Here is a 214,812-nt window from a genome sequence, read left to right as displayed (position 1 = left end):
TGGCAAAATATAAGGATTGTCGGTATCAGGATGGCTTTGAGTATTAAGCACCAAAGTCAAAGTCGCGTTGAATGATATAGTCGCTTAATGGGGCAACGTCCGGTGGAGCTCGAAGTGGCGGCATAAGAGTTTCTTTTTTTGCACCTAGCAAAATCTGCTTGTCAATGTACGCCAATATCTTATGGGTAACAGCCGGATCCGTAATGCAGGCAATGATTTTTACGTTGCGCTTTTCACACACTTCGCACTGGGTGATATCGATATTGAACACCCTTTTTAACCTTTGAACCCATGACATTGCACGCGCATGGTATGGCTTATCTGAATCTTTCAGATGTTCTGCTAAGCGCGGGCTGTTCTTTCCACGTTGTGAAGCCGTTACCTCGGCACGCACCTTAGCATTGGGAGCAAATACGCCATAAAATCGGGTAAGATTAAGTCTGGGTGGTGGCACTAATGCAGCAAGTTTGCCGATGAAATCAAGTGGGGAAAAGAAAACATGGGTAGTACCGTTTCTGTAAGGTGTCTTGAGTTCATACTTCACCTTACCGGAATCAGTTAGGCTCAATCGTTGTTCACTGATAGCAGGTCGTGCGATGTACCGACATAGCCTTTCCAGTTTCTCAGATTCGTGGCTGTCAGCAAACACCCCTGCGTGCAAGCTAAAACCGCCTATTTGAGCTAAATGGCCATAGTTATCTTCGTCTTTTGCAGGTAAGGTTTGCAAAGTAAATACTCTTTTACCTGTCTCTTTGCCTACCGCGATCCGGTAGTTGACCGATGCTGCTTGAAGTTGCAGTAAGTTGTCTTCATCATCAATGGGTAAGTCCAAATAGGCGTTATCCATGTCACGTTGGATCAGTCCTGTTTTTTCCAGATACTGTGCAATTCGATGACTGATGGTGTTGACTACCCGCTCCATATCGCTATGGCTAGGGGCTTTGACGCGCTTGAATTGAGCTTGACCTTGCGTCTGTGTAATGACACCTTCGAGGAAGAGCATATGAAAGTGTATATTCAAGTTCAGCGCGCTTCCAAAACGCTGGATGTATGTTACTGCCCCCGTCTTGGCTTGCTTTTTCAAGTAGCCTGACCGATGGATGATGTCAGTGGAAATCGCGCGATGGATGATTTGCATGATTTTGCTTAAATGTTTGGGGTACCTGGCTAGCAATAATCCAAGCTGGATGGGTAAACTTAAGACCCACTGCCTAATTGGGTGACCATCTAAAACGTCATCAACCAACAATTTGGCACTTTCAGCCATGCTGTCTTGCACCGCAGCTTGGACAAAAACCTCTGCGTTTGCAACTGAATGCCACATGCTTCTCATGTTTGCAGTCGTCACATACTACGCGCAAAAATCCATGTTCTAGACGGCCACACTTAAGAAATTCTTCAAACTCTTGTTCTACATGCCGAGGCAGCGATTTCCCCTGACGTGAAAGCTACTCGAGAAATTTTGGGTAATGGTGTTTGACCAATTGATACAGTAACGTTTGTTCTGGACGATGTCGTTTATAGGTATGAATGTGAGTTGCTAGCAATGGCGTCCTTGCTATGAATTGGCATCACAGTGTGTCGATGATTTTCACGTAAATCTACTGTTCAATAGGGTTGAAAATGCGTAGCTCCAAGGTCCGGTTTACGTACGAAGCAGTCCTTTACCAAGTATCTCGGTGATGTCCGCTTTTGACCATGAGGCGACGATTTCAATAAGACACTATATTATTCGAACTACGTGACGTTTCTGCGATGGTTGTCATTTGAGTACGAGAGTTTTTTACTTTCCCACAACATTTTCCGGTGAGTAACCGTCATTCAACGGTTACTGCAGTGCCACTGATACTCACCATCAGCATACTGTTTTTATCGCCCAGTACTTCGTAATCCAGATCGATCCCCACTACCGCATTAGCGCCCATGCCCAACGCTTCCTGCTCCAGCTCGCGAAAGGCAATCTGGCGGGCTTTAGTCAGTTCATCTTCGTACGAGCCTGAACGACCACCTACGATATCCCGAATAGAGGCAAATAAGTCCTTAAACAGGTTTGCGCCCATAATGGCCTCACCAATCACAATACCGTGATAGTGCTTAATCGTTTTGCCCTCAATAGACGGCGTGGTGGTCATTATCATAGTTAGTCCTTAAACAATGCGTGTTGTAATGTTGCTATAAGCTTTTTGGCGGCCGTGTGGTCGTATGGTTGTGCCGGTAACTTGCCCCACACCGGTGCGGGCCAGGCCGGATCATCATGAAACCGGACCACGTGATGAACATGCAGTTGCGCCACCACATTGCCCAGCGCAGCGATATTCATTTTATGGCCGTTAAATATTTCCATCATGGTGACCGCCACCAGGCGACTTTCGTGATAAAACTGCTGATAATCGGCGTCATTAAGCTCGGCCAGTTCCACCAGTTGGGGACGACGCGGCACCAGGATCAGCCAGGGATACTGACTGTCGTTCATCAACAGTACACGGCACAGCGGCAAATCGCCAACTTCCAGGGTATCAGCGCATAACACCGGATCTAATTCAAACATCCAATTTCTCCACCGTAGTCGGAATAACGGTTAATAGTGCCCGTTGGCCGAGGGCAACCCGGGCATTCGGGAAAACAATGGCTTCACCATCAAACTCAGCATGATATTCCGCGCCCGGCTCAGAGGCGAGTAACTGGCCTTGCCTGAAATCGGTAAAGTTAGGCGTATCATCAGCAAAATGCAGCACAAAGTCTTCATGCTGTCGATTAATGACCTGATTAACCCGATATATCAACAAGCTGTCTAAATTAACCCGGGGCGCAAAATCGACCTCGCTGAGTAATGCCACCAGCGCAGTTCTGGCCTGTTCAAAGCGTGACATGTCGTTCTGACCGAACGGCTGCACTTTACCCAGCTCAACGGTAAATCCCCGCGCCTTACAGCTGGCCGAAGAAAAATAGCTAAAGGTAGTGGTAGGCGCTGACGAGAGTAAAAACGTATTTACCCCACAGGCCGCTAAAAAACCAAATTGCTTAGCGCTGTGCTCGCGACCATCCTCCAGATACGGCATAACCACAAACTTTTCGTTTTTTGAATCGCGAATGGCAGTATGCAGGTCGTAATGGAGTTTTTCGTCCTGTTCCCTGGCGTCAGCAAAGAACGCCGTCACGACATTTTCCAGCTGCCGGGCACGCTCACATTCCGCGTTAGAGCCCTGCTTGTGCGCACCGCTGAACAGCCGGTTCATATTTTCTTCTACAAATCGCCGGGCAATGTTCATTGCCGGCAAATTACCAAAGATAAACAGGACCCGGTGTTTTAGGGCCAGTTCGCCCGTTAAAATCGTATCAAGAATATCTGAACACATTTCTATCGGTGCGGTTTCGTTACCATGAATACCACAGGATAAAACAATGTGCTTGGTGCCCGGTTGAGCAGGCCCGGCCATTATGATGCCGGGTGCAATCAGTTCTATGGCAGTGCCATTAGCTAATACCCACTGTTTTGGGCTGGTCAGGCGTTCGGGCTGAAAACGAGAAAGATGCAAAAACTGGCCGTTCGCCAGATCGAGAGGGTCCATAACTTAGCTGTTATTAATCCGATAGTTACCTTACAACAAGTGTAACGCGATAGCGCCAGGGATAACAGCCAGTCAACATATTCTCCCGGCGGCACTGTCAACCTGACGTTTCACTGCTAACCGGCAATATCGCCCTGTTGTCTTGATGGCGAATTCCCCACGATGATGTCGCTGTGGGCAAGACGGATAAATTCATGTTGTGGGATTGCCTTTGAGAACAAGAAACCCTGCGCTGTAACAATACCGATTTCGCGTAAAACGTGCAGCTGCCCGATGGTTTCCACCCCTTCGGCGATGACTTCACAGGCTTTAGCCTTGCCAATAACTTTGGCCGCCTCAATAATCGCCTGATTAACCGGGTTATTACTTAATTGCATCACGAAGGTTTTGTCTATCTTAAGGGCATCCAGAGCAAGATCCCTTATAAAAGCTAAATTAGAGTAGCCCTTACCAAAGTCATCAACGGCAATCTTAACACCCAGGGCGCGCAACTTTGCCATCTGCTCATGCACCATTAACGAATTGGATACAGCGGTGTCTTCGGTTAGTTCAAGCTCCAGACGGGACAATGACACATTATGTTTACGGCTAAAGGCTTGTAGATTTTCGACCAGTCGGGTGTCGTAAAGCTGTGTCGGGGAGATATTCACAGAGACAGAAATATCCACGCCCTTAAGGGCAAAATCCACCAGACTTCTGAGCGCAGAATCCAGTGTCCAGTAACCCAACTCATTCATCATATTGTACGATTCCGCCGCCTCAATCAGCGGTCCGGGAAACAGCAGCCCGTCCAGCGGATGATTCCAGCGCAGCAAACATTCAGCGCCAACGATTTCCAGCGTTTGCAGGTTAACCTTGGGCTGAAAATACAATTCCAACTCGTCACGGGCCAGTGCCCGTTGCAAATCCGCCTTGAGCGCCAGACTGCGTCCGGTATCGGCTTTGCCCTGCACGCTCATCACGTAGAAGTTTTCGTATTTATTTTGCTTTGCTTGTTTTAACGCCGCTTCTGCCCGGGAAACAAACACCGTTAAATCAAAGTCCCCCTGAAACTGGGTTACCGCACCCACGTTAAAATCGGCGATAAACGCATGACCATCGTGGTACATGGGTGATTTAAAATGTTCGACAATAAATTCAAACTGCTGTTGCAAAGCCCGGGGCGAATGCACACCGGGGAATACCAGACCAAACACATCACCGCTTATACGGCCAAACTCCATTTGCTGATTAAACAAACCCTGCAGTCGGTTGGCAATTTTAAGTAAGAACTGATCGCCTACCTCAATGCCAAAACTGGTAGTAACGTCAGAGAAACGCACTACATCAATCAGCATCAGAGACAGTTGTTTATATTTTTTTCCACAATGAGCAATTTTATCGATAAAAGCATAGCGATTAGGGATCGTTGCTAACGAAAAATGTGGATTAGGCATGCAGTATCAGGGCCTTAAAAACAGGTTGGGCACAGTCGCTTATAGTTATATGAACATTGAAATTTGCCGCCTGCAAGTTGCATTAGGTATCTGGCAAAGTACTTCAGTATTCTTTATTGCTGGCAATGGTAAAACATAAAAAAGCCCCGTACAACGGGGCTAGACTTTTGTTTTTTAAACTTATTGGCAATTAGCCCTTTCTTACCGGGCACGAATCCAGTTTCCAAATACGCTCAACATAATCGCGGATAGAACGGTCTGAGGTAAATTTACCCATTTTTGCCGTGTTGATAATCGCCATCTTCGCCCAGCGCTCTTTATCCCGGTAGGCTTTATCAACCTCTTCCTGCGCCTTGGAATAAGCTTCATAGTCAGCCAGAACCAGATACTGATCGCCATGGTCCAACAGGCTCTGTTTAATAGAAGACAGTGCACCCGGTTTGCCCGGCGTAAAATAATCCGTTTCCAGCCAATCCAGCACTGCTTTAATTTCCGGATTTTTGTAGTAGTAGTCATAAGGTTTGTAGCCGGACGCTTTCAGCTCATTAACTTCATCTACCGTTAAACCAAAAATGAAAATGTTATCGTCACCGACTTCTTCGGCAATTTCGATATTTGCGCCGTCCAGCGTACCAATAGTTACTGCGCCGTTAAGCGCCAGTTTCATGTTGCCAGTACCAGAAGCTTCTTTACCTGCGGTACTGATTTGCTCAGACACATCGGCGGCCGGGATCATTTTTTCGGCCAGTGACACACGATAGTTAGGTAAGAAGGCCACTTTTAGCTTTTGATTTACCCGCGCATCGTTGTTGATCTTGTCGGCTACTTTATTGATGGCAAGAATAATATCTTTTGCCAGCTTATAGCCGGGGGCCGCTTTGGCACCAAAAATAAACACACGCGGATGCATGTCATAATCCGGGTTCTCCAGTAAACGACGATACAGCGCCATGATATGCAGCAGCGCCAGATGCTGACGCTTATACTCGTGTAACCGCTTAATTTGAACATCAAAAATCGCGTTAACGTCGACATCGATATCTAAAGAGGCTTTGATCTCTTCCGCCAGCAACTGTTTGTTTTGCTGTTTAACCTGCATAAACTGCTTTTGGAAGGTCTTATTTGTGGCGAATTTTTCCAGTCCGGCCAGCTTGTTAAGATCCAGCGGCCAGTCGTCACCAATTTTTTTATCGATGAGTTTTGACAACGATGGATTACAGGCTTTTAACCAGCGACGCGGGGTAATCCCGTTAGTTACGTTAGTCAGCTTACCCGGCCACAAGGCGTCAAATTCCGGAAACAGATTTTGCTTCACCAGTCGCGAATGCAGCTCCGCCACACCATTCACCGCAAAGGAACCAATCACCGACAGATGACCCATACGAACCATTTTCTCGTTGCCTTCTTCAATAATCGACAAGCGAGCCTTAACTGCGTTGTCGCCCGGCCACTTCTTATCGACTTCTTTCATAAAGCGATGGTTGATTTCGTAGATGATTTCCAGGTGACGCGGCAGAATTTTTTCCAGCATACGCGCCGGCCATCTTTCCAACGCTTCTGGTAATAAAGTGTGGTTGGTGTAAGCAAACACGTTAGTACAAATGTTCCACGCTTTATCCCAGTCAAGTTCGGCACGGTCAACCAGGATCCGCATTAATTCCGGGATAGCAATCGCCGGATGCGTGTCGTTTAACTGAATTACCACCTGATCGATAAAGCGGCTCCAGTCATCACCATGGGCACGCTTGTAACGACGGATGATGTCCTTTAATGAACAGGCGCAAAAGAAATACTGCTGAATTAAGCGCAGTTCTTTACCTGCTTCAGTTTCGTCATTGGGATATAACACTTTGGAAATGGTTTCTGCCTGCACGTTTTCGGCCTGCGCATCCAGATAACCACCAGAATTAAATACGTCCCAGTTAAAATACCCTGACGCTTTACTTTGCCATAACCTCAACACGTTAACGGTTTTACCGCCGTAACCCACCACCGGAATATCCCACGGGATCCCTTTCACAATATGGCCCGGATGCCATTCTTTTTGAATGCGGCCATTCTCACCGTATTTGGTTTCGACATATCCAAATAACGAGACTTCCTGGATGGATTCAGGACGACAGATTTCCCATGGGTTGCCGTAATCACGCCAGCTGTCCGGACGTTCAATTTGCGCGCCGCCCTGAATTTCCTGACGGAACAAACCGTGCTCGTAGTGGATCCCGTAGCCAATTGCCGGTAATTCCATGGTTGCCAGTGAATCAATAAAGCATGCAGCCAGACGGCCAAGGCCACCGTTACCCAGCGCCATATCCGGCTCTTCTTCGAGCACATCGCTTAAATTAACGCCCAATTCATTCAAGGCATCATTAGCCACATCAAACAACCCAAAGTTTTGCAGATTGTTGGATAGCAAACGGCCCATTAAAAATTCGGCCGAGAAATAATGCACCGCGCGGGTGTCATTTAAATAATGCGTTTTCTGAGTTTTACGGATCCCTTCCAGTACATGCTCTTGCATTGCTGAACAGGTCGCCTTCCACCATGCATGGTTATTTGCTTTGTTTTCATCTGTACCTAACGTACAGTGCAGGTGCTTAATGACAGCCGCTTTAAATTCGCTTTTATTGATAGTCACATCGCGTTCAACTGAAGTTTTCTTGGCGCTCATGTGTGGTTCTCACTATAGAAGTCTGGTTAACAGTAAAATGTAATTTAATTACAAATCTATAGTACGAATATATCAGCATTGAATCGACATGTTTGTAAAATCTTTGTTAAAAACAGAAAAACCCGGCATGCTTTTTAAGCAACATGCCGGATTTTTACAAATTTATAACAATAATTAATGGAGCAGGCAGGCTATTTGATTATTTTAGCAACAAGCTGCTCGGCTTCCTTAATTAATTCCTGTAAGTGAGTTTCACCATTAAAGCTTTCAGCATAAATTTTGTAGATTTGCTCTGTTCCTGAAGGACGTGCTGCAAACCAACCGTTTTCGGTAGACACCTTCACGCCACCAATGGCAGCATTGTTGCCCGGCGCATGGGTTTGCACATTGGTAATAGGCTCTCCTGCCAACGATTCACTGGTTACCACACTGGCATCCATGGCAGATAGTTTGGCTTTTTCTTCCAGACTTGCCGCTACATCAACCCGCTGATAACAAGGCGAACCAAATTTGGCCGTTAACTCATCGTAGTGCTGGCCCGGATCTTTACCTGTCACCGCCAGAATCTCAGCCGCCAGCAAACACATAATAAAGCCGTCTTTATCGGTTGCCCAGGTTTGCCCATCGCGCTGCAGGTATATACCGCCGGCGCTTTCTTCACCAGCAAAGCCTAAGGTGCCATCAGATAAACCATCAACAAACCACTTAAAACCCACCGGCATTTCCGCCAGTTCGCGGCCCATATCCGCGACAACGCGGTCAATCATGGAGCTTGATACCAGCGTTTTACCTACCTTAAGGCTGGCAGACCATTCCGGACGATGCTGATACAGGTAATTAATAGCGACGGCCAGATAATGGTTGGGGTTCATTAAGCCACTGCTTGGGCACACGATGCCGTGGCGGTCGAAATCCGGGTCATTACCCCAGGCCAAATCAAACTTATCTTTAAGTTCAATTAACCCCGCCATAGCATAGGCTGATGAACAATCCATGCGTAACTTACCGTCTTTATCACGACGCATAAAACCAAACTGCGGATCCACCTTTGGATTCACCACAGTAATGTCCAAATCGTAATGCTCGGCCAGGTATTTCCAGTACCCTACTCCGGCGCCACCAAGCGGATCTGTACCCAGTTTAAGACCGGCCTTAGCGATGGCTTGCATGTCTACCACCTGCGCCAGATCTTCGATATACGGCACCATAAAATCCTGTTCGGTAACAAAATCAGAAGCCATGGCGGCTTTCAGATCGATACGCTTAACATCTTTATTACCGTTGGCAATCAGGCTGTTGGCCCGTTCCTGAATAATTTTGGTTACATCGCTGTCGGCTGGTCCACCGTGGGGAGGATTGTACTTAAAGCCACCGTCTGACGGAGGATTGTGCGACGGCGTTATTACAATACCATCGGCAAAGGCCTCTGTGCGCCCACGGTTGTAGCGAATAATAGTACGGGAAATAACCGGGGTTGGGGTATATCCCATAGAGTCATTGTCTGCTCGCTGTATCACCACCGAAACATTATTAGCACTTAAGACTTCAATAGCGGTGATCATGGCGGGCTCAGATAACGCATGGGTGTCCTTACCAATAAAAACCGGCCCGGTAATTTGCTGGTGTTCACGGTATTCGGCCAGAGCCTGACAAATCGCCGCAATATGCATATCGTTAAACGTGGTTTGCGCCGCCGTACCACGGTGTCCGGACGTACCGAAACTTACCGCCTGGGCAGGATCCGTTGCATCAGGTTGATAACTAAAATACTGGCTAACCAGTTGGGCTACGTTAATCAATTGCTCAGGAGCAGCTGCTTTTCCAGCTTCCGGGTGTAACGCCATGAATATTTCCTTATGTCAGTCTTGAAAGTACATCATTTATTACGAATCAAAGGTTTCGCTAACGGTTTCCACTACCTTATCGTCATATCCTAAGATCTGCAAAACCTGGCTCAGCATCGCCAGCTTTTTCGCCGTATTATTATTAGTCACTACCCAATAACCACTCTCAGGAATAGCTTTAGGGTTGGTGCTGCTGCCGGATTTCAGCAGTTCTTCCTTACTGCTGGCAAAGTATTTGCGGTTTTTGCCAACGATAGACTCTACTTTGGCAAAATCGGCTGGATGCTGAAGATAAACCTGCTGCAAAATAAACAGGAATTGATCCACCCGCTTATCAAACATACTCAGGGCATCCTTATTAACCCGTGACAGTAACGCTTCGCCAGATTCTGCGGTTACTACAGGCCCAGCCTTAGCCACAGGCACGGCTTTAGGCGCAGGTTTAGCTACAGCTTTAACCGGTGTTTTTACTTCTTCCTGCACACCAGCATCTGCCACAGTTTCCGCCGGTGCGACAGGCGCTGCCGCCGGGCTTTGCTGGGAGTTAGTCACTACCGTAGTCACTACACCGGGTTCGTCAATTAACAGACGACGTAAAATCTCACTTGCGCTCTCACCAATATGTTTTGTCTGGCTGGCAATATACGCATACAGCTCATCATCGATTTCTATTGTTTTCATTTTTACTGCTTCCTTTTTTGCCCGCCATTATAGTCAACCCAGCCAAGGATCGCAGCACTTAATACAGACTAGTTGGCTTCGTTGCCTGTTCAGCGAGCAGTCTTCTCCTATACTTAAGTATCGGCAAGCTCACCTAAGTCGCTGTTTACATTTGATAGAGTATTTCTGGCAAAGGAATACACTCATTAATTAGCGGCGCAATATACCGGACAATCTATGCATACAGATCTCACACAGGCATTACACTACCTTGAGGGTCAGATTCTTGGTAAGCCTCATCAAATAAAGCTCGCGATGACCTGTTTACTGGCCAATGGTCACCTGCTGATAGAAGACCTGCCCGGGATGGGCAAAACCACTTTATCCCATGCGTTGGCTACGGTGTTCGGCTTAGAATTCGCACGAATTCAGTTCACATCGGATTTACTGCCCGCCGATATGCTCGGCGTTAACATCTACAATACCCAACAGGGGGAGTTTGAGTTTCATAAGGGGCCGATATTCAGTCAGGTGGTGTTGGCCGATGAAATAAACCGGGCCAGTCCAAAAACACAAAGCGCCTTGCTTGAGGCGATGGAAGAACATCAGGTCAGCATTGATGGCCAGACTCGTGCCCTGCCTCAACCCTTTTTTGTCATAGCTACCCAAAACCCCAGTTACCAGGCCGGAACCTACCCATTACCAGAGTCACAATTAGACCGGTTTTTAATGCGGATCAGTCTGGGCTATCCTGACAACGAAGCTGAAAAGCGCATGCTACGGGAGTCCGCTGGCATGAGCAGCCATCACCAACCGCGTCAGGCACCGCCCCTCAGCAGCGAGCAACTCCAGACCTTACAGAGTCAGGTTTGCAAAGTGCATGTCAGCGACCCTATTGTTGATTACCTGCTGCGTCTGGTTAACCAAAGCCGGGATAACAGCGAATTTCCCTATCCTTTATCTCCCCGAGCCAGTAAAGCACTGCTGCGCGCAGCTCAGGCCTGGGCTTTATTGCACCAAAGGGATTACGTATTACCCGAGGATTTGCAGGCTATATTTACCGCCGTTGCCGAACATCGCTTACGAGGCAGTCAAACCGATTACCGCGATGATGGCCTGTTGAGTCAGCGTATATTGTCTCTTACCGATCCGTTGGCGGCCTGATGGTTTCACGCCTTAAACGCTCGTTACACACTATTCATGACCGATGGCTGCAGCGCCGTATACCGCCCAGCCACCGCTATCAGCTAAACCTGAAGAATGTGTTTATTTTTCCCAGCCGGTTTGGCTTTGGTTACCTGCTCACCTGCGTCGGCCTGTTTATTCTGGGGACCAATTACCAGAATAATCTGATGTTGTTACTGTTTCAGTTTTTACTGGCGATCTTTTTACTGCATTTGTTTGTTACATACCGCAATTTCACGTCAGTCTCGCTGGCGGTAAAAGATATCCTGCCAGTCTACCAGCAGGACCATGCTTTACTGAGCATTCAGTTACATGTCAATAATGAGTCCCAACCTTTCAATGGCGGTTTACATATGCAATTGCGCGGCAGTAAGCTGGCCGTTTTAAATCGCAGGGCCGATCAGGATAAAGAGGTAAAACTACTGCTGCCAGCGCGCCAGCGCGGTACCTTTAAACTGCCGCGAGTGACCCTCTCATCAACTTATCCGCTGGGCTTTTTCCGCTGTTGGACTCATCTGGATTTTAATAAAACACTGACAATTTACCCCAAACCCATCCCCTCCGCTCTGAAGCTGGACGCCAGTGATGCTAACCAGGGCGATGCCGCGGGCAACGTGCCCGGTATCGATGAATTTGACACTTTGCGCAGCTTTAAACCCGGCGACCCGATGAATCGTGTGGCCTGGAAGCAGGCAGCCAAGGGCGGCGAACTCAGCACCAAAACCTTTAACCAAACCCAACAGGAAGGCGGCTGGCTGAGTCTTGAGACCTATGCCGGCGAACCGCTGGAAAAAGCGCTGGGACTGCTTAGCTATCAGATCAACCGATTATCCTCCCGGCAACACGTATTTGGCCTGTTATTAGGAAATAAACGCATCGAACCGGCTACCGGCGAAGCGCACAAACACCGCTGCCTGAAATATCTGGCCGATTACCGGCAAACCATTAATGACTATGCAGCCGATTGATAAACCTATCCGCAACCAGACCGCCAGCCTGCTTATTGCGCTGGTTTTTTGCGTGCTTAGCCTGAGTCTGTTTGACCCCTTATTGTTTTGGGTACTGTTAATCGCACTGTGTGCTACCGGCATTCGCATTGTGATGTTTGTAGGCTGGTATCAGCCCATGCCATCGCCGCGCACAATTAACCTGCTGGGCTTGCTTTGCTGCGTTGTGCTGGGCTGGTTCAGTTTGCAAATAGGTTTGTTGCTGACAATGGTGAATTTATTGATCCTCGCAGGGGCACTAAAACTCATTATGCTCAACCGGCCACGGGATTTATTTCATCTGTTCTGTACCTGCCTGTTTATCCTCGGGATGGGCTTTACCTTTCATCAGTCGGTAATTATGACACTGTTTTACGGCCTGCTTACGCTGGCCTTACTGGTGGCGATTGGCCGTTATTTTGTCCCTTCCCGGCCTCTGACATGGCATTTTAAACGCCTTACCGTAATGAGCTTACAAGCGCTGCCGATTACCCTGTTGCTGTTTGTTGTTCTGCCCAAGTTACCCCCTTTATGGAAAATGCCGGTCTCCAAAAACGCCGAAACCGGTTTATCGGACAGGGTAACCCCAGGCGATATTGCTAATTTAACCCAATCGTCAGAACTGGCTTTTCGGGCTACCTTCGACGGCGCTTTGCCACCCCCACCCGAACGTTACTGGCGGGCTATCGCACTGGAATATTTCGACGGTAAACAGTGGTCAGTAAGCCCGCTGCGCAAGCAGGCTCGCCAACAGTACCGGCTGTTAAAAAACGAGTTTAAACCCCGGGTCAGCGGTTACTGGTGGCAATATGAAGTCATTGCCGAGCCAACCAACAAGAACTGGCTGTTTGGTATTGATGTGGCCATACCGGCAGACCACACCAGTGCCCAATCCATTTGGCAGAGTACTGATTACACCTTGCTGAGTGAAACGCCGATCACCACCCGACGCGCTTATCGGTTGCGCTCCTATCCCCAGACCTCAATGGATCAAACCCTGCTCAGTCTGGATAACCGGCTTAATCTGCAACTGCCGGTTAATCAAAGTATTAACCCGCAAACCCAGGCCTGGGCCTTACAGCTCGCGGCTGATTATCCGACTCAGATTGAACGGGTACAGGCAGTAATGGACTACTTTGCCGACGAGGGTTTTCGTTACACGCTGACGCCAGCTCCCATGCCAGATAATCCCGTGGATGAATTTTTATTTAACTACAAAGAAGGCTTTTGCTCTCACTACGCCAGTGCCATGAGTTATGTTATGCGTTTGCTGGGGATCCCTGCACGCATGGTCACCGGCTACCACGGTGGTGAAACGCTGCAGCCGGATGTGCTTAGTGTTTATCAGTATGATGCCCACGCCTGGGTAGAAGTGTGGCTGGATGAGCGTGGCTGGACCAGGCTCGATCCCAGTGCAGTAGTCGCTCCGGCCCGTATTCAGTTGGGTTTGCAACAGGCGGTAGAAGAGGAAGCATTTTTAGCCAACAACCAGATTGCCAGATTGCAGCAGTTACCTTTATTTGCCGAGCTACGCACGCTTTACAGTTTGCTTGATTATCAGTGGTCCCGCTGGATCCTCGGCTACGACGCCGAGCGGCAGCAAAATCTGCTGGCACTGCTATTAGGCAAAGTCACCACTCAGCGGTTAATGTTTTTAATGCTGGGGATTTGCTTGCTAATTAGCTTGTTACTTGCGCTTTATTTTATTCCGCACTGGCAGCGTAAACGTTTGCCCGCTAATTTGCGCTGGTTTGTCCAGGCCACCAGCAAAGCAGAACAACTCACCGGCCTTAGTCGAAACAATGAAGGGCCCCAGGCTTTTGCCGAGCGCGTAGCCGATAAGCTGACACCACAGTCGGCCAGTCAGTTTAGAGCTATCAGTCAGGCTTTTATTGAGCTGAATTATGTACCCAAGGCCTCTCAAAGCGAACAAAACAGTGCTTTTATCCGCCAGTGTAAAAGCTTTATGAAAACAGCCAGAGCTGCCTGACAGCGGTTATAAGTCAATCGATATTGCGTAGTTTTGCAAAGCAACAATGCTGGCTCCAGGATATTGTTTTAGTAACCGCTTAGCCAGGTCCTGCTCTTTGGGGCCTGTAAATTCCGCGTTTACATCAAACAACGTTTGCTGCTGCGACCAATTGATCATATCTACCGCAGAAATCCCGGTTGTCTTTGCCAACAGAGCTTTAAAATCATCAATCTTGCCAAAATCGAGATTCCCGACAGTCACTTTTATGGTTCTGGGAGCCTTTGATAAGTACTCGGGGATCTGTCTTATCATTTTATCAGCCACTCTTTTGGCTGCACTTTTGATGGCTTTTTGACGGGCTATCAGTGCAGAGCCTTGCTGAAGGCTCATAAATCTGTCCTGCGCAGACTGAACATCGATAATTTTAGCATTGCCAGGGATAATACTTTTTACATTCAAATTTACGTTGCCAATCTGTGCGGTAACATCAGTGCCACCTGACATACTGCTCATCTCAACCTGAAGTTGCCCGGTCAGGACAATATCAACATTAGCCTGACGACCAAGTGAAGCAGCGGCAGCACCATTTCCCCCACGAGCTTTTTCCAGCAATTCAATGGTTGGTTCGTCTGTTGCCGGGAGGTCATCTCCTGTCATTACGCCGTATCCAACTTTTGCGAAGGCTTCGGCCAGGTAGCTTTCTGAAGTACTAACTGATGAGCCTTCGCCTTGCGGGTCCATTACCAGAAATAATACTTTCGGTTTGCCTATCAAATTAATAAAAGCGCTTAAGCCCTCGTCGTCACTATCGCCTAACCCCGTAACAACCAGTGCCTTTATTTTTATCGCAAATATTTCTGCATCGTTGTTATCTATGCCTTCGCTGACAACCTCATAGCGTTTAATAAAGCCGTGAGATTGAGTTTTCATTACATCTGTAACCATCATGAAGTTACTGCTTTCTGAATAACTGCCAATTTCAATAATGCCGCCTTCACTGATAGCCTGACGATAAGCATCCACCAGCGCCTGTCGTCTTGCCACAGGCTTGCCGGCACTCATATCTGCATAGCCGGTTACTTCAACCCAGTTTTCCTGAGCCAGGCACAAGAGGCTGGTTGTACAGAAATACAAAAGAAAAATCAGTTTCAGCAGGGTTATTTTTTTCATTGCAATTGCCCTACGAGACTCTCAAGCGCATTATCCACCGCCTCGTTTAATACTTCCTGCGCTAACGCTGAATTTGCCCCGGCTCCAGCACCAAATCCCAGGCTTTGTTTTACTTCGTGAGACTTTTCCGATTGCCCTCTGGCTGCAGCAACAACCTCATTGGTAAAAGCATCTTTAATAAACAGGTCTAACTGAATATTGGCTATTTGCGTTTTCTTTTTAGAAAAAGCTCCGCCATCGTAATCGACCCGTTCACTAAAGTGACTTACCGTACCGGTTAAAAAATAATCATTTAACAATATTTCCTGAATCGCTCCGCGCGCTTCATCGTTGTCGGTGACATCTGACCATTCCATATTTCTTCGAAACAGCACTTCACTCAAACGCGCCCAATCGATGATCTTAAATTGTTGTTGCCGATACAGACTATGCGTAATGACATCCCTTACCGCTTCAGGTTTATAAACTAATCTTGCAGAAGGGTTTCCCAATTCTACCGAGGCAACCGCTATCACTTTTTTATGCTTGCTTTCGGCGTTGTCATTCTCAGCAACACTGCAAAAAGAACACATCACACTGTATGTACAAAGCAAAAAAATTACTACTTTAGTTAGCCTTAACTGCATTTTTCTTCCCCTGAAACTAAGCTCTGCTTCGTTTGCAATATTAGTTACTCTGTTCGGTCGGTTGTGACTCATTGTCAGTATCCACACTGATGGTCTGAGCCTCTATTTCAGTGGCCTGAGATAGTAAATCGTCACCAAAAATCATTTGCACTGGTCCGTCTATCATTGCCGCCATTAATCTGTCAGCCAGTGCTCCTGCGGCTTGCTGCTTATCACCGCCTTCATTAATCAGTAAAACATCTAATATTGCGTTAATCGGATCTACGGCGAAACGACGTTTAGAAATACGTTGCTCCAGCGAATACCATAGGTTTTCGCCAGAAGCTGAATCGAGCTTAAGAGAAGATTTATAAACATATCCATTGTACAAAACTGCATTTTGGGTTCTTGCTTCCTCAACAATACCAAACATGAAACCATCCGCTTTTACAACCTTGGATAGTTGTTCAAATGTCAGTAAGCGTAACTGTCCTGCGTGAGTCAAACCCAGTTGATATAAAGCATTATCAACCCAGTCCTGCCCCAGTACCGTGTAGCCTTTAGCAACAAGCAATTCAATTACACGCTGGCGAAAGTAATAGGCTACATCAGGGTCAAGAGAGACGTTTTCCATAGGCAGCACTGCGATGGTGAACTGAGATTGCCCGGCGATGCGATGCTGAAAGGTATCTGACAAATAAACAGAGGGATTGATGGTTTCATCTGTCATATCATCCTGGGCGAGTGTCTGAAAGGCCAACCCAACCATGAACATAAGCATAAGGCGAATACACTTCACTAGTTCTTCCTTGTTTAAAAGGTCATCGTTTACGATACACGGATACTGAATCAGGTCAATATTTTCGATAGTTTTGCCTAAGCGGGATTAACCAAGCAAAGTAAATTGATTGCCCAACCAAGTAACAATCGAATTAGCAGAACAGAGCCTTTGTCTTTTCGATATTTTTACTGTAGTGTAGATTTTGTTCGACTGACGGATTTTACATGGATGTACGCAGTAGGCTAAAGACGTTGTTTTCATACGAAGAACAGCGCAACGCCGTATTTCATATGTAGTCTAAATACCCTTTACCAGTACTAACCGCGCTTACAACATCAGCTAGGCGTGAATAACCAATCACGGTTAATTGAAATAAGATTTTAGGAGTTTTTCGTCATGGCTGTTCGGTTTGTAATGATTAAAAGATGTTGTGCTCTGTTATTCGTTGGCTTTTCTTTTTTAAGCCAGGCGCAGGTATTATTGGAAGGTAACGAGTCTGCTATCCAGCATAACCCGGTTGCCACCGCTAAAGTAGGGCAAAGGATCGAGGTCAATGCTATTGTTAACGACACTGCGGGTGCCGATGTTGTAAGGGCATACTTTAAGCATGAGTCCGGGGCTAATTACCTTTTCGTTAATTTAAGCAGTGCTGATGGTACAAATTTTTCAGGAACTATCCCCTCTCCATCAATTGCTTCTTCCAATATGGAATATTTGTTACTGGTTAAAAATACTGACAATAAAGTCTATAAGTCCCAGGTATACCCGGTAAAAATTACGGCTGAAGTGGTGACCAGAAACTCTGCCCTTCCTGCCTTGCTTGTTTTTACCGAGCTTGAGGTAGCACCAGCCGTCATAGCAGGTTTTGACGACAATCTGATAATTGATATAACCGAATCCTCTGCAAAGTTTGGCGCCGTAGCCGGAGTGTATAACGCCACAGCGGTTACGACTGGTACCGTAGCGTCAACTGGTACCGTAGCGTCAACCGGCGCGGCCGCGTCCTCAGGGCTGACTGCCGCAGGTTCTGTAGCGACTGCAACGGGAGCCGCTGTTGGCGGATTGTCAGTAACAACGATAGCGGTTAGTGCAGCAGCAATCGCCGCAGTAGGCGTTGCGGTGGCTAATGATGACGAGGAAGAAACACCTACCACCACCAGTGTTTCGGCCTCGCTCTAAATTATTAATCCATTAAATTTGTTGGTGGCCACTTTGCGCCATCAACATTCACCGGGAACGCGGGTAAGATGGCTCGTCACTGGATTAAGGTTATCTCTATAAGCTACTGTTTGCTTTTGAACGGCTGTAGCCAGACCAGCAAAGATGCTATTGATACCATTGTTGCATCAGTGGCAGGAAAAAGCCCCCCTATTAGTCTTAAAGAGATCGAAGCTACTCCTTATGCGGCTTTAATTGCGCATCTTAATGATAATGCTGAGGCACTCATGATACTCACCTGGATTGAGCCCTCGACACCTGCAAAAACTTATAAGTGGTTATCTGCCGACAAGGAAATGTTAGCCACCAAAGCAGGTCGTATCGTTAAAACCATAAATCTGAAAGCGGGCAATCTGTCAGCCATCATTTCAGAACAAGACGACCCCCTTTCGCTGAACATTTTGCTTCCTGATGTTAAAAGAACATGGTCATACAAGCTAAGCTGGTCTCCCGGATATCACAGGCAATATTCAGCAACATCACGTTTTTCTATCCTGGGTAAAGAGACCATTACACATTTTGAACGAGCACTGGAACTGGTACATATCAGTGAAAATGTTTCATTAAGCGAAATAGATTTCCAGTATACCAACCATTTTTGGCTTATTCCCTCCTCTGGGGAGGTAGTAAAAAGTCAGCAGCACCCTTATCCCGGAGCAGATACTATTAATTTGCTGCTGCCACATTTTTTTATGGGGAGCACGAACGGATGACTCCCTCAAAACGGTCGTTCCTAACGATGTCCTGTGTGTTAGCCGTATTTATGGGGTATTTAGCTAACACGGCCATGGCGACAGAAGTGAGTTGTCAATTAAAGCAAGACAATAGGGTAAGTCAGCTCGTGCACTTTGCAGAAGTACCAAGACTCAGCGACGTAACTCTCGCATGCCTTAATACATTGTCAGTATCTGAACAGGACATCGACTGGGACCGTTCAACGTTAAGAAAAATAACTATCTCAGCTCCGATTTTCTCAAATGTCCTGGCAAGCGATATCAATCTTAGCGATGTATTTGCGCAATCAGCGTTTAATGAATTTAATCAGTATGTTAAATCCCCGCCAACGTCCTCCCGGGTATTTATTAATCTTGACCCTGATTTTTCAAGAATAAATCACCCGCAGGCAAACCCATTGCTGCAAGGAGAATGGCAACTCTTACTGGTTCACCTTAAGACACCAAACAGCGTGTCCATCACCGGGCACGTAGCGAATCATGGACAATTTAACTGGCAAAGCGGTTTTACCGCCGTAGATTACCTAACGGCCTCACAGAACATGGAAGGCATAAGCTTTTTTGACTCTGCGGTATTTGTTATTCAACCCGACGGCATTATTCAGGAACACCCCATTCGCCAGTTAGCCGATACGCCATTTAAGGATATCGCGCCTGGTGCTGTTATTTATGTGCCATTCCCGGAAACACTGAATTTAATGAATAACCAGTCCGGTAAAAACGTTGATAACCAGGCTGCTTTGATTCTTCTGAGAGAAATGATGTAATGCTTGGTGGTCGTATTTCCCTTTTCTGTCTTAATCTTGGTTTAGTCGCTTTTTCTGTTTTACCCGCTAAATCCGTAAAGGCTCAGGAACCCATCTTTAATTCATCAATACCCCGCCACTCTCAGTCAGATTTTGGTGGTGTTGGATTAATGCAGATGCCCACCGCCCGGGTAAAACCAACCGGGGAATTCAGCTTTACCCTTTCCGATAACGATCTGTACCGACATTATTCTCTTTCATTACAAGTCTTTCCCTGGTTAGAGAGCAACATTAGATTTACTCAGGTCCATGATATTTTATACAGCTACGACAGCAATTTTAGTGGCGATAACGAATACACAGACAAGTCGATTGATGTAAAAGCAATCCTCTTAAAAGAAGGCAACTGGGCGCCACAAATAGGTGTTGGCTTGCGCGATCTGGGTGGCACAGGGCTGTTTGACAGTGAGTACTTTGTTGCAAGCAAACAATTAGGCCCTATCGATTTAACCATTGGTGTAGGATGGGGATATATCGCTAACAGAAACAACATACACCAAAACCAGACCAGCGGGGCTTGTTCCAGAAGTAATAGCTATTCCGGTAACGGCGGTAGTGTTGATGTTTCCCGCATGTTTTCAGGCTGTCTTTCCTTTTTTGGTGGAATTGAATACCAGACACCGATTTCAGGGCTTGCCGTAAAATTTGAATATGACGGGAATGATTATCAGAATGATTTTCCGACACAACGCAACCAAATTGCTATACCGGTGTCGTCCCCCTGGAATATCGGCGCAGTGTATTCACTGTCAGACTGGGGACATTTGCATTTAAGTTACGAGCGAGGGAACACCCTGGCATTAGGCTTAACAATAAGCACTAACTTTGCTTCATTGAAACCACATTGGACACCTTCTCCACCTCCCGCTTATCACAAAGCCGAATCTAAAAACACGTTGTCTGAAGAGGAATGGCAAAAGGTGCTATCCACTGTTAAGCAACAAGCTGGCTATGCTGAAGCCCGAATTTATCAGCAAAACAAAACCATCACGCTTGTAGGTAAGCAAAGTAAATATCGCGATGATGATGCGGCCGCATCACATGCTGCGGTCTTACTGGCCAACACCGGAATGGAAGCAGAGCAATACCGTATTGTTACTGCAAATCACGGGCTAAATTTATCTGAAAAAAGCGTAAACAGACAGCAGTTGGAGCAGGTCTTAACCGCCGCTTACCCAAATGCTTCGTTTAAGGATGCGGTGGTTACCCGCAACCCTGAATCAGATTATGGCTCTCCTACCAGCGAACAATCCTCACGATTCAGCTATGGTTTTGCGCCAGTTTTAATCCAGTCTTTTGGCGGTTCTGAAGACTTTTATTTATTTGCGGCAGGCCTGCGGGGCGGGCTTGAATACAAGCTTAAAAGAAATTGGCTTGTCACTGGTAGCCTCTACGCCAACATCTTCGATAATTACGATAAATTCAATTATACCGTACCACCGGATGGAACCTCGTTAACACGGGTTCGCACTTTAACCAGGCAGTATTTTAAGGAAGACATCCGGCTAAGTAACCTACAACTTACCTACTTTACGCGTCTCAACACTAATCTGTTCGTTCAGTACTATGGTGGCTATCTGGAATCTATGTTTGCCGGTGTGGGCAGTGAATGGTTGTACCGCCCGCTCAATACTAGCTGGGCCTTCGGTGTGGACATTAACTACGTAAAACAACGGGAGCCAACCTCGCTTCTTGGTTTATATGCACAAGAGAATCATATAGATGAGGAGCTTGAAAGACCGTACAGGGTGCAAACCGGCACTGCGACAGGTCATGCCACTTTCTATTGGCAACCGCAAAAGAATACGATACTGGATAACACTTTACTCAAAATAAGTGTTGGCCGTTACCTGGCAGAAGATGTTGGTTTTACCTTCGATTTTTCAAAGCAGTTTGATTCCGGTGTAATAGCCGGCACCTATGTGACTAAAACCAACCTGACGTCTGACGAATACGGAGAAGGTAGCTTTACCAAGGGTTTTTATATTTCTATTCCCTTTGATTTAATCAACATAAATCCGACAACCCGCCGTGGCAACATCAGCTGGCAACCACTAACCCGTGACGGTGGCCAGCGCGTGGGGAAACGGTTTAGTTTATTTAAAGAAACAGACGCCCGGTCGCCCTGGTATTCCAAAGCGCAGTATTAATACTTACGGGCATCTGGCAACGCCTCCCTCTACGACTTAAACAAACGCCGGGTACCCTGCCAGTAAAGCAGGCCGTAGGCGCAGCAGATTAATGAGCTGACCAGCCAAAATGTAGGGGAATTCTGCGGCATCATGGAATCTTGTGCCAAAAACGGAACAAAGAATCCTGCCAGACCACGAGCACAAAAAATCACAGAGATCAAAACAAGACAGGTTTTGCACAAGGGTAATCTTCTGATAATACCAGCCCCCGAAAATGCATATAATCCCCAAATGCTAAGGAGCAACGCTATGCCCGCAGTAATCATGGTGGGATAGATATCACCGTCTGCGGCCATTTGCGCCATACGTTCGCCCGCACCAAAAAAGCGATACCAGTCTGGCCCACCCACTATGCAAAGCAAATGAGCAACAGCAGCCGCCATGCTTAGCCAACCGGCTATGAGCAAGGGTGTATTTTTCATCATGAATTAAATCACTTTTATTCGAAGCGCCTTGCTGAGTAATTAACTTAGCAATAGTGAGTTATCAGACTATCACATTACATAAGCCTGTGAGCAGCCAGCTTCCCTGGCAAAAAGCGTGTCGTGACTAATCAGTATAAAGCCGCCCTGATGTTGATTCAGCGCCTGAGCCAACAAAATTTTACTGTCCAAATCCAGGTGATTATCCGGCTCGTCAAGTAACAAAAATGGCTGACCCGATTGTGTGGCCGACTGATGGCTGACAATTAACATCGCCAGCTTCATTTTTTCACCGCCGCTTAATTCGCCAGCCATGGTGTAAACACGGTCGCGACGAAATCCTATTCCTGCCAGTATTGTTCTGGCATCAGCTTCGGTGAGTCCATCACAGCTACTAAGCAGGTTATCCAACAAACTCTGTACAGGGACCACGATACTAAAATGCTGGTCAAGGTAATACAATGGGCTGCTTACGGTTAACTCACCTTGCTTAAGGGGAATTTGGCCCTGGATTGACTTCAACAGGGTTGATTTTCCTGAGCCGTTGCTTCCTTGCAAATGTATTTTTTCGTTTGCCGCCACTTGCAGATTAATCCTTTGCTCACTGCCAAATGCCAGCCTGCCCTGCACAACTGAAATAACCTGTTTTCGGCTAGTCTGTGCGCTTGCAAGGTAGATTGCCTGTTGCCTTTGCGGTACTTTTGCCGCTCTTAACTTGTCAGTTTTTTGCTGTAACTGCCTTTGCCTGGCCTGGGCATTTTTACTGCGGTTGGAGGCGCCTGCTGTCGCCCTGTCTTTTTGGCTGTCCAGCAAGCATTTAGCCTGACTGCCACGCTGTTTTTGACCCTGCACCGCACGTTGCTGAGCTTTTTCGTGATCCCGCTGAATTTGTCGCTGAAGCTGCTGTTGCTGCTTATTGAGCGCATTTAACTGACGCTCCAGTGCCTGCTCGTCGAAGAACTTCTGTTCGGCATAGTGGGAATAATTGCCCCCATAAACCCGTATACCTGATGAGCTTAACGCCCAGATTTCCTGCATATCTTCGAGTAATTGTCGGTCGTGACTGATAAGTAGCACAGCAGCATCAGTGTGCCGGATTTGCCTGGCTAACCAGTCTCTGGACTGAGCATCCAGATGATTAGACGGTTCATCTAAGATAAGCAGTTGATGATCGGCATTAAACAGCTGCCACAGCCGCAGTTTGGCCAGTTCCCCACCGCTCAGGCTGGCGCACTTCGTTTGGCAGTCCTGCGGCAATCCAAGCGCTGCCAGCCGGGCGCTGACAGATTCCACAATGTCCCAGCGGTCACCAACGGTTTCAAACAGCTGGGGGTGACAATCACCGTCGACGATTTGCGCAATGGCGTCGATTACCGGAGTAATGCCCAGCAGGTCGGCAATCGTTGCTCCTTCGTGAAGCCATTGACCGGGTTGCTGCGTGTACATAGCGGTTCTGAACTCACACGCCACATGCCCAGCCTTCGGTTTACGTGCACCACTTAGCATTGCCGCCAGAATAGATTTACCGCAGCCGTTTTTACCCACCAAGCCAACCCGGGGTGATGTCATCGTCACCGAAACCGACTGAAAAAGAATGTCTCCGGTGGGAAGTGTATATGCAAGATTTTGCGCTTTAAGTATCGGCATCATGTGCCTCCTGTATACCAGGGACAACGGCCGTAGCAGCACATAAAAAGTAGGCATCGCGCGTACATTGCGCGATGTAAGTTCAACCGTGAGCCACGCCGACTAACCCTGTAGATCCAAAAAAAGTGTTCTATGGATAACAGGCTTAGTTGTTCATGATGGCGGCAGCTCCGGCTGAGAAGATGCGCAGAATTTAGTCAAAACAAGGCTTGATTGCAAGGCGATCTAACACTTTGTTACATATTTGCGCCCCGCCCGCTCAGATAGCGAATCCGCTGAGGATGAAAAAGCTTAGCACAAGTCTAAACCTCGGCGCATCTAACGCGGTGCCGGGTTACCCTGCCAGCGATACAGCCACCTGATGCAGTGCCAGTTCCGCTGATAGTAAGTCTACTTCGGCTTCGATGGCTTTTAACTTTGCTTTTAGTACACCGGACTCGCGGGCATTAAGCTTAAACATGTCACTGTCGCCCGCATCAAAGCGTTTGCGCTCCAGTGTGGATAAGGTTACTGCCAGCTCGGCATTTTTACGTTGCAGCTCCAGCACTTCATTAGCTTGCTGCCAGTAGGCGTAAGTTTGCTCAAATTGCTGGCTTAATCTGTCTTTGGCGAGTTGCAGTTCGTATTCGAGTACTTTGAGCTTAGAGCTCTGCGTGGCCTGCTCAGCCTTAGCCTTACGGTTACCCAAAGTGTAGGAGAAAGTTAACCCCACTTTACCTTCGGTTTCGGCCAGCGAGGCTGGCCCACTGCCAATATCCCTGGCAACCAGCGCTTTTAAATCCAGTTTAGGAAGTAACTGGTTTTCAGCTAGTCGATACTTGTTTTTTGCAACGGCTTGTTCAGTTCGGATCACAGCCAGCGCAGGATGGTCGACTATTGCATTGCGTAAATTGGCTACCTGTACCGGTGTTATCGCGTAGGGCCAGCGGATATCCTCAGGCAGGGTTGCCTGACTGTGGATGACCCGTGATTGCCCCTGGTTATCGCGCCAGTAAAACGCCAGCGCCTGAGCGGCGGCTCGCTGAGTTTGCTGAAGCTGCGAAAGGGCCAGTTGCTGTTCCAGAATGCTGGCCTCAAATTCGGTCAGAGTGACTTGCGCCAAATCGCCCTTGGACAACCTTTCTTTAAGGCCATCACGACGACTGCTTAAGGTTTCCAGCAAAGACTCTACTGCCGCAATTTTAAGGCTGACTTCGTACCATTTTAAATACTGGCTTAAACCTTTATATAAAAAGTCGTTCACCCCCAGCTGTAACTCTGCCTGATACTGCTGAACAGACAAGCGGGCATTAGCCACCCCTACCCGACGTTTATCCGTACTGCGGTCTTTTAGTAACGATAATGCCACGCCTATGCTGGCCTCGCCGCCTGACAACGTATTGTACTGTTCTTCATAAACCGGAAAATCACCGGTTGCCACACGGTATTCACTGATCAGTCTGGCATTCATTTCACCAAGGGGCTGAACAAAGCGCTGCGCCGCGGCTGAACCATCGTAATAGCCACTCAGGCGGCCGCTGATGTCCTGCTCTATACGCGGGTCAAATTCACTTTGCGCACTTTGTAAGCCAAACTGCATCTGGTTATTTTTCTCGTTGAGTACACCAACATAGGGATGATACTGCTGCATATTTGCAATCAGCCCGGGCACCGTGGGCAAGGCATCTTCAGCCAAAGCCAGCGGCGCCGCACCCAGCAGCCAGACGAACAGGATTTTTCGTAGTTCCATCACTATTCCCCTACCAGCTTTTAGCTGAGGTATTGGCTGGCGTATCCGGCTTTTGTGGCGGGAAGTTGTTCAGCTGACGCCATAACTCGTAGCCAAGGCGAACTTCTTCTAACAAAATCCAGGCTTTTACCCGGCTGCCAAGACGGGCAATATTTTCTTCCGGCCAGGGCATCTGACTGGGATCGGGTTCTATCCACACCTGAAAGGCACCAGTGAGATCGGCAACGGGCTCAACATAGGTAACGACTCCGCCAAAAGTGCCCACCGCTGTGCCAGGCCAGCCGCTAAACTGAAACACCGGCCAGCCTTCAAACTGCAGGCGCGCCCTGGCCCCGGGCTTAACCAGTGGCGCATCCAGGCCGCTAATCACAATTTTAACCGTACGCTCAGCATTTTTAGGAATAAACTGCCCCAGTACATCACCGGCCTTAACAAAGGTTGATACACCGCCATTAAACAAACGCAAAATTGTGCCGTCTACCGGTGCGACTTTAGTCATGGTGGCCTGGCGAGACAACACCATGGACACCTGATTAATATCAGCCAATGACGAGGCGGCCTTGGCTTTTAGCTCCTGCACCTTAATTAGCGCCGCCTCCACCTCTTTACGAGACACCAATCCCTGCTGCTGCAATGCCCGTTGCCTTTCCAGATTGCTCTCTGCATTAGCCACCGCGGTTTCATTTGCCTGATGCGCCAGACGCGTGGCGGAAAGTTGTGATTGCAGTTTTTCCAGTCGCTGCGCATCCACATCAATCAGCGTTACAATGGGATCGCCAGCGCGAACCGCCATGCCCTCGCGCACATGCCAGGTTTGAATCTGACCATCAACCAGTGCCGAAATGGGCTGCATTCTGTCTACCGGATCAAGGGAGTCCACTACACCAGTGCCGTGGGCAGTTTGGATCCAGGGCGTAAAATACAGGCCGGCGGCAACAGCCAGCACTAAAAAAGCAATCATCCAGCACACCACCTTGTGCACACTGGGAATGATTTGCGCGGGTAATGACGTAATATTCTGAATAAAACGATTCTCAGCCTTGCTCATTACTCTGCTCCCTCTGCGCGTTGATTTTCTTCCTCTACATACAATACGTCCTGCAAATTCAGGGTTGCATTAAAGACACCGGGCACCGGCATATTGGTAAAGTAGAGCACCGTACACGGCAATTTCGCGATGCGATGCAGCAGGCGTGTTTTGGTGGCCATGGGGATAGCATCAAAATGCTGATTAATTACCAGCACCTGGGGTTTGGATAAAATAACGGCCGCCAGCTTAAGCAGTAAAAACTCCAGCGGTTGCAAAGGCGCCCCCAACGGCGAAATGCGAGTAGCAATGCCTTGTTCAAGATTATCTACCACTTCGTCCAGACCAACCTCTTCCAGCGCACCGCGCACTTCGGCAATGGTCACCTCCGGTGCAGCCAGACGCAGGTACTCTTCAATACTGCATTCAATAATCAAAGCGCGATCCAGCGTACTTACTGCCTGACGCAGCTCATACATGTCATAATCAAACAGACTGTACTCACCTAACAATATGTCGCCTTTGGCCGGATGCTCAAAACGCTTGAGATAACTCACCAGCTGCTTTTGCACCCAGCTTTTACGGGTAGTAATGAAATATTTTTTACCTGCGTCAAGAGTGCCATCAAGGTAACAGCTGTCATCAAAGTGGGACATCGCCAAACGCTTGAAAACCAGCTTGGAAGAAGAAGGAATCCGCGCTCCGTTGTCGTGGGTTTCTTCCTGCGGAATAACCAGCGCCGAGCCAATTTTTTCGGCAGCCCCATATAATTCGTAATAGAGTTTAAGATACTGACTAAAACGTGAAATCCCGAAAAACACCGCCGACATAATAAGCTCAGCAGCGACCAACTGACCGATGGAAAGCTGGCCCTGCACTACCAGAAAGCCGCCTAACCCCAATAACGTTGCACTGGCAAAGGCATACAACAGTAAAAACGACACAGCTTGCGAAAAGGTAAAGGTAAAGTGATTTTTATGCTTACTGATATAGCGCTGAATGTACTGTTCAGTATTCCGTCCGGCGTAATCGAGATGATCCGCAGACTTAAAAAACTCATGAGCAGAAGCAATATCGTTCAACCATTTGGCGGTATCATACTTACTTTGCGACAGTTCAATTGACGTACGTTTAGCCCCCGGCCCCCAGATTTTCCATACCAGGTACATTACCAGCAGAATGATCATGTTGAGGACAAACAAAAAAGGATGGTAAAAGGACACCAGAGTAAAACCCACAATGATTTGCAGCACCAGTGCAAAGCCATCGACCATTAACGACGGGATATTTTTTTGCAGCGTCATAATATCGAAGTAACGATGGGTAATTGAGGTGTTTTTGCGGCCCTCAAAAAAACTGTGCGGCGCCATAATGGTTTTAAGGCCAAACTGTGACACCAGGCGGGTAAACACCCGACGCTCATAATATTCCATCACCCGCATCCGCAGCGCACTAAAAATGCCGGAGATAAACAAGGTCGCAAACAGAATACCAGCCAGAATAGTCACCGCGCGCACTGAGCCAATGTTGGCGATACTGTTGATTAACGTTTGTACCGCAATGGGGATAGCCAGGGTAAGTAAACTAATTGCCACTCCATACACCGCCGCCACGCCAAAAAAGCTGCCTTCCGGCTTAAGCAATGAAATCAGGTATTTCCTGGTTTGTCGCAGATCGATCTGTTTTTCCATTAAGTTATTTACCTATCCAATAGAAAAGACACCAAACATTTACTGATGACAATAGTAACCCCTCAACAATAAAGATTAAAACTGTTATATTCTAATACAAACATCGGTTTTTCCTGATTATGAATCAAATAAACTATCATCATCTTTATTATTTTTACCTTATTGCCCGTGAAGGCAGTATCGCCAGTGCCGCCAGGTTATTGCATGTAACGCCACAAACTGCCAGTGGTCAGCTAAGCACGTTTGAGAAGCAACTGGGCTATCCGCTGTTCGACCGGGTAAATAAACGCCTGCACCTCAACAGCAAGGGTAAGCTGGTATTTCAGCACGCCAGCGATATTTTTCAAAAAGGTAATCAGCTGGCTAAGCTGCTGCATGCTAATAATGAGGCTGTAGAACAAACCTTTGTCATTGGTATTACCGATGCTATCCCTAAAGTACTTGCTTACGATTTTGTACATCACACCATGAGCCAGTCGGATAGTGTACGTTTTATCTTTCGCGAAGGACCATTTGATTCATTAATCAGTGACTTAGCCATCAATCAAATCGATATGATCATTGCCGACCGCGGAGTTGCGCCAGGCACCCGGATTAACGCTCACAGCTATTTTTTAGGTGAATCCCATTTAAGTTTCTTTGCCAGCGCCACCAATCGCGACCACCATCGTGATTTCCCGGACTCGCTCAATGGTGCCAGTTTGTTGCTTCCGGGGGAAAAATCAGGGATCACGCTGGGGCTAACCAGCTGGCTGGAAGCCAATCAGCTGTTTCCTAAAATTGTAGCGGAGTTTGATGATAGTGCGTTGTTAAAGGTATTTGGCAGCGAGGGGATGGGCGTATTTTGTGCTCCCTCGGCTATCGCCCGGCATGTTGCAGATTTTTATAACGTGGTCTGTATTGGCGAAATCGATGAGATTTCTGAACGCTTTTATGCCATCACCGGCAAAGGACTCTCTCCCCACACCCTGACCGAAAGCATTGTAGCAGAAGCCAGAGGTCTGTTAGGAAAGGTGTCGCATGGCTAAAACGTAGTTAAATGTCTGCGTTTTAACCTGCCAGACTACTTAACCTAACGGGGTTGTGCTGCTAAATTTTCAGGCACATGATTAAACCGCCCGGGTAAATGGCCGAACTCAGCCACCGACACAGGCTTGCTGAAAAAGTACCCCTGATAAAACTCACAGCCCATGCTTAACAGCAATGCCAGTTGGCTATCATCTTCTACGCCTTCGGCAACAACCTGAACACCGATACTTTTTGCCAGATTGATAATGCCTTTACACAACTGATATTCGATGGAATTTGCGGTCATTTCGGCGACAAACAAGCGATCGATTTTAAGAATATTTACCACGTACCGTTTTAAATAAGACAGCGATGAATAGCCTGTTCCAAAATCATCGATAGCAATTTTAACGCCCAGCGCACTGTAAGAGGCCAGGATACGCTCGGTGACGTCAGTATGCTCCAGTAACGAATGTTCGGTGATCTCGATTATCAGATTATAGCCACTAAGACCATTTTCATGGAGTAAATGCTTGAGCAGCAACATACAGTCATCATGGTCGTAAAATTCGAAGGGAGATTTGTTAATGCTTAATTGAAAGTCATTCCCGAAAACATCAATCCAGTGAGGTAGTTTTTTCAGGCTTTCAGCCAATACCCAATTACCTATTTGCTGAATCAAACCATGTTTTTCTGCCAGCGGGATAAAAACCTCCGGCGAAACCGAACCAAACTGGGGATGATGCCACCGCACCAGCGCTTCCCCTTTAACCAACCGATAATCCTCGCTGCTGTAAATGGGCTGAACAGCGAGTGACAGCTGGTTACGTTCTATAGCAAGGCTCAACTCTTCAACCATGGCATAATTTTCGTGGGACTCGGCATTAAGTAACTCAGAAAATATTCTGAACCGGTTCTTACCTTTATGCTTGGCTTCATACATGGCCTTATCCGCTTTTTGCTGCAGCGTTATCAGCTCTTCACCGTCATTAGGATAAAAACTAATACCGATACTGGCAGTCAACGCAACGGAAATCCCATCTACTTTACGAATTTCAGTGATGTTATTGACGATATTTTTAGCGACGCTTTCAGCAATCGCCACAGAATGGCAGGAGTTTAAACAAACCGTAAATTCGTCGCCGCCAAAGCGCGACAGTTCGTCACTGTGACGAATGGTTGAGCCCAACACGTTAGCGACTTCAATCAGCACTTTATCGCCAAAAGCATGGCCATAGGTATCGTTGTATATTTTAAAATTATCCAAATCGATAAACATGAGGGCAAAGCGTGATGTGTTTTTATCGGCTGAGCTAAGAAAATTACTCACCGTTCGCTCAAAGCTGGAGCGATTGCGTAGGCCTGTCAGCACGTCAAAATTGGCCTGTTTCCAGATAATTTCCTCATTTTCTATTTCAGAGGTAATATCCCGTATAATTTTAGAAATACCGGTAGTTACACCGTTATCATCAACAATTGGCGACAATGAAACCGAGACATAAATTTGCTCACCATTCTTACATTTTCTGACGGTTCTGAAGTGATTAACCGCGCCACCACTGCGTACACGATGAATGAGATGTTCTTCTTCTGCTCTGCGCTCAGATGGCAACAGAATGTGCATCTTCTGACCTAAAATTTGTGCCCGGCTATAGCCAAACATGTCTTCAGCAGCCTCATTCCAACTTTCGATATGGCCATCCAGCGTAATAGAAACAATAGCGTCCTGCGACGAGTACACTAAAGCCTTGTATAACGCTTGTGTACGTTCATTTTCGACTTTTTCGGTAATATCCCGGGCTATTTTGGCGGCACCAACCACGTGGCCAAACTCATCATGTACTGGTGAAATTGACACCGAAACATGAATAAGTCTGCCGCTTTTATGGCGTCGAACCGTATGGTAGTGGTCAATACGCTCACCAATGGCAATTTTTTGCAGAATTTGTCTTTCTTCGTCGTGTTTATCCGCGGGAAACAAAATCAACAGCTTATTCCCCAACATCTCCTGAGCGCTATACCCAAAGATATTCTCTGCGGCCTTATTCCAACTGGTAACCGTTCCGTCCAGTGTTTTACTCACAATGGCATCATCTGATGAATTGATGATAGCTTCGAACTGTTTAAGCAAATGGGCAGGTTTGTGCAGCGTTTCCTGGGCTCTTATCACAAAACATTTTGATATCAGTTTCCCCTCTGTGTCTTTTACAGAAAACACGGTGAGAGGGACTTTTATAACGTTACCATCTTTGTTGAAAACCGTTTGGACGCTATGACCGTCTGACAAGTATTCCACACAGCCTGGTGAATGCTGTTTCGCCGGTTGAAATAGCGACTGGACATTTTTCCCGAGCATATCCTTTTCGTTGTAGCCAAAAAAACTTGCTGCCGCCGGATTCCAGGTAATGATCCGACCGTCAAGATCTGTGCTAATGACAGGATCGTAGGTACTGTCTACCAGATTACGAAACTGATTTTGTTGGGATAGCGAAGTTACATTACTTCCGTCCATGACGCCTCCTTGCACAGCATAAAGCTAAAACACCACTGTTTTCGCTAATTTAATCCAATAAATTTGCCTGAGATACAACTTGATTCCTGGCAGGAAAAAACAGAATTATTTGTATGATAAATCATTAAGCCTTTAATTTACTATATAATTTCACGTAATCCATCCAGACTCAGATGTAAAACCCATTTTGTCAGCTAAGCTTCATCAGGGTTTAAACTCGTCTACCAAGCGGACAAACTGACTCACACCACGGCTGACATCATTTAATCCGGCTGACACTTCTTTCATATTCTCTTCACCCTCAGTCGCCGTTGCCGACACGCCGGCTAAAGCGCTGACAATGCTGCCAATAAGACGGTGGTTTTCCTGCACTACTCTGGCGATATTATCGGTTGCCTGAGACGTACTGGATGCCAGACTTCGTACCTCACCTGCCACCACCGAGAAACCGCGTCCGGCATCGCCTGCTCTGGCGGCTTCAATGGCAGCATTCAGCGCCAACAGGTTGGTTTGATCGGCAATATTCTGAATAGTGGCAACAATATCGGTGATACTTTTAAACTGAGTGGTCAGGCTATTGCCCTGTTGCATTATTGTGTCTATATCCGCTGCAATGGTACGGGACGTATCCATTGCTTCATTAAGCACGGAAATAGCAGTAGACGTAATGTCATTGGTCTGCGCTGATGTAGCCGCTGCTGCTTCAACAGCCTCAAATGTGCTGGCCACGCGCTGAGTGATATCACTGGCAAATTTTACTACGCGAACAACATTACCATCCCGGTCTTTAATCGGATTATAAGTTGCTTCCAGCCACAGCTCGCGCCCCGATTTGGTTTTGCGTTTAAAGCGCCCAGTGAGATGCTGACCATTTTTCAGTGTTTGCCAGAAATCCGGGTGTTTAAGGTAGTACCCTTCCTCGCAAAACATTCGATGATGTTGCCCCTTTATTTCATCAGCGTCATATTCCATCGCCTGCAGAAAGTTATCATTGGCATCGATAACATAACCTTCAGGCGTAAACTCAATCACTGCCTGGGAAACATTTAGCGCACGGAGCACGTCGTCATTAACCTGCTTAGCCAACTCTCTCTGAGTGACATCTGACGCCACCTTAACCACACCAAACACTTCGCCGGCATCGTTTAAAGCCGGAAAATAACTGGCCTCAAGATAAATAGCCTGCCCGGTTTTAGTTAACCGTTTAAATAATCCTTTTACCGCTTTACCGCCAGCCAGGTCCTGCCAGAACATCTTATATTCACTGGACCGAACAAACTCGCTGTCGCAAAAGAGTTTGTGATGCTGACCACTGACTTCAGGTAATGAATAACCCATTAAATCTAAAAAATGCGAATTGGCATTAAGCACAACGCCATCCGGCGTAAAGCGAATCATCGCAACATTGGCTTCAAAAGCCTTAATTTCAGATTTTTCGATGGGGGTTTGCGCATGAGGCATACTTGCCTCTGCATTTTTTCGTTTGAATGGAAATATCATGGTGGCATTAGCGGCATAGCCAATCTGGCTAGGCAGACTCCTCACATTACTACTGGCTAAAAGAATTAGTCACCGTAAGGCTAATTAATAATAGTTATTATTTTTATTACACTACTGTTGGTTGAAACGACAATCAATAGTTATTTAGCAGGAAAAGCATAATTCCTGTTATTTAAACACCATGGCTCACTTTTTTGAGATTGGTGACAAGAACCGCTAATGAATGGAAATGGTGAATCGATTGGGAGGGATGATGTTGCTGCGCCTATTTAATAGGCAAAGAAACAAAAAATCACCTTCAGAAAAGGTAAAGGGCTAACCTGCGGGTTAACCCTCCTGCATTGGCCATCTTTATGCTTCTCGCATAAGCAGCTGTGCGCGTACTTGCGCAATAAATGACAACCGCTTGCGTGAACGTCACGCCATAATCAGAGCAAAGATGAAATCAAGCTCGGGCAATATTAGTGTAATCCTTTGCTCACTGACGATAACGGTGTCGTACTTGCCAATTTGTCTTTCCTGGATAGTTCCTGAGATTCTGTCGCCATTGCAGCGACGGCATCCATAATATCCAAAAATGCAGCTAACTGTTTTTGGTTAAGCGTGGCAGAAAGATTTTCGATATTGCGGATCAGTGTTTTTGTATTCATATTGGCTTCTGCTGTCAAAAAATTGTGGTTTAAATAGAGATACCTGAGTTATTCAAGAGCCATACCAGTGTTTTACACGTCGAGAATAAATTACCGCGATGACAACTGGAGCACATCAATTAGGCAAAGCCACACAGTAAAAAAACATAATCATATCCAACCGCGAGATTTAACATATACTATAAGCCAGTGAGCTGGCACATCCCGCCACCTTAAACTCGCCTTAAACAGCAACGGATATGACATTCCTTACGTTGATTGGCCCACAATAACGACCTGACAGGTCTTACACACAATAAATTTTTATATGAATCACAATGATGTTTTACGCAGGGTGCGCTTTGCACTTCGAATAGATGATATTGCAGCCATAAATATCTTTCAGTTAGCTGGCTATAAAATGGATATTGAATATCTGAAAGCCAATATGAAAAAAGAAGAAGAACCCGGTTACCTGCCTTGTCGTGATAGCGTGATGGCCATGTTTCTGGATGGCCTGATTATTAAAATGCGCGGAGCTCAGACTGATGCGCCACCACCGCAACTGGCCAAGGGCGAGTACCTCAGCAATAACGAAATTTTACGCAAACTACGAATTGCCCTGTCGTTTCGTGACGATGATATGCTGGAAGTGATGAAGCTTGGCAATTTCAACATGAGTAAGGGCGAAATGTCGGCGTTTTTCCGTAAGCCTGACCATCGTAATTTCAAACCCTGCGGCGATCAGGTATTACGCTATTTCTTACTTGGCTTAGCCCGCAAATTGCGGCCTGATGTGGCCAACCCGACCACTGACAATGACAGGCCGGTAAACTCACCCGCGGTGAAAAAGTCATTAAAGAAAAAAACCAAACCCAAGCGTTCAGCCTCGTCTCAGCACAAAACAGAAAATCCAGCCAAACCAGCAGGAAGAATCAAAGTCTGGCACAAACCAGACGGTAACGAAGACAAAAAGCGCTCGCCCACTAAACGCCGGTAAGACGAGTTAAAATTTACGTTCAATCCAGAGTAACGAACAAACCAGCAACAGGCCCCACCAAAATGGCCACAGCGAAAGTTCTGACCAGACACTCTGGTTGGCCGTTGCTGGGTTAGCTCGTAAAAAACGCTGCCCGGCAGTTTGTTTTAATTGCTGTTGCCAGGCCTTCCAGTCGTTGGGGTTATAAACGTAAAACGACTGGGAGACGGTTTCAGCTGCGTTAGACAAGTGAGTATGTTGCCAGCCAGAGTAAGCCGGATAAACGGTGCTACAGGCAAGATTCTGGTTTACCTCGTCAACCTGAGGCAACAACGCTATCGGGGTATTCTCCGGCCCCTGATAACCAAAGGCATAGCTATCAATATCGCGCTGTAAATCAGTATTGGCAGCAAAACATTGTGCAAGTGGTTGTCTTACCTGAGTCAGATGCCCATCCTCTATCGGAAGCACATAAAGTGCTCCGGACTGGCGGGCCAGTTTTTCAATCAGGTAGTGCCAGTATCGGCTAAACAGCGGCGCCAGCCCGGCGGTACGCCATTGATGAGTTTTATTGGTAAGACTAATCGCCACCTTTCCCAAACCATAATAAGTACCAGGCGCAACCACACGACCGTCCGCTCCGCGCACCAAACTAAAGCCATTGCGGGTTGATATCTCAGCCGGCAGGACATTCAGCGGCACCCCTGCCCGATCAAATTGCCAGCTCAGTAAGCTTTGGTCACTATTACCGGTTTCATTACGACGAATCTGAAATGCGTCCAGCAAGGCTGGCATGGTGTTCTCTGTGAACAGTGTTGAATCACCAATAACGAGTACACCCAGACCGCCCTTAACCGCACTCTCCAGATTTCCTTTCTGTCTGTCAGTCAGGTTTATCAGACTGCGACTGTCCATGATCACCAAATCATACTGGTTTAGTGCACTAAGCGAATCCAGTGAATCCACTTTTGCAGCATTGTTGTTACTGCGCTCGCCCTGAGGGTAATTAGCGTGTTCTGAAATATAACGGTTTTTACTGATTTGGGTTTCAACCGTTAGTTGCGCGCCTTGTTCAACCGCCCAGTTTTTTAAATGTCGTGTTTCAAATGAAGGAGCTGATTGACGAATCAAAAGTTTTGCCAGCGTTGGGCGGCTCACTTCAAAGGCCACGGTTTCATCAGCAACAGGCTGCTCACTTAAGGCGTTAAAAAGCTGTAATTGGTATAACCACAGGCCTTCGGTTTTTACGTTAACCACCAAATCAAAGGCCTCGCCGTCTCGCACGGTTTGCTGTGCCACAACCTGCCCCGCCGGATCTTTAAGTTGCACCTGATACAAGGTTTGCTGCAGATTGCCTTCGCTCTGGCCAGGGGCAACCTGTAACACACCACTGGCATGCTGCCACTGAGCGCGGCTTAGTCGCCGATGCCAGCGCATAGACACGGGGCCGGTGACTGTATTCACGTTGTCCAGGGAAACCGTGATTGCTGAAGATTTGCCCGCTTTACGATGGCTAAGTCGTTGCCATTGTTGCGCCGTCAGGCCATCGCCTACTACCCGAAGATGCTGCAATTGCGGCTCGGCCCAAATAATATCTTCGGGTTCACGCACTATATTCGGGCGCTGGATGTCGTATTGCTGAAGCCAAGTCGTTTGTGAGAGCCTTAACCAGGCATCTTGAGTAAACCACAAGGATGCATCCGGCTTAATGTCAGCAAACAACGCTTCACTAAGCGGTGCGGCACTGGCAGTAACCAAAACGGTTTGACGTGGTTCGTCGTCACGCAGTTGCACCGGGCTCAGTATGGCAACCAGCAATAACCAGGCAAGCAGGTTCAGCCCGGTCACAAGCACTAAACGGCCTTTGCGCAGTTTAAGCCGGTTAAACACCAAACCTATTGAAACCACCCCACACACGATGAGTAGGATGGCAAGAGGCAGTAACCATGATGAAGGTAGCCTTCCGAGTAGCTCGATATGAACAGACTCACCCACATAGCTGATCATGGTTGCTCCTTATCTGTAATGAGCAAATGTTCGCTATAGGCTTTGACCATCGGATTGACGGGACGGTAGCCGGAATTTGACTGGCCTGGGATTGCTAACGGTGCCAGTTGCTGCCACAACTCGTTATACAACCGGCTCATGCATTCACCGCAATCACTCACCCACAGGCTGCCCGCCAACTGCATTTTCTCCAGCGTAGCGACGTGACTGACCATGGCGGGACGGGTCTGGGCCTGCTCAATAAAGGCCGGTTTTAAAAATTCAATACTGGCTGATAAGTCTGAATCCAGCGCCAGCTCTGCGTGCTTTTCGGTTGCTATGGTTTGCCTGGCCTGGTTTAACGCATTTAACAGGTGTGTCAGGTGGCTGGTATAGGGATCATCAGGATCTGCATCCCGATAACGCTGATAGCTCAGAATATCATTCAGATCGCCCTGATAACGACGCTTTTCAGTTACCGGCGGCGGTTCAAACCCAAGGCGTTTTATGTATATTCGCTCAGCTTTTCGCGCCCGGTTAAGATAGATTAAAGCGTTTTCTTCATGAGGCAAAGCGAGCTCCGGCTCAGCCAATAACAACTGAAGTTCAGCATCCCACATAAATGCTATCGCCCGTTTCATCAGCGCCTTAGGACTTAATGTGCCTATTACGCCAATATCGGTATCACCATGGGAGTGACCAAACTGCTCAATGATCTGCTGATAACCCGTCTTGTCGGTATCTTGTGATTCGGGCTCAGACGAATGCTCATGATGGGTTAGTGCGCTGTTGCCCGCTGCCACTTGCGGGCTGTCATCATGCTCATCTTCATCACTGTGATCGCCATCCTTAACGTCAATATGCGGTGTGCCAACGCCGTCTTCCATTTGATGGGCACCACTGCCATCGTCAAACTCGTCGCCCAGATATTGCCCGTACTTGAGCTTTAAATCACTTTGAGACTGGCCAAGCGAGCGTGAGGTTGCGGCAAAGTCAGCGTCAGATAATATGCCCCGATCGGCAATCAGTTGTTTGGTTTCGATAATGATTTGTCGCTGGCTCTTAAAATATTCCGGCATAAAATCAATTAAAATACCGTCACCCATGGCCAGCGCTTCTTCATCGTCGAGCCAGCGCAGTATCTTGGTTTCCGAGCGGCTCAGCTGTGGCTCTGGCGTGCGATTATCCCAGGCTCTCACAGTAAAGTAGATTTCATCGCCTGGCTCCATATCCAGCTGACTAAAATCCCACTGCTTTTCAACGCGCCACATGCCAGGCTCACGCTCAATGGTGTCGAACTGAAATATCTCATCGCGAAACTTTACCGACTCGCCCGACCCTTTTGCCACCGAAGCAAGTATATCAACCTTGCCAATACCAAAATCATCATTAATTTGCGCGCTCAATACGGGCGCTGGCTGCGCCGTTTTTGCAAATGTAGTAATAGTTAATGTGGGCTCGGTAATACGAATTTTCGGCGCATCATCCGCCGTAACAGCGATACTGTGTATGCTACCAATGATCCCCTGCTTATCACTGATATGATAAACACCAGAACGTGTAACCTGCAGGGTTAATACAAAGTCGTTGCCTTGTCGCTCAAACGCCATGTCCGGCTGTCCGGCTAATTGTAAAAAGTAAGACTGCTCAGGGTTGCTAAACGTTAGCTGCCACGTAACGGTGCTGCCCGCAACGGCACTGATGTCCAGACCTGTTTGCTGCATATCAGCTTGCCCGGTATAAGCTGGCGATGAAATGCTTACCAGAATACCTTTAATAACCGCCGGCCCAGGCGACATCTGAGACAATGTCTCTGAGTTATCGGGGAAGGATGTTTGCTCAGGAGTTAACCCGCTCTTAAGGTTGAAATAGCCCGGAGCCAGAATCAGCCCTGCAATCAACACAATAACACACAGATTTGCCAATCCAGCTAGCTGCCACGGATAGACAGGCAGTAACTGCACCTGAGGATCTTTCAGCAAAGACTGTAACGCTTGTTCTGCGCGCTCACGCTGTAAGGTTTTTAACAAAGAGTCTGACTGCACCGGCTGAAATAACAGCTGGGCACTGTGCTGCAAAACAGCAAACTGCTGGTTAAGGTGCAGCAGTACACTTTCCGTATGAAGCTGCTTTAATGCACCACGCGGCAATTCGATAGCAAGCCACAACACAACGGTTAGCGCAGTGAGCAGTAGAGCAAGCCACCACATCTCGCTAACCATAAAAGTGAGCCCGCCTACAGCCAGTGCCACAGCACTGATACGCAGCGAAAGCCGGCGAATATATGCCCGCCTCGCCCTTTTAATTCGCGCTTGCAGTAGATTAAGCACTGACGGCTGCGATGGGCTCACTGGCGCGTCTCCTTACCAGCAGGCGAAAAATACTCACTGACCAGTCGCTCAGCGCAAAATAACAGTAACAGTAACGTCGCCAGCCACGGCACAACAGAACGCGCGGGATCATCGCGTTGATAACCAGAATGCATCGCAGGCACTGCCAGGACGGTATCGTTATCAGGCAATTTAGCGCGATACTGAATTTGCTGGGCAGAGAGGACCGGCGAAACCCGTTGCTCCTGTTGTCCGGAGAGGAGCAAAAGCTGATTGGCGAGCCACAACGGAAAATCAGGCGCATTAACACGCGTTGGTGGCACCGCTACAATGGAATGTTGACTGGAGACCGTCATCTCTCTGATATCAATCCACAGCGCAAACTGGCTGAAGTCGGCTTGCTGCTCAAGCGGCTCTTTTTGCCATGACAGCGTTTTGATACCGTACTGCTTAATTAGCGATAACGCCTTTTGCAAGCGTAAATTAATATCAGGCTCATCAGACTCGATAACGCCGATACTGATGGGCTTAATTAAACTAACCTCAGTGTCGGCAAAAGGTACATCAAGCTGCTGCCATTCAACTCTTTCTGACGTGGACGTTAGTATCGTTCTGGGCCCGTTGAACTGCTCAATCTTCCCGGTGTGATAAACGGCAATCCGGCCCGCAGTATGATTAAGCGTATCGTCTACTGTGCTCCAAAGATTTATCAGGTTATCTGCATCTTCCCTCGCCTGCCAGTTCTGGATCTGCTCGGCACTTAGCGGCGTGGAAGGATGACCGGCTAACAGGGCTTGCGCCCCGTTACTTAATCTGTCGAGCAGTGCATCCCGCTGTGCCTTATCGGCATAATCTAGCCACTGCGATGTGATTAACAGTGTTGTTTGCTGAGGATTTGTGGAAGACGTCTCTGGCCGCAGTGGCTGACTGAGCAGCAACGTAAGCGTCACCAGCATTAAAATCCGCAATAACAGCAGTAACCATTGTGTGATGGTAAGTTGGGTTACCGGTTTTTGCTTGCCTGACGGGATCAAATCCAGGTGACCAAAGAGCACCGGTTTGGCTTTGCTTTTACTCAACAGATGAATAACGATGGGAATGCTGATAGCCAGCAAGCCTAATAGCGCTATGGGACTAGCAAAATAGGTGGTTAACCAACTCATCATCGCCAGCTACTCAACATCATGGTCTACCCGCCTTGCCACGGGCAAGCAGAAAATCATAAAGCACGTTATCCAAAGGCTGTTCGATGGTGGTTCGTAACAACTGGATCCGTTGACCTTGCAGCTGGTTAGCCAGGGTATGGTTAAAAGTTTCCCGGGCGTGTAAATAGGCGGATTTTACCTGGCTGGCATTCACCAGTTTATGCTCCCCGGTTTCGCGATCTTCAAAACGAACCTGACCGGTATAGCTAAATTCAACTTCATCCTGGGTTTCCAGCTGCACAGCAATTACATCGGTTCTGGGGCTTACCAACTGCTGCATAAATTCGGTGAGTTCCTGATGCCGTTGGTAAAAATCGCTGACCACGATGACAATTCCCTGTTGGCGCACACTGGCGATTTGATTAATCATCACGTCAATGTTGGGAAAAGCATCGCCACTGGTGATACGAGCTAGCTGTAACAGAAGCTTTTGCCAATGCTGTTGGGTATTCAGTGCCGGTAAAAAGTCTACCTGCTTACCAGAGATGCCCATCAGCCCTACGCCATCGCCCTGCTGATGCGCAAGGTAGGCAATACTGGCCAGTAAGTAACGGCCGTAATCTAACTTTGTGATGCTGTCAGCACCTGTGTTTGCCTGAGATTTTTTGGGCTTGCGACTTTGCATCAGCATTGACGCACTGGCATCCAGAACCAGATACACATTGATGTCACTTTCACGCTCTGCCTCGCGCACAAAGTAACGATCGGAACGCGCAAAAAGCTTCCAGTCTACCCGCGATAACGGATCGCCCGGCTCATACACCCGGTACTGACTGAATTCGACGCCGGTTCCGCGCTGTGCACTATTGTGTAAGCCGTGCAAAAAACCTTGCGCGATGGTCTTAGCCACCAGCGGCAGGTCTTTAATACGTGAAAATGTCAGCGGATCGATTAACGAATGCATTGCGCTGTCAGCTTAAGGGGCTAGCAGGTGTTTTCACATCTTTTAATAAAGCGCCAATCACCTGATCGGCCGTGACATTTTGAGCTTCGGCCTGAAAATTCAGTAAAATCCGGTGTCTGAGTACCGGGTAAGCAACGGCCTGAATATCATCTAATGTAACGGCAAAACGCCCGTCAATCAGGGCATTCGCTTTGGCGCACAATACCAGGGCTTGCCCGGCCCGGGGGCCTGCGCCCCATTGCACAAACTGATTAACCGTGTCACTGACACTGGGCGTATCAGTATTGGTGCGCGTATTGCGGGCAAGCTGACTGACATAACTGAGCAGCGGTTCCGAAATCTCAACATCACGCACCAATTTTTGCAGCACGATGATGTCATCTCCACTGAGGATTTTTTGCAGTTCTGTATGCTGTGAGCCCGTGGTGCGACGTAAAATTTCTACCTCGTCGTCAGCACTGGGGTAACCCACTGACACATACATTAAAAAGCGGTCTAACTGCGCCTCGGGTAACGGATAGGTGCCGGCCTGTTCCACCGGGTTTTGTGTTGCCAGCACAAAAAACGGCTTGGGCAATTCGTAACGTTGAGCACTGTAGCTGATGGCTTTTTCCTGCATGGCTTCCAACAGCGCTGCCTGGGTCTTGGGAGGCGTACGGTTAATTTCATCGGCCAACAGAATTTGCGTAAAAACCGGTCCCTGCTGGAATTTGAAGAAGCGTTTACCAGAGTCATGATCGGTTTCGAGGATCTCGGTACCGATAATATCACTGGGCATTAAATCGGGCGTAAACTGCACGCGCTGAAAATCCAGTTCCAGCGTTTTAGCCAGCGAACTGACCATCAGGGTTTTGGCCAGTCCAGGCACGCCCTCCAGCAGGCAATGCCCGCCGGCAAGAATACTCACTAATAATTGTTTTATTACTGTTTGCTGGCCGACAATGACCTTGCCGATTTCATCACTCACTTGCTCAAGTCGAGCCAATAACTCTTGTAGTTGTTGCTGGGTCAGTGTTTCCAAAACTGTTGTTCCTAATCAGGTGGCGCATCTACGCCGTCATGGCATACACCACAATATTCACCGCAAACCGGGTATTATCGACTTTTAACCAGCGTTTGTTTCTGAAGTCATAATCCCATTCGCAGCCTAAGTCTTTATTACTGTAAAGCACGCCAATTCTGCCATTAACCTGGATAGCTTTGAGGTAATCATGCACTAAATCATCCCCCCAGCCATTGAGTTCAACGGACGTTCTTGGCGGGCCATCGAATTCAAAGAACGCACTGTAGAGTGGATGATCATTGGGGATTTTCTGTAGCGCCTGCGAGCCAAAAATGTCTGTCATTTGCGCTTCGAAGGTGCGCGCAAACATACCATCGATGTCATGATTGCAGTCATCGACAAAAACAAAACCGCCGTTTTCAACGTAGCGTTTGAAGTTTTCTCGTTCCTGCTGATTAAACTGGGCCAACCGATGACCGGCCATATAACAAAACGGCGCAGTCAGCATTGTCGGATCAGACAGCGGTACAATCCGCTCTTTTAAATCAACCCGTAAGCTGGTGTATTCAATTAACGAATTGAGCACATTGGCCGGCATTCTCTCATCGACTTCCCAATCCCCTGACTCATAACTTAAACGGGTAAAATAAAAATCGTAATCAGCACCTTCCAGTGCCCTTGCAACTTTTGGCATTGCCAAAGTACAAAACAGGGCACCGCTGGATTTTAGAATCGCTCTTCTGCTGTATGACATAGTTGGACAAACGAATTAATACATCAGGCGCTTCAGCACGCCTGACGTGACCGAAGAAAAAGGCTATACCGCATCAGATAAACTGCTGAAGGTAAAGTCACGAATCTTCATTGGCGGGATCATGTTGCCATTAATTCTTACCGGTTTACCTAATGCTTCAATGTTATTCAGCATCACAATGGGGCTCTCATTAAACCGGAAGTTTTTGATTGGATATTTGATTTTGCCATTTTCAATATAAAAAGTGCCGTCCCGGGTTAAGCCGGTGTAGAGCAGCGTTTGTGGATCCAGCGAGCGTATGTACCAAAGCCGGGTGACGAGAACACCACGACGGGTATTTTGGATCATATCCTCAAGGGACTCGTCGCCACCTGCCATAATAATATTGCTACCGTAGGGTATATAAGGCATGCCGGTTTTCTTCGCCCAGTACGGTGAATTAGGCATGTTGGTAATAACACCCTCTTTAATCCAGTCCGTACGTTTGAGAGGGTATCCATCCTGGCCAAATGGTGCTGTGGGTACCTCCGGATGCTGAGGATCGCTGTAGATATGCACGCGCTCATCAAACATCTTTTGCCCGAGTTTGTTAGTTGGGCCTTCTTCACCCTCGTCAAGCTTGTTGCTCAAAAAGCTACGCCCCTCGTCAGCAGATCGCTGATCAAAGTTACGCCCCATATTTTGCAATAACTGCACACTGGCGGCAGGCTCAAGAATGACCGTATATTTGCCCGGCTCCATCTCTTTAGCACCTACCGACCCTCCGGCCTTCTGAATGGCAATTTGCGATACTTTAGCAGTATCCAGTTTTTTAACGTCGGTCACATCCTGACTTGCCCAGCCTGATCCTTTGCCATCCTCGGTACGGATAGTTACCGAGAAATCCACATTGGTTGCCGTGTTATAAGCAAACAGGCCTTTATTGTTCATAATGGCGGCAAAGGTGACCTCTTCTTCAAGAAACCCTGAGGAAACCATTTTGTTCTTCTTCGACGGCATGATGCTCGCCCCGGCCGCATCAGCACGGTCCTCGGGTGTTACACTGGCGGTCGACAGTGCAAAACTTGGTGTATCAAGGTATTCCTGTTTGCCAAATACTGGCATATATTCTTTGTTTTCAGGCGCTAATTTAGCCAGCTGCTCAGAACGTCGAACCACCTTTTCTAACGATGCATCATCAAATTCATTGATGCTGGCTACACCAATGCGTTTGCCAAAGGTAGACTGAACAATGAGTACAACATCGCTCTCTTCACCTGCTGTGGAAACCGTGTTTCTGGCGTAGCGGATATTACCGGCACTGCGGCCATTGAGATTGCATTCGCATTCGTCTGCTTTAGAGAACGAAAGCACTTTGGTCAGCAATTTTTTTGCTGTTTCTTCAGTAATCATGGTCATGATCTTGTTATTCCTTTTTCGTTCCTGGCTATCACACGTTACGCGCAGTGTTGATCACGTTAACATTATTAAATCTTGTGGTAGCACAACCATGAGAAACCGCGCTTACCTGTGCAGGCTGACCTTTACCATCAAAGAATGATCCACCGAGTCGATAATCTGATTTACCCGCAGTTTTTACGCAGTTATTCCAGAACTCCTGGGTGTTAGACTGATAAGCGACGTCTTCGATTTGGTCGACAATCTTGCCATCTTTAATTTCGTAAAACAGCTGACCACCAAACTGGAAGTTATAGCGTTGTTGGTCGATGGAAAATGAGCCCCTGCCAGCGATATAAATCCCGTCATCCACTTCTTTAATAATATCTTCCGCAGAAATATCCTTTTCATTGGGTTTAAGCGAGACATTGGGCATACGCTGAAACTGAACATCGGCCCAACTTTGTGAGTAGCAACAGCCATGAGACTCTTTTTGGTCAATCATATGCACTTGATCGCGAATCGCCTGGTAGTTCACTAATATGCCGTCTTTCACCAAATCCCATTGCTTGGTTTTCACGCCTTCATCATCGTAAGCCACATTACCCAGTGAATATTCCTGGGTCTTATCGGCGAACAGATTAACGACATCCGAACCATACTGGAATTTGCCACTGCGCCACTTATCGAGTGTCGCAAAACTGGTACCGGCATAGTTCGCTTCATAACCCAACACCCGATCAAGCTCTAGCGGGTGGCCCACTGATTCGTGAATGGTAAGCATTAAATGCGCAGGGTCCAGCACCAGGTCGTACTTGCCAGGCTCAACCGAGCGCGCTTTAAGTTTGGCTTGTAATTGTTTACCCGCAGCGGCGGCATCTTCAACTAAATCATAAGAGTTTTTATAGCCTACATTAGCGCCACTGATTTTGATTTTATCTTCTTCTTTGCCATCCAGATATTCAAAGCCCATGCCTACTGGGTTACCCAGACCATTGCGCTGTTTAAAACCATTTTTGCCCACCCCGGTGGCAAAAAACGGCGCCCACAGACGATGCACATCCTGATCAATGTAAGAGCCATCTGTAGACGCGAAATATTTTTGTTCATTAACCAAAAACAGTATGGAGGTGATGTAGTTTGCCCCGTTGCTCATTGCCGCATCATTAGCAGTTAGCAGCATATCGACCTTTTCCTGAATCGGCACTTCCATGGCGTTTTTTTTGATTGGCGTTTGCCAGCTTACTTCACCGACGCCTTTTACCGGTGCCAGTACGACAGGGCTGGTTTGAAATTTCGAATTCGCCATTGCCACCGCAACCGCTTGTTCAGCCGTTTTAGCAACACTATCGGGTGTCATATTGGAAGTAGAAGCAAATCCCCAGGTGCCATTTGCAATAACGCGAATGCCAATGCCGGCTGATTCTCTGTTAACGATATTATCGACATTCGCTTCACGAGTGGTGATGAACTGGTTAAGATAACGGCCGATTCGGGCGTCTGCATAGGTTGCACCTTTGGCTTTCGCTGCATTCAAAGCGATATCAGCCAGCTTTTTCTTGTAAGCCACATCCATTGGCTTATCCAACAATTGTTCGGCTGATACGGCGATGCCTGATACCGGAAGTATCATGGAGGCCATACCAACGCCTCCCAATCGAATAAAATCTCGTCTTTGCATTTGGGTTTCCTTCCTGTCGTCATTATTTTTATGCTGATTATTACTAACCTTTATCAAAATGACCCACAGGTCAATAGCTGAGCGAATAAACAAGCTGCTTAGGAGTAAGTAAAGTTGCCAGAAAATGTAAACTAACGTTGAGAGACGCAGCTCGTCGAACGTAGTCCAGCCGGCGTTTGCGTATCAAATTGCGAATCTCACCGCATGAGAACCGGTAACCTACTGTTTATTATTTAGAAAAAAGATAATAGTAAAGATGCTTAGAGTTACGTTGTGAGCAAGCACTGTTTACGTATGCCCAAATTGTTACAATTAGTAAATAATGAGCATAAAAAAACAGGCAAAAGCCGGTTTTTAGAACGTCAGACTCGCAAAGCAACAACGATGTAAACGCTCTTGAAAAAGTACCAGTCATTGACACTAGTATCGAATCGCTGGGTATCATCACATTTGAACACTGGCTAGGCCCCGATACAATGTGACTGGACAGTTGTGAAATTTTGGCATTGTTAAGGAGTTTTGTGGGTGCTGACTCAACAGTGTACATTCGCCTTCACCAAGGTACCCGCAGTCATTTTGATAATGTACAGAGTTGGAAACTGCGCAAATAACAATCGTTCATTATAACGGCAAGATGCTCACCGTTTATAGCGGTATTGCCGGGCCACGATTCGCCACAAACTTCACTCGAGTGCTTTGTTTTTTATGAAAAGCGAGTAACGGGATCTATGCGACTCGAGCTATTTAAATTGTGCAAATAAACCCCAATGTAAGCACTGTGAAAATTAAAGGGCCATACCAATCAGAAGCATATTTGTTAAAGAAAGAGCATATTAAAACCAGAAAAAACGATTGAAGAATAAAAGAAGTTGAGGTTGGCTTTATCTCTTCACTTTTAAGGGACTTTCCAGTTGACTCCGGAAGATTTAATATAAGATAAAGCTTAGATTCCTCTGATTCTCTTACAGAGTCTACGCTGAAATGGAGGTTAGCTTTTGTGTAATTTTCAGCACCGGCTTCTTTTAGTTTAATTTTAAACTTTCCGTACTTTGTATTGCCATTTACACCCCATTTAACGAAATAAAAAATGGCTTGTTTTGGCATGCATTTCATGTAGAGAGATTTTAGAGCAGAACTCCAAGATTTTTTGTTGTATATGTACCGGCTTTCGTCACTATAACTAACGCCCCTAAAAACCAATAAATATCGAATAATCAGATAGATGAATACGAACCAATAAATAGCAATCAAGTTTTCAGGATTATCTAAAACTATCCCGAAAAGAGGAAGTTTCAAGTCGCTTTCAATATCACCACCTCCAACAATAAAAATAACTGTGGTAAGACAGAAGACGATTAAGTTTCTGCGTTCTGGTATTGCATCATTCAGTTGCATATTTCATCCCTGATAAAGTTACACGAAAAGCAGTATCAGCGTACACGATGTCTAACCGGTTCGCTATGTAGTAACGCATTCATATGTATAGCCTCAGAAGACTTTAGGTATTCACACAATTCCTTCCGGAAGGCAACGCTGGGATAGCCTTTGAATCAATGCAAATAGACTTCGTTGTAGAGAGGAAACAAGATAATACTGATCGCTTCGTAAGAGCCCCTCTTTTTAAAGGGATTGGTTTCTGTCAGTACCCTGTCGTAAATGTTTTTAACTATCTGCCGTTTCCAAAACTTTACGAATCCTAACCGTGAATTTAGGTACAGGTTTCCAACCTCTTTCCCTAAGTAAACACTAAGCCTAGGCTAATAGTGTAATCACCGACTTCGATAGTATTTTAAACAGCGTTAGATCATTCTTTATGCGAGGTTAAATTATGAACGAGCTTCACCATTGCTAGGTTGTTCCTGAGAGCAGTAATGTCTGTTGATGGCTCTTAAACTCCACGGCAGCAGCGGTTTAACCTAAAATAGTGGAAGATTAAGAGTGGTACATTGAGTTCGCTGCTTACACTAAAGAACTCTATCGGAAGCTCAATTTTGAACCAAATTGACTGGCGACAATTGCAAAACGTCAAGTGCAGCGACAACCATTTTGTTCTGGATAAAAAAAACCGGCAAAAGCCGGTTTCTTTATATCTGGCGGAGAGAGAGGGATTCGAACCCTCGATACGCTATTAACGTATACACACTTTCCAGGCGTGCGCCTTCAGCCACTCAGCCATCTCTCCAAATTGTTTCTTCGAAGCGCTTTATCATTAACACATCCGTGATGATCGTCACCCAGTCTCGACTTCCTGTCTCGCCGTTGCGCTTCTAAAAGCGTGACGTTAAGTCACCCTTTTTCGTCTTCGACGACCGAATGCTCACCCACTCAGCCATCTCTCCAAATTGTGTATTACCGCAATGCAGTAATTAAGTGCGCGTATAGTAGGTAAAGCCGCGCTACGAATCAAGAACTAGCCTTAAATAAATAGGCCGAATGCTGATTAATTAAGCACTAAGCGCTCTTTTTCGCTTTTAACTGTGCCGAAAAGTCTAGCATGCGGTTTAATGGGATCAGTGCTTGCTCTCTTAACGCGTCGTCAACAAAGATTTCGTGGGCACTGGTATCAACAGTAGTCAGTGACTGATAAATCGCTTCCAGACCATTCATAGCCATCCAGGGGCAGTGTGCGCAGCTTTTACAGGTTGCGCCATTACCGGCTGTGGGCGCTTCTACAAACTGCTTTTCTGGCATGAGTTGCTGCATTTTGTAAAAGATGCCTTTATCGGTTGCTACAATAAAAGTTTGATTAGGCATATCCTGTGCTGCCTGAATCAGCTGACTGGTAGAACCTACCGCATCAGCCATCTCAACCACACTGGCAGGCGACTCTGGGTGAACCAGTACTGCGGCTTCAGGATACAGCGCTTTCATGTCCTGAAGCGCCTGAGACGAGAATTCATCGTGTACGATACACTCGCCCTGCCACATCAGCATTTCTGCGCCGGTTTTCTTAGCAATATAAGAACCCAGGTGGCGATCCGGACCCCAAATAATGGGTTTACCCAGGCTATCGAGATGCTCGACGATTTCCAGCGCAATACTGGAGGTAACCACCCAGTCAGCGCGTGCTTTAACGGCAGCAGACGTATTAGCATAAACCACAACAGTGTGATCAGGATGTGCATCACAAAACGCCGAGAACTCTTCGATAGGACAACCTAAGTCTAATGAACAGGTTGCTTCCATAGTTGGCATAAACACGCGTTTTTCCGGGCTGAGGATTTTGGCCGTTTCGCCCATGAATTTTACGCCTGCAACCAGCAGCGTCTGCTCAGCAGCATCACGACCAAAGCGTGCCATTTCCAGCGAATCCGCTACACAGCCACCGGTTTCTTCTGCCAACGCCTGAATTTCAGGGTCAGTGTAATAATGCGCAACCATGGTAGCGTTCTTTTCTTTTAACAACACTTTGATTTTATCTTTAAGTTCAGCCTTACGAACGTCAGATAAAACGGCTGGTTTTGCCGGAAAAGGATAATCAATCTGGTCAATACGATAAGCTATTGTCATGGTTGTAGATACCTAACCTGGTTGTGGCTGAACGGGCGGCGATTATACACGAGTGTCATAAAAATTTCATACACTGAAGAGACTGTTTATAAAATAATCAGGATGAATAATGCCGAAAATATGCGTTGTAGATAATGTGGGGCTGATGCTGGTTTGTTTCAAGCACTTAGGAGTGCTTCGCTGGTTCGCATCCGGCGCGTGCATGTGTAGCTTATTCTGACAGTGATAGGCTTTCAGAATTTTAGGAAGATGGTGTGTCGTGCTGGATGATTCGCCTTTACAAGGCTCACCCTTCGGGCCGTGCTAAAGCACGTTCACTAAACAGAGTTTAGTGTCGAACAGCTTCGCTGGTTCGCATCCGGCGCGAGCATGTGTAGCTTATTCTAACAGTGGTAGGCTTTAGAGTTTTAGGAAGATGGTGGGTCGTGCTGGATTCGAACCAGCGACCAATTGATTAAAAGTCAACTGCTCTACCAACTGAGCTAACGACCCATCTAAACTTGGTGTAACTTTGGATTCGCTTAAAGCGCTTTGAAATGGTGGGTCGTGCTGGATTCGAACCAGCGACCAATTGATTAAAAGTCAACTGCTCTACCAACTGAGCTAACGACCCATTTCAAATTGGTGATAAATCGAGGAGTGGTGGGTCGTGCTGGATTCGAACCAGCGACCAATTGATTAAAAGTCAACTGCTCTACCAACTGAGCTAACGACCCTTCGATTTATCGCGTCACCTTGTCTTGGCAACGGGCGCATATATTACTCATTTCCGGCGGCGGTGCAACCTTAAAAACCCATTTATTTGCAGTTTTGTGTCAAAAACCGTTTAACCGCTTAAAAACAAATCAATTCGTGCAGTATTCAACCCGCACTTTACTTATGCCAATAAAAAAGGAGCCATAGGCTCCCTTTTTCACTTTAACGCTTTGGTCAAAATTATAGTCTGGCTTCAGCGAGCTTTCGCGCAGATGAATTAGGATAATTATTAATCACTTCTTCAAATAAAGCTTTAGCCCGTGCCTGATTGCCCACCTTCTCGGCGATTACGCCAAGCTTAAGCAATGCATCAGGGCGTTTGGCCGAATCAACAAACTTGTTTACTACTACTTCAAACTGAGCCGCGGCGTCCTGCCACTGTTGTTTATTAAACAATAGCTGGCCAAGCCAATAATGCGCGTTAGGCGCATAGCTGCTGTCAGGGAAGCGTTCAATGAAAGCCTGGAATTCAGGAATAGCTTTATCGTATTCACGGGATTTCAGAATTAAATTAACGGCTTTTTCGTAAGCATCCGACTCCGACAAACCTGATGGTTGTGTTACCGCAGGCGTAACCGGCGTTGCCGCTGGCGTGTTATCTACAGTAGTTGTTGCCGGGCCATTGCTGGCTGCACCACTAAATCCTGACTGCTTTAAGGACTCAACACGCTTATCGATTTCAAGATACAACTCACGCTGTCTGTCGAGCACTTTTTGCAGTTGATTGGTATGTACCTCAACCGCGCCACGTAACTCGTCCAGCTCGTTTTGCATGGTATCGATTTGCTGTTGCAAGCGATGTTGCATTTCTGCGCGGTTGTTAACCTTGCGCTCTAACACGGTTAAGCGTGTTTCGATATCGCTGTCACCAACATTATAAACCGGCGCACCAGTCGACTGTGCCAGGGCACCAAACGGCAGACACAACAAAGCCATTGCAACAGGAGCAATGGCTTTTAAATAGGATTTATTGGGATTGTTCATCTTATTGGTAAACAATGATACCACGACGGTTCTGAGCGAATGCATACTCAGAAGAACCCATTACTTCAGGCTTTTCTTCGCCGTAAGAAACCACAGAAATCTGGCTTGAGCTAACACCTGCATTCAACAGATAAGTTTGTACTGATTTAGCACGACGCTCGCCCAGTGCGATGTTGTACTCAGGTGTACCACGGCTGTCAGTGTGGCCTTCTACCACTACTTTAGTGCCTGGATTCTTGATCAGGAACTCAGCGTGCTTGTCCAGTACCGGGAAGAACTCTGATTTGATGTTTGAACGGTCAAAATCAAAGTAAACGGTTTGTTCGTTTTGCAGAGCAGTCAGCTCTTGTTTAACCATTTCTTCAGCCATTTGCTGGCGTTTAACTGCTTCGGCCTGTACGCGCTGTTCTTCTGCTTCCTGAGCGGCCTGCTCTTCAGCTGCTTGTTGTTGCGCGATGCGGTTACGTTCTGCAGCCAGTTCCTCTTCGCTAGGACCTGATGAACATGCCATCATAGTCACCACTGGCAGGGCGATGATGAAGCTCTTCATTACTTTATTCATTTGCATCCTCTTAATCCTTATACTTATATAATTGTGATTTTATCAAATCTGTTAAAATAAATAAGGTGACCAGCTTGGCGATTTGACCTGCCCGTCAGCCACCGGTAATCTCGCTTTAAAGCGCCCGTCCAGTGACACTAACGACAATACCTGCGTATCGCCGTATAGTGTACTATAAATTATCATGCTTCCATTCGGAGCGATACTGGGAGATTCATCTAAATATGTTCTCGTCAGTACCTGAATTGCACCGCTATCCACATCTTGTCTGGCAATGTGGTAGTCGCCGCGGGTCCGGTTCACCAAAACAACCTCCTGGCCGTCAGGTGTAAAAGTGGCTCCCAGATTCTGTTCACCCTCAAAGGTAAGACGTCGCACCGTGCCAGTATCTAAATTTACGCGATAAATCTGTGGTTTACCACCCCGTTCAGAGCTAAATATCAGACTCTTACCGTCTGGAGACCAGGACGGCTCTGTATCGATGGCCCGATTGCGCGTAATTCGGCGTAAATTTTTGCTGGCCAGGTCCATCACGTAGATTTCCGGATTACCGTCTTTCGACAACACCATGGCCATTTGCTTACCATCGGGCGAAAATACCGGATTACCGTTAATCCCCGGGAAATTAGTAATTCGCTCACGTTCCATAGTGTAAATGTTTTGCACAAATATCTGTGGACGCTTGTTTTCAAAACTCACGTACGCCAGCTTTTCACCGTCGGGTGACCACGATGGCGACATCAGTGGCTCAGGCGACGAAAGTAACCGGGTTTCGTTAAAGCCATCGTAGTCTGCAATTACCAGCTGGAATGGCAGTTTTTCTTTTTTGCGGTCACGCACAATGACATAAGCAATGCGTGTTAAAAACGCGCCACGGGTACCGGTGAGTTTTTCGTAAACCACATCGCTGATGCGGTGCGAATACTGACGAAAATCATCACCACCAATCACCACCTGACGTTCGTCAATAATGTGATCGCGACTGTTTACCAGACCGCCTTCCTTGTTCAGGATTTTAGACTGTCCGCCGGTGATCTGACCACGCAGTACGTCAATAATTTCAAACTTAACCAGATAACGATCTACCGCCTGGGGCTTTACGCTGCCCACCACAATAGTATCGATACCCATTGCCGCCCAGGCTCCGTAATTTACTTCGCTGTCGGTAGAGGGATATTCTGGCATAGCCGAACGCGCCACCGGGTTAAATTTGCCGCTGCGACGTAAATCGTTCATCACTACATCGGTTAAGTCGCCAGGCAATACGCCGTCGCCTTCCCACTTAAAGGGCACCACGGCGATCGGGCGGGCACTGTCCACCCCTTCGGTAATCACAATTTCAAGCGCCGCCTGTAACTGGCCAACCACGCTAAAATAGATCAGGGTAATCCACAGACCTAGTTTTCTCATAGGCTTTACAACTCCACCTTTAAATCAATGTCTTTGAGTTCTTCGTAAACCGCTGGGTCGTCCGACATTGGCAATGTCTCTGCCCGTCTTACAGCACTCTCTGCTGCCCGGCACAACGCGGGGTCACCGTCTACGATATTCACTTGAGAAACAAAACCGGTAGTAGCCAGTTTTAATTTCAGTCGACAACTTTTACCTTTAAAGTCAGCATTCAGGTAACGCATGATCGTTTGTTGAATCATTATCTGATAGCGTTCTACTTCTGACAACACTTGCTGACGTCGCTGTTGTTGCATGGCAGCCTGCTCTTTTGCCAACTGCTCTTGCATAATTCTTTCCATTTCGGCGCGCTCTTTCGCTTCTTTGGCTTTTTGCGCTGCTTCGGCTTTTTCGGCCGCTTCCCGCTCTTTTCTTTCACGGGCTTTTTGTTCAGCTAAACGGCGCAGTTCAGACTGGCGTTTTGCCTCTGCGGCCGCTTTGGCTTTTTCTTCCCTGGCCTTACGTGCAGCTGCTTCACGCCGTTTGCGGTCTTCAGCTGCTTTTTTCTTACGTTGTTCTTCTGCCCTCGCCTGAGCTTCGGCCTGTGCCTTTGCCCTGGCTTTCGCTTGCTGCTGATCGTAAATTGCCTGCGCATCTATAAAGGTGGCTTTAATCACCGGCGCGGGCGTGCTGTTAGCCAGCGGCATCACTGGCGCCGATGAAAAACTGACGCTGATTAGCAACACTATCACAAGGAGAAGGTGTAACCCCAGTGATTTTATTAATGCTGATTTATCCGCTTGTGTCACGTTCGGTGCCTGTGGTTACTTTTCAACCGGGTCGGTCATCAGACCCACCGAAGGTACACCGGCTTTCTGCAGTAACACCATTAGCTGAATAACTTCATTGTAGGCAACCTGACCATCCCCCTTAACCACCACCGGCGTATCAGGGCTTTGCTTTAACTGTGCCTGCACCAGTGCGGTCATTTCTTCTTCGTCAACGGCCTGTTCCTGGTTATCGCCTAAGTTAAGGTAGTAATTCCCTTTGATATCGACCGACGCAATAATCGGCGGCTTGTCTTCCTGTTCAATGGGCTGGGCGCTCGCCTTTGGCAAGTCAACTTTTACCCCTTGCGAAATAAGCGGCGCGGTTACCATAAAAATGATCAACAGCACCAGCATCACATCGATGTAAGGCACAACGTTGATTTCTGATACCGGGCGACGGCGTTTACGCACATACATAGCGTTATCTCCTGTTAAACGAGGATGTTATGCGCTTTGCTGCGACGCATGGGCCTGACGCTGCAGGATAGCTGAAAACTCTTCCATAAAGTTTACGTAGCTGTTTTCCAGCTTTTCCACCTGGTGACTAAAGCGGTTGTAGGCAATTACCGCAGGAATGGCGGCAAACAAACCAATAGCGGTGGCGATAAGTGCTTCAGCAATACCCGGCGCGACCATGGATAAGGTGGCTTGCTGCACTTCACCCAGGGCAATAAACGCGTTCATGATACCCCAAACAGTACCAAACAAACCAATGTAGGGACTAATCGACCCTGCCGTTGCTAAAAAGGATAACCGACTTTCCAGACTATCCACTTCCCGGGACAACGCCACGCGCATTGCACGGTAAGTGCCATCAACAACAATATTAGGGTTGGTATTACTTTTACGCAGGCGCACAAATTCTTTAAAGCCGGCGCAAAAGATATGCCCCATACCGCTAACCTGTTCTTCGGCGGAAAGATTTTGATAAAGGCGGTTAAGATCGGCGCCAGACCAAAAATCGTCCTCGAAATTTTTCATTTCATTGCGCGCACCACTTAAGGCTTTCTGGCGCTGAAAAATAAACGCCCAGGAGGCAATGGAAACGCTGATGAGTAACATCATCACCAGTTGAACAACAAAGCTTGCTTGTAGAAACAGGCCAATAAAAGTTAAATCAGATGACACGCGAAAATTCCCCTAACATTGCCTCAGGTATCCGACGTGGCCGCATGTTGGCCAAATCGACACAGGCGATTTTTGCTTGCACAGTAACCAGTAAATTCTCATCCTGTGCATTTATAATATCTTGTTTAAATGTCATGCTAGCGCCCTTCAATTCTACAATGTGGGAGTGAATACTCAACATTTGATTGAAGCGAGCAGGCGCATTATTGTGCATTTCAACGTGTTTGACGACGAAGGCGATGTTTTGTTCCAAAAAAACATCCTGCTCAAAGCCCAGTTCTCTTAACCATTCGGTTCGGGCCCGCTCGGCAAATTTCAGATAATTGGCGTAATAAACAATGCCACCCGCGTCGGTATCTTCGTAATAGACCCGTATATTGAGTTTATGCACCGGCACAGCTCTCCTTCTTAATTATCGCGATATGGTAGGTAAAAGGCTGAGGAGTGTCCAGAGCAGGACTAATTCAAGACCAAATAAATGTATCGCTAGACAAACTAAGCCCGGGATTGGCCAACTGACATAAAAGCTTAATATTACAGGCCTATGACAGCAAAAATAGCAGATTAACAACTCATTTACAGATTAGTTTTTCTAATTCAAAATCAAAATTATTCTCAATTGTCGACGGTCTGAATTTGTCTATAATGCACACCATCAAGTCGACAGATGAATGAGTTCTCGATTTATTGCCTGTTAGACATGAGTTCCCTGGATTTTTTCCTTCAACACTTGTTGTTCTCAGCCCGCTTCATTGAAGCGGGTTTTTTTTTGCCTGTTTTTCAGCAAGTCACAACACAATCCAGTGCCAAAGGCCAGTACCAGCAAGGGCTGGCAGCAATACGTCAGCCGGGATTGGCTTGCGTTATTCTTTTTTGTGGGAAGAAATCCCAAAAGGCAGGTAAAGCGGGCAAAAGTTAATAATACCGGTCAGCAGCAAAACAACGCCAATAACGCCCCACCAGGACTGGTAGTAAACACCGGCAGAAATAATCAGTAGTCCCAGCACTACTCTGGCGACTTTATCGATACCACCTACATTTGCAATCATGAGTTATCCTTTATTGAAGGGACATTGCCTTATAATAATAACTACTCTGAAAGCTCAAATATTGATTAGAATCAGTTCTGCTAAAGGTATCTCGGTTTGTTAGCGCAAAGCCGGTTGCTTAGCGCTAACCATCAATCTGAAAACCCAGGTGCAGGTAGGCGCGTTGGGTGGCAATACGTCCACGCGGGGTGCGTTGCAAAAAGCCTTGTTGGATAAGGAAAGGCTCAATAACGTCTTCGATGGTTTCTTTTTCTTCGCCGATAGCCGCAGCAAGGTTATCCAGGCCTACCGGACCGCCATCAAACTTTTCGATAATGGCGTTAAGCAGTTTACGGTCCATGTAGTCAAAGCCTTCTTTATCTACATCCAGCATATCCAGGGCGGCAGCCGCCACATCCCCGTTTACGGTGCCATCTGACTTTATTTCAGCATAGTCGCGAACCCGGCGAAGTAAACGGTTAGCTATACGCGGAGTGCCTCGGGAACGTTTAGCCACTTCAAATGCGCCGCTGCCGTCCATTTCGAGATTCAGGTAGTGTGCACTGCGCGCCACGATATCGGTGAGATCTTTCACTGAGTAATATTCCAGGCGTTGCACAATACCAAAGCGGTCGCGCAGAGGTGACGTTAACGAACCGGCGCGGGTGGTTGCGCCCACCAGAGTGAAGGGCGGTAAATCCAGCTTTATAGAGCGTGCTGCCGGCCCCTCGCCTATCATGATATCCAGCTGATAGTCTTCCATCGCCGGATACAGGATTTCCTCGACAACCGGGCTTAACCGATGGATTTCATCAATAAACAACACATCATTGCGTTCCAGGTTGGTTAGCAGTGCAGCTAAATCACCGGCTTTTTCCAATACTGGCCCCGATGTGGTTTTAATATTCACGCCCATTTCGTTGGCCACAATATTGGCCAGTGTGGTTTTACCCAGTCCCGGGGGGCCGAATATTAATAAATGATCGAGGGCATCCTCGCGGCGACGAGCGGCCTCGATGAATATTTCCATCTGATCGCACACATGCTGTTGGCCGGTATAGTCCTGCAACAATTTAGGACGAATAGCGCGGTCAATAACGGCATCATCATCACTTTCAGTGGCGGAAATTAAGCGATCAGCTTCAATCATTTATTTGTCTCTCTGTCACTGCTAAGCATAATCTGCTTAGCCTCTGTAGCGTTATTATAACGCTGCTTTCAGGGCCTGACGGATCAGCGCTTCGCTGTCCATACCGTCTTGATACACTGCATTAACCATCTTACTGGCCTGTGGCGGCTTATAGCCTAATGCCACCAGTGCACTCATGGCCTCTTCCTTTACGTCACTTAAGGCGACTATGGCATTTTCACCGCCGTTATCCGGCCCCGCACCAGCCAGCAACTCACTGCCCGTGGATTCCAGGTTCCTGGTAAATTTGGCCAGACGATCACGCAGTTCGACCACTAAACGTTCTGCGGTCTTTTTGCCAATGCCCGGCAAATTGGTCAGCGATGCGACATCTTCGTGTTGCACAACCTGCAAAAATTGTTTGGCTGACATGCCGGATAAAATCGCCAGACCCAGTTTTGGGCCAACACCATTGGCTTTGATAAGCTCGCGGAATAACCCCCGCTCCAACTTATCGGCAAAACCAAACAGTAGCTGGGCATCCTCACGCACTACAAAGTGGGTGTACAGAGTGCAGGTTTCACCTACTGCGGGTAACTGATAAAAACTGGTCATGGGCAGTTGGAGTTCATAACCTACTCCACCGACATCCACCAACACATCCGGCGGTGCCTTTTCCAGTAACTGGCCGTGAATACGTCCGATCATTTTATTGTTTTACTCCGTTATGTGCTTATAGTGCACTGGCCTATCGCAAACGACCTCTTACGGTTTTGCGCGCTTGCCCGGCCAATTTAATCAGGTTTTGTTCACTGTGGGCGTGACACAAAGCCACGGCTAGCGCATCAGCGGCATCGGCCTGCGGCGTGCCGGACAACCCCAGCAGGTGCTTCACCATATGCTGCACCTGGGTTTTATCAGCACCACCAGTGCCCACCACGGCCTGTTTAATTTGCCTGGCCGAATATTCCGATACGCTCAAACTGGCCTGGGTGGCGGCAATCATCGCTGCGCCACGGGCATGACCAAGCTTTAGGGCCGAATCCGGATTGCGGGCTAAAAACACTTGCTCAATAGCCAGACATTCCGGTTTAAACTGCGCAATTAATTCGCCGACACCCACAAAAATTTTGTCCAGGCGCGGTGCCAGCGGCTTGTCGGTTAAACGAATACAGCCACTGGCTATGTAACTTAATTTACCCTGATGACGGCGGATAATACCATAGCCGGTTACCCGGGAACCTGGATCTATACCCAGTATTACCATTATTTTGTCTCAGGTACAAATGCCAGAATGGCAGCTTGATTAGAAGGTGACCAGACACGCTCTGCAGCAACGGATTTTTCGACCCATTGATAGGCAGAATGCTCGGTTAAAATGATGGGCGACTGACTGCTGATTTGACTGACAAACACGTACTCGGTATTCACAAAGGAGTCCGGTGGATAGCGATAGCGCCATTCCGGGCGGATCTCGTACTGATTAATGTGCTGGCAGTCAATAATAGCGCCAGATTCCGGCGCCATAATCACGCCGGTTTCTTCGGCAACTTCACGGTATGCCGTAGCAATGGGCAACTCGCCTGCTTCAATGGTGCCCGTGACAGATTGCCAGAACTGGGCATCATCGTTTCGCTGCATAATCAGCACCTGATTGTGCTCATTGTAAAGCACAACCAGGACTGATTCAGGACGCTTATAAGCCATTACTCAGCGTCTTTTTTCACTGTTGCAATGGCCAGCTCAGCCAGTTGTTGTGGATTCGCCGGGCTTGGCGCATCCGTCAGCGGACAAGCTGCTGTAGTGGTTTTCGGGAAGGCCATCACGTCACGGATAGACGTTGCACCGGTCATCAGCATCACCAGACGGTCAAGACCAAAGGCTAAGCCCGCATGCGGTGGTGCACCATAACGCAGGGCCTCCAGCAGGAAGCCAAACTTAAGCTCGGCTTCTTCTTTGTCGATACCCAGGATACTGAAAACGGTTGATTGCATGGTCTGGTCGTGAATACGTACCGAACCACCACCTAATTCTACCCCGTTCAACACCATATCATAGGCATCAGACAACGCGGTCGCCGGTGTTTCAGCCAGCTGCTCAGGGGTTAAATTACGCGGCGCAGTGAAGGGATGATGCAGTGCATGTAGCTGACCATCGGCTTCTTCAAACATTGGGAAGTCAACCACCCACAGCGGACGCCATTCACCTTCCAGCAGTTCAAAGTCTTCACCCAGTTTAAGACGCAGTGCGCCCATGGCTTCGGTAACAACGGTGGCGTTATCGGCACCAAACAGCAGGATATCACCGTCTTCGGCACCAGTGCGACTAAGAATTTCGTCAACGATTTCAGCCGTCAGGAACTTAAGGATCGGCGATTGCAAACCGTCAAGGCCGTTGGCCTTTTCGTTTACTTTTACCCACGCCAGACCTTTGGCACCGTAGATGCCTACAAACTTGGTGTACTCGTCGATTTGTTTACGTGAAAGTGACGCACCGCCTGGTACGCGGATTACAGCAACACGCCCTTTCGGATCGTTGGCCGGGCCACTGAATACTTTAAAATCTACACCAGCCAGCAAATCAGCAACGTCGGTCAGTTCCAGCGGATTACGCAGGTCGGGCTTATCGCTGCCGTAACGCTGCATGGCTTCGGCGTAAGTCATACGCGGGAAGTCACCCAGGTCAACATCCAGCATTTGCTTGAATAAATCGCGGATAAGACCTTCGGTGATGGCCATTACGCCATCGGCACCTAAAAAGGTGGTTTCGATATCGATTTGGGTAAATTCTGGCTGGCGGTCAGCACGTAAATCTTCGTCACGGAAGCATTTTACGATCTGGTAGTAACGGTCCATGCCAGACATCATCAGCAGCTGTTTAAATAACTGTGGCGATTGCGGCAGTGCGAAAAACTCACCTTTGTGTGTACGGCTGGGTACCAGATAATCGCGGGCACCTTCCGGTGTCGCTTTGGTCAGGATTGGGGTTTCGATATCCAGAAAACCCTCGCCTTCCAGATAACGACGAACCGCTGCAGTCACCTTTGCACGGAACTGCAACTTGTTGCTCATTACCGGGCGACGCAGATCCAGATAACGGTAGCGCAGACGCTGTTCTTCGGAGTTTTCCTGATTCCAGTCCAGCGGTAATACCGCAGACTTATTAAAAATTTCCAGCCCGGTACCTAAAATTTCAACTTCACCGGTGGCCATTTGCTTATTCACCTGGCCTTCCGGACGAGCACGCACCGTGCCGGTTAATTTGATGCAAAATTCAGCACGCAGGGTATTTGCCAGCGCCTGTACTTCGGGTAAATCAGGGTCAAATACTACCTGCACCAGACCTTCACGGTCGCGCAGATCAATAAAAATCAGGCCGCCTAAGTCGCGACGTTTGTTTACCCAGCCACACAGTGTGACTTCTTGTCCAATATAAGATGCGTTAATTTTCCCACAGTAATCTGTGCGCATGGTCTTCGACCCCTAGTTACTTTGTTAGCTTCTTTTTCATTGAGCGTTGTTGCGCTGGTTGGCTCGCAGTGTCTGCGTGACATACCGGATTATCGCTTTACCTGTTTTACTGGCATTGGGATAATGCATCGCAATCGCGTCTTTATGATTTAATTTAAGGCCGCATAGTATAAACAAATGCTACCCAAAGCCCAATGACAAATATCCACTCTGCGACCACATTAGCGCCGGTTTTTATCGGCTTGCCCCTATGGCAGCACAATAGCTGGCCAAAACGCTGGTTCGGACATGCAGCAAAGCGTCAGTTAGCGGATTATTCTCTGCAACTAAACAGTGTGGAGGGCAATACTACCTTTTATCATTTGCCTGGCGAATCAGTGGTAGATAACTGGGCGGCGATAACACCGGCGGATTTTCGCTTTACCTTCAAATTTCATGGCGATATCAGCCACAAGGCAAGCTTGCGGCACTGCGATGCCATGGTTACACAACAGCTGAACCTGCTGGCCCGGCTTGAACATAAGCTGGGGCAACTCATGCTGCAGTTACCCGCCAGTTTTGGTCCGGCACAACTGCCTCTGCTGGAAGGGTTTATACAAAAACTGCCAGCAGATTTCAGCTACGGGGTAGAAGTAAGGCATCCGGACTTTTTCGCTAAAGGCGAGGCAGAAAAATTGCTTAACCGATTGCTGATGGCACATGGTGTCAATCGTGTGATTATGGACACCAGAGCATTATTTACCGGCGACGTGGATAATACGGTGACCGCAGAAGTACGCACCAAAAAGCCGCGGGTGCCGGTAAATGTTATTGCGACGGCGAATCAGCCAGTTATGCGATTTGTAGGTAATAATAATGATGAGGATAATGCCCGCTGTTTGCAGCCCTGGGTGGCAAAATGCCACCAATGGCGGGAACAGGGAAAAACCAGCTATTTATTTTTTCATCGTCCGGACAATCAGGATGCGCCCTGGCTGGCTCAGCAGTTTATTGAGTTATACAACTTAAGGTTTCCACAAAGTGCGTTGCCGGAACTGACGTTCGCGCCCGCCCCGGCAACTCAAAATAGTTTGTTCTAACGGAAGTCGCCCGCATCCAGATTGTGCTTTTTCATTAGCTTATGCATGTCGGTACGATTGCGTCCGGCCAGCTCTGCTGCCCGGGTAACGTTTCCGTCGGTCATTTTAAGCAGCTTGAACAGGTACTTTTGCTCGAAGGCATCCCGGGCCTCGGTTAATGTTGGCCAGCTTTGTCGGGTTGCCGATAAGGCCTGCTCCACTAAATGTAAGGGAACAACCGGTGTCTGGGTTAATGCAACGCACTGCTCTACCACATTCACCAACTGGCGAACGTTGCCCGGCCAGTCGCTTTTAACCAGCAGTTGCATGGCATCTTCAGAAAACTGAGTTACCTTAACGCCATGGCGTTCGGCACTTTGTTTTAACAAACTGCGCGCCAGTAGCGGAATGTCTTCGCTGCGTTGTTTTAAGGCCGGCAGTTTTAAATTAACTACGTTTAAACGGTAGAACAAATCCTCACGGAAACTACCCTCTTCCATTTCCTTATGCAGATCCTTGTGGGTAGCTGAAATCACCCGTACATCAATATCTACGGATTTACTGCTGCCCACCGGGCGGATCTGGCGTTCTTGTAACGCGCGCAGTAACTTAACCTGCAACGTCATTGGCATATCGCCAATTTCATCTAAAAACAGGGTACCGCCATGGGCTTCACGAAATAACCCCTGATTAGCGGTAACAGCACCGGTAAAAGCGCCTTTTACGTGACCAAACAGTTCAGATTCGAGCAGATTCTCGGGTAAGGCGCCGCAGTTAATTGCCACAAACGGATAACCCGCCCGATCGCTGGCGCGATGGATAGCGTTAGCCAGCAACTCTTTACCAGTGCCGCTGGCACCGGTTACCAACACACTAACTTCCCGTTTGGCGATGCGATAAGCCTGATCCAGCACGTGCAGCATCTCGGGTGAACGGGTAATAATTTCCTTGCACCACTCCCCCGGCTCGGCCGCTTTTGAATGTTGCAGGGCTTTACCCAGCAGCTCCCGCAGTTTGTCGTGATCTACCGGCTTGGTTAAAAAGCCAAACACACCACGCTGAGTCGCCTCAACGGCATCCGAAATCGTGCCATGGGCGGTCATCAGTATCACCGGAATATCTGAGCGGATAGCCATAATTTCTTCAAACAAGCTTAACCCATCTAACCCCGGCATACGTAAATCGCTCAGTACCAAGTCAAAGGTACCGGTGTTGATTTTCTTCAGCGCTGCCTGGCCGTCTTCCACTGCGGTGACCTGAAAACCTTCGCTTTGCAGGCGAATAGTCATTAAGCGTAATAAACTCTGGTCGTCGTCAACCAAAAGAATATGGGATGGCTGCTTTGCATTGTCACTCACTGCTGCGTCTCCTCTTCCTGACTCATCAGGTTTGATTCGATTTTGAGTAATGCCTCAAGCTGGGCTTTTAACTCGCTAATTTGTTGTTCCTGGGCTTCAATGGTTTTGTCCTGGCCATTATTCACTTTGCTTAACAAAGTTATGGCGGATTCAAACTCCAGCATATGTTCACTGGGCTTTTGAATGATGGCGCTCAGGCGCTGCTGATTTGCTTCGGTTAACGCCGGTAGTAATTGCTCAAACCAATGTTGCGCCCGCAGTCTGGCTTTGTAAGGCGTATTCACCGGCTGGGATAAAATCACCTTTTGCAACAGCGCGTCTGGGGTATCGTTTAATTGCTCGATTAACGACTCACGCTTAGGCCAGCCCATCTGTTCTACCTGAGCCCAGTAATCCAGCCAAAAACTTAACTCACAGCGCGCCGGATCCAGGTTATCTGAAGCAGTAAAAATACAATCAGCCACACTGACCTGAGGTTGAGGCTGAGTCACGGTTAATTCTGTTTTGTCTTCCTTGGCTGGCGTTAACGTACAGCCAGTCAGTAATAAAGCTGCGCTTATTGCAGCATATTGTCTCATTGTTATTGTTCTTCCTGCTGTGGGATTGCCACCCGAAAACAAACTTCGGCGTAATCCACGTCTGTCACACTCACCTCACCGTGCATGATCCGCGCACAATCAGCCACAATAGACAGTCCAAGACCGGTTCCTATCACGTTGTCATTACGCGCCCCTTCACCACGCACAAAGGGTTCAAATAAGTTACTTATTTTTTCTTCCGGTATTTTTTTACCGTGATTAGCCACCTCGATAAAAGCGGTTTGGTTCTCCAGTGAGACCCGAATATAAATTGTTTGGTTCAACGACCCGTGTGCTACCGCGTTAGACAATAAGTTATCCAGAATACGACGCAGCAACTCGGCGTCTGCACTAATGGTTTTTGCCTCTATACTGACCGACAGGTTATGGTTTTGCAGTGCCAGTTGATAATCTTCGATGCACTGATTTACCATCTCTTCCACGTTCACTGATGTGAACGTTGCCTGCGCCTGTTGCAGCAAAATATTGTAATCGAGCAACTTTTCAATCAACGTATTCAGACGCGTTGTGCTGCTGGTCAGTAAACTCATTACCTCTTGTTGCGGCTCAGTCAGCTTGCCTACCGTTCCGTCGCTAAGCAGCGCGCAACCTTCTTTAATGCTGGCCAGCGGTGTTTTTAATTCATGCGCGGCATGTCGTAACAACGCTGTTCGGATATTTTCCAGCTGGGCCAGGCGCTCACCCAGCCAGTGCAAATCTTTTTCAACGCCCACCAGTTCTTTCGGCGCCCGGGTCGACAGCGGTGGTAACCGGCCTTGCTGACGAGCCAGCATCCGAATAATCAGTTTTAACTTACGAACCGGATTGATCACCAGTTGACTGCCAAGCAGGATCAGGCCAAAGGAGACAGATACTAACAGGGCACTTAACCAGGTTTGCCGGGCCTGCATGGCAGCGACATCCTGCTGTTGCTGAATTAACCGGCTTTCGATAGCCTCGTCCACGCTGTCGTGAACATCTGTCAGCGACTGGCGCAAACTGGCCAGAACCGGTATCAACTGGGCTTCAGAAGCAAATGCTGTATTGGCTTGTAGTCCTGCAAAGACGGCTTTAACCGACTCACACCCCTGCACGGTGACTTTGGCAAAGCACAAAGCAGTATATCGTTCACCAAACCTGTCCAGTGCGTTACTGACCAGGTTTTCCGCCGCGTCATTCTTTACAATCTGAAACTGACGCAGCGAACGCTCCAGCACCACACTGGCACTTTCCAGCTGTTGCACATTAGAGACAAGCCCGGCGATCTGTTGTGTTTCGTCAATCGTCATGCGGGTGAGACGGGTGAGGTCCGTATGGCTTTGCCAAAGCAATGCAACCAGCGGCATTAATGCCACCAAAAAGCTACCCAGAATAAGTTGACGTAATGAACCCAGACGCAAAAGCGAACCACTCTCAATTAAATGTGACGCAAGCATCGCATAGCGCTGAGTATTCGACAATGTGTTAACGCCTATTTACCTAATTCCACAGACTAACTGACTCGCCCTGCCTGGTTAGACCGAAATTTCCAGCACTTCGCGGCCATAGTCAGAACTAATCAACTCGGCTTCGCTAATCTTACCGTCTTCGTTAATGTCTATTTCGCCGAACTCTCTGAGTAAATCCGTATTCTTTACTGCTTCACGCAGCGTAATGTAACCATCTTCATCGGAATCCATTTTGGCCATAAATTCCTGACTGGTTGGAATGGCTGCTGCAGAAAAGGTTGTTAATGCTGCTACTGCAATAATTAAAGTACGCATAATCGTCTCCGCTGACGGCAGGCCTGAAAGCGGCATGCCTGGTTTACTGTAATAGAGCAGGACTCGTACCAATTCCATAAAAACCATACATTTCAGCAATATAGCCAAAAACAGATTATTCGAGCATCTCTTTTCACTCTGAAAATGTTGCAATTAGGTAACAGTTTTACAAACCCGGGCACGCCTTTTAATTTGCTAAATTTGATCTGGCTGTTTGGATTTAAAAAAAAATCAACCCAAACTTGAGAAAAGACCCGGTGTGGATTAACTTTAAGCTATGTTAAGTTTGGTAAATGAAGATGTTGAAAAAACATTTATCTCCTTTTTTACTGGCAGCAAGCGCTGCCTGCTGTAGTGCGCCGTCTGTAACCTGGGCTAATTCAGACTCAGATTTTCAAATTTCCGGTTTTGGCCGCTTAGTAGCGGGCTACCTCGACACCGGTGACGCTGCTTATCTCGATTATTCCGATAAAGTTACCTTTGACAGCCAAAGCCTGGCGGCACTGCAGGTTGATTGGCAGGTTATCGACAAAGTGAGTGTCACTGCGCAGTTACTGGCCCACAGTAATGACGCAAAGGACTCTGGTATCGAATGGCTTTACCTCACCTACCACATCAACGATGACTGGCAGTTGCGGGTTGGCAAACAACGTACGCCTTTTTTCAACTATTCAGATGTGCGCAACGTAGGGTTTGCCTATCACTGGATTAATCTGCCCCAGCAGTTGTATAACGGCGTGTTATTTCCTACTTACGAAGGAATCAACTTAAATTACCGCTTTGGTAACGATGAAATTCAGGGGTCTGTTGAAACCTATTGGGGCAGCTATAACGACAGTTATGAAATCGCCGAAACCCAAATCAAACCGGATGTATCCAATCTCCACGGTATAATTGGGCGGTTACAGCGCCAAAACCTGCGCTTCTCGCTGGCATTCCACCGGGGCGATATTGATGTCGCGCTGGACGAACTCACAGCGTTCAGTAATATCCTGCGCTCTGCCGGGTACGGTGTATCTGCAGATTCACTGTCCCCTGTGGGCAAAGTCGAAGTCCTTACCACCAGCCTTGGCTATCATAGTTTTGATTATTTTGCCGAAGCTGAAATTATGAAATTGGCAGGTGAACCCACTGCCTTTCCTGACATGATTGGAGGCTATATTTCGGCCGGTATTTACAGCCCGCCTATGACCTATCACGTCACACTGGCAAGTTCTTCCGTAACTTACGATAAGCCGGTAAACGAAATACCGCTGGGCCTTAGCCCAGAACTGGACCAGCTTTATTACGGTTATGACTCTGTTTACCAACGCTTTAAGAGAGACTCACTAAATAGCCTGGCCGTAGGCGTACGCTATGACTTTAGCGCTAACTTTGCCCTCAAAGCGGATGTATCCCTGTTAAGAGGACAAGGAAAACAACGCGCTTTCTTTGAAGTAAAGAATGAGCAGTTTGATAATACTGCTACTCTTTATCAGCTGGCAGTGGAGTGGGTATTCTGATGAAACGCTTACTTCTGCTTACCTTGCTACTGATACAGCCTTTGATGACTGAAGCGAAATCCGATGATCACATTATGGTGATCATTAATAAGTCATCGGATATCGAACAACTAAGTAAATCCCAGGTGAAAAACATATTTATGGGAACAGTTTCCGTAGACAATATTGTCCCGCTGGGATTGCCCCCGGGTGAAGTAGCCCGCTCAATCTTTAATGTTCGGGTAATTGGCCTGACAGAATCAAGAATTCGTTCCTACTGGGCACAAATGCGGTTTAGTGGCCGCCTGAAAGAACCAGATAACGCGTCAGGCATTGATGACTTAATTATCAATATTCGTTCGGCCAGCAATACCATTGGGTATGTTCCTGAAAATACGCCCCTGCCCGATGACATCAAGGTTGTCTTCCGCTCTTCTGAACAATAATCATAACGGGTCGGGTAGTGCCTGCCCCGTTGTATTAGTTGCATCACCTTATCTTTAATACAGCGCTCACAGCAGCCGCTGCACAGCAATACCTAATTGTTTTAATCTATTCATAGTAAGAGGGTTGTCTGGTACCTGGCTTTATCACCAAGTACTGCCGGGAGCTTTATTAACTAGCTTGTCGATGACAGTGTGGCTGCGCTTTAATATCGGCGAGCTGACGGGGTTTACTGAATAAATAGCCTTGTACTGTATCGCAGCCCAAAGAGTTGAGATATTCCCACTGCGAATGGGTTTCCACCCCTTCAGCACAAATCTTCAGCGACAAACGCTTAGCCAGATCAATAATAGAAATGGTTACAACCCTGCAGCGCTCGGAAGTGTCGAGCTCCATAACAAACTGACGATCGATTTTCAGGGTATCAATGGTAATTTGGGTCAGATAACTGAGTGACGAATACCCAGTGCCAAAATCATCAAGTGCGATAGTGCAACCCAGGTTATGCAGGCGCTTAAATAAGTTTTCGCTGCTGCTGAAATTATCCAGATAGGCTGACTCTGTCACTTCAAACTCGACATTTTCAGGATTAACTCCGTAAGACTTAAATGCATTGTAGATCCAGTCAAATAAGTCGCTGTGACGCAGGTCGTGGACTGACAAGTTAATAGCTACCCGTATCTTAGGAGAATAAATGTCGATTAGTTCTGCCAGCTCTTTACTTGCCTGGTTTAAGACCCATTGGGTAATTGCGGTAATTTTACCCGCTTGTTCGGCAACCAGAATAAACTCCGAGGGCATGACCGCCCCTAACTCCGGATGGAACCAACGGATCAGGGCCTCCAGCGAATCTATCTCGCCCTGTTGATTAATTTTAGGCTGATAATAGAGGCAAAACTGGTTGTTTTCGATAGCCGCTTCAATGCTGTTGGCTATCATAATCTTACGTTTATGAGATTCCGACATCTCAGGGTTAAAGATAGTATAAACCCCGCGCCCTTTGGCTTTAGAACGGTACATTGCTAAATCTGCATTACTGACCAGCTGACTAAGGTCATAACCCGCTTCTTTGGCTTTAGCGACACCAATACTCACACCAACTTTAAGGGACAAACCTTTCAACTTGAAGGGTTCGATAAATGCCGACAGAACACGCTCAGATACCGTCGCCATGTTAAGTTCGGTAACATCACGATCAGGTATAATTAAAAACTCATCGCCCCCCAGACGAGCCAGAATATCGCCGTCCCGCAGAATAGCTTTGACCCTCTCTGCCACTTCAATGAGGATCATATCCCCGGTTTCATGACCGAGGGAGTCATTGATCCCTTTAAAACCATCCAGGTCAAAATACATCAGGATTAAATCACCATCAGAGCGCCGGGCGCGAGCCAGTTCAATACGAATGGTGTCCATAACAAACTGGCGGTTGGGCAAACCGGTCAGGCTGTCGAAATTCGCCAGCCGGGTCATGGTTACCTGCTGCTCCATCAGTGTTTGAGTTTGCTGCTGGTTAATCGACAGTTCTTCTTCGATGGTCGCCATCAAGCGGTTAATGTGTTCACCAAGTCGCTTGATTTCTGAGGTTCCTTTAACGTCGTGTCGCGCAGAGTAATCCTTGGTATCAATTACCATTTGGGTAAAACGAGACAGAACTTCAAGTGGCTTAAATGAACGACGCAGCACAGCCAGCGAAACAAAAATAGTGAACGCTAGTAACAGTATCACCCAGGGAGTGGTTCGAAAGATTAACGACCGTCGGCTTTCCGCCAGACTGGAGTTAAGGTCATTCACTATCAGTAAATAACCCACCGGAAAAGCCTGTTCACCAATTCGTTCGAGATTGAACAGTTTACCGTTGTCGATATTTATACCCATGTCATAAACAGTGGGGTCTGCATAGGAATCTAAAGGCTGGTCATCTTTGAGGCGGGCACCGCGCCCAAAATAATTTTCTACCGGGTTAAATTCGTTATCGTAAATGGTGGCGTTAATCACATTATTGTACGGCTCAAGACGAAGTAACACGATACTCAGAGCAAAGTTGTCCCGCTCTTCCCTTTCCATATAGGGCACCAGGTCATTGGCCATATTACGAGTAAGCGCGAACAGGTTGTTTTTCTGCGCTTCCAGAAACAGTTCTTCATGTTCAGCAACGGCGAGCCAGAGCACCCAGGCTGATGATGTCATAACAACAAGGCTCAGGATCACCGCCATCGTTGTTCGAATACTACTGAACATTCTTATCTCACCAATTGGTCATTGTCACGCGGAACCCGCGTCCAGTTTAGTTTTTATAAAACTACTGTGAGGAATATACAATAAATCTGCGATCTTCCGAATGATATATTCCTCGTCAGGACTTAGCGTAGAATCAGCAAACGCTATTTCCCATAACCCTTTCATCACCTGTTCTTTGCCTTGGGCACTCATTCCTTTGTTTAAGGCTTTGGTAAACTGTACAAGATCTACCGCCTCTTCTGAACGTTTTTCCCCCACCCTGACGATATTTTCGACGTCTTCTTCAGTCAGATCAAAATTTTGCCGGATTAATTCTCTAAGTTTAGCTAATTCTCGCTCATCAGAAAGACTATCTGCTCTTACCACTTCGCTTAATAATGCTGCCGTAGCAATTTCAAGCTGATGTGGTGCGGGCTCGTCCTTGGGAGACGCACTAAAAAATTGCAGAATTGATTTCAACATACATACCTCACTTCACCATTGTCACTTATTCGCAGATAGTATGACAATGCCACCTTTGGATAACTCAATGGTTAATCCTGTGTTTTATATCATTCAACCTTATTTGAGGCAGACGCATCTGTTAAGGCGGGCTGTAAAGACATCCTCACGGTAATGCATTTACCGTGGTCATCGATGTGTAAGGACTGACAAAGCTCTTTTATGAGCACAAAACCCCGGCCGTGTGGGACATTATCGTCCTCCGTCAGGCTGTCGGGTGCAAAACCCGGTCCGCTATCCTCCAGGCTAATCTCAAGCACGTTCTCGGGCATAATACGTCGCAGGGTCAGCCAGATATCGCCTTGTTCCAGCGACTCAAGTTTTTGCTGACGTAGCTGGTAGTACTTTATAAAGCCGTCCGGTTCATCTTTTAACGACGAGGAAAGGCCCAGAATACCATGCTCGATAGAATTATTTACAAGCTCAGTAATCACCGTAAAAAATTCCGATCGAATAGCCGCAAGCCCCTGAATGCTATGAACGATGGAGACAATCTGTTCGATCAACTGGCTATCTTTAATATGTGTGACGGTAAGGTGAAATGACAAATCAAAAGGCACTGGCGTAATAGTGTGTACCGGCACGTTAAAGTTAAACGGCTGGCTTTGAAATAACACGATGGTAATGTCGTCTTCGGCAGCCGCACCAGCCCGGTATAATTCCGCTTTATCCACCAGTAACTGCGCATTAACCGAGGCGCGTTGGGTGAACCACTTCTCCACCCCCTCCTCGCCCAACATGCCATATTCTGCATGCTGACTTTCCATCAGACCATCGGTATAAAAGAGTACGGTATCACCACTTTCGATTTCAAAGTTTTGGGTATCATTTTCAAATTCGTAGTCTTCGAGAATACCCAGTGGCATGTGCTGCGAATCAATCAGTAAACGAATTTGCTGATCCGGGGTTTTAACCGCAACCCGGGGTAAGCCGCCTCCCCACAGGGTAAAGTTTTTACCGTTGGGATAAATCTCGACGATATTCGCCACACAAAAAATATCTGCTGGCAGTAAACTAACCAAAAGTCGGTTAAGGCGAGTCGCCATTTCACCCACGGCTAATCCCCTGTGTGACATCACCGAAAATAACTGCGCCACAGGAATTGCGCCAATAGCCGACGCGAGTCCGTGACCGGTAAAATCACCTATAAAAAGATATACCCCGCCAGCCGGACTTTTCTCACACAAAAATAAGTCACCGTTAAACTGCGCTTCAGGCTGGGTATAAAAGTCAAAATACGCCGCCGCTTCAGCATTCTGACCGATGGCATTATCAAAGATGTGTTCTACTATCCGGTGATTACGTTCAACCTCTAACTGGAAGTACGTTAGCGAACGATTTTTATCGATGATTTCCAGACTTAAATTGCGGGTCCGTTCATGGGCTTTTAATTTGGCGTGCAGAATTATTTTTTCGAAAGGTTTGGAAATAAAGTCATCACCACCGCTTTCCAGACATCTCACCAGACTTTGTTCATCATCCAGACTGGTGATAAATAAAATGGGCAGGTGGCAATCAGGCGACGTTGCTTTAATTTGCGGCGCAGCGTCAATACCGGACATGCCCGGCATTATAACGTCAAGCAGCACGATATCCGGATGATGAGTGCTGGCCTGTTCGATAGCCTGCAAGCCATTGTCTGCCTCGATAAAATCGTTATAGCCCACTTCTTTCAGCATCTCCCGCAACATTATGCGGTTAATTTCTTCATCATCGACAATAAGGATTTTGACCATTCGAATGCACTTACCCGCTTACTGAATATCAAACTTTTTGTTAAAGCGGGAGATCTGCAAAATACGGGCTATCTGTGGCCGGGCATTGATAATCCGGTAGGTTAGCTGTCTGTCAGCCAGGCTTTTTTGCATATTCAGCAGCATACCCAGGGCAGAACTGTCCATATATTCGGTTGCCGCCAAATCAATATCTATCTGTTTTATTCCCTCATCCAATTCCTCATAAGAATTACGAAAATCGATCACCAGAGAAAAATCAAACCGTTCTCCAACATGAATGATGAAAACTGACTCGTTAACGACTTCGCTTTTTATGCTCATTTGTGCTCCCACTCACTAGTTGCGTTTGCTACTATTACTCTAGCAATGCATAAATTTATCCACGATAGAATATTGAAACTACATCACTATCTCTGAGTGTAGTTCAGAATTAGAGAGTTACAGCAAAGTATGCAAGATTCCAGACTGGTTTACAGCACCGATGGCGGACGAATTGATCAAACTGAACAGGCAGCCGATGTCCGTTCGGTAAATAAAGACGGCATAGCGCGGATCCAACGGGAAACCAAGGGACGTAAAGGAAAAGGGGTATCCATTATCACGGGGCTCGATTCCAGCGCTGATGAACTAAAAGCGTTGTGCACGGTATTAAAGAAAAAATGCGGCTGCGGTGGCGCTGTTAAAGCCGGCACTATCGAATTACAATCAGATGCCCGGGATAAAATCCAGCAGGTGCTGGCGCAGCAGGGTATTAAGTCAAAGCTGGCCGGAGGCTAACGCCCGGCAAATCAAAAATAATAATCAGAATAAACAACTACGAGAACCTGAATGGAAAAGTTATCAATCTCTGACCTGAATATTGTATTAGTGGAGCCCTCTGATACGCAGCGAAAGATTATTGCCGGCATGTTAACTCAAGAACATGTTAAACAGATAGACGCAGTATCCAATATCAGCGAAGCGAAAAATCTGGTTGAGTTACACGGCGCCGACCTGATTGTAAGTGCCATGTATTTTGAAGATGGTACTGCCATTGATTTGCTAAAATTTACTAAAGAAAGCTCAACCTTTAAGCATATTCCTTTTATGCTGGTTTCCAGTGAATCCCGTACCAGCAAGCTGGAAGAATTTAAACAGGCCGGCGTGGCAGCGATTCTGCCCAAGCCGTTCGAAACCATTCACTTGCACAGAGCCCTTAAAGCCAGTGTGGATTCGTTAAATGCCGATGAGCTGGAACTTGATTTATTCGATGTGCACGAGGTACGCGTATTATTGGTTGATGACAGTAAACTGGCGAGAAATCATATTCGCCGGGTACTGGAAGGCATGGGATTGCAAAAGATTAAAGAAGCAGAAAACGGTGCTATGGCACTGACGCTGATTAAGGACGAGCCTTTTGATTTAGTCGTAACAGACTACAACATGCCGGAAATGGACGGACGGGAGCTTTCGGAGTTTATCCGCTTTAACCCTGAAACCTCGCATATTCCAATCATTATGGTAACGTCGGAAGCGGCCAACAGCATGCATATGGCCAATATCCAGCAAACCGGCGTTAATGCCCTGTGCGATAAACCCTTCGAGCCTGCTGAAGTAAGAGCCATGCTGGTGGCACTTTTGAGTGACTAATCACTGTCAAGCCAGGCCCCGACAAATTTACTTGTTGGGCCGTAAAAATGGGTTGACAGTATCACACTGACGAAATAAAGTACCGGGATGAAAATATCTATCATCGCTCGCTTCTTCGTGTTTATCACCTTCATCTGAGGGAGGAAGCATTGCGCGTGCGAATAAACCTCCCAACGGGAGGTTTTTTTTTGCCTGAAGTAATAAGAGAGAACTTATGTCTGCCCCTGAACTAGATCAAATCAGAGAGCGCATCACTGCGCTGGATAGCGAGTTATTAGCCTTGCTATCAGAACGTCGCGGCCTGACCAATCAGGTTGCCGAAACTAAAATTAAGCATCATATCCCGGTGCGCGATCAGGCCCGTGAAGAACAACTGCTTATCCGCCTTATCAAAGAGGGTCAGGAAAAAGGCCTTGATGCCCATTACATCACGCAGGTTTTTCATGTCATCATCGAAGACTCAGTACTGAATCAACAAGCAATGCTGGCTGAACGCGCTAACCCGGGCAGCGCCCTGCCCTTAAACCGCGTCGCGTTTTTAGGCGATCGTGGTTCTTACAGCTACCTGGCGACGCAAAAGTACTTCTCGCGCCGCCCTGGTGATTTATTAGAACTGGGCTGTCAGAGTTTCCGCGAGGTAGTAAGCAAAGTTGAAAACAACGAAGCTGACTACGCCGTATTACCGGTAGAAAATACGACTTCAGGCAGTATTAACGAAGTGTACGACCAACTGCAAAACACCGAACTGAGCATTATTGGCGAGCTGACTCACGCCATTAAGCACTCCTTGTTAGTTGCTAAAGACACTAACCTGTCGAACATCAAAACCCTGTACGCACATCCTCAGGTGTTTACTCAATGCAGCCACTTCCTCGCGGAGCTGGGCAATGTGGAAGTTAAAACCATGGATGCCACGTCTTCGGCCATGTTAAAGGTTAGCGAACTGAACCGTGATGATGTGGCGGCAATTGGCAGCGAGGCGGGCGGTAACCTGTATGGTTTGTTTGCCATAAAGTCCAACCTGGCCAACCAGAAAGAAAACCACAGCCGTTTTATTGTTGTAGCTAAACAGCCTGTAGTGGTGCCATTACAGGTACCGGCAAAAACAACCTTTGTTATGTCAACGGTGCAGAAACCAGGCGCTCTGGTAGAAGCTTTGCTGATATTAAAAGAAAACAACATCAATATGACCAAACTGGAGTCGCGCCCAATCCCAGGAAACCCGTGGGAAGAAATGTTCTACATTGACGTTGAAGGCAACACTCAGGATGGGCCGGTTCAAAATGCGATTAACCAACTCAAACGCATTACCCGCTACCTGAAAGTCCTGGGATGTTATCCCAGTGAGGAAATAAACCCCACCAAGGTCGCTGCCTCCAAAGCACTGACTGCGGGTAACTAACCCTTAACCGCCCTGCAGCTTTTGCCGCGGGGCGGTTTTGTTTTTATACCTTAAATCGTGACACCATAGACTGAGTGTGCGTGGCAATATTCGCCAGTTCCAGTGCAGCACTGCTAATTTGCGAAGCCCCCGAGCGAACCTCGGCAGCTAACGCATTCACGTTGTGTACACTGCCTAAAACCACCTGCGATGTTTGCTCCTGCTCCTCGGTAGCCTGGGAGACCAGATTAGCCATGGCCTGCACTTGCTCAATAGTCGCACTTAACTCTTTCATGGCTTTGGTCACCAGCTCTACCAGATGTATACCACCACTAGCAGCAGCTTCGGCTTTTTCCATGGCCTGCACCGACTGTTCCGAAGAAATATTCATTTTGTCGACCAAGCGGCCAATTTCTACCGTGCTCTGCTGAGACCGATTGGCCAGCGCACGTACTTCATCGGCAACTACTGAAAATCCGCGACCGGCTTCGCCTGCACGGGCAGCCTCGATGGCCGCATTAAGAGCCAGCAGATTGGTTTGATCAGCAATGCTGGTGATCACGTTAAGTAAGTCGGTAATTTGCCCAACTTCATTCTTTAAGGACGTTATCACGTGGGAAGAATCTTTAATTAACTTCACCAGCAACTGGATATTATCCGCAACGTAATCAGCCCTTTCCTGGTTTTCTGTCAGGCTGGCATTTGCTTCCACCCCGTGAGAACGACTCAGCGCCGTGGATCTTGCCACCTCAGCAACCGAGGCAGACAATTTAGAGATAGCCTGGTCGACCGTTTCAGTTTGTTTTACCTGTTCAATGGCATTTTGCTCAGACTGCTGGGTAACAGCGCTGAGCTCCTCTGCTGCGGAAGCAAGCGAGTCAGCATCGCCTTTAACCTGCGTAATGATGTTGCGAATTTGACCGATAAACTGGTTAAATGGCTCGATAATGCGGTTAATTTCCGGGATATTGGATTTTTCCAGCACAATGGTTAAGTTGCCTTCACCCGAAACCAGAGAGGAGCAGGCGTCACCCACTTTATTTAGCGGCCTGACTAATCGACCCGCCAGCCAGATGGCCAGAATGACTGCCACACCGGCAATAACGATGACCGCGACAAGAGTACCGCTCAGCAACTTATATTTTAACGATTCGGCCGCGGCTAACGCTTCATCCACATCTATTTCTGCCAGCACCGCATAGGGATAGTCGCCAATTTTAAGCATGGAATAAGAGGAAAACACCTCAACCCCACGATAGTCAGTAACCTGCTCAAAGCCTCTTTGGCCGTTAAGGGCTTTTTTAACTACCGTTGTCGCTACAGGCTGAATACCCACACTGGTACCAGACTGCTTAATTTGTTGGGCAACAGCGGGCAAATTGACTTTTACGGCCTTAAAGTAACCGTCAGGGTCCTCCAGAAAAAAGCGACTTTCGGTGACCAGCGTATTTTGAGAAGACACAATGTAAGTTTCGCCCGATGCGCCCAGACCAGATTCTTGCCAGGCTTTTCCGTGCGTCATAATGTCACTGATAACATCAAGTGGGATCTGATAAATCAGTACGGCAATGGTTTTGCCCGCATTGTTTACTATCGGTGAAGATACAAATCCGGCCATGGCATTGTAAGAAGGTAAATAGCTGTCCAGGCTGCTGTGCAGAACGTCCTGGGCGGAATCTGCCTGCAAAGCTTTATCGAAAGCCGCGGCAATACCTGTGTTCTGGTAAGGGCCGGTTTTTAAATTAGTAGCGAAATCCAGTTCTTTATAGACCGAGTAAACAATATTACCGGTGTTGGCATCGGCAATAAAAATATCGTAATAGCCATATTCTTTCAGAAAGGTGCGAAAATACCTGTGATATTGTTCATGCAGTATCGCGTAATCCGTGTCATTGCCGAGTTTGCTCAGGCTGTCTTTTTCGCCAATCGGAAAAGCCGAACCGGCGATAAAATCATACTGCAATGCTTTTGCCGTAGCGGGTAATGGCGTAACCAGGCTTGTGGCATCAGGCAAGGCCTGATTGTTACGTTGCTTATATAGGCCGGCAAAATCCTGAGTGTAATACTGATTAAGACTGGCAAGTTGAGTGGCACTTAAACTACCTCGCTGGTCGCTGTAAGCGGCATAAGCACGATTAAATGCAGCCGCGGCTTCAATAACCTGAGTCTCAGAGGACATAATGCGGATTTGGCTTTCGACGGTATGAATATAGCGCGCAATGGCATCACTGGTCTGGCGGTTTTCGATACTGAGCTTTTCTTCGGCAACGTTTGTCAACGCTTGCATGGATTCGCTCACACTAAGTTGCAGCGCCACGGTCGCCATAATTAAGATAGCTACCGTTACCAATGGGATAATAGTAAGAAGTAAACGCAGTTTAAGAGTCATGCAGAAAGTCCGTTAAAAATAACACCGTTTAGTCGTTTTTAACCAGTCTTCTGCTAGTTTACTTTTTGCTGTTCAGGCACCTGTCCTCAGCATTTGATCGTCATCAGCCTTAAGTAATAATCGTTTACTATCGACCAGACAGGTTTGTGCATAATCGCCAAACCATGCGCCAATTTCGTTAAACTGGCGGATAAATTCGGCTTTATCGCCCTTGTCCAAAATAGCCAGGGCTTCACCAAAACGTTGGTGGAAACGTTTTAATAATAAGAAATTTTCCGGATTATTAAAGATAATATCGGCATAAAGTGTAGGGGATTGAGCAAAAAGTCGTCCGACCATGGCCAGTTCCAGTCGATAGATCGGCGAACTTAACTGCGTTAACAGCGCGAGATTTGGATTTTCTCCAGCCAGATGAGCACCATAAACAAAGGTATTAAAGTGGCGCATAACCTGAATAAACGCCATGGCTTTGTCATGCTCTTCGGCGGTGACTTCAAACAATGTGGCTCCCCAGGTTTGCATTTGTGCGAGCAACCACTCGTACGCCTGTGGCTGACGGCCATGACATATCACCACCACCTGTTTGATCATACCGGGAGCATCGGGCCCAAACATTGGATGTAAACCCACAACTGGTCCCGGATGCACTTTCATCATCGCCTCAAGCGGCTTATCCTTGATACTGGTGATGTCGGCCAGAATACAATCTGACGGCAAGGTACTGAGTTTTTCGATAACGTCGACAGTCAAATTGATAGGCACAGAAACCAACACCAGGCTGGCCTCTTTAAACGCCTCATCGGCCCGGTGCCAATCGTCTTTTTCGAGCACATCAACCTTGTAGCCACTGCGCTCAAACAAACCCACAAAAACCTTACCCAGGGCACCGGCACCACCAATAATGACTACGCGTTTGATACCCGGGTTAATGCAGCGGTAACGGTTATTCTGAATATGATATGACTCACGCATGATTCTGCGCAGTAAATCTTCGACCAGCGATTCAGACACGCCGCACTCAGCAGCCTGATTTTTACGCTTTTCCAGCAGTTCAGCCTCGCGCTCCGGCACATAGATCGGCATGCCGGTTTTCGCTTTTACGTCACCTACTTTACTGGTTAGCGCCGCGCGTTTCGCCAGTAATTCGATGAGCTGACTATCCAGCTCATCGATTCCCCGGCGTAATTCATCCAGCTGGCGGGCAGACTGTTGCTGGTCGTTTTGAGACATATATCAGGCTAATTCCGTACGCTTGTTTTGGCGTAATGGTAACACAGTTATCAGCTTGTCACGCATTTGTGCCAGCAGACTTTCTGTGGTCTCCCAATCTATACAACCATCGGTAATTGACACGCCGTATTCCAGGTCACTAAACGCCACGCCATCGGATTTTTGATTGCCTGCTTTTAAGTGACTTTCCAGCATAATACCGATAATCGACTGATTGCCTTCCAGAATTTGGTTTACCACGTTTTTCGCCACCAGCGGCTGACGACGATAATCCTTATTGGAATTAGCATGTGAACAATCGACCACCAGGCCAGCAGTTAAACCGGCAGAGTCCATCCATTCTTCACATTCAGACACACACACTGAATCATAGTTAGGTTGCTTGCCGCCACGTAAAATAATATGGCCGTCGGGATTACCCGCGGTTTCAATAATACTAACCTGCCCCTGCTTGTTAATACCCATAAAACGGTGTGAAGACGCCGCAGACTTAAGCGCATTGATAGCGATATCCAGACTACCGTCAGTACCATTTTTAAAGCCTACCGGCATGGATAAGCCGCTGGCCATTTCACGGTGAGTTTGTGACTCAGAGGTACGCGCACCAATGGCGCTCCAACTGAATAATTCAGCCAGATACTGCGGGCTGATTGGGTCCAGCGCTTCGGTAGCCACCGGCAGTTCCAGTTCGGCCAGCCAGATCAGCAGTTCGCGGGCTTTACGTAAGCCGGTCTCGATGTCAAAGGTATCGTTGATGTGCGGATCGTTGATTAACCCTTTCCAGCCGGTGGTGGTTCTGGGCTTTTCAAAGTACACACGCATAACAATGTACAAGGTGTCTTTATAACACTCATGTAGCTCTTTTAAGCGTAAAGCGTAGTCTTTTGCTGCTTCGATATCGTGGATTGAACATGGGCCACAAACCACCAGCATACGGTGATCACGACGATGGATAATATCTGAAATGATTTGGCGGGACTGTCTGATGACATCCAGTGCCCGATCAGATGCGGGCAGTTCCGCGGCCAACGCGTCAGGTGTTACCAGTACCTTTTCAGCGTTAACATGAATATTGTTGATGGTGTCCTTAATCATGGGTCAGGGTCGCTCTTAATTGATGAATAGTCTCATTGTACGGCTCAATTCGTATTGCTCAGCATGAGATAAGTAAAGCAGAGCCAGACAAAAAATAAAGATGTACATTTTGGTTTACAGTGAAATATTACTACATTCCACAAAGGCGTTGACTTTTTACCAAGATTCTATAAGCGAAGCAAGGAAAAGATCGCGATTTATACTTATTTGTAACTAACTGTTACCAGGACGCACCACTTGTATTTATTGACTTGTTTGATAATACAGACACCACTAAAGTAGCAATTCTGCATGCCTTAGTGCGAACCGACAGAAAGATAATAACGTGCAAAAACCAATGATTAGCCTTAAGAATATTCGTAAAAGTTTTACCAACGGCGAAGAAACCGTGGTAGCACTAAACGACGTTTCACTGACTGTTAACGAAAACGAGTTCGTCGCCTTTATGGGTAGCTCCGGCTCCGGCAAGTCAACCATGATGAATATGCTGGGGTGTCTGGATACACCCGACAGCGGCGAGTACTGGTTAAATGGCGAAGCGGTAAGTTCGCTTTCAGACGAGGCGCTGTCGAAAATTCGCAACGAGCATATTGGTTTTATTTTCCAGACCTTTCACCTGCTGCCCAAACTTGATGCCATAGGCAATGTAAAGCTGCCCCTGCGCTACAGCGATGTAGCTGATGCCGACGCCACCGCTCGGGCAAAAACCCTGCTGGACAAGGTGGGGCTTGGGCATCGCATGCATCACCGCCCCTTTGAAATGTCTGGCGGACAGCGTCAGCGCGTTGCTATTGCCAGAGCGCTTATTAACAACCCCAGCATGATTCTGGCCGACGAACCCACCGGTAACCTGGACAGTAAAACCTCTGATGACATTATGGCGTTACTGACTGAACTTCATCAGCAGGGACAAACCATAGTAATGGTGACCCACGAAGAAAACATTGCCGATTACGCCCAAAAAGTGATCACCATGAAAGACGGTCAGATCATCAACGAGAAACTTAACCCATGAAGCTCAATTATTTTGTCTGCATACTGACTGGCAGCCTGGCTTTGCTATCACAGGTTGCCGCAGCCGCCACCAGAAGCCCGCTGTTGGTAACCGGCAAAGTCTCTTCTGCTGACATCCAGGTGGTCAGTGCGCCGCGTACAGACCGTTGGAACATTCAGATTCAGTGGATGGTGGACGAAGGCACTATTGTCAATCCTGGCGACACTATTGCCGTGTTCGATTCTGGCAGTGTGGATGCCCAGCTGGAACAAAACGAAGATTCGCTCAGCACGCAAAAACTGGAACGCCAGAGCAAGCAAATGGAACTCGATCAGGCCGTAACCGACGCCCAGAGTGCTTTAACCATTGCGAACCTGGAAGTAGAAAAGGCCCGCATCGAAGCCGACATTATCAGTGATGATGTAAGTGAGTATGACAAAGGCCAGTACAAGCTGACCCTGGAACGCGCGCTGGTTGAGCAATTTAAAGCCCGCCAGGCGTTACAACAAAAACAGATAGAGCGGGAAAATACCCTGCAAAAGCAACAAATTGAAATTACCAAACTTGAGGAAAACATCGAGTATCAGCGTTATCAGCTGACCCGGTTAAACGTTAAATCCGCTTTAACCGGCGTGGTTAGTCATATGTATCACCCATGGACCAACGAAAAAATTACCGCGGGCACCTCTTTGCAGGCCGCCATGAAAGTGATGGAAGTTCAGGATATTAACGGGTTTAAAATTGACGCATGGGTTCACGAAATTGACGCCGACAAAGTCGCCGTGGGTCAGCAGGCAATGGTCTCGCTGGACGCTTATCCGGGCACTCAGTATCAGGCCACCGTGACCAACGAAGTGTCACAGCCAGAGAAAAAAGCAGGCTGGGGAGACAGCGCTTATTATCAGATTGAACTGGCCTTTGCCGAGCTTCCGGCACAAAAACTGTTACCGGGCATGAGCGTACGTGTGGTTATCCCAGCGGCAAAGGAAAACAGCCATGACAATTAAAGCAACCTTTATGGCCGTGACTACGGCCTTGCTGATAACAGCCTGTAGTGATGAGACCACTTCGCAGCGCAGTGCAGCAGCTCCGTTGTCTACAGTACTGACCGCCTCTGGCGAAATTGTGTCGCTGGACAGCGCGAGCATTTCACCGCCATCGATTCGTGGCATGTGGCAAATGAAAGTGCAATTTTTAGTGCCTGAAAACACCCACGTTAAGACCGGAGACAGGCTGTTAAAGTTTGACGGTCAGCAGTTACAAACCAAGCTGATTGAACAGCGCAGTGAGCTGGAGGCAGAAAAGAAAAACTACGAAAAGACGTTGCTCGAAAATGAAGCCCGGCGGGAAGAACTCAAGCTGGCACTGGCTGAGGCACAGATGAACTACGAAAAAGAGCAGCGCCTGGCTGAAATTGTGGACATTTCAACCAAGCGTGTAGAAAAAGAAAAACAGCAAAAGGCCTTTGAAATTGCCAAAGCCCGCTTAGCCCAGGCCACTCAGCAGGCGCAGCAGTTTACCACTACCCGGGAACTCAACGAACAGCTGGCGCAGAGTAAAATCAAGCGTTTGCAGTCTAAGCTGAGTCAAACCGAAAAAGACATAACCCGGTTAACCATTACATCACCCAAAGCCGGCTTGATCATGTATAAAGCCGATCCGGATGGCGAAAAGGTCGCCGTAGGCGATACCGTTTTTATGGGGCGAACCGTATTAACCATCCCATCACTGGATAAACTGGCCGTGAAAGCCCAGTTTGATGAAGCCGACACCGCTAAGCTGAGCATTGGCTCTAAAGTAAAAGTCACTCTGGATGCTTATCCGGAAGTCCCCTACGCCGGCACGGTGGTGTCGCTGGGGGAAGCATATAAAGAAAAATCCTCATCAAATCTGAGTATCGTCTTTGATGTTGAGATAGAGCTGGAAAAGATTGATCCGAGCCGAATGCGCCCCGGCATGAAAGCCAATATTGAAGTGCAGGAGGATAACTTATCATGAAATTAGCCTGGTTAACCTGCCTGCTTGCGCCTCTTATGCTTAGCGCCTGTGGCGAAACACAACAAACCATTCCTACCTATCAGGTAAAGCGCCAGTCGTTTGAGTTAATTGTGCCGGTAAAAGGTGAACTTGAAGCGGCCAGTGCGACTGCAATTGGTGCATCCAGTCGCCGCCCTATGACTATTGCCTGGCTGGAAAAAGAATACACCAACGTGAAAAAAGGCCAGCTCATTGCACGGTTTGACGCCGAACAGCTGAATCTGGATATGCGCAAAGAACTGCTAGCAATGATGTTGCTGGAAGAAGACATGAAGCTTAACCGCAGCACGCTGGCCCAGGAATCTCAGGATGTTGAGGTAGATAAAGCCCTGGTGGTTAAAGAGTTCGCCTTTGCCGACGAATTCACCATTGACGATCTGAGAGTCTATTCGCGTATCGAAATTATCGAGAACATGCAGAATAAGGAATATCTCGGTGCTAAGGATAATTATCTGGACTGGAAAAAAGAAAGCGTTGTAGAACAAAACAGCAGCGCCATTGATGTGCTGGATATCCGTAAAAAAGGCAGCGAACAAAAGTACGACCAAATCAAATCTGCCATCGAAACCCTTGAAGTATATGCACCTTATGACGGTCTTTTGGTGTACGAAGCCAACTGGCGGGGTGAAAAGCCGGCCATTGGCGAAACGGTTTTTCCGGGCCGTCCTATCGCTAAATTACCGGACTTATCCCAAATGCAGGCCAAAGGCTTTGTGCTGGATAAGCAGGCAATAGGGCTCGAGCCGGGTCAGGCGGTTACTATCACGCTGGAAGCGTACCCGGATAAGCACTTTAGCGGCACACTTAAACAGGTCTCCGGCTTTTCCAGAACCATTACCCGTGCGGACCCCACCAAATATTTTGAAGTGGTTATCGACATTGATGATCAGGACTCTGCGCTGCTGTCACCAGGCAGAAAGCTAAACGCGCAGATAGAGGTAGCCAAAGGCGACACCCGGCTTATGGTGCCTACGCAGGCAATTTATAACGAACAGGGTGTTAACTATGTGTTCCGCCAACAAGGCGCTGGCTTTAGCCGCCAGCAAATCGATATCGGCGAAAAAAACCTGCACTTTGTTGAAGTGATCAATGGCCTGAGCGAAGGGGATCAGATTGCCCTGTCTTACCGGGAGTTAATTTAATGTTGAGTCAGCTGACCTTAGCCAAAGCACGCCTGCTGGTATCCGATGCCTTACAGGAACTACTCGCACAAAAGTTGCGTACCTTCCTCACATTACTGGGCATGATTTTTGGCGTCGGCGCCGTTATTGCCATGCTTAATATTGGTAAAGGCGCCGAACAGGAAGCCCTTAAAATGATAGGTTCCATGGGCTTACAAAACCTGATAGTGGAAGCGAAAAGCTATTCATCGGAAGAGCTTAAGGACATTCGCGAAGAATCGCTGGGATTAAACTTTGCCGATGTAGAAGCGGCCATGGCCACCCTGCCCTTTTTAACCAGTTTCAGCGGCGAGAAACAAATCAAATTATTTGCCCTGTACAGTGACTTTGCCAAAACCGAGGCCAGCGCCGTAGGTGTTACCAGCAGTTATTTTGACTTAGCCAGTATGACAGCAGCAACCGGGCGCTTATTAAACGCAGATGATGAACGTCATGTTGCTCAGGTTGCGGTGCTTGGCGCTGATGTTGCCACCAGCTTGTTCCCCAACCAGCAGCCGGTTGGCCAGTTTCTTAAAATTAATCATGTCTGGTTTGAAGTAATCGGCGTTATTGCCGCCCCCGCCTTTAATAAAGAGGCTTTTCAGGGGGTAAAAATTAATGGCGATCGCAACCGGGTGTTTATCCCACTGTCGACCAGCCAGAAAAAGTTAAATACCGAACCCCTGGCGAACGAGCTGGACGTAGTAAAGTTTGAGGTACAGGAAGACTACTCAACCATTCTGGCAGCCAAAGCGATAACCCAGCTGCTAAGCCAACGCCACGGTGGGGTGGAAGACTACAGCCTGATTATTCCGGTCGAACTGCTGGCTCAGCAGGAAAACACCCAGCGCATTTTTAATATCGTGATGGCCTGCGTAGCCGGTATCTCGTTGCTGGTAGGCGGGATCGGTATTATGAATATCATGCTGGCCAACGTGCTGGAGCGCACCAAGGAAATTGGCCTGCTCCGCGCGGTAGGCGCAACTCAGCAGGATATAAAATTACAGTTTATTGCCGAAAGTTTTGTGATTTCCATTGTCGGGGGATTGCTGGGTATTGTGTTTGGACTGGTACTTTCAGAAATTATCGGCTTTTACTCTGAATGGGCGGTCAGTTGGTCTTTAACCGCAATTGTTTTATCGGTTTCCATTTGCCTTTTGGTGGGCGTTGGCTTTGGCGTATTCCCGGCAATCAAGGCGTCAAAACTCAATCCCATAGACGCCCTGCACTCTGAATAAAACCGCTTCAGCCTATTTCAGGTAGTCAGACTTTTTGGGGGGGAGCCCGGATAACACCTTACGGCGTTTCCGGGATAAAACCGGACTTTGTCCGGTTTTAGTAACCCCCACCGTCCGCTTTGGTAAAATTCGCCTGAATACGCTGATTTAAAAAATCCTCGGCGGTAATGGGCGGGTATTTGTTTGCGGGTCCTTCGATAAGCTTATCTTTATTTGCCTGACAAAAGAACGCGATTGACTGGCGGCTGCCGGTATATTCACCTGTTTTGGGCATGCGTACCCGGTGCAGGTTGGATTGCAATGCATCATCACTCCAGCGCTGTAACATGTCACCAATATTACAGGTGATCACATCGCCCCGGGGCGGCACGTTGGTCCAGCGCCCTTCCTGCGCCTCTTTGCCGGGGCAAACTTGCAGCCCGCCATGGCCTTCGTGCTGAAACAGCAGCGTTAAGCAATCAAAGTCGGTATGGGCGCCTGCCCGCCACAGCTTGCCCTGCTCTTCAACCGGCGTGGTCGGGTAGTAATGTAACAGCCTGAGTGTACTTTGATAGGCACCACTGGCCGGATCATGGGCCTGGGTAAAAAAGTCAGTATCAAAGCCCAGTTTATCGGCAAAACAACTGAGTACCTGCATACCTACCTGCCAGCACTGTTGCTCAAAATCCAGCATCTCTGTGGCAAACCCGGGTAGTTCCTCCTCGGTAGGCCACAGCCCTTGCATGAATGGGCGGGTGATCTGATAAGATTCTTTCTGATCTGGTGTGCCGGTACTTGGCCGAACCTGACTCAACGACTCCCAGCCTACATTAGCCCCTTTTGGGCGTGGATATTGCGCTTTAGTCTCTTCGCTTAATGCAAAAAACTGCTCAGCCGTGGTAAACGCATTATTGATGGCCTGTTGCGAAATGCCGTGATTGGCAATCTGAAAAAAACCCACCTCGGTAGCCGCGTGCCAGAGGGCTTCGGTAATTTGCGCTTTGCGCTGGGTAAAGTCGCTAAAATCGATAACCGGGATTTCCCGTTCATCGGCGTCTTCGCCCACCCCGCCATAGGTGGACTCACGGTTTAATTCATCAAGTTGATAAGGTGTTGTCACGTTCTTCTCCATTAACATTCGGGTACCAGGTACCGGGTTAAGGAGCAATGACCCAGCGTAACGCCTGCCAGCTTCTACTCCGCTATTTCACTTACTGTTTATTCATTGTTGTTCAGACTCCAGGGAAACCACAGTTGCTGAACCCACTGCACAGACTTAAACAGTAGTAAGCTCACACAGGCCAAAAATATCAAACCAGCAAAGGCCTGCGGAATTTTAAAAAATGAGGTGGAAAACTGAATAAAATAACCCAGTCCTTCTTCTGCGGCGACAAACTCCGCCACCACAGCACCAATCACAGCTAAGGTAATCGCCACGCGCAAACCACTGAATATATGCCCCATGGCATAGGGAATGCGAATTTGCCAGGTTTCGCGGTAGCGCGGTGCCTGCAAGGAACGACTCAGCTCAATTAACTCATCGGGTGTGGCCGACATACCGGTGATAGTGGATACCACCATCGGAAAAAACGTTATCAGGCAGGTGATCAGAATACGCGAAGGATCCTCTGTACCCACTAATACAATAATCAGCGGGGCCACTGCCACCACTGGTGTCGCCTGAATGACCACCAACATAGGGTATAACAACTTTTTTATGGTGGCAGAGCGCAGCATCACAATAGCCAGCGGCAAACTGATAGCCAGCGAAATAAAGAATCCTGACAATGCCACCCGCAATGTCGCCCACAAATGCGCCATCCAGCGGTTAAACTCCACGTCAAGAAACGCCTGCCAAATCGCCGATGGCATGGGCAAAATAAATTCCGGGACAGCCCAGACCCGGCAGCTTATTTCCCAGACAGCCACCAGGGCTAGCCAAAAAAGTAAAATCCATAAGCGTGATAACAACGTTTTCATTTTAATCCGCACTCACCTGGGCATAGATATGGGTACGCACTCTTGCCGTTAACGCTGCAAAGTCCGGGTGCTGCAAGGTCTGCTGACTCCTTGGCCGGGGCAAATCTATAACGATATCTTCCACCACACTGCTGGGTCTGGCACTCATCACCACAACCCGGTCGGCCAGTAATACCGCTTCACTGATGGAATGGGTAATAAACACCACGGTTTTAGGCTGTTGCTGCCATAAATCCAGTAAATCAAAACCTATGCGTTCCCGGGTTAAAGCATCCAGGGCACTGAAGGGTTCGTCCATTAATAAAATGTCCGGATTCAGCAACATGGCTCTGACAATTCCCACCCGCTGTTGCATACCGCCCGAGAGCTGATGGGGATACCGTTGCGCTACGCCATCGAGCCCGGCACGTTTGAGTAGTACGCTCGCCTGTTCACTCTCTGCTTTACTCACCCGCCCATACTTATGTTTAAGCGGAAAAGTCACATTATCAAGCACGGTTAACCAGGGTAGCAACGTGGGCTTTTGAAACACAATGCCGACGTCATCGCGCGGGGCGGTAACTGCATGACCATACACTTCAACGGCCCCATCGGCTGGTGACAATAATCCGGCAATCATTCGCAGGAGCGTTGATTTACCGCACCCCGAGGGCCCCACCACGGCCACAAACTCATGCTGACTGATAGTGCTGGATAACCCTTTGATCACCCAGTCTCCGGCCGGTTCAAAACGGTGACTGATTGCGGCCAGTTCAATACTGGCCTGTTGCAGCGCTTGTTTTTCCATTACTCTGCGGCACCAGCAAAAGCAAAAGAAGCCACCGCCGATTCGGCGTCCAGGCTGTCTTCTGTCAGGTTGTTGGCTTTGGCTACGTACTTCCAGGTGGTCGCCAGATACGCTTTGGTAAATACGCCAAAACCGTCACGTTCTGTAATGGCATTAAAGACCAATGGATAAGTCGCTTCAATTTGTTCTTTGGCGATGACCGCATCCACTTCGGGCACCTGCTGATGAATATCCTTGCCGGCTTGTTCTGCCTGATGATAAGCAAACTCAATGGCCTGATGCATGGCTTTGGCAAAACGTTTTACCAAATCAGGATTGCTGGCCAGTAACCGTTCAGAGGCAATTACCGACGAACTGTAAAGGGATAAACCGCTTTCTGACCAGGGCAAAATGCGCAGGGTTTTACCCGCCGACATTGCCTGTTGCTTGTACAGGCCCAAATTAGTAACCCAGGCAATAATAGCGTCGACATTACCCGATAGCATCATGGGACCTAACGCTCCCACATTGGCTTTAATCAGGGTTAAGTCTTTTTCCTGCATCTGATGCTGAGCCAGCACCAAAGGTAAAAAAGCATTGGATGAGGTAAATGCTGATGTTGCAACTTTTTTGCCTTTTAAATCGCTGATGCGGGTGACCGGGCTGTCAGAAAGCACATAGAATGCATGGGGTGCTTCAGTAAAATAAGGATGAATAGCCACAACCGGCACGGGAGACTGGGCTTTTGCCGCCATCAGGGTGCCAATGTCGGCAAAGCCAAAGTGGGCGCGCCCCGCGGCCACACGGGTAATGGAGTCGGTAGAACCTCTTCCCGTCAGCACTTTTACTTCGATGTTTTGTGCGCTGAAAAAACCTTGTTCTATGCCAACATAAACCGGGCTTTTATCACCCCCGGGTAACCAATCCAGCTGAAATACCACGTTATCTTTCGCAACGCTTGGCGTGATCCACAACCACCCTACCAAAAACAGCGCCCAACCTTTTTTCATTTACACTCCCGCACGGCCGGCCCGGGCTCATCAGCCACAGACCGTTTTCCAAATCTAAGAGTAACTTCAGCAAGCGGCGCGCCATGTTGGCTGATTGGCCAGAGAAAGCGGTATTTGGTTAGCCGCTGGCGCATTTGTAACAAAACCAACAGCCCAAACCTGGTGTGAGGTGAACCATAAATGCTCTGTGTTAGTGCATAAAGCCCCGTCATGCTGCATGATAGGGCGTTAATGGTGTGGCTTGCTGTCAGGCATTGCCACTGGTCATTTTTTTCAGCGTGCGGTCTTTTTTCACAAAATGATGATACAGCGCAGCTGCTATGTGCCCGCCAACTAACAGCAATGTCAGCAACTCACCAAACAATGCCTTGTGAATAAAGTCGATTGGCTTTTCAAAGGTTTCAAAATCTAACCCTAAACCGTTAACTACCACGGCTTCAAATAGAGCGGTATTACCAAACTCCGGGATGTTAAACAGGAAGTAAAACTCGGTATCCACGCCAGTACCGATGTAACCGGTCAACGGGACGATGATCAGCACACCATAGAGTGCATAGTGCCCCCAGTGCGCTGCCAGATGCGCAAGTTTAGAGCCGGGTTCATCATCGGGCAGGCGGTTCTTTGCCCGCCAGATAATTCGTAGCACCACCAGCACGCCAACGGTAACACCGAAAGATAAGTGTAATTGCAGCGCAGTCCAGTTTTCCGGCGTTTTGTACTCGGTAAACCAGTGCCGGTAGTAAACGCTCAGATAAGCGCCCAGAAAAAGTAACGCGGTAAGCCAATGGATCCATTTCGCGATTGCGCCGTAATTATCGGCCGTATTTTTAAGTGCCATGTGTGTCCAGCAGTAAACAATAAAAGACCAGTTTACTGTGAGTTACGGTGAACTTCATTCGGTTATTTATTGTGGTAAAACCGGTAAAATAGAATTGTCCGGCTACGCTTTCGCCGTCGCTTTTTATTCCGCCACTTTAGCCGTCGAGCCGCGTATTGCCAGACTAACGCCTACGGTACACTTTTTACGGGACGCCTGGGGATTGTCCTTACGCCGAAACAACATCTCCATTGCTTCCTGGGCCATTTCCTCCAGCGGCATGCGGATACTGGTTAACGGGGGGGTCATAATTGCACACCAGTCCACATCATCAAAGCCAATCACCGAAAGCGCCTGAGGCACTTTAAGGCCTATTGAGGCGGCGTAACGGATAATGTTTAAGGCAATGCCATCATTACCGGCAATAACAGCAGTTACATTTTGTTTGTCCAACAGGTCCTGAGCCTCTGCTGACAGGGTGTCGGAAAAGTCGCTTTCTGCCAGCCAAACCACTTCACCACCGCTTTTTTTGATGCAATGTACGGCACCATCGGTACGTAACTGCATGTTATCAGAGTGACGTGGCCCGCTGATGATACCAATGCGCTGATGACCGAGACTCAATAAATGCGCCGCCTGCTGCGCGCCGCCATCGTAGTGATCCGGCGTAACCACATCAAAATCCGGCAGATCACGGTCGATAACCACCACAGGGAGTAATGGCGCTGATGCTGAAATGGTATTTAACTGACTGCCCGGAAACCACAGCAGGCCGTCGGCACCTGACTGAGCAAAGCTTTGTGCACGATTTAATTCGGTTTCAGCCTGAGCATAGCTGTTGGCAAAAAATACCGAGTATTGCCTGGTTGCACAGACTCTTTCCACACAACCCGCCAGGGCAGAAAATAACGGATAACGAAAATCAGGTAGCAATAACCCAATGGTAGAAGTTGAACCGGTTTTCATGCTCCGGGCGGCTTTATTGGGTTGATACCCCAGTTCTGCCACCACTCCCAGCACCCGCTCGGTAACGGCTTTACTGATTGCCCCTTTGCCGTTTAACGCGTAGGAGGCCGTCGCCAGTGAGACCCCCGCCGCTTTGGCCACGTCTTTAAGCGTGGGCGGCGATTTGCTGACAGGTGGTTTTGGTTGGTTCATAAGCCCCGGATAGCAGTAGAAAAATTAAAATAAAACGCTTATCGAATTTACCTTAAGGCAATCATTCTGACCAGCTTTGTGGTTATTACAATAAAAAAGCGGGAGACTTTCTGCAAAGTCTCCCGCTAATTACGCAGCTTAGCTCTGTTTAATAGAAGCTTGCTTTAAACTCAATACCAAAGGTACGAGGCTGGTTTGCAATACCGGTAAAGTTGTTAAAGTCGATAGCACCGGTTACTGTCTCTTCGTCGGTGATATTTCTCGACCACAGCGCCACTTCGTAACCTTCATGGGTCTGATAACCAATTCTTAAACCACCTTCCAGTGACTCTTCAGCGGTAAATTCCGTTGAGTTATACAAGAACAGGTTAGTTTCGCTCTTGTATGCCCAGTCGGTAAAGAAGTACAGATCGCCAGACTCCATCGGCACGGTGTAACGGGCAGTCAGACTACCAATCCACTCCGGTGCCTGTGGCAGACGGTTACCATCGATAAGCGCAAAGCCATTGGCATTGATAGGATCAAGTACGGTACATCCTGAACCACAAGGCGCTACACCCAGGTCAGCATCCTGAATTTCAGTATCGTTGTAACTGCCTGCAGCGGTAACGATAAAATCAGGCGTCAGCGCGATTTCAAATTCGGCTTCGATACCCTGCCCCACCGTTGTATCGGCATTCAGCAAACGGGTGTTGTTGTCTTCACCACCTACCGCAGTAAGTTGCTGACCATCAACTTCGTAACGGAATACGGCAACATTTAAGCGCGCGTCGCCGTCTAACAGCGTTGACTTCACACCAGCTTCAACGGAGATAAGCGTTTCAGCATCAACCGCCGTGGTGTAATCCGGGGTACCGGCAATTGACGGAGCACGGAAACCTTTAGCGATACGACCATAAACCATTACACCTTTATCCAGTGTGTAGTTGGTAGAGATATCCCAGCTGATTTCTGACTCATCCGTCTCCGCGTAAGCACTGTTTGGATTAACCACCGGCTGACCGCCGTTAGCCAGTACCTGAACCGAACTAAAGCGTTTGGTATCGTTGGTCCAGCGCGCACCACCGGTTACGCTCCATACATCAGTAAGGTCGTAGGATGCACTTACGAAAGCACCAAAAGTATGGTTACCCTGGCGTTGGAAATTCAGTGAATTCAGCGTACCGCCTGCTTCGGTGTTGTAACCAAAGTCGTTGTTAGTGGCATCTTCATAAAAATAAAATAAGCCGGTCTGGTAGTTGAATGCATCGCTGAAGTTACTGGCCAGGCGCAGTTCCTGGGAGTATTGCTTAGCCGCATTACCGCCAGCGGTTTCTACCGAGAAGAAAGGGGCCGCAGCCGGATCGCAGCTTGCGCAACCACCGTCTACATCACCCAGTGAGTAAAACGTCATATCTTCATAAGCACTGATTGAGGTCAGCGTGTAATCACCCAGTTCGAAGGTGGCACGAACAGAGCCGCCGTCCTGCTTCATGCGTGAAGCATTGTGGCCATCCTGATTAACCGAGTAACGGTCGAAGCCCTTACCAAAACCTTTAGTTCCTGCATCAATTGCGTTGGCGTAAAAGATAGTTGAAGTACCGTTTAGATCGCGGTGGTGATAGTTAAACAATACGCTGATGTCGTCTGACGGCGTCCAGTTTAACTGCACTCGCGCAGCATTATCATGATAGCCACCCAGCGCGTCTTTCTCACTGGTAAATTCGTTATCTACATAGTCACTGCGGTTTTGCGTGATACCAGATACGCGACCGGTTAACGTGCCGTCGATCAGCGTGCCGCCCACAGCGCCCTGAACGTTAGTCTGGCCGAAACGACCAAAACTGGCACTGATATAACCGTCTAAGTCTTCGGTCGGTTTTTTGGTATCAATTTTTACCACACCAGCCGGCGTGTTACGGCCAAACAGGGTGCCCTGGGGGCCTTTCAGTACTTCGATGCGCTCAACATCAAAGATAGGGAAACCTTTCATGTTGGGAGAAGACTGGATCACATCGTCATAAACCAGCTCAACAGGTTGAGACGCGTTAAAAGAGAAGTCAGTGTTACCAAAACCACGAATGTAAAAACGCGGGAAGCTGCGGCCCATTGATGACTCGGCTACCAGACTGGGCACCCGTGCGGTTAAAAATTTAATGTCGTCACCGGATACTGAATATGCATTCACTTTTTCCATGTTTACCACACTCATGGTAATTGGAACTTCCTGCGCATTCTCTACTCGTTTTTGCGCCGTAACGCTGATTACTTCAAGTTTACCAGTCGCGTTTTGCTCTGTGCTGTCCTGCGCTTGCAGGCCAAAGCTGACGGCTAATGCCAAGGCGCTTACTAATGGCGCTTTTTTACTTCTAAAAGATGAGTTCATGAAATGGTGTACCAAGTTAAGTGAATCGTTTCACTTAATTTATTTCAAAATTTCATCATATTGTCAACAAACAAACATAAAAACGCCAAATTTCCACTAGAAAAGCCGCCTTTATGCTGATAAATTGAGTGAAACGTTTAATCTAATGTTAAATCATTGCCAACTCAGGTGTGTCGTGTTTACTCATAAAACAGAGATTTGCTTAACGGACGAACAGCGCTTTAATTTAATGACCGTGCCAACGGATCGTCCGGTTCCCGTGGTTATAGACTGTGATGCCGGCAATGAAATTGATGATCAGTTTACTATTGCCTGGTCGTTGTTACGGGCCGACCGTATCGATTTACAAGCTATCTATGCGGCCCCCTACACCAACGCCTTTTTTGCCAACCAGGATGGTCAGCCAACCCGGGTTGCCGAAGCAAAAGATGGCATGTTGCGCAGTTACAACGAAATACAGCATGTCTTGTCGTTATTAACGCCAATCAGCCCTCCCCCGGTTTTTCAGGGGGCAAACAACTATTTAAAGGATTGCAGTACACCGGTCACTAACCCGGCCGTTGCAGATTTAATCGAGCGCGCCAGAAAAGCCCCTTCTACTCTGCACGTTGTTGTTATTGGTGCGCCAACCAATATTGCCACGGCACTGTTGTTAGCACCGGATATCGCTCAGCGTATTCATATACTCTGGCTTGGTGGTCACAGCCCTGACTGGCCGGACACCGAGGAATTTAATCTGATGCAGGATATCAGTGCGAGCCGGGTGATACTCGACAGCGAGGTGGCGCTCACCTGGTTTCCCTGTATGGGCGTTACCAATACCATGGCGACTTCGGTACCCGAAATGCAGTATTATCTGCAAAATACCAGTCGGATTGGTGATTATCTCGCTACGCTGGCACCGCAGTTTCCCTGGATCACCTTTGCCGCCCGCAAGGTAATCTGGGATATCGTGACGATTGGCTACCTGATTTCACCGGCGTGGTTTAGCAGTGAGGTAATAGCATCGCCGGTGTTAAATGATAATCTCACCTGGAGCCGGGACGACCGACGACATCCGATCAGACAAATTCGCTACATCGAGCGAGACCGTTTGTTTGAAGATATTTTCCGTCGTCTTATCGACGCCGATAAAACCGAAAAGTGACCTGATGACCACTATTGTGACCCTGCTTGGCAGCATTGTGTTGCTGTTTGTTATCGCCTGGATAAGTTCTGCAAATCGTAAGGCGATACGACTCCGCGTAGTGAGCGGGGCTTTTTTACTGCAGCTTGCCATCGTCGCGTTTATTCTTTTTGTGCCGGCGGGGCGTCAACTGCTGCTAACTTTAGCGGCAGGTGTCAGTAATGTGCTCGATTATGCCGGTCAGGGTATACAGTTTCTGTTTGGCGAACTCACCAACGCTCAGTATGGCTTTATTTTTGCCATCCAGGTGTTACCTATTATCGTCTTTATGTCAGCGCTGATGTCACTGTTATATTATCTGGGCATTATGCAGCGCATTGTGCGGGTTATTGGTGGTGGCCTGCAGGCATTGTTAGGCACCAGCCGCACCGAATCCATGGCTGCCACCGCCAATATATTTGTGGGCAACAGCGACGTATTCGTATTAATGCGGCCTTATGTCAGGGGCATGACTGACTCCGAGCTATTTGCCCTGATGACAGGTGGTGTTGCTTCCATCGCCGGTGGCGTAATGCTCGGCTATGCAGGCATGGGTATAAACCTTGAGTACTTGCTGGCCGCGGCGTTTATGTCAGCCCCGGGCGGTTTGTTGATGGCTAAAATGCTTTATCCTGAGACCGCAGCGGTAAATGATGACGCCGTTGATGACAAGGTACTGCATCAGCATACCCATTCGTCTGTAATTGAAGCCATTACCGAAGGCGCCGCCAGCGGTTTACAGCTGGCTCTTGGCGTTGGTGCTATGCTGCTGGCATTTATTGCACTGATCGCTCTGTTTAACGGCATGATGGGTGGTTTGCTGGGCTGGTTCGGAATAGAAGGGATTACCCTTGAATGGCTGTTTGGCCATTTATTTGCCCCCTTTGCCTGGCTGCTGGGAGTGCCTGCTGAAGAGATTCTGCCAGTCGGCAATCTGCTTGGCCAAAAACTGGTGCTCAACGAATTTGTTGCCTATGTCAATCTGGCTCAAATTCAAACCACCTTAAGCACGCATACGCAACTGGTGACGGTGATTGCTTTGGCTGGCTTTGCCAACCTTTCTTCTCCGGCAGTATTAATTGGAGTACTGGGTGCGATGCTGCCAGAGAAAAAAGCACTGATAGCCCGCATGTGTCCTAAAGTTATTCTGGCCGGCGTACTAGCCAACCTGATGAGTGCATCTCTTGCCGGTCTATGCTACCAGCTCTCACTACTACTTTAAGGCACACGGTTCACACACCTTGTTACTAAAGGGTGCTGGCCAGCTTAGCAATCGGGCAGTAGCATAGTCTGATCATTCGCCAGAATTCGAGCCCAGACCCCGGTTATTATGCAGCGTAAGTGGACCAACATTTTAAGAATAGTCGCCGTTATCGTAACGGTTGTCAGTATTGCCGTATTTGCCCCGGTGCAAGCGCTCTATGTTTATCTGATGCCGTTGTCTGACTCCCCGCAAACAGAACTTAACCGCGCCGTGGAAGCCGGGTTGGACGGTGTTATCGTTTATGTGGATCGTCCCTCAGAAATACCCGATATCGCTTTAGCGGCAGGATGGCATGATAAAGCCACTCAGCAGCCCGCCTCTCCTGATGCCTTGTTTAAAATTGGCAGCATCAGTAAGCTTTACGTGGCGGCGGCAGTGACCCGCTTAGTGGCACAAGGCCAGCTTCAACCAGACCGGACTTTACTGGATTATTTACCCCGGTTGGCCGCCAGAATAGCCAACGCAGACAGCATAACACTCAGAATGCTGGTACAGCATCGCAGTGGTATTCCCAATTACTCTGACCAGCCTGATTTTCCCTGGCTTGCCCCTTTTGCTGCCGGGCAGGACACAATCCGTAGTCTGGCGTTAATTTACGATAAACCGGCCAATTTTGCCCCGGATACCGATTATCAGTATTCGAATACCAATTATTTGCTTATTGGCAGCATAATCGATAAAACCCTTGGCTACAGCTATCAGCGTTATATTGCTCATCAATTTCTGCAGCCGCTGGGACTGACAGATACCTTCGGCTCTGCGCAACAGGCAAACCAGCAGGCCCTGATGAGTGGATACTTAGAAGATGATGACACCAATTTAAAAGGCCTGGTATTTACTGGCGCACCCGGCGCCATGGTGGCAAGTGCCAGGGATGTGGCTGCTTTCATCAGAGCACTCAATAACGGCTCGCTTCTCACAGCACAAGAGCAGGCTTTATATTCCACGCTGTACGTCAGCAGTCATGATGGCTGGTTACCGGGCTATCTGAGTTTTGGCCGTTTTGATGCCAGTACCAATACCGTCATCGTTTTATTTACTAATACCAGCGGCGACAACGCCTGGCTATTAGGCGATATTACCTGTAAGCGCCTGCTTAAGATAATCCGGCAACAATCTGTCGAATCCTGACAAATTCATTTATTCTTATAAAAATGTTACTGACTGTACATTAAGCTGATCTATTTACTGAATGGCAGACTATCTTATTATGCATGCAGTCAACACGGCCATTCGAGGTTAAATACCCGATCGGTAACTTGTTGCCAAAAGATGAATTTAACACAGGGAAAACAATGACCAATACCAGAACTACAACAATTGCCGCCCTCTTAGCTGCCCTGCTTATTGCAGTGGTCGTGTGGTTTTCGTTTTTCAGCCGGGTCACACCGCCTGATTTCTCTGAATTTCCGGCTGGCCCCGAACGCAAACAGGCTTTCTTTGGCTACTTTGAACCCATCGTACACGAACTGAACGCTGAGATTGCCGCCGATCGCACTACCGTGCAGGAGAAATGTCAGGCGGATAACGAACCAGCACTGGCCGCCCTGGCTAAAAAATATCGCGTTGATGAAACGGATACCAAGGCAGAATCCCTGTGCAAAGTGTTATTACGACGGGTTGATATTGTACCAGCGTCTTTAGCGCTGGCTCAGGCAGCTAATGAGAGCGCCTGGGGCACCTCCCGCTTTGCCAGACTCGGGAATAACTTTTTTGGCCAATGGTGCTTTGTAAAAGGTTGCGGCATCGTGCCAAACGATCGCGATCAGGATAAAGCCCATGAAGTGGCTGATTTCCGCTCTCCCAAAGACTCTGTCGCCAGCTACATGATGAATCTGAATAGTCACGATGCGTATAAAACCCTGAGGAACATCCGTCAGTCGTTGCGCGAAAAAAATGCCACTGTTTCGGGTATCGAATTAAGCCACGGTCTGAACAGCTATTCTGAACGTGGTGAAGAATACGGTAAGGAACTCAGGGAGATGATTCGGTTTAACAAACTGACACAGTATGACAAGCCAGCTTAACCCCATATACCTGTAGAGCTTATCGGGTAACCACTGAACCCGGAGCAAGTTGCTGATTTGCGGCAATAACGACTCCGGGCAAGATGGTACTACCCTCTCCTATTGTCACGTTATCGCCAATTTCAATGGGCCGCGCCTGCTGCCATCCCGCTTTGCGTCGCGCGGCTTCAAGGGGATGAGTTAACGAAGCAAACACTACCCCGTCACCAACACTCACATCCTTACCAAAGCGAATGGCTGCTGCATCCAGCAGCACCACCTGGTTGCCCAGAAAAAGACTGCCTGACGCGTAAATATTAATCCCGTAATCGCAGGCAAAATCATTCCCCAGCTCGATGGTTTGCACATGAGGTAATAACTGTTTTAGCAATGTATTCCGCGCAATCTGGTCTGCACTGGAGAGTTGATTCAGTTTACAACACAGTGTTTTAGCTACTGCACGGGCCTGCATAAGCACCGGATGGTGAGTCTGGTACCACTGGCCGCTGTATACCTGATGCCAGATATCATTCTGTGGAAGGGTCATAATAAATTCGGGTTGAGGAACATCGTCCGATGGTAAGCCACAAAAAAGCCCGCAACAAGTGCGGGCTTTTCGAAGTTAACAGTAACGCAAGGATTAGTAATCTTAGTTAAGCTTCTCTTTGATACGTGCAGATTTACCTGAACGCTCACGCAGATAGTAAAGCTTGGCGCGACGAACTGCACCGCGACGTTTCACTTCAATAGAAGATACCGCCGGGCTGTGTGTTTGGAACACACGCTCTACGCCTTCGCCACTTGAAATTTTACGTACTGTAAAAGACGAGTGAAGACCACGGTTACGCTTAGCGATAACAACACCTTCGTATGCCTGAAGACGCTCTTTGTCACCTTCAGTTACACGAACTTTAACAATAACTGTGTCACCTGGGCCGAACGCAGGAACATCAGCTTTAAGCTGTGCTTGTTCAATTTTTTTGATGATATCTTGACTGACTTTGCTCATCATATCCTCTCATCCTAGTTAACTGTCATCTTGCTGCAACGACGCCTGGAAAGCTTCCAGTAACCGTTGTTGCTCCTCAGTCAGAGCTAGGTCGTTTAATAACTCAGGACGACGCAACCAGGTTCTACCCAATGCTTGTTGCAATCGCCACTGTCTGATTTTTTCGTGATCACCACTGAGTAACACACCGGGTACTGCTTTCCCATCAAGTACTTCAGGGCGGGTATAGTGTGGGCAATCAAGCAAACCATGCGTAAATGAGTCTTCAATTGCTGAATCACTGTGACCGAGTACACCCGGCACTAATCGTGCAATTGCGTCCATCATTACCATGGCAGGCAGTTCGCCGCCACTTAACACGTAATCACCAATTGACCATTCTTCGTCAACGTGGTTTTCAATCACGCGTTCATCAACCCCTTCGTAACGGCCACACAACAAGATTAACTTATCGTTGGCTGCCAGCGACATAACACCAGCCTGGGTCAGCGGTTTACCCTGTGGAGACAGGTAAATCACTTTACTGTTTTCACCGCCCGCCTGTTTGGCTGCGGTAATGGCGTCGGTTAGCGGTTTAACCATCATCAGCATGCCAGGACCACCACCATAAGGGCGATCATCGACGGTGCGATGACGATCGTGTGTATAGTCTCTTGGGTTAAAGTGCTCAACTGCCAGTGTGCCGTTCTTCACTGCCCGTCCAATTACTCCTTGTTGAGTAAAGGGAGCGAACATTTCAGGAAACAAACTGATAATGCCGAACCATTTTTCCGCGGTCACTTAAAACCCCGGATCCCATTCAACCGTAATCACCCGCTCGGTTTTATCTACGGTTTGTACGACAGAGTCGAATACAAACGGTAATAGTCTTTCTTTCTGACCAAAAGCGTCGTTCGCCTTTGCTTTAACGCGAATCACGTCGTTAGCGCCGGTGTTAAACACTTCTTTCACCACACCCAGCTCGTAACCTTGCGTAGTTACTACCTGCATGCCGTTCAGCTCCCGCCAGTAAAACTCATCGTCTCCCAGTTCAGGAAGTTGCTCGGTATCGATACTGATATCCAGATTCTTAATGCGCTCGGCATCATCCCGGGTCTCAATACCAACTAACTTTGCTACGATGGCTTTGCCATGCGGGCGCCACTGGTCAATCTGGTATTCTTTACCATCAGCCAGTAACCACGGGCTGTAGTCGAAAATACCTTCTGGTACCTCGGTATAGCTGTTGATTTTGACCCAACCTTTCACTCCGTAAGAAGCACCGATTTTGCCAACAACCACTTTGTCAGACGCTTGACTCATCTAAACCTACCAGAATTAGCGCAGCTTACGCTGCGGCTTTTTTAGCTTCTTTTACCAAGCTGTTAACGCGCTCAGATAAGCTTGCGCCAACACCAACCCAGTACTCTACACGTTCCAGGTCTAAACGCAGACGTTCTGCCTGACCTTGTGCAGTTGGGTTGAAGAAACCGACGTTTTCAATGAAACGACCGTTTCTTGCACGGCTGCTGTCTGCAACCACTACTTGATAAAATGGACGCTTTTTGGCGCCACCACGCTGTAAACGAATAGTAACCATAAATGCCTCAAACTCGTTGTAGCGTTACCGTTAACTTACCTTTTCAGACCCTGAATAAAATACATCCAGGTCGAAAGGCCGCCGAATTATACGTATACGCTATGAAATTGCAAGGCTTATCAGCGATTAATTGCCTGATAGCTGCGGGAATGACGGGAGGTCGAAGATTAACATTTACTGACTTTTCTTAACTGGGCATCAGCAAACGTCTGCTTCATAATACCACTTTATTTTCTCTGCACGGTACTTCCATTGATTTTAACTAAAGACGTCCTTAAATGGCTGGCGCAGTTACTGGCCCCTTACAAGTTAAAAGTATTTTTTGCCATTGCGGCCCTGACCATTGCCGCCGGTGCCTGGCTATTACTGGGCCAGGGCATAAAGTTAACTGTCGATGAAGGGCTTACCGCCGGCAACATAAGCCGTCTTGATGCAGCAATTGGCTGGGTATTTTTATTTGCCGTTGTAGGCTGCCTGGCCACTTATTTTCGCTTTTACCTGATGACCTGGCTGGGCGAGCGTATCAGCGCGGATATTCGCATTCAGGTATACCACCATTTACTCACCCTGCCGCCGGGCTTTTTTGCCGAGACCCGTACCGGCGAAGTGATATCCCGTTTTACTAACGACACCAGCGTGATTCAAACCGTAGTTGGAATGAGCCTGTCCATGGCACTACGGTCTTTGGTTGGTTTTGTTGGTGCGCTGGTGCTAATGACCATAACCAGCCCCATGCTTACCCTGTGTGTACTTCTGGCAGTGCCATTTATTCTGGTACCGCTTAAACTCATCGCGCCAAAAGTACGCCTCTATTCCCGCCAGAGTCAGGACCGTATTGCCGACATGGGCTCACAAATTGATGAAACCCTGCACGAGATAATGGTGGTGCAGGCTTTTAATGCGGTGGCCAGCGAACAACGTAAATTTACCGCCAAAGTCACTTCTGCCTTACAGGCGGCGTCCACCCGCATTCACTATCGTTCAATGTTAATTGGCGTCATCATGTTGGTAAGCATGGTGTCTGTTATTGCCATTGGCTGGCTGGGGATCCGACAGGTGATGACCGGTCAAATCAGTGCCGGGCAATTATCCGCCTTCTTGTTTTATGCCGTATTAGCCGGTAGCAGCATTGCCACTATCAGCGAAGTGCTTGGTGACATTCAGCGCGGTGTAGGAGCCAGTGAGCGCCTGCTGGAATTGCTGGCGACTCAGGCCAACAACAATAGCGGCGTAAAAAACCTGCCGGGATTAACCACGCCGCCTGAGATAGTATTTAACCAGGTGGATTTTGCTTACAGCAAGAATCATCCCTTATTTACCCGTTTTTCTTTGACTATCGCCGCAGGTGAATGTGTCGCGTTGGTTGGCCCCAGTGGCGCCGGTAAATCGTCGCTGTTTCAGCTACTCCAGTATTTTTACCCTATTCAGGCCGGTAGCATTAGCCTTGATGAGCATAAAATAACCGAACTCACCTTAGAGAGTCTGCGCCAGCAAATTGCACTGGTACCACAGGAGCCGGTGATTTTTGCCAGCACGGTAATGGATAACATTCGCTATGGTCGCCCCGATGCCTCTGAAGAGGAGGTCATTGACGCGGCTAAACAGGCCTTTGCCGATGATTTTATTAACGAGTTAAGCGAGGGTTATCACACCCAGCTGGGTGAACGCGGGGTCAAACTCTCTGGCGGCCAGCGCCAGCGTATCGCAATCGCCCGCGCCATTCTGGCCGATCGCCCGGTGTTATTGCTGGACGAGGCCACCAGCGCGCTTGACGCAGTCAGCGAACATAAAGTGCAGCAAGCGCTTCGCTATTTGATTAAGGGCCGTACTACCCTGGTTATTGCCCACCGTCTGGCGACAGTCCAAATGTGCGATCGAATTGTCGTGCTCGAAAAAGGCACTGTGCGCGCCTCCGGCACACACGATGAACTGATGAAAAGCGACACCTTGTATAAGGAGTACGCTGAGTTGCAACTCATTCCCTAGCCGCTTAACAAACCATTGGCGATAATACGAATTATTAACAATAAAATAATAATGCACCCTCTTTACACGAACTGCGTAACAGTTCATGTAAAAGGTCTTCGGGAAGCGACATGTTAAAGTTTTTGAAGAAATCACTCTGGATCACAGCACTCCTGCAACTGGCAGTTATTACACTACCGGTATCGGCGCAAAGCTGGGGTGGCAGAGGAAACAGTGCCAAGCTTGTAGTACTCAACAACATTGAGTTTATGTACGAGCAAAAAAACGTAGAGGCCGTGGGCACGGCCGAGGCAGTTAAATCTGTCACGCTGTATCCTGCAGTGGCAGACGAAGTGACTGCCGTGAATTTTAAACCCGGCCAAAAAGTCACTAAAGGTGATGTCCTTATTACACTGGATGACCGCCGTCAGGTCGTCGCCGTGCGTCGGGCTGAATTACAACTGGAAGAAGCCGAACGTGTTCTTAAACGTTTGATAGACAGCCGTGATCGCGGCGCCGTAGCACAAAGCGAAATTGATACCGCCCGCACAGCCCGCGACCTGGCCAGGGTAACGCTTGATGAAGCCAACGCCGATTTGGAAGACCGTCGGGTGATTGCCCCGTTCAGCGGTTATGTAGGGTTAACAGACGTTGAGGTTGGTGACCGCGTTACCACCACTACCGTTATTACCACGCTGGATGACCGCAGCAACCTGTATGTTAATTTCAGAGCGCCGGAATCCGCCGTTACCTTATTAATGTCGGAAAGCAAAGTCACGCTACAACCATGGGCATCGCGGGATGTTTCGTTGTCGGCAAATATTGCCCAGCTCGATTCACGCATTAACAATACCGATCGTACGATGGCGGCACGAGCGCTGCTTGCTAACGAACGGGATATCTACCGCCCGGGCATGAGCTTCAGAGTAAAGCTGAATCTCCAGGGCGAACTGTACGCTGCGATTCCGGAAGCGGCCTTACTGTGGGGCGCCACCGGCGCTTATATTTATACCGCGGTGGATAACAAAGCCAAACGTGTTGATGTAAGTGTGCATCAGCGCTTACGCGGCACAATTTTAGTCAGTGGCGATCTGCAAGACGGTGACGTACTGGTAGCCGAAGGCATTCAGTCGCTGCGCGAGGGTCAGGCCATCACCACCTCTTTGGCGCGGAGAGAAGCCAATGAGTAACCTCGCAGATAATCATAACGACCTGCCCTCGTTATCGATTCGCCGCCCGGTCCTGATCATTGTTTTAAACCTGCTGATTGCCATTGCCGGTTATGCTGCGCTAAATGGTCTTGAAGTACGTGAACTGCCGGATGTTGATACGCCTACTATTACGGTAAGCGCGCAGTATCCTAATGCCTCACCGGAAACCGTGGATGCTGAAGTAACGGCTCACCTTGAAGGGGCAGTAGCCAGGGTAAGCGGGGTTAAAAACATTTATGCTCAGAGTGAAGAGAACTCTGCACGTATTCGGGTAGAGTTTCGTCCGGGCATTAACCTTGACGATGCTGCCAATGAGACCCGCGAATCGGTAAGCCGTGTGCAGCGCCAGTTGCCCGACGAAGTAGAACAGGTATCCATCATTAAGGCCGATAACGATGCCCAGGCAGTGGTGAGCCTTGCTGTTTCCAGTGAAACACTCGATCTGGAAACCCTGACCGAACGCGTTGATACTGATTTAGCGCCTCTGTTTTTAAGTATTCCCGGCGTTGCCGATGTGACCCTTAACGGCGATCGCGAACGTGTGCTGCGGGTGTCTGTTGACCCCCTGCGCCTTACCAGTTTTGGTTTGTCTATGACGGACGTGGCTAATGTGCTGCGCACCGCGCCCTTTGACGTGCCAGCAGGCAGCATTCAGTCCAGCGATCAGATGCTGATTGTGCGGGCTGATGCCACCTCACTGACCGCCAATGATGTAAAAGATATCATTATCACCGGTGATACCCGCATCGGGGATGTGGCCAGCGTGTATTTTGGTCCGGCAGATTCCACCAGCGCGGTACGCCTGGACGGCAAACCGGTGATTGGATTAGGCGTTATTCGCCAGGCCAGTTCCAATACCATCGAAATCTCTGACGAAATTCTGGCCATGGTAAACACCTTCGACGAGCGCTTCCCTGAAATGCAGATTCAGGTGACTTCCGACGACGCTGAGTTTATTCGTGATTCAGTGGAAGAAGTAGCGTTTTCGCTGGGCCTGACCATTATTCTGGTGGTCTTTACCCTACTCTTTTTTATTGGTTCCTGGCGTGCCACCATTGTTCCGGCCCTGTCTATTCCCGTCTCGTTAACAGGTGCCTTAGCCATTATCTGGGTACTGGGTTTCTCTATTAATATCCTGACCTTGCTGGCATTAGTACTGGCCACCGGGATGATTGTGGATGACGCCATTGTGGTATCTGAGAACATTCAGCGCCGCCGTACCATGGGCCTTGGTGCCCGCGCGGCTGCTGTTATCGGTACCCGGGAGGTATTCTTTGCGGTAATTGCTACCACAGCGGTGTTGGCCTCGGTATTTATTCCCATCGCATTTTTGCCCTCTACTGCCGGGCGACTATTCCGGGAGTTTGGTGGTGTATTGGCAGGCTCCGTGATTATTTCCTCCTTTGTGGCGTTATCACTGGTACCCGCCTTAACCGCCCGCTTGCCGGTTAAATCTCAACAGGCAAACAAACGCAGCTTATTTGATGCCACATTAGGACGACTCGGACTTTACTGCCTGCAGTTTTATAAAACCTCGCTGGTCTGGTCGCTTAAATATGCCTGGCTGGTATTGGTATTGTGTTTACTGGCCGGTGCCGGTGCGTATTTCACCGCTCAAAATATCGAAAATGAACTCTTACCCAGCGAAGACCGTGGCACTATTCGCATTTTCGCCCGCGGGCCGGATGGTGTTGGCCGCAACTTTATGGACCGCCAGGCCATGCGGATGGAAAGCCTGTTAATGCCCTATGTAGAAAGCGACGAAATTGAGTCTATCTATACGGTTGTGGGTCGCTGGGACCCCAATATTGTGTTTATTACCGCCGACCTGAAACACTGGGACGAGCGGGATAAATCGGTACAACAAATCATCAGCGAAATTCGCCCTAAATTACAATCTGTGCCCGGCGCACCGGGCAATGCCTTTGGCGGCAACAGCCTGAACTTACGGGGTCAGAGCGGTGGCCTGGAACTTGCCCTCACTGGCGATACCTACGAGCGAATTTTTAATGCGGCGTTAACCTATGCCGCTGCAATTGAAGACAAAATGCCAGAGCTTGGCACGCCACGAATCAGCTATAAACCAACTCAGCCGCAACTGCGGGTGAACATAGACCGCCGCCGTGCGCAAGAATTGGGGGTACCGCTAAGCGATATCTCGTCTACTTTGCGTGCTGCGATTGGTGGTAACGATGTGGTGGATTTAAACATTGGCGATCAGGCTATTCCTATTATCCTGCAAACCAACGACCGCAATACCAGCGATCCTTCGGACTTAACCAATCTTTACGTAAAATCTGATAACGGCAGTCTGTTGCCGCTTTCAAGCGTGGCATATATCACTGAAGAAGGCGTGGCAGCTGAACTGGAACGTCAGGCACAGCGTCGTGCGATAAAACTGGAAATGAGCATGCCGGAAAACATTACCATTAACGATGCAGTCAGCCAGTTGCGCGATATTGGTAACGACGTTTTACCCGCGGGGATTGGCACCATTTTCCTTGGTGAAGCCCAGGCTTATGAAGAAACCTCCCAGCAAGTTGCCATGACCTACATTCTGGCCTTCGTGATTGTATTTCTGGTGCTGGCTGCCCAGTTCGAGAGCGTTAACAGTGCCGTTGTAGTGATGCTGACAGTGCCGTTTGGTATTGCCGCAGCCATCTATGCGCTGTACCTCACTAACACCTCAATTAACGTGTATTCGCAAATTGGTCTGGTCATGCTTATTGGTCTGCTGGCGAAGAATGCCATCCTGCTGGTTGAGTTTGCCGACCAGCTGCGCGACCGTGGCTACGACGTCTATGACGCCATAGTAGAAGCCGGTAAAGTACGCCTGCGCCCCATTATGATGACGCTGGTCTCTACCATACTGGGTGGTCTGCCGCTGATCCTCTCCAGCGGTGCCGGTGCGGAAGCCCGTAACGCTATTGGCTGGGTGGTGTTTGGTGGACTTGGTATTGCAGTAGTCTTTACCCTGTACCTGACACCGGTGATCTATCTCGGTCTCGCCCGCTTTACCAAGCCCCGGGCGGATGAGACCCGACAGCTTGAAGATGAGCTGGCCGCGGCCGAGGTCTGAAAGCTATTACCCGTCACGAAACAGCCCGCTCAACGCGGGCTGTTTTTTACGCCCGCAACCTAGGCTTCTTACGCCAAACCATAAGCAATTAGAATAGAAAAATTGCTTAACATCATAGCACTTATCAACTTCACGTAACCGAAAAACGCCAGCCTATTCTCTACTTATCGCTGTTTTATTAACCGAAATCAAACTGAACACAAAGTGTACAAATTTTCATTGTACTGCTAATCGACTGTATTTTATGGTGATCCTTGCTGCACAACATTTGCACAATTCTTTTTTTTCACATAGTCAAGGAACACTTCTATGGCAATAAATCGTCAACACGGACAAGAGCATCCCTATTGGCCCGCTGGACCTTTTAAAATTCGTTTACCCTTTATTCACTGCCGGTGGGAATTCCCCGAAATGATCCAGGGTTTTGTAATGTTTGTAGTCGGTTTGGCTATGATTCCACTGTTACAAAAATACCTTGGCATGCCCTATGAAGCAGCTTTAGCATTTACCTTTATCGCCGGTGTGGGTTATATCTTACCGGCAATATTAGGGGTACCCATGGTACCCGGCTGGATCACGCCGGCAATCCCGGTTGTAATCTTGTTTTTGAGTGGCTATGAGCCCGGACCTGAGGCAATTAAAGCTTTGTTTGCTCTGCAAATTGAAGTGTTTGCCATCTTTCTCATTTTAGGGCTAACGGGATGGGGGTCTAAACTCGTTAGCGTTATTCCTAATTCACTGAAGGCCGGGATTATTATTGGTGCCGGTATCGCGGCAATGATGGGCGAGCTCAAAGCGGGGGGGCGCATTGATAACACGCCAGTTTCACTAATCGCCGGTTCTATTGTTGCTGCCTATATCTTATTTTCTTTATCGTTCAAAAATGTACTGGAAAGCTCAGCCCTGGCTCGCAAAATTTCCAATTTTGGTATGGTACCCGGAATGGTAATTGCCATGATCGTAGGCTGGATTATTGGCGAATATCCACTCCCGGATATTCAATGGGGGATCACCCAACCAGACTTCGGGCTGATGTCAGAATATTTGGTATTCACTGTTGGTTTCCCTGATTTGGATATGTTTCTGTTGGCCATCCCCACCGCCCTGATTGCTTATGTCATTGCTTTTGGTGATATCCTGGTAGGTCGTACTCTTCTGGAGCGGGTCGACCAGGTCCGCGAAGACGAAAAAATTGAGATTAACGTAGACCGCGTCCACGTGGTTACCGCTATTCGAAACCTGTTACATGCTTTCCTGGCTCCCTGGCCAGGCCTTTCTGGCCCCCTGTTTACCGCTGTGCATGCAACTGTAGCTGAGCGCTACGCAATGGGTCGTAAAGCGATGGATAGTATTTATAGTGGTGCGGGTACCTTCTGGGTAGCAGGAATGATGGCATTGTTCTGTCTTCCATTAGTCAGTATGTTCAAACCTGTATTACCTATTGCGCTGTCGCTGACCTTAGTGTTAACCGCTTATATTTGTATTATGGTGGGTATGGAACAACTCCATAATTCAGCTGAGCGCGGTGTTGCCGGTATTGTTGCTGTAACGCTGGCTATGCCTGATCCTAAGTCTACTGTGTATGCAATCGTTATTGGTGTAGCACTGTACTTCTTAATCGAACGACCTCGGTTGATGGGAGCTCACAAAGAAGAAGATGAGGTCATATTTGCTGATCCCCAAACAGATAAAGAAGTAAACGAATAATCGGTTTGTCTCTGACTGCCCCTGACATGGAATTTTACCGCCTCACCAGGCTGGTAGAATTAAGCAATTGTTCGATATTTTCAGGTAGTCAGATAAGGATATTAAGGGAAGAAGTAAAGCCGGCACTGAGCTCAGTCGCCGGCTTTAGGAACTTAGTTATTCGGCTGGTACACGGTACAATTTAGTAAAAGCAAAGCCGTAATACATGATATAACCATAACATAACACGGGGACAACAAAGGCCAGCTGAATACCTACCATATCGGCCAATACACCCTGTAGTAACGGCACGATGGCGCCACCCACTATCGCCAGACACAACAAGCCAGCGCCTTTACTTGCATAAACGCCCATCCCCTGAATAGCCAGACTGAAAATAGTAGGGAACATAATAGAATTACATAAACCCACAGCCAGGATAGCCAGCATTGCCACTTGTCCTGTAGTAAAAATAGCGGTTAACACCAAAATCGCGGCAGCAACTGCATGCCAGCCTAATACTTTGGAAGGTGAAAACTTTGTCATGACTGCTGCACCAATGAATCGGCCAACCATAGCGCCGCCCCAATAGTAAGCAACATAATTCGCCGCCTCGTGTTCGGCCAGTCCCAGGATGTCTTCATGGCCAATAAAGTTTACCAGGAAACTCCCAATAGCCACTTCACCACCAACATATACGAAAATACCGACCGCACCGAAAATAAGATGGCGATACTCTGTCAGCACCGGTTTTACATCCGCCGTGGTAGCCGAGTCCTGATCATGAATGGCAGGCAATTTTAACAACGCAAAAATTACCGCTAAACCAAACAACGCAGCCGCCAACACCAAATAAGGCAATTGGACACTGGCGGTTTTCTCTGCTTGCGTAGTGGCCTGACTAACAGCCGCCAGGATCACCGCACCACCGATTAGCGGTGCTACCGTAGTACCCAGTGAGTTGAACCCCTGAGTCAGCGTTAATCTGGCAGGCGCAGTCTGAGCTGAACCCAGCGCTGCCACATAAGGGTTTGCCGCGACCTGCAAAACCGTTATCCCACTCGCCAGAACAAACAAAGCCAACAGGAAGAACGGGTAATAATGCAGCTCTGCCGCCGGATAAAACAAAGCGCAACCCGCACCGGCCACACTCAATCCGGTGACCAGGCCTTTTTGATGGCCAATGCGATGCACCAGATTACCGGCAGGTACCGACATCACAAAGTACGCAGCAAAAAAGCAAAACTGAATCAGCATCGCTTCGGTGTAGTTAAGATCGAACAGCCCTTTAAGATAGGGGATTAAAATATCATTCAGACAGGTAATAAACCCCCACATAAAAAACAGACTGGTTAACGCGCCTAAGGCAAATCGATAACCCTCATTACTTCCAGACTGTCCCGCACTGGCTCCTGGCATCTGTATCGCCATACTACATATCTCCGAGTTCGCTAAATACAACAAAGCTTCCTGACAGTGAGTATTCTGCCAGGAAGCTTCTATTTTATGCTCACCACAATAGTAAGTGGTTTAAGCCTTTCACAATTTAATCAGGTGATATTCTCTCAACCTGTTGAGATAGATTTAACGTTACAATACCTTTTCCTACCACCGCTACCTCAACAACAGGTACCGTCACCTATAACAGAAAGGCTGACTTTGCAAGATATTGGCTTATCACCAGTTGCCACCTTCTCATCATTTATAGCAAATTCTGTGTAACACAGTCTGTAACCAAAATCGAAGGCTGAGGGCACATTAAAGGTAGCATAATAGCGATATTTCGAGTCAAGTAAATGCCATCCACATAATCAGGCTGTGTTCGCCTTCCCACAAAGCAAAGCCGCAGTGAGGGGTTCTTACCATTTAGTCTAATGCTGGCCCAAATGCTTTATGAATGGTTACATTTGTCACTACAACATTAACAAGCCAAACACTTAAAAAGTCTTCTTACGCTTAAGTGGCCAGTATTATCGGGAGGCATTAATAAATTTGTAATACAAATCAGCGTATTGCTTCTCACTAAAAACAGAGGAGAAACAACATTTCCAACTGTTTCTTTGCAACTCTCAGGTTAAAAAACCAACTATTAATCGAAAAAATGCCTGGTATTCGTTCATTTTTTTGGCATTTCTGTAATACATACTGTATCTTTCCAACTACAACTACAAAAATTCGTACCCTTACTCTAATAACGCGTGGAAAAAACTTATGTCACAACAAGATAGTAATGCTCTGAACAACTCATGTGATGAAAATGCAATCCAGGATCATTCGATTGCTGACGAATTAGCCGAGGCTAAGAGAGAAATCAGCGAACTGAAAATGCAGATCATGTGGATGGAACGTCATTACGAATAACGTTTCACTGCCGGCTATCATCAGCCAGGCAACAAACGTCACATAAGTGAACTTATTTTAGAATAAATGAATGACTCAGGTACCTGGACACCTTTAATGTTGTCTTTAGTACCTGTTTATTCTTTTACGCCTTCTTTTACACCTTATTGGTGTCCAATCCCCAAAAGCCGTTCAACCGCCACCATCATAGTGTCGAAATGCGGATTGTAGGTTAACCGGGCAAACACTTTATCATCAGCCGTTAAGCCCCAGGGGCCGTACCACACCTTTTCGCCGGCTTCACAGCGCGCCGTTTTGCTACTGCCCTGCCCGTTATCACAAATCCGAATGTTACCATCGATACCATATAAAGGATTATCAGGACTGAATAACACACTCATGTGTGAAGCTGCGCCAATACGCTGCGCCGGGATATCCATACTTAAAACCTGACTGTTTTGTGGCGCAGTTTCCTGTTCGCCCAGCCACAGCAATTGATTAGCGGTACTGGTAAAATACTGATGGTAATAATCGGCTACCGCATCTACCGCCACAACACTGTCACCCTCGGGAACGACCAATAAAACAGGTAGTGCAACCGATTGTTTTTGCAGGGATGCCTGCACTGCATCCACACTGCCCTGGTAAGCAGCAAAGCCTTGCATGGCAATAGAATTATAGCGGGTAGGATTATCTTCGGGTTCGACATTAGGCCAGCGAAACACCGATGTCATATAGGGAGCCAGCCAGGTAACAGCAAACTTAGACTGAAACGCAGGCGAGAACAATAACAGGCCATGAATATCGTCACGCTTACTGGCACTAATCACCGCTAGATTAGTACCCGTAGAAAAGCCGGCCAGATATAACTCATCTACTTGTTCAGCAAACTGAGCAACATGGAAATCTGTGGTTTGCTGCCACAAGGCATAGCTGGCATTTAACATATCCCCGGGTTTAGAGCCATGCCCCGGCAACAAAATACTGCGAACCCAAACGTTGCTGGCACACAACCGCTCTGCGATGTCATGAAAAAAATACGGCGAATCACCCAGGCCATGAATAAACAACACGCCCTTGCCATTACCGACGCCACATTCAAATGGCGTGTTGAGGGAAACCTCCCAGCGCTTTTCGAAGCCGGTGGTCATACGATTTTTTGTCAGCCAGTCGGCCACCGCACGTTGATAGTCTGCAAATGGGCTTACTCTGGTAGGTAAAACGGTTTCAGAAGGCGTGAAACGCGGCTCAGGCGTCTGCTGACAACTACTCAGAAAAACCAGTGAAGTCAGGCAAAGCAAGCCAATAAGTACGGTCGGCCGAAAGTATTTCATCGGGTAGAATAAGCTATGTTCGAACAGAAGATAGCGAGACCCTACCCGTGATTATGGGTGTTTGCAATCCTGTGTTTTACAAAAAGCGCAGATTCAGGATGCGGCAGGCAATGTCATGTGGTTGCCCACTAATTCTTTGGCCAGCACCTTATGAGTAAGCAAACTGAGTAACTCAGTTTCTTCGTCACTGCGCTCACCATCAATTCCCGACATGGCCATCGCCACTTCCAGCGCCTGATTTGCATTAAAGCTTAATTCGGTCTGAAGACTCCGCAGAATGTCCTTAGCATCGCCGGAGTCCAGCGCCGTTCGGGTTTGATATATCACTTCGTTTACGTATGCTTCACGGCAAATTGGACTGTCCCACTTGAGAGACTCAACGAGTTCTTCGAGGTAGTCCTGCTCACTTAGCAGTATCTTTCTGTCGACCTGATAAAACAACACAGCAAGTTTTATAAGTGCCTGATTGAATTTTTGTTCTTCTGATAAATGCATAACAGCTCCTGTTCACACAAACCGGCATCCCGCCGGTAACTTCTTAACAGATAGTACCCTATCATGTTACACATATGTTAATTATAAGTTTAAATTGTGATTTACCAAGACCAATTTCATCTAAAAAAAGATTTTTTATGGTCACAAAAAAACGGCTCGTACCAAAAAAGGCAGAGCCGTTTTCTAAAAATCACCGACAAGGTACCCGTTATCTTAGTCCCAACGTCACGTCATGGATCACAAAATTACCGGTAAATCGTTCATCCGGGTGGCCAACCGGATCGATAGCAAAGAACTGTTTATCTTCGTCATCCAGCGCCTGATAGCCGCCGATAACCTGATAAATCCAGACTTCAGGATCAAACTCCAGCTCACGCTGACTAAAGTAATCCAGTGCTGACAGCGCCTGACCATTATCAATCACTTCGCAGAAATACGCATCGACCTGCTCTTGCAGCGGATCACGCTCTAAATCTACAGATTGCTGTTCGCTGACATCAATGGTTGAGGTCTTTTCGGTTTCGGTGACCACTGGTTTACGGCGATAAACCGAGCTTAAGGAAGCAACAATTTGCTGCAGTTCCTGCTCGTGGGACACCTGATTCACATCGATACTGGCCGGCTTTAACATGGCTTCCGACTGATTAAACAGTACCGGCACCTGAGTAAGGTTAGGATAATTACCCGGCGCAAAATCCGGATGATGCTCCATATGCAGCAAGAAACCTTTGAGTAAGCGCGTACGCCCCTGAAATTCGCGGAAGCGCCCGAGTAAATCCAGTAAGCGAGCCTGTGCAACCGACAGCTCCTGAGTAGCTTTTGAGAAGCTTTGTTGCAATGCCACCACCAGCAGATGTCGCAGTTCGCGATTACTGCCGGCAATTTCACTCAGTTCATCAAAGCGGAAACACTCCAACTGGTTCAGCAACTCAGATACCTGCCCCTGAGCCAATTCGTTTTCACGAATTTTAGCCTCGACCGACGAAACATAACCAAACTCGTTGTTAATCCGGCTAAACATGACCCGTACGCTGTTGGCCAGCGATTCGGTGAGTTGGTACACATGTTCGGTCAGGTCGGTCATGTAAGCATGAGCTTCATTGAACCGGTTATAGTGCAGCGATTCCTTATAATGCTCGGCGATGGTTTTTAAGCTGGCCAGCGCCGTGCCGATATTGGCGTTGATGTTACGATTACGTTCGTCCTGTAAGCCGCTTTCCAACAGGTTACGTACCGCGCTTTTCAGGCGCAGTGAACTTTGCGGATCCGGCCGCCATAAAATACCAATCTGGGTGAGCTGCTCAAGCACCTTACGAGAGAAATTCGACTCATCCACTGAGCCGTTTACATAGGCGTGCATAATGAGGTCGCTGTGGCGCCCCAGGGCATTCAGAAACCGGCTTCCCGCCTGAATCAGCACCTGACTCATAGCAGACTACCCTGTTGAATGGCTGCTTCGGCCTGCTCAGATAAAGACAGTGATTCGGTCTCATCGATAAAGCGGATCACTTCAAACAGGTGCTCTACTTTGCCGGTCGCCAGATAAATCTGCTTTTCCGGATTCGGTTTTACCAGATAACCCAGATCGGTGAGTTTTTTGAAAACCTGTTTTAACTGGCCGTCCAGGTTCACACTGGTTGAGCCAAATAAACGGTAGCGGGAAATCTTTTCCAGTTGCTCGCTGTAAGCCGGGGTATCTTCGATCACCGTTTGCAGTTCGTTCAGGCGGATAGCATTGCCCATGGTGAGCGGCATGTCCGACTCGCTGGCCTGCTGTACCAGTAACAACCATTCCACCAGCGGTACCAGGCTTGAGGTGGTTTCCTGAAACTGCTGCAACAATACTTTGCGCTCTTCATCGCCTAAGGTTAAATACCCGGCAAAAAATACCTCGCCCTCACCGGTTGTTGCCAGCGTGCGGTTTAATAAATTCAGGTGCGGCTCCAGTTTGCTGGCGTTGTCACGGCTTTTTAAAAAGCGCCAGCTGTCTTCGTCACTTACCTGACAAATAAACTGCCCGCCTAACAGTGCGCTTAATACCTTACCTTGTTCGGTCATCATGCTGACACCTCCTGCTTGGCTTTACGGGCCTGAATCAATGATGACAGGTTACTGCTCTTCGGCTGCACTACCTGCAGTTGTTTGGTTACTTTATCGATGAGATAACGGTTTTCGAACAGCTTGAGCACATCAGATTCCGGATTCGGGAAGGCCCCTACCACACTGATATTATTGCTCTGACACGCATCGAAAATTTTCTTCACGTTACTTTGGTGCAAGGTACCCAGCTCATCGATTGGCCAGTGAATAACGGCATCCGCCTCGCCCCGCAGCAAGCGGGTAAAGGCGAGCAGGAATTTACACAGGATCAGATAAGCCATACCGTGGCTTGAGGACTCGTTTAACTGACGGTCGGTGCGGATCACCAGATCACTGTTCCCCTCCCGTAAGTGCAATTCGATGTCCAGTAGCTTACTGATGCCGCCGGTAAGCGCCGCGCGGCCCAGAATATCGAGGACTTTTCGCATGCTTTGCCCGTACTCGTCATCTGGTAGATCGTGAGCGCCCTCTTCCATCCAGCTGTCGTACAAGGCCCTGAAGTTTTCCAGCTCTGGCCAGAATTCCAGCTCACTGATCCGCGAACGGATTTTAACCGCCGAATCAGAAACGCCATCCAGGAACAGCTCGCCATCCACTTCCTTACTGATGCGACGGCTCTGGCTCACAATGCGTTTGTCGATATCCGCTAATACAAAATAGTACTGGCTTAAATCTGCGCCAAAGATCCGGCCCTGCTCTCGCAGGCCCTGGATTTTCTGCGGCACAATCACGTTAAGCAACTGCGATAAATGCCCTACCATACGGCGGTGATCGATACCTTTCACGCCATGCGCGTTGATCACGGCGCATTCCTCACGGGCCCGCTCCCAGGTATCGGATAAACCGGTACCTGCCTGCGCCGCTATTAACTGATCGAAACGCTCTACATAATTGCGGATATCGCTTAACAGCTCTTCCCGCTCTTTTAATAACGCCTGAGCACGGGATAAACGCTGGGTGATGCTGAGTTCATCGTGTTGCCATTCGGCTACCGCATCGACTTTAGGCAGCGTCTGCTTCGCCAGGGTTTTAGCCAGTGAGTCAACCTGACCTAACTGTTCGGTAGCCACGGTCAGCAGTTTCTCAAGCTCGGCCTGCTTGGTTTTCAAGGTTTCGCGGGTTTCCCGGTACTGCACCTGCAGATCATTCAGCTCACGCTCGGCTTCACTCAGCGCTTTACGCGCTTTGGTCAGGCCCTGTTGCCAGGTTACCTTGTGCCCGGTAAAGACGGTTTGATACCAACGGTCGTAATCGGCCACTTTGTGACGCTGGGTTTCCGTTTTGTAGATAGCGTCTTTGAGGCTTTTCACCTGTTTCTTGAGCTGGCCGATTTCGTCAACGTCCAGACCGCGCTGGTTAAGCTCGTTTTCCAGCCATTTGGCCATTTCGTCACGGTCTTGTGCCGCTGAGGCTTTGGCCTGTTTTATTTCGCTATCCAGCTGCGCCAGACGCGCGTCGCTATCGGCAATGAGCTGCTGCCAGTGGAAGCTATGCTCGGTAACCGCCTCGCGCTGCTGATCGCGAATGTCGTCGCGGTCCATTTCAAACTGATTTTGCAGTTTTTTCTGTGCCTGCTGATTAGACTCAAGCTGTGATTTGGCCCGTTGCTTGCGTTCTTTTAGCGCATGCTGGTATTCGCTCAACACCGACTCTTTATCCTGAGTTGCGCGTTTACGAGTGGCTTCTGCACTGCGTACCGCGTTGTCCTGACGAGTCATGGCAAGTTCGGCTGTGCGCACCGCTTCGTTGCATTTTGCCAGTTCGATTTCGCACTCGTTTTGCTTATCCAGCGCGTCAGACAGCGCCGCTTCGGCTTCAGCCAGCGCTTGTTTTAAATCCTGTTCGGTTTTGGCGTAGGCTGGCACGTCCAGGTGTTCAAGGGATAATTCAACCCCGTACAAACCTGCCGCTCTATCCACCGGTTTAGGCTGCAAATCAGTTCTGTCGAGTAATTCCGGGCGGATCAGGCGGCCAATACTGTTTTCCCACTCGTCCACATTGGCCCGCAAAAATTCCAGTAAAGACCCCTCTCCCGGATAAAGCAGCGCATTGACCTCCTCTACCTGTTGCTCGGCTTTACGGTGGGCTGAACGGGCTTTTTCCAGCGCCTGATTCGCGCTGTCGCGCTGCTGCACCGCCTTTTGGTATTCACTCTGCGTTTGACGATACTGCCCTCGCACGCTGTCTTCATTAATGCTCGCTTCTTTAATGGCGGCATCAAGCAGTTCCAGTTGCGATTGCTCAAACTCGTTATAACCCGCATTCGCTAAGGCGACTTTTGCTTCCGCTTCGCTGACTTTCAGTTCGTTTAACTTTGACTGATAGGTATCGCTTAAGGTTTGCACCTGGGCTTCGTAGTCAGCTTTGATATCCTGCAGAGCGTCGCGCTCCTGCTGCTGTTGATCGCTGCGTTTTTCGGCCGCTTCCTGACGCGCAGCAGAGAGTTCCTCAACCTGTGCACTTAAGGTTTCGCCGATTTCGGCAATACGGCGGTTATACGCTGACTCTATATCCTGATGCTGCTCGGTGAGCAGCGTGTAACGACTGGATACCAGCTCCAAATCCCGTTGCCACTGAGGCAACTTAGCCACGTCTTCTTTAAGCTGTTCGATATTCTGATCCTGCCAGTTATCAAACTCTCGCTCTACCGCTTCAAGCTCAGCGGTGTATTTTTCCACGTCGGCACGGGAAGCTGAAACCTGCTGATTAAGCTCATCGCGGCGTTCGTTCCACTGGCTGTCGTTCAATTTTTTCTGGTGCAGCACATCATCCAACTGCTGACGGCTCTCTTCAACCCTCGCAGTTAATATGGATTTATCCAGTTCAAAAGCCTGGCTTATTTCAGCAAGGTTACCTTCTGCTTCCTGCAGGGCCATATTGGCCTGCTCCAGGCGGGTAAACTCAGGGCGAACCTTATCAAAAGCGCGAATCAGGTGACACTCGCGGATCCAGTCGTCAACGCGATTGCGCGATAAACTGGACGTCGGCGGTTGCACGCCGTCTTCCTCCAGAATGGCGGCAATCATCGCCTTGATGGTTTCCATTTTACCTTCTTTAGAATGCACTGCTTTGGCCAGCTTTTCGATATGACGTAAATGCTCACTGGATTGGCTAAGGCTAAACACCTTGGCATAACCGAGCAACTCGCGGGCACTGCTTGACTGGTTTAACACGCCCTGGTCGTTTTGTAACACTGCGCGAAAATCTTTGGTTGTCAGCAAGCTTGAAACCACCACGTTGTTGCGTTTCATCGCACGGGCGATTTCGGTTGAGGTTAAGGACGCATGCTTGCCATTTTTTTGCTGATACAGGTAGTCATCCAGATCAAACGGCTTGGCGATAAACCGGTAATTCACGCCGGTGCCGTTAGAACTTAATACCGCCTGGCATAATTCACCGTCGGCGCGGGTGTATTCGTAAATAATAAAAGAAGATTGACGCGGCAAATACCAGCGCTCAAAACTATCGCGGGTGGCGGGCACCACACGGCTTGGGTATTCACCATAAAATACCGGGATCAAACGCTGAAGCGTAGTTTTACCCGACGCATTGGTACCACAAATGTTGGTGTGCCCGTCAAGCTTCAGTTCGACCACGCCCGGTAAATGGGTGTCGATAAGGATTATTCGTTTAAGACCGGCCATAGGATTCCTGTTTTTATATTTTAACGACCTTCTGCGCTTCTGCTTTTAAAAAATACGATCTTCAGCCAGCACTTATCCAGACTGACTTACAGGTAAGCGGAACGCGCGAAATTAACGCGTCAGTTTATTATGAAATGACCCGGTTGGACAGGCTTGACGAGGCCAGTTTTGGCCATTGATAAAAATTCACGACCGATTGAACATTATTCGTTCAATCGGTGTGCTTTTGCGGGACACTGTTTAACCAGAATTTTTGATTTTCGACGTACTCAGGGTCACTAAGCACGTCGTCGAGCACCGAATTAATCGCCTTAACCGCTTTTTGGCCCCACGCGTTATTGGTACAGCCAATCGCACCATAAACGGGAGCGGTGCCGTACTCCGTAGTCGGCCGGTAAATCAGCGACTCAGTTTCTTCTATCAGCGCGAAATAGCGCAAAACGCCAGGATAATCCAGCGTGTACTGAATACGGTTATATTTTATTTGTTGTAAAACCCTTAACGGTCCGAGCACACCGGGTAAAGCCAACACGTTGCTATTGTCACCGTGGCTCTCAATAGCTGACTGCAACACGTCAGGAAAGCGTCGAGCCGCTGCATACCCAAACAACACAGACTGATTGTTGAGCAATTGACGTAATGAAAGCGCATCGGGTTGTTCGGGGTACAGCAAGTTAAACTGTTGCTGTTCCATGATGATGCCAAGCGGCGGATAGACTGTTGTACTGTTACTGTAGGTAAAGCGGTCAGTATCTGCACGTTTAATCATACAGGGAAAACAGAGGTTCTCGGTGCCCTCTACCAGCTTACCTATTCTGGACTGGGGATACACTTCAACATCAATGGTTAATGCGCCTAATCGTTGATTAAGCTTATCGACCAGTACATCGCAAATCCCATATCCCTTATGTTGCCCATCCAGAATATGAAAAGGCGGTGAGGGATTTTTTACCCAACGGATGTCAGGCGTTACAGAGCCTACGGGTTCTTGCGCGCGCAAGTGGTTGAAAAACACTCCCTGACTCAGTCCAAGCAAAAGCAAAACAACATTAACTATGCGATTGATTGTTCTCATACGGTGTAGCAAACAAACTTTGATGCACAGAGTGTAGACAATATTTCGCCAAAGGGGCTAATTTGAACCGCAAATTAACCGGCACTGCGACAACGAAAAACGCCGAACAAGGCATTGGCTCTTGTTCGGCGTTTTTTGTTTTAACGCGGCGGGAACATGCCGCCCATACCACCGGGGCCGCCGCCACCTGGGGGCATCATGCCTTTCATCTGGCGCATCATTTTCTTCATGCCGCCACCGGACATCTTTTTCATCATTTTTTGCATTTGCGTAAACTGCTTCAGCAAACGGTTGACGTCCTGAATTTGTGTCCCAGAACCGGCTGCGATTCGGCGTTTTCTGCCGCCTTTAATAATTTCAGGCTTCTCTCGCTCGGCAGGCGTCATGGAATTAATGATGGCTTCCATCTGGACAAACTGCTTGTCATTGGCCTGATCTTTAATTTTGGCACTCATACCGCCCATGCCAGGCAGTTTATCGAGCATGCCCATCATGCCGCCCATATTACGCATTTGCTCTAGTTGCTCTTTAAAATCCTGCAGATCAAACCCTTTGCCTTTTTGTACCTTTTGGGCCAGCTTCTGGGCTTTGTCTTTGTCAACCTTGCGCTCAACTTCTTCAATTAAGCTAAGAACATCGCCCATCCCCAGGATACGGGATGCAATACGCTCAGGGTGGAACGGTTCAAGGGCATCCAGTTTTTCACCCATACCGATAAATTTAATCGGCTTACCGGTGATCTTGCGCACGGATAATGCAGCACCGCCACGGGCGTCACCGTCGGCTTTGGTCAGGATAACACCGGTTAACGGTAAAGCTTCGTTAAACGCTTTAGCAGTATTCGCCGCATCCTGACCTGTCATGGCATCTACCACAAACAGGGTTTCGATGGGTTTAACGGCCGCGTGCAAGGCTTTAATTTCGTCCATCATGTCGCTGTCAACATGCAAACGACCTGCTGTATCTACCAGCAGCACATCAAAGAATTGTTTACGGGCAGAATCAATCGCATCGTTAACGATATCGATGGGCTTTTGCAAAATAGTCGATGGGAAGAAGGTAACACCCACTTCTTCTGCCAGCGTTTCCAGCTGTTTGATAGCGGCAGGACGGTAAACGTCGGCACTCACTACCATGACTTTTTTCTTCTCGCGCTCGGTGAGGTATTTGGCCAGTTTACCTACAGAGGTAGTTTTACCAGCCCCTTGCAAACCCGCCATCAGCACAACCGCCGGCGGTTGCGTAGCCAGGTTCAGCTTTTCATTCGCTTCCCCCATCACCGCTTCAAGCTCGGACTGGACTATCTTAATAAAGACCTGACCCGGCTTAAGGCTTTTAGTAACTTCGGTACCTACCGCGCGGGCTTTCACCTGGCCAACAAATTCTTTAACAACAGGTAAGGCTACGTCTGCCTCAAGCAGCGCCATGCGCACTTCACGCAGCGTATCTTTAATGTTGTCTTCGGTCAGACGACCACGACCACTGACATTGCGAAGTGTCTGGCCGAGGCGTTCGGAGAGATTCTCAAACATAAATCAATAACCTGAAACAAAAAGTAATCGCAAGAGTATACCGAAATTTACGCTGTTTACGTAGAGGGGATTAACGATTTATCACAATCAGGCAGACATCTGGTTGAATTCTTTGTTATTCTCAAGTATCTATACGGACTTATTTAACATCACAGGTTTTCAATTCAATAATGGCTACCTTATTTGCGCTGTTGGCAATCGCTGCCTATCTTTTTTCAGCGATTTCGGTAACGGGGCGATTTTTTCATAACCAGGGACCTAATCGCATGCTGTCGCTGAGCATTGCGGCACTGGCGGTGGTTTTTCATTCGTTTTATTTAGGTGATGCGATTCTGGCCGCTCAGGCCGGGCAAAACATGAGCATTACTAATGTCCTTTCCCTTGTAGCCTGGTTAATCACGCTGTCGATGCTGGTGAGCAGCAGCTTATTGCCCAACACCATTTTACTCCCGGTGGTATTTGGATTCTCGGCCTTTACGGTACTAGCCTCTTTGTTTGTTCCGGTACAACATATAATGCACATTGATATGCGACCGGGCCTGGTGATTCATATTACGTTGTCTTTATTTGCTTATGGCGCTCTGGTGATTGGCTTCTTATATGCCTTACAGATGTCCTATATCACACACCAACTTAAGCACAAAGGGGCAGGGCTCCTGCACTCCTCCTTACCGCCGTTAATGTTAGTAGAGTCCATCCTGTTTAAGCTTATTCTGCTGGGCACCATTTTGTTGGTAATAGCACAAATCAGCGGTTTTATATTCCTCGATAACATGTTTGGCCGTGGTTATATCCACAAAACAGTGCTGTCTATTGCCGGATTAATCGTGTTTATTGTCTTATTGGCGGGCCAAAAACTGTGGGGCTGGCGTGGCAAGCAGGTTATCTCACTCACCATTGTTGGCGTTATTTTGCTCTCACTGGCTTATTTTGGCAGCCGGTTTGTCAGCGAAATACTCTTATAGTCGCATTCTCCGAATTAACACTTGAATCCCTGTAGCTGACTGTCTACATTGGGGGTTCTAATTAGTACAAGGGATTCCTTAGTTGGACGATATATCTACCAGCGCACTGCTGATTGCGCTGGGCATTCTGATTGCACTTTCAGCCTATTTTTCCAGTTCAGAAACTGGAATGATGTCTATCAACCGTTACCGCTTAAAGCACCTTCAAAGCGAAGGGCATCGCGGGGCAAATCGGGTGCAAAAGCTCCTCGATCGCCCCGACCGTCTGATTGGCCTGATATTAATCGGCAACAACCTGGTAAATATCGCCGCCTCTGCCATTGCGACCATTATTTGTACCCGCTGGTTTGGCGAATACTGGGCTGTGTTTGCCACCACCATCGGCCTGACCATTATCCTGCTGATTTTTGCCGAAGTAACACCTAAAACACTGGCGGCGTTGTATCCGGAGAAGATTGCCTTCCCCAGTTCACTGATACTGAATCCGCTGCTTAAGGTGCTCTATCCCTTTGTTGCCTTTATTAACGGCATTACTAACGGCATCCTGGCAATTTTACGTATCAGACCACAGGATGGCGGTGGCGACTCCCTGAGCCGCGAAGAGCTCAGAACAGTGGTATACGAGGCAGGTACGATGATCCCCAAAAAGCACCAGGACATGCTGGTGAGTATTCTGGATCTGGAAAACGTGACGGCCGAAGATATTATGGTGCCCCGCAGCGACATCGCGGCCATCGATATCAATGACGACTGGAAGATCATCCAGAAGCAGCTGACAACTGCGCAACACACCAGGGTATTGTTGTATCGCGACAGCATTGATGATGCTGTGGGCTTTGTCCATGTTCGTGATGCTCTGCGACTGCTCTCTAAGGACCAGTTTACCAAGGCCTCATTGCTTCGCGCTGTGAGAGAAATTTACTTTGCGCCTGAATCCATTCCCCTGCATACGCTGATGTATCAGTTTCAGGCTGAAAAAGAGCGTATTGCCCTGGTAGTAGATGAATATGGTGACATTCAGGGTTTGGTCACCCTGGAAGATATTCTCGAAGAAATTATTGGTGACTTCACCACCACCAACCTGCCGGATCACTCCAAAGAAGTGTCGGTTCAACAGGACGGCAGTGTATTAGTTGATGGCAGTGCCAACGTCAGGGAACTTAATAAGGAAATGAGCTGGAACTTTCCGATTGAGGGGCCAAAAACCCTTAATGGTTTGATTCTGGAATATTTAGAAGAGATCCCGGAAAGCAACGTTAGCCTGCGTCTTGCTGGTTATCCCATCGAGATAATTGATATTAACGAAAATATGATTAAGACCGTGCGGGTGATGCCTGAATATTACCGCGAAGCGAAATCAGTTACTAACGAGTAATTTTACGTCTGGCCAAAGCTTTAGCTTTGGCCGCAGCTACCTTGGCTGACAAATCACTTAACTTACCCATTAATTGCGTCAGTTCTTCATCTTCATGCAGGTCGGCATCTTCGATGTGCCGCTGAAGTGATCTGCGCAATTGTTCGGGAATGGACTGGCCTGACATACTCTCTCAAATAGTAGATTTGCTACAGAATCTATATCGGAAAGACGCCGGATTTCTAAAGAAGATTTTTGCCTGAATTTAACGGTATGGGAAGACTGGGTATTACTTAACCAGCAATTAAAAACCCTGAAAATGCTGTAGCAACACACCTTTACCGCGATTAACCCAATAGCGAACTACTGCTACCGAACCTGTGGCAAATAACGCCATTTTTGGCGCTTCACAGATCTCATCCAAAAAGAACGAGACAAATGGCATATGACTTACCAGCAAAACGGGTTGACCATCGCTGTTTTTCAGGCTCTCTCGCGCGATTAGATCCATGTAGTCATGAGCCAGTCTGACGTTGCCGTCTGGCGTGATATCGTTACAAATTTCGAATTGGGAGGCGTGTAAGGTATTAGTAACTTGCTGAAAAGACTGACGAGTTCGCGTATATGGACTGACCAGTGCAGTAGCCAACTGACTATCAGGGCAATAATTATCGACCAGCCAATGACTCGAAGCCCCGATTTCATTGCTTCCGGTAGCAGTAAGGCATCGACTTTTGTCGTCAGTCAAAAGCGGTTCAGCCTCACCATGGCGCATGATAAAAACTAAAATGTCGTCTTTGCTGCTTTGACCTGACATAACATTGCTAATATGATGAGAATAGACGTTGTACGATAACAAAGGTACAGCCCCACGCCTAGCACTAATGCGCTGTCTTAGACTAAGGTGTGAGAAGTTCTTCCACAGGCCGGACCGGAAGTATAATAATAAACTGACTAACGAAGACGACAACATTGAATATTACCCAGGACTTAAACAGTACTGAATCGCTTGTTCTCGATAACGGACTCCGGGTACTCGTCATTCAAAAAACAGAATCAGCTACATGCTGCGTGTCGGTAAGTTGTAAAGCAGGACACTTTTTTGATCCGGACAATTGTCCGGGACTGGCGCACTTATTAGAACACATGCTTTTTATGGGGAACGATTACTATCCGGACCCCAATGGCATCAACGAAGCTGTGGAACAAGGCGGCGGCTCTATTAATGCATGGACCGGCACTGAATTTGCCAATTACCATTTCCAGGCTCACCCCCAGGCCCTGCCACGCTTACTGCCGGCTTTCGCCGCAATGCTTAGCACGCCGCATTTCAAACAAGAGCGCATAGCCGCCGAAATTCAGTCTATCGACGCAGAATATCAGTACAAACGCAAAGATGACCTGCGTCGTTTGTATCAAATCCACAAGGAAACAGCCAACCCGGACCACCCTTTTGCCAAGTTCTCGGTTGGCAACGAACTGATTTTTAGCCAGTTTAGTGTGGAAGCACTGCAAAACATGCTAAGGGAATTTCACCAGCAGCTTTATTGTGCAAAAAATTTAACCCTGTGTATTTACTCCCCGTTTAGCACCGGGCAACTACTGCCATGGTTAAAAGATAGTTTTGGTGCATTAGCGTCCGGCAATGCCGCGCCGCTGACTTTGCCGTCACTTTACACCCCGGAGCAGCTGGGTGTGCAAATTAATATCAAGCCCTTACAGGCTGCGCGCCGACTGATTGTGACCTTTGCCTTACCAGCATTACACTTAAAAATTGACAGTAAACCGCTGGACTTTATCAGCCATGTACTGGGCGATGAAGGCTCTGGCAGTTTATTTGCCTATCTCAAGGCAAAAGGCTGGGCAAGCAACTTAATTGCAGGGTCTGGGATAGAAGGCGAAAACTTTAAAGACTTTAATATCAACTTACAGCTAACCCCAAGTGGGCTTGAAGCGAAAGACGATATTATAAACGCGATTTTTTATGTCCTTGAGCTACTCAGCCAGAGTGCCAATGATACCTGGCGCCTGCAGGAAAAAGCCAAACTGAATCAACTGGCCCGTCAGTACGATGATTCATACAAGCCGTTACAAGCTATCAGTGAACTGGCCGAACTACACCAGTATTTTAGTTGGAAAGAAATTGCACTAGCCTGTCAGCGCGAAGAACTGACCCAACAAGAACTGTGTGATGCCCTAGCCTACTTTACCCCGGCTAATTTACGCGTAAAAGTGATTGCTCAGGAAGTAACGACTACCCAGCAGTGCGCTTATTATGACGCGCACTACGCGGTAGAGGCTTATTCGGAAAACCAGCTGACTCAGTGGCAAACGCCGCAGCCGGTTAAAGCGATATTTCTGCCGCCGCCCAATCCGTTTATTGGTGACAGCTATAGTTTGTGCAAACTAGAGAACGACTTTGCCCTGCCCCGGCATGTGGTTAATGACAAAGGCTTTGAATTCTGGTTTTGCCAGGATCATATTTTTAATGTGCCCAAAGGCGATATCTTTGTTTCTTTTGATACCCCATCGCTAGCGCAAAATATTCACCAGGTAGCGGCCAAACGATTGTGGTTGGCTGCACTTAACGATTACCTGCAAGGGCGCTTTTACCGTGCGGAAATTGCCGGTTTGCATTATCGAATTTACGGCCACCAGGGAGGATTTAGTATCCACACCCGTGGTTTTAGTGCACAACAGGGACAATTACTTAACCACCTCATTGACGCTATCAAGGGGTTTTCACCCGATCCGCAAACCTTCCAACAGGTGCAGTTTTTACAATGCCAGAGTTTGCACAACACGTTGTTAAACAAACCCATTAACCGGTTGTTTTCGCGTCTGAGTGTATTGATTCAAAAAAATACTCACGCCCCAATAGAAATGCTGGATGCCGTAAAGGAGTGTCAGTTTGAGGATATCCAACGGATCCGCGACCGGGCCTTTGATTATTACCATATTGATGGACTTATTCATGGTAACTGGTCGTCGGATGGTGCTGCGAGAATCGTTGAAAGTGTATTAAAACAATGCCCATCGGCTAAAGCGCCACCGCTACCCCGGCCGGTTGCTAAACTGCCCATTGGCACCACGCTGTATCACGAAGTGCCCTGCGAACACGATGATGCAGCCGTTGTGCTGTATTTACAGGCCCCAAGTAATGATATCCGGGATGTGGCCATGTGCATGGTACTGGAACAAATGCTGGCAGGGTCTTTCTTCACCACCTTGCGCACCGAAAAGCAGCTTGGCTACATTGTCGGCACGGGTTATGTGCCACACAATCAGCACCCTGGTATCGCGTTTTATATTCAGAGTCCGAACAATGCGCCACAAGTGTTACTTGAGCATATTTCGCACTTTCTTCAGCAGCAAACCAAAGAAAAAGCCTTTTACGAAGGGTACTGGCCTAACATTCAGCGCAACCTGTTAAAACAGTTACAGGACGTGGACATTAACCAGTCAATGCGTTCACAGAATATCTGGCAGAGCCTTGGCGCAGGCGATCCCAACCTGCACACTAACCAGCTTATTGCTCAGGCTATCGAGACCATGACCTTTGCTGATATAGAAAGCTACGCTACCGACATGAATCTTAATCAGACTTTCGGCCAGTTAGTCTTAATTGCGCCTGGTAAATTTAAATCTATCGCCGTTTCATCTGATGTCGCCATTGCTAATATTGCTGACTTTAAATCTAAAGTTGAATTTTATCTTTAATCATCAATTTCACCTTCCAGCGCTGATTGCCTGAGTACTGCACAAGTTTTACTCAGGCAACTGATCCAATTAAAAAAAACCTTGTAGCAACGCCTTTTATTGGGCATATTGGGTAGCTAATAGTAGGGATGCTAGACACAAAAGAAGTAAAAAAAGATAAGGCATTCAGTGCCAAAGGTGTATGGTGCGCTCAACCCAGTTAACGACGTTTGCGCTGTTATTTACAGTGCTATTATCACTATCCCGTGTAGTTTTCGCTACAACGGCCCTTAGTGATATTCGCTTTACTGAGTACACCCGCGAAGACGGCATTGTAGAGGACACCATAACCTCCATTGTAGAAGACCAACACGGATTTATTTGGGTAGGTTCCATTGAAGGCCTGTTCAGATACGATGGCTATCATTTCAAAAAGTACGAAAACAACGCTGCAGACAGTACGTCGATTCCTCCTGGATTTACCAGAACCATGTACGTTTCCCGCAACAAGGATTTGTGGATTGGAACCTATGAAGGCCTGGCGAAATATCAACCTGACTCCGATAGTTTCAAAATTTACAATCGCGATAATTCTCTTATTCGCAGTAATGAAATTTGGTCTATCACCGAAGATGACCAGGGCAATATCTTAGTCGCTGACTCTTCCAACGTTTATTTTATTGACGCTAAAACTGAAGAATTAGATTTACTTGATGGCCGGGTCGATTTTCCAGACGACATCGAGATTATCCGAAACGAGCCATCCCGAATCTGGATTGGCACCTTCTCTTCCGGTGCTTATATTTACGATAAAAGACGCCGAATTCTTTACCCACTGAGTTCTGTAAACCCATGGGGCTTTAATATCCCCCCAACACCAGTATTTGTCATAACTGTTATTGATGGCGACTATTGGATCGGCACAAATGAAGGAATTCTTATCTTCAATGTGAATGGCGAACGAATAAAAAGTATCAACACAAAAACCTACCCGGTACTTAAAAGCAATGCCGTACGATCAATAAAAGAGATAGCGCAGGGAGAAATCTGGTTTGGTACTGAAGATGGTCTGGCAATTTATAATTCGGTTAAAGATCGCGTTAAGTTAATTGATGCAGAGATGCGCAATATCACTTACCTTGATAACCAAATCATCAGAAAAATCTACAAAGATTCGACCTCTTCAATTTGGTTAGGAACGGCTGAAGGTGTGTACCGGTATGCCGAAGGGATTAATATTCTTCGTCTTTACTCGCATGTTGTGGAGGAGGAAAACTCCGGCTCACAGCGGATTTGGGCTGTAGAAGAAGATAGTCTCAAGAACCTGTGGTTAGCGACTCAAAGCTCAGGTTTGGGTAAATTGAATTTCCATGAAGAAAATATCAGCTACTTTCTTACCGGCAGACCCAATCAACTTTGGGATCTCGTGGTTGATAATAATGATGATATCTGGCTCGCAACCTCTAAAGGGATTGAGCATTATCAGCAAACTAAAAATGGTTTGCAGCTCATCAATATCTACCTTGAAAATGAAATAGTAGATAATATTCATTATGACGGTTCTAATTTATGGGCTTGGACTGAAACGAATGGACTGGTTTCGATAGAGCCTCAAAGCCCAGAATTAAACACTATTGCAGTGAAATATGAACTGAAATATCACGATTTATCACTCCGAGATGCCATAGCGACCCCTGTTTATTCTGATAATGAAGGAAATCTTTGGCTAGCATCTACTGGGGTAATGACTATCTTCAACTCAGAGTTAGATAAAGTCATAAAAGAAATAAACCTCACATCTAATCAAAAACAAGAACCTTCAAGAGTTAAAACAGTTTACCTTTGGGGTAATTATTATTGGCTCGTAACACAGTCTGCCGGAGTTTATCAATTAGACAAAAATACCCTGGCTCAGGTTAATCATCACTCTCTGCAAATGAATACCAACGTTCTGGCGGCAATTGGTTTAAAAGACTCGCTATGGATGTCCACCGAATCAAATGAAATAAAACAATTTTTATTGCCCAACATGGAACTAGTGTTAAATCTTTCCTCCAAGCAATTAGAGTTAAATGATTATTCAGAAAGTGCTGTGTCTAAGACCCGGGAAAATGCATTAGTGTTTGGCGGTGACCGCGGTTTTCATTACTTCTACCCAGAATTTCTATCCTTCGACAAATTTACTGACACGCCATCACAACAGCCAGAAATCCTTTCTTTAAAGGTTTTTGGTAAAGAGCAGAAATTTGACACAGATAGCAGCGTTCTTGATAAACCAATCAACTTGAAGTCATCACTAACGCTATCTGATGCTGATACCCGGTTTAGCTTGGGTTTTGCTGTATTAAATGCAGTATCCCCATCAACGGTTAAATATCGTTATCGGTTGACTGGTTGGGATAAAAGTTGGACTCAGGCAGGCGGTGAACGTCAGGCACCATACAATAATATTTCGTTTGGTGACTACTTATTTGAAGTTCAGGCCAAAGAAGATGGCAAGACGTGGTCTTCTTCACGTGAGCTTAATCTGACTATCCTGCCGCCGCCATGGTTACATCCGGCAGCACTGATTTTTTATGGCTTTTTTACAACCATAATCACTCTCTACGTGGTGAGACAATATCATGTCAGAAGACGTCAGCGTATAGCAGTATCAGAATCTGAAGAGCGGCTTAAACTGACACTGTGGAGCAGCGGTGATGAGCTCTGGGACTGGGATGTTTATCGTGGTCAGGTATATCGTTCCAACACCTGGGGCACACTGGACTTCCCGCAAGATGATATCCGCACCAACAGCGCTTATGATGCCAACATCCACCCTCACGATTTAAAACGTGTGCAGGATGCGCTCAAGGAGCACCTGAGCGGCGAAAGCGAATTTTACGAAATCGCCTACCGCACTAAAACATTTAACAACACCTGGCTGTGGATCCTGGACCGCGGTAAAGTGGTTCAGCGCGACCACAACCATGAACCAATCCGGATGACGGGTACGCTGAAAAACATCCAGCATCTGAAGGACGCAGAAGAGCAGCTAAACCTGTTTAAGCGCTCTATCGAAAACATTTCTGAAGGCGTATTTATAACGGATACCAGATTTAGATTTATTTCAGTCAATAACGCCTACTGCACTTACACCGGCGAGACCCGGGATCAGGCGCTGGCGACTTATTTATATTTCCATCAATACCCGGAAGCCTTCACCGAAGAAATCAAAAAGACCTTAAAATCACGAGGTAACTGGAGCGGTGAAGTAGAAAGTAGCCGGGTGAATGGCGAACGTTACGAAATCGAACTGAATATTGATGCTGTGCACGATGACGATGGCCGTATTTCGCATTATGTAGGCGTGTTCTCAGACATTACTTCGCGTAAAAATACCGAGAAAGAGTTATTAAAACTAGCCAATTCTGATCCGCTGACAGAATTACCGAACCGCTCATTCTTCCAGGCCAGTCACAACAATCTTGTGCGCAGAGGAACCCCTCACGCCCTGCTCTGTCTGGATATGGATAACTTTAAAAAGATCAACGACTCGCTGGGCCACCAGACCGGTGACATTTTGATCAAGCAGATTGCTAAACGTATTCAGCGTATGACCGACACGAATTCTACCTGTTACCGTCTTGGTGGGGATGAGTTTAGTATTCTGATGGAAGACTTCCCTGATATTCATACCATTACACATTTTGCTCAAAGCGTGCTTAACACGCTGGCCAGACCCTTTATTATTAATAAACAGGAATTTGTACTGGGTGCCAGTATTGGTATTGCGCTGTTCCCGGAAGATGGCTCAACGCCACAGGAACTGCTGAAAAATGCTGACACGGCGATGTATTTTGCTAAAAACAACGGTGGCAACAGCTACCAGTTTTTCAGCGGTGAAATGAACCAGAACGCAGTACGCCAGTTACAAATAGAAAACCTCATTCGTCAGGGTATTAAAGACAACCTGTTTACCGTGTTCTATCAGCCCAAGGTCGACATTACTACCGGTAAACTCGTCAGTATGGAAGCATTGGTTCGATTTGAACACCCCAACAAAGGCATTGTTAGTCCTGGTCAGTTTATCCCTCTGGCCGAACAAACGGGTCAAATCATTGAGATTGGCGAACAGGTGCTACGTAAAGCCTGCGAAGATACCAAGCGCTGGGTTAGCGAAGGCCTGTTCAGTGGTCGTGTTGCCGTTAACATTTCGGCTAAGCAGTTTGAATTACCTGACTTGGACGATCGTATCGAAAGTATTCTGCGCCAGGTTGGCCTCTCGCCTCTTCACCTCGAGTGTGAAATTACTGAGGGTACCTTAATGGAAAACCCCGAAGAAGCGCTCAGAATGATGCAGCGCTTACGGGATCGTGGTATCCATCTGGCACTGGATGATTTTGGTACTGGCTATTCGTCGTTAGCCTATCTGAAAAAATTCCCACTAAACACGTTAAAAATCGACAAGGCCTTTATTGATGACATTGCCAAGAGTAATGTTGACCGGCACATGGCAGCCGCCATTATCAATATTGCGCATAACCTTGGCTTAAAAGTGGTTGCAGAAGGCGTGGAATACGAAGAACAGCTCAATATTCTGCGTCGTTACGACTGTGAGATGCTCCAGGGCTATCTGTATAGTAAACCGCTTAATGCAGAACGCTTTGAAAAGCTGCTCAGAGAGAACAGCCTGCTACATAAAATTATCAGTAAAGTCTCGCCAAACTAATCGATACTAAGGCCGTCAGTGCCTCTCTGAGCTTCTCCCGACAGCGAATACTAACTCTTCCTGGTTAAACCAACAAACCGGCAACACAAGTAAAAACCGCGCATCACCGCGTTTACATCAAAATTTCTAAAACCTGAATTTAAAACCGCACGAGTTATTAATAAGTTACAAATGTAACAATAGCTCAAAATTTATCCACACCATTCGTTAACAAGCCACTTTTTTTGCAAGAAGAGCCTCATTTTTGACAGTTTGAGCTTAAGTTATCCGCTAAGCGGCAGATAAATGCATAGAGCGGCAATAATTTCCGGCAACGGTTTTTTGACGTCGACGCCAGGGATGATGCAACCTATTGTTTTTAAAAGGATAAAAAAGTTGGCACAAGGTTCGCATTAGCTAAAGTGACAATGAGGATTGTCAATCAGTTTTGTTTGTTTTGTTTATAAATATAATGAGGAAAGAAAGATGTTGAAAGCATACGCAGTAGCCCTAGTACTTTCTACAACCGCACCTGTAGCAGCTGACAAGCAAGATGGCGCTCAGAAAGCACCAGTACAGAAAAAAGAAGTAGCAACCGAAACTCAGTCTTACAAGCCTAAGACTGGTGGTGTTCGTCTGTAAGACGTTTTTACTAATTCTCAAAAAAGGAGCTCGGGCTCCTTTTTTTATGCCCGCAAGTAAGCGTTGTTAAAGCCACAGTCCTTTCTCATACGAACGTGGCGGCTTACCGTAAACATTGGCCAGACTACCGGCCCCATCAATAAACCTGCTAACGCCCAGTGCTTTGCTGATAATCCGGATTTTGTCGCTTCGACAAAAAAATAACAGCTACTGGCCAGACAAACTAAAATCACTGTCAACATATTGACACCCATTTAATCTATAAGGTTTTTTTGACGTACCGAATAAACAGTCCATTTATTCAGCGGCGCGCATAATAACCTTTTCTGGTAACAAAACCATCATTTTTTTGCAATAAATGTTAAAAACCCAGCCAAAGCCGGATTTTTAACATTTTAATAACTTAGCGTTAATAAAAAAAGCTATTTTCGGCGGCCATTGCGACTAAAATTGGGGCCGGAGTATATTTAGCGTCCACCTTTTCAGCGTAGTAACTCAACCGCTCTACTACTTTGTTAACACCAAGCTGATCCATATAACGGAAAGGCCCGCCAAGGAAAGGCGGAAAGCCAATACCAAATATCGCCCCGATATCACCATCCCGGGCATTTCTGATCACCCCTTCATCAAGACATCGTGCTGCTTCATTAAGCATCATTAATACGCAACGCTCTGAGATCTCAGACTCGCTGCGGCTTTTCGACGGTTGCACCCCAAGCAGTGAATAAATGCTCTCATCGACCGCTTTACCCGGCTTTTTGCCAGCGTAGTCATAGAAGCCTTTTTTATTCTTTTTGCCCTTACGATCATCAGCCAGCACTTTGTCGAAGGCAGCTGGCGCGGTAAAACGCTCGCCAAAAGCTTCCATCAGAATAGGAATGATTTTGGTGCCCACATCAATACCAACTTCATCAAGCAGCTTCACCGGCCCTACAGGAAACCCAAAGTTAAGTAATGCTTTGTCAATATGATCGATTGGCTCACCGGCCAGAATCAGGCTGGCGGCTTCGTTCATATAAGGTGCCAGGATACGGTTAACATAAAAGCCCGCGCCGTCCTTTACCACAACCGGCGTTTTACCTTGTTTCTTGGCAAATTCCACCGTGGTCGATATGGTTTGGTCCGAGGTTTTCTCGTGAGCGATAACTTCGGCCAGCGGCATTTTGTCTACCGGCGAAAAATAATGCAGACCAATCACGTTTTCTGGTCGTGCCGCTTCGGCGGCAATCTCAGCAATTGGAATGGACGATGTGTTAGAAGCAAAGATAGTGTCTGGCTTACAGGCCGCCTCAACATCGGCAACCATCTTGCGTTTAAGATTCACGTCTTCAAAAACCGCCTCAACAATAATATCAGCGTCCTGCAAACCGGTGTAATCCAGCGTGCCGGTGAGCAGCGACATTTGCTTCTGCATTTCGGACTTACGTATAAAGCGTCGTTTAACCTTTTTATTTAAAAGGTCATAGCTGTATTTCATCGCGTTGGCGATACCCGCCGACTGAATGTCTTTAATTCGCACCGGTACGCCTGCTTTGGTGGCGGTAACAAAAGCAATGCCGCCACCCATCAGGCCACCACCTAAGACTCCCACTTTTTTAACGGGCACAGGGGCGACATCGGCAACGCCCGACTCTTTCTTCATGGCGGTTGTGGCAAAGAAAATCTGGCGTAGCTGTTTTGATTCCGGAGTCATGACCAACTGACCAAAAGCCTTTGCTTCTGCTTCAAGCCCTGCCTTGATCCCCTTATTGATACCCAGTGCCACTACGTCCAGAATATGTTGCGGAGCTGGGTAATTTCCCCGGGTTTTGGCCTGGGTTTGTTCACCGGCCTTTTTAAACACAATATTGCGCCCGGGTCCGGTGCCTTCTAAAAATTTATTAACGATACCTTTAGGTTCAGCTTTACGTGTCGGCTTACTTTTTGTGGCAAATTGCGCTGCAACCTCAACTAACACTGAACGGGGTACCACGTCGTCAACAATGCCATATTTTTTAGCCTGCTTAGGACGCACTGAAGCGCCGGTCAGCATCATCTTAATTGCTTGCTGGATGCCGGCCAGCTTAGGTAAACGTTGGGTACCGCCACTACCAGGCAACAGGCCAAGCTGAACTTCAGGCAGCCCCAGTTGGGTAGCCGGGCTGTCGGTACAAATGCGATAATGACAAGCCATGGCCAGTTCCAGACCGCCGCCCAGCGCTGGCCCATGAATCGCAGCAACAAAGGTAGCGTTCATGTTTTCAATGCGGTTAAAGATATCCTGACCGCCTTTGGCCAGCGCCATCGCCTCTTCTGCGGTGGTGCAGGCATCCAGCATAGTAATGTCGGCCCCGGCGACAAAGGAACTCTCTTTTCCGCTTACCAGCACTACACCTTTAATGCTGGCATCCCCTTCAATCTCATCCAGCAGTGCGGACATCTCATCACCGAAGGCGGCTTTGAGGGTGTTCATCGATTCACCCGGCACATCCATGGTTAAAATAGCAATGCCGTTGTTTTGTCTGGTTAAGCTAAATGCGCTTTGTGTTTGTTCTGTCATTACGCGGTCTCCACAATCATTGCTGCACCTAATCCACCCGCCGCACAGGCAGTTAACAAGCCAGTGCCACCACCGCGACGATTAAGCTCATTTAGCATCTGGGTAATCATACGGGTACCGGTAGCAGCAAACGGATGACCATAGGCAATTGAGCTCCCCATGACGTTAAATTTATCCATGTCGATGTCACCGGTTGCCTTGCTGCGACCCAGTTTTTCTTTGGCAAATTTATCGCTGCCAAACATTTTGATGTTGGCCAGTGTCTGAGCCGCAAAGGCTTCATGCATTTCAATCAGGGTCAGATCATTTAGTGTCATTCCGGCTTTATCCAATGCCATAGGCGAAGCATAAGAAGGCCCCATTAACATGTCTTCCCACACATCAATTGCAGCAAAAGCGTAGCTTTTGATATAGCCAAGAGGTGTGTAGCCTAAGGCTTTTGCTTTGCTTTCTGTCATCATCAGGACGGCCGAGGCACCATCGGTTAATGGCGTGGCATTCGCAGCGGTTACAGAACCATATTTTTTATCGAAAACCGGGCGAAGTTTTGCGTAGCCTTCGATTTTAGAATCAAAGCGAATATTGTTGTCTTGCTCCAGTGCCCCTGTGTAAGGTTCGGCATAAGCGGTCATTACTTCATTAGCCAGTTTACCCGCGTTCCAGCTTTCCGCCGCCAGGGTGTGAGACCGGTGCGCAAGCTCATCCTGGGCTTGCCGGCTTATCCCGTGACTTTTAGCCATTTGTTCGGCGGTTTGTCCCATGGATAAACCAGTAGAATATTCCGCTACCGCTGGCGGTACCGGTAATAAGTCTTTAAGCCCCAATTTTTTAAGCACCGCCCATTTTTGCCCAAGGGTCTTGGTTTTCTGCAAATCCACCAGCGCCCGGCCCAGTTTTTTGGACACACCAATAGGTGAAACAGAGGTTGAATCTGCGCCTCCGGCCACGCCCACTTCAATGTTGCCGGCCATCATTGCCTCAGCAATATTCACCGTCGATTGAAAGCTGGTCGCACAGGCACGGGATACGCTGTAAGCATCAGTATGCACGTTCATGCCGGTTCCCAGTACAATTTCGCGGGCAATATTGGGGGCTTCAGGCATTTGCACCACCTGGCCATAAACCAACTGTTCCACTAATTTTGGATCTACTGCGTTTCTTACCAGCAATTCGTTTACCACCATTTTGCCCAAATCAACCGCCGGTACTCCATGAAAGTACGTTGCCATTTTAGCAAACGGTGTTCTGAGGCCCGCGACAATAGCAATCCTGTCGCCATTGCGCGTTGTGACTGATTGTTGTTTAGCCATTCAATTCAACCTGTTTTTGCGACCACCAAGTGGTCTGACCTGTAGATTATGGCCAGATTTTTACAAACTATTAAACAAATAGCAAATGCACACTGGAATATTTTGCAACATTTATGCACTTGAGCCCGGTTTTCCCTTGAAAGAGAATAAAGTGTCCCTATTACAAAAGGTTGATAAAACGATGAAGGTGAAGTCGACCTGAGACTTCCTATCAATTTGTGGGAACCTTTTATTGCGTAAAAAAGTCATAACGACGCTGCGCAGGTTCTAAGTACCGGATATCGCGCGATTTTTACTCAATAATTTGCACTTTCAATAACTCATAAAGGTAAGATTTTCTTATGGCAGCTGAGCAGTTCAGACAGTTACACGCATACCTCGACTCACAGATCATTGGCCAGTCGCAACTTACGCTGAATATGTTAATTGCTTTGCTTGCAGATGGTCACCTGTTGGTAGAAGGCCCGCCAGGATTGGCTAAAACACGGGCAATCAACGCGCTGGCTAAAGGTATTGATGGCGATTTTCACCGTGTTCAGTTTACGCCGGACCTATTGCCAGCCGACCTGACCGGTACCGATATTTATCGCCCTGAAACCGGCGAGTTTGTGTTTCAAAAAGGCCCGCTTTTCCATAATCTGGTATTGGCCGACGAAATCAACCGGGCGCCAGCCAAAGTGCAGTCTGCCCTGTTGGAAGCGATGGCGGAACACCAGATCACCGTGGGTAACAAAACCTACAAGCTGCCAGAACTGTTTTTGGTTATGGCCACGCAAAACCCGCTCGAGCAGGAAGGCACCTACCCTTTACCTGAAGCGCAGCTGGACCGTTTTTTAATGCATCTGGAAATCGATTATCCGGATGCCGATACCGAATTACAGATCCTTCAGCTCACCCGTAACGAAGAGCTGAGCGCGCCTAAGACGGTACCGCCCAGTCTGAGTCAGGCTGATATTTTTGCCGCCCGAAAGGAGGCGCTGGCCCTGCATATGGCCCCGGCGCTGGAAACCTATTTAGTACAACTGATTATGGCAACCCGTCGTCCGGGTCAATTTGCGCCGGAGCTGGCAGACTGGATTGATTTTGGCGCCAGTCCGCGCGCGACTATCGCGCTGGATCGTTGTGCCCGTGCCCATGCCTGGCTGGCGGGTCGCGACTTTGTCGGACCAGATGATATTCAGGCGGTATTCCATAACGCGCTACGTCATCGCATCATTTTGTCTTATCAGGCAGAAGCTGAGGGTATTAACGCCAATCAGGTGCTGGATAAAATTATCAATCTGGTGGCCGTGCCTTAATTTATGACGACGCAATCACTCTTAGCTCGATTGCAGTCAGACGGCATTCATCTGGGTGTTAAAGAACTACTGCAATACCGACAGTTTGCTAACCTGCTGGATTTAACGCCCAGGCGCACGCCTCAGGCTCGTCTGGCCGGAAGTTACTTAACCAAACACAAAGGTCGCGGCATGGAATTTGACGAAGCCAGGCATTATCAGCCCGGTGACGATATTCGTGCCATTGACTGGCGGGTAACCGCGCGTACCGGTAAAACCCACACCAAAGTGTATCGCGAAGAGCGCGAGCGTCCGGTGTTCATTTTATGTGATCTGAGTCGGTCAATGCAGTTTGGCACCCAACTGTTACTCAAGTCGGTGCAGGCTGCCCATTTAACCGCACTGATCAGTTGGGCCGCAGCACAACGTGGCGATAAAGTTGGCGCCCTGGTTTATTCTGATGCACTGCACGCCGAATGTAAGCCGCTAAGCAGAAAGCGCGCTGTACTGTCGATTTGTCATGAGCTGATGCGCTGTCAGAATGATACACAGCAACACAATACGCCCCCGGAAGCTCAGGTAAATATGGAGTCCGCGCTGGCCCGCTTACGCCGTCTGGCCAAACCCGGCAGTCTGGTTTATATCATTAGCGACTTTTTACAGCTGGATGAACGGGCGCTGCAGCATTTGCAACATATCAGCCGCCACTGCGAAGTCAGTGCGCTGGCAGTGACCGATCCCCTGGAGCGTGAACTGCCCGTGACCAGCCGGTTACAGCAGGTTAATGTTACCAATGGAACGCAGCAACAAACCTGGTTACTGGGCGATCGCCGCCTTGCCAGTCACTATTCGTCCAGTCAGCAAGCACGTTGGCAAGCCGTTGAATCTCATCTGAATAAATGCAAAACCGCACTGAGCTTTATTGATGCGGGCTTACCTTTATTTGACCAGTTTGAACGCTTACGGAGGTTGTCGCAGTGGACCCGTTAGCCCAGCTAAAAGATATTCAAACGCCTCAGGGCGTCGATTGGTGGCCCCTCGCCTGGGGATGGTGGGCACTGGCTCTGGTGGCTATTGTGCTGATTGGTTTTATCGTGTTCAGCATTGTCAGCTCAGTGCGCTTTAACCGCCCCCGGCGTCAGGCTGTTAAGCTGCACAAATCACTGGTTATCGATGCACACTACCCGGCCCAGGCCAACCAACTGATAAAGCGGGTAACACTGCATTACTTTAGCCCGGATAAATCCGCATCGGCTTACGGCGACAGCTGGCAGCGGCTGTTACAGAGTTGCCTGAAACCTAATCAACATGCCAAAGTGGCAGCGGGTTTAACCCTACTTACTCAACACAGCTATCAGCCCACGCCACTGTCAGCCCCAGAGCTTCAACAAATTCACGATGCCGTGAGTTACTGGTTGCAGCACGCGCGGTTAAAACAGGTTCCGCAGACAGCTCCTCGCGGGGAGGTCACCGACCATGTTTGAATTTGCCTGGTGGTGGATGCTGTGCATTTTACCCTTACCCTGGATTATCCGTTTATTTAGCCGCCGGTCGCAGCATGCGGAAGTGGCTCTTCGCGTGCCGAGTTTAGTCAAAGATTTACCGGATACCACATCACCTAAAGCCTCTAATTTAGGGCTGCACCTGCTTGCAGCGCTGGTGTGGATTTGTCTGGTAGTTGCTGCAGCACGTCCTCAATGGCTTGGTGAGCCTGTCAGTATTCCCAGCGAAGGTCGGGAAATGATGCTGGCGGTGGATTTATCTGGCAGTATGAAAATCGAGGATATGCTGGTAAACAGCCGTCAGGTTAACCGTCTGACCATGATTAAATCGGTTTTGCATGATTTCATTAAACGCCGCGTTGGCGACAGGCTTGGTCTGATCCTTTTTGCTGACACCGCCTATCTGCAGGCGCCGCTGACCTACGATAGGGAAACCGTAGCAACCTTGCTGGACGAGTCCGTTATCGGCCTGGTAGGCGAACAAACCGCTATTGGCGATGCCATTGGCCTGGCGGTAAAACGCTTTGAATTAAAAACCGATTCTAACCGGGTGTTGATTTTATTAACCGACGGCCAGAACACCGCAGGCAACATCTCGCCACAACAAGCAAAAGAACTGGCGGTAGATGCCGGCGTGACCGTTTACACCATTGGGGTCGGCGCTGATGTTATGACCGTTAACAGCTTTTTTGGCAGCCGGCAGGTTAACCCGTCACAGGAGCTGGATGAAACCATGCTGACCGACATCGCAAAAGCTACCGGAGGCCAGTACTTCCGCGCTCGTGATGCTGCCGAGCTGGAGCAAATCTATGCCATGTTAGACCAACTACAGCCCATTGCCGGTGACGAGCGCAAGATGCGCCCTTTAACCGCGCTGTACTACTACCCTTTAGCGCTGGCCCTTGTAGTAAGCCTGTTACCAGTAATCGGCTTAGTATTGAATCTGCTTTGGCGCCGCATTTCTGTTAGAAGGATCTCAGCCGAATGACGTTACTTCCCGCTGATTTTCATTTTTTACGCCCGGAATGGTTTTACGCGCTGATTCCCCTGCTGCTCGCAGTCTGGCTGGTAAAACGCTGGCGGTCTAAGGCCACGGGTTGGCAAGGCGTAATAGCCAGCCACCTGTACCAACATCTGATTACCGGTAAACAACAGTCGGTATCCTCGGCATTTGTGCCGTTGCTGGCACTGAGCTGGCTACTCGGCGTTATCGCTCTCGCTGGACCCACCTGGGAGCGCATTCCGCAGCCGGTATACCAGGTTAAAACCGGCCACGTGCTGGTTATTGATATGTCCATGTCCATGCGTGCCACTGACATTGCCCCTGACCGACTCTCCCGGGCTAAGTATAAAGCCATGGATTTGGTGAATCTGATTGATGAAGGCGACATGGGGTTAGTGGCCTATGCGGGTGATGCCTTTGTTATTAGTCCGTTAACCGAAGATGCCAATACTTTAAATGCGCTATTGCCAGGGCTGAGCCCGGAAATTATGCCGGTGTCGGGGAGTGATCCGATTCAGGGCCTGAAAACAGCCGAAAGCCTATTGACTAATGCCGGATTTCAAAACGGCGTGTTGTACTGGATCACCGACGGCGTGGAAATTTCGCAAATGAAAGAGTTAAGTGATTTTCTCTCCGAAACACCGTTTAAGGTAAACATTCTGGGCGTGGGCACCGAAGATGGCGCCCCCATTAAACAGCTTAATGGCGAGCTGCTCAAACGTAATAATGGTTCGATTGTGATCCCCAGATTAAACCCCGGCGCGCTGCGACAACTTAGTCGACAAGGTGGCGGTACCTTTGCTCAGATTACGCCAACCGATGCTGATATTCGCCAGTTATCTACCATGGGCCGCTTTGATAACCGCGAAACTGAAGACAGCGACAACAATAATCAGGGCGACGAATGGCGCGAAGCGGGTCCTTATCTGCTTTTGCTGTTATTGCCGCTGGCTGCCTTTGCGTTTAAACGCGGACTCATTTTTGCGCTGTTGCTAAGTGTTACCATGACACTGCCCACACCACCAGCCAGCGCACAGCAGTCCGCGCCGTCAGCTTCGGGCAACGAAGCCTCAACACCGGAGCCTACTTTGCCCTGGTGGAAAAAGCCCTTTTTAAATGCTGATCAGCAGGGTCTGGCCGCGTATGAGGCAGAACAGTTTGATGCTGCCACCCAGTCGTTTGCTGATTTACAGTGGAAAGGCGCAGCCCAGTATCGCAGTGGCGATTATGCGGCTGCCGCAGAGACCTTTGCGCAGCTTGATAGCGCAGACGGTTATTATAATCAGGGCAACGCGCTGGCCAAGGCGGGTGAATTAGATGCTGCTATAGATGCCTACGAAAAAGCCCTCGAAAAACGTCCCTCCTTTGCGGAAGCGAAAGAGAATAAGGCGTTGATAGAGCAGCTTAAGGAACAACAGGAACAACAGCAGCAAAATCAGCAGAACCAACAGGATCAAAACCAGCAGGATCAGGGTCAACAGGACCAACAGCAGTCTGAAAACCAGGATGGTCAGTCGGGTGATAACCAACAAAACGCTGATCAGCAAGATGGCCAGCAAAACTCAGAGCAAAATAATGAGCAATCGGGTCAGCAGCAAAATGAGCAGAACGATCCACAACAAGGCGAACAGGAAAGCGACGAACAGCAAGCTGATGCGCAGGAGCCATCCGAGCAGGAACAACAGCAAGAGCAGTCAGCGCAGGCACAACCCACAGAGCAGGCAGAAAGCGAACGCGACAAAGAGACACAGCAGCGTTTGAACAACTTACTGCGCCGGGTGCCCGACGACCCCGCTTTTTTATTAAAACGCAAAATGCAACTGGAAGCCCAGAAGCGGCAGTATCGCCGCCCACCAGATTCAAACCGGAGTGATTGGTAATGCTAAGACAACGCCATTGGTTAATATGGTTATTCTTTTTGACTTTTTGTGCCCGGGCTGAGGTTACCAGCCTCTCTGCCACGGTAGATAAAAATCCGGTGATGCTGGACGAAGCCATTACACTAACGGTAACCGCAGAAGGTGACGCCAATCGCGATGCATTTGACAGCTCAGTCCTGTTAGGTGACTTTGTAGTCGGCCGTACCTCAGTAGGCTCACAAACCTCGGTGATTAATTTTACTACCCGACGCACAACGACCTGGACTACCACCCTGTTTCCTCGCAAGGTAGGCACCTTCACAATCCCGGCGTTTAGCATCGAAGGAAAAAACAGTGCGCCAATCGATGTGAAAATCATCCCGGTTCAACAGGGATCCGATGCACCGGCACGGGATTATTATGTCACCACCGAAGTCAATAACGACAGTGTTTATCTGCAACAGCAACTGCGCTATACCGTTAAGCTTTACCTGTCATCGCAGATTGAACGTGGCAGCTTGCAGTCACCTGAATTAGCCAATGCGCAAATCCAGCAATTAGGCGATGATAAACAGTATACCGAACTGGTGAATGGTCGCCGGTATCAGGTAGTAGAGCGCAACTTTGCGGTATTGCCCCAGCAGTCCGGCAGTTTTACCATTCGCGGTCCGGTATTTTCAGGTGAAGTTATCGCGCCTAACACCAACCAGCGTTTTGGCTTTTTTAATCGTACCCAAACGATTAACCGGGTCGGACCGGATGTTGATATTGAAGTAAAACCTATCCCCGCCAGCATAGACTATCACTGGTTACCCAGTGATTTTGTGCAGCTTGATGAAGAATGGCAAAGTGACACCTTTACCGTAGGTGAGCCGGTAACACGCACATTAACCCTTACTGCGGTAGGCGTTGTTGAGGAGCAACTGCCAGAAATTGAGCAGATCTACCCGCCCGACTTTAAGCTCTATCCGGACCAGGCGAATAGCGCCAGTGCAGAACGCGACAACCGTTTAATTGTGCAGCGTACCGAATCTGTCGCGATGATCCCAACCAAACCGGGCAGCTATATTATTCCGGAAGTGCGGGTCCCCTGGTTTAACGTGGCAACCGGCAAGACAGAATTTGCCACGCTACCCAGCCGAACGGTTGAGGTTATACCGGCAGCCGGGCAATCGGTTCCGGCACAGCCAGCCATCTCAAACACCGTCAACCAGCCACCACAGGCCGCCCCAGTCGGGCCGGACACAGCAGTTGCGGAAAGTACGGTACAAGCAGCAAAGGAGACTTCTGGCTTTGATATCTGGCATCTGATTTTGCTGATGCTATGGTTAATTTCTCTGCTTGGCTGGGCATTGACACTGCGTAAGGCCAAATATCAAACCGCTAGACCTGTAACGGCACCGGCGGCATCCTTAACGGCACCGGTTACCAATGACAAGCAATTACAACAGGTGGTAAAGCAAGGCAATATCAGTCATATTCAGGCCGCGCTTAATCAATGGCTGGCCCAGTTTACCGCCGCCCGACGCTGGCAAATTGAGCAAACCATTAAGCCAGAGGTCGATGCTATGATGGCGTCAGCCTATGCCTCACAACAGGGTAACTGGGAGCCCGGCGCTTTGCTCGCCAAGCTCAAATCTGTTCATCAACAAGCCAAAAGATCAGACGGGTCGCTTAGCCCGCTTTACCCCAATACATAATAAAAAGCACTAACGAGGAATTCATGCAAATCACTAAAAACCTGGCCAGACTGACTTTTCTGGCCAGCACCCTGTCGGCAGTTTTAGCCTGCTCGGGCCCGCAACCCACAGCCCAGTCAGACCTCACGGCGAGGACTCAGAGTGAAGCCAACGAAGCAATGCCCAGTGAGTCAGCAAAACTCGCGGCGTTTTTTGAGCGTACCTTCGAAGAAGATTTAAAGCGTTCGCCTTTGTTTCAAACCTATCTCGGCATTAAATGGGATTACGATAAATGGGATGACATTAGCGAGGAGCGCATTGAGCAAAACATCGAAATCGAAAAAAACCGTCTGAATGAGGCCGACCGCTTCGATACCAGCAAACTCAGCGAGCAGGAACAGCTGAGTCTGAAATTATTTAAGTTGGGCATTCAGCGCAATTTAAACAACGATAACTTCCGTCATCACAGCTATATCGTGCATCAGTTTAGGGCTGCACATACCCAGGTGCCTAGTTTTCTTATTAACATGCATCGGGTAACAGATAAAAGTGATGCGCAGGCTTATATCAGCAGACTATCTGCGGTTAACACTTATTTTGATCAAGTGATAGCGCAAATGAAATACCGCGAGGCCATAGGTGTTTTTCCACCCAAATGGGCTTACGACCAAATGATTGAAGCAGCGCAAAATGTAATTAGCGGTGCGCCTTTTGACGTTTCTGAAAATACTTCCACCCTGTGGCAGGATTTTAACCAGAAAGTGGATGCACTGGCCCTGCAGGACAATGAAGTCGCGATGTTAAAAGCCGAAGCCAAGGCTGCCTTACTAACGTCGGTGAAACCCGCTTACGAAAACCTTATTGCCGCGTTTAAACATCAGCAGGCGCTTAGCCCTGACGGTGATGGGGTTTGGCGTTTACCTGAGGGTGATAAATGGTATAAAAATCGCCTTGAATGGTTTACCACTACCGACCTTACTGCCGAACAGGTTCATCAGATTGGTCTGGATAATGTCGCCCGTATCCACCAGGCCATGCGCGATATCATGCAGCAGGTAGGTTTTGCGGGTGACCTGCCGGCATTCTTTGAATTTATGCGTACCGCGCCGCAGTTTTATTATCCCAATACAGATGAAGGCCGGGATGAATATCTGACCAAAGCAACCGACATCATCGACACCATGCGCGAGGCGCTGCCTGATTACTTTGGCCTGATGCCAAAGGCGCCCATCGAGGTAAAACGGGTCGAGGCGTTCCGCGAGAAGTCTGCGGGTAAGGCCTTTTACAACAGCCCGGCGCAGGATGGCTCGCGGCCGGGCCGCTACTACGCCAATTTGTATGATATGAATGCCATGCCTACCTATCAGATGGAAGCCCTGGCCTATCATGAAGGTATTCCCGGCCACCACATGCAGCGCGCTATTGCCACCGAACTGGATGGCATTCCGCAGTTTCAGAAGTTTTTAAGTTTTACCGCTTACACTGAGGGCTGGGGCCTGTACAGTGAAGAACTTGCCAAGGATATGGGCTTTTATCAGGACCCCTACTCTGATTTTGGCCGCTTAGCAATGGAACTTTGGCGCGCTTGTCGACTGGTGGTAGATACCGGCATCCATACCAAGCGCTGGAGCCGTGAGCAGGCAATTCAGTATCTGCTGGAAAATACCCCCAACCCGAAATACGACGCGGTAAAAGCAATAGAGCGTTACATTGCCATGCCCGGTCAGGCCACGGCCTATATGATAGGCAAACTGAAAATTATGGCGCTGCGGGCCCATGCACAAGCCGAGCTGGGTGATAAATTCAGTTATGCCGGATTTCATGACGAAGTGCTTAAAGATGGCCCGGTACCGCTGGATATCCTCAGCGAAAAAGTGGATCGCTGGATTGCCACGCAACAGTAATTCAGGCGTCGCCTGACATTACAAACTGGATAGATAGGTAAATAAAGGAGCGTTTTGGCTCCTTTATTTTATTTAAAAAAAATTATTCTTTTTTGAAATTAATCCAATTAATGTCAGGTCTGGTTAATCATGAAAGAAAAAACACTCCGCTACGAAGCTTTAGTACGTGCACTTCACGGTGATATTTACCGCTATGCGTACTGGCTCACAAACGACAAGAGCACTGCCGAAGATATCGTGCAGGAGACATTCCTGCGTGCCTGGCGGGCACTGGACAGCTTACAGGATGAGAAAGCCGCTAAGTCATGGCTTATCACTATTTTGAGACGGGAGAACGCCCGCCGCTTTGAGCGTAAACAATTCGATTTAGTTGATTTCGACGAGGTCTCTGTTTCTGGCAATGAAGATCAGGACAGTGATGCGGAAGTCCGTCAGGTCAGACGGGCGATTGGTAAACTGGCACCGGATTATCGGGAACCATTGATGCTGCAAATTATTTTCGGATTTAGCGGAGATGAAATAGCAGCGCAACTGGAACTCAATAAAAACACCGTGATGACACGACTGTTCCGGGCCAGAGCCCAATTAAAAGAGGTACTGACATCATCGTCGCAACAGAGAGGTTTTCAAAGTGGATGAATTAGAATTTCGCCGCCGAATTTATACCAACCCTGCAGACAGCGATCAGGATTTGGTTGACGCTGCCGCCCAGAACCCGGATAACGAGGCATTCTGGCAGGAAATGAAACAGTTGGATGACAAGCTAAAAATGGCCGCCGACATTCCGGTGCCTGATGATTTGGCCAACAAACTCATTTTAAGACAAACCTTACGCGAGTTTAATCAACAAAAACGCCGAAACCGGTGGTACATTGGCCTGGCAGCGAGCGTTGCTTTTACCTTTGGCATAGGCCTGACCGCCTGGCAACAACAGCATGTACAGCTGGATGAAGCCGCGTTGGCGCATATGTATTATGCCGAGACGGAGCAGCCTCATGGCACTGCAGAAATCACCCCGCAACTGGTGAATGCTAAACTGGCGCAATTTGGTGCCGAACTGGATCCGTCCATTGGTCATATTGCTTCGGTTAATTATTGCCTGCTTGATGCCATTCGCAGCCTGCACCTGATTATCGAAACACCAGAAGGCCGAATGTCGGTATTTCTGGTACCTGAACATGATAAACCAATGAATAATGATTTTGCCGATAGGAGCTACCATGGCAGCAGTTACGCTCTGCATAAAACCAACATTCTGGTAGTGGGAGATAAAGGTACAAATATTCCGGCGTTTAAATCCGAACTTAAACAACACCTTAAATTCTCTGCTTAGTTTGCACAATGGCATCGGGCAATGTTGAGCCCGATGCTGTCATCCCAACGCAATGTTACAGCTCTAGTCCCCGCCCCATTCAACATCCAACTGGGTTAATTGCTCTTTAGTGACAAGTGAAAACTTTAAAAACTGTGCCAACGCTCAGTTTTCGCAATATCTCACTCTGACATAGTAACTCAACACTGAATTTTTATTTTACAGGCCAGATTGCCTGATGCGTTCCACACTGAAAATGAAAGAGCAACCAACATGACAGAGCTAATGAAAACAGGCACACAAATACTCTGGCTTTTAATCAGCGTGATTAGTGGGGTGCTGGTAATCGTTTCTGTAGAGCATTTTCTCGAATTCCAGGAACCGGTATTCAGATTACTCAAATATTGCTTTGCAGGAGCAATAACAGCGCGGGTTTATCTCAGTCTTAAGCAACTGGAAAAACGGTTTGACGCATAACTTCTAAAAATTAAGGGGTCAATAGTCCATTGGATTCCCTTTCTTCCATCTAACAGCAATACGCCTTTCCAAAGTTTTTTCATGTAAGCGCTGTTAAGTTGTTGGTGGGCATCATTTTGATTGCCTTGTTTTGCCCTCGCCTTACCTCTTGGTATGCATCCTGTTATAGTGGTTGTTCATGAGATGCTTGTTGAACGGCAATGGTTACCTGCCAGTCATCTGAAAAGCACACTATTTAAACAAACAATAATGAGAAGGGAACGCTAATGGCAGTTGGCACAATGATATCCTTAGGTGTCTATTTTCTGGTGATGCTGGGAATAGGCTGGTACAGCTTTAAAGAGTCTGATACCAGTGTTGAGGGCTACATGCTTGGCGGGCGTAAACTTGGCCCTGCGGTTACCGCATTATCGGCTGGCGCTTCGGATATGAGCGGCTGGATGCTGATGGGCTTACCCGGTGCAATGTACGTAGCAGGCATTTCTGCCATGTGGATTGCCGTTGGCTTAACCATTGGCGCCTTTGCCAATTATATTCTGGTAGCGCCGCGTTTGCGGGTGTATACCGAAATAGCCAACAACGCTATCACCCTGCCCGATTACTTTGAAAACCGTTTTGCCGATAATTCGCGGATGCTGCGGGTGATTGCATCGGTGGTCATTGTTATTTTCTTTACGCTTTATACGTCTTCCGGCGTCGTGGCTGGCGGCAAGTTATTCGAGTCGTCATTTAATTTGAGTTACGAATTAGGTCTGTATGTCACCGCTGGTGTAGTGGTGGCTTATACTCTGATAGGTGGCTTTATGGCTGTGAGCATGACCGACTTTGTGCAGGGCTGCATCATGTTTATCTCGCTTATTCTGGTACCCGTGGTGGTAATAATGAATCTGGGGGGGATAGCCGAGGCCAATGCCATTATCACCGATATTAACCCGAATTTGTTCGCCTTATTCACCGACGCATCAACCAACACCGCGTTGTCTGCGGTTGGGATCGTTTCGCTGCTGGCATGGGGATTAGGCTATTTTGGTCAGCCCCATATTATTGTCCGTTTTATGGCAATCCGCTCAGTTAAAGCCGTGCCCGTAGCCCGTCGTATTGGTATGAGCTGGATGATTTTATCCATTACCGGCGCCTTATTTACCGGCCTTTACGGCATGGCCTATGTCAGTCAGCAGGATGGCGTTAATATCGACCCTGAAACGATTTTTATCTATTTGTCGCAACTGTTGTTCCATCCACTCATTGGTGGTTTCCTGTTAGCAGCCATCCTGGCCGCTATTATGAGCACCATTTCATCGCAGTTACTGGTGACTTCCAGTTCACTGACCAGTGATTTTTATCAGGTATTTCTGCGTAAGGATGCCTCAGAAAAAGAACTGGTCATTGCTGGTCGGGTCTCGGTAATTGTAGTGGCCGCAGTTGCTATCGCATTAGCTTACGACCGGGACAGCACAATATTGTCTCTGGTGAGTAACGCCTGGGCTGGTTTTGGTGCCGCTTTTGGGCCATTAGTGCTGTTTAGTCTGTTTGACCGCCATATGACCCGAGCCGCCGCTTTTGCCGGTATGATTACGGGTGCTGCTACAGTACTGCTTTGGATCTATTTACCGGTAACTATTGGCGGGCAGTCACTAAGTAGCTGGATGTATGAAATTGTGCCCGGGTTTATTTTATCGAGTGTCGCCATTGTTGTGGTATCCAGGCTGACCCAACCCAGAGACAGTGTAAAAGCGACTTTTGAGAAATTCGAAGAAGCGTTACATCATCAGCGCAACGTTATCTGAATACACACATCGGAGCAGCGACGCCGGGCTTTAACTGCCCGGGCGTTGTTGCGATGCCTGCGACAACCTGCTGGTTATTCCCTGCGCTGACAATACGTCTTTACCGCGAAAAAACCAAACAAATCAAGCCTCGCCTAGTCATTCGTTGAGCAACAGTTTTGCCCGCCCAATGACGTTGAAAAAACCTTTTGTGACACCCAAATTACAGTGGAATAAAAAGGTAATTTCAAATAGCAAAATAACATAGCACTTTTTTTTCTAAATATGTTAGGGTTCTATGTATATAATCATTTCGTATATAACCACAACTTCGGACTCGATAAATGACTGATAGTATCCCGTCAACCACCCACTTGAAACAACTCGAAGCCGAGAGTATCCATATCTTTCGTGAAGTCGCCGCAGAATTTGAAAATCCGGTGATGCTTTATTCCGTAGGCAAGGACTCTTCGGTGTTACTTCATTTGGCGCGTAAGGCGTTTGCCCCTGGCAAAATCCCATTCCCGCTGCTTCACGTTGATACCACGTGGAAGTTTAAAGAAATGATAGAGTTTCGTGACCAGCAAGCCAAAAAACATGGCTTTGACTTGCTGGTACACATTAACCAGGAAGGCGTGGACATGGGCATGGGCCCTTTCTCACACGGTAGTGCCAAGCACACCGATGTGATGAAAACCGCTGCACTGAAGCAGGCATTAAACAAATATAAGTTTGATGCCGCCTTTGGTGGCGCTCGTCGTGACGAAGAAAAATCACGTGCTAAAGAGCGTGTTTACTCATTCCGTGACAGCAACCACCGCTGGGATCCAAAAAACCAGCGTCCGGAATTATGGAATATCTACAACTCGCAAATCAACAGAGGCGAGAGTATTCGTGTATTCCCAATGTCTAACTGGACTGAGCTGGATATCTGGCAATACATCTACAAAGAAAACATCGACATTCCTCAATTGTACCTGGCCAAGCCGCGTCCGGTTGTGAAGCGTGATGGCGTGCTGATCATGGTAGACGACGACCGTATGCCGCTGGAAGAAGGCGAAGTACCAGAAATGAAATCAGTACGATTCCGTACCCTGGGTTGCTACCCGTTAACCGGTGCGGTTGAGTCAACGGCGGCGACCCTGCCAGAAGTTATCCAGGAAATGCTGCTGACCAAAACGTCAGAGCGTCAGGGCCGTGTTATCGACCATGACAGCGCCGGCTCCATGGAGAAGAAGAAAATGGAAGGTTACTTCTAATGGCAACGAATATCGTTTGGCATCAACACGAAATCAACAAGGATACGCGCGCCGAAAGCCTCGGCCAGAAGCCGCGTGTTCTATGGTTAACAGGCCTGAGTGGCTCAGGTAAGTCTACGCTGGCCAACCTGCTGGAAAAAAAGCTGCACGAAAAAGGTAAACATACTTACCTGCTGGATGGCGACAACGTACGTCACGGCTTATGCGGCGATCTGGGCTTCAGCGACAAAGACCGGGTAGAAAATATCCGTCGTATCAGCGAAGTGGCCAAGTTATTTGTCGATTCCGGCATGATGGTTTTAACCGCTTTTATCTCGCCGTTTCAGGCGGACCGCGACTTTTGCCGCAACCTGCTGGCTACCGGCGAGTTTATCGAAGTGTTCGTTGATACCCCGCTGGCGGTGTGTGAACAGCGCGATCCAAAAGGCTTGTACAAAAAAGCCCGCAGCGGTGAGATCAAACACTTTACCGGTATCGATTCGGCCTATGAAGCGCCTGAGTCACCAGAAGTACGCTTGCAGTATCAGGATGAGCCAGCGGAACAAACTGCTGAGCGTCTGTACAACCTGTTAGAAGAGAAAGGATTACTATAATGGCGATTACGGATCCACTGGCACTTCAGGTGCTGGCCATCGCAAAAGAAGCTGGTGATAAGATCATGGAAATTTATGACCGTGACTTTGCCATCTACGAAAAACAAGACACCAGTCCGCTGACAGAAGCTGACTTGGCGGCGCACAAGTGCATCGTAGCCGGTCTTGAGGCTATCTCACCGCTCCCTATTTTGTCTGAAGAATCGGCTGATATTAGCTGGGATAAGCGCAAAACCTGGGATAAATACTGGTTGGTCGACCCGCTCGACGGCACCAAAGAATTTATCAAAAAGAACGGTGAATTTACCGTTAACATCGCACTGATTGATGGCGGCAAGCCAATTATGGGTGTGGTGTATGCCCCTGCACTGAAAAAATCATATGTGGGTGTGGTTGGTCAGGGTGCCTGGACCGAAACCGCTGAAGGCGTTAACCCAATTAGCGCTAAACCGCATCAGCCAGGTGAGTTATGGAAGGTTGTGGGCAGCCGTTCACACCAAAGCCCTGAAATCCAAAACCTGCTGGCGCAGCTTGAAGGCGAAACCGAACTGGTTGCCATGGGCAGCTCACTAAAACTATGTCTGGTTGCCGAAGGTGAAGCACACCTTTATCCGCGCCTGGGCCCAACGTCTGAGTGGGATACCGGTGCTGCACATGCGGTTGCCCTGGCTGCCGGTGCCGATGTCACCGTGCTGGACGCTGCTGACCCATTAAATTCTGACGCCGAGGCTCTGACTTATAATCAGAAAGAGTCTGTGTTGAACCCTTATTTCCTCGTGAGTGCCTGAGCATGAATAACGAAAACGAATTATTAAAAGAAGACATTCTGTCTTACCTAGAACAACACGAACAAAAAGACCTGCTGCGCTTTTTAACCTGTGGTAGCGTAGATGATGGTAAATCAACCCTGATTGGTCGTTTGCTACACGACTCAAAAATGATTTTTGAAGATCAGTTAGCAGCTATCACTCAGGACAGTAAAAAAGTCGGTACCACCGGTGACCGTGTTGACCTGGCATTGCTGGTAGATGGTCTGCAATCTGAGCGTGAGCAAGGTATCACTATCGACGTGGCTTACCGTTATTTCTCAACCGACAAGCGTAAGTTCATCATCGCGGATACTCCCGGACACGAGCAGTACACCCGTAACATGGTTACCGGTGCTTCTACCTGTGATCTGGCAATCCTGATGGTTGACGCCCGTGCCGGGGTGAAAACCCAGACCCGTCGTCACTCTTTCTTAGCCTCACTGCTGGGTATCAAACACGTTATCGTAGCTGTGAACAAAATGGATCTGATGGATTACTCTGAACAGGTTTATAAAGATATCCAGACTGATTTCCTGGAATTCTCTAAAAAGCTGAATATTCCTGATATCCAGTTTGTGCCTATTTCAGCGCTGGAAGGCGATAACGTGGTTAACTTAAGTGAACACACGCCTTGGTATACCGGCGGTACGCTGATGACCATGCTGGAAAACATCGAAATCAACAAAGATGCTAACACCGAAGATTTCCGCTTCCCGGTGCAGTACGTTAACCGCCCTAACCTCGATTTCCGCGGTTTTGCCGGAACCGTGGTATCAGGTCAAGTTAAACCGGGCGATGCCATCACTGCCTTACCATCAGGAAAGACCTCAAAAGTTAAATCTATCGTTACCTTTGACGGTGATTTAGACGTAGCTTATCCGCCGCTGGCCGTTACTCTGACCCTGGAAGATGAAATTGATATCTCTCGCGGTGACATGATTGTTAAGTCTGACAATCTGCCACTGCTAAGTTCTCAGTACAAATCACACCTGGTGTGGATGGCTGACGAACCAATGATGCCAAACAAACAGTACCTGTTTAAGTTTGCCAGCCAGATGACCTCTGGTTCGGTGGCTGAAATCGACCACCTGATTGACGTTAACACCATGGAGCACACTCAGGGCGTGCACATGAACTTAAACGAAATCGCCGTGGTTGATCTTAAGTTTACCCAGCCGGTACCTTGTGACAACTATCAAAAGAACCGTGCCACTGGTGCGTTTATCGTAATTGACCGACTGACCAACGGTACCGTTGGTGCTGGTATGATCATTGACGAAATCGCCAAAGACCAACAGCACAAAACGCAGGAATTCTCAGCGTTTGAACTGGAGTTTAACGAGTTGGTTCGCAAGCACTTCCCACACTGGAATGCGCTCGATATTAGTAAGCTCTAGGAGCGGGTTCTCACAAGATGGAACTTAACCAGCTACTGGTACTGGTGTTTTTCTTCGGTACCATCGGGGCGCTGATTTTTTCAAATCAGCGCCCTTCTACTGTGTTTGCCTTAGCGGTACTGGGTCTGTTAACGACCCAGCAAATCACTTTTGAGCAAATTCTGGATAACCTGACCAATAAAGGCCTTATCACTTTGATACTGCTGTTACTGGTTAGTAGTGCCATTGATAAAACCGCCTTTATTAAGCGTCTTGGTCGCAAACTGGTTACCGCCAGTTTTACCAAATCTTACTGGCGTTTGTTTGGCCTCACTTTTTTCTCTTCCGCGCTGTTAAATAACACCGCTATTGTTGCCAGCCTGATTGGGCCGGTGAAACAAAACCAGTACCATCCGGCCTCACGGCTGCTGATCCCGCTTTCTTACGCGGCGATTTTAGGCGGCACAGTAACCCTGATAGGTACCTCAACGAATTTAATTGTTGATAGTTTTCTGCAAGAGCATGGTCACCCTGGTTTTGGCTTTTTAGACTTTACCTTGTTTGGACTGGTTGCCGGCTTAAGCTGCGGATTACTGATGTTTCTGATGTCGCCATTACTGCCGGATATCGCTAATAAACAGCGGGATTTCCGCGAATATATCGTCGAAGCAGAAGTCAGTAATGACTCAGAACTGGTGGGTAAAACCGTTGAGCAGAATCACCTGCGTAACTTACCGGAGCTTTTTTTGGTTGAGGTGGTGCGACAGGGAAAACTTATCACGCCGGTCAGCCCGGACCTGATGATCCAGGCAAATGATAAACTGATTTTCTCTGGCAACGTGAAAAATCTGGATACACTCAGTCATATCAAAGGGCTGAAAACCTTTGCCGAATCAGACGGAATTCTGCGGGAAAACCTCACCGAAGTGATTGTTTCCAACCGCGCACAGATCATCGGCCAGACCATAAAAGCTCTGGGTTTTAGAGCCTTGTTTGATGCTGCGGTAGTAGCAATCAGACGCGACGGCGAGCAACTCTCCGGTAAACTGGGTGAAATTAAACTGCAAGCCGGTGATTTTCTGTTACTGGCAGCGGGACCGGATTTTCATAGTCGCCACAATATTGCTAAAAACTTCTTTATTCTGTCTGAGCAACGTATTGCCAGACCGCTGTCAACGCCACAGGAGTGGATAACCGTAGGCGGCTTTCTTATTACCGTGTTACTGGCGGCCACCGACATTCTGCCACTGGGTATTGGTTTACTGTTTTTTGCTGCCGTACTGTTAGGCGCAAAAGTGACTACAAATGGCGAGATAAAGCGCAACCTGCCACTTAACTTAATTGTGGTGATAGTGGGAGCATTGTCTTTGGCAACGGGTTTAGAGCAATCCGGTGTTATCGCCCTAAGCACGGAACTACTGCTGCCTTATCTGGCTGATACTAACTGGCTGGTAGCATTAATCGTGGTGTATTTGCTTACTTTGTTACTGACTGAATTTGTCACCAACAACGCCGCTGCTGCGTTAATGTTTCCTTTTGCCTATGGCCTGGTGGAGATTATCGGCGCGCCATTGTTACCCTTTGCTTTAGCCGTGGCCTTTGCAGCCAGCGCGAGTTTTATCTCGCCTTATGGTTACCAAACCAACCTGCTGGTATTTAACGCCGCTAATTACAGGTTCAGCCATTTTATTCGCTTTGGATTACCTATCTCAATCGTGTATTCATCTATTGTGATAGCGCTGTTGAACTGGGTTTATTTTTAACCAGGCGTTGCAAAAACAAACAGGCATTAACAGCGCTGCTGATTACTGGCAGCGCTCATTATCACCCCGTAGCCACTGCACCCCATCCAGATAGAGCTTGTCCTGTAATTGCAGCTGAATAACACTTTGCGCGCCATTAGCATAATTTAGCCGAAGTGTACCGGGCTGATTTGTACTGCCTGACGCTTCCCACTGACCGCTATTGCTATCATCCATGGCACCACTAAATCCATCCATACTAAAGCCACCGGCATTAAAACTACTGGCAAAGCTACCATCGCTACATAACCACAGCTCTTGTTTTTCGCGGTAGCCCGAGCCTGTGTAATAGCGAGCAATATAACGGCCTCGCATGTAGTCCTGCCAACTGGTGGCATTGGGATCCGCTTCTGGTTGTACAGGTGTAAATAACCTGAGTCCGCTAGTGAGCTGCACCACCACATGCTGCTGGTCCTGGCCTATCTCTGATGCCATTAAAATAGTGGCCAGACTCAGGCCTTCCCTCACTTCTTTCGCCGCTATAAAAGCGCCAAGCGGAACTACGGAGCCCACAACCTGATAGTGGTTTTCATAATAGTCAGATTTTGTCGCAGGTAAGCTTTGTGGCGCCAGATAGATGTTCTCATCAAGGGGAATATTTTCAGCCATCATCGAGGCAATCTGTGCAGAAGAAAACTGGTCAAATATCATCATGATGGATGCGTTGCCCTGTTGATTGTCCAGCACAAAAGCGCCAGTACCAGATGGCCAGCCGCCACGCCAGCCTGCCGGGATAGTAAACCCAACTCCCAGACTGCTGACTTCTACTTCTGTCCCGGGCGGATAAATTTCATCCGGCTGAACCTCCACGGCCAGCGCCTCAGAAATGCATATCAGAAACAACAAAAACAGCTTTTTGCACATACCAGTTCCCTGTCTCGATTATGGTGACAGTGCTAAGACTAGCAGGGATATTTGACTGCGTCAGCTTGTTACGGAGAGCCCGGACAGCGCCGTTGGCGCTTCCGGGATAACCAGAATCCAGGAATAGTGAGTAAGTCAGCCTGTTACAAAGACCCCGGATAGCGCCCCTCGGGCGCTTCCGGGGTGCCAGAATCCAGGAATAGTGAGTGAGTCAGCCTGTTACGAAGACCCCGGATAGCGCCCCTCGGGCGCTTCCGGGGTGCCAGAATGCTTGGGCATTCTGGCACTAACGGAACAGGACTTTTTCTTTGTTAAACCAGAACACGCAAAAATACAATAACGCGCCGGCAATCACAGCCGTAGACGAGAAGATGGCAAACAGCTGGAAATAATCCATTGTTCCCTTGATTAACTCTTTAATGGCCAGAGCCACGTTGGTTAAAGGTACCCAGGCCCAGCCGCCTTTAAGCTCCACACCAGGCAGCATGGCCAGCATCACCGGCACAATCACCGCAAATACTAACGGGGTCATGTACCCCTGCGCTTCTTTAAAGCTGCGGGCGTATATCGACAAGCTGAGCAACACTGCCGAGAAAATAGCCACTACCGGTACCAACATTAAGAACATCAGCACAAAATCAATGGCGCTGATAGCACTCATAAACTCGGTAACCATTTCAATCGCCATGCCCTGACTGATAATCAGTCCCCATACCGCCATACTACTGACAGTAATTAAAGCCGACGTTGCCCCAGCCAGCGCAATGGTAAAGAACTTTCCTAGCACCAGTTTGTGTCGTTCGATGGGTGAAATCAGCAAAGTTTCCAAAGTGCCGCGCTCTTTTTCACCGGCCCCTAAGTCTGTAGCGGGGATCATCGCTCCCTGTAAACACAGCATAAAAATAAAATATGGGATCATCCCGCCTATTTTTTCGCCCCAGTTTTCCCGTTTGTCAGCCACATCCACTTTTTTAATCACAATTGGCGCTAATAGTGCCTTTTGCTGATCCTCATTGAGTGCCAGCAATGCAAAAGCTTTTTGCTGGCTGGCTTCGGCAAAGGCGTCGACAATTTTATCCAGTCGGCGCCTTACCATGTTTAAACCAGCGTCATTTAAATAAAGGCTCAGCTCTATCTGGCCGCTTTGTAAGGCGTCATCGCTAAAATTATCCGGGACAACCAGCACAAAATCGGCTTGTTCAGACTTCACAAACGCAGTGATATCAGCATCAGCCGGTATTTCAACCAGATTAAACAGCTCAGATTTTTGTAACTCTTCCATCAGGGCGGGCGCATACTGAGCGCCAACAACGGCGTAATCCAGTACTTTATTTTCGGCCTTATCCACCGCTTTACCGGCAAAAAACATCACCACAGCAATAAGCAGCGGAAACACCAGAATGGGCAAAGCCACCATAAAAAACAGGGTTTTGCGGTCGCGCAGCAGTTCTTTGATTTCTTTAAGCATGACTTTCCACATACACTAGGCTCCCTGATTTATCACTTGCATGAATGATTTGTGTAACGACCCTTCCGCCTGCGCTTTAAATTGCGCAAACGAGTCGGAAAAATGCGTTTTACCGTGATGGATTACCGTCACCCGGTCACACAATTCTGCGACTTCATCCAAATGGTGGGTCGAAAAAATAACCGGCACGCCTTTTTCTTTCAGGCGCTGAATAAATTCGAGAACCGTTTGCGCGGCCATAATGTCCAGCCCGGTTGTCGGTTCGTCCAGAATAACGACTTTTGGATCGTGCACCACCGCACGGGCAATCGCGGTTTTTTGTTTCATTCCGGTAGAAAAGTTTTCGCTGCGTCGATCCAAAAAGCTGTGCATATCCAGTATGTCGGCAAGCTCGGTGATTTTGCTTTCGATTTGCTCTTCACTCATGCCGTGTAGCTGACCAAAATAGGCGATATTTTCGCGCCCGGTTAACCGTCCGTACAGCCCTGTGGAACCCGACAAAAAACCAATCATCTGGCGCGCCACCACCGGTTTGGTCACCACGTTAGTACCATTTATAATGATTTCCCCGCTGTCAGGCTTAAGTGCGGTGGATAGCATTCTGAGCGTTGTAGTTTTACCGGCGCCGTTAGGGCCAAGTAGGCCGAGCACCTCGCCCGACTCACAATGAAATGAGACATCCTGAACAGAATGGAAAAACCGGCCTTTTAGCCGGGGATCTTTTTTTTCCTGTTCGCTAAGCTTTTTAGGGTTCTCAACCGCGAATTTTTTTGCCAGTTTCGAGATTTCTATCATCTGTCTTCCCTATGTTATTGTTATAGGTCCGTTTTTGTCAGTGAATTTTAGTTACAATTTTCACGCAAATCGTTGGAATTTATGAGTATACTGGCATGATTAAAAATAATAATCTGCAAAATGTTACAAAATATAAGGAGTCATGGATGTCAGACGTTACTAACCCTTTTCAGGGTTGCAACAACATTTTCTTTAAACCCAATGGCGTGTTTAAAACCATCGACGAAAAAAACAACTGGTCGTGGATCCCGTTTTTAGTTGTTATCGCGATGAGCGTGCTGCCTGCTTATCTGTTTATCAATTCGATTGATTTTGAATGGTATAAAAATTTAATTATTGATACCCAATATGGCGATCTGAGCCCGGCGGAAAAAAACATGTACCGCGACAATATGACTCAGTCCCAGGTAATGATGTTTATGATGGTTGGCGGCATCATCGGCCCAATTGTGTATAACGCTATTCTGGCTCTATACCTGAACCTGATGACCCGCTCCTGCGAAGAAAACCTGAATGGCTATACCGACTGGTACGGCTTTACCTGGTGGGTGAGCATGCCTGTTGTTGTTGGCGCAGTAATGGGTATGGCATTAATCGCCTTGTCAGACAGCGCTCAGTTACAGCCGTCTATCGTTAGTCCGCTATCAGTCTCTTACCTTTTTGGTATTGGTATGGAATCAGACTGGTTTAGCTTTGCGCAAAGCATTCGACTGGAAACCTTCTGGAGCATTTACCTGATTACCGTTGGCATTGCCCAGTGGACCAGCTTTAGCACCAAAAAATCAGCTATCATCGCAGCAGCTCCCTTTGTGATCATTATGGGACTGTGGGCTATTTTTAAACTGTTTTAAGGTCACTGGCCTGTAACGGCAATTGCGTGGTTGCTGGTGCGGTAGGCGCCAGCGGCCGAAAATAACTTTTATCGGCATAAAATTCCGGCGATTGGGCGTTATACCAATCCGGTATCCCCAGTAAAGGCACAGGCTTGAGCACTGTTTTGGCCGCCAGACCATCAAGGGCGGTCAGCCTTGCCGCCAGCGCTTTATCCAACACCTCGTACTGAACCCTAATATCCATCGTCGCAAAGTTATCTGGCACCACTACCGCCAGCCACTTAGCGGTAAGACCGATAAAAGGCGTCAGTAACATTTCATAAAGCGCGTGACCAAAGATGAAAGGAAACAAGGTGGTGCCCCATTCCCCGCGGTTTGCTAGCAATACATTTTGCCATTGATGTAAGGCTAACTGGTTAAGTAACTCGTTGCCCTCGCAGAGTTTATTCGCCGGCACGGCAATCACTAAACCGCATTCGTCAAAATGCGTTAAGCGATTACGTTTAGCTGTACGCGGATGTACCCCATAATCAGCGATTTGTTGGCAGTGTAAGTAATTAAGCAAACTTTTTGTCCGGCCAAACAGCATCCACATCAGCGCGTTAAAGGTGTCGTGCCAGTTATGTCGGGTCGGTACCTGCTTTTCTTCTGCGATAAAAACTTCGTAATAACGGTCAGACAAATCGGCCAGCTCATCAGCCAAAAACGACGGACAACAGCAATCCGGGCTAAGTCCGGGCTTTATATTATTAAGCTCATCAGCAGTCAGTGGCTGTCTGGCATCAAGCCGGGCCAGAGCAAATAGCTGTTGTAATGGCAAGACTAAGGAAACGTTGGATTGCATGGATTGGCCGGGGGTGTCTTTGCAGTTCAAATTTGCGCTGAATTCTCTATACTGGATGGCTATTGTAAAGCAATCCGAGAAAAATAAATGAAAAAAAACCTCTTATTGCCCTTGGTCTTTTCTGCCACATCGCTGTTATCAGCCTGTGGCCAGCAAGCGGCAACCACAACGACAGCAACCAGTAATTTTGACACCATCTACAACAGCATTACCGCGGATAAAATAGCACCGCCACTGAAAACCCTGGCGTCAGATGAATTTGAGGGGCGTTTACCCACCACCGCCGGGGAAAAGAAAACCCTGGATTATCTGGTGTCTGAGTTTAAACGCATGGGCCTCAAACCCGGTAATGGCGACAGCTACCTGCAAGAAGTTGCCCTGATGGAGATTACTGCCGATCCGGACATGACTATGACCATCGGCGATAATACCTTTGCTTACAAAACCGACATGGTAGCCGGTTCGAAGCGGGAGCAGGAAACCGTCTCACTGACTGATTCTGAACTGGTCTTTGTCGGATATGGCATTAATGCCCCGGAATACGACTGGAATGATTATGCCGGGCTGGACGTCACCGGTAAGACTGTTGTCATTCTGGTTAACGACCCGGGGTTTGAAAATCCGGACAGCGGCAAGTTTCAGGGTACCACAATGACCTACTACGGTCGCTGGAGCTACAAATACGAAGAAGCCAGCCGCCAGGGGGCAGCAGGCGCCATCATTGTACACGAAACCGCCCCGGCCTCTTACGGCTGGTCGGTAGTTGCCAACAGTTGGAGCGGCCCCCAGTATGGCCTGGTCAGCCCGGATAAAGGCGCCAGTCGCGTTGCCGTTGAAGGCTGGTTAACCCTTGAAGCAGCGAGTCGCGTATTTGCCGACGCGGGCCTTAATTTTGCAGAAGAAAAAGCCAAAGCCATGCAGGGGCCCTATTCTGTGCCACTGGAACAAACCCTGTCGGTAACAGTAAATAATACTTATAAGGCTTCTACCAGTCACAACGTGATTGCAACCTTGCCGGGCAGTAAAAAGCCCGATGAGCATGTGATTTACACTTCTCATTGGGATCATCTGGGCAAAGACGAAGGTCTCGATGGCGATCAGATATATAATGGTGCCCACGATAATGCCACCGGTACCGCAGCCGCGCTGGTGATGGCAGACGCTTTTGCCCGCTTAACTCCGGCCCCTGAACGGTCGGTGACTTTCTTAATTGTTACCGCCGAAGAACAAGGCCTGCTGGGATCAAAATATTACGCTGACAATCCGATTATTCCACTGGACAAAACCGTTGCTAACATCAACATGGATGCCATGAATGTACTGGGTAAAACCAAAGACATCGCCGTAATCGGTATGGGTAAGTCTGACCTTGAGGAAGAGCTCAACATAGCCGCTAAACGTCAGGGCCGCACGGTAACGCAGGAAGACCGTCCGGAAGCCGGTTATTACTATCGCTCGGATCACTTCAGCTTTGCCAAAGTAGGTGTACCGGCCCTTTACGCCAAAGGCGGCAGTGAGCCATATGACGAAGAAACCGCCAAATACCGTAAGCGTACCAGCGTGATAGTAACAGGCTGTTATCATCAGGTGTGCGATAAGTTTCGCGATGACTGGGATTTAAGCGGTATTTCTCAGGATACCCAGCTGTTAATGGAAGTTGGCTATTTAGTAGCCAACAAAGACAGCTGGCCACAATGGCGTGAATCCAGCGAGTTCCAACGCAAATAATCAGGTAACGCTGTTATCTAACTTAAAAACCGCCCACCGAGGCGGTTTTTTGTATTTAAATGATTAAATAGACCAGATTGTACTTGCAATTTTTGCTCATACTGGCACATTCAGTACTCGCGAGTGAAAAGGTTTATCCTGCAAAAAAATAATCCACCGCTGTACATCAATTCGAGCACCGACAGAAAAAACAATCCTTTAACTATGTGACAAGAGAGAACGCTTTATATGTGTGGTATTTTCGGTATCTTAGATATCAAAACCGATGTGTCTGAACTCAGAACCCAAGCTTTGGAACTAACCAAAACGCTGCGTCACCGTGGCCCTGACTGGTCGGGTATCTGGAATAATGACAATACCATTTTGTGTCACGAGCGTTTAGCAATCGTCGATGTTGATACTGGCGCCCAGCCGCTAATTAGCAACAACGGCCAGCAAATTCTGGCTGTTAATGGTGAAATCTACAACCATAAGCAATTAGCCAAAGATCTGGCTGAGCCATATGACTTTAAAACCCGTTCTGACTGCGAAGTTATTTTGCCTTTGTATCAACAACGCGGCGTTGAGTTTATTGACGATTTACAGGGCATGTTTGCCTTCATTCTTTACGATGAAAAAGAAGATGCCTACCTGATTGCCCGTGACCATATTGGTATTATCCCCCTTTATACTGGTTACGACGAGCACGGTAATTTTTACGTAGCGTCTGAAATGAAAGCCCTTGCGCCAGTATGTAAAACCATCAGCGAATTCCCTCCGGGCCACTACATGTGGAGCAAAACCGGTGAGATGGTTAAGTACTACAAGCGCGACTGGATGGAATACGACAACGTTAAAGATAACGAGTCGAACATTGACGAACTGCGTGCCGCTTTCGAAAAAGCCGTTAAATCTCACCTGATGTCAGACGTACCTTACGCGGTACTGCTGTCTGGTGGCTTAGATTCATCGCTGGTATCGGCTGTTGCGGCAAAATATGTCGCTAAGCGCGTAGAAGATGAAGATAAGTCTGACGCCTGGTGGCCACGCTTGCACTCTTTTGCGGTAGGTCTTGAAGGCGCGCCAGACCTAATTGCAGCCCAGAAAGTGGCTGACATGATTGGTACCGTGCACCACGAAATTCACTTTACCATTCAGGAAGGTTTAGACGCCATCCGTGATGTTATCTACCATCTGGAAACTTACGACACCACGACCATTCGTGCAGCAACGCCGATGTACCTGATGACCCGTAAGATCAAAGCCATGGGTATCAAAATGGTATTGTCGGGTGAAGGTTCAGATGAAATCTTTGGTGGTTACCTGTATTTCCACAAAGCGCCTAACGCTAAGGAATTCCACGAAGAAACCGTGCGTAAACTGGATCGCCTGCACATGTTTGACTGTGCACGCGCGAACAAAGCCACGTCGGCCTGGGGTGTTGAAGCCCGTGTTCCATTCCTCGACAAAGAGTTTATGGATGTAGCAATGCGTCTTAACCCTAAAGATAAGATGTGTGGCAATGGCAAAATGGAAAAATACATTCTGCGTGAAGCCTTCGATAACGGTGATACGCTGCCGCCAGAAGTTCTGTGGCGTCAGAAAGAACAGTTTGGTGATGGCGTAGGCTACTCGTGGATCGACTCAATTAAAGACTTCGTTGAAAACGAAGTGAGCGATCAGCAGTTAGCGGCAGCGGAATTCCGCTTCCCTATCAACACGCCGGATACCAAAGAAGGTTACTACTACCGCACTATCTTTGAAAGCTACTTTCCACAGGAAACGGCTGCACGTTGTGTACCGGGTGGTAAATCAATCGCCTGTAGTACGGTGGAAGCCCTTGAGTGGGATGAAAGCTTTAAGAACAACGCTGATCCATCAGGCCGTTCTATGCAGGACGTCCACGGCAAAGCCTAAGCTCTTTTGCTAAAGCATAAAAAACAGCACCTTAAGGTGCTGTTTTTATTTTAGTCTTTGGTTAGTTCAGCATTCACCGAACTCTCCGGTACATGCCGTTGTGGGTCAAACCACAAAGCCTTATCATCAAGCGGCGTTTCTTTGGGTAATAACGGATTTTCCAGCGTGAACACCTTTCGCTCGCCAACGTTAACCTTAAGTAAGGCTTTGCGGTGATGAGTGACAAAGATATTATCAAAGGAACCATCCTCGAGCGCCCGACGCAATCCGGTTTCTATCAGTCGCGCCATGATCGGATTTGAACGATTTACAAAGAAATACATCGCGGCCGGATAATGCAGAACTAAAGACGGCTCCAGCACGATATCAGGACTGATAGATCTGGCCTCCAGTTCTCCCATTACCTCACTCACCGCACGAGGGAAAAAATCGCCTTGCTTGAGTTCCAGCCGGTTAAAGGCTTCCGGAAAGTCAGACACGGTCAGCACGTTAAAACCGTTGGATTGCAGAATTTTAGTATCAGGCCATTCCGCGCCCTGTAACACCGTTAATGAAGAAAAATCACCAATCTCATTAATGTCGGTAAACTTATGGGCAAAGTCCTGATTAATTAAAAACACCCGCCAGCCAATGAGTCCTTTGTGAATTGGAATTCGAATGGGCAGCAGTTCTTTCTCGCGCTGGCTGTCGGTCATTACCCATAAAATATTAATTTCGCGGTTTTCTTTTAGCTGGCGAATGGATTTGCCCTGCAGCAAGATACGCTCGGACGGTTTTAACGTATAGCGAACGCCCGTTTTACTCAGTGCGAGCTTAAGCAGCGTTAACGGGTACTCGTGCCGACTGTCACTCTCGTTTATAGGGCGGGGATAATGAATCGACCAGCTGGCTGCCTGGGCGGGTACCGTGAGTGCAATAGCTGATAATGCGGTCAGCAGACGCAAGCTGCGTCTTATTGCCTTACTCTTAAATCTATACAACGCCATGTCCGTGCCCTACCTTAGGCTATGCCAACATATTTATGAGTTTGTAACGACAGTCGCCAGTTACGCTCAATGCAGGTTTTAATGGCAAGCTCTGTTGCTCTGGGTTGCTGACTGATGGGCTGCAGGCAGATAATATCCGGTAGCTTGCTGGCCCTGGCCAGCAGTTCGTCGAGCTCATCAATGTGCTTTTGCATGGCAATCGGGTGTTTGATCTCATTAGCGCGCTCAAGCGCACTGACAAGAACATCATAGCCCCCTTTCATATTGATTTTAGGCGATACGGTAACCCAGGTTTCTGGTGCACAGCGCACGGCAAAAGTACCACTGGTTTCGATTTGCGTGGTATAGCCATGTTCGTGAAGTAACCGGGTCAAATCGGTTAAATCGTACATACAGGGTTCGCCCCCGGTTAACACAACATGCTTAGCCTGATACCGCTGTTGTTCAAACAAGGCCAGTAAGCCCAGCTCGGAGATGCCGAAATAGCGCTCAGATTCACCGCTTTTGGTGATTACCGCTTCAACCGAGTCAATCATGTTTTCGTCCAGTTCCCAGGTGTGTTTGGTATCACACCACGGGCAGCCTACCGGACATCCTTGCAAGCGGACAAAAATAGCCGGCACACCGGTATAAACGCCCTCGCCCTGGATGGTTTCAAACATTTCATTAATATTGAGTCGCTGATCGGTCAATTGTTTAATCCTGTCGTGATTATTGTTGGGATTCTAGCAGGGATAGCATAAAATTCCGTTATCATTTATTAAATTATACCTGTTATGTCTGAAAAAGTGATTGTTATCTATTCCGGCGGTATGGACTCTTTTACCGTACTAAACAAAGCCCTGGAAGATGGTAAAACACCCCTGGCGCTGTCTTTTGATTACGGCCAGCGACACAAGAAGGAGCTCGACTACGCTGCACGAGTTTGTGCAGAACTTAATATTCCGCACAAGATTGTGGATATTTCCGCCATTAACTCTCTGGTTGGCGGTTCGGCCCTGACCGATGACATCGACGTACCAGAAGGGCATTATGAAGAGCCCAGCATGAAAACCACCGTGGTGCCTAACCGCAACATGATCCTGCTTTCCATGGCGGTAGGTTATGCGGTTAGCGAAAACGCCACTAAGGTGTACTACGGCGCTCATTCAGGCGACCACGCGATTTACCCGGACTGTCGCCCGGAATTTGTCAGAAAAATGAACGACGTCTGTGCCATCGCCAACTACGAAGCAGTGGAAATAGTTACCCCTTACCTTGAAGTCAGTAAAACTGCTATTCTGACCGACGGACTGCGTATGGGACTGGATTACGGCAAGACCTGGACCTGTTATAACGGCCGGGAAAAGGCCTGCGGTCAGTGCGGTGCCTGTCAGGAGCGCCTCGAAGCCTTCCGCGACAATCATCAGACCGACCCGCTGGACTACGAATAACGTTTGCACCGGCCATGGCCGGCCAAAGGAGAGTCAGCATGAAAGCGTCTAATTTTGTCCTTGTTACTGCGGGTTTATGGCTGTCGGTAGTCCTGCCAGGGCTGGCTCAACAAAGCATATCGGTCCAGATTAAAGGCTATGATGATGGCATTAAATCCTCCGCTGGTCAGGATTACAAAGAAGCCGTCCTATTTGCCAAGCGAGAAGCCATCGAACGGGCCGGTGTAACGGTTAAATCCATAACCACGATGGAAGACTTTATTCTTCGCTCTGACTTTATCGAAAGCCAGGCTGAAGCAGTGCTCGAACCTGGCTATGACGTCCTTGATATTGGCTATCAAAATGATGGCAGTTATCTGGTCGTGCTAACCGGTAAAGTCACATTAGTCAGTCAGCCAGCGTCCAGCCAGCAAGCTGACGCAGTCCCCAAATCACCGCTACTGAATGCACTGAGCCTGTTATCGGGTTCACCGGAGAGCTACCAACTGAGTCTGGCTGAGATTGGTGACTATCCCATCGAAAAAGCCTATTTTGCCAACGATCACCAATTCGTTATTCATTATGACTATCGCAACGGGGTTATGACCCTTAATGAAATTGATAAAGGTATAATGCAGCTAAGCGGTACCTATCGTACCGATAGCGTTCTGGCAGTGTCGAGCTGGATTTTGCCAACAATGGCGAAGCAGAGGGGCGCTGGCGGGTGTTCTTAAGCAGTGGCGCCATGGCCATCAGGAAAAAATAAAAAACGCCCGCTAAGCAGTTTAGCGGGCGTTATCTGAAAGATAGGTAATCCTTTATTTCTGACTTTCGCTGATAAAGTAACTGAGTTCTTTAATGCAGTGGCGCAGTACCGGGTTTAAGCGGGTATTTTTACCGTTCATTACGAACAGTTCATGACTGAATTTAAACAGGCTGCCATTAGCAATAGGCACTAACCCCAGCGAAACCCCCTGTTCCTTAGCCATATAGTCAGGCAATAAGGCAACATATTCACCGGTCATCATGGCCGACATCGCCGCATCGAATGAATCAGAGAACGTCTGAATGGCCAGTCGGCTGTCACCATCAATGTAGTTAGCCGATGACAACCCCGAGATACCAATTGCCGGGTAATCCTCTATTCTTACGTTGTCTGGCAAGGCATCCACATCACGATACCTGGCCAGCGGATGCGAAGGCGCACAGTACAGGCGACCAGTGCACGATGTACCAATCGGATGAAAGGTCACTGATTCGGGCTTCACCATATCGTAAGTCGAGATCACCAGGTGACACTCTCCGGATAAGGCTACATGTTCAACCTCGTTGTACAAACGGGTCTGAATATTAACGTGGATATCATCAAACTTTTTCATGGTGCTTTTGACTGCCCGGCTGACGGCCAGGTGCATAGAAAGCGGTAATCCGGCCATCATTACCAGGGTAATATGACCAGAATAATCATCGTGCAGGGATTTTAAGTTAAACACGAAGTTATCGAAGGCGTTAAAGATTCGCTTGGTTTCCTGAAAAACCACCTCGCCTTCCTTGGTCATCTGAAAGCCGCCCCGACCGCGATGGCAAAGCACCAAATCCAAACGCTCTTCCAGTTTTTTGATTGCCGCACTGATGTTAGGCCGCTGCATTCTCAGCACCGGCTCTGCCGCCGTAAAGCCATTACAACTAGCGACCGCATAAAATACCCGCAGGAGTTTAATATCAGATTCTTGTAATCGGTTTAGCATGGGCGCACCATAAAATGTGTATAAATATAGGTATAGTTATCAATACTCAAACCATAATAGGCAGAGTCTGCACTATTTACAATCACATTTTGTGCAATCTTTAATTAAAGCTGTAGAAAACAAATTGTTACACTGGCTTCATCTGCTGGTAATGCAAATCAGGATAATGCCACCACCTGTTTTCTTAGTTGCTCAATTTCATCCCGAAGCGACGCGGCTTTTTCAAATTCCAGCTCTTTGGCAAATTCGAACATTTGCTTTTCCAGCTCGCCAATTTGGGCCATTAATTCCGTCGCCGAGGCCGCTTTCGCGGCTTTCTTCGATTCGGCTACTTTGCGCAGTCTTACCTGACCAGAGCCTGGTGCAACCGAATCACCTAAATCCATCACATCGGTAATCGGCTTATTCAGCCGCTGCGGCGTGATATTGTTGGCTTTGTTGTGCTCGATTTGCTTATTGCGGCGGCGGTCGGTTTCATCTATCGCCTTGCGCATTGAGCCGGTAATGGTATCGGCATACAAAATAGCCTTACCATTGACGTGACGAGCAGCCCGACCGATGGTTTGGATCAGCGATTTTTCGGCTCGCAGGAAGCCTTCTTTATCGGCATCAAGGATAGCCACCAGTGAGACTTCCGGCATATCCAGACCTTCCCGCAGCAGGTTGATCCCCACCAGCACATCGAATTTACCCAAACGTAAGTCACGGATAATCTCAATCCGCTCCACGGTATCGATATCCGAGTGCAAATAACGTACTTTAACCCCATGTTCATTAAGGTATTCGCTCAGGTCTTCTGCCATGCGCTTGGTCAGCGTGGTGATCAGTACCCGTTCATCTACAGCCACCCGTAGCTGAATTTCGGAAAGCACATCATCCACCTGGGTCGCTACCGGTCGCACTTCTATAACCGGATCCAACAGACCGGTAGGGCGCACCACCTGTTCCACTACTTCACCGTCTGATTTTTCCAGCTCATAGTTGCCCGGCGTTGCTGACACATAAATGGTTTGTGGTGATATATGCTCAAACTCATCAAACTTTAACGGCCGGTTGTCCAGTGCCGATGGCAGGCGGAAACCGTATTCCACCAGGGTTTCCTTACGTGAGCGGTCACCTTTGTACATGGCACCGATCTGCGAAACCGTAACGTGGGATTCATCGATAAACATCAGTCCGTCAGCCGGAAAATAATCCAGCAAGGTCGGCGGCGGCTCGCCCGGTGCACGACCAGACAGATAGCGGGAATAGTTTTCGATACCAGAGCAGTAACCCAGCTCCAGCATCATTTCGATATCAAACTGCGTGCGTTGTGAAATGCGCTGTTCTTCCAGCAGTTTATTTACTTCCAGCAGCTGCTTTTTGCGGTCGGCAAGCTCTTCTTTAATGCATTCTACTGCACTTAATATTTTCTCTCTGGGCGTTACATAATGGGTTTTAGGAAAAACCGTCGCCCGTACTACGTTTTTCTCGACTGCGCCGGTAAGCGGATCAAACAGACTGATCCGGTCGATTTCGTCATCAAATAACTCTACCCTGACCGCTTGTTTTTCGGAGTCCGCCGGGAAAATATCTATGACATCTCCCCTGACTCTGAACGTACCGCGCTCAAAGGCTAAATCGTTACGCTTGTATTGCAGTTCGGCCAGGCGACGCAGCACGTCACGCTGGTTGATGGTGTCACCCTGACGCAAATGCAGGAGCATTTTCATGTAGGATTCTGGATCGCCCAAACCGTAAATGGCCGACACACTGGCCACAATCACAACGTCACGGCGCTCCATCAGCGCCTTAGTCGCGGATAGCCGCATTTGTTCTATGTGGTCGTTAATCGAGGCGTCTTTTTCAATAAACGTATCGGTGCTGGGCACATAGGCTTCAGGCTGATAGTAGTCGTAATAGGAAACAAAATATTCCACCGCATTGTGGGGGAAAAACTCTTTCATCTCGCCATAGAGCTGCGCCGCCAGGGTTTTATTGTGGGCCAGCAATAAGGTGGGTCGTTGCACCTGATTGATAATATTGGCCATGGTGAAGGTTTTACCTGAACCGGTAACCCCCAGCAGGGTCTGATGCGCCAGACCACTGTCCAGGCCATCCACTAATGCTTCGATTGCGGTGGGTTGATCCCCGGCTGGCTGATATTTAGATACCAGCTCAAAGCCTTTATCTGCCATAACTGCTCCCTAACTTTGTGCCTGCCCCGACAATGCCTGTAAACACCGCTTAAACCAAAAAGTCGAAACCAATGCCATCAACAGGTTAGCGATAACTGCACCGATAAAAATGCCTTGCAGGTTCAGAACCATGCCCATAGCCACCGTAATCGGCACAAAAAACACAAACAATCTGATGACACTGAGCACCAGCGCTGACATCGGTAAATGAATGGCGTTTAATGAGGAATTGGTCAGGATCACAATCCCCTGCAGTCCGTACCCTAAAGGTACAATAATCAGAAACATTTGGATCAGATCGGCCACCTGCTGCTCTTTGGCAAACAACGAGGCCAGCAAACCTGAACACAGCCATAACAGCACGCTGATAAACAACTGCCAAACCAGCACAAATTTAACGATAAGCCAGTAAGCCGACTTCACCCTGTCAAACCGGTTTGCGCCCATGTTCTGGCTGATAAACGGCGGCAAGGACATAGACAACGCCAGCACCACGATTGTGGTAAAAGACTCTAAACGACTACCAACCCCCCAGGCAGCAACCGCTTCTTCGCCATAACCTGCGACCACCCGGGTTAAAATAGCGCCCGCGATGGGGGTTAACATATTGGCTCCCGCCGCTGGCAAGGCAATGTGTAAGATAGCGCGACTGCGCTCAGCTAATTCGCTCAGAGTTAATAAACGCGGCAAAATGTAATTGCGTTGCCGGGCTAATAAATACAGGATCCACACCGAACATACGATCCACGAAATCAGAGTCGCCAGCGCTGCGCCGCCAATCCCCATGGCGGGTAGCGGTCCCCAGCCAAAAATAAACAACGGATCCAGAGCCGCGTTAATGCCACCACCGGTTGCCATAATAATGCTCGGTGTTTTGGTATCTCCACGCGCCCGTAATATGCTATTCCCCACCATCGGCATGGCCAGAAAGACCGACGCGAAGTACCAGATTGTCATGTAATCATGAATATAAGGAAGCAGATGTTGCTGAGCTCCCAACAGGGCAAAGACAAAATCAATGCTAAATCCACCGACAATTGCCAGCAGACCAACCATCGCGAACGAGAGCATCAGCGCACCCGAACCAGTCTCCCTGGCACCATCCTGTTTGCCCTGACCGGCCAGGCGTGCGATCACCGCAGAGGTCCCAATACCTAAACCGATATTCAGACTGATTAAAGTAAAGGTTACCGGAAAGGTAAAACTAATAGCCGCCAGTGGTTCAGTCCCCAACAAACTGACAAAAAACGTATCAATCAACCCGAAACTCATCATCATGATCATGCCAATGATCATGGGCAAGGCCATTCGTTTTAACGAGTCGGCTATATCACCATTGAGTAAGTCGAGGGACTTTTCCTGCTTCACAGTATTCACTTCTAAAGGTATTGGGTTTGCGACAAGCTCTGTAACGCGCATCATTGCGGGCTCAGAAATGCGGCGGTGGTTTATATTTGCTAATTCGGTGTTCAGGCCGGGACAAAGGCTAAATCAAACCGGTCAACAATTGTAATCGACAGCGTCTTTTAACAACAGGGATTTATCAATAAAAAACCGTTACCTGTCGACACTTGCCATTTTCGCCTTTTTTATCATTTATATCGCCAATAACGGAAACTTATTTGTTTACTTTTCAGGCAAAAATTCAGATTACACTATTGACACATTAATTTACTCATAGATTACCTGCGATTACTTTATTACCTGACCGGATGCATCCCGTAACCATTCCCCCGACTTCGAATATATTTGCCCCTCACAACGTAAATTATTTGTTAAATAAGTTATATCCCTGCTTTTTAGTGGCAATTAACACACAAGAAAATCATTGTCTACGGCTATGCTTTAAAAAATGACAGGATATTGTCTAATTCGCCATTTACAATATCTATATAACTGTTTTTTATGTATTTTAATTTTTTCTCATGTGACAGTGAGATGACAATAAATTGACTCAATCATCACTATGACAAGCCCTGCAAAAAACTATCAACATAGTTATCCACAGATTTGGTGGATAACTAATTAAGAGCCAGTACTGGCGCGGGTTTGAGGTCAATCCAGCGATATTTTTGTAAGTGATGACTAACCTTCTGGGTTTATGTCGTCGGTTACAGTTTTATTAAAAGCTGTATATTAAGCCAGTACTCAACAGTTTTTTAATAGCTTTTAGTTATAATTTTATCTATTTAAATTACAAAAAAGTAATACACAGATGAACCATCACAGAGCGAAACAATTAAAGCATTAATATTCAATAAATTAGGCCTTATTCGTTGAACAAAAGTTCAATAAACAGTCACTTCGCTTGTTTTTTAGGCTTAATCACCCCGAAAAGACATTTTTTGTGCAAACGAAATAAAATTTTCACGAAGTTAGTTGACACGTGAATCGTTGCTCATTAATATTCGCCACCGTTGAGACACCGGTCCCCCTTAGCTCAGTTGGTTAGAGCGACGGACTGTTAATCCGCAGGTCCCCCGTTCGAGTCGGGGAGGGGGAGCCAAGTTTCAACAGTAAAAAAGTGTTCCCCCTTAGCTCAGTTGGTTAGAGCGACGGACTGTTAATCCGCAGGTCCCCCGTTCGAGTCGGGGAGGGGGAGCCAATTTTACTGGCTCCATAACATCATCTACTCGCTTAGTATTACCATTCAGTCAAACACCTTCCATCAGTTAGCACATTTTCAGCTGACGATTAAAATAACATTACCTGTTTAAGAATATTTAGCCTGACAGCACTGTGGTTGATTTACCGACTTTGGTTTTTATTAGCTTTCAAGGCTTCCCGTCGCACTGCCAAAACAGCCCGCCATAACCGGATCAGGACCCTGCTTGATGCATATCAACAGAATATATCATCAATCAATCGCTTAGCCCGGAAAAAGTAGGCGAACAACATTGTTAATCAGGCGCAAAATATTAGATAATACGCAGCTAATATTTTCCGTGTATTCCCGCCCTGATTGAAGGCCGGATACCGACGCTAAATTTTCAATAAAGACGGTAGTAATACAGCCTAATGACCGAATTTTTACTATTACTGATAAGTACAGTCCTGGTAAATAACTTTGTACTGGTAAAGTTTCTCGGACTTTGTCCGTTTATGGGGGTATCCAGCAAACTGGAGACCGCCATTGGCATGTCCATGGCCACCACATTTGTGCTTACCCTGGCATCAGTGTGTAGTTACCTGGTGGAAACCTACCTGCTGCAACCCCTGGGCATCAGTTTTTTACGTACCCTGAGTTTTATTTTAGTGATTGCCGTGGTGGTGCAGTTTACCGAGATGGTAGTACATAAAACCAGTCCGACACTGTATCGCCTGCTGGGCATTTTTCTCCCGCTCATCACCACAAACTGTGCAGTATTAGGTGTGGCACTGTTAAACCTTACAGAGCAGCATAATCTGGTGCAAAGCATCATTTACGGATTTGGTGCCGCCGTTGGCTTCTCTCTCGCTATGATTTTATTTGCTGCAATGCGCGAACGTCTGGCCGCTGCTGACGTCCCCTCCCCGTTTAAAGGCGCTTCTATAGCCATGATCACTGCCGGCCTGATGTCGCTGGCGTTTATGGGTTTTAGCGGATTGGTTAAGCTGTAATGTTAATATCTTCGTTAATTGCGCTGGGATTACTGGCCTTACTATTTGGTCTGGCTCTGGGTTATGCCGCTATACGGTTTAAGGTGGAGTCCGATCCCCTGGTTGATCAGGTTGATGCGTTATTGCCACAGACTCAGTGCGGGCAATGTGGATATCCTGGTTGCCGCCCTTACGCCGAGGCCATTGCCAATGGCGATGACATCAATAAATGTCCGCCCGGTGGTGAGTCAACCATTAAGGATTTAGCCGAACTAATGGGGGTAGAGGCAAAACCCCTGGACGCTGCCCACGGCGAAGATGCCGCGCCTAAAGTGGCCTATATTCGTGAAGACGAATGCATAGGTTGCACCAAGTGTATTCAGGCCTGTCCGGTAGACGCCATTGTCGGCGCTGCCAAACAAATGCACACTGTCATCACCGACGCCTGTACCGGTTGCGATTTATGCGTCGAACCCTGTCCGGTGGATTGTATCGATATGGTTACTATTAATCCCACAACCGCATCCTGGCAATGGGATTTTAACCAAACGCCGGTAGGCGATATTCCGGTAAAAGTGGTTTCTTGATATGCCTTACGATTTTGATCAGATAGTCGAACGAATCGACCAGCAAAAATTATGGACCTTTCCCGGCGGCGTGCACCCGGACGGTCGTAAACACCTGTCAAACCAAACAGCCATCGATACCCTGCCCTTACCTGAGCAGTTGCTGATCCCGCTAAAACAACATATTGGCACTGCCGGAAGCTGTCTGGTAACCACAGGAGATAGCGTGCTCAAGGGGCAGGTTTTAACCAGTAGCCCTAACCCTTTTGCCGTGCCAGTCCACGCGCCTACTTCGGGCAAAGTCTCCGCTATTGAAGAACGCACAACCGCCCATCCCAGTGGACTGGCAGAACTGTGTATCGTTATCGAACCCGATGGTAACGATACCTGGGCAGAGCTTGCGCCTATTGAAAACTATCAGCAGCAAGACAAAGCGGTGCTGTTAGCGGCCATTTGCGAAGCGGGTATTGCCGGCATGGGCGGCGCTGGCTTTCCTACCCACATAAAATCAACGGCGCGCAAACCCGTTGAGTTTTTGATCATTAACGGTATTGAATGCGAGCCTTACATTACCGCTGACGATCGCCTTATGCGCGAATATGGCTGGCAAATTCGCCAGGGCATAGACATTCTGATGCATCTTATTGGCCCTAAAGTGGTGGTCGTTGCCATTGAAGACAACAAACCCGAAGCCTTTAAAGCCATGCAAAAGGTGTGTGAGGATTGCGCCGCCATTCGCGTAGTTCAGATCCCGACCAAATATCCTGCCGGCGGCGAGAAACAGCTTATTCAGGTGATAACCGGTCGTGAAGTCCCGCGCCAGGGCCTGCCTGCCGATGTGGGCGTTATGATGTTTAACGTGGGTACCTGTTACGCTATTGCGGATGCCATTTTGTATGGCAAACCTCTGATCCAACGGGTAGTTACCATTACCGGCGAAGCCGTACTCAAGCCTCAGAATGTCTGGGCGCTGATCGGTACGCCGGTACAAACCTTACTTAACAAAGCCCAGTACCAGATAAAAAAACAAAAAGTCCCGACGGTAATCATGGGCGGTCCGATGATGGGGTTTACCTTGCCTTCGGTTAACGTGCCGGTGGTGAAGATCACCAACTGTTTACTGGTACCGGCTAAAAAAGAACTGAATTTAAACCAGCGGGAACTGGCTTGTATCCGCTGTTCGGCCTGTGCAGATGCCTGCCCGGTGAGTTTGTTGCCACAACAAATGTACTGGCACAGTAAGGCCGGCGAACTGGATAAAGCACAGGAATATAACCTGTTTGACTGCATAGAATGCGGTGCCTGTGCTTACGTTTGTCCCAGTGAAATTCCGCTGGTCCACTACTACCGCAAAGCCAAATCCCAAATCCGCATTCAGCGGGATGAAAAAGAAAAAGCGGAAAAATCCAGACAACGCTTTGAAGCCCGTAAGGCCCGACTGGAAAAAGAACAGCAAGAGCGCGAGGCAAAACACAAACAGGCCGCGGCTGCCCGTAAACAGGCAACCCAAAATACCGCTTCAGCTGCCGGTGACGCGGCTAAAGACAAAGTGGCCGCCGCTCTGGCCCGGGCTAAGGCGAAAAAAGCCAGCCAGGCCGAAGCTACCGTGGCACCGGCCGCCGAAGCGCCTGTGCCTGAAAATGATAACAAGGCTAAAGTGGCCGCAGCCATTGCCCGGGCGAAAGCCAAAAAGGCGCAGCAAGAGGCTGCATCTGAGGCAGCCGAGACCGCTGAATCAACTTCCAGCCCTGCAGATGCTGAGAGTGAACGTAAAGCAAAAGTAGCCGCCGCGGTTGCCCGGGCTAAAGCGAAAAAAGCTGCCGCTGTCCAACCAGCAGAGTCACCCGCAACCAATGCATCGCCGTCAGATCATGCACCTGCTGAAGCCAGCAGCGAAATGTCTGCCGAGGAACAGCGCAAGGCTAAAATAGCTGCTGCTGTCGCCAGGGCCAAAGCCAAAAAGCAGGCAACTGAAACGACGGCAACGCCAGCACAGCCAGCAGACGACGAAGCACAGACCGCGACAGAAGACGACTCCCCCGAAGCCCAGCGTAAAGCCAAAATTGCTGCCGCCGTGGCCCGGGCTAAAGCCAAAAAGCAAGCGGCTGAGTCTGCCGCGCCAGCGGAACAGACTGATAGCGAAGCAGAGCAAGCGGACGACAAAACTGTAGCGAGCAACACTCAGGAGGACGACTCGCCAGAGGCTCAGCGTAAAGCCAAAATTGCCGCCGCCGTGGCCAGAGCTAAAGCGAAAAAAGCCCAGCGGGAAGCGCAGCAAAACAGCGCAGAGGATAACGAATAAGCATGAAATTAGTTTTATCAAGCTCACCCCACCAGCACGTCAGGCGTACTACTGATCAGGTGATGCGTCTTGTGCTGTATGCCATGGTCCCGGGTGTGTTAGCTCAGTTATATTTCTTTGGTTGGGGCGTTATTGTGCAGATGTTGATTGCCCTGATCACCGCGGTACTCACCGAAGCCGCTATAGTTACATTACGCAAACGCGACATTATGCAGGCCCTGCAGGATTACAGTGCGGTTGTTACAGCCTTGTTGCTGGCCGTAAGTTTGCCGCCGCTATTGCCCTGGTGGATTACCATGACAGGCAGCTTTTTTGCCATAGCCATAGTGAAGCAGCTGTACGGCGGACTTGGTTTTAACCTGTTTAATCCGGCAATGGCAGCCTACGTCATGCTGCTGATATCCTTCCCTGCGGCCATGAGCAGTTGGATCCCGCCGGCGGAATTAGCCAGTCACGCCGTAGGACTGAGTGATGCACTAAGCGTTATTTTTACTGGTTTCAACTCAGCTGGCTATGACCTCAACCAACTTCGCTTTGGGGTTGACGGGGTCACCATGGCAACCCCGCTGGACTTCGTTAAAACCCAGTTAGGTCAGGGATATACTTATTCTGAAGCCATTGGTCAGGCGCAATTTACTGACAGTCTGTGGTCATCTGCCAGCGCGGGCTGGACTGGCGTTGCGTTGGCCTATGCATTAGGCGGAATCGTGCTGATTCAGCAACGTATTATCAGCTGGCATATTCCGCTATCCCTTATCGCTGGCGTAGCTGTTACGGCGACATTTTTATCCATGCTAAACAGCGACCTGTATGGCTCGGCACTGTTTCACTGGTTTAACGGTGCGGTGATGATTGGGGCGTTTTTTATTGCTACCGACCCGGTTTCTGCCTCTACTACGCCTAAAGGGCGGCTGATATTTGGTGCTGCCATTGGGTTTTGGACCGTTATAATTCGTACTTTTGGTGGTTATCCGGATGCCATCGCGTTCAGCGTCGTCATCATGAATATGGCAGTACCGCTGATTGACTATTACACGCAACCCACAGTCTACGGGGCCAAACGTGCGGTTAAGCAAACCGAGGGAGAGCCATAATGCCACTTAACAGCATTACCAAAAATGGCCTTATCCTGGCGGGGTTTGCGCTGGTGACCACCGGCTTAATTGCGCTGACGTTTGATGGCACCAAAGCAAAAATTGATGAGCAGCGCGCCAAAAAGAAACTGGCCACGCTCAACGAAGTCATTCCGCCTGCATTGTATAATAATCAGCTTTATCTGGATTGCACCATGGTAAAGGATCCCGCTTTAGGCAAGGAACCTAAAGCTGTTTACCGCGCTCGCATGGATGGACAGGATGTAGCGCTGGCCATTGAGTTTACCGCGCCGGATGGCTACAGCGGCGATATTCATTTAATTGCCGGAGTCCGGACTAACGGTGAAGTGTTGGGTGTAAGAGCCCTTGAGCACAAAGAAACACCGGGGCTGGGTGATAAAATAGAGATGAACGTCAGTAACTGGATGCTATCTTTTAATGGTAAAAGCTACGACGAAGATAAAGCAAAACAGTGGCAGGTCAAAAAGGACGGCGGACAATTTGATCAGTTTACCGGCGCTACCATAACGCCCCGCGCGGTGGTCGGCAGTGTTGCCCGCACGCTCAGATATTTAAGCGCAAATCAGCAGCAGCTTTTCAATCAGAGTACGGATTGTCAGGCGGGTGCGCTCAGCGAGGGACAAAACTAGCATGTTTAAACAACTCATGATTGATGGCCTGTGGAAAAACAACCCGGCGCTGGTGCAGCTGTTAGGCCTGTGTCCGTTGCTGGCAGTCACCTCCAGCGTAATTAATGGCCTTGGCCTTGGGCTGGCGACCGCACTGGTGCTGATTGGGTCAAATGCCACCGTATCGGTTATCCGCCACTGGGTGACCTCAGCAATACGCATCCCCGTTTTTGTAATGATCATTGCGGCTTTTGTTACCATTATCGAACTGTTAATGAACGCCTACACCTATGAACTGTATTTAGCCTTAGGGATTTTCATTCCACTTATTGTTACCAACTGCGCCATTATCGGTCGGGCAGAAGCCTTTGCCTCTAAAAATCCGGTTTCCGCCTCAGCCTTTGATGGTCTGATGATGGGCATCGGATTTACTCTTATTCTGGTGGTTTTGGGCGGCATTCGCGAAGTGCTTGGTAACGGCACTTTGCTGAACGGCGCAGAACGGCTGTTTGGCGCGGGGGCAGAAAGCTGGAAAATCACCGTTTTCACCTCTGACTATCCTTTCCTGCTGGCCATTTTGCCCCCGGGTGCATTTTTGGGCATGGGCCTGCTGATTGCGCTGAAAAACATCATCGACAAGAAAGTGGCTGAGAAAGCCGCCGCCAGTGAAACCAAAACAGTAGTCCGGGCACGGGTTACGGCAGAGAGTTAAAGCAAATGAATAAAGCGAAACGACTGGAAATTTTAACCCGTTTACGGGATGCCAATCCGCATCCTACCACTGAGCTAAACTTTTCCAGCCCTTTTGAATTATTGGTTGCAGTGACCTTATCCGCGCAAGCCACCGATGTCAGTGTAAATAAAGCCACCGATAAATTGTTTCCGGTTGCCAATACACCCGAAGCCATTGTAGCGCTTGGCGTAGAAGGCCTGAAAGACTATATCAAAACCATTGGTTTATTTAATTCAAAAGCGCAAAACGTGTATAAGTTGTGTCAGATCCTGATTGAGAAACACAACAGTGAAGTACCGGAAAGTCGCGAAGCACTGGAAGCACTGCCCGGTGTTGGCCGCAAAACCGCGAATGTGGTGTTAAACACCGCTTTTGGCTGGCCAACTATTGCTGTAGATACCCATATCTTCCGCGTCTCTAACCGCACTAAATTCGCCATGGGTAAAAACGTCGATAAGGTAGAAGAAAAGCTCCTTAAGGTAGTCCCCAAAGAATTTAAGGTCGATGTACACCACTGGCTAATTCTCCACGGTCGCTACACCTGTATTGCCCGCAAACCTCGTTGTGGTTCGTGTACTATTGAAGATTTGTGCGAGTTTAAGGATAAAACTGATTAAGCCGGTGCAATATACATAGCTTTTTAATATTCGTTTGGTGAGCACCTATTCTGCATTTTTAGGCGTTATTTCCTTTACGCGCCATATCCAAATTAGTGTTGTTCAAAGATTAACTTAGAATTTGATTGCTTAAACACGCCATCTTTGAATTTCTGAATAGTTGACTCAAATTCAGGGTGGTTTTTCACGCCGTTGTATACCGGTGAATTGAGTAACAAAGCGTGTATTCCGCTTTCATAAACGGATAAATAATTAAGTTGTTTAGTAAAGCTCTCAAAGCGTAGATCAGCACTCTGTTGCTCGGTTAAATACCAGAATGTTTGACAATAGTGACTCATTTTAAAGACTAAATTAGTACTACAATTAACTCCAAACAGTTGAATAACAATTGGTAGCAAGCCATTGATAAGGTCACTTTTATTTCCTTGCTCTTTGAGTATGCTTAAATACAGCATGGAGCTATAAGGGTCAACTAACATAGCTTTTTCAACTGATTCAACTGTCGGATGAGTTATCTTATGCTTTTCAATAAATAACTGCTTGTTTCCATTGAGCAATGCGAGCTGAATATCCAAATCTGTTTGCTGATGATCGTCAAGCATTTGTTGTAGTGTGTTTTCTTGCGCCGGTGTCAACCGGCCATAATCCCTCAATTGCAATAACAATAATGCATTGCTCCATTCAAAATCCAACTGTGTTGCATTATTGGTTATGTTTTTCTGCATTAACGTCAGAGCGTCATCAATTCGATCTGAGTAGATCATCAATGTCGTTTCAAGCGCTCGCAAACTTCCGGTGAGTTCCCCCTCATAGTTAACCAACAAGCGCAAACTTTTCTCAAAATCATGTTCGCCGGTAAAATAAACTAAAAGCTGCGAGACCAGCAAAGATGTCATGCCTTGGAATTTCACCTCCATATTGTTAAGTAATCCTTTAGCTTCAGCCATACGCCCTTGTACAACTAGCAGGTCAATTAGGTTTCGATGGTTAATTGCACTTTGAGGGTTGCTTCGCAGCACGCCATAGCGTCGTTCTATCGACTGTTCGATATCATAAATAATAAGCAGGTAAACATTTTGAATTAATGGGTCATTAGGAGCTAACTCATAGGCACGATTACTCAATGCAAAATAAGCTTTAGGTTGATACTCTCTACTGGCAAAGTGTGCCAGCGCGAGATATTTTAATGCAAAATCTGGCGCAGTCTGTAATTCCCAAAAGAGTCTTTCCTGTTCTGTATCAATTGTAGTGTAATCGATTCCACCGTATTCAGTAGCCATATAATAGGCCAAAAATAACTGGGCCTTAGCGAGATAAAACTGTTCATCCACCTCAATGGCCTGTTTGAGCACCTCGACAGATTTCTGCAGTGACTTTGATGAGCGCTGATAGGCCAACGCCCTCCCCTCGATAAACAATTCATAGGCCTCGGGGTTCATGGTCATCCCGGCATCGTATTCTATTTGTTCGGGTAACAGGTTCAGCTTGAGCGCTTGAGTAATGGCGAAAGTTAATTCATCCTGTAGCGCGAAAATACTGTCTAGCTCACGGTCATAGGTCTGTGACCAGACGTGCGCACCACTTTCCACTTCAATCAGCTGTGCGGTGATACGCACCTTGTCTTTTTCTTTACGTACGCTGCCCTCGAGCACATAGTTAACGTTCAGTGTACGACCTATTTCACGAATGTCGGTGTTGCTGTCTTTAAAATTAAACGATGAGGTGCGAGCGATTACGACAAGCTTCTCTAAACGCGCTAATGAATTGAGAATTTCCTCGGCAATGCCATCACCAAAATAGCCTTGCGACTTATCAGGGCTCATATCCTCAAACGGCAATACGGCAATGGAGCGTTCCAAACTGTCATCGAAATTTGGGAGGAAAAACTTATCATAGGCAATAAAGCCCAAAGCTAATAACAATGCTGAAATCAATATATAATTAATTTTACTGCCAGTCTGCTCGCGAATAGACTCATTGACATCCACCTCGTGGGTGCGTTTAAGCCCATCAGGAGTCAGTTCAAATGCCCACGCAAAAATGCACACAAAAGGAAAAGCAATTGCCAGAATAACTGTTGTAATCGTGCTAAATAGAATAGGTAGGTGTAACGACGGTGCCACTACCGCAATAACTTGCAAAATAATCCAGCAGGTTACTAAATAGACACTGGCAACCTTAAACACGTTGCGTCTTTTTAACTCAGTAAAAAATGTCATGCGTCCTGCTCATTATTTTTGAGAGTTAAACATACTTGATTAGCCACCATAGCACAAATTTTACACAACACCCTTAATGGTGTATGACAAACCTGAGATGCTATAGCGTCTACTTTAATTATCTTTTGGCTGGCCAACCATCGCCGTAGACACCCACATATTCCGGGTCTCGAATCGCACTAAATTCGCCATGGGTAAGAACGTCGATAAAGTAGAAGAAAAGCTACTTAAGGTCGTGCCTGAAGAGTTTAAGGTCGATGTACACCACTGGCTTATCCTGCATGGCCGCTATACCTGCCTGGCCCGCAAACCCCACTGTGGCTCGTGCATCATTGAAGATTTGTGTGAATACAAAGACAAAATAGACGAGTAATTCATCCATAAAAGATTTTTGTCGATGGCATAAAAACTCATTGATCGACTAAACCGACTCCTCTACTTACTATACCCATCCTTACCACACCCGCTGGCAGGCGGGTTATCGTACATTAGCGCTTTGGAGTACCGGGGATTGGTTCAGCACCCATCAATAGAAAGCTATTTCGACCCAGCCAGCAGTAAAGCAGAAACAGATTTCGCCTTCGCGAAAGGGCTTAATTACGCGGGGCACACTCTGATGGTTCCTGAGAAGTTCAGTTATCAGGTACTGCCCCACTATAATGACCGTTACGTGCTGTTCAATCAGGGCGAAGGCTACGACATTCTGTCGAATGTCTGCTTGCACCGTCAGGCTAAATTATTAGACGGCAATGGCCGCACTCGCCATATCGTTTGCCGGTTACATTGCTGGGGCTATGATAATCACGGGCAGCTTAAAGGTGCACCGCATTTTGAGCACAAGCCAGCAGGCAAGCTTAAAAAAGAAGCACTGAATAGCTGGCACGGTCTACTTTTTCGTGGTCGCGTACCCAATATGGATTTAACCGCACTGGGTCTTGATACGTACATCAATTTCGATGACTATTTCTTCGCCGGCATGGAGACCACGCAATACCATTTTAACTGGAAAAGTTTTGCCGAAATCTATCTGGAAAACTATCACGTATTTTCAATGCATCCGGGCCTGCGACAGTTTGTAAAACCCGCCGATCTGACCTGGGAATTTGGAGCAGATTATTCCGTACAGAAAGTGGGGCTGGCTGACGATTTGCTGAAGGCCACTACCCCAAACTACCGGCATTTTCAGGATAATCTGGTCCAGCGTTTCGGTAATGAAATGCCCCGATACGGCGCGATTTGGTGCTATATCTATCCAAATATCATGATTGAGTGGTATCCGGAAGTGCTGGTTATCAGTACGGTGTATCCCAGAGGCGCCCGGCAGTGCACAAATCATGTTGAATTTTATTACCCCAGGTCATGCCTTAACAAGGAGTCGGGGTATTTCACAGCCCACAAAAAAGCCTATATGGAAACAGCGGTAGAAGACGAAGAAGCCTGCTTATTACTGGAACAAGGCAGAGAAGCGCTGTATCTGGCTGGCGAAGAAGAATACGGCCCGATCGAGAGTTTTTTAGAGGCTGGCGTGGCGGAATTTTATTGCTATTTAAGCCGCTGAATGGTTTATTACCGGCATCGTTTGCAGGCGATGCCGGTATTTATCCGGCTTTATTTAACAGTCAGGTTATAGCAACCGCGTACTACAGTCTCCCCGCCCCCATCAGGCCGATGAGCATGCTGGCAAAGCCTACAAGTAAACCACCATAAAGCCCGGCATTTCCCCAACAACGTTGCCAGAACGCCATTTTTTGTTGCTCGATTGAATGTGGTTTGCTATCGAACATATCGTACATGATCACCTTTCGCATTTTTTTGAACTGCACCGATAAACCTGCTGCAAATAAGGAATAAGCCAGCACCGGCATGAGCCAGCCAGAGGTAAATTCATAAGCACAAGCCAGCATTATGCCGGTGAATAGCACCCAGATAACGGTTGCCCGCCGGAGCTGCTTTAAGCGTAATTTCTGGCTTTCGATGGTCATGTGTTTAAGGGGTAAATAGGTACTCCAGAACACACTCAGCGCCCCTAATAAAGCGGCGAAAAATGCGCCGCTGAGAAACAGTTTAAGTATTCCGGCACTGCCTGAATTGGCCAACACACTGCTTGTTGACGCCTTAGCTGGCGCGCTGATCCCCGCACCGGCCAGCAGCAACGATGACGCAGTAAAGGTAGGGGCTGTGGTCAGAATCAATTTGCCATAACGGTCTAACAAGGTTGATTTAAGCGCTTTACGTGCGCGGCTTAGCCGTTGGCGAACCAGTTCAGGCGACACCGACAATAACTCAGCCACCTGAGTAGCTGACTGGTCTTCCCGATAATACAGTAAAACGATTTCCCGACTTTCTTCTGGCAGGTCATCCACTACCTGTTGCAGCAGCGTGGCGGTTTGATTACGACTAAGCTGAGTTTCTGGCGGTAACTCATCGTCGCAGTAGGCCGCAAACATCATTCTGGTACTCCCTGGTTTTTAAAAGCCTGTGTACCAATAGAAACGCGACGCCTAAAAAGTGTGACAACAAATTTAATTTATTTTTTTCACCTGGCGCGAAACATATTCGACGATGTTTTTGCCAGTCCCGTCAAAAATGACTTTAATCTGCTGAAATGAATCCTTAAAGTAACTGCCAAGCCGCTGGCAGTAAAATGGTTTTGTCATCATTCTGCCAAATTGATCAGCCAAAATTCAGCAATACAGGAGCCGCTTATGCGAATGTTACACACCATGTTACGGGTTAAGGATCTCGACGCCTCACTGGCATTTTATCTTGATACCATGGGCATGAAGCTACTGCGTAAAAGCGAGAACACCGAATATCAGTACACCCTGGCATTTGTTGGCTATGCTGATGAATCAGAACAGGCGGTGCTGGAACTCACCTATAACTGGGGAGAAAACGACTACGACATGGGGACTGCCTATGGCCACGTGGCCTTTGCGGTTGATGATATTTACGCCTTTTGCGCGCAACTGGAAGCCAAAGGAGCTGATGTCTACCGTAAACCCGGGCCGGTAAAAGGCGGTCAGACCGTGATTGCTTTCGTTCGCGATCCCGACGGTTATGCTATTGAGCTAATTCAGCCAGAGTAAACAGTTGTGCTTAAAACCTTAATAAAACCGGTTGCGCTATTGGCGTTAACCACCCTGATTTCTTTTCAGTCACTGGCCTTTGATATTATTGCCCACCGGGCTGCATCGGGCTATTTACCAGAACATACCCTCGCAGCGGTCGCTCTGGCGCATGCCCAGCAGCCTGACTATATCGAGCAGGATTTGGTGTTAACCAAAGATGGCCAGTTAGTGGTACTGCACGATATTCACCTTGAAACCGTGACCAACGTAGAGCAGGTGTTTCCCGCACGACAGCGCCAGGACGGGCGTTTTTATGCATTGGATTTTACCCTTGCTGAGCTTAAAACCCTGCGCGTGCACGAACGTACCAACGAGAAGGGACAACAGGTATTTCCTCATCGCTATCTAGGCAGCGGTGATTTCACCATTCCCACCTTCGAAGAAGAAATTACTACTATAGCGTCCCTCAACCGCACCACCGGCCAGAATGTGGGTTTATATGCCGAAATTAAATCGCCGGCGTGGCACCAGCAGCAGGGAGTGGACATCAGTAAAGCCGTGTTGAAAGTGCTGCGCCAGCACAACCTGGATGACGCAGAAGCGAATATTTATATTCAGTGTTTTGATTTTGAAGAAATTAAACGTCTGCGGGATGAACTGGGAGCCAAAGTAAAACTGGTCCAGCTTATCGCTGAAAACAGTTGGAATGAGACGCCAACTAACTACGATAAATTAAAAACACCTGAAGGGATGCAAGCGGCAAGTCGCTACGTTCAGGGCATTGGTCCCTGGCTGGCACACGTTACTACCGTAAAAGAGGGTAAACCCACCATGGAATTAGCCCCTTGGGTGGTTGCCGCACAACAGGCGGGCCTGGTCATTCACCCCTATACGTTTCGTACGGATGCCCTGCCACCGGGAATTCAGGCAGAGCAACTGTTAATGCTGATTGTAAAAAAATGGCAGTTTGAAGGGCTGTTCACCGACCAGGTGCCGCCGGTTAAAGCCTTTGTCGCAGCGCAATAATCCACAAAAAAGCCGTTAGCAGTATCTAACGGCTTTATCCTGTAAAATGCTGCCGAAGGCTATGATTTAGCCATCCGCACCACTACCCTTCTGTTTGTGGCTCTGGACTGGCTGGTGGTGTTTGGCGCAATGTGACGTTTCTCGCCATGACCGGTAATGGCAATGCGATCTTCCCCGACGCCCAGGTCAGTGAGGAACTTTTTCACTTCGTTAGCACGACGCACTGACAGCTGCTGGTTGTTCCAGGAGCCACCGTAGCTATCGGTATAACCATCGAGCAGCACCAGTTCAAGGTCATTATCTTCGCGCAGGTAATCACTGATCATCGCCAGACGACGCTTGGAGTACTTGGACAACTGTGTGGTGTTTTTCTCGTAGCTCAGTACGGTGTAACTGATGTCCTCAAAACTGTACGGCAACAAATTAGACACGCAGCTGACAAAATCACGGTAAACCGGCGCAAAGTTACTGGCATTAAGGCCTACAGCCACTTTGTCGTTAGGATTGTACCAATCCTGGTAATAAATAGTTGGCCAGAATCCTTTCTCCAGCTCGCTTAACATAGTCCAGGCTGTTTCTTCGGGTAAATCGCCATCGTACTGAGTGCGGATGGTCATATCCGCAATTTGTCGGGCTCTGACGCCCGGCATCCACTTAGGCGGCACCGAATAAACCGCCGCCGAACCAAAACGCTTTGGCAGTAGCTGCATATCCAGCACAAATTCCATGTTTAACTGTTTTGACGCCTCACTGGTAAACTGTGCCTCGCCATACCCCGGCAAGGAATGGCTGATAGTGCAGTTTAACCGGGTACTTTTGCTTAACTGCCATTGTGAACTTTCAACCGACGAGTGGTACTGGCGTAACGACGCCTCAGTTACGCCTGCAACCAAACATAAACACACTGCAATTGATACATGCGAAACGGATTTCAACATCTGCTGCCTCAAAAATGGATAAGCCAGTTCGTCCTGGTCTTTAACTTATCGTCATCTGACAAGAAAAGTTTAGCACCGGGTAGATAGTCAGCGCTAATATTGACATAATTCGTGTCTTATTGAGAACTCCATTTATCTGTTCAGGCTTTCTGATTCAGTGAGTGAGTTTGGTTCTCTGTCAATCCACCAGATTTTTGAGTGATATGTCGCAAACAATACCCCCACTTTCTCAGCGCTTCCGAGGTTATTTTCCGGTCATTATTGATGTCGAAACCGCCGGTTTTAATGCCCACACTGACGCCTTACTGGAAATTGCCGCTGTCACACTTAGCATGGACGACAATGGTATGCTGACACCAGCTCACACCTACCATGCTCACGTCAATCCGTTCCCCGGCGCTAACCTCGAACAGGCTGCTCTGGATTTTAACGGTATCGATCCTCACTGTGCCCTGCGCGGTGCTATAGACGAAGACGAAGCCATGAAAGGCTTGTGTAAGCATGTCAGAAAACTGCAAAAGGAAGCCGATTGCCAACGCAGTGTGATAGTGGCTCATAATGCCACCTTTGATCAGGGGTTTGTAAATGCCGCTATTGAGAGATGCAATATAAAACGCACGCCATTTCACCCGTTTGTCTCTTTTGACACCACGACTTTATCGGGTCTTGCTTTGGGCCAGACCGTTCTGGTTAAAGCCTGTCAGGCCGCCAGGATCAGTTTTGATCAGAATGAAGCACATTCGGCACTGTATGACGCGCAGAAAACGGCAGAGTTGTTTTGTTATATCGTGAATCGTTATGCGAGTCTGGGAGGGTGGCCACTTGCCGAATAAGGCGTTAACTGCTAGTGCATATACTGTGGGTTATTGCATTGCAATGTGAAAAGAGGCACCTGATGGTGCCTCAATAAGAAAACCTTACAGTTCTTCTGCTTTTTCAGACAAGTATTTAGCAACACCTTCAGGGCTTGCATCCATACCTGCTTTACCTTCAGTCCAACCAGCCGGGCATACTTCACCGTGCTCTTCGTGGAACTCAAGGGCATCAACCATACGCAGCATTTCGTCGATGTTACGGCCTAATGGCAGGTCGTTAACTACCTGATGACGTACCAGACCTTCTTTATCGATCAGGAATGAACCACGGAAAGCCACACCAGCTTCTGGGTGCTCAACGTCGTACGCCTGACAGATTTCGTGCTTGGTGTCAGCTACCAGAGTGTATTTAACCGGACCGATACCGCCCTGGTTAACCGGGGTGTTACGCCATGCGTTGTGTGAGAACTGAGAATCGATAGATACACCGATAACCTCAACACCACGCTTAGTGAATTCTTCATAACGCTTATCAAACGCAATCAGCTCTGATGGACATACAAAAGTAAAGTCCAGAGGATAGAAAAAGACGACCGCTTTTTTACCTTTAATGGCTTCGCTTAAAGTAAAGCTGTCAACAATTTCACCACTGCCTAACACTGCTGCTGCAGTAAAATCCGGGGCTGGACGACCAACTAGTACGCTCATATCTGTTCTCCATTATCATTATGTAATTAGCACGGGAATATGATGTAAATCACATCAGTGCCTGTTGCTGCCTGATATATTGAGTGCAATAGATGAAATTACAATTGATGAAAGGGACTTTTCCAACTCATCAGACCAGACAAGGACTGTCATTGTTTATTCCGACGGCCTGATTGTCAAAATTTTGCACAAATTATTTGCAATAACCACAAATAACAATTATTATCATTTGCATATTGATATTGGAGTTAGCTTAATTATGTACGTTTGCATGTGTTACGGTGTAACTGATACCGCGATACGTCAGGCTGTTACCAGCAACGGCGTGGGCAACATACGTGATCTGCGTGAACAGCTGCAATTAGGTTCTCAGTGCGGCAAATGCATTCAGATGGCCCAGCAAATTATCGATGCGACGATAATCGATGAAAGTTTATTTAAGGACGTTGGTTAACGTCCTTTTTTGTTTCTGCCCTTAGCTTTTTCTACCAACTCACATTCATTGTGGCAAACACATATCTGCCATCAAAACCGCCCGGACTGGTTGGCGGGTATTTGGCCCCGGCTAAGTAGCGATAAGGATTAAGATCCGGCTGGGTATTCAACAGATTGTTTACGCCTAATGTCACTTTCCATTGTTCAGTAAAATTATACAGCCATCTCACATCCACCGTAACACGTTGCCCGGATTCAATGTTAAAGCCCGCTGCGGCATCCAGATGATCTTCGTAAAAAGCGCCGTAGTAATTCAGCTGCCAGGCGAGCTGGTGCTCCCCCGCTCGTTGGGTTAAACCTATGCTGGCGCGATAGGACGGTAAATTATCCTCCAGCATTCTTATGCGCTGGGCTGTAAGATTAACCGCATCGGGGCGCTGAGCAATCTCCTGGGCACTGACTCTGGTCACCTGGGTATCGGTCCAGTTAAGCATTGCCAGTAGTTCGTGCTGCCAGCCAAACAGGGCAAAACGCCAGTTTAAAACCACATCAAGACCACGGGTACGGGTATCAAAATCATTGGTAAAGAACTTGGCGCTGCGATAGGTTTCGGCTTCCCCAAAACCCTGCTCTATAAGTAAGGCAATGGTCGGTTCATCCAAGGGAATAGCCGATGTTGTGCTAATACGGTCGGCTAGATAAATCTGATAAAAATCCACGCTCAACTGTGCATCAGTGGCAAAATCCGCCATTATCCCTACGCTGACATTTACCGATTCTTCCGGGGTTAATGGGGTGGCACCAAGCTGCCTTGCCACGGCATTAGAGGGCGGCAGGGTAACCTGATCCTCCAGTCCACTCAGACCAAACTTAGTGCTGATGTTGATGATATTACTCTGACCCACGGTAGGTGCTTTAAAGCCGCTGCTGACCGAAGCACGGTAAGCCAGTAACTCGGTTGCCTGCCACCGGGCACTTAGTTTGCCATCCACATGGCTGCCAAAATCTGAAAAATTTTCCGCCCGAAATGCCGCCGTCGTCAGCCAGGATGGCGACACCGGTATCGTTACATCAACATAAACAGCGCGGGTTTCCCGTTGCCAGGCCCCCGACGTTTCCGGGCGATAGCCCGGAAAACCGTTCGCGCCTACCGAGAAACCGGAGGCAGCGCCAGTGACATTTTGCGCATAGGGGCCCACTTCGTAAGAGGCCTCATCACCTGCTATCTGGCGGTAGCGTTCGCTGCGCCATTCCAGGCCCATGGCCAGGGTAACAGGTTCAAAACCGACGCCGGGGAAGCTTTTAATCAGTCCCACACTGGCGTTTCGCTCCAGCTGGGATGCTCCGCCAGGATTAAACTCGGTTGGTGACAACGGCCCTAAGGAAGGGTTTATCGTATTATGAATATAATAGCGAATACTGGAATAACCCACGCCAGCGCTCACATCATACTGCCAGTCATTCACCAGCTCGCCGCGATTCCCCAGATAAAACGTGGCATCTTTTACGGTACCGCCGAAGCGCGGTGTAAAGCCACCAGGAAACCATTCATTAAAGGCAAAACAATTTTGCCCTAGCGGGGTATCAGCAGCTATTTGTAAAAAGGCTTCATTGTTCAGTACGTTTTGCTCTGTAACGGCAATTACCGGGCACTCCAGCCCATGTCCCACGCCATCCAGATCGGCAATCAGTAAATTTTGTGCAGAAGTGGGGGCACTGACGAAAACGCCCTGGCGACGCTGGGGATTACGATAATAAAACTCACCTTCCATTTCCCGCCGGGTGCCCAGCGCAAATGCATAAAACTGGTGCCGGGCATTCAGTGGCAGTGACAAATTAACCGCCAGCTTTATATCCTCATCCATGGCCGCACTACCCCATACCTGTGCGGGGGTATTTACAAACAGGTTGCCCGCATCTGTCAGTGACTGCGCATCCCCTCTTTGCACGCTTCGATTGGTGGGTTGCTGTTGCTGATATTCGCCACTTAACTGTAAATTGCCCTCTTCGGCAACGGCAATCCCCTGACTCAGCTGCACCGCGAAGTGTTCGCCGTCTCCGGCCGAAAACTCGCCACGACTCACTGAAATACTGCCCTTACCCGGGGTGCTTTTTAGTTTAAAGTTCATCACGCCGGCGATAGCATCAGAACCATACTGGGCAGCGGCCCCATCGCGCAGCACTTCGGCTTGCTCTATGGCACTGACCGGTAACACAGAGATATCAGGCCCCTGCGCACCATCGGACAAACCGCCGCCTAAAAACGTAATCACCGCCGAGCGATGCCGGCGCTTGCCGTTAATCAGTGTCAGCGTATGATCAGAAGCGAGACCGCGCAAATTGGCCGGGCGAACCAGCATGGCCGCGTCATTGGTGGTTTGCGCATTAACATTTAGTGACGGTACGGTTTTAGTCAGTGCATCGAGCATGGTTGGGCTGCCAGCGAAAAACGGGCTGTCTACCGCAATAATGTCCAGCGGCACCGCAGAGTCATAAGCCCCCCGGGCTGAAGCTCGGTTTCCCAGCACGGATATGCGTTCAAATACCGGTAGCTCACTTTCTTGCTCTTTGGTGGATTCGGGTAACGGCTCTTCAGCAACCACGACTTCGACTTGTCGCGGCACTATGGTCAGATACCCATTATTGCCACGATTGAGGGTCAACGGGCTGTCTTGCAACAGGCGGGTGAGCGCTTGTTCAAGGGTGAACCGCCCCTCAATACCAGGCAACACAACCTGCTGGGCTAATTCGAAGGGAAATAAAAGGGTCGTCCTGGCCTGTCCGGCCACCTCGATAAGTGATTTGTCTGCCGTTTGGGTACGTACTGAAAAATCATGATACGTAGCACCGGAAGGGTCTTCTTTGCCAGAGCTGACCGCCGGCCAAATCAGGCCAACGACCACCAGCAATAACGAGCAAAACCGGCAGTTCAAGTAACTGTTGCGCAATGTAACTTGTAAACGTTTGGTAAAATTCCGCTAATAGTTACACAAAGTGCCCGGTAGTGCACATTTTTTATGGTGTTGCTTTACATAGCGCGCAGATGAATACGGTTGTCTTTGTCTTCAAAGGCGCTAATCGCGAAACTGTTTTCCAGCGCAGCCAGTAAGCCTTTAATATCACCCACCCGAAAATAACCAGCCACCCGGGTACTTTTTATTTCGGCATCATCAATCACAAACTGCACCTGGGTGTAGCGGCCAATTTCGCTTAGCACGTCGGTCAGGTTCTCACCGGTAAATACAATCTGACCGTCTTGCCAGGCCAGGCTTTGCGCTATTTCAGATTGGGTCAGTGATTGTTTGTCAGACACTTTATCGGCAACCAACACTTTCTCGCCGGCAAAAACCATTACGCCTTCCTGTTCGATAACACTTGCCTGGGTGGCTGCATTCTCATTAGTGGCAAGCTCTTGTTTGGATACCCGCACCTTACCTTCGGTGACTGTGAGTTCAAAAGCCTGTTGCTGCGTAAACTGCATATTAAATGCCGTCCCTACTGCGGTAACCGAGTTGCTACCCGCAATAACGGTAAACGGCCGCTCGGGATTTTTAGCCACGGCAAAATGGGCTTCGCCTTTGAGCAGTTCCACACGGCGGGCTTCGGAAAAAAAAGAGACTTTAATTGCGGTATCGGTGTTCAAAAACACTTTGCTGCCGTCGGCCAGGCTAATGGTTTTTTGCTCGCCCACCTGCGTACTACTTTGCTGCACTTCTGCCATTTGTGGCGCGTTCATCACCGGACGAGCCAGCCACTGCCAGCTAAGCACAGCGCACAGGGTAATTGCCGCTGCTGAAGCGATTAGCGGCCACACCGCCCGTTTTTTAGATTTACTGGCAGGATGTTTTTCGATAAGCCCCTGCAAGGTGCTCATGATACTCATGTCATCCCACAGCGCAGCCATTTCCAGCAGCACTTTCTGATGAGAGTTGTTGGCCCCAAGCCAGTGGCTTAGTTCGTTTTTCTCGGCGGCGGATAAACCACGGTCAATCGCGGCGATCCACTCGCACGCTCTGGTCTGAATAGTTTCTTTGCTGTTAAATTGGCTTATGTTACTCATACTACTGTTGACCTACCCCAGATTCGACTGGCTATCATCCCTGCGCTGGGGTTGCTGTTGCCGCGCTAAAAACTGCGCACACTGCATAAGTCCTTTTGCGACGTGTTTCTCAACGGTACTTTCGCTAAGCTGTAACAGCTCTGCGATATCACGCTGACTCATATCGTACACTTTCTTTAGCAAAAAGACGCGTTTTACTTCTGTCGACAAACTTTCTGTTGCCTGACAAAAGTGAATAAATCGTTGTTTACTTTCAGTCTGATGCTCTGGTGAGGCATCGTGGCTGCTATCTAATAACAGGTCCATGTTCTCGACCTGGTCATTTAATTTATGTGCTGAGCGAGACACATGATTAAGCGCAAGATTTCGTACCGTACGCAACATATACGTGCGTTCGTACTCAATATCCTGCTTCAGTTCGGCTTCGTAACTTTTTACAAAGGCATCCTGTACTATGTCTTCTATGTCATTGTCGTCCACGATATTTGACACCGCCCGCATCAGTCGGGTGCGATACTTCAGATAGGTAGCCGCAATTTTAGATGAACCGCTCATGTATTTTGCATATCTGGCAAAGGGTTATACTTTATTATTGGTTAGCAAAACAGCCAGCCGGACAGTGCCGGCTGGCTATGACTTTATTTTACCTTAAAAAGTATAAAGCGCTCTTAAATAGTAGAAACCGCCGTTAATGCCGATAGGCGACGTGGTTGGGTATTTAGAACCCGCCACTTCGTTATCCCACATAACGTTACGATCAGGACGCTCATCAAACAGGTTCTTCGCTCCTAACACCAATTGCATGTTATCAGTGAAGTTATAACCAAGCTCAAGATCAAAGGTGTACTCAGAGCTCACGTTATCGATAGGCAGGCCTGAATCCAGGTGATCTTCAAAGATGCTGCCCGCATAGTTCAGACGACCCAGCACGCGCCAGTCACCGTTGGTGTGGTTTGCAGTCAGGCTGTAACGAGTTGCTGGCAGGTTATCTTCCAGCATGTGCACGCGATCAGCCGAGATGTTATCAGACGCATCATCAACGGTTGTGGAAGTCCAGTTGTAAGCCAGTGCATACTTGGTTTCACCACCAAACATATCCATCGAGTAGTTGGCCACAATGTCCACACCTTCGGTAGTGGTATCGAAGTCGTTGGTAAAGTAGCTTACTTCTGAGAAGCTGGACGCATCTTCAACGCCCTGCGCCAGCAGTGCAGCGATATCCGCTTCAGTTAACGCAATGCCAGAGGTTGTGCTGATACGGTCAGTCACTTCAATATGGTAGTAATCCACTGTCAGGAACAAGCCACTGTCAAACTCAGCCACAATACCTACACTGATGCTTTCAGATTCTTCCGGCGTTAACTGCGTACCGCCTTTTTGTACTGAAATAGGATCTGTCGGAGGCAGTGTAGCGCGGTCAATCAGACGTCCGTCCTGACCAAACAGGGTTGATACGTTACGCACGTTGCTCTGTCCCACGGTTGGCGCTTTAAAACCTGTGCTGTAAGCGCTACGCAGGGCAATGCTTTCGGTTGCCTGATAACGCAGAGACACTTTGCCTTTAGTGGTGTCACCAAAGTCAGAGAAATCTTCGTAACGTACTGCAGCGGTTAACAGTAAATCGTCGGTCAGGTAAGCTTCGGCATCCAGATAAAACGCGATGTTATGACGAGACGCTTCGCCTTCACTGCGAGCAGATAAGCCTGGGAAACCGTTAGAACCGATGCCAAAGCCCTGAGACGCCAGTGGACCAATTGACCAGGAGGCCGCATCGCCGGCTTCACTTTCGTAAGTTTCATGACGGTACTGGAAACCACCAGCCAGATATAATGGCTCAGACAGGCCCACTTCAAGTGGCTTGGTTAAATCGATATCCAGCGTCTTTTCAGTTTGCGTGTAGGTACCCGGTTTAAACGAAGTAGGCGTATCCGGACCTAACGATGGGTTAATGGTATTGTTGATAGCAAAATCAACTGAGTTCTGACCAAAGTTAAGGCTAACGTCGTAACCGATTTCGTTACCAAATTCACCACTGGTACCCAGTACCAAAGACATGTCTTCTACCACACCGCCAAAGCGAGGTGTAAAACCGCCCGGTAACATTTCGTTAAACGCGAAACAGTTAGCACCAACTGCCGTTGAATTATCGGCAATCAAAGCGTAATCGGCGTCATCAAGTACGTTATTGTCGGTAATACGTACCAGCGGACACTCAACCCCGGTGCCAACGCCATCCAGGTCGCCAACCAGCAGTAATGGCGTGCCATTAGTATCGACACCGCCGTCGGCTACGCCGCCACGGGTATGCGGATTACGATAGTAGAATCCACCTTCAACTTCACGCTCGGCATAGTTACCAAACAGGTATACGCGTGAGTCATCGCTTAAATCCATACCCAGGTTGGCAAATAATTTATAATCGTGTTTGATTTCCGGGTTACCCCAGATTTGCGCCGGATCGGCTACTGCGGTATTGCCTGCTTCAATCAAGGCAGCCGCGTCGTCGCGTTGCACGCTGCGTGACGTCGTATCTGCGGTACGGTATTCAGCGGTGAAGTTAGCAAAGCCACTGTCGCCCAACGGCATACCGATGTTACCGCTAAGTTGCAGCATGTCGCCGTCGCCTTCGTAATAAGAACCGTGGCGTGCTTCAAACATGCCGCCTTCATCACTGTCTTTCAGTACAAAGTTGATTACCCCGGCAAGGGCATCAGAACCATATTGTGCAGCTGCGCCATCGCGCAGCACTTCAACCTGCTTTAACGCCGCGGATGGAATGGTTGAGATATCCGGGCCCTGAGCACCATCAGACAGACCACCGCCAAGGAAGGTAATAACCGCTGAACGGTGACGACGTTTACCGTTAACCAAAACCAGAGTGTGATCCGACGCCATACCGCGTAAGTTAGCCGGACGTACCAGGGTCGATGCATCGTTGATCGGCTGGTCGTTTACGTTAAACGAAGGCACCACGGTTTGCATCATGGATACCATGTCGGTAGCGCCCTGATTAGTGAACTCTTCTTCTGAAATGATATCGATTGGTACGGCAGAGTCACCAATAGAACGTGGTGCTGCACGTGTTCCGACTACGGCAATTTTTTCTACTGATTTGGCTTCGGCATCATCCTGAGCTAACGCTGGCGCAGTAACCACACTGGTTGCTGCAACTGAAGCTGCCAGCACCAGACGAAGCTGCGAGGATAATTTCGTCAAATTTGTTTTCATAATGGTTTCCCGGATTTTTGTAACCGGTATTGCTGCACCTTTTTGCAATGCAACCTACCGTCTTTTTATCTGTGTATTTTCTCTTCAACACTGCATTGGCCTATGCCTGCAGCCACTGTCTTATAGTCGTTAACCAACTAATAAACAAACAAAAAATACAAAATAAGAAATATATTTTTTAGTGATGGAGGATCCGGTTTTGTGACTTGTCTATAGGTATTTGGCGGGGTAAAAATTGCGCTTTTTCAGACGTATTTCAGGTTGTTTGATTGCTGATTCTGAGGCAAAAAAAAACCGGCTGAAAGCAGCCGGCTTGTAACATACTTTGCAGCAATTATTCTGCTGGCTTGTTTTTCGCGGCGGTTTCTTTAATCAGCGGCTGTAATTCACCCTGCTGGAACATTTCCAGGATGATGTCACAACCACCTACCAGCTCACCGTCTACCCATAATTGCGGGAAGGTTGGCCAGTTAGCATAGGCTGGTAGCTCTGCGCGAATATCAGGGTTTTGCAAAATATCAACATAAGCAAATTGCTCACCACAGGACATCAGTGCCTGGGAAGCCTGCGCCGAAAAACCACAGCTTGGTAATTTCGGAGAGCCTTTCATGTACAGCAAAATAGGATTTTCAGAAATCTGCTGCTTGATACGCTCTAAAGTGGTTTGTTCACCGTTGTTTTCCATGAATGCCTCTTAACTTTTTACATTTGCTGATATATGTATGCAGTTTACCCCCTTTTCAAGGGTTAACAATTATCAATTGTATCATTATTCTCTTTGCCACATACACTCTCTTTGCCAACTAACTGCGCGTTGACAGGATTATGCCGCAACTGAGTGATCCGATAAGCGTAAATACGCCTATGATATATCAAGCTGTTGTTGGTGTTTCGCTGCCGCATAGGCTAATCTGTATGACAATTTACAGTCAGTTTTTTACGATTCGCAACAACATTTGGATTGGTTATCGGTTTTGTGACTGAGAAGCAACAGGTTCCCACCACCGCCAACTAACTCAAAAATTAAAAATTTCATCTAATTGTCATTGGGTTAAACAAATCCGTCCCTATATCTTAGGGGGTCGGGATAAATGGCCGTTAGAAAATAAACTTATTCTGATAACAGACTACGTACAACTAACCAAGAAAATGGAGACTCATATGGCTTTTGAACTACCAGCGTTACCTTATGAAAAAGATGCTCTGGAGCCACACATTTCTGCTGAGACACTTGATTACCACTATGGTAAACACCACGCCACTTACGTGACCAAACTGAATGGTCTGGTGGAAGGTACTGATCTGGAATCAAAGAGCCTGGAAGAAATCGTTAAGACTTCTGAAGGTGGCGTATTCAACAACGCTGCTCAGGTATGGAACCACACGTTCTACTGGAACTGCCTGAGCCCGAATGGCGGCGGTGAGCCAACTGGCGCACTGGCAGACGCAATCGTTGCAAAATGGGGTTCTTTTGAAGACTTCCAGGCTGCATTTAACGATAAAGCGGTAAATAACTTTGGTTCAAGCTGGACCTGGCTGGTTAAAACTGCCGACGGTAGCCTGGACATCGTTAACACCAGCAATGCTGCTACTCCACTGACTGACGACAGCCTGACTCCAGTGCTGACTGTTGACCTGTGGGAACACGCTTACTACATCGATTACCGTAACCTGCGTCCTAAGTACTTAGGCGGCTTCTGGGCCCTGGTTAACTGGGAATTCGCTGCTGCAAACTTCGGCGCGTAATCCTTTTTTCGTACCCGCTCATGGCGGGTACGATCCTTCTTACCCCCACTGATTATTTTCACTTTTTTCTGCAATTCATCACTCTTTGCCAGCCCTTATTTCACTTGGGCCACATGATTTTATTAACATTTTTGTTGCAAAAATAAACGACGAATAACCGCTTTACCCCATTGTTTTCTGAAATTATAGGTCTATGCTGGAAGTACGGGAGACCGTTTTTTATACAGGGGTATTTATGGGTATTTTCGAGCATTACCAAGAGCGCTATGAAAAACATAAGCAAGAAGAGTTTACGATTCAGGAATTCTTAGACATCTGTAAAAACGACCCGATGGCCTACGCAAATTCCGCAGAACGGTTATTAGCAGCCATTGGCGAACCTGAAATGGTAGACACATCCACCGACCCGGCACTCAGCCGAATCTTTTCCAACCGCATTATTGCCCGCTATCCGGCATTCCATGAGTTTTACGGCATGGAAGAAGCTATCGAGCAAATCGTGTCTTATCTGCGCCACGCTGCGCAGGGCCTGGAAGAGAAAAAACAAATTTTGTATCTGTTAGGTCCGGTAGGCGGTGGTAAATCATCACTGGCAGAAAGGCTCAAAGAGCTGATGCAAAAAGTGCCGATTTACATGATTAAGGACTCGCCGGTAAACGACCATCCGTTTTGTTTATTTGACGTAAACGAAGATGGCCATATTCTGGAAAAAGAATACGGCATTCCAAAACGCTATCTCAAAACCATCATGTCACCCTGGGCGCGTAAACGCCTGCACGAATACAACGGTGACATTACCAAATTTAAAGTGGTGAAGGTGTATCCATCCATCCTTGACCAAATGGGCATTGCCAAAACCGAGCCCGGCGACGAAAACAACCAGGATATTTCATCTCTGGTGGGTAAAGTGGATATTCGCCGGTTGGAACAGTTTGCCCAGAACGATCCGGATGCTTACAGCTATTCAGGTTCGCTGTGTAAGGCCAACCAGGGCTTAATGGAGTTTGTGGAAATGTTTAAAGCGCCGATTAAGGTGCTGCATCCTCTGCTTACCGCCACCCAGGAAGGTAACTACAACCCGACAGAAGGCTTTTCTGCCCTGCCCTTTGACGGTCTGATCCTGGCCCACTCAAACGAATCTGAGTGGCAATCCTTCCGCAACAATAAAAACAATGAGGCATTCCTTGACCGGGTTTATATTGTCAAAGTGCCATACTGTTTACGCGTTTCCGAAGAAATGCGGATTTACGACAAGCTATTACAAAACAGTGAACTCCACGGCGCGCCTTGTGCCCCGGATACACTGAAAAGTCTGGCACAGTTTATTGTACTGTCCCGCCTTAAAGAGCCGGAAAACTCCAGTCTGTATTCGAAAATGCGGGTGTACGACGGTGAGAGCCTGAAAGATACCGATCCGAAAGCCAAGTCCTATCAGGAATACCGCGATTACGCGGGTGTCGATGAGGGCATGGAAGGATTATCTACCCGCTTTGCTTTTAAAATATTGTCGCGGGTATTTAACTTTGATCACGCCGAAGTCGCCGCTAACCCGGTTCACCTGTTCTATGTGCTGGAGCGCCAGATCGAACGAGAGCAGTTCCCGCAGGAAACCGCCGATCGTTATAAAGAATTCCTCAAAGGGTTCCTGATTCCGCACTATGTGGAGTTTATCGGTAAGGAAATTCAAACCGCGTATCTGGAGTCCTATTCTGAATATGGCCAGAACCTGTTTGACCGCTACGTCACCTATGCCGATTTCTGGATTCAGGATCAGGAATACCGTGACCCGGAAACCGGACAACTGTTTGACCGTGCATCACTGAATGCCGAACTGGAAAAAACGGAAAAACCAGCCGGCATCAGTAACCCTAAGGATTTCCGTAACGAAATCGTTAACTTCGTGCTTCGGGCTCGCGCCAACAATGGCGGTAAAAACCCTAACTGGACCAGTTACGAAAAACTTCGCACTGTGATTGAGAAGAAAATGTTCTCAAACACCGAAGACTTACTGCCAGTGATCTCATTTAATACCAAAGGCTCAGCCGAAGATCGTAAGAAACATGACGACTTTGTGAACCGAATGGTGGAGAAAGGGTATACACAAAAACAAGTACGGTTACTGTGCGAATGGTACCTGCGTGTTCGCAAAGCATCGTAAGGTGCAAGTTAGCGTGAAGGGGTTGTATGGCACATTTCATAGACCGCCGGTTAAATAGCAAAGGGAAAAGCACCCTTAACCGTCAACGGTTTTTAAAACGATACAAGCAACAAATTAAACGCGCTGTGTCAGACGCCGTCGGTCAACGTTCGGTGACCGACGTCGAGTCTGGCGAACATATCAGCATTCCTAAACAAGACATTTCCGAACCGTTATTTCATACCGGCAAAGGCGGTAAACGCACCGTTGTTCATCCGGGCAACGACCAGTTTACCGCAGGTGATCGCATTGACCGGCCGCCGCCTCAGGGCGGTCAGGGCTCGGGTCAGGGCGATGCCGGTAATAGCGGCGAAGGTGAAGATGACTTTACCTTTTCAATTTCTAAAGACGAATACCTGGATTTACTGTTTGAAGATTTGGCCCTGCCTAATTTAAAAAACAGTCAGTTCGACCAGGTGGTTCAGTACGAAACCTATCGCGCGGGCTTTCAAACCGATGGCGTGCCGACCAATCTGGATATCGTCCGTTCGCTAAAAGGGTCTATGGCTCGTCGGGTTGCGCTGACCGCCGCGGATCGCCGCAAGCTGCGTGAAGCCGAAGAAGAGCTGGAAGCCTTAAAAGCCGATAAGCACGACAATACCGTAGCGATTATTGAACTGGAAAAAACCATCGCGCAGTTAAAAGCAAAAATCGCCGGAGTGCCGTTTATCGACACCTTTGATTTGCGCTTTAAAAACTATGCCAAAAAACCGGTACCCACCAGTAAGGCGGTGATGTTCTGCTTAATGGACGTCTCCGGCTCAATGGACCAGGCTACCAAAGACATGGCAAAACGTTTTTATATTCTGCTTTACCTGTTTTTAAGCCGGACCTATAAAAACGTCGAGGTGGTGTACATTCGTCACCATACCCAGGCTAAAGAAGTCGACGAACAGGAGTTTTTCTATTCTCAGGAAACCGGCGGCACCATTGTTTCCAGTGCCCTAAAGCTAATGGATGAGATTATCCGCGAGCGCTATCAGGACAGTGACTGGAATATCTATGCCGCGCAGGCCTCAGACGGTGATAACTGGGCGGACGATTCACCTCACTGTCGCGAAATTCTGATTAAGAAATTACTGCCCGTGACCCGTTATTTTGCCTACATAGAAATTACTGAACGCCAGCATCAAAGCCTGTGGCGCGAATATCAAAGTGTGGAGGAAGCCTGTAATAACTTTGTTTGCAAACACATTATCTCGGTCAGCGATATCTATCCTGTATTCCGTGAACTGTTTGAAAAAACCAGTGAAACCAGCGGAGGTGGCTAATGACGGCTGAATTAGCAGAAGCGAAAAAAACGTTAAGCGACGGACCAGACTGGACCTTCGACATGCTCTCGCAATACGAGGCTGAAATAGATCGTATTGCCAAAGACTTTAAAATCGACATTTACCCCAACCAGATTGAAATAATTACGGCCGAACAGATGATGGATGCCTACGCCAGCATCGGCATGCCAATAAACTATACACACTGGTCGTTTGGTAAAAAGTTTATTCAGAACGAGCAGCAGTACCGCCGTGGCCAGATGGGCCTGGCGTACGAAATCGTCATCAATTCTAACCCCTGTATCGCTTACCTGATGGAAGAAAACACCATCACCATGCAAGCGCTGGTTATGGCCCATGCCTGTTACGGGCATAATTCATTCTTTAAAGGCAACTACCTGTTTCAAACCTGGACCGATGCCAGCTCAATTATCGATTATCTGGTGTTCGCCAAAAACTACATTGCCAAGTGCGAGCAAAAATATGGCTACGAAGAAGTTGAGCAAACGCTGGACTCCTGCCATGCGTTGATGAATTTTGGCGTAGACCGTTACAAACGTCCGCAAAAGCTCTCGTTGCAAGAAGAAAAGAGCCGCCAGAAACAGCGCGCCAAATATTTACAGTCTCAGGTCAATGAACTGTGGCGTACCCTGCCCGACAGCAAGGAAAAAGACCAGCCAACGGCGGCCCGCTTTCCTGCCGAGCCGCAGGAAAACCTGCTCTATTTTATTGAGAAAAATGCGCCGCTACTGGAACCCTGGCAACGGGAAATTGTGCGTATTGTACGTAAGGTATCGCAGTACTTTTACCCGCAAAAACAAACCCAGGTAATGAACGAAGGCTGGGCATGTTTCTGGCACTACCACATTCTGAATCGTCTCTACGATGAAGGCCTGGTGACCGACCGCTTTATGCTGGAATTTTTACACAGCCACACCAGCGTGGTGACTCAGCCAGACTACAACAGTCCTTACTACAGCGGTATTAATCCTTATGCGCTGGGCTTTAATATGTTTATGGATATTAAGCGTATTTGCCAGGAGCCGACGGAAGAAGACCGCTACTGGTTTCCGGATATTGCCGGTAAAGACTGGCTTGAAACCGTACACTTTGCCATGCATAATTTTAAGGATGAAAGCTTTATCAGTCAGTTTTTGTCGCCTAAAGTCATGCGGGACTTCAAATTTTTCTCGGTAGAGGATGACTCAGATAAACCCTATGTGAGTGTATCGGCTATCCATGATGAGCGTGGCTACCATGCAATCAGAGAAAAGCTCTCTGCGCAGTACAACCTGAGTAATCTTGAGCCGAATATTCAGGTGTACAACGTGGATGTCAGGGGCGATCGCTCGTTAACCCTGCGCTATGTACCCCAAAATGGTATTCCTTTAGCCGACAGCAAAGACGAAGTGATGCGCCATTTACACCGGTTGTGGAAATTTGATGTCAAACTTGAGCAACTCGATGAAGATGGTGATGCTCAGGTGATAGCCCGCTGTGTTCGCCTGTAACAGACAGCTCTGGTAACACCCTCTACAGACGGGCCTGCAATTTAGTGATTGACGGCCCGCCTGCTCCTTCCTTATGGTAATAAACCCATTATTAACTTTGCAGTTTAGCCGTTGTTCCTGTTATGAATTTTTTAATCCAAAATGCCAAAGCGATTTTTGACAGCAAGCAGTCGTTAAGCGGCTTATCTGAACATTGTGATTTGCGGGTGCGTGACGGGGTCATTGCCGAGCTTGGCCGCCAGCTAACTCCGGCGGTCGACGAAACCCTTTATGATGCAACCGATTGGGTTATCTATCCGGGAATGGTGAACACCCATCATCATCTAGCGCAGTCAGTATTAAAAGGTATTCCCGAAGGTCTTAACCAGCCCTTAGGCGACTGGCTGGCAGCCGTGCCCTATCGTTTCTGGCCGCATATTTCTGCTGACTTAATGTATGATGCCGCCTTGATTGGCTTAGCGGAACTACTGCGCAGCGGCGCAACCACCTGTGCTGACCATCATTACCTTTATCACGCGAACAGTACTCCGGAAGTGGAAGAAGCCGTTTGGCAGGCCGCCAGTGACTTAGGCATACGCTTTGTACTATGTAGCGGCAGTGCCAACGTGGCCGGTTCGCATAAAGGCATGCAGAAAGCCGGGATTGTGCCCGAATCCATCGACCAGATACTCGCCCGTTACCAACGCAGTTTACAACAGCACCATCAGGCAAAAGAGGCGGCAATGAAAAAACTGGTGATCGCTCCCACCAGCTTGATCCATTCCTGCACACCGGATTGTTTAACCGTATTAGCGGAATTTGCCAGAACGCATAAACTGGGTATGCACTCCCATTTACTCGAAGTGGCGTTTGATAACGAGCAGGCGCAGCAAAAATATGGCTTAAGCCCGGTTAACTATGCCAACAGCGTAGGCTGGCTGGGCGACAACGTATGGTTTGCCCATTTAGTAAGCACCCAACCAGACGACATCGCTCTGCTGGCAGAAACAGGCACTAACATTGCCCACTGCCCCACATCTAATTGTCGCCTTGGCAGTGGCGTAGCGCCGGTGCTGGCCATGCAGTCAGCGGGAATGAAAATTTCGTTAGGGGTAGATGGTTCAGCGTCGGCAGAGTCTGGCTCTATGATTCAGGAAACTAACCTCGCCTGGTTACTGCACCGCGCGTTACACGGTGCCAGCAGTACTCAGGCCACGCAATGTGTGGACTGGGCGAGCCGTAACGGCGCAGAGGTACTCGGCTACAACAATCTCGGCTCACTTTCAGTTGGGATGCTGGCGGATATTGTGGCTTACGACGTGTCTCATTATCGTTATCAGGGCGTTCATACACCGGCCCTGGCACCGGTGCTTGCTGGCGAACCCGTACAGGTAGCCCGTTCCTGGGTAAACGGCAATGAAGTGGTCGTCAATGGTCAGGTAAAAAATCTCGACACACAGGCTTTAACCCAGCGTTTAAGCACAAATTTGCAGCGCCTGCTGCACAAAACCGGCGTGCTGTGATAAAGCCTGGAGAGCTACCCGTCAGGTTCTTAGCACCAGATGGGTGGCTGCCAGTCGCTCCTGCAAATGCTCACCAGCGGTAATCGGCCCATACCGATTGGGATTATCCTCACTAATGCAGCTGGGCAACGTTTCGATCACCGTTTCTGAGGCGGGATCAACAAAAAAGGCAATGGAATAACGGTCTTTAGCCTGAGTTTGCGGACGCACCCGGTGCGGCGTTGAGCGGTAAATGCCATTACTCCAGCGTTCCATCAGATCGCCGGTATTAATTATGATGGTGTCCGCCATGGGCTCTACGTCGTGCCACTGGCCATTACGATCCTGAATCTCCAGTCCCCCGGCATTATCCTGAAACAGCAAAGTGACCAGTCCGTAATCGGTGTGCGCGCCGCACCCCAGTTGCTGGTCCATTACGGTATCCTGAGCCACTGCAGGATAATGCAGTAAGCGCAACGAAATGTTCTCATCACTGTGTACCTTAATAAAGTAATCATCAGGCAGCGAAAGTGCACAGGACAATACCCGCATCAGCCGGAACGTCGCATTCAGGCACAGCTGATAAAAATATTGTGCATCCTGACGAAATTCGGCCGAAGGCCAGGGAAAGCGATTTGCTCTGTCATGCTGATTAAAGCGTAAAGTAATCGTCTCTTTAATATCGCCGGGTTTACTCGGATCGAGGTTTTCGTCACATACCGCCTGAAAGCCAAAATTGTACTGAGCCCCAAGGTAAGCAGAGCGTAATTTTTGCGCTTCGGGTAGCGCAAAAAACGCCTGACTAACTGCAAAAATTCTGGCGACCTCTGCGCTGCTGATGCCAATATTCTTAATAGCCATAAAGCCATGTACATGCAGAGCCTCATGAATCTGTTTTGCTAACGCTTGTTTAACAGAGAGTTCATCATCCTTATATCCGGCAAAATCTATAACAGGAATATACACGTTGCGCCCCTTGCGTCGTAAATTGTCATGCCGTCGATGCAAATTTCTGACCATTTGGTCCACAGCGCTAAAGCACGAAATTAAGCAACGGGCAATGTCCTGGCCAGTGATTTTGCATCACAATGAGACAAAACTGCACCAATTAACAACATTCCCTCCACTCTGACTTGCCCGCTACCGGGCGAACCTCCCGCCATGGCTGGATTTGCCCCGGGAAGTCAGAATTGGTCACATATTTGCTTTGAGTAGTTCACTGACTAAGTGGTCAACATTTTGCGGAGCATTGGAGCGTTTGACTACCCGACTGGCACTTAAGAATATAACTAAAGCCTACCCTGGTTGTGTGGCTAATGATGATATTTCATTTTCGCTGAATCGCGGGGAAATTCATGCCCTGCTGGGCGAAAACGGCGCAGGTAAAAGCACCCTGATGAATATCATTTACGGTGTGGTTCAACCGGATGCAGGCGAGCTTTTTATTAACGACGTAAAAGTCACGATAAACAGCCCGGCTGACGCCAGAAGCTACGGCATTGGCATGGTATTTCAGCACTTTACCTTGTTCGACTCGATGACCGTTGCCGAAAACATTGCCCTGGCACTGGCGCAAAAGCCCGCCGAGGTCAGCTCAGCCATCGAGGCCTTACGCACCACTTATGAACTGTACGTAGAACCGGAAAAGTTGGTCGGTACCCTGTCAATGGGCGAAAAACAACGGGTCGAGATCATTCGTTGTCTGCTGCAGGATATTCAGATTCTAATCCTCGATGAACCCACATCCGTGCTCACCCCGCAGGAGGCAGAACAGCTGTTCGCGCTGCTTAACACCTTGTCTGCCAAAGGTTGTGCGGTAATTTTTATCAGCCACAAACTAAGCGAAGTAGCCCGGATTTGCCATAGTGCTACTATTTTACGACGGGGCAAAGTCAGCGGAAAAATTACTCCGGGTCAGACCTCACTCAGTACCCTGACAAAATTAATGATGGGCGATCAATCGTCTGTCACAAAAACCGAATGCCGCGCTGCCAGCCAGTCATTCTTAACCGTTGAAGGTTTATCCACTCGCGCTTATCCGGGCGATGACACTGCGCTGAAAAACCTGTGTTTTGACGTAAAACAAGGTGAAATTCTGGGCATAGCAGGCGTCGCGGGTAACGGTCAGGAGGCACTACTGTCAGCCTTGTCCGGCGAAATAAATCAGTATCAACGTCCTGCTGGCGACATCCGCTTTAATGGTCAATCCGTCATAGCCGCCTCGCCAGTTGAGCGACGCAGTTCGGGCATGGGCTATGTACCCGCAGAACGTTTGGGGCGCGGTGCAGTGGCCAACATGTCGCTGGTCAGCAATGCATTGCTGACGTGCTACGGCCAGGGCTTGTTGCGTTACGGGTTTATTAACATTCAGGCGGTGCAACAGCTTACCCGGTCAATTATCGCCAAATTTGGGGTCAGAACGCCGGGCATTGAAGCTAACGCGAATCAACTATCCGGCGGCAATTTACAAAAGTTTATTCTCGGTCGGGAGCTTCAGCAACAGCCCAGACTCTTAATTGCCGCGCATCCGACCTGGGGCGTTGACATTAGCGCCCAGCAACATATCTACCGGGACTTGCTGACCCTGCGAGACAGCGGCTGCGCGATTTTGATTATTTCAGAAGACACCGACGAACTGTTTACGCTCTGCGATCGCATTGGCGCCTTGTGCCATGGCGAGTTATCCCCGCTGATGGCAGCAAATCAGGTAAGCCTGGATCAGCTTGGCCAGTGGATGTTAGGAGAGTTTGCCCATGCATCTTGAGCTTCGCCCTGTTCCCGATTACAAATGGCAATACCTTTCGCCACTGCTGGCCACGATGCTGACACTCCTTAGCGGGTGGCTTTTATTTGCCTGGTTAACTGACGCGCCCGGGCATGCCTTGTATGTGTTTTTTATTGCGGGTATCAGTGATGCTTTCGGACTTTCTGAGTGGCTGTTAAAAGCCACGCCAATGTTACTTTGTGCCTACGGCCTGGCTATTTGTTATCGGGCCTCACTGTGGAATATTGGTGCTGAAGGACAACTCCTGATGGGCGCTTTAGTGGGCTCCGCCGTCGCCCTTGAATTTTTAGACAGCGAGTCATCCCTGGCGATACCCAGCGTAATTCTGGCCGGAATGACCGGTGGGGCGCTGTGGGCACTGCTCGCGGGCCTGTTAAAGTTTCGCTTTAATACCAGCGAAATACTCACCACTATCATGCTTAACTACATTGCTATGAATTTGTTGCAGTGGGCCGTTTATGGTCCCCTAAAAGACCCGGGCGGCTTTAATTTTCCGGAATCTGCGTTATTTTCTGAGGCCACTTTACTGCCTGTCCTCTGGCCGGATACCCGCTTACATGTTGGCTTTTTATTTACCTGTGTGGTCATGCCGCTTACCTGGTTACTGCTGGCTAAAAGTTTTGTTGGATTTCAGATCCAGGTCGCAGGTCAGGATCCCAAAGCAGCCGTGATGGCCGGTTATCCGGTTAAACGCTTAGGTTATGTCGTCCTGCTTATTAGTGGCGCCCTCGCCGGACTGGCTGGCGCTGTAGAAGTTATTGGTCCGCTGGGTCAGTTGGTGCCGACCGTGTCTCCCGGCTACGGCTATTCAGCCATCATCATAGCCTTACTGGGACGACTACACCCGGTGGGCATCACGCTGGCCGGTTTGCTGGTGTCGCTGCTGTTCATGGGCGCCGAACTCAGCCAGATTGAAATGGGATTAAGCAGTGCGATTGCCAGTTTATTTCAGGGCCTGCTGCTGTTTTTCTTTCTGGCCTGCGATGTCCTTATTCGTTACCGGATCCGCTTTAGCCCCGGCACAGTTACGCCGCAGCCAAACCATTAAGGAACCAACATGGACTTAGATCTGCTCGCCAGCTTACTGTATGCCACCTTTCGCACCGGCACTCCTATTTTGCTGGTTGCATTAGGCGAACTTATTTGCGAGAAATCCGGCGTGCTCAATCTCGGTCAGGAAGGGGTGATGCTAATGGGCGCGGTGACCGGCTTTATCGTGGTGAGTCAGTTTGACAGCTACGCGCTGGGTATTTTTACCAGCGTTTTGACTGGCATTGTCATGGCCGCCATCTTCGCTTTTATCACCCTCACTTTACAGGCTAACCAGGTAGCCAGTGGGCTGGCGCTGGCTATTTTTGGTACCGGCCTATCTGCATTTATTGGTACCGATTATCAGGGCCAGTCAATCGCGGGGTTACCCTCTCTGGCAGTGCCGCATCTGAGTGAAATCAGTGTTATAGGCCCGGCTTTTTTTCAACATGACATCCTCGTTTACACCAGCCTGGCCGCTACGTTTTTACTGTGGTGGAACCTCAAATACGCCAGGTTAGGATTAATCCTTAAAGCGGTGGGTGAAAATCCTGATGCTGCCAATGCGTTAGGCTTACCCGTGCTTAAGGTTCGCTACCTGGCGGTGTTATTTGGCGGAGCAATGTCAGGATTAGCCGGCGCTTATGTGTCATTAGTTTACACGCCGCTTTGGGCGGAAAACATGACCGCCGGGAGAGGCTGGATTGCCGTCGCTCTGGTGGTATTTGCCAGCTGGCGAATCAGTCGGGTGTTACTGGGCGCTTATCTGTTTGGTCTGGCAAGTATCCTTCACCTGGTCGCTCAGGTATTTGGCGCTGACATATCACCCAATTTACTGGCTGCACTTCCTTATGCGGCCACTATTGTGGTGTTAGTCATTTTATCCTCAAACCAGACCAGACATAAACTTTTCGCCCCGTTAGCCTTAGCCATCCCATGGCATAAAAGTCGTTAATGGCCGGTTTAACTTAACAAGTCGCTCACAGGAATATTATGCTACGTTTTACTGTACTCCCTCGCCTTCGCTGGCTCACCCACCGCATCGTATGGCTGTCGGTGCTGATGTTCTCGGCCCTGGCCAATAGCGCACCGCTAAAAGTGGCCTTTATTTACGTCCATCCTGCCGGCGAAAGTGGGTATTCTTATACCCATGATCAGGCCCGCAAATATGTGGAAGACGTCTTCGGCGATAAAATCGAAGTCACGGTTGTCGATAGCGTTCCCGATGGAGCAGACGTGGAAAGGGTTTTAATGCAATTAGCCCGCGCCGGGCATAAGCTGATTTTCCCTACCTCATTTGGCTACATGAACGCCGTCCAGAAGGTGGCACGGCGTTATCCCAAAGTCATTTTCGAACATGCTTCCGGTTATAAACAAGCCCGCAATGTGGGCACCTACTTTGACCGAATTTACGAAGGGCGCTATTTAAGCGGTGTCATTGCCGGCCACATGAGTAAATCAAAGCAAGCAGGCTATGTCGCGGCTTACCCTATTCCTGAGGTCATTCGGGGTATCAATGCTTTTACCCTGGGAATGCGCTCGGTGATCCCTGATGCCACTGTCAATGTAGTGTGGGTTAATTCCTGGTACGATCCGGGTAAAGAAAGAGAAGCCGCCGATAGCCTGATCCAGCAAGGCGCGGATGTCCTCGCCCAACATACCAACTCACCGGCCTCTATTCAGGCCGCAGAAGCCGCCGGCGTATATGCAGTAGGCTATCACTCGGACATGTCACGTTTTGGCAAAAACGCTCACCTCACAGCGCCAATGCACTTATGGAATGATTTTTACGTGAAACGAATAAATCAGGTCCTCGACGGTAGTTGGAAACCCGAATCGGTGTGGGCCGGATTCAGCGAAAATATGACCACTCTTGCACCGCTTAACCCAGCTATCCCACCCAAGGTTGTGGCGCATATCGAAAGCTTAAAAGAAAAGATCAAAGCAGGCGCATTTCACCCGTTTACCGGGCCTGTACTTGATCAGCAGGGCGAAACCAGGGTACCAGCCGGGACGGTAATGAATGATGACGCGCTCAGTAAAATGGATTTTTACGTGGAGGGAGTACAAGGCAAACTGCCTCGTTAAAGCGAGTTTAAAGGTGTCTGGCCGGGAATTGTGGTGGTTAGGTCGCTTTAATTCACCGGCTTTTCACCGCCGATATCGACCACCGGCCAAATGTCGTCTACAGTTAGTTTAGAAGTATGGTTGATTTTTCAGCAGTTTAGCCATTTCATCGTACCAACTAACCTGCCCCGGCTGGTTACACCACTTGGGTAACCAACCAGACAACCAATGAGAACCTCATGAAAAGATATGGCCTGACAGTTTTACCCCTGATACTGCTTCTTCAGCCTGGCTACGCCCAGGCGCAAACCGACAAAATCAGATACCTCAGCGGTGTCAGTATGGGCTACAGCACCTTTGAATTTGCTGAAAAGCTCGACCATGAAGTGCATTTTCCTACTGCCAGTGTGATGTTTGGGGCAGTCAGCAACCGATGGCAATTGTCTGCATCTCACGGGCAATCCGTTAGCGCTGGAGACCTATCGGAAGAAGAAGAGACCGGTGACGCTGACCGCACCGATACTGATATCACGGCAGGTTATCGGGTAGATGAGCACTGGTCGGTATTTATCGGTTACAAACGCGGTAAAACCGAGCTCAGTTTTATTGACCGGGAAAGTGAAGACGAACAGGCTGTGCCGGCGGCAGTAAACGAATCTTATGCTCAAAATGGCCCCTACGTAGGAGCAAGCTACACCTGGCGATTTGCTAATGCAGGGTCTGTCACAGCATCACTGGCCTACGCCATGCTCAGTGCGGATAACGCGTTTCGCGCCAATGCTGACGATGACGAAGAACCCGATGAGATAGAGTTTGATGATATAGCCGGGCGGGTTAATTCTGATTTGGACGGCTACAGTTTTATTCTGGGCTGGAGCCTGCCGGTGTCGACTCAGCTGGTGTTTCAGAGCAAGTTAAAAATTAACGCCTACCAGACTGACATTCACTATCAGGGGCAAACTTTCCGTGGCGCTGATGAACAAATCACGAGCTTGCATATCGGTATGGCCTATGTTTTTTAGTTAGAACGACACCATGTCCGGTAAAGCATCATTTAAAGGCGGATTAAAGTAGATTTCGCTAAGTAACGATGAATGCTCCCATGGGATCTGTTGCCGCCGGGTTTCATAGGCCACTTTTTTTCGCACGTTTTTAAATACCTCTTCCACTGGCACCATCTGGTCCAGTTCGTTGAGTAAATGATAGGTATAAGTGCCATTATCTCCGGCGCCATCGAGAGCGACACTACCCGGGGCTGTAGCATAGGCGATCAACGTACCGGTAGGCGCTTTAACTGGTGCCAACCCTTTTACCAGAGCGCCCTCGTCCAACTGTGCTGACTCGAAGGGATTATCCCGACAGGCGTCCAGGATCAACACATTGTGACTACCGGGATTGCCCGTCATCTGCGCAAACAGGGTGGTTAAAGGAAACAAACCATAGGCCGAATGCGCCAGACTGGCTGACTGACTGGTTATGCTTACACCACGGTTATCCTCAGCACTACTGACTAATAAGCTATCGGTGGCGACCAGGTAATTTTGTCTGTCCAGCTGCACTGCGTGTCCGGCATAAAATACCACAGCGAGGGTCTGGGTGGCGTCGGATTGGTTTACCTGATGATAAAAAGCCGTTACTGACTCGGATAATTGCGCTGACGTCGCATTGGTACTCAGGCTTACAGCAAAGCCGAGAGCCTCGAGTTTAACCGCCATTGCCCGGGCATCATTTACGGCATTAACCAGCGGCGCTGCGGCGTAATCATTATTGCCGATCACCAGCGCAAACCTTTCGAAATCAACGGCCTGGGCCGGCTTTAATGCTGCTAAACACCATACCAAAGAAACCATCACACAATAAGATTTAGCCTTCAAGTTCCTCTCCCTGTCAGCGGATGCTTTATCAGGTTAGGCCTTAGCAGCCGGGATGTCTACTTTACCAGCCATTTGTCGGGGAGATACCAGCAGTAACACCAACCCGCCAACCGTTGCACAGGCGGCCGCTACCGCAAAAGTCAGGGTCGCCCCCGTCCCTTGGTCCCACAGTCGGCCGGATACGTAATTGCCGATTGCCCCACCCAGACCAAATGCCAGACTCACATAGGCAGCCTGAATCCGACCTTGAATCTGGGGCGGAAAATAGTGATGGATAAAATGCATTGAGGTAGAGTGATTAAGACCAAAACTCAGGGCATGAATAAACTGACTGAAAAATACCAGCCAGAAAATATCGGCCAGTGTACCCAGTGCTAACCAGCGGGCACCGGTAGCTAATAAGCAAAATACCATCAGGCGCCACACGCCAAAGCGGGCAATTAAACGCTGCGCTACCAGAAAAATGCCCACTTCCACTACAACACCTAGCGCGATTAACAGGCCAGTTTGCATACCTGAGTAGCCCAGGTCGCGCATATACAAGGCAAAAAATCCGTAGTACGCACCAAAGCTCAACTGCAACAAACCATTAGACAGTAAAAATAACAACGCCACCCGGTCTCGTAAAAAAGGCATAATGCGTAGTGACGCCGATGCTTTGCTCACGGTATTTTGTGGCTGAGTCAGCGCCAGGCTACTAATAAACAGACCGATCAACACCAGCATCGACGCATAAATGGGCGCATCTGTAGAAAAAAAGTCCAGCGCTTTACCCACTATCACGGTGAGTACAATAAAACCAATACTGCCCCACAACCGGATACGACCGTAGCGCTTAGAATCGCCTTCAATGGTCTGTAAGGTAAGCACTTCAAGCTGTGGCAACACAGCCGTCCAGAACATCATCATGAGCCCCATTACCAGGGTCAGCGTCCAAAAAGAATAGGCCCAGAATACGCCAATAAAGCTCAGCACTGTCAGGGCACTGCCGAGGCGTAAAATAAACAGGATTTTACCGCTGCGATCGGCCACACCGGCCCACAATGAAGGGCCAATAATCCGAGCCAGTGTAATTACCGCAAACAACTCACCAATTTCAGCCGAGGTAAATCCGCGCCCATCAAGAAATACGCCCAGATAAGGATTGATAACCCCTAACTGACCAAAATACAGCGCGTAAGTAAGACTAAGAGCTAAAATGGCAAGGCGGCTGGAAGAAGCCGCCATTAACGGAGCATCGGGTTCAGCATATTATTTTACTGAACCCGGAATAACCGGCGTAGTGCAGTGAACCGCCGCGTTTTGCGCGCGATGACGTAAACAATGGTCCATTAATACCAGTGCCAGCATGGCCTCAGCGATAGGCACAGCGCGAATACCAACACAGGGATCATGGCGGCCTTTGGTCACAATTTCCATGGCATTGCCTTCTGTATCAATGGTTTGTCCGGGCACTGAAATACTCGATGTTGGTTTAAGCGCCATATGAACCACCAAATCCTGCCCGGTGGAAATGCCGCCAAGCACACCGCCTGAATGGTTCGATGTAAAGCCCTCTGGCGTGAGCGTATCGCGATGCTCACTGCCTTTTTGCGTGACCACATCAAAGCCATCCCCCACTTCCACGCCTTTTACCGCATTAATGCCCATCATCGCGCCGGCAATGTCGGCATCCAGACGATCAAATACCGGTTCGCCCAGGCCAACAGGCATATTAGTCGCCACTACAGAAACTTTAGCGCCAATGGAGTCACCGGATTTTTTCAGGTCGCGCATGTATTCATCCAGCGCTTCTAATTTAGACGCATCCGGACAGAAAAACGGGTTCTCGTTGATAATACTGTAATCAATCGTATCAATGGCAATGGGACCCAGCTGCGACAGGAAACCATGAATTTTAATGCCGTGAACCTGTTCAAGGTACTTTTTAGCAATGCCCCCGGCAGCAACACGAATAGCTGTTTCACGTGCGGATGAACGACCGCCACCGCGGTAATCGCGAAAACCGTATTTTTGCTGGTAGGTATAATCGGCATGACCCGGGCGGAAGCTGCCCGCAATATTGGAATAATCCTGGCTGCGCTGATCTTTATTTTTAATCAACAGGCCAATACTGGTCCCCGTGGTTTTCCCCTCAAATACCCCGGACAGGATTTGTACTTCGTCATCTTCACGGCGAGCCGTGGTGTAACGTGAGGTCCCGGGTTTACGTCGGTCCAAATCTACCTGTAAGTCTTCTTCGGTCAGTTCCAGTCCCGGAGGACAGCCGTCTACCACACCGCCCAGTGCGATGCCGTGACTCTCACCAAAGGTTGATACCGTAAATAATTTACCGAAAGTGTTACCCGCCATCTCTCTATTTTTCCTGTTGGTTATAACTGTCTAATGCTGTTTTGGTTACAGCAAATATACCATGGCCACCTTGTGCCAGTTCGACCCACTCTATGGCGAGTCCAGGGAATCTTGCTTCCATATGCACCAGACTGTTGCCAACCTCAACAAACATAACGCCGTTGTCGGTTAAATAATTACCTGCCTGTGCAATCATAATCTCGACCAGATCCAGACCGTCGTCTCCGGCCGCCAGGGCCAACTCAGGCTCGTGCTGGAATTCCACCGGCAGATCAGCCATATCTTCGCTGTCGACATAAGGAGGGTTGGATACGATTAAATCGTATTTCTGGCCTTCCAGCTGGGCAAATAAATCCGAATACAACGGAATCACTCTGCCACCCAGTCCGTGTTCCTGAATGTTTAGTTCTGCCACTTCCAGAGCATCGCTGCTGATGTCCACCGCATCGACTTCGGCCTCATCAAACGCATATGCCAACGCAATGGCGATACAGCCGCCGCCGGTACACAAATCCAGAATACGCTGTGGTTTGTCCTGTAAATAAGGCACAAATTCCTGTTGGATTAACTCGGCGAAGGGTGAACGCGGAATAAGCACCCGCTCGTCTACATAAAAAGGTAACTCGCAAAACCAGGCTTCGTGCGTAATGTATGGCAAAGGTAAGCGAGTCTGCACCCGCTGCAACACCAGTTCGGCTACCTTGGTTCGTTCACTTTTTGTGAGTCGTGCGGCAAAAACACCGTCACCCGTTTGCGCGGTTAAACTGTGGGGTAAATGCAAAGCATAAAAAACCAGGCTTACCGCTTCGTCCCAGGCGTTATCCGTGCCATGACCATAAAACAGTTCTGCATCATTAAACCGGCTTACTGCCCAGCGCACCATATCAAGGATGCTGTGCAGATCAGAAATGGCTTCGTCGAGGTAAAACTTGTCGGTCATACAGGCTACAATGTCCAGAAATCAGAAAGCTGGTATGATACATAATGTTGTCCGCTTCGGACATGCTTATTTAGGTCAAAATCACCGGGATCGCTATCAG

Annotated in this window: 177 protein-coding genes, 6 tRNA genes, 1 other RNA gene and 2 pseudogenes; 80 read left to right on the top strand and 106 right to left on the bottom strand. The window is 48.2% G+C overall.

Annotation, left to right across the window (positions count from 1 at the left end):
• Positions 1–43: 43 nt before the first annotated feature.
• From BFC17_RS02840 to seqA, 8 genes and pseudogenes are all read right to left on the bottom strand, one after another.
• Positions 44–1,562 (bottom strand): annotated as a pseudogene (locus BFC17_RS02840) (transposase).
• Positions 1,563–1,817: 255 nt separating this feature from the next.
• On the bottom strand, positions 1,818–2,138 hold the full coding sequence (locus BFC17_RS02835; protein WP_070174935.1) for a heavy metal-binding domain-containing protein: 321 nt from the start codon (positions 2,136–2,138) through the stop codon (positions 1,818–1,820).
• Positions 2,139–2,140: 2 nt separating this feature from the next.
• The gene (locus tag BFC17_RS02830) at positions 2,141–2,548 is read right to left on the bottom strand and encodes an HIT domain-containing protein (RefSeq protein ID WP_070174934.1); all 408 of its coding nucleotides are present in this window, start codon (positions 2,546–2,548) and stop codon (positions 2,141–2,143) included.
• The gene (astE, locus tag BFC17_RS02825; protein WP_070174933.1) at positions 2,541–3,569 is read right to left on the bottom strand and encodes a succinylglutamate desuccinylase; all 1,029 of its coding nucleotides are present in this window, start codon (positions 3,567–3,569) and stop codon (positions 2,541–2,543) included. The genes BFC17_RS02830 and astE overlap by 8 nt, the downstream gene beginning before the upstream one ends.
• Before the next feature lie 116 nt (positions 3,570–3,685).
• Entirely contained in the window at positions 3,686–5,005 is a 1,320-nt protein-coding gene (locus BFC17_RS02820; RefSeq protein ID WP_070174932.1) for a putative bifunctional diguanylate cyclase/phosphodiesterase, read from the bottom strand.
• A gap of 190 nt (positions 5,006–5,195) precedes the next feature.
• Positions 5,196–7,676 carry a glycogen/starch/alpha-glucan phosphorylase gene (locus tag BFC17_RS02815; RefSeq protein WP_070174931.1) on the bottom strand — a complete coding sequence of 827 codons (2,481 nt, stop codon included), beginning with the start codon at positions 7,674–7,676 and terminating at the stop codon, positions 5,196–5,198.
• A gap of 191 nt (positions 7,677–7,867) precedes the next feature.
• Entirely contained in the window at positions 7,868–9,520 is a 1,653-nt protein-coding gene (gene pgm, locus BFC17_RS02810) for a phosphoglucomutase (alpha-D-glucose-1,6-bisphosphate-dependent) (RefSeq protein ID WP_070174930.1), read from the bottom strand.
• Between the two features lie 39 nt (positions 9,521–9,559).
• On the bottom strand, positions 9,560–10,201 hold the full coding sequence (seqA, locus tag BFC17_RS02805; protein ID WP_070174929.1) for a replication initiation negative regulator SeqA: 642 nt from the start codon (positions 10,199–10,201) through the stop codon (positions 9,560–9,562).
• Between the two features lie 216 nt (positions 10,202–10,417).
• Between seqA and BFC17_RS02800 the strand changes: the two genes are divergently transcribed.
• Genes BFC17_RS02800 through BFC17_RS02790 form a run of 3 tightly spaced genes read left to right on the top strand, consistent with a single transcriptional unit; the run spans position 10,418 to position 14,341 of the window.
• A complete protein-coding gene (locus tag BFC17_RS02800; protein ID WP_070174928.1) occupies positions 10,418–11,344 on the top strand; it encodes an AAA family ATPase in 927 nt (308 codons plus the stop codon).
• Positions 11,344–12,333 (top strand): DUF58 domain-containing protein, encoded by a 990-nt coding sequence (locus tag BFC17_RS02795; protein WP_070174927.1) that lies wholly within the window; start codon positions 11,344–11,346, stop codon positions 12,331–12,333. The genes BFC17_RS02800 and BFC17_RS02795 overlap by 1 nt, the downstream gene beginning before the upstream one ends.
• A complete protein-coding gene (locus BFC17_RS02790; RefSeq protein ID WP_083271544.1) occupies positions 12,314–14,341 on the top strand; it encodes a transglutaminase TgpA family protein in 2,028 nt (675 codons plus the stop codon). Before BFC17_RS02795 ends, BFC17_RS02790 begins: the two co-directional genes overlap by 20 nt.
• Before the next feature lie 6 nt (positions 14,342–14,347).
• Here the strand turns inward: BFC17_RS02790 and BFC17_RS02785 are convergent, their stop codons facing one another.
• The 3 genes from BFC17_RS02785 to BFC17_RS02775 are packed head-to-tail and all read right to left on the bottom strand — an operon-like array spanning position 14,348 to position 16,897.
• Positions 14,348–15,493, bottom strand: coding sequence for a flagellar assembly protein T N-terminal domain-containing protein (locus BFC17_RS02785; RefSeq protein WP_070174926.1), 1,146 nt, complete (start codon positions 15,491–15,493; stop codon positions 14,348–14,350).
• The gene (locus tag BFC17_RS02780) at positions 15,490–16,119 is read right to left on the bottom strand and encodes a CsgG/HfaB family protein (RefSeq protein WP_070174925.1); all 630 of its coding nucleotides are present in this window, start codon (positions 16,117–16,119) and stop codon (positions 15,490–15,492) included. The genes BFC17_RS02785 and BFC17_RS02780 overlap by 4 nt, the downstream gene beginning before the upstream one ends.
• Before the next feature lie 40 nt (positions 16,120–16,159).
• Positions 16,160–16,897, bottom strand: coding sequence for a GNA1162 family protein (locus BFC17_RS02775; protein ID WP_139141978.1), 738 nt, complete (start codon positions 16,895–16,897; stop codon positions 16,160–16,162).
• Positions 16,898–17,275: 378 nt separating this feature from the next.
• On the opposite strand from BFC17_RS02775, the gene BFC17_RS22690 reads away from it, so the two are divergent.
• From BFC17_RS22690 to BFC17_RS02755, 4 genes are all read left to right on the top strand, one after another.
• The gene (locus BFC17_RS22690) at positions 17,276–18,058 is read left to right on the top strand and encodes a hypothetical protein (protein ID WP_083271542.1); all 783 of its coding nucleotides are present in this window, start codon (positions 17,276–17,278) and stop codon (positions 18,056–18,058) included.
• 68 nt (positions 18,059–18,126) lie between these two features.
• Positions 18,127–18,810 carry a YjbF family lipoprotein gene (locus tag BFC17_RS02765; RefSeq protein WP_070174923.1) on the top strand — a complete coding sequence of 228 codons (684 nt, stop codon included), beginning with the start codon at positions 18,127–18,129 and terminating at the stop codon, positions 18,808–18,810.
• A complete protein-coding gene (locus tag BFC17_RS02760) occupies positions 18,807–19,598 on the top strand; it encodes a capsule biosynthesis GfcC family protein (RefSeq protein WP_083271541.1) in 792 nt (263 codons plus the stop codon). Before BFC17_RS02765 ends, BFC17_RS02760 begins: the two co-directional genes overlap by 4 nt.
• Complete coding sequence (locus tag BFC17_RS02755) at positions 19,598–21,787, top strand: YjbH domain-containing protein (protein WP_070174921.1); 2,190 nt, start codon at positions 19,598–19,600, stop codon at positions 21,785–21,787. Before BFC17_RS02760 ends, BFC17_RS02755 begins: the two co-directional genes overlap by 1 nt.
• 29 nt (positions 21,788–21,816) lie before the next feature.
• On the opposite strand, the gene BFC17_RS02750 is transcribed toward BFC17_RS02755, so the two are convergent.
• The 5 genes from BFC17_RS02750 to BFC17_RS02730 all read right to left on the bottom strand — a co-directional run bounded on the left by BFC17_RS02750 (position 21,817) and on the right by BFC17_RS02730 (position 28,345).
• Complete coding sequence (locus BFC17_RS02750) at positions 21,817–22,254, bottom strand: hypothetical protein (protein WP_070174920.1); 438 nt, start codon at positions 22,252–22,254, stop codon at positions 21,817–21,819.
• A 69-nt stretch (positions 22,255–22,323) separates the two neighbouring features.
• Positions 22,324–23,901, bottom strand: a complete 1,578-nt coding sequence (locus BFC17_RS02745; RefSeq protein WP_217494007.1) for an ATP-binding cassette domain-containing protein — start codon at positions 23,899–23,901, stop codon at positions 22,324–22,326.
• Positions 23,902–24,232: 331 nt separating this feature from the next.
• Positions 24,233–25,627 carry a TolC family protein gene (locus BFC17_RS02740; protein WP_070174918.1) on the bottom strand — a complete coding sequence of 465 codons (1,395 nt, stop codon included), beginning with the start codon at positions 25,625–25,627 and terminating at the stop codon, positions 24,233–24,235.
• Positions 25,628–25,637: 10 nt separating this feature from the next.
• Entirely contained in the window at positions 25,638–26,675 is a 1,038-nt protein-coding gene (locus tag BFC17_RS02735; protein WP_070174917.1) for an efflux RND transporter periplasmic adaptor subunit, read from the bottom strand.
• Positions 26,675–28,345 (bottom strand): ABC transporter transmembrane domain-containing protein, encoded by a 1,671-nt coding sequence (locus tag BFC17_RS02730; RefSeq protein WP_070174916.1) that lies wholly within the window; start codon positions 28,343–28,345, stop codon positions 26,675–26,677. The genes BFC17_RS02735 and BFC17_RS02730 overlap by 1 nt, the downstream gene beginning before the upstream one ends.
• 119 nt (positions 28,346–28,464) lie before the next feature.
• On the opposite strand from BFC17_RS02730, the gene BFC17_RS02725 reads away from it, so the two are divergent.
• On the top strand, positions 28,465–29,373 hold the full coding sequence (locus tag BFC17_RS02725; RefSeq protein ID WP_070174915.1) for a LysR family transcriptional regulator: 909 nt from the start codon (positions 28,465–28,467) through the stop codon (positions 29,371–29,373).
• 44 nt (positions 29,374–29,417) lie between these two features.
• Here the strand turns inward: BFC17_RS02725 and BFC17_RS02720 are convergent, their stop codons facing one another.
• The 3 genes from BFC17_RS02720 to BFC17_RS02710 form a co-directional block, all read right to left on the bottom strand.
• Complete coding sequence (locus BFC17_RS02720; RefSeq protein WP_070174914.1) at positions 29,418–31,865, bottom strand: PAS domain S-box protein; 2,448 nt, start codon at positions 31,863–31,865, stop codon at positions 29,418–29,420.
• Positions 31,866–32,069: 204 nt separating this feature from the next.
• Positions 32,070–33,410: a methyl-accepting chemotaxis protein gene (locus BFC17_RS22890; RefSeq protein ID WP_280513531.1), complete on the bottom strand. Its 1,341-nt coding sequence runs from the start codon at positions 33,408–33,410 to the stop codon at positions 32,070–32,072.
• Between the two features lie 416 nt (positions 33,411–33,826).
• Positions 33,827–34,015: a hypothetical protein gene (locus BFC17_RS02710; protein WP_070174913.1), complete on the bottom strand. Its 189-nt coding sequence runs from the start codon at positions 34,013–34,015 to the stop codon at positions 33,827–33,829.
• A 307-nt stretch (positions 34,016–34,322) separates the two neighbouring features.
• On the opposite strand from BFC17_RS02710, the gene BFC17_RS02705 reads away from it, so the two are divergent.
• Positions 34,323–34,994, top strand: a complete 672-nt coding sequence (locus tag BFC17_RS02705) for a YehS family protein (protein ID WP_070174912.1) — start codon at positions 34,323–34,325, stop codon at positions 34,992–34,994.
• A 6-nt stretch (positions 34,995–35,000) separates the two neighbouring features.
• Here the strand turns inward: BFC17_RS02705 and BFC17_RS02700 are convergent, their stop codons facing one another.
• The 28 genes from BFC17_RS02700 to aspS form a co-directional block, all read right to left on the bottom strand.
• Positions 35,001–36,980 carry a hypothetical protein gene (locus tag BFC17_RS02700; protein ID WP_070174911.1) on the bottom strand — a complete coding sequence of 660 codons (1,980 nt, stop codon included), beginning with the start codon at positions 36,978–36,980 and terminating at the stop codon, positions 35,001–35,003.
• Complete coding sequence (locus BFC17_RS02695) at positions 36,977–39,310, bottom strand: DUF4175 family protein (RefSeq protein ID WP_083271540.1); 2,334 nt, start codon at positions 39,308–39,310, stop codon at positions 36,977–36,979. Before BFC17_RS02695 ends, BFC17_RS02700 begins: the two co-directional genes overlap by 4 nt.
• Positions 39,307–40,455 (bottom strand): BatA domain-containing protein, encoded by a 1,149-nt coding sequence (locus tag BFC17_RS02690; RefSeq protein ID WP_083271539.1) that lies wholly within the window; start codon positions 40,453–40,455, stop codon positions 39,307–39,309. The genes BFC17_RS02695 and BFC17_RS02690 overlap by 4 nt, the downstream gene beginning before the upstream one ends.
• Before the next feature lie 16 nt (positions 40,456–40,471).
• On the bottom strand, positions 40,472–41,398 hold the full coding sequence (locus BFC17_RS02685) for a DUF58 domain-containing protein (RefSeq protein WP_070174909.1): 927 nt from the start codon (positions 41,396–41,398) through the stop codon (positions 40,472–40,474).
• A gap of 7 nt (positions 41,399–41,405) precedes the next feature.
• Entirely contained in the window at positions 41,406–42,419 is a 1,014-nt protein-coding gene (locus tag BFC17_RS02680) for an AAA family ATPase (protein ID WP_070174908.1), read from the bottom strand.
• Positions 42,420–42,447: 28 nt separating this feature from the next.
• Positions 42,448–43,095: a DUF4159 domain-containing protein gene (locus BFC17_RS02675; RefSeq protein WP_373287165.1), complete on the bottom strand. Its 648-nt coding sequence runs from the start codon at positions 43,093–43,095 to the stop codon at positions 42,448–42,450.
• Positions 43,096–43,218: 123 nt separating this feature from the next.
• A complete protein-coding gene (locus tag BFC17_RS02670) occupies positions 43,219–44,553 on the bottom strand; it encodes a TldD/PmbA family protein (RefSeq protein ID WP_070174906.1) in 1,335 nt (444 codons plus the stop codon).
• 31 nt (positions 44,554–44,584) lie between these two features.
• Positions 44,585–46,213 (bottom strand): TldD/PmbA family protein, encoded by a 1,629-nt coding sequence (locus BFC17_RS02665; protein WP_070174905.1) that lies wholly within the window; start codon positions 46,211–46,213, stop codon positions 44,585–44,587.
• 744 nt (positions 46,214–46,957) lie between these two features.
• Entirely contained in the window at positions 46,958–47,608 is a 651-nt protein-coding gene (locus BFC17_RS02660) for a hypothetical protein (RefSeq protein ID WP_070174904.1), read from the bottom strand.
• Positions 47,609–48,304: 696 nt separating this feature from the next.
• Positions 48,305–48,395 (bottom strand) — tRNA-Ser (locus BFC17_RS02655).
• A gap of 269 nt (positions 48,396–48,664) precedes the next feature.
• Positions 48,665–49,723, bottom strand: coding sequence for a quinolinate synthase NadA (nadA, locus tag BFC17_RS02650; protein ID WP_070174903.1), 1,059 nt, complete (start codon positions 49,721–49,723; stop codon positions 48,665–48,667).
• Positions 49,724–49,973: 250 nt separating this feature from the next.
• A non-coding RNA gene (locus BFC17_RS02645) (RtT sRNA) lies at positions 49,974–50,102 on the bottom strand.
• 37 nt (positions 50,103–50,139) lie between these two features.
• A tRNA-Lys gene (locus tag BFC17_RS02640) sits at positions 50,140–50,215 on the bottom strand.
• Positions 50,216–50,260: 45 nt separating this feature from the next.
• A tRNA-Lys gene (locus BFC17_RS02635) sits at positions 50,261–50,336 on the bottom strand.
• Positions 50,337–50,363: 27 nt separating this feature from the next.
• Positions 50,364–50,439, bottom strand: a tRNA-Lys gene (locus BFC17_RS02630).
• A 220-nt stretch (positions 50,440–50,659) separates the two neighbouring features.
• Positions 50,660–51,415 (bottom strand): tol-pal system protein YbgF, encoded by a 756-nt coding sequence (gene ybgF, locus BFC17_RS02625; RefSeq protein ID WP_070174956.1) that lies wholly within the window; start codon positions 51,413–51,415, stop codon positions 50,660–50,662.
• Positions 51,416–51,464: 49 nt separating this feature from the next.
• On the bottom strand, positions 51,465–52,031 hold the full coding sequence (gene pal / locus BFC17_RS02620; protein ID WP_070174902.1) for a peptidoglycan-associated lipoprotein Pal: 567 nt from the start codon (positions 52,029–52,031) through the stop codon (positions 51,465–51,467).
• Positions 52,032–52,076: 45 nt separating this feature from the next.
• Positions 52,077–53,435, bottom strand: a complete 1,359-nt coding sequence (gene tolB / locus BFC17_RS02615) for a Tol-Pal system beta propeller repeat protein TolB (protein WP_070174901.1) — start codon at positions 53,433–53,435, stop codon at positions 52,077–52,079.
• Between the two features lie 5 nt (positions 53,436–53,440).
• Complete coding sequence (gene tolA / locus BFC17_RS02610; protein ID WP_070174900.1) at positions 53,441–54,223, bottom strand: cell envelope integrity protein TolA; 783 nt, start codon at positions 54,221–54,223, stop codon at positions 53,441–53,443.
• 15 nt (positions 54,224–54,238) lie between these two features.
• A complete protein-coding gene (gene tolR, locus BFC17_RS02605; protein WP_070174899.1) occupies positions 54,239–54,661 on the bottom strand; it encodes a protein TolR in 423 nt (140 codons plus the stop codon).
• Between the two features lie 27 nt (positions 54,662–54,688).
• Positions 54,689–55,372 carry a protein TolQ gene (tolQ, locus tag BFC17_RS02600; RefSeq protein ID WP_070174898.1) on the bottom strand — a complete coding sequence of 228 codons (684 nt, stop codon included), beginning with the start codon at positions 55,370–55,372 and terminating at the stop codon, positions 54,689–54,691.
• On the bottom strand, positions 55,362–55,763 hold the full coding sequence (gene ybgC / locus BFC17_RS02595) for a tol-pal system-associated acyl-CoA thioesterase (RefSeq protein ID WP_070174955.1): 402 nt from the start codon (positions 55,761–55,763) through the stop codon (positions 55,362–55,364). Before ybgC ends, tolQ begins: the two co-directional genes overlap by 11 nt.
• A 472-nt stretch (positions 55,764–56,235) precedes the next feature.
• A complete protein-coding gene (locus BFC17_RS02590; protein WP_070174897.1) occupies positions 56,236–56,421 on the bottom strand; it encodes a YgaP family membrane protein in 186 nt (61 codons plus the stop codon).
• 124 nt (positions 56,422–56,545) lie between these two features.
• A complete protein-coding gene (ruvB, locus tag BFC17_RS02585; protein WP_070174896.1) occupies positions 56,546–57,550 on the bottom strand; it encodes a Holliday junction branch migration DNA helicase RuvB in 1,005 nt (334 codons plus the stop codon).
• Between the two features lie 54 nt (positions 57,551–57,604).
• Positions 57,605–58,237 carry a Holliday junction branch migration protein RuvA gene (gene ruvA / locus BFC17_RS02580; RefSeq protein ID WP_070174895.1) on the bottom strand — a complete coding sequence of 211 codons (633 nt, stop codon included), beginning with the start codon at positions 58,235–58,237 and terminating at the stop codon, positions 57,605–57,607.
• Between the two features lie 40 nt (positions 58,238–58,277).
• On the bottom strand, positions 58,278–58,799 hold the full coding sequence (gene ruvC / locus BFC17_RS02575) for a crossover junction endodeoxyribonuclease RuvC (RefSeq protein WP_070174894.1): 522 nt from the start codon (positions 58,797–58,799) through the stop codon (positions 58,278–58,280).
• Positions 58,796–59,236: a dihydroneopterin triphosphate diphosphatase gene (gene nudB, locus BFC17_RS02570; protein ID WP_070174893.1), complete on the bottom strand. Its 441-nt coding sequence runs from the start codon at positions 59,234–59,236 to the stop codon at positions 58,796–58,798. The genes ruvC and nudB overlap by 4 nt, the downstream gene beginning before the upstream one ends.
• Positions 59,236–60,999 (bottom strand): aspartate--tRNA ligase, encoded by a 1,764-nt coding sequence (gene aspS, locus BFC17_RS02565; protein ID WP_070174892.1) that lies wholly within the window; start codon positions 60,997–60,999, stop codon positions 59,236–59,238. Before aspS ends, nudB begins: the two co-directional genes overlap by 1 nt.
• Positions 61,000–61,193: 194 nt before the next feature.
• On the opposite strand from aspS, the gene BFC17_RS02560 reads away from it, so the two are divergent.
• Positions 61,194–62,078, top strand: coding sequence for a DUF72 domain-containing protein (locus BFC17_RS02560; protein ID WP_070174891.1), 885 nt, complete (start codon positions 61,194–61,196; stop codon positions 62,076–62,078).
• Here the strand turns inward: BFC17_RS02560 and BFC17_RS02555 are convergent.
• The 4 genes from BFC17_RS02555 to BFC17_RS02540 are packed head-to-tail and all read right to left on the bottom strand — an operon-like array spanning position 62,075 to position 65,756.
• A complete protein-coding gene (locus tag BFC17_RS02555; protein WP_070174890.1) occupies positions 62,075–63,415 on the bottom strand; it encodes a sigma 54-interacting transcriptional regulator in 1,341 nt (446 codons plus the stop codon). The two genes, BFC17_RS02560 and BFC17_RS02555, sit on opposite strands and share 4 nt — an antisense overlap.
• Positions 63,412–63,993 carry a hypothetical protein gene (locus BFC17_RS02550; RefSeq protein ID WP_070174889.1) on the bottom strand — a complete coding sequence of 194 codons (582 nt, stop codon included), beginning with the start codon at positions 63,991–63,993 and terminating at the stop codon, positions 63,412–63,414. The genes BFC17_RS02555 and BFC17_RS02550 overlap by 4 nt, the downstream gene beginning before the upstream one ends.
• Before the next feature lie 2 nt (positions 63,994–63,995).
• Complete coding sequence (locus tag BFC17_RS02545; protein ID WP_229680963.1) at positions 63,996–65,453, bottom strand: sensor histidine kinase; 1,458 nt, start codon at positions 65,451–65,453, stop codon at positions 63,996–63,998.
• A 54-nt stretch (positions 65,454–65,507) separates the two neighbouring features.
• Positions 65,508–65,756, bottom strand: coding sequence for an EF-hand domain-containing protein (locus BFC17_RS02540; protein WP_083271547.1), 249 nt, complete (start codon positions 65,754–65,756; stop codon positions 65,508–65,510).
• Positions 65,757–66,049: 293 nt separating this feature from the next.
• Between BFC17_RS02540 and BFC17_RS02535 the strand changes: the two genes are divergently transcribed.
• On the top strand, positions 66,050–67,258 hold the full coding sequence (locus BFC17_RS02535; protein WP_083271535.1) for a TonB-dependent receptor: 1,209 nt from the start codon (positions 66,050–66,052) through the stop codon (positions 67,256–67,258).
• The gene (locus BFC17_RS02530; protein WP_139141977.1) at positions 67,258–67,683 is read left to right on the top strand and encodes a hypothetical protein; all 426 of its coding nucleotides are present in this window, start codon (positions 67,258–67,260) and stop codon (positions 67,681–67,683) included. Before BFC17_RS02535 ends, BFC17_RS02530 begins: the two co-directional genes overlap by 1 nt.
• 169 nt (positions 67,684–67,852) lie before the next feature.
• Here the strand turns inward: BFC17_RS02530 and BFC17_RS02525 are convergent, their stop codons facing one another.
• From BFC17_RS02525 to BFC17_RS02510, 4 genes are all read right to left on the bottom strand, one after another.
• A complete protein-coding gene (locus BFC17_RS02525) occupies positions 67,853–69,922 on the bottom strand; it encodes a putative bifunctional diguanylate cyclase/phosphodiesterase (protein WP_070174887.1) in 2,070 nt (689 codons plus the stop codon).
• Positions 69,923–69,946: 24 nt separating this feature from the next.
• A complete protein-coding gene (locus tag BFC17_RS02520) occupies positions 69,947–70,384 on the bottom strand; it encodes a tellurite resistance TerB family protein (RefSeq protein WP_070174886.1) in 438 nt (145 codons plus the stop codon).
• Between the two features lie 89 nt (positions 70,385–70,473).
• Entirely contained in the window at positions 70,474–72,159 is a 1,686-nt protein-coding gene (locus BFC17_RS02515; RefSeq protein ID WP_070174885.1) for an ATP-binding SpoIIE family protein phosphatase, read from the bottom strand.
• 18 nt (positions 72,160–72,177) lie between these two features.
• Positions 72,178–72,480, bottom strand: a complete 303-nt coding sequence (locus BFC17_RS02510; RefSeq protein ID WP_070174884.1) for an STAS domain-containing protein — start codon at positions 72,478–72,480, stop codon at positions 72,178–72,180.
• A 129-nt stretch (positions 72,481–72,609) separates the two neighbouring features.
• On the opposite strand from BFC17_RS02510, the gene BFC17_RS02505 reads away from it, so the two are divergent.
• The 3 genes from BFC17_RS02505 to pheA all read left to right on the top strand — a co-directional run bounded on the left by BFC17_RS02505 (position 72,610) and on the right by pheA (position 75,190).
• The gene (locus BFC17_RS02505) at positions 72,610–72,936 is read left to right on the top strand and encodes an SUI1 family translation initiation factor (protein WP_070174883.1); all 327 of its coding nucleotides are present in this window, start codon (positions 72,610–72,612) and stop codon (positions 72,934–72,936) included.
• 51 nt (positions 72,937–72,987) lie between these two features.
• Positions 72,988–73,788, top strand: coding sequence for a response regulator (locus BFC17_RS02500; RefSeq protein WP_070174882.1), 801 nt, complete (start codon positions 72,988–72,990; stop codon positions 73,786–73,788).
• Positions 73,789–74,002: 214 nt separating this feature from the next.
• Positions 74,003–75,190 carry a prephenate dehydratase gene (pheA, locus tag BFC17_RS02495; RefSeq protein WP_070174881.1) on the top strand — a complete coding sequence of 396 codons (1,188 nt, stop codon included), beginning with the start codon at positions 74,003–74,005 and terminating at the stop codon, positions 75,188–75,190.
• A 43-nt stretch (positions 75,191–75,233) separates the two neighbouring features.
• Here pheA and BFC17_RS02490 read toward each other — a convergent pair whose 3' ends face one another.
• The 3 genes from BFC17_RS02490 to BFC17_RS02480 all read right to left on the bottom strand — a co-directional run bounded on the left by BFC17_RS02490 (position 75,234) and on the right by BFC17_RS02480 (position 79,883).
• On the bottom strand, positions 75,234–77,558 hold the full coding sequence (locus BFC17_RS02490) for a methyl-accepting chemotaxis protein (RefSeq protein WP_070174880.1): 2,325 nt from the start codon (positions 77,556–77,558) through the stop codon (positions 75,234–75,236).
• Between the two features lie 72 nt (positions 77,559–77,630).
• Positions 77,631–78,788: a bifunctional chorismate mutase/prephenate dehydrogenase gene (gene tyrA, locus BFC17_RS02485; RefSeq protein WP_070174879.1), complete on the bottom strand. Its 1,158-nt coding sequence runs from the start codon at positions 78,786–78,788 to the stop codon at positions 77,631–77,633.
• Between the two features lie 3 nt (positions 78,789–78,791).
• On the bottom strand, positions 78,792–79,883 hold the full coding sequence (locus BFC17_RS02480) for a 3-deoxy-7-phosphoheptulonate synthase (RefSeq protein ID WP_070174878.1): 1,092 nt from the start codon (positions 79,881–79,883) through the stop codon (positions 78,792–78,794).
• 337 nt (positions 79,884–80,220) lie between these two features.
• Between BFC17_RS02480 and BFC17_RS02475 the strand changes: the two genes are divergently transcribed.
• From BFC17_RS02475 to BFC17_RS02455, 5 genes are read left to right on the top strand one after another with little or no spacing between them, the layout of a single operon-like run.
• Positions 80,221–80,898 (top strand): ABC transporter ATP-binding protein, encoded by a 678-nt coding sequence (locus BFC17_RS02475; RefSeq protein WP_070174877.1) that lies wholly within the window; start codon positions 80,221–80,223, stop codon positions 80,896–80,898.
• Positions 80,895–81,884 carry an HlyD family secretion protein gene (locus BFC17_RS02470; RefSeq protein ID WP_070174876.1) on the top strand — a complete coding sequence of 330 codons (990 nt, stop codon included), beginning with the start codon at positions 80,895–80,897 and terminating at the stop codon, positions 81,882–81,884. Before BFC17_RS02475 ends, BFC17_RS02470 begins: the two co-directional genes overlap by 4 nt.
• The gene (locus BFC17_RS02465; RefSeq protein ID WP_070174875.1) at positions 81,874–82,875 is read left to right on the top strand and encodes an HlyD family secretion protein; all 1,002 of its coding nucleotides are present in this window, start codon (positions 81,874–81,876) and stop codon (positions 82,873–82,875) included. Before BFC17_RS02470 ends, BFC17_RS02465 begins: the two co-directional genes overlap by 11 nt.
• A complete protein-coding gene (locus BFC17_RS02460) occupies positions 82,872–84,056 on the top strand; it encodes an efflux RND transporter periplasmic adaptor subunit (protein WP_070174874.1) in 1,185 nt (394 codons plus the stop codon). The genes BFC17_RS02465 and BFC17_RS02460 overlap by 4 nt, the downstream gene beginning before the upstream one ends.
• Positions 84,056–85,312, top strand: a complete 1,257-nt coding sequence (locus BFC17_RS02455) for an ABC transporter permease (RefSeq protein ID WP_070174873.1) — start codon at positions 84,056–84,058, stop codon at positions 85,310–85,312. The genes BFC17_RS02460 and BFC17_RS02455 overlap by 1 nt, the downstream gene beginning before the upstream one ends.
• Positions 85,313–85,409: 97 nt before the next feature.
• On the opposite strand, the gene BFC17_RS02450 is transcribed toward BFC17_RS02455, so the two are convergent.
• The 7 genes from BFC17_RS02450 to BFC17_RS02415 form a co-directional block, all read right to left on the bottom strand.
• Entirely contained in the window at positions 85,410–86,411 is a 1,002-nt protein-coding gene (locus BFC17_RS02450; RefSeq protein WP_229680965.1) for an isopenicillin N synthase family dioxygenase, read from the bottom strand.
• 98 nt (positions 86,412–86,509) lie between these two features.
• Positions 86,510–87,271, bottom strand: a complete 762-nt coding sequence (locus BFC17_RS02445) for an ABC transporter permease (protein ID WP_070174872.1) — start codon at positions 87,269–87,271, stop codon at positions 86,510–86,512.
• Position 87,272: 1 nt separating this feature from the next.
• Positions 87,273–88,058: an ABC transporter ATP-binding protein gene (locus tag BFC17_RS02440; protein ID WP_070174871.1), complete on the bottom strand. Its 786-nt coding sequence runs from the start codon at positions 88,056–88,058 to the stop codon at positions 87,273–87,275.
• The gene (locus BFC17_RS02435) at positions 88,058–89,047 is read right to left on the bottom strand and encodes an ABC transporter substrate-binding protein (RefSeq protein WP_070174870.1); all 990 of its coding nucleotides are present in this window, start codon (positions 89,045–89,047) and stop codon (positions 88,058–88,060) included. The genes BFC17_RS02440 and BFC17_RS02435 overlap by 1 nt, the downstream gene beginning before the upstream one ends.
• Positions 89,048–89,294: 247 nt before the next feature.
• Positions 89,295–89,885 (bottom strand): cytochrome b, encoded by a 591-nt coding sequence (locus tag BFC17_RS02425; protein ID WP_070174868.1) that lies wholly within the window; start codon positions 89,883–89,885, stop codon positions 89,295–89,297.
• 123 nt (positions 89,886–90,008) lie between these two features.
• A complete protein-coding gene (locus BFC17_RS02420; RefSeq protein WP_070174867.1) occupies positions 90,009–91,022 on the bottom strand; it encodes a LacI family DNA-binding transcriptional regulator in 1,014 nt (337 codons plus the stop codon).
• A gap of 148 nt (positions 91,023–91,170) precedes the next feature.
• Positions 91,171–93,387: a TonB-dependent receptor gene (locus tag BFC17_RS02415; RefSeq protein WP_070174866.1), complete on the bottom strand. Its 2,217-nt coding sequence runs from the start codon at positions 93,385–93,387 to the stop codon at positions 91,171–91,173.
• Between the two features lie 175 nt (positions 93,388–93,562).
• Here BFC17_RS02415 and BFC17_RS02410 point away from each other — a divergent pair, with 175 nt between their 5' ends.
• The 4 genes from BFC17_RS02410 (at position 93,563) to BFC17_RS02395 (ending at position 97,843) form a co-directional block, all read left to right on the top strand.
• Positions 93,563–94,534 (top strand): nucleoside hydrolase, encoded by a 972-nt coding sequence (locus BFC17_RS02410; RefSeq protein ID WP_217494005.1) that lies wholly within the window; start codon positions 93,563–93,565, stop codon positions 94,532–94,534.
• A gap of 4 nt (positions 94,535–94,538) precedes the next feature.
• Entirely contained in the window at positions 94,539–95,774 is a 1,236-nt protein-coding gene (locus BFC17_RS02405) for a NupC/NupG family nucleoside CNT transporter (RefSeq protein WP_070174864.1), read from the top strand.
• A gap of 108 nt (positions 95,775–95,882) precedes the next feature.
• Complete coding sequence (locus BFC17_RS02400) at positions 95,883–96,947, top strand: serine hydrolase domain-containing protein (RefSeq protein WP_070174863.1); 1,065 nt, start codon at positions 95,883–95,885, stop codon at positions 96,945–96,947.
• Between the two features lie 164 nt (positions 96,948–97,111).
• Positions 97,112–97,843 carry a glucosaminidase domain-containing protein gene (locus BFC17_RS02395; RefSeq protein ID WP_070174862.1) on the top strand — a complete coding sequence of 244 codons (732 nt, stop codon included), beginning with the start codon at positions 97,112–97,114 and terminating at the stop codon, positions 97,841–97,843.
• Between the two features lie 19 nt (positions 97,844–97,862).
• On the opposite strand, the gene BFC17_RS02390 is transcribed toward BFC17_RS02395, so the two are convergent.
• The 5 genes from BFC17_RS02390 to rpsP form a co-directional block, all read right to left on the bottom strand.
• Positions 97,863–98,369, bottom strand: a complete 507-nt coding sequence (locus tag BFC17_RS02390) for a maltose acetyltransferase domain-containing protein (protein ID WP_070174861.1) — start codon at positions 98,367–98,369, stop codon at positions 97,863–97,865.
• A gap of 102 nt (positions 98,370–98,471) precedes the next feature.
• Positions 98,472–98,831 carry a 50S ribosomal protein L19 gene (gene rplS, locus BFC17_RS02385; RefSeq protein ID WP_070174949.1) on the bottom strand — a complete coding sequence of 120 codons (360 nt, stop codon included), beginning with the start codon at positions 98,829–98,831 and terminating at the stop codon, positions 98,472–98,474.
• 18 nt (positions 98,832–98,849) lie between these two features.
• Positions 98,850–99,611, bottom strand: a complete 762-nt coding sequence (gene trmD, locus BFC17_RS02380; RefSeq protein ID WP_083271534.1) for a tRNA (guanosine(37)-N1)-methyltransferase TrmD — start codon at positions 99,609–99,611, stop codon at positions 98,850–98,852.
• Complete coding sequence (gene rimM, locus BFC17_RS02375; protein WP_070174860.1) at positions 99,612–100,133, bottom strand: ribosome maturation factor RimM; 522 nt, start codon at positions 100,131–100,133, stop codon at positions 99,612–99,614.
• A 25-nt stretch (positions 100,134–100,158) separates the two neighbouring features.
• Complete coding sequence (gene rpsP, locus BFC17_RS02370) at positions 100,159–100,410, bottom strand: 30S ribosomal protein S16 (RefSeq protein ID WP_070174859.1); 252 nt, start codon at positions 100,408–100,410, stop codon at positions 100,159–100,161.
• Between the two features lie 252 nt (positions 100,411–100,662).
• On the opposite strand from rpsP, the gene BFC17_RS02365 reads away from it, so the two are divergent.
• From BFC17_RS02365 to BFC17_RS02350, 4 genes are all read left to right on the top strand, one after another.
• On the top strand, positions 100,663–102,396 hold the full coding sequence (locus tag BFC17_RS02365; RefSeq protein WP_070174858.1) for an ABC transporter transmembrane domain-containing protein: 1,734 nt from the start codon (positions 100,663–100,665) through the stop codon (positions 102,394–102,396).
• Between the two features lie 110 nt (positions 102,397–102,506).
• Positions 102,507–103,565 carry an efflux RND transporter periplasmic adaptor subunit gene (locus BFC17_RS02360; RefSeq protein WP_070174857.1) on the top strand — a complete coding sequence of 353 codons (1,059 nt, stop codon included), beginning with the start codon at positions 102,507–102,509 and terminating at the stop codon, positions 103,563–103,565.
• Positions 103,558–106,665 (top strand): efflux RND transporter permease subunit, encoded by a 3,108-nt coding sequence (locus tag BFC17_RS02355; protein ID WP_070174856.1) that lies wholly within the window; start codon positions 103,558–103,560, stop codon positions 106,663–106,665. Before BFC17_RS02360 ends, BFC17_RS02355 begins: the two co-directional genes overlap by 8 nt.
• 309 nt (positions 106,666–106,974) lie before the next feature.
• A complete protein-coding gene (locus tag BFC17_RS02350) occupies positions 106,975–108,372 on the top strand; it encodes a solute carrier family 23 protein (RefSeq protein WP_070174855.1) in 1,398 nt (465 codons plus the stop codon).
• Positions 108,373–108,528: 156 nt separating this feature from the next.
• On the opposite strand, the gene BFC17_RS02345 is transcribed toward BFC17_RS02350, so the two are convergent.
• Positions 108,529–109,782 carry a sugar MFS transporter gene (locus BFC17_RS02345; RefSeq protein ID WP_070174854.1) on the bottom strand — a complete coding sequence of 418 codons (1,254 nt, stop codon included), beginning with the start codon at positions 109,780–109,782 and terminating at the stop codon, positions 108,529–108,531.
• A gap of 780 nt (positions 109,783–110,562) precedes the next feature.
• Here BFC17_RS02345 and BFC17_RS22490 point away from each other — a divergent pair.
• A complete protein-coding gene (locus tag BFC17_RS22490; RefSeq protein ID WP_175439514.1) occupies positions 110,563–110,712 on the top strand; it encodes a hypothetical protein in 150 nt (49 codons plus the stop codon).
• A gap of 143 nt (positions 110,713–110,855) precedes the next feature.
• Here BFC17_RS22490 and BFC17_RS02340 read toward each other — a convergent pair whose 3' ends face one another.
• The 7 genes from BFC17_RS02340 to ffh all read right to left on the bottom strand — a co-directional run bounded on the left by BFC17_RS02340 (position 110,856) and on the right by ffh (position 120,871).
• Positions 110,856–112,025 carry an alpha/beta hydrolase gene (locus BFC17_RS02340; RefSeq protein ID WP_070174853.1) on the bottom strand — a complete coding sequence of 390 codons (1,170 nt, stop codon included), beginning with the start codon at positions 112,023–112,025 and terminating at the stop codon, positions 110,856–110,858.
• Between the two features lie 93 nt (positions 112,026–112,118).
• On the bottom strand, positions 112,119–112,520 hold the full coding sequence (locus BFC17_RS02335; RefSeq protein ID WP_070174852.1) for a hypothetical protein: 402 nt from the start codon (positions 112,518–112,520) through the stop codon (positions 112,119–112,121).
• A gap of 208 nt (positions 112,521–112,728) precedes the next feature.
• Positions 112,729–113,949 carry a phosphoenolpyruvate carboxylase gene (locus BFC17_RS02330; protein WP_070174851.1) on the bottom strand — a complete coding sequence of 407 codons (1,221 nt, stop codon included), beginning with the start codon at positions 113,947–113,949 and terminating at the stop codon, positions 112,729–112,731.
• A complete protein-coding gene (locus tag BFC17_RS02325) occupies positions 113,946–114,581 on the bottom strand; it encodes a hypothetical protein (RefSeq protein ID WP_070174850.1) in 636 nt (211 codons plus the stop codon). Before BFC17_RS02325 ends, BFC17_RS02330 begins: the two co-directional genes overlap by 4 nt.
• Positions 114,578–118,264, bottom strand: coding sequence for an ATP-binding protein (locus tag BFC17_RS02320; RefSeq protein WP_070174849.1), 3,687 nt, complete (start codon positions 118,262–118,264; stop codon positions 114,578–114,580). The genes BFC17_RS02325 and BFC17_RS02320 overlap by 4 nt, the downstream gene beginning before the upstream one ends.
• Positions 118,265–118,475: 211 nt before the next feature.
• Positions 118,476–119,264, bottom strand: coding sequence for a hypothetical protein (locus BFC17_RS02315; RefSeq protein WP_070174848.1), 789 nt, complete (start codon positions 119,262–119,264; stop codon positions 118,476–118,478).
• Between the two features lie 215 nt (positions 119,265–119,479).
• Entirely contained in the window at positions 119,480–120,871 is a 1,392-nt protein-coding gene (gene ffh, locus BFC17_RS02310; RefSeq protein WP_070174847.1) for a signal recognition particle protein, read from the bottom strand.
• Between the two features lie 170 nt (positions 120,872–121,041).
• On the opposite strand from ffh, the gene BFC17_RS02305 reads away from it, so the two are divergent.
• Both BFC17_RS02305 and BFC17_RS02300 read left to right on the top strand, forming a co-directional pair.
• Complete coding sequence (locus tag BFC17_RS02305) at positions 121,042–121,836, top strand: cytochrome C assembly family protein (protein WP_070174846.1); 795 nt, start codon at positions 121,042–121,044, stop codon at positions 121,834–121,836.
• 82 nt (positions 121,837–121,918) lie between these two features.
• Positions 121,919–123,211 carry an HlyC/CorC family transporter gene (locus tag BFC17_RS02300; protein WP_070174845.1) on the top strand — a complete coding sequence of 431 codons (1,293 nt, stop codon included), beginning with the start codon at positions 121,919–121,921 and terminating at the stop codon, positions 123,209–123,211.
• On the opposite strand, the gene BFC17_RS22485 is transcribed toward BFC17_RS02300, so the two are convergent.
• Positions 123,201–123,377, bottom strand: a complete 177-nt coding sequence (locus tag BFC17_RS22485) for a hypothetical protein (protein WP_175439519.1) — start codon at positions 123,375–123,377, stop codon at positions 123,201–123,203. The genes BFC17_RS02300 and BFC17_RS22485 overlap by 11 nt on opposite strands.
• A 117-nt stretch (positions 123,378–123,494) precedes the next feature.
• On the bottom strand, positions 123,495–124,007 hold the full coding sequence (gene sixA / locus BFC17_RS02295; RefSeq protein WP_070174844.1) for a phosphohistidine phosphatase SixA: 513 nt from the start codon (positions 124,005–124,007) through the stop codon (positions 123,495–123,497).
• Positions 124,008–124,162: 155 nt separating this feature from the next.
• Between sixA and BFC17_RS02290 the strand changes: the two genes are divergently transcribed.
• The 3 genes from BFC17_RS02290 (at position 124,163) to BFC17_RS22480 (ending at position 132,221) form a co-directional block, all read left to right on the top strand.
• A complete protein-coding gene (locus tag BFC17_RS02290; RefSeq protein WP_070174843.1) occupies positions 124,163–126,910 on the top strand; it encodes an insulinase family protein in 2,748 nt (915 codons plus the stop codon).
• Positions 126,911–127,091: 181 nt separating this feature from the next.
• Complete coding sequence (locus BFC17_RS02285; protein WP_070174842.1) at positions 127,092–131,600, top strand: EAL domain-containing protein; 4,509 nt, start codon at positions 127,092–127,094, stop codon at positions 131,598–131,600.
• Positions 131,601–132,065: 465 nt separating this feature from the next.
• Positions 132,066–132,221: a hypothetical protein gene (locus BFC17_RS22480; RefSeq protein WP_175439518.1), complete on the top strand. Its 156-nt coding sequence runs from the start codon at positions 132,066–132,068 to the stop codon at positions 132,219–132,221.
• Positions 132,222–132,265: 44 nt separating this feature from the next.
• On the opposite strand, the gene BFC17_RS22210 is transcribed toward BFC17_RS22480, so the two are convergent.
• The 3 genes from BFC17_RS22210 to fadI all read right to left on the bottom strand — a co-directional run bounded on the left by BFC17_RS22210 (position 132,266) and on the right by fadI (position 136,070).
• Positions 132,266–132,463, bottom strand: a complete 198-nt coding sequence (locus tag BFC17_RS22210; protein WP_083271533.1) for a hypothetical protein — start codon at positions 132,461–132,463, stop codon at positions 132,266–132,268.
• Positions 132,464–132,630: 167 nt separating this feature from the next.
• Positions 132,631–134,760: a fatty acid oxidation complex subunit alpha FadJ gene (gene fadJ, locus BFC17_RS02280; RefSeq protein ID WP_070174841.1), complete on the bottom strand. Its 2,130-nt coding sequence runs from the start codon at positions 134,758–134,760 to the stop codon at positions 132,631–132,633.
• Entirely contained in the window at positions 134,760–136,070 is a 1,311-nt protein-coding gene (gene fadI / locus BFC17_RS02275) for an acetyl-CoA C-acyltransferase FadI (RefSeq protein ID WP_070174840.1), read from the bottom strand. Before fadI ends, fadJ begins: the two co-directional genes overlap by 1 nt.
• Positions 136,071–136,411: 341 nt before the next feature.
• Here fadI and BFC17_RS02270 point away from each other — a divergent pair, with 341 nt between their 5' ends.
• The 16 genes from BFC17_RS02270 (at position 136,412) to BFC17_RS02195 (ending at position 154,649) form a co-directional block, all read left to right on the top strand.
• Entirely contained in the window at positions 136,412–137,368 is a 957-nt protein-coding gene (locus BFC17_RS02270) for an AAA family ATPase (RefSeq protein ID WP_070174839.1), read from the top strand.
• 3 nt (positions 137,369–137,371) lie between these two features.
• On the top strand, positions 137,372–138,337 hold the full coding sequence (locus tag BFC17_RS02265; protein ID WP_070174838.1) for a DUF58 domain-containing protein: 966 nt from the start codon (positions 137,372–137,374) through the stop codon (positions 138,335–138,337).
• On the top strand, positions 138,325–138,831 hold the full coding sequence (locus BFC17_RS02260) for a DUF4381 domain-containing protein (protein ID WP_070174837.1): 507 nt from the start codon (positions 138,325–138,327) through the stop codon (positions 138,829–138,831). Before BFC17_RS02265 ends, BFC17_RS02260 begins: the two co-directional genes overlap by 13 nt.
• On the top strand, positions 138,824–139,837 hold the full coding sequence (locus BFC17_RS02255; protein ID WP_070174836.1) for a vWA domain-containing protein: 1,014 nt from the start codon (positions 138,824–138,826) through the stop codon (positions 139,835–139,837). The genes BFC17_RS02260 and BFC17_RS02255 overlap by 8 nt, the downstream gene beginning before the upstream one ends.
• Positions 139,834–141,732 carry a vWA domain-containing protein gene (locus BFC17_RS02250; RefSeq protein ID WP_070174835.1) on the top strand — a complete coding sequence of 633 codons (1,899 nt, stop codon included), beginning with the start codon at positions 139,834–139,836 and terminating at the stop codon, positions 141,730–141,732. The genes BFC17_RS02255 and BFC17_RS02250 overlap by 4 nt, the downstream gene beginning before the upstream one ends.
• A complete protein-coding gene (locus BFC17_RS02245; RefSeq protein ID WP_070174834.1) occupies positions 141,732–143,411 on the top strand; it encodes a BatD family protein in 1,680 nt (559 codons plus the stop codon). The genes BFC17_RS02250 and BFC17_RS02245 overlap by 1 nt, the downstream gene beginning before the upstream one ends.
• A 23-nt stretch (positions 143,412–143,434) precedes the next feature.
• Positions 143,435–145,294 carry a DUF885 domain-containing protein gene (locus BFC17_RS02240; protein ID WP_070174833.1) on the top strand — a complete coding sequence of 620 codons (1,860 nt, stop codon included), beginning with the start codon at positions 143,435–143,437 and terminating at the stop codon, positions 145,292–145,294.
• Between the two features lie 129 nt (positions 145,295–145,423).
• Entirely contained in the window at positions 145,424–145,933 is a 510-nt protein-coding gene (locus BFC17_RS02235) for a sigma-70 family RNA polymerase sigma factor (protein ID WP_070174832.1), read from the top strand.
• Entirely contained in the window at positions 145,926–146,627 is a 702-nt protein-coding gene (locus tag BFC17_RS02230) for a DUF3379 family protein (protein ID WP_070174831.1), read from the top strand. The genes BFC17_RS02235 and BFC17_RS02230 overlap by 8 nt, the downstream gene beginning before the upstream one ends.
• 252 nt (positions 146,628–146,879) lie before the next feature.
• A complete protein-coding gene (locus tag BFC17_RS02225) occupies positions 146,880–147,083 on the top strand; it encodes a hypothetical protein (protein ID WP_070174830.1) in 204 nt (67 codons plus the stop codon).
• Positions 147,084–147,349: 266 nt separating this feature from the next.
• Entirely contained in the window at positions 147,350–148,870 is a 1,521-nt protein-coding gene (gene putP / locus BFC17_RS02220) for a sodium/proline symporter PutP (protein ID WP_070174829.1), read from the top strand.
• Between the two features lie 323 nt (positions 148,871–149,193).
• Complete coding sequence (gene cysD, locus BFC17_RS02215) at positions 149,194–150,108, top strand: sulfate adenylyltransferase subunit CysD (RefSeq protein ID WP_070174828.1); 915 nt, start codon at positions 149,194–149,196, stop codon at positions 150,106–150,108.
• Positions 150,108–150,701 carry an adenylyl-sulfate kinase gene (gene cysC, locus BFC17_RS02210; protein WP_070174827.1) on the top strand — a complete coding sequence of 198 codons (594 nt, stop codon included), beginning with the start codon at positions 150,108–150,110 and terminating at the stop codon, positions 150,699–150,701. Before cysD ends, cysC begins: the two co-directional genes overlap by 1 nt.
• Entirely contained in the window at positions 150,701–151,489 is a 789-nt protein-coding gene (gene cysQ, locus BFC17_RS02205) for a 3'(2'),5'-bisphosphate nucleotidase CysQ (protein ID WP_070174826.1), read from the top strand. The genes cysC and cysQ overlap by 1 nt, the downstream gene beginning before the upstream one ends.
• Positions 151,490–151,491: 2 nt before the next feature.
• Positions 151,492–152,907: a sulfate adenylyltransferase subunit CysN gene (gene cysN, locus BFC17_RS02200; RefSeq protein ID WP_070174825.1), complete on the top strand. Its 1,416-nt coding sequence runs from the start codon at positions 151,492–151,494 to the stop codon at positions 152,905–152,907.
• 17 nt (positions 152,908–152,924) lie between these two features.
• The gene (locus tag BFC17_RS02195) at positions 152,925–154,649 is read left to right on the top strand and encodes an SLC13 family permease (RefSeq protein WP_070174824.1); all 1,725 of its coding nucleotides are present in this window, start codon (positions 152,925–152,927) and stop codon (positions 154,647–154,649) included.
• A gap of 42 nt (positions 154,650–154,691) precedes the next feature.
• Here BFC17_RS02195 and BFC17_RS02190 read toward each other — a convergent pair whose 3' ends face one another.
• The 3 genes from BFC17_RS02190 to BFC17_RS02180 form a co-directional block, all read right to left on the bottom strand.
• Entirely contained in the window at positions 154,692–155,552 is an 861-nt protein-coding gene (locus tag BFC17_RS02190; RefSeq protein ID WP_070174823.1) for a hypothetical protein, read from the bottom strand.
• A 286-nt stretch (positions 155,553–155,838) separates the two neighbouring features.
• Positions 155,839–157,032: an ABC transporter permease gene (locus BFC17_RS02185; RefSeq protein WP_070174822.1), complete on the bottom strand. Its 1,194-nt coding sequence runs from the start codon at positions 157,030–157,032 to the stop codon at positions 155,839–155,841.
• A gap of 3 nt (positions 157,033–157,035) precedes the next feature.
• A complete protein-coding gene (locus BFC17_RS02180; RefSeq protein ID WP_070174821.1) occupies positions 157,036–157,815 on the bottom strand; it encodes an ABC transporter ATP-binding protein in 780 nt (259 codons plus the stop codon).
• 146 nt (positions 157,816–157,961) lie between these two features.
• On the opposite strand from BFC17_RS02180, the gene BFC17_RS02175 reads away from it, so the two are divergent.
• Positions 157,962–158,666, top strand: coding sequence for a Yip1 family protein (locus BFC17_RS02175; protein WP_070174820.1), 705 nt, complete (start codon positions 157,962–157,964; stop codon positions 158,664–158,666).
• Here the strand turns inward: BFC17_RS02175 and BFC17_RS02170 are convergent.
• On the bottom strand, positions 158,653–159,492 hold the full coding sequence (locus BFC17_RS02170) for a DUF3025 domain-containing protein (protein WP_083271532.1): 840 nt from the start codon (positions 159,490–159,492) through the stop codon (positions 158,653–158,655). The two genes, BFC17_RS02175 and BFC17_RS02170, sit on opposite strands and share 14 nt — an antisense overlap.
• Before the next feature lie 87 nt (positions 159,493–159,579).
• Here BFC17_RS02170 and BFC17_RS02165 point away from each other — a divergent pair, with 87 nt between their 5' ends.
• The gene (locus tag BFC17_RS02165) at positions 159,580–161,220 is read left to right on the top strand and encodes a M28 family metallopeptidase (RefSeq protein WP_070174819.1); all 1,641 of its coding nucleotides are present in this window, start codon (positions 159,580–159,582) and stop codon (positions 161,218–161,220) included.
• Between the two features lie 228 nt (positions 161,221–161,448).
• Complete coding sequence (gene asnB, locus BFC17_RS02160) at positions 161,449–163,116, top strand: asparagine synthase B (protein WP_070174818.1); 1,668 nt, start codon at positions 161,449–161,451, stop codon at positions 163,114–163,116.
• Positions 163,117–163,166: 50 nt separating this feature from the next.
• On the opposite strand, the gene BFC17_RS02155 is transcribed toward asnB, so the two are convergent.
• Together BFC17_RS02155 and queE are read right to left on the bottom strand one after the other, a co-directional pair.
• Positions 163,167–164,102, bottom strand: coding sequence for a type 2 periplasmic-binding domain-containing protein (locus BFC17_RS02155; protein WP_070174817.1), 936 nt, complete (start codon positions 164,100–164,102; stop codon positions 163,167–163,169).
• Positions 164,103–164,116: 14 nt separating this feature from the next.
• Positions 164,117–164,764, bottom strand: coding sequence for a 7-carboxy-7-deazaguanine synthase QueE (gene queE, locus BFC17_RS02150; RefSeq protein WP_070174947.1), 648 nt, complete (start codon positions 164,762–164,764; stop codon positions 164,117–164,119).
• A gap of 114 nt (positions 164,765–164,878) precedes the next feature.
• Here queE and queC point away from each other — a divergent pair, with 114 nt between their 5' ends.
• On the top strand, positions 164,879–165,535 hold the full coding sequence (queC, locus tag BFC17_RS02145) for a 7-cyano-7-deazaguanine synthase QueC (RefSeq protein WP_070174816.1): 657 nt from the start codon (positions 164,879–164,881) through the stop codon (positions 165,533–165,535).
• Positions 165,536–165,573: 38 nt separating this feature from the next.
• Complete coding sequence (locus BFC17_RS02140) at positions 165,574–166,248, top strand: hypothetical protein (RefSeq protein WP_070174815.1); 675 nt, start codon at positions 165,574–165,576, stop codon at positions 166,246–166,248.
• An 84-nt stretch (positions 166,249–166,332) separates the two neighbouring features.
• Here BFC17_RS02140 and BFC17_RS02135 read toward each other — a convergent pair whose 3' ends face one another.
• The 3 genes from BFC17_RS02135 to BFC17_RS02125 all read right to left on the bottom strand — a co-directional run bounded on the left by BFC17_RS02135 (position 166,333) and on the right by BFC17_RS02125 (position 170,747).
• The gene (locus BFC17_RS02135) at positions 166,333–167,262 is read right to left on the bottom strand and encodes a LysR family transcriptional regulator (RefSeq protein ID WP_070174814.1); all 930 of its coding nucleotides are present in this window, start codon (positions 167,260–167,262) and stop codon (positions 166,333–166,335) included.
• A gap of 158 nt (positions 167,263–167,420) precedes the next feature.
• Complete coding sequence (gene uvrB / locus BFC17_RS02130; protein ID WP_070174813.1) at positions 167,421–169,439, bottom strand: excinuclease ABC subunit UvrB; 2,019 nt, start codon at positions 169,437–169,439, stop codon at positions 167,421–167,423.
• 9 nt (positions 169,440–169,448) lie between these two features.
• A complete protein-coding gene (locus BFC17_RS02125; protein WP_229680978.1) occupies positions 169,449–170,747 on the bottom strand; it encodes an MATE family efflux transporter in 1,299 nt (432 codons plus the stop codon).
• A gap of 1,121 nt (positions 170,748–171,868) precedes the next feature.
• Here BFC17_RS02125 and BFC17_RS02120 point away from each other — a divergent pair.
• The 9 genes from BFC17_RS02120 (at position 171,869) to nth (ending at position 178,959) form a co-directional block, all read left to right on the top strand.
• Positions 171,869–171,945: transfer RNA gene (locus tag BFC17_RS02120), tRNA-Asn, on the top strand.
• Positions 171,946–171,967: 22 nt separating this feature from the next.
• Positions 171,968–172,044 (top strand) — tRNA-Asn (locus BFC17_RS02115).
• 413 nt (positions 172,045–172,457) lie between these two features.
• Positions 172,458–173,039, top strand: a complete 582-nt coding sequence (gene rsxA, locus BFC17_RS02110) for an electron transport complex subunit RsxA (protein WP_070174812.1) — start codon at positions 172,458–172,460, stop codon at positions 173,037–173,039.
• Entirely contained in the window at positions 173,039–173,605 is a 567-nt protein-coding gene (gene rsxB / locus BFC17_RS02105) for an electron transport complex subunit RsxB (protein ID WP_070174811.1), read from the top strand. The genes rsxA and rsxB overlap by 1 nt, the downstream gene beginning before the upstream one ends.
• A gap of 1 nt (position 173,606) precedes the next feature.
• Positions 173,607–175,886 carry an electron transport complex subunit RsxC gene (gene rsxC / locus BFC17_RS02100; RefSeq protein ID WP_070174810.1) on the top strand — a complete coding sequence of 760 codons (2,280 nt, stop codon included), beginning with the start codon at positions 173,607–173,609 and terminating at the stop codon, positions 175,884–175,886.
• A gap of 2 nt (positions 175,887–175,888) precedes the next feature.
• On the top strand, positions 175,889–176,980 hold the full coding sequence (gene rsxD / locus BFC17_RS02095; RefSeq protein ID WP_070174809.1) for an electron transport complex subunit RsxD: 1,092 nt from the start codon (positions 175,889–175,891) through the stop codon (positions 176,978–176,980).
• Positions 176,980–177,630 carry an electron transport complex subunit RsxG gene (rsxG, locus tag BFC17_RS02090; protein WP_070174808.1) on the top strand — a complete coding sequence of 217 codons (651 nt, stop codon included), beginning with the start codon at positions 176,980–176,982 and terminating at the stop codon, positions 177,628–177,630. Before rsxD ends, rsxG begins: the two co-directional genes overlap by 1 nt.
• 1 nt (position 177,631) lies before the next feature.
• Positions 177,632–178,321 (top strand): electron transport complex subunit E, encoded by a 690-nt coding sequence (locus BFC17_RS02085; protein WP_070174807.1) that lies wholly within the window; start codon positions 177,632–177,634, stop codon positions 178,319–178,321.
• Positions 178,322–178,326: 5 nt separating this feature from the next.
• The gene (gene nth / locus BFC17_RS02080; protein WP_070174806.1) at positions 178,327–178,959 is read left to right on the top strand and encodes an endonuclease III; all 633 of its coding nucleotides are present in this window, start codon (positions 178,327–178,329) and stop codon (positions 178,957–178,959) included.
• A 92-nt stretch (positions 178,960–179,051) separates the two neighbouring features.
• Here the strand turns inward: nth and BFC17_RS02075 are convergent, their stop codons facing one another.
• Positions 179,052–181,178 (bottom strand): hypothetical protein, encoded by a 2,127-nt coding sequence (locus BFC17_RS02075; protein WP_070174805.1) that lies wholly within the window; start codon positions 181,176–181,178, stop codon positions 179,052–179,054.
• 121 nt (positions 181,179–181,299) lie between these two features.
• Here BFC17_RS02075 and BFC17_RS02070 point away from each other — a divergent pair.
• Together BFC17_RS02070 and BFC17_RS02065 are read left to right on the top strand one after the other, a co-directional pair.
• Positions 181,300–181,551, top strand: a pseudogene (locus BFC17_RS02070) (endonuclease III); the annotation flags it as partial.
• 138 nt (positions 181,552–181,689) lie between these two features.
• Positions 181,690–182,736, top strand: coding sequence for an aromatic ring-hydroxylating oxygenase subunit alpha (locus BFC17_RS02065; protein ID WP_083271546.1), 1,047 nt, complete (start codon positions 181,690–181,692; stop codon positions 182,734–182,736).
• Between the two features lie 82 nt (positions 182,737–182,818).
• Here the strand turns inward: BFC17_RS02065 and BFC17_RS02060 are convergent, their stop codons facing one another.
• On the bottom strand, positions 182,819–183,628 hold the full coding sequence (locus tag BFC17_RS02060) for an RNA polymerase sigma factor (RefSeq protein ID WP_070174803.1): 810 nt from the start codon (positions 183,626–183,628) through the stop codon (positions 182,819–182,821).
• Positions 183,629–183,883: 255 nt separating this feature from the next.
• Between BFC17_RS02060 and gloA the strand changes: the two genes are divergently transcribed.
• Entirely contained in the window at positions 183,884–184,267 is a 384-nt protein-coding gene (gene gloA, locus BFC17_RS02055) for a lactoylglutathione lyase (RefSeq protein ID WP_070174802.1), read from the top strand.
• 6 nt (positions 184,268–184,273) lie between these two features.
• Complete coding sequence (gene glpQ, locus BFC17_RS02050) at positions 184,274–185,275, top strand: glycerophosphodiester phosphodiesterase (protein ID WP_175439517.1); 1,002 nt, start codon at positions 184,274–184,276, stop codon at positions 185,273–185,275.
• 59 nt (positions 185,276–185,334) lie between these two features.
• On the opposite strand, the gene BFC17_RS02045 is transcribed toward glpQ, so the two are convergent.
• Entirely contained in the window at positions 185,335–186,213 is an 879-nt protein-coding gene (locus tag BFC17_RS02045) for a flagellar protein MotY (RefSeq protein ID WP_070174801.1), read from the bottom strand.
• Positions 186,214–186,416: 203 nt separating this feature from the next.
• On the opposite strand from BFC17_RS02045, the gene rnt reads away from it, so the two are divergent.
• The gene (rnt, locus tag BFC17_RS02040) at positions 186,417–187,046 is read left to right on the top strand and encodes a ribonuclease T (RefSeq protein WP_070174800.1); all 630 of its coding nucleotides are present in this window, start codon (positions 186,417–186,419) and stop codon (positions 187,044–187,046) included.
• Positions 187,047–187,130: 84 nt separating this feature from the next.
• Here the strand turns inward: rnt and BFC17_RS02035 are convergent, their stop codons facing one another.
• Complete coding sequence (locus BFC17_RS02035) at positions 187,131–187,736, bottom strand: peroxiredoxin (protein WP_070174799.1); 606 nt, start codon at positions 187,734–187,736, stop codon at positions 187,131–187,133.
• Positions 187,737–187,995: 259 nt separating this feature from the next.
• Between BFC17_RS02035 and BFC17_RS02030 the strand changes: the two genes are divergently transcribed.
• Positions 187,996–188,190: a bacterioferritin-associated ferredoxin gene (locus BFC17_RS02030; RefSeq protein ID WP_070174944.1), complete on the top strand. Its 195-nt coding sequence runs from the start codon at positions 187,996–187,998 to the stop codon at positions 188,188–188,190.
• A 31-nt stretch (positions 188,191–188,221) separates the two neighbouring features.
• On the opposite strand, the gene BFC17_RS02025 is transcribed toward BFC17_RS02030, so the two are convergent.
• From BFC17_RS02025 to BFC17_RS02005, 5 genes are all read right to left on the bottom strand, one after another.
• Positions 188,222–191,104 carry a TonB-dependent receptor gene (locus BFC17_RS02025; protein ID WP_083271545.1) on the bottom strand — a complete coding sequence of 961 codons (2,883 nt, stop codon included), beginning with the start codon at positions 191,102–191,104 and terminating at the stop codon, positions 188,222–188,224.
• A gap of 95 nt (positions 191,105–191,199) precedes the next feature.
• A complete protein-coding gene (locus BFC17_RS02020; RefSeq protein ID WP_070174798.1) occupies positions 191,200–192,231 on the bottom strand; it encodes a FecR family protein in 1,032 nt (343 codons plus the stop codon).
• 12 nt (positions 192,232–192,243) lie between these two features.
• Positions 192,244–192,786 carry an RNA polymerase sigma factor gene (locus BFC17_RS02015; protein WP_070174797.1) on the bottom strand — a complete coding sequence of 181 codons (543 nt, stop codon included), beginning with the start codon at positions 192,784–192,786 and terminating at the stop codon, positions 192,244–192,246.
• Between the two features lie 93 nt (positions 192,787–192,879).
• The gene (locus tag BFC17_RS02010) at positions 192,880–195,459 is read right to left on the bottom strand and encodes a TonB-dependent receptor plug domain-containing protein (protein WP_070174942.1); all 2,580 of its coding nucleotides are present in this window, start codon (positions 195,457–195,459) and stop codon (positions 192,880–192,882) included.
• 334 nt (positions 195,460–195,793) lie between these two features.
• Positions 195,794–196,144 (bottom strand): Grx4 family monothiol glutaredoxin, encoded by a 351-nt coding sequence (locus tag BFC17_RS02005; protein ID WP_070174796.1) that lies wholly within the window; start codon positions 196,142–196,144, stop codon positions 195,794–195,796.
• 476 nt (positions 196,145–196,620) lie between these two features.
• On the opposite strand from BFC17_RS02005, the gene sodB reads away from it, so the two are divergent.
• The 5 genes from sodB to BFC17_RS01980 all read left to right on the top strand — a co-directional run bounded on the left by sodB (position 196,621) and on the right by BFC17_RS01980 (position 203,686).
• Positions 196,621–197,205, top strand: coding sequence for a superoxide dismutase [Fe] (sodB, locus tag BFC17_RS02000; protein WP_070174795.1), 585 nt, complete (start codon positions 196,621–196,623; stop codon positions 197,203–197,205).
• Positions 197,206–197,440: 235 nt separating this feature from the next.
• Positions 197,441–199,363: a PrkA family serine protein kinase gene (locus BFC17_RS01995; RefSeq protein WP_070174794.1), complete on the top strand. Its 1,923-nt coding sequence runs from the start codon at positions 197,441–197,443 to the stop codon at positions 199,361–199,363.
• 26 nt (positions 199,364–199,389) lie between these two features.
• Positions 199,390–200,673 (top strand): YeaH/YhbH family protein, encoded by a 1,284-nt coding sequence (locus BFC17_RS01990; RefSeq protein ID WP_070174793.1) that lies wholly within the window; start codon positions 199,390–199,392, stop codon positions 200,671–200,673.
• Complete coding sequence (locus BFC17_RS01985; protein WP_070174792.1) at positions 200,673–202,184, top strand: SpoVR family protein; 1,512 nt, start codon at positions 200,673–200,675, stop codon at positions 202,182–202,184. The genes BFC17_RS01990 and BFC17_RS01985 overlap by 1 nt, the downstream gene beginning before the upstream one ends.
• A 122-nt stretch (positions 202,185–202,306) precedes the next feature.
• Positions 202,307–203,686, top strand: coding sequence for an amidohydrolase family protein (locus tag BFC17_RS01980; RefSeq protein ID WP_070174791.1), 1,380 nt, complete (start codon positions 202,307–202,309; stop codon positions 203,684–203,686).
• Between the two features lie 21 nt (positions 203,687–203,707).
• On the opposite strand, the gene BFC17_RS01975 is transcribed toward BFC17_RS01980, so the two are convergent.
• Positions 203,708–204,631, bottom strand: coding sequence for an isopenicillin N synthase family dioxygenase (locus tag BFC17_RS01975; RefSeq protein WP_175439516.1), 924 nt, complete (start codon positions 204,629–204,631; stop codon positions 203,708–203,710).
• A gap of 292 nt (positions 204,632–204,923) precedes the next feature.
• On the opposite strand from BFC17_RS01975, the gene BFC17_RS01970 reads away from it, so the two are divergent.
• The 5 genes from BFC17_RS01970 (at position 204,924) to BFC17_RS01950 (ending at position 210,568) form a co-directional block, all read left to right on the top strand.
• On the top strand, positions 204,924–206,429 hold the full coding sequence (locus tag BFC17_RS01970; RefSeq protein ID WP_139141976.1) for an ABC transporter ATP-binding protein: 1,506 nt from the start codon (positions 204,924–204,926) through the stop codon (positions 206,427–206,429).
• The gene (locus BFC17_RS01965) at positions 206,419–207,498 is read left to right on the top strand and encodes an ABC transporter permease (protein ID WP_070174789.1); all 1,080 of its coding nucleotides are present in this window, start codon (positions 206,419–206,421) and stop codon (positions 207,496–207,498) included. The genes BFC17_RS01970 and BFC17_RS01965 overlap by 11 nt, the downstream gene beginning before the upstream one ends.
• A gap of 9 nt (positions 207,499–207,507) precedes the next feature.
• Positions 207,508–208,434 (top strand): ABC transporter permease, encoded by a 927-nt coding sequence (locus BFC17_RS01960; RefSeq protein WP_070174788.1) that lies wholly within the window; start codon positions 207,508–207,510, stop codon positions 208,432–208,434.
• Positions 208,435–208,472: 38 nt separating this feature from the next.
• Entirely contained in the window at positions 208,473–209,567 is a 1,095-nt protein-coding gene (locus tag BFC17_RS01955; RefSeq protein WP_083271530.1) for a BMP family ABC transporter substrate-binding protein, read from the top strand.
• Positions 209,568–209,785: 218 nt separating this feature from the next.
• On the top strand, positions 209,786–210,568 hold the full coding sequence (locus BFC17_RS01950; protein ID WP_070174787.1) for a hypothetical protein: 783 nt from the start codon (positions 209,786–209,788) through the stop codon (positions 210,566–210,568).
• On the opposite strand, the gene BFC17_RS01945 is transcribed toward BFC17_RS01950, so the two are convergent.
• Genes BFC17_RS01945 through prmB form a run of 4 tightly spaced genes read right to left on the bottom strand, consistent with a single transcriptional unit; the run spans position 210,569 to position 214,712 of the window.
• Positions 210,569–211,420: a caspase family protein gene (locus BFC17_RS01945; RefSeq protein ID WP_139141975.1), complete on the bottom strand. Its 852-nt coding sequence runs from the start codon at positions 211,418–211,420 to the stop codon at positions 210,569–210,571. It abuts the gene before it with no gap.
• Positions 211,421–211,453: 33 nt separating this feature from the next.
• Positions 211,454–212,647 carry an MFS transporter gene (locus BFC17_RS01940; RefSeq protein ID WP_070174785.1) on the bottom strand — a complete coding sequence of 398 codons (1,194 nt, stop codon included), beginning with the start codon at positions 212,645–212,647 and terminating at the stop codon, positions 211,454–211,456.
• A gap of 24 nt (positions 212,648–212,671) precedes the next feature.
• Positions 212,672–213,772 carry a chorismate synthase gene (gene aroC, locus BFC17_RS01935; protein ID WP_070174784.1) on the bottom strand — a complete coding sequence of 367 codons (1,101 nt, stop codon included), beginning with the start codon at positions 213,770–213,772 and terminating at the stop codon, positions 212,672–212,674.
• Positions 213,773–213,776: 4 nt separating this feature from the next.
• A complete protein-coding gene (gene prmB, locus BFC17_RS01930) occupies positions 213,777–214,712 on the bottom strand; it encodes a 50S ribosomal protein L3 N(5)-glutamine methyltransferase (protein ID WP_070174783.1) in 936 nt (311 codons plus the stop codon).
• Positions 214,713–214,812: the final 100 nt, after the last annotated feature.

The organism is Marisediminitalea lipolytica, assembly GCF_001758465.1.
In the GTDB taxonomy this organism is placed as follows: Bacteria; Pseudomonadota; Gammaproteobacteria; order Enterobacterales; family Alteromonadaceae; genus Alteromonas; species Alteromonas lipolytica.
The sequence above is the reverse complement of the archived record's forward strand: the minus strand, read 5'-3'. Positions and strand labels throughout refer to the sequence as shown.

Excerpts from the sequence above, each read along its gene's own strand:
- BFC17_RS02835 (WP_070174935.1), bottom strand. The coding sequence starts at position 2,138 with ATGATAATGACCACCACGCCGTCTATTGAGGGCAAAACGATTAAGCAC.
- BFC17_RS02830 (WP_070174934.1), bottom strand. The coding sequence starts at position 2,548 with ATGTTTGAATTAGATCCGGTGTTATGCGCTGATACCCTGGAAGTTGGC.
- astE (WP_070174933.1), bottom strand. The coding sequence starts at position 3,569 with ATGGACCCTCTCGATCTGGCGAACGGCCAGTTTTTGCATCTTTCTCGT.
- BFC17_RS02820 (WP_070174932.1), bottom strand. The coding sequence starts at position 5,005 with ATGCCTAATCCACATTTTTCGTTAGCAACGATCCCTAATCGCTATGCT.
- BFC17_RS02815 (WP_070174931.1), bottom strand. The coding sequence starts at position 7,676 with ATGAGCGCCAAGAAAACTTCAGTTGAACGCGATGTGACTATCAATAAA.
- pgm (WP_070174930.1), bottom strand. The coding sequence starts at position 9,520 with ATGGCGTTACACCCGGAAGCTGGAAAAGCAGCTGCTCCTGAGCAATTG.
- seqA (WP_070174929.1), bottom strand. The coding sequence starts at position 10,201 with ATGAAAACAATAGAAATCGATGATGAGCTGTATGCGTATATTGCCAGC.
- BFC17_RS02800 (WP_070174928.1), top strand. The coding sequence starts at position 10,418 with ATGCATACAGATCTCACACAGGCATTACACTACCTTGAGGGTCAGATT.
- BFC17_RS02795 (WP_070174927.1), top strand. The coding sequence starts at position 11,344 with ATGGTTTCACGCCTTAAACGCTCGTTACACACTATTCATGACCGATGG.
- BFC17_RS02790 (WP_083271544.1), top strand. The coding sequence starts at position 12,314 with ATGACTATGCAGCCGATTGATAAACCTATCCGCAACCAGACCGCCAGC.
- BFC17_RS02785 (WP_070174926.1), bottom strand. The coding sequence starts at position 15,493 with ATGAAAAAAATAACCCTGCTGAAACTGATTTTTCTTTTGTATTTCTGT.
- BFC17_RS02780 (WP_070174925.1), bottom strand. The coding sequence starts at position 16,119 with ATGCAGTTAAGGCTAACTAAAGTAGTAATTTTTTTGCTTTGTACATAC.
- BFC17_RS22690 (WP_083271542.1), top strand. The coding sequence starts at position 17,276 with ATGGCTGTTCGGTTTGTAATGATTAAAAGATGTTGTGCTCTGTTATTC.
- BFC17_RS02765 (WP_070174923.1), top strand. The coding sequence starts at position 18,127 with ATGGCTCGTCACTGGATTAAGGTTATCTCTATAAGCTACTGTTTGCTT.
- BFC17_RS02760 (WP_083271541.1), top strand. The coding sequence starts at position 18,807 with ATGACTCCCTCAAAACGGTCGTTCCTAACGATGTCCTGTGTGTTAGCC.
- BFC17_RS02755 (WP_070174921.1), top strand. The coding sequence starts at position 19,598 with ATGCTTGGTGGTCGTATTTCCCTTTTCTGTCTTAATCTTGGTTTAGTC.
- BFC17_RS02750 (WP_070174920.1), bottom strand. The coding sequence starts at position 22,254 with ATGATGAAAAATACACCCTTGCTCATAGCCGGTTGGCTAAGCATGGCG.
- BFC17_RS02745 (WP_217494007.1), bottom strand. The coding sequence starts at position 23,901 with ATGATGCCGATACTTAAAGCGCAAAATCTTGCATATACACTTCCCACC.
- BFC17_RS02740 (WP_070174918.1), bottom strand. The coding sequence starts at position 25,627 with ATGGAACTACGAAAAATCCTGTTCGTCTGGCTGCTGGGTGCGGCGCCG.
- BFC17_RS02735 (WP_070174917.1), bottom strand. The coding sequence starts at position 26,675 with ATGAGCAAGGCTGAGAATCGTTTTATTCAGAATATTACGTCATTACCC.
- BFC17_RS02730 (WP_070174916.1), bottom strand. The coding sequence starts at position 28,345 with ATGGAAAAACAGATCGATCTGCGACAAACCAGGAAATACCTGATTTCA.
- BFC17_RS02725 (WP_070174915.1), top strand. The coding sequence starts at position 28,465 with ATGAATCAAATAAACTATCATCATCTTTATTATTTTTACCTTATTGCC.
- BFC17_RS02720 (WP_070174914.1), bottom strand. The coding sequence starts at position 31,865 with ATGGACGGAAGTAATGTAACTTCGCTATCCCAACAAAATCAGTTTCGT.
- BFC17_RS02710 (WP_070174913.1), bottom strand. The coding sequence starts at position 34,015 with ATGAATACAAAAACACTGATCCGCAATATCGAAAATCTTTCTGCCACG.
- BFC17_RS02705 (WP_070174912.1), top strand. The coding sequence starts at position 34,323 with ATGAATCACAATGATGTTTTACGCAGGGTGCGCTTTGCACTTCGAATA.
- BFC17_RS02700 (WP_070174911.1), bottom strand. The coding sequence starts at position 36,980 with ATGATCAGCTATGTGGGTGAGTCTGTTCATATCGAGCTACTCGGAAGG.
- BFC17_RS02690 (WP_083271539.1), bottom strand. The coding sequence starts at position 40,455 with ATGATGAGTTGGTTAACCACCTATTTTGCTAGTCCCATAGCGCTATTA.
- BFC17_RS02685 (WP_070174909.1), bottom strand. The coding sequence starts at position 41,398 with ATGCATTCGTTAATCGATCCGCTGACATTTTCACGTATTAAAGACCTG.
- BFC17_RS02675 (WP_373287165.1), bottom strand. The coding sequence starts at position 43,095 with ATGCCAAAAGTTGCAAGGGCACTGGAAGGTGCTGATTACGATTTTTAT.
- BFC17_RS02670 (WP_070174906.1), bottom strand. The coding sequence starts at position 44,553 with ATGACCATGATTACTGAAGAAACAGCAAAAAAATTGCTGACCAAAGTG.
- BFC17_RS02665 (WP_070174905.1), bottom strand. The coding sequence starts at position 46,213 with ATGCAAAGACGAGATTTTATTCGATTGGGAGGCGTTGGTATGGCCTCC.
- BFC17_RS02660 (WP_070174904.1), bottom strand. The coding sequence starts at position 47,608 with ATGCAACTGAATGATGCAATACCAGAACGCAGAAACTTAATCGTCTTC.
- nadA (WP_070174903.1), bottom strand. The coding sequence starts at position 49,723 with ATGACAATAGCTTATCGTATTGACCAGATTGATTATCCTTTTCCGGCA.
- ybgF (WP_070174956.1), bottom strand. The coding sequence starts at position 51,415 with ATGGCTTTGTTGTGTCTGCCGTTTGGTGCCCTGGCACAGTCGACTGGT.
- pal (WP_070174902.1), bottom strand. The coding sequence starts at position 52,031 with ATGCAAATGAATAAAGTAATGAAGAGCTTCATCATCGCCCTGCCAGTG.
- tolB (WP_070174901.1), bottom strand. The coding sequence starts at position 53,435 with ATGAGAAAACTAGGTCTGTGGATTACCCTGATCTATTTTAGCGTGGTT.
- tolR (WP_070174899.1), bottom strand. The coding sequence starts at position 54,661 with ATGTATGTGCGTAAACGCCGTCGCCCGGTATCAGAAATCAACGTTGTG.
- BFC17_RS02590 (WP_070174897.1), bottom strand. The coding sequence starts at position 56,421 with ATGATTGCAAATGTAGGTGGTATCGATAAAGTCGCCAGAGTAGTGCTG.
- ruvB (WP_070174896.1), bottom strand. The coding sequence starts at position 57,550 with ATGATTGAAGCTGATCGCTTAATTTCCGCCACTGAAAGTGATGATGAT.
- ruvA (WP_070174895.1), bottom strand. The coding sequence starts at position 58,237 with ATGATCGGACGTATTCACGGCCAGTTACTGGAAAAGGCACCGCCGGAT.
- nudB (WP_070174893.1), bottom strand. The coding sequence starts at position 59,236 with ATGGCTTATAAGCGTCCTGAATCAGTCCTGGTTGTGCTTTACAATGAG.
- aspS (WP_070174892.1), bottom strand. The coding sequence starts at position 60,999 with ATGCGCACAGATTACTGTGGGAAAATTAACGCATCTTATATTGGACAA.
- BFC17_RS02560 (WP_070174891.1), top strand. The coding sequence starts at position 61,194 with ATGACAAATATCCACTCTGCGACCACATTAGCGCCGGTTTTTATCGGC.
- BFC17_RS02550 (WP_070174889.1), bottom strand. The coding sequence starts at position 63,993 with ATGAGACAATATGCTGCAATAAGCGCAGCTTTATTACTGACTGGCTGT.
- BFC17_RS02540 (WP_083271547.1), bottom strand. The coding sequence starts at position 65,756 with ATGCGTACTTTAATTATTGCAGTAGCAGCATTAACAACCTTTTCTGCA.
- BFC17_RS02535 (WP_083271535.1), top strand. The coding sequence starts at position 66,050 with ATGAAGATGTTGAAAAAACATTTATCTCCTTTTTTACTGGCAGCAAGC.
- BFC17_RS02530 (WP_139141977.1), top strand. The coding sequence starts at position 67,258 with ATGAAACGCTTACTTCTGCTTACCTTGCTACTGATACAGCCTTTGATG.
- BFC17_RS02525 (WP_070174887.1), bottom strand. The coding sequence starts at position 69,922 with ATGTTCAGTAGTATTCGAACAACGATGGCGGTGATCCTGAGCCTTGTT.
- BFC17_RS02520 (WP_070174886.1), bottom strand. The coding sequence starts at position 70,384 with ATGTTGAAATCAATTCTGCAATTTTTTAGTGCGTCTCCCAAGGACGAG.
- BFC17_RS02515 (WP_070174885.1), bottom strand. The coding sequence starts at position 72,159 with ATGGTCAAAATCCTTATTGTCGATGATGAAGAAATTAACCGCATAATG.
- BFC17_RS02510 (WP_070174884.1), bottom strand. The coding sequence starts at position 72,480 with ATGAGCATAAAAAGCGAAGTCGTTAACGAGTCAGTTTTCATCATTCAT.
- BFC17_RS02505 (WP_070174883.1), top strand. The coding sequence starts at position 72,610 with ATGCAAGATTCCAGACTGGTTTACAGCACCGATGGCGGACGAATTGAT.
- BFC17_RS02500 (WP_070174882.1), top strand. The coding sequence starts at position 72,988 with ATGGAAAAGTTATCAATCTCTGACCTGAATATTGTATTAGTGGAGCCC.
- pheA (WP_070174881.1), top strand. The coding sequence starts at position 74,003 with ATGTCTGCCCCTGAACTAGATCAAATCAGAGAGCGCATCACTGCGCTG.
- BFC17_RS02490 (WP_070174880.1), bottom strand. The coding sequence starts at position 77,558 with ATGACTCTTAAACTGCGTTTACTTCTTACTATTATCCCATTGGTAACG.
- tyrA (WP_070174879.1), bottom strand. The coding sequence starts at position 78,788 with ATGTCTCAAAACGACCAGCAACAGTCTGCCCGCCAGCTGGATGAATTA.
- BFC17_RS02480 (WP_070174878.1), bottom strand. The coding sequence starts at position 79,883 with ATGATTAAGGACACCATCAACAATATTCATGTTAACGCTGAAAAGGTA.
- BFC17_RS02475 (WP_070174877.1), top strand. The coding sequence starts at position 80,221 with ATGATTAGCCTTAAGAATATTCGTAAAAGTTTTACCAACGGCGAAGAA.
- BFC17_RS02470 (WP_070174876.1), top strand. The coding sequence starts at position 80,895 with ATGAAGCTCAATTATTTTGTCTGCATACTGACTGGCAGCCTGGCTTTG.
- BFC17_RS02465 (WP_070174875.1), top strand. The coding sequence starts at position 81,874 with ATGACAATTAAAGCAACCTTTATGGCCGTGACTACGGCCTTGCTGATA.
- BFC17_RS02460 (WP_070174874.1), top strand. The coding sequence starts at position 82,872 with ATGAAATTAGCCTGGTTAACCTGCCTGCTTGCGCCTCTTATGCTTAGC.
- BFC17_RS02455 (WP_070174873.1), top strand. The coding sequence starts at position 84,056 with ATGTTGAGTCAGCTGACCTTAGCCAAAGCACGCCTGCTGGTATCCGAT.
- BFC17_RS02445 (WP_070174872.1), bottom strand. The coding sequence starts at position 87,271 with ATGAAAACGTTGTTATCACGCTTATGGATTTTACTTTTTTGGCTAGCC.
- BFC17_RS02440 (WP_070174871.1), bottom strand. The coding sequence starts at position 88,058 with ATGGAAAAACAAGCGCTGCAACAGGCCAGTATTGAACTGGCCGCAATC.
- BFC17_RS02435 (WP_070174870.1), bottom strand. The coding sequence starts at position 89,047 with ATGAAAAAAGGTTGGGCGCTGTTTTTGGTAGGGTGGTTGTGGATCACG.
- BFC17_RS02425 (WP_070174868.1), bottom strand. The coding sequence starts at position 89,885 with ATGGCACTTAAAAATACGGCCGATAATTACGGCGCAATCGCGAAATGG.
- BFC17_RS02420 (WP_070174867.1), bottom strand. The coding sequence starts at position 91,022 with ATGAACCAACCAAAACCACCTGTCAGCAAATCGCCGCCCACGCTTAAA.
- BFC17_RS02415 (WP_070174866.1), bottom strand. The coding sequence starts at position 93,387 with ATGAACTCATCTTTTAGAAGTAAAAAAGCGCCATTAGTAAGCGCCTTG.
- BFC17_RS02405 (WP_070174864.1), top strand. The coding sequence starts at position 94,539 with ATGACCACTATTGTGACCCTGCTTGGCAGCATTGTGTTGCTGTTTGTT.
- BFC17_RS02400 (WP_070174863.1), top strand. The coding sequence starts at position 95,883 with ATGCAGCGTAAGTGGACCAACATTTTAAGAATAGTCGCCGTTATCGTA.
- BFC17_RS02395 (WP_070174862.1), top strand. The coding sequence starts at position 97,112 with ATGACCAATACCAGAACTACAACAATTGCCGCCCTCTTAGCTGCCCTG.
- BFC17_RS02390 (WP_070174861.1), bottom strand. The coding sequence starts at position 98,369 with ATGACCCTTCCACAGAATGATATCTGGCATCAGGTATACAGCGGCCAG.
- rplS (WP_070174949.1), bottom strand. The coding sequence starts at position 98,831 with ATGAGCAAAGTCAGTCAAGATATCATCAAAAAAATTGAACAAGCACAG.
- rimM (WP_070174860.1), bottom strand. The coding sequence starts at position 100,133 with ATGAGTCAAGCGTCTGACAAAGTGGTTGTTGGCAAAATCGGTGCTTCT.
- rpsP (WP_070174859.1), bottom strand. The coding sequence starts at position 100,410 with ATGGTTACTATTCGTTTACAGCGTGGTGGCGCCAAAAAGCGTCCATTT.
- BFC17_RS02360 (WP_070174857.1), top strand. The coding sequence starts at position 102,507 with ATGTTAAAGTTTTTGAAGAAATCACTCTGGATCACAGCACTCCTGCAA.
- BFC17_RS02355 (WP_070174856.1), top strand. The coding sequence starts at position 103,558 with ATGAGTAACCTCGCAGATAATCATAACGACCTGCCCTCGTTATCGATT.
- BFC17_RS02350 (WP_070174855.1), top strand. The coding sequence starts at position 106,975 with ATGGCAATAAATCGTCAACACGGACAAGAGCATCCCTATTGGCCCGCT.
- BFC17_RS02345 (WP_070174854.1), bottom strand. The coding sequence starts at position 109,782 with ATGGCGATACAGATGCCAGGAGCCAGTGCGGGACAGTCTGGAAGTAAT.
- BFC17_RS22490 (WP_175439514.1), top strand. The coding sequence starts at position 110,563 with ATGTCACAACAAGATAGTAATGCTCTGAACAACTCATGTGATGAAAAT.
- BFC17_RS02340 (WP_070174853.1), bottom strand. The coding sequence starts at position 112,025 with ATGAAATACTTTCGGCCGACCGTACTTATTGGCTTGCTTTGCCTGACT.
- BFC17_RS02335 (WP_070174852.1), bottom strand. The coding sequence starts at position 112,520 with ATGCATTTATCAGAAGAACAAAAATTCAATCAGGCACTTATAAAACTT.
- BFC17_RS02330 (WP_070174851.1), bottom strand. The coding sequence starts at position 113,949 with ATGAGTCAGGTGCTGATTCAGGCGGGAAGCCGGTTTCTGAATGCCCTG.
- BFC17_RS02325 (WP_070174850.1), bottom strand. The coding sequence starts at position 114,581 with ATGATGACCGAACAAGGTAAGGTATTAAGCGCACTGTTAGGCGGGCAG.
- BFC17_RS02320 (WP_070174849.1), bottom strand. The coding sequence starts at position 118,264 with ATGGCCGGTCTTAAACGAATAATCCTTATCGACACCCATTTACCGGGC.
- ffh (WP_070174847.1), bottom strand. The coding sequence starts at position 120,871 with ATGTTTGAGAATCTCTCCGAACGCCTCGGCCAGACACTTCGCAATGTC.
- BFC17_RS02305 (WP_070174846.1), top strand. The coding sequence starts at position 121,042 with ATGGCTACCTTATTTGCGCTGTTGGCAATCGCTGCCTATCTTTTTTCA.
- BFC17_RS22485 (WP_175439519.1), bottom strand. The coding sequence starts at position 123,377 with ATGTCAGGCCAGTCCATTCCCGAACAATTGCGCAGATCACTTCAGCGG.
- sixA (WP_070174844.1), bottom strand. The coding sequence starts at position 124,007 with ATGTCAGGTCAAAGCAGCAAAGACGACATTTTAGTTTTTATCATGCGC.
- BFC17_RS02285 (WP_070174842.1), top strand. The coding sequence starts at position 127,092 with ATGGTGCGCTCAACCCAGTTAACGACGTTTGCGCTGTTATTTACAGTG.
- BFC17_RS22480 (WP_175439518.1), top strand. The coding sequence starts at position 132,066 with ATGTTGAAAGCATACGCAGTAGCCCTAGTACTTTCTACAACCGCACCT.
- BFC17_RS22210 (WP_083271533.1), bottom strand. The coding sequence starts at position 132,463 with ATGTTGACAGTGATTTTAGTTTGTCTGGCCAGTAGCTGTTATTTTTTT.
- fadJ (WP_070174841.1), bottom strand. The coding sequence starts at position 134,760 with ATGACAGAACAAACACAAAGCGCATTTAGCTTAACCAGACAAAACAAC.
- fadI (WP_070174840.1), bottom strand. The coding sequence starts at position 136,070 with ATGGCTAAACAACAATCAGTCACAACGCGCAATGGCGACAGGATTGCT.
- BFC17_RS02270 (WP_070174839.1), top strand. The coding sequence starts at position 136,412 with ATGGCAGCTGAGCAGTTCAGACAGTTACACGCATACCTCGACTCACAG.
- BFC17_RS02265 (WP_070174838.1), top strand. The coding sequence starts at position 137,372 with ATGACGACGCAATCACTCTTAGCTCGATTGCAGTCAGACGGCATTCAT.
- BFC17_RS02255 (WP_070174836.1), top strand. The coding sequence starts at position 138,824 with ATGTTTGAATTTGCCTGGTGGTGGATGCTGTGCATTTTACCCTTACCC.
- BFC17_RS02250 (WP_070174835.1), top strand. The coding sequence starts at position 139,834 with ATGACGTTACTTCCCGCTGATTTTCATTTTTTACGCCCGGAATGGTTT.
- BFC17_RS02245 (WP_070174834.1), top strand. The coding sequence starts at position 141,732 with ATGCTAAGACAACGCCATTGGTTAATATGGTTATTCTTTTTGACTTTT.
- BFC17_RS02240 (WP_070174833.1), top strand. The coding sequence starts at position 143,435 with ATGCAAATCACTAAAAACCTGGCCAGACTGACTTTTCTGGCCAGCACC.
- BFC17_RS02235 (WP_070174832.1), top strand. The coding sequence starts at position 145,424 with ATGAAAGAAAAAACACTCCGCTACGAAGCTTTAGTACGTGCACTTCAC.
- BFC17_RS02225 (WP_070174830.1), top strand. The coding sequence starts at position 146,880 with ATGACAGAGCTAATGAAAACAGGCACACAAATACTCTGGCTTTTAATC.
- putP (WP_070174829.1), top strand. The coding sequence starts at position 147,350 with ATGGCAGTTGGCACAATGATATCCTTAGGTGTCTATTTTCTGGTGATG.
- cysD (WP_070174828.1), top strand. The coding sequence starts at position 149,194 with ATGACTGATAGTATCCCGTCAACCACCCACTTGAAACAACTCGAAGCC.
- cysC (WP_070174827.1), top strand. The coding sequence starts at position 150,108 with ATGGCAACGAATATCGTTTGGCATCAACACGAAATCAACAAGGATACG.
- cysQ (WP_070174826.1), top strand. The coding sequence starts at position 150,701 with ATGGCGATTACGGATCCACTGGCACTTCAGGTGCTGGCCATCGCAAAA.
- cysN (WP_070174825.1), top strand. The coding sequence starts at position 151,492 with ATGAATAACGAAAACGAATTATTAAAAGAAGACATTCTGTCTTACCTA.
- BFC17_RS02195 (WP_070174824.1), top strand. The coding sequence starts at position 152,925 with ATGGAACTTAACCAGCTACTGGTACTGGTGTTTTTCTTCGGTACCATC.
- BFC17_RS02190 (WP_070174823.1), bottom strand. The coding sequence starts at position 155,552 with ATGTGCAAAAAGCTGTTTTTGTTGTTTCTGATATGCATTTCTGAGGCG.
- BFC17_RS02185 (WP_070174822.1), bottom strand. The coding sequence starts at position 157,032 with ATGTGGAAAGTCATGCTTAAAGAAATCAAAGAACTGCTGCGCGACCGC.
- BFC17_RS02180 (WP_070174821.1), bottom strand. The coding sequence starts at position 157,815 with ATGATAGAAATCTCGAAACTGGCAAAAAAATTCGCGGTTGAGAACCCT.
- BFC17_RS02175 (WP_070174820.1), top strand. The coding sequence starts at position 157,962 with ATGTCAGACGTTACTAACCCTTTTCAGGGTTGCAACAACATTTTCTTT.
- BFC17_RS02170 (WP_083271532.1), bottom strand. The coding sequence starts at position 159,492 with ATGCAATCCAACGTTTCCTTAGTCTTGCCATTACAACAGCTATTTGCT.
- BFC17_RS02165 (WP_070174819.1), top strand. The coding sequence starts at position 159,580 with ATGAAAAAAAACCTCTTATTGCCCTTGGTCTTTTCTGCCACATCGCTG.
- asnB (WP_070174818.1), top strand. The coding sequence starts at position 161,449 with ATGTGTGGTATTTTCGGTATCTTAGATATCAAAACCGATGTGTCTGAA.
- BFC17_RS02155 (WP_070174817.1), bottom strand. The coding sequence starts at position 164,102 with ATGGCGTTGTATAGATTTAAGAGTAAGGCAATAAGACGCAGCTTGCGT.
- queE (WP_070174947.1), bottom strand. The coding sequence starts at position 164,764 with ATGTTTGAAACCATCCAGGGCGAGGGCGTTTATACCGGTGTGCCGGCT.
- queC (WP_070174816.1), top strand. The coding sequence starts at position 164,879 with ATGTCTGAAAAAGTGATTGTTATCTATTCCGGCGGTATGGACTCTTTT.
- BFC17_RS02140 (WP_070174815.1), top strand. The coding sequence starts at position 165,574 with ATGAAAGCGTCTAATTTTGTCCTTGTTACTGCGGGTTTATGGCTGTCG.
- BFC17_RS02135 (WP_070174814.1), bottom strand. The coding sequence starts at position 167,262 with ATGCTAAACCGATTACAAGAATCTGATATTAAACTCCTGCGGGTATTT.
- uvrB (WP_070174813.1), bottom strand. The coding sequence starts at position 169,439 with ATGGCAGATAAAGGCTTTGAGCTGGTATCTAAATATCAGCCAGCCGGG.
- BFC17_RS02125 (WP_229680978.1), bottom strand. The coding sequence starts at position 170,747 with ATGGCCTTGCCCATGATCATTGGCATGATCATGATGATGAGTTTCGGG.
- rsxA (WP_070174812.1), top strand. The coding sequence starts at position 172,458 with ATGACCGAATTTTTACTATTACTGATAAGTACAGTCCTGGTAAATAAC.
- rsxB (WP_070174811.1), top strand. The coding sequence starts at position 173,039 with ATGTTAATATCTTCGTTAATTGCGCTGGGATTACTGGCCTTACTATTT.
- rsxC (WP_070174810.1), top strand. The coding sequence starts at position 173,607 with ATGCCTTACGATTTTGATCAGATAGTCGAACGAATCGACCAGCAAAAA.
- rsxD (WP_070174809.1), top strand. The coding sequence starts at position 175,889 with ATGAAATTAGTTTTATCAAGCTCACCCCACCAGCACGTCAGGCGTACT.
- rsxG (WP_070174808.1), top strand. The coding sequence starts at position 176,980 with ATGCCACTTAACAGCATTACCAAAAATGGCCTTATCCTGGCGGGGTTT.
- BFC17_RS02085 (WP_070174807.1), top strand. The coding sequence starts at position 177,632 with ATGTTTAAACAACTCATGATTGATGGCCTGTGGAAAAACAACCCGGCG.
- nth (WP_070174806.1), top strand. The coding sequence starts at position 178,327 with ATGAATAAAGCGAAACGACTGGAAATTTTAACCCGTTTACGGGATGCC.
- BFC17_RS02075 (WP_070174805.1), bottom strand. The coding sequence starts at position 181,178 with ATGACATTTTTTACTGAGTTAAAAAGACGCAACGTGTTTAAGGTTGCC.
- BFC17_RS02060 (WP_070174803.1), bottom strand. The coding sequence starts at position 183,628 with ATGATGTTTGCGGCCTACTGCGACGATGAGTTACCGCCAGAAACTCAG.
- gloA (WP_070174802.1), top strand. The coding sequence starts at position 183,884 with ATGCGAATGTTACACACCATGTTACGGGTTAAGGATCTCGACGCCTCA.
- BFC17_RS02045 (WP_070174801.1), bottom strand. The coding sequence starts at position 186,213 with ATGTTGAAATCCGTTTCGCATGTATCAATTGCAGTGTGTTTATGTTTG.
- rnt (WP_070174800.1), top strand. The coding sequence starts at position 186,417 with ATGTCGCAAACAATACCCCCACTTTCTCAGCGCTTCCGAGGTTATTTT.
- BFC17_RS02035 (WP_070174799.1), bottom strand. The coding sequence starts at position 187,736 with ATGAGCGTACTAGTTGGTCGTCCAGCCCCGGATTTTACTGCAGCAGCA.
- BFC17_RS02030 (WP_070174944.1), top strand. The coding sequence starts at position 187,996 with ATGTACGTTTGCATGTGTTACGGTGTAACTGATACCGCGATACGTCAG.
- BFC17_RS02020 (WP_070174798.1), bottom strand. The coding sequence starts at position 192,231 with ATGAGTAACATAAGCCAATTTAACAGCAAAGAAACTATTCAGACCAGA.
- BFC17_RS02015 (WP_070174797.1), bottom strand. The coding sequence starts at position 192,786 with ATGAGCGGTTCATCTAAAATTGCGGCTACCTATCTGAAGTATCGCACC.
- BFC17_RS02010 (WP_070174942.1), bottom strand. The coding sequence starts at position 195,459 with ATGAAAACAAATTTGACGAAATTATCCTCGCAGCTTCGTCTGGTGCTG.
- BFC17_RS02005 (WP_070174796.1), bottom strand. The coding sequence starts at position 196,144 with ATGGAAAACAACGGTGAACAAACCACTTTAGAGCGTATCAAGCAGCAG.
- sodB (WP_070174795.1), top strand. The coding sequence starts at position 196,621 with ATGGCTTTTGAACTACCAGCGTTACCTTATGAAAAAGATGCTCTGGAG.
- BFC17_RS01995 (WP_070174794.1), top strand. The coding sequence starts at position 197,441 with ATGGGTATTTTCGAGCATTACCAAGAGCGCTATGAAAAACATAAGCAA.
- BFC17_RS01990 (WP_070174793.1), top strand. The coding sequence starts at position 199,390 with ATGGCACATTTCATAGACCGCCGGTTAAATAGCAAAGGGAAAAGCACC.
- BFC17_RS01985 (WP_070174792.1), top strand. The coding sequence starts at position 200,673 with ATGACGGCTGAATTAGCAGAAGCGAAAAAAACGTTAAGCGACGGACCA.
- BFC17_RS01980 (WP_070174791.1), top strand. The coding sequence starts at position 202,307 with ATGAATTTTTTAATCCAAAATGCCAAAGCGATTTTTGACAGCAAGCAG.
- BFC17_RS01965 (WP_070174789.1), top strand. The coding sequence starts at position 206,419 with ATGCATCTTGAGCTTCGCCCTGTTCCCGATTACAAATGGCAATACCTT.
- BFC17_RS01960 (WP_070174788.1), top strand. The coding sequence starts at position 207,508 with ATGGACTTAGATCTGCTCGCCAGCTTACTGTATGCCACCTTTCGCACC.
- BFC17_RS01955 (WP_083271530.1), top strand. The coding sequence starts at position 208,473 with ATGCTACGTTTTACTGTACTCCCTCGCCTTCGCTGGCTCACCCACCGC.
- BFC17_RS01950 (WP_070174787.1), top strand. The coding sequence starts at position 209,786 with ATGAAAAGATATGGCCTGACAGTTTTACCCCTGATACTGCTTCTTCAG.
- BFC17_RS01940 (WP_070174785.1), bottom strand. The coding sequence starts at position 212,647 with ATGGCGGCTTCTTCCAGCCGCCTTGCCATTTTAGCTCTTAGTCTTACT.
- aroC (WP_070174784.1), bottom strand. The coding sequence starts at position 213,772 with ATGGCGGGTAACACTTTCGGTAAATTATTTACGGTATCAACCTTTGGT.
- prmB (WP_070174783.1), bottom strand. The coding sequence starts at position 214,712 with ATGACCGACAAGTTTTACCTCGACGAAGCCATTTCTGATCTGCACAGC.